The organism is Mesorhizobium sp. M0088 (assembly GCF_040322895.1).
GTDB lineage: Bacteria > Pseudomonadota > Alphaproteobacteria > Rhizobiales > Rhizobiaceae > Mesorhizobium.
The window spans coordinates 343,485-571,802 of sequence record NZ_JAMYUI010000001.1 but is presented as its reverse complement, the minus strand read 5'-3'; the positions used below and the strand labels follow the sequence as shown (position 1 = coordinate 571,802).

Below are 228,318 nucleotides of genomic sequence, written 5' to 3'. Positions count from 1 at the left end.
AGCGTGTGTTCTCGGTCAGTCTTCCGTCGTTGAAATCCGGCACGCCATCAGCGTCGAGCACGACATTTTCCAGCACCGTGCCGAAGCGCTGCGTGGTGGCGAAGATTTCCGGCTCGGCTTCCGCCGACAGCTTGATCGTCTTGGCATAGCAGCCGCCTTCGAAATTGAAGATGCCGTGCGGTCCCCAGCCATGCTCGTCGTCGCCGATCAGCGTGCGCGAGGGATCGGCCGAGAGCGTCGTCTTGCCGGTGCCCGACAGGCCGAAGAAGATGGCGGCGTCGCCGGCCGCACCCTCATTGGCCGAGCAATGCATCGGCATCACGCCTTTCGCCGGCAGCAGATAGTTGAGCATGGTGAACACCGACTTCTTCATCTCGCCGGCATAGGAGGTGCCGCCGATCAGCACGATCTTGCGCGAAAGATCGACGGCGATCACCGTTTCGGTGCGGCTGCCGTGACGAAGGGGATCGGCGCGGAAGGACGGCAGGTCGATGATCGTCATCTCAGGCACGAACTGTTCGAGTTCGGCGGCATCCGGACGGATCAGCAGATTGCGGATGAACAGCGAGTGCCAGGCAAATTCGGTGATCACCCTGGTCGGCAGCCTCGACTCCGCATCGGCGCCGCCGACCAGATCCTGGACGTATAGGTCCTTGTCCGCGGCATGCGCCTGGAAATCGGCGAGCAGCGTGTCGAACTGGGCCGGCGAGATCGCCTTGTTGTTGTCCCACCAGACATGTGGTTCGGTGGCGCCATCGCGGACGACGAACTTGTCCTTGGGCGAGCGGCCGGTGTGCTGTCCGGTCTCGGCGACCAGCGCGCCATGGGCGGTCAAGCGGGCCTCGCCGCGCCGGATCGATTCCTCATAAAGGGCAGCCGCACCGAAATTATAGCGCACCACGCCGGTGGTTTTCAGGCCGATATGATCGATCGCGCAGGCGGAATTGCGTTTGCCGACTTCCGACATCGAGTGTCCCTCTTGGATTTGCCGCATCTTTGCCGGCACGTTTCCAGCACGCCCACTACGCGGGCTGAGATGGTCAGAACCAGAAAAGCCAAATGATATCAAATCATTAATCGATTTAAATATCTTGAAAGTTGTTTAAATCGTTTATATGTGCAAAAAGTTTCGCGGTTGCCCAAAGGATTGACGATGTCCGTTCGTCCAATCCATGTCGAGGTAGGATTGTGGCCGCCGGCATGCCGCGCGTGACAGCGGACAAGGCCTATGCCACATTTTGTACCTAATTTGTCCTGCAAAAGCCCCTTCTCTACGAAAGAAGGGACAGCTCATGAGGGAGCCGCTTGAAATGGCAACAATCGCGCTTGTCGATGACGACCGCAACATTCTGACATCGGTGTCGATCGCCCTGGAATCCGAGGGGTATCGCGTCGAGACCTACACGGATGGTGCGTCAGCGCTGGAAGGCCTGGCGGCACGCCCGCCGAACCTTGCCATCCTCGACATCAAGATGCCGCGCATGGACGGCATGGAACTGCTGCGCCGCATGCGCCAGAAGTCCGACCTTCCGGTGATCTTCCTGACCTCCAAGGACGACGAGATCGACGAATTGTTCGGCCTCAAGATGGGCGCCGACGATTTCATCCGCAAGCCCTTCTCGCAGCGCCTGCTGGTCGAGCGGGTGCGCGCCGTGCTGCGCCGCGCCAGTGCCCGCGAGGCTGCCGCCAAGACGCCAAGCCAGCAGGCCCGCTCGCTCGAGCGCGGCCAGCTCGTCATGGACCAGGAGCGCCACACCTGCACCTGGAAAGGCGAGCCGGTGACGCTCACCGTCACCGAGTTCCTGATCCTGCATTCGCTGGCGCAGCGTCCAGGCGTCGTAAAAAGCCGTGATGCGCTCATGGATTCGGCTTATGATGAACAGGTCTATGTCGACGACCGCACCATCGACAGCCACATCAAGCGGCTGCGCAAGAAGTTCAAGGCCGTCGACGACGACTTCGAGATGATCGAAACCCTTTACGGAGTCGGATACCGGTTCCGCGAAGCATAAGTAGCAGGGCCTGCTATTCGATGGCAGTGGAAGCACAGCGAACAAGACCGGCGGGCGCCTCCAGGCGGCCGTCGCGGATCATGCCGTCCTTCGTGTCGAAGATCACGGTGCCGATGCGCCGTTTCCTTGGCCATCATATCTTTTCCAGCCTGACACGGCGTATCCTGTTCCTCAACCTTGCCGGCCTTGCCGTCCTGGTGACCGGCATCCTCTATCTCAACACCTTCCGAGACGGGCTGATCGACGCCCGCGTCGAAAGCCTGATGACCCAGGGCGAGATCATCGCCGGCGCGATCGCCGCGTCGGCGACGGTCGAGACGGATTCGATCAGCATCGACCCGGAAAAGCTGCTTGAACTGCAGGCCGGCGAAAGCCTGGGGCCGGGCTCCGACCAACTCGACAACCTCGACTTCCCGATCAACCCGGAGCGGGTCGCCCCGGTGCTGCGAAGGCTGATCTCGCCGACCAGGACCCGTGCCCGCATCTATGACCGCGACGCCAATCTGCTGCTCGATTCACGCCACCTCTATTCGCGTGGCCAGATCCTGCGCTACGACCTGCCGCCGGTTGAGGAGGAAGAGCCCGATCTGGTCGAGCGCATCCAGAAATTCGTCTTCGACTTCTTCCGCAACACCGAGCTGCCGGTCTATCACGAGCAGCCGGGCGGCAATGGCGCCGCTTTCCCGGAAGTGGTCAAGGCACTCACCGGCAGCCCGTCGACCATCGTGCGCGTCAGCGAGCAGGGCGAACAGATCGTTTCGGTGGCGGTGCCGATCCAGCGCTTTCGTGCCGTCCTGGGCGTGCTGATGCTGTCCACCGAAGGCGGCGACATCGACAAGATCGTCGCCGCCGAGCGCAAGGCGATCCTGCGCGTCTTCGGTATCGCGGCGCTTGTCACCGCTATCCTGTCGATGCTGCTTGCCTCCACCATCGCCAATCCGCTGCGCCGGCTGTCGGCGGCGGCGGTGCGGGTGCGGCGCGGCGTCAAGAGCCGTGAAGAGATCCCCGACTTTTCCGACCGTCAGGACGAGATCGGCAATCTGTCGATCGCCATACGCGACATGACCAACGCGCTCTACGCCCGCATCGAGGCGATCGAAAGCTTCGCGGCCGATGTCTCGCACGAGCTGAAGAACCCGCTGACGTCGCTGCGCAGCGCGGTGGAAACCTTGCCGCTGGCCAAGAACGACGATTCGCGCGGCCGGCTGATGGATATCATCCAGCACGATGTCAGGCGGCTGGACCGGCTCATCACCGATATTTCCGACGCATCGCGCCTGGACGCGGAGCTCGCGCGTGAAGATGCCGGGACGGTCGACCTGAAGAAATTCATCACCGATCTGGTCGCCGTTTCGCGCGAAGCGACGCGCAACAAGAAGGCGGTCGAGATCGAGTTCAAGGCGGCCAAACTGCCGCAAGGCGTCAAAGGCTACGTCGTCGTCGGGCATGATCTTCGCATCGGCCAGGTCATCACCAATTTGATCGAGAACGCCCGTTCCTTCGTTCCCGAGGATCATGGCCACATCAGCCTGTCGCTGGCGCGTGCCGGCAAGTTCAACATCGTCACCGTCGACGACAATGGCCCCGGCATCCGGGCCGACAACATCGACCGCATCTTCGAACGGTTCTACACCGACCGGCCGGCCGGCGAGGCATTCGGCCAGAATTCGGGGCTTGGCCTGTCGATATCCAGGCAAATCGTCGAGGCCCATGGCGGCACGCTCACCGCCGAGAACATCCCCGGCACCAAACCCGGCGAGATCAAGGGCGCACGCTTTGTGGTGACATTGCCGGCCGAAGGCTGAGAGCATGAATCCCAACCACGCCTGGTCCAGCCGTGCAGCCTGAAAACATTCACGCGACAATGGTTTTGATCGGCGAGCGCGGCATTCTCGTCACCGGAGCCTCCGGTTCGGGCAAGACGACGCTGGCGCTGGCGCTCATCGACCATTGTCGCCATCGCGGCCTGTTCTCGCGGCTCGTCGGTGACGATCAGCTCTTTGTCGAGGTGCATGCCGGGCGGCTTCTCTGCCGCGCTCCCGCCATCATAGAAGGCCTCGTCGAGGTGCCTGGGCTCGGGCCGCGAGCGGTGCCGTTCGAGCCCGCCGCCATCGTCGATTTGCATGTCCGCCTGACGCCGGCCGGTGAAACGGCACGCTTTCAGGAGGATGCCGACACCAGCATCGCCGGCTGTCGGGTGCCGCGTATCGATGCGGTCGAACGCAACGTCGCTGCCGCCTTGCCGGTCGTGATGGCGCGGCTGTCGATCGCGCCTTTTCTATGATCCGTTCCGGGTTTTTTGCTGCAATGCGTCAAAATGGCATGTGCCTGCGCAATTTTGGGCTTGTCAACGGGCCGTGCGTCGACAAGATAGCGCTCCCGCCGCCTGGATTGGCTGGCGAGCATAAAATGCGCCTGTGAAGCGGCGATGACGGGAGCCACCAAAGAATGATCGGACTCGTGCTTGTAACGCACGGTCAACTGGCCACCGAGTTCCGACATGCCGTCGAACATGTCGTCGGGCCACAAGACAATTTCGAAACCGTGGCGATCGGTGCCGACGACGATATGGAGCAGCGTCGCCGCGACATCGTCGACGCTGTTGCCCGTGTCGATACCGGGGCGGGCGTCATCGTGCTGACCGACATGTTCGGCGGCACGCCCTCCAACCTTGCCATCTCGGTGATGGAGTCCGGCCGCACCGAGGTGATCGCCGGCATGAACCTGCCGATGCTGATCAAGCTCTCCTCGATCCGCAAGGGCGACAATATGGCCGCCGCGCTCGATGAGGCTCAGGCCGCCGGCCGCAAATACATCAATGTCGCCAGCCAGCTCCTGAGCAGCAAATGACCGCGCTGTCCCCGGAAAAAGACCAAATTGTCCGGGATTTTCCCATCATCAACCAACGTGGCCTTCATGCGCGCGCTTCGGCGAAGTTCGTCCAGCTGGCCAGCGGCTTCGATGCCTCGGTGCATGTCGAGAAGGATGGCGTCAAGGTCGGCGGCACCTCGATCATGGGCCTGATGATGCTGGCGGCAAGCCCCGGCTATTCGATCCGCGTCACCGCCAGCGGACCGGAAGCCCGGCAGGTCATCGACGCCCTGGAGCAGCTGGTGGCGTCCCGCTTTGGCGAGGAATGCTGATCAGGTAGAGCGCCGATGCGTGTTTGAGAGACATGCAGGGATAAAGATTTCTTTATATCCCATTGTCGTCCTTGCTCCGATCTGCTAGTCAGGCCGGCAATTCGCGCCCTTCGACGCGCCGACCGGCGCGGGCGTGTCCGCAACAAATTCGCAAGCACAACATTCGCATCGGAGTACTGCCATGACGGGTAGCAAGGACTATGTGGTCGCCGACATCTCGCTTGCCGGCTGGGGCCGCAAGGAACTCGAGATCGCCGAAACCGAAATGCCGGGCCTGATGGCCTGCCGTGAGGAATTCGGTCCCAAGCAGCCGCTCAAGGGTGCGCGCATCACCGGCTCGCTGCACATGACGATCCAGACGGCGGTGCTGATCGAGACGCTGAAGGAACTGGGCGCCGATATCCGCTGGGCCTCCTGCAACATCTTCTCGACCCAGGACCATGCGGCCGCGGCCATCGCCGAAGCCGGCATCCCGGTGTTCGCCGTCAAGGGCGAGTCGCTGGAGGAGTATTGGGACTACACCGACAAGATCTTCCAGTGGGCCGACGGCGGCCTCTCCAACATGATCCTCGATGATGGCGGCGACGCCACCATGTACATCCTGATCGGCGCCCGCGCCGAGGCCGGCGAGGATGTGCTGTCCAACCCGCAGAGCGAGGAAGAGGAATACTTCTACGCCCAGGTCAAGAAGCGCCTGAAGGCCTCGCCCGGCTTCTTCACCAAGCAGAAGGCGGCGATCCGCGGCGTCACCGAAGAGACGACCACCGGCGTCAACCGGCTCTATCAGCTGCAGAAGAAGGGCCTGCTGCCCTTCCCCGCCATCAACGTCAACGACTCGGTCACCAAGTCGAAGTTCGACAACAAATATGGCTGCAAGGAATCGCTGGTCGACGGCATCCGCCGCGGCACCGACACGATGATGGCCGGCAAGGTCGCTGTCGTGTGCGGTTATGGCGACGTCGGCAAGGGCTCGTCGGCCTCGCTCAAGGGCGCCGGCGCCCGCGTCAAGGTCACCGAGGTCGATCCGATTTGCGCGCTGCAGGCGGCGATGGACGGATTTGAAGTCGTCACGCTGGAAGATGCGGCCCCCACCGCCGACATCGTCATCACCACCACCGGCAACAAGGATGTCGTCACCCTCGACCATATGCGCTCGATGAAGGACATGGTCATCGTCGGCAACATCGGCCACTTCGACAATGAGATCCAGGTCGCCGCGCTGCGCAATTTGAAATGGACCAACGTCAAGCCGCAGGTCGACATGATCACCTTCGCGGACGGCAAGCGGATGATCCTTTTGTCGGAAGGGCGGCTGCTCAATCTCGGCAACGCCACAGGCCACCCGAGCTTCGTCATGTCGGCATCCTTCACCAACCAGGTGCTGGCGCAGATCGAGCTCTACACCAAGCCCGGCCAGTACGAGAACCAGGTCTATGTCCTGCCCAAGCATCTCGACGAAAAGGTCGCGCGCCTGCATCTCGACAAGCTCGGCGCCCGTCTGACCGAACTGTCGGGTGAACAAGCCGCCTATATCGGCGTCACGCCGCAGGGTCCGTTCAAGCCGGAACACTACCGCTATTAACCAAAGCTAAAATTGCTACCAGATATTGAGGCCGGGCGATTGACTTTTCGCCCGGCCTTATTTTTGCGCGCCATCAGCCTTCACGGCGATTCGGCGAGGGGTTATTGTCAGGTGATTCGGCGATGCTTCCAGCCCGAGAGGGTCAAGAGAGGCACGCATCAGGGCGGTCTTGCATTCAGGCGGCGGAGAGGACCAAGACATGCCGGGGCAACACCCGCACAGAGCGGGACGGGCCGTTTCCGGCGGCCATGACGATTCGGGGATTGCTGGCTCCGCCCTGGAAGGCGGGAGCCTGTCCTGGCGCGCCCGTGCGTCGACATTCCTTGCCACCTCCGCGCTCGCGGGCCCCTTGGCTGGCGCCGTCGCGCATGCCGAAACCGCTGCTGCCAGCGTCGCGGGACTGTCGGTGAGCGCCATCGAGGTCATGCAGCTTGCCGTGTTCGTCGGCGTGACGGGTGCCGCACTGATATCGGCCATCGTTCTCATCCGCGAAAGAGCCCGCACCTCGGCGGAGAATGTCGAACTCAGGAGCCGCCTCGCCGACATCAATGCGGCGCTCCGCCGCTCCGAGGCGCTGCTCAATCTGCGCGACCAGCGCGTCGTCGTCTGGGCCGCGGAAAACAAGAAGCCCGAGCTTATCGGCACATTGCCCGTCGAAAGCGGCGCTCCCGAGGATAGGGCCGCTTTTCTCGCTTTCGGCCGCTGGCTGATGCCGCGTTCGGCGGCGGCACTCGAACATGCCGTCGCGGGATTGCGCGAGAAGGCCAAACCCTTCGACCTCGTCATCGAATCGCAGGCCGGTGCGCCGCTCGAAGTGCATGGCCGCAAGAGTGCCGCGCATGTGCTCGTGCGTTTCGTCTCGCTCTCGGAGACGCAGCGCAGCCAGGCCAGGCTGAAGATCGAGAACCAGCGGCTGGCCGCCGACCACGACACGATGATCGGCCTGCTCGACGCGCTGAACATGCCGGCATGGCTCCGCGGCGAGGATGGCGGGCTGAAGTGGGTCAACCGCGCCTATGCCGATGCCGTCGAAGCCGAAAATGCCGAAGCCGCGGTCCGGGAGAAAAAAGAGTTCCTCGGCGGCCAGGCGCGCGATGCGATTGCCGCCCAGCACAAGACGCATCCGGTTTTCGAGCAGTCGCTGTCCACCGTGATCGAAGGTGACCGCCGGGTGTTCGCGGTCACCGATTTCGCCGGCAGCGATGGCTCGGCCGGCCTTGCCTGTGACACCAGTGCCATTGAGGCCGTTCGCGGCGAATACGAACGGACGGTGCGAAGCCACGCCGACACGCTCGACCAGCTCAACACGGCAGTCGCCATTTTCGACACCGACGAGAAGCTGCGGTTCTTCAATCAAGCCTTCCAGAAGCTTTGGGGGCTGGACGCCGGCTTCCTGCACAGCGCACCCGACAATGCCTTGCTGCTCGACCGGCTGCGCAGCGAGGGCAAGATCGCCGAACAGCCTGAATGGCGTCGCTGGAAGGAAGGCCTGCTCGGCGCCTATCGCGCCGTCGAATCCCAGGAACATTGGTGGCATCTGCCGGACGGCAAGACCATTCGCGTCGTCGCCAATCCGCAGCCCAAGGGCGGCGTGACCTGGGTGTTCGAGAACCTGACCGAGAAGATGGACCTGGAAAGCCGCTACCAGACAGCCGTGCGGGTTCAGGGCGAGACGCTCGACAATCTTGCCGAAGGCGTGGCGGTGTTCGGACCCGACGGCAGGCTCCGGCTGTCGAATCCTGCCTTTGCCACTCTCTGGGGATTGAGCGGTGAAGCGGCCAAGCCCAGTGTCCACGTGTCGACGATACGCGACCTTTGTGACCGGCAGGCCGCGGACAGCCCCTGGCCCAGCTTCGTTGCCGCCATCACCGGCTTTGACGACGAGCGCCGAGACCGCCACGGACAGACCGAGCTCAACAACGGCAATGTGCTGAGTTACGCCATGATCCCGCTGCCCAACGGGCAGGTGATGATGACCTTCGTCGACGTTACCGACAGCGTCCATGTCGAGCGGGCGCTGAAGGACAAGAACGAGGCGCTGCAAAAATCCGACCAGCTCAAGAACGAATTCGTCCAGCACGTCTCCTATGAACTGCGCTCGCCGCTGACCAACATTATAGGCTTCACCGAACTACTGTCGCAGCCCACGACCGGTCCGCTGACGCAGAAGCAGCGCGAATATGTCGAGCATGTCAGCTCGTCCTCCGCGGTCCTGCTCACCATCGTCAACGACATACTCGACCTGGCGACGGTGGACGCCGGCATCATGCAGCTCGACATTTCCGAGGTGCAGGTCGATCGCACCATCGCCGCTGCGGCCGAACTGGTGGCCGACCGGCTGGAAGAGCATTCGATCAGTCTCCAGGTGGACGCCATTGCGGCGCCGAAGACGTTTCATGGCGATGAGGTCCGCGTCCGCCAGATCCTCTACAATCTGCTCAGCAACGCCGCCAATTACGCGCCGGAGGCCAGCATCATCCGGCTCACTTGCCGCCATCTGGCGGATGGGGTGGAATTCTCGGTTCATGACGATGGTCCCGGCATGCCGCCGGATGTGCTCGATTCGGTGTTCCGCCGTTTCGAGCCGCGCGCCAATGGCGGCCGCCGGCGCGGCGCCGGTCTCGGCCTGTCGATCGTCAAGAGCTTCGTCGAGCTGCATGGCGGCAGCGTTCGCATCGAAACCGGCAAGGACAAGGGCACGACCGTCATCTGCACCTTTCCAGACATGCCGGGCATCCGAGCCGCGGCCGAGTAGCGCGTTCGATGACCGGACTGGTGCTGGAGCGATTACTCGCCGACGAGACACAAACAGCGCGGCTGGGCGAAGATCTGGCGCTGTCGCTGCGCCCGGGTGACGTGCTTGCCCTCAAGGGCGATCTCGGCGCCGGCAAGTCGACGCTGGCGCGGGCCTTGATCAGGACCCTGGCCGACGATGCGAGCCTCGACGTTCCGAGCCCGACCTTCACGCTGGTGCAGAGCTACGACACCCGCATTCCGGTCCATCATTTCGATCTCTACCGCCTGTCCTCGGCGGACGAGATCAATGAGCTTGGGTTCGACGAAGCCCTGGCGCAGGGTGCTGCTTTGGTCGAATGGCCGGAACGGGCGGAAGCCCATCTGCCGAAAACCACGGTCCTGATCGAGCTCGTCCAGCATGGCGACGGCCGGCTGGCGCGATTGTCAGGCCAGGGTGATGCCTTCGATCGGGCGGCACGATCGCTGGCCATGCGCGACTTTCTTGTGAACGCCGGCTGGGGGGAAGCGCAGCGCCGCCATTTCATCGGCGATGCTTCGGCCCGCTCCTACGAGATCGTTTCGTTGCCGGACCAAAAGCCTCGGGTCTTGATGAACTCGCCGCGGCTGGTTCTCGGTCCGCCTGTGCGCGACGGCAAGCCCTATGCCGAGATCGCGCATACCGCTCAGTCGGTCTCCGCCTTCGTCGCCATCGACCGCGCCTTGAAGGAAGGTGGCGTCAGCGTTCCGCAAATCCATGCCGAGGACCAGGAGCAAGGTTTCCTGCTGCTCGAACATCTTGGTTCCGAAGGTTTCCTCGGCGGCGATGGCCAGCCGCTGGCCGAGCGTTGCGCAGCGGCGGCCGAGCTGCTGGCCATGATGCACGGCAGGGCCTGGCCGCAGCGCCTGGAAACAGGGCAAGGCGGCTTCCACGATTTGCCGCCTTTCGACCGCGACGCCATGATGATCGAAGCCGATCTGCTGGTCGACTGGTACGTGCCGGCGATATCGGGCGGCCCGCCAAGTGACAGCTTGCGCGCCGGTTACCACAGGGAATGGAACGCGCTCCTCGACCGGCTGCAAGGCCGCGAGGTCACGCTGATGCTGCGCGACTTCCATTCGCCCAACATCATCTGGCGCGGCGACCGTTCAGGGCATGATCGATTGGGCATTGTCGATTTCCAGGATGCGCTGATCGGCCCTTCCGCCTATGACGTCGCCTCACTCGCCATGGACGCGCGGGTCACCATCTCGCCCGAGATCGAGAAACAGACGCTGGATGCCTATGTCGCGGCGCGCCACGCAGCCGGGGCTTTCGACGAGGCAAGCTTCCTGGAGTCCTACGCCATCATGGCGGCGCAGCGAAACTCCAAGATCCTCGGCATCTTCGTCCGCCTCGAAAAACGCGACGGCAAGCCCTACTATCTGAAGCACCTGCCGCGCATTCGCGACTATCTGCGCCGGGCGTTGTCTCATCCGGCGCTGGCAAGCCTGCGCGAGTTCTACGACACCCAGGGTTTGCTGGAGGAGCGAGCGCTGTGACAGCAAGACCGGACACCGCCATCGTACTCGCAGCCGGGCTTGGCAAACGCATGCGGCCGATCACCGACACCATCCCCAAGCCACTGGTCAAGATTGCCGGCAAGACGTTGCTCGACTGGAGCCTCGACAGCCTGGCCGCCGCCGGCGTCGCGAAGGCCGTGGTCAACGTCCACTACTTCCCCGAACAGATCGTCGACCACGTCGCCGCGCGCCGCGCACCAAAAATCATCATTTCCGACGAGAGCGAAAAACTGCTCGATTCCGCCGGCGGTATCGTCAAGGCGCTGCCGGAACTGGGTGGACAGCCCTTCTACATCCTCAACGCCGACACGTTCTGGATCGATGACGGTCCTCTCAATCTCCAGCGCCTCGCCCTTGCATGGGACGCGGCGAAAATGGATATTCTGCTGATGCTGGCGGATCTCCAACAGGCGACCGGACACTGCGGCAGCACCGATTTCCTGGTGGCGCCGGATGGCGGCTTGCGGCGTTCGAAAGGCGACCCGGCGGGGCTGATCTATGCCGGGGCGGCGATCGTACACCCGCGCCTGTTCAAAGGCGCACCGGCCGGGCCGCACTCGCTCAACGCCTATTTCGATTCCGCCATCGCGGCCGGCCGCCTGTTCGGCATGCCCATGCATGGCCACTGGATCACTGTCGGCACGCCCGATGCCGTACCGCTCGCGGAAGCGGCGGTCGCCGGTGCGCTCATCGAGTCGCAATGAGCGGCTCCAGCCGCGTTTTCTCGATCCCGCCCGGAGCGCCGTTTCTGCCGACGCTTGCCGAGGCGCTGCTTGCCGGTCGCCTTGTTCCGGGGTTTCGATTTGACGGCGACCCGCTCGCTTTGGCCGATGTCACCATCTATGTGCCGACACGCCGTGCCGCGCGTGCCTTGCGGGGTGTCTTCGTCGACAGCCTGGCGGCACGCGGCGGCGGCGGCTCGGCGATCCTGCCGGTCATCCGGCCACTGGGCGAGTTCGACGAGGATGAGGCCGCGTTCGAGACCGAGGCATCGGCGGCCATCGATCTCGCGCCGCCGATTTCGGCAACCGAACGCCTGTTGCTGCTGACGCCGCTGGTGCGCGCCTGGAAACGCCGGCTGCCGGCACATGTCGCCGCCCTCTTTGCCGAGGAGATCGTCATCCCGGCTTCCACCGCCGACGCGATCTGGCTGGCGCGCGATCTCGCCCGGCTGATGGACGAGATCGAGACGGAAGGCACCGACTGGGCCAAGCTCACCGATCTGGTGACCGGCAACCTTGCCGGGTGGTGGCAGGTGACCCTCGAATTCCTCGGCATCGTCACCGAAGCCTGGCCGAAATTCCTCGCGGAAAGCGACCGCTCCAATCCGGCCGCGCATCGCAGCGCGCTGATCCGCGCCGAGGCGGCGCGGCTGCAGCGCAATCCGCCCGCTGGCCCGGTCATCGCCGCGGGCTCGACCGGCTCGATCCCCGCCACGGCTGAACTGCTTGCCGCCATCGCGCGCCTGCCCGGCGGCGCCATTGTGCTGCCGGGTCTCGACCGAACGCTGGACGAAGCGTCATTCCAGGCGATTGCCGCGCCCGGCGCGCGTCCAGCTGTGCTCGGCCACCCGCAATATGGCCTGGCCAGGCTGATAGGCAAGATCGGCGTATTGCGCGGCGACGTCGAGGAGATTGGCGTGGCCGAACCGCGACTTGCGCTTCGCGCCGCCCTTGTCGGCGAAGCGCTGCGGCCGGCCGAAACCACCGAACTCTGGGCCGAGACACGTGCCGGTTTCCCGGCGTCCGACATTGCCGGCGCCTTCGCCGGGGTGACCTTGCTCGAAGCTGCCAGCGAACGTGATGAAGCTGTCGCCATCGCCGTCGCGCTCAAGCGCGCGGTCGAACAGCCCGGCCAAAGGGCGGCTCTCGTCACCGGCGACCGCGCGCTGGCGCGGCGCGTCTCGATCGAGCTCCAGCGCTTCGGCGTCGCCGCCGACGATTCCGGTGGCACGCCGCTCGCCAACACCCCGGCGGCCAGCCTGCTCAGGCTGGCGCTCGAGGCATTGTTCAGGCCAGGCGATCCGGTCGGCCTGTTGTCGCTGCTCAAGCATCCGCTGCTTGGCCTCGGCCTCGAACGGGCCGATGTGCGCCACGCGGCGGAACTGGTCGAGCTGGTGGCGCTGCGCGGCGGCACCGGCCGCCCAGACATCGTTTCGCTACCGGAACTGTTCGAGGCCCGCCTCACCGGCCTGGGCGGCGGCAGTCGACAGCCCTTCTGGTTTTCCCGACTGACCGTGCGCTCCATCGAAACTGCCCGGAATTTGCTTGAACGTCTCAAGCAGGCGCTGGCGCCGCTCGCAGCCTTCCGCGGCCGGGACGATGCCGACCTTGCCGCGCTTGTCAGGGCCAGCGTCGCCACACTCGAAAATCTCGGCCGCACCGCCGACGGTGGTCTTGGCGAGCTCTATGCCGCTGACGCCGGTGAAAAGCTTGCCGAACTGCTGCGCGGGCTGGTCTCGGCTTCGGCTTCACTGTCCTTCGCGGCGACCGAGTGGCCCGATATCATGGCGGCGCTGATCGCGCCTGAAACGGTCAAGCCGGCACAGGGCACCGACCGGAACATCGCCATCTGGGGTGCGCTGGAAGCCCGATTGCAGACCGTCGACACGCTGGTCATCGGCGGGCTCAACGAGGGCGTATGGCCGCGCAAGCCCGAGAGCGACCGCTTCATGTCGCGGCTGATGAAGACCGGTATCGACCTCGAACCGCCCGAGCGGCGCATCGGCCTTGCCGCGCATGATTTCCAGATGGCCATGGGCGCTGGGAAAGTGGTGCTGTCCCGCTCGGCGCGTGCCGGCGACGCCCCCGCCGTGCCGTCGCGCTGGCTGCAGCGGCTGCTGACCTTCATCGGCAGCGACCAGGCAGCGGAGCTGCGCCGGCGTGGCGACGAACTGCTCGCCTGGGCGCGCGCGCTGGATACCGGCCCAAGGCAGGATTTCGCGCCACGGCCGCAGCCGAAGCCGCCGCTGTCGGTGCGCCCGACGCATTTCTCGGTCACCGAGATCGAGACCCTGCGCCGTGACCCCTACGCTGTCTATGCGAGACGCATCCTTGGCCTGATGCCGCTCGATCAGGTCATCCGCGACCCCGGTGCGGCCGAGCGCGGCACGCTGTTTCACGCCATCCTGCACCTGTTCTCAGGCAGTGTCGCCGATCCGCGCACCCCCGATGCGCTTGCCGGCCTTATCGCTGCAGGCCGCGCCTGTTTCGCCGAAGCGGCCCTTCCGGCCGATGTCGAGGCGGTGTGGTGGCCACGTTTCGAGAAACTCGCCGCCAACATCATCGAGTGGGAGCGCACGCGCGCCGATGCAGTGACAAGGCGCCATGCCGAGGAGCGCGCCGGCAAGACTGTCGTCGGCCAATCCGGCGTGACTCTGTCCGGCTACGCCGACCGGGTCGATCTGCTGGCCGGCGGCATGGCCGACATACTGGATTACAAGACCGGTTCCTCGCCGTCCAAGGCGCAGGCGCACACACTGCTTGCGCCGCAACTGGCGCTGGAGGGTGCGCTGCTCAGGCGCGGCGCCTTCAAGGATCTGGGCGTACGCGAGCCCTCTCAACTGGCCTTCATCAGGCTGAAGCCGAATGGCGAGGTGTTCGAGGAATCCATCCTCGAACACAATCGCCAGCCGCGGACCGCGACCGATCTTGCCGAAGAGGCCTGGGCGCGGCTGGAAAAGCTGTTGATCCACTATGCCGATCCTGCGACGGGTTATCTGTCGCGCGCGCTGCCGTTCCGCGAAGGCGAGACTGATGGCGACTACGACCATCTTGCCCGCGTGCTCGAATGGTCGGCAGGCGGCGATGCCGGCGACGAGGGAGGGGAGGCATGAAAAAGGCCTATCCCATCCCCAGCGACACCGCGACCAGCCAGGCCCGCGCCGCCGATCCCGGCAATTCCGCCTGGGTGTCGGCGAATGCCGGATCCGGCAAGACCCATGTGCTGGCCCAGCGCGTTATCCGGCTGCTGCTGCGCGGCACCGATCCGTCGAAGATCCTGTGCCTGACCTATACGCGCGCCGCCGCCGCTAACATGTCCAACCGGGTGTTCTCGACACTGTCGGAATGGACCACGCTCGGTGACGCCGACCTTGCGGCAAAGGTCGAGGCTCTGGAAGGCCGCCGGTCCGATCTCGAGACCATGCGCCGGGCGCGGCGCCTGTTCGCCGAGGCGCTGGAAACACCCGGCGGGCTGAAGATCCAGACCATCCATGCCTTCTGCGAATCGGTGCTGCACCAGTTTCCGCTGGAGGCCAACATCCCGGCCCATTTCGAGATGCTCGACGGCCAGATGGAAGCCTCGCTGTTTGCCGCGGCGCGCCGCGACATGATCTCCGGCACATCCGCCGGCGACAGGGATCTGGCCGAGGCTTTTGCCGCCATTCTCGATCGGGGCGGCGAAGCCGGGCTCGACGCCTTGCTGGGTGAGATCGTGCGCAAGCGCGACGGCCTGCGCAATTTCATCGACGCCGTCGGGCGTGGTGACGGCACGCGCTTCCAGGCCTTGTTCGACGAATTCCATTTCCATCCAGGCCAGACGGCCGAGGGCATAGCCGCTTCGGTATGGCCGTTGCCGGGTTTCCTGCCCGACTATTTTTCCGGCTTCGCCCACGCAGCCGAGGCCACCGACGCCAGATCGGTGCTGAACAACATCCTGCCCTATGCGCGGCAGGCTTTCGCCGAGGGCGATCCCATTCGGCGCCTGCAACTGCTGGCGCGAGCCTTCCTCAAGACCGATGGCGACGCCTACGACCCGGCAAAGGCCTTCAAGAAGGCTCTGGTCGACCGGCTGCCGGATCTGGCGGAGCGCTATCTCTCGGCCGCCAATGCCATCGTCGAAACCACCGACCGGCTGGCCCTGTTCCGGATGCTGGAGGGTACAAGAGCGGCGCTGACCATCGCCGACTGGCTGATCGCCCGCTACGAAATGCTGAAGCGCAGCCGCGGCTTTCTCGATTTCAACGACCTGATCACCCGCACCGTCAACCTGCTGGCGCGGCCAGACGCCGGCCCCTGGGTGCAATACAAGCTTGATCAGGGCATCGACCATATCCTGCTCGACGAGGCGCAGGACACCAGTCCGGACCAATGGGAAGTGGTGAAACGGCTGGCGGAAGAATTCTTTGCCGGCTTTGGCGCGCGCGACAGGGTCCATCGCACGGTCTTCGCCGTCGGCGACGAGAAGCAGTCGATCTATTCGTTCCAGGGTGCCGCCCCGGACTCCTTCGCCGACAGCCGGCTGTTGTTCGCCGGACGGGTGCGCGACGCCGAGGCGTCCTTTGCCGACCTCAAGCTGACCTGGTCGTTCCGCTCGACCGACGATGTTCTGACCGCGGTCGACCGCGTCTTTGCCGACGCGAGCGTGCGGCGCGGCATCAGCCATGATCCCGATCCGCTGCGCCATCAGGCGATCCGCACCGACGCACCGGGCTATGTCGAGGTGTGGCCGTCAGTAGGCGCCGATGTGGTCGACGAGCCCGACGACTGGACGCAAGCCATCGATCATGCGCATGCGCCGGCGGTGCGCGTGGCCGAGAACGTCGCCGCCACCATCGCCGGCTGGATCGGCAGTGGCGAAATCGTCGAAGGCCGCGGCAAGCGGCTGCGGCCGGGCGACGTGCTGGTGCTGGTGCGCAAGCGCGATCGCTTCGTCCACGCGCTGACCCGTGCCTTGAAACGGCGCGACATTCCGGTTGCCGGCGCCGACCGGCTGAGCCTGCCCGGGCACATCGCGGTCAAGGACCTGATTGCGCTCGGTCACCTCCTCATCCAGCCGCAGGACGATCTGTCGCTCGCCGCCGTGCTGCGCAGCCCGATCTTCGATCTGCAGGAAGAGGCGCTTTTCACGCTCGCCGCGCAGAGGCCGTCCGGCTTGTCGCTGATCGCGTCGCTGCGACAGCACGCCGGCGACAGCGAGAGACTGGCGAAGATCGTCGCCCAGGTCGACATCTGGACGAACGAGGCCGCCTTCAAACCGGTGTTCGAGTTCTACGCCGGGCTGCTGGCACGCGATGGCGTGCGCCGGAAGATGATCGCGCGGCTCGGGCCCGAAGCCGGCGACATCCTCGACGAGTTCCTCAGCTTCTGCCTGGCCGAGGAACGGACCGGCCTGCCGGGGCTTGAAGCCTTCCTGTCGACGCTGGAAAACGCCGGTCCCGAGATCAAGCGCGAGATGGACCAGACCCGCGACGAGGTCCGGGTCATGACCGTGCATGCCGCCAAGGGGCTGGAAGCGCCGGTCGTGTTCCTGGTCGATGGCGGTTCCGCCCCGTTCAGCGACCAGCATCTGCCGCGCCTGATGCCCTTCGATGGCTCCGGCGCGAATTGGGACGGCAAGGGCTATCTCTGGCGCTCTGCCAGCGACGTCGCCAACGGCTTTTCCAAAGCAGCGGCGGCGCGGGCACGGGAACTCGCCGACGACGAATACCGCCGGCTGCTCTATGTCGGCATGACCCGTGCCGAGGACCGGCTGATCGTCTGCGGCTATCACGGCAAGCGGGCGCCGAACGCCGGCACCTGGCATTCGATCGTCAGCCGCGCGTTGATCGGTGCGCCGGAAAGCGAGCAGCGTGCGCATCCCGCCGGAGGCGAGCCGGTGCATCGTTTCCATGTGACCAAACTGCCGCCGGTCGCACTGGCTTCCGGCGAACAGGCGCGGCCGACGGATGCTTTCGGACCTCTGCCGGCGACCTTGTTCCGGCCCTTGCCCCCCTTCGAGGATCTGCCGCGTCCGCTGTCGCCATCCGGTGCTGCGGCGCTGATAGACGAAGGCAAGGAAGCTGTGGTCGACAAGGCGTCGCCGGTGCTCGACGCCGATGCCGAGCCGGGTTTTGCGGTGCTGCGCGGGCTTGCCCTGCACAAACTGCTGCAGATGCTGCCCGGCATTGCCGAGCCCGAACGCCAGCGCGCGGCGGAGCGCTATCTCTTGCGAACGGGCGCGGACTGGCCGCCGTCAGAGCGCGAAAAAGCCCTGGCGTCGGTCACATCAATCCTTGCCGACGTCGGCTTCGGTCAGCTGTTTGCACCATCGTCACGTGCCGAGGTCGCGATCATGGGCAACCTGGAGATCAAGGGCAAAAAGCGCTCGATTTCCGGCAAGATCGACCGTTTGGCGGTGACGTCGGACACGGTCTCGATCGTCGACTACAAGACCAACCGGCCGGCGCCCTCCACTCTGGCCGAGGTGCCGCCGGCCTACCTGCTCCAGCTCGCGCTCTATCGCGCCCTGTTGCAGCCGCTCTATCCCGGCCGCACGGTCAAGGCGGCCCTGCTGTTCACCGAGGCGCCGCGGCTGATCGAGCTGCCGGCCGGTGCCATGGACGACGCCCTTGCCCGACTCACGGGAGCGTGACACAACACCTGCTTGAAGAAGGGCGCGATCACCACCACATTTGGTGGGACAAAAACTTTCAAAAGGATTTTCCATATGGCAACCGTGAAGGTCGACAAGAGCAACTTCCAGGCCGACGTGCTTGACGCCAACGTACCGGTCGTCGTCGATTTCTGGGCGGAATGGTGCGGTCCCTGCAAGATGATCGCGCCGGCGCTCGAAGACATTGCCACCGAACTCGGCGCCAAGGTGAAGATCGCCAAGCTCAACATCGACGAGAATCCGGAGCTTGCCGCCCAGTTCGGCGTGCGCTCGATCCCGACGCTGATGATCTTCAAGGGCGGCGAAATGGCCGACAAGAAGGTCGGTGCGGCGCCCAAGACGGCGCTGTCGCACTGGATCAATGGCAATCTCGCCTGATCCATCTGAAATTCATATGACCATCAAGCCCGGCCTCGCGCCGGGCTTTTTGTTGGCGTCATCGGTGCGTGGTTCTGGCTCTCGCGTCCGGCCACTCCATGTCATCTGCTTGAGCCAGACAGGAGAAACCCATGACCGGATCCGCCAAGGCCACCGTCTTCATCGACAATGAGCGCGTTATCGTCACCGAGTACCGCTTCGCGCCGGGCGAAAACACCGGCTGGCATCGCCACGGCCACGACTATGTCGTCGTGCCGCTGATGGACGGCAAGGTGAAGCTGTTGACCAAGGACGGCGAGACCTTCGCCGAGATGAAGAGGGCGCGCCCTATTTCCGCAAAGAGGGCGTCGAACATGACGTCATCAACGCCAATGAAGGCGAATACGCCTTTATCGAGATCGAGCTGAAGTAAGCCGTCAGGGCTGGCAGGCGCTTTTCACCAGTCGGCTATGCGGTCGCCGCCGGCGAATTGTGCACTTTTTTCGGTATACTTGAACAACTCGATTTTCACGTCGTTTGGATCGCGGATCCAGGCCTGAAATGTGTCATCGCAGGCCAGTTTCTTTGAGGTGACGTCGACACCTTTCGACCTGATGTGGGCGATCGCGGCATCAATGTTCTCCACTTCTAGGCAGAAGTGGTTGATCTGGTTCAGGTCGCCATAGCGGGCCTCGTTTTTCCCGAACACCTCGACATGGCTGCCGCCGCCGCAATCGAGGTAGAACCCGAAAATCTTGCCGTCACGCAGGAAATTGAAGCGGGTGTCCATGCCCAGCACGTCGCGATAGAAGCTTCGTGTCGCTTCAAGGTCGTTGGCGAAGATGCAGACATGGGCGAGTTGCTTGACCTTGATCATGACTGGCTCCTCGCAGAAAAATCCGCCTTCAGGTCGGCGGGGTGCCGTTCTCGGCCAGCACCGCGCCGGTCAGATACAACGAACCGCTGATCAGGATGCGTGGCGCCGGGCCGTCCCAGGTGTCGCGCAACAGCATCAGCGCGCTGGCGACGGAACTCACCGGCTCGGCGGTCAGCCCGGCTTCCGTCGCGCGGACCGCCAGTTCGTCGTTTGGCACGCCGGCCTCGCTAAGGCTCACCGGCACCGTGTAGACATGCCGGGCGAGGCCCTTGAAGGCACGGAAATAGCCGCTCTGGTCCTTGGTGTTGATCATGCCCGAGATGAGGAACAGCGGACGCGGGTTCTTCTCTTCCTGCTCGGCCAACGCTTCGGCAACCACCACGCCGGCCCCCGGATTGTGGCCACCGTCGAGCCAGATATCGGCGCCCTTGGGTGCCAGTTCGGCCAGCCGGCCCTGCATCAGCTTCTGCATACGCCCTGGCCAGGCGACATTGATCATCGCCTTTTCGGCGGCGCGATGGCTGATCTCGAAACCGGCCGCCTTGACCGCAGCGATCGCCGCCGCCGCATTGGCGAACTGATGGCGTCCGGGCAGCCTGGGCGGTGGCAGGTCCATCAAGCCGTCTTCGTCCTGGTAGACCATGCGGCCGTTTTCCTCGAAGGCAAGGAAGTCCTGGCCGTAGACGAAGGTGGGGCATTCAAGCCGCTCGGCGGTTTCGATCAGCACCTGCAGCGCCGTTTCGCTCTCCTGCGCGCCGATGACCACCGGACAGCCGGGCTTGATAATACCGGCCTTTTCGGCCGCGATCAGTTCGACACGGTCCCCGAGATAGGCCTCGTGGTCGAGCGACACCGGCATGATCACTGACACGGCCGGCTCCTTGACGACATTGGTCGCGTCGAAGCGGCCGCCGAGCCCGACCTCGATGATGGCGGCGTCGGCCTGGTGTTCGGAAAACAAGAGGAAGGTGACGGCGGTGAGGATCTCGAAGACGGTGATCTTCTCGCCTTCATTGGCTCTGGCCGCACGGGCAATAGCATCGGCGAAAACCCTGTCCTCGACCAGCCTGCCGCCGCCATCGGCGGCCAGCCGGTAACGCTCATACCAGTTGACCAGATGCGGCGAGGTGTGAACATGGACGCGGTAGTCCGCTGCCTCGAGCAGGGCGCGCGAAAAGGCGGCGCACGAGCCTTTGCCGTTGGTGCCGGCGATGTGGATGACCGGTGGCAGCCGATCCTGCGGATCGTCAAGCCGCTCCAGCAGCCGCGAAATGCGGTCGAGCGAAAGGTCGAAGCCTTTCGGATGAAGCGCCATCAGGGCTTCGATTTCGCGGTCGGCGGCAAGCGTCGTCATGGCAGAATCCTAGCGCATGAGCCGTGAAAACCAGAATCGGTTTCGGATGGCCATGGCAATCAAAAGCTACAGCGCGCCGAAGCACCCGTGCAATCGCGGTCGCGGCGCTTCGTGTCGCTTCAGGCTTGCGGCCGAGCTTCCGCGGCGACCACCGCCGGGGGCAGGATTTCCGGCTCCAGCGTTTTTTGCTCTTCCGGCAGCTTGAGCAGCATCTTGAGCAGGCGCGCGATCGTTTCACGCATTTCCAGCCTGGATACGACCATGTCGACCATGCCGTGCTCCATCAGATATTCGGAGCGCTGGAAGCCGTCGGGCAATTTCTCGCGGATCGTCTGTTCGATGACGCGCGGTCCGGCAAAGCCGATCAGCGCGCCGGGCTCGGCAATGTGCACGTCGCCCAGCATGGCATAGGAGGCGGTCACGCCGCCCGTGGTCGGGTTGGTCAAAACGACGATGTAGGGCAGGCCGGCTTCCTTCAGCCGGTCGACACCAACCGTTGTCCGCGGCAATTGCATCAGGGACAAAATACCTTCCTGCATGCGCGCGCCGCCGGAAGCGGCGAACAGGATCAGCGGCCGCTTGCGCTGCAGGGCCACTTCGAAGCCATGCACGATGGCGTCGCCAGCGGCCATGCCGAGCGAGCCGCCCATGAAGGCGAAATCCTGCACCGTGACCACCACCGGCAGACCCTCGACGGTGCCCAGCGCATTGATGATCGCGTCCTCAAGGCCGGTCTTGGCCTTGGCGTCCTTCAACCGGTCGACATAGCGCTTCTCGTCGCGGAATTTCAGCGGATCCTGCATCACCTTGGGGTTGTCCAGGGTCTCGTATTTGCCGCCATCGAAGAAGAATTTCAGCCGCTCCTTGGCCGAGATCTTCATGTGATGGCCGGACGACGGAATGACGAACTGGTTGGATTCCAGGTCCTTGTGGAACACCATCTCGCCGGTCTCCGGATCCTTGATCCAGAGGTTCTCGGGCATGTCGGTGCGCCGGCCGAGCATCGAATTGATCTTCGGGCGAACGTAATTGGTGATCCAGTTCATCGCTTCGGCTCCTGTCCTGACGAGGATTGGGAAGAGGTAGGAGAACTATTCGGCAGCAGCAAGGCGGGCCGAACGCACGCCTTGCGCAAGGCCGCTGACCAGCGTGGCGACGGCTTCGGCCGGATCGGCGGTCTTTTCGCCCTTCGGTCCCAGCACATTGGCAACCGCATTGACGATCGCGGTGCCGACGACGACACCGTCGGCATTGGCGCCGATCACCCGGGCCTGCTCGGCGGTCTTGACGCCGAAGCCGACGCAGACCGGCAGGTCGGTGTGGCCCTTGATGCGCTTGACCGCCGCCGCCACCTTGCCGGTGTCGGCCAGCGCCGAGCCGGTGATGCCGGTCATCGACACATAGTAGACGAAGCCCGACGTGTTCTGCAGCACTTTCGGCAGGCGCTTGTCGTCGGTCGTCGGTGTCGCCAGCCGGATGAAATTGATGCCGGCCTTGAGCGCCGGAATGCACAGTTCCTCGTCCATCTCGGGCGGCAGGTCGACGACGATCAGCCCGTCAATGCCGCTGGCGATCGCGTCCTTGAGGAAGCGGTCGACGCCATAGATGTAGATCGGATTGTAGTAGCCCATCAGCACGATCGGCGTTTCATTGTCACTGGTCCGGAAGTCGGCCGCCATCTTCAGCGTCTTGACCAGCGTCTGGCCGCCCTTCAGCGCCCGCAGGCCCGCCGCCTGGATCGCCGGGCCGTCGGCCATCGGGTCGGAAAACGGCATGCCGAGCTCGATGATGTCGGCGCCGGCCTTGGGCAGTGCCTTCATAATCGACAAGGAGGTGTCGTAGTCAGGGTCGCCGCCCATGAAATAGGTGACGAGCGCCGGGCGGCCTTCGGCTTTCAGTTTTGCCATGCGGCGGTCGATGCGGGTCACCATGTCTGGCCCTTTGGACGAATTTTGCTCATAATCAACTCCCAAATCGAAACTGTCCAAAGGGGCCTAGATCTCCATACCCAGCATCGAGGCCACCGTATGCACGTCCTTGTCGCCACGGCCGGACAGGTTGACGATGACGATCTGGTCCTTGTCCATGGCGGGCACGATCTTCACCGCATGCGCAATGGCATGCGCGGATTCCAGCGCCGGGATGATGCCTTCGACGCGCGTCGTCAGCTTGAAGGCCTCCAGCGCCTCGTCGTCGAGGATCGGCACGTATTCGACGCGGCCTGAATCGCGCAGCCAGGAATGCTCGGGGCCGACGCCGGGATAATCGAGACCGGCCGAGATAGAATGGCCGTCCATGATCTGTCCGTCGGCGTTCTGCAGGAGATAGGTGCGGTTGCCATGCAGCACGCCCGGCGCGCCGGCATTCATCGAGGCGCAATGCTCGATGCCGTCAAGGCCGCGTCCGCCGGCCTCGATGCCGATGATGCGGACCTCTTTGTCGTCGAGGAAGGGATGGAACAGGCCGATGGCGTTCGAACCACCGCCGACAGCGGCGATGATGGTGTCCGGCAGCCGGCCTTCCTGCTCGAGGATCTGCGCCCGCGCTTCGGTGCCGATTACCGACTGGAAGTCGCGCACCAGCTCCGGATAGGGATGCGGGCCGGCGGCGGTGCCGATCAGGTAATAGGTGTCCTCGACATTGGTCACCCAGTCGCGCAACGCCTCGTTCATGGCGTCCTTCAGCGTGCCGTGACCAGCGGTCACCGGCCGCACTTCGGCGCCCAGCAGCTTCATGCGGAAGACGTTGGGGCTTTGCCGGGCGACGTCGGTGGCGCCCATATAGACGACGCAGGGGAAGCCGAAGCGGGCCGCGACCGTGGCCGACGCCACGCCGTGCTGGCCGGCACCGGTCTCGGCGATGATGCGCTTCTTGCCCATGCGCTTGGCCAGCAGGATCTGGCCCAGGCAGTTGTTGATCTTGTGCGAACCGGTGTGGTTCAAATCCTCGCGCTTGAAATAGACCTTTGCGCCGCCGAGATGCTTCGTGAGGCCTTCGGCGAAATAGAGCTTCGAGGGTCGCCCGGCATAATGGGTCGACAGGTCCGTCAACTCAGCCCTGAAATCCGCATCGTTCTTGACCTCGTTCCAATGCCGTTCCAGATCGAGGATCAACGGCATCAGCGTTTCGGCAACGAAACGACCGCCGAAAATGCCGAACATGCCTTGTTCGTCGGGTCCGGTGCGGAAGGAATTGGGTGTCGCCGGCTTGTTCATCGCCGATCTCCTGGCATCTTGACTTATGAAGCATGTCCTTGTCGGAAAACCGGTTCCCACTTTTCCGGGACATGCTCTGGTTTAAGGCACTACTAGGCTGCGCGGGTGTTCCGCGCGGTCCTGACGGCCCGGAAAAACTGTTCGATCAGCGCCGGATCCTTGACGCCCGGTGCGCTTTCCACGCCTGAGGAAATGTCTATTCCGGGCGGGTCGGCAAGCCGAAGGGCATCGCCGATATTGGCGGCGTTGAGCCCACCGGAAAGCATGTAATCGACGCCGCCGTCAAGGCCGACAAGAATGCGCCAATCGAAGGCAACACCATTGCCGCCCGGCAGTTCTGAGCCTTTCGGCGGCTTGGCGTCGAACAGGAACCGGTCTGATATGCCAATGAATGGCTTTATCCGTTCGAGATCGGCGGCCTCGCTGAGCGGCAGCGCCTTCATCACCGGCAAACCATAACGGGCTTTGACCTCGGCCACGCGCTCGGGCGTTTCCGCGCCATGCAGTTGCAGCATGTCGGGCTGCATTTGGGCAACGATTTCATCCAGGAAAGCGTCGCTGGCATCGACGGTGACGGCAACCGCCGTCGCTTTGCCGCGCGCCGCCTCGCGCAGACGGCCAGCCTCGGCGGGTTCGACATAGCGTGGGCTTTTGGCGAAGAAGATAAACCCGACATGGCTGGCGCCGCCGGCCAGCGCCGCAGCCATTGCCGCGTCGGTCTTCAAGCCGCAGATCTTGATGTCGAGTGCCATGGCGCGGGAATTGGCATGAAAAGCGATAAGAGTCGAGAAAAAGCATACTGTTTGCCGGCGCGGCCAAAGGCGCTACCTATGGATGAATAGGACACATGGCGGGAGCACGATCATGACCGACAGGACAATTGCCGAACTCAGGCAGAAGATCGCGCAGGCGCGCGAGGTCATCGCGCACCTGATCGACAAGGCCGCCTTCAACGGCGCCGAGGCGCACCGCGCGCTCGACTATTTCGGCGGCGATGAATTCGACGGCAATTTCCTGCCGTGGCCGCATCATGAGGATGAGGGGCTACGGCCTGAGGACTTGAACGCCGCCAACGACGACTGAGCGATCTACTCGAACATGATCGCCTGCAGCGCACCGCCATTGCGCTTCAGCCAGTCCTTGCAGCGATCGGTGTCGGGGCAGAGCTTTTCGCACAATTTCCAGAATTTCGGACCGTGGTTCATCTCCTTGAGATGCGCCACTTCATGCGCGACGAGGTAGTTGATGACCGGCGACGGCGCCATCATGATGCGCCAGGAAAAGGACAGATTGCCTTCGGAGGTGCATGACCCCCAGCGGCTTGATGTGTCCTTGAAGCGGATAGCCTTGGCGCGCTTGCCGAGCGCCTCGGTGTGTTTGGCCACCAGCTTCTCGATTTCCTTCTTGGCCTCGCGCTTGAGGAAATCGGCGAGGCGACGCGGCAGATGTATGCGGTCGCCATGCACGATCAAGAGCGGGCCACGTTCGTCGCGCGACACGGTGACGGTGCCGCGCTTTGATGGTTCATGGACGATGCGGTGCGGCACGCCGCGCACCGGGATCCTGATGCCGGGCCGCACCTGCGGCCGCGTCGGCACCTTGGCCAGTCGCTGCTCCAGCCAGTCCTGGTGCCGCTCGAGGAACCTGTCCACTTCGCCGCGGCGCAGGCCTGGCGGCACGGTTATGCGTAGACCCTGGCCGCCTGAATCGATGCGCAGCGTCATTCGGCGCGCCCTGGCGCTCTCGACGATCTTGAGCGGCAGCGTGCGGCCGGCGACGCAATATTCGCGCTCCACGACAGGCGTGGGCTTGGGCTTTGTCAGATTGCGAAAGAAGCCGAGAGTCATGGCGGGACGATACGCGATTCGAGAAAAACGACTAGAACAAAAAAGAAACGGCGCCGCTCGCGCGACGCCGTTTTTCACGATGTGGCCAGTCGCTTGGCCTCAGTCGTCAAGCAGGTTCGAGCCCTTGCCACGCTTGGTGGTCGTCGTTCCGGTGCTTGGATCGGTCTTCGTCGGAGCCGTCGACTTGTTGCGGTTGGCCATGAACCGGTCGAACTCGTCCTGGTCCTTGGCGCGGCGCAATTCGCGGGCATACTCGTCGAACTGGGTCAGCATCTCGTCGAGCTTGCGGCGCTCTTCGTTCAGCCGCTCAAGTTCCTTTTCGCGCCAGTCGTCGAAAGCGACGTTGCCGGTGCGGGCGGAGCCATTGCCCCAGCGCGCGGCCTTGTCGGAACCGCGGCGGCAGCCGGCGAAAATGCCGTCGGTCGCGCGATTGACGTCACGCTTGAAGCCATCGAGGCGGTCGCCCCAGATGATGTAGGCGAGCATGGCGAAGCCGAGTGGCCAGAACACCATGAAACCTACAACCATCAACGCGATGGTTGCCGGCGTCCAGGCCGGACGGATCAATGCGGATGCGTTCATTTTCTCCCATTCCTTCGGTTGGAGACAGCCAAATCCGGGCTGCGTGGAATCGAAATGGGAAGAGAAAAACGGCGATTCAAGACAATGTCCGCCAAATCCGGACAAGCATCTGAAATGATTATCGCTTTTTGATCATATCGAGGAAAAGCACGACCAGCCCGGCAATCAGGCCCCAGAATGCGGCGCCAACGCCGAACAGCGTCAGACCCGACGCGGTGACGACAAAGGTGACGGTGGCGGCCATGCGATCCGCCTCTTCCTTCAGCGCGATAGACAGCGCGTTGGCGAGCGACGCCATCAGCGCCAGGCCTGCCACCAGCACGATCAGGCTCTGCGGCAGCACCGCGAAGATCGCCACCAGCGAAGCGCCGAAAATCGCAAAGATAAGATAGGCGAGCGCATAGAACGGCCCGGTCTTCCAGCGCTCGGCGGGATCGGGGTGGACGTCCGGTCCGGTGCAGATCGCCGCCGAGATCGCCGCCAGATTGGTCGTCGAGCCGCCGAACGGCGCCGACAGCAACGAAAACAGGCCCGTGACGCCGATCAGCGGGCCGGGCTCCGGGTGATAGCCGGCGGCGCGCAGCACGGCGAGGCCGGACAGGTTTTGCGACGCCATGGTGACGAGGTAGAGCGGCAGTGCCAGGCCGATCACCGCCTTGGTGGTGAAGTCAGGCGCAATCAGCGTAAGCGTCGACAGTTCCGGTGTCGGCAGGCCACCGACGCGGCCGGTGAGGAAAGCGGCGAGGCCACCGCCGATCAGAACCGCCAGCACCGACAGCGCCGGGTTGAACAGCCTGATAACGAAGAAGGCGGCGATCAGCGGCAGGATCAGCCATGGGTCGACCGGAATGGTCTTCACCGCATTTAGCGCGAAGGTGACGACGATACCGGCCAACATGCCCGAGGCGACCGAGGGCGGTATCCTCGAGATCAGCTTGGTCAGGGGCCGAAACAGCCCTGTGGCGACCAGAAGGACGCCGGTGACGATGAAGGCGGCGACGGCCTCGCTCATCGAAAAGCCGCTCGATGCCGCGATCAGCGCCAGGCCCGGCGTCGACCATGCGGTGATGACAGGCATCTTCGTGCGCCATGACAGCCACAGGCTCTCGATCGCCATGGCCAGGCAGATCGTCGTCACCCAGCTTGCCGTCTCTATCTGCGTCGCACCGACTGCGGTGGCGGCTGCGATGACGATGGCCAGCGTGCCGCCGAAGCCGACGATCGCCGCGACGAAAGCGGATATCGGAATGGATGCGCGCATCAGTTTCCCCTCTGCACCATCGCATCGACGGCCCGTACCAGCATGTCGAGATCTTGGGGTCGCGACAGGCGATGGTCGCCGTCGGGGATCAGTGACAGTGTCACGTCGTCGGCGGGCAGCAAGCTGACCAGCTTCAGCGCATGGCTTGCCGGCACATCTGCATCGGCCAGGCCCTGCAGGATGTGCACCGGGCAATGGGTGTCGATCGGGCCTGTCATAACCCGGTTGTCGCGCCCGTCCTCGATCAGCGCGCGGGTGTAGATGTAGGGTTCCGTGGAATAGTCCGACGGCTCTTCGAAGAAACCTTTTTTGGCGAGATCGCGCTTCTGCGCCTTGGTCAGCACCGGTTCGACCAGTTCGGCGGTGAAATCCGGGGCCGGCGCCAGCAGCACCAGGCCGGCGACGTTGCTATCGCCTGCCTTGCGCAATTCCTGCACCATGCGCAGCGCGATCCAGGCGCCCATCGAGGAGCCGACCAGGACCTGGCTGCCCCGGGTGAAATGCCGGAACACGGCAAGGCTTTGCGCAAGCCATGTCGAAATCGTGCCGTCGGCAAAGGCGCCGCCGGATTCGCCATGGCCGGAATAATCGTGGCGCAGGAAGGCGCGGCCTTCTTTTGCCGCCCAGTCCGACAGCGTCTGAGCCTTCGTGCCCAGCATGTCGGACTTGTAACCGCCGAGCCAGACGATGCCCGGCGTAGAGCCAGCAGTATGGCGCACCGCGATGCGCGATCCATCTACATCCAGAAAGATTGGGGGCGTGGCAGTCATGGCTTTTCCTCAACGCCGGTCTTGTGACACGGACGGTGGCGTGGCGAAAAGTGCTCACGATGTTGTTTGTTTGGTGCAGAGCAGCGATCAGGGTGATTTTCTGTCAATGCTGTGCTATTGACTCCGCCCGCGCGCTCACCACATTGGCGCGTCCATGCATCAACACTGACAGACCCTGAACGAAACGGCCAAGGAGACCACGACCATTCGCAGACCTTTCAAAGCAGCGGCGCCGACCAAGGATGGCCCGCGCTCCAACCGTGACATCCGGGTTCCCCGGGTCCAGCTTATCGACGCCGAAGGCCAGAACCGCGGCGATGTTTCCATCAACGACGCATTGCTGCTCGCCGAAGAGGCTGGGCTCGATCTCGTCGAGATATCGCCCAATGCGGTGCCCCCCGTCGTCAAGATACTCGATCTCGGCAAACTGAAATACGCTAACCAGAAGAAGGCGGCCGAGGCGCGCAAGAACCAGAAGGTCATCGAGATCAAGGAGATCAAGATGCGCCCGAACATCGACAGCCATGACTACGAGACCAAGATGAAGGCGGTTCGCCGCTTCTTCGAGGAAGGCGACAAGGTCAAGCTGACGCTGCGCTTCCGTGGCCGCGAGATGGCGCATATGGAACTCGGCATGCAGCTTCTGAACAAGGTCCGCGAGGAAGTGGCGACGATCGCCAAGGTCGAGGCGGAACCGAAGCTCGAAGGCCGCCAGATGATGATGGTGCTGTCGCCGCGCTAGAGCGATCCCCGTCAAAAGCAAAGGCCGCTTCGGCGGCCTTTTGTTTGTTTTGTCTTCGCCATGATTTCTCCGCAAGTTGCATCGACAAGGATTCTGGTTGCCGGTCCTCGCGGCGAAAGGATTCTCCCATGACCGCTGCGGCACGTTCTACGAGTGAAATGGGCCGCTATCAGCGGCGCCGGCGCGTCCTGCTGGCGCTGCTAATCGGTGCTTTTTGCGCTTTGCTGATCTTCGGCGGCTCCCCGCACGATGAACTAACCCACGAACGCATAGAGGCGCACGGGATCGCCCTGATACTGATCGGGATCGGCGGCCGGCTCTGGTCGATCCTCTATATCGGCGGCCGCAAGTCGGCCGAAGTGGTTACGACCGGCCCATATTCGGTGATGCGTAACCCGCTGTATTTTTTCTCCACCGTAGCGGCCGTCGGCATCGGCACCCAGACCGGCAGCGCGATCGTCGCGGTAGCGTCGGCGGTTTTGTGCGCGGCCGCGTTCCACATCGTCACGCTGCGCGAGGAACGGCATTTGGCGCCCGTGCTCGGGGCGCCGTACAAGGACTACGTCGCACGGGTGCCGCGTTTTTTTCCCAATCCCCGGCTTTATCGCGATCAGGCCAAGGTCACCTTCACACCGCGCATCTTCAATCACACGCTGCGCGACGGCTTGATGTTTCTGGTTTCCATACCGTTTTTCGAACTCATCGAGTCCGGACAGGAAAGCGGTGTAATTCCCGTCCTCTTCTGGCTGTATTGAGCGGCGATAGGCAGTCGCTGTATTGAGCGGCGATAGGCAGTCAAAGAGGCGACATGCATTAAATCCGCCTGAATTATCCTGCAAGTCATCCCAACGATCGGCGGGGCCCTGTTTCCTTGGCCAGAAGCTGCGATCGCCGGCAAGTTTTTCGACGATCGGATTCCGCCATGGTCAATGAAATCAAGTCTGCGCCCGTCGAGGCACACGGGCTGGGCAACTACCAGCATATGCGCCGCATGGTGCTTGCGGTGCTGGTGGTGGTGCTGTTTCTGGCACTACTGTTCGGCCAATCGAGTTTTCCGCCTGAAACCTGGGTGCATGAGTCGATCGAAATGTTCGGCGTGCTGCTGATTTTCCTCGGCATCGTCGGGCGCCTTTGGGCGACGCTCTACATAGGCGGGCGCAAATCTTCCGAGGTGGTGACCGGCGGGCCTTACTCGATCACCCGCAACCCACTGTATGTGTTCTCGACCGTGGCCGCGGCCGGCGTCGGCGCCCAGATCGGCTCGTTCTCCGGCATCATCCTCTTTGCGCTGCTGTGCGCGGGTGCCTTCCACATCGTCATCCTGCGCGAAGAGAAGTTCCTCAAGGAAGCGCTCGGCGCGCCGTACCAGGCCTATCTGGAGAAGGTGCCGCGCTTCTTCCCGAAGCTGTCGCTCTACCAGGAGGGCGACACGGGCAGCTTCAAGCCTCGGCTGCTGCTGACCACGCTGCTCGACGGCCTGGTGTTTCTCATCGCCCTGCCGGCCTTCGAACTGATAGACGGAGCCCAGCTGTCAGGCATGTTGCCGGTCTGGTTCACGCTGCCCTGACCAAGGACACAGCGCCGCATCTCCACAGGTGTTGCGCGCGGGCCGTCTTTAACGTATAGGACCGCCGTTCAAGAAAACCGCCCGGCAGGGCATGCCGTGGCGGTTTCATTTGCTTTTCGGGCTTTGGTCGGCCCGAAGCGAACAAGAAGCGCGATAGTGCGCCAACAATACGGAGTAGCAAAATGCCCAAGATGAAGACCAAATCGGCCGCCAAGAAGCGGTTCAAGATCACAGGTACGGGTAAAGTCCTGTCGGCTGCTGCCGGCAAGCGTCACGGCATGATCAAGCGTTCCAACAAGTTCATTCGAAATGCCCGCGGCACGATGGTTCTGGCTGAACCGGATGGCAAGAAGGTCATCAAGAATTTTCTGCCGAACGGCCTCTAAGGCGTGATGCCAAAAAGTTGCAGACTTTTTGGATAACATCCCGCTCAAATAAGGCATTCGGTCTGGACACGCATTTGTTTTACGCAATTCCGAACGGAAAACCGCAAGGCACTTTTCCTGGAATTGCTTTTAAGGAGATCATGACATGGCACGCGTAAAAAGAGGCGTCACCTCGCACGCCAAGCACAAGAAGGTCCTGAAAGCCGCGAAAGGCTTCTACGGCCGCCGCAAGAACACCATCCGCATCGCCAAGCAGGCGGTGGAAAAGTCGCTGCAGTACGCTTACCGCGACCGCAAGAACCGCAAGCGCTCGTTCCGCGCGCTGTGGATCCAGCGCATCAACGCCGCGACGCACGAGCATGGCCTGACCTATGGCCGTTTCATCGACGGCCTCAACAAGTCGGGCATCGAGATCGATCGCAAGATCCTGTCGGACATGGCCATCCATGAGCCGCAGGCTTTCGCAGCCCTGGTCGCCAAGGCCAAGGTGGCGCTCGAATATCTGAAGAACACCACGCCGAACGCTTTTGAAAGCGCTGTCGCCTAAGACCAGCGCTTCCCAAGCATTCGCAATTCTGATTTGGGGAACCCGCGCTGGCACGGCTGGCGCGGGTTTTTCTTTTGCCTGAACTTCAACTTAAAAGTGACTTTCACTTAGAGCTGATTTCCAACGTAGCGAGTTTTGACCGTGAACGACGCAACCACTGGCCTGGATACGCTTGAAAACTCACTTCTGGCCGAAATCGCCTCGGCCGCCGATGAGCCGGCCATCGAGGCCGTGCGCATCGCTGCTTTCGGCAAGAAGGGCGCCGTGTCCGAGATGCTGAAGACACTTGGCGCGATGACCGCCGAGGAGCGTCAGGTCAAAGGCCCGGCCATCAACGGCCTCAAGAACCGCGTCACCGACGCGCTGACTGCCCGCAAGGCTGAGCTCAAAGATGTGGCGATCACCGTGCGCCTCGCCGCCGAAAAGGTCGATGTGACGCTGCCGGTGCGGCAGTCGCCGGCTGAGCGCGGCCGTATACACCCGATCAGCCAGGTCATCGACGAGATTGCGGCGATCTTCGGCGACCTCGGATTTTCCATCGCCGAAGGTCCCGATATCGAGACCGATTACTACAATTTCACCGCGCTGAATTTCCCAGAAGGCCATCCGGCGCGCGAAATGCACGACACCTTCTTCTTCCAGCCGGACGAGAAGGGCGAGCGCAAGCTTTTGCGCACCCACACTTCGCCGGTGCAGATCCGCACCATGGAGACGAAGAAGCCGCCGATCCGCATCGTCATTCCGGGCAAGACCTACCGGCAGGATTCGGATGCCACCCACTCGCCGATGTTCCATCAGGTCGAGGGGCTGGTGATCGACAAGACGGCCAACGTCGCCAACATGAAGTGGGTGCTGGAGGAGTTCTGCAAGGCCTTCTTCGAGGTGCCGCAGGTCAAGATGCGCTTCCGGCCGTCCTTCTTCCCGTTCACCGAACCGAGCCTCGAGGTCGATATCCAGTGTGACCGCTCCAGGCCCGGCGAAGTGCGCTTCGGCGAAGGCTCCGACTGGATGGAGATCCTCGGCTGCGGCATGGTGCACCCCAACGTGCTGCGCCATGGCGGGCTCGATCCGGACGAATATCAGGGCTTTGCCTGGGGGATGGGCATAGACCGTATCGCCATGCTGAAATACGGCATGCCGGACCTGCGCGCCTTCTTCGATGCCGACGTGCGCTGGCTGTCGCATTACGGGTTCAGGCCGCTCGACATGCCGACGCTGTTCGGAGGCCTGAGCGCATGACAGCGCCCTATGCCGGCGGCTGCCGCTGCGGCGCCGTGCGGTTCGAGGCATCAGTCGAACCGCATCACGTCAGCTATTGCCATTGCGGCGATTGCCGGCGGGCCAGCGGCGCGCCGATGTCGGCCTTTGTCGGCTTCCTGGTCGATCAGGTCGCGTTCACCGGCAAGGCGCTGAAGATGTATGAGAACGGCCCGGTGACGCGCTCCTTCTGCGGCACCTGCGGCTCACCCATCGCCTATGTCGACGAGCGGCTGGAGGACGACATCTACTTCATGCTCGGCGCCATGGATGCGCCGGCCGATTTTGAGCCGACGCAGCATGCCTATGTCAGCGAACAGCTTGCCTTCCTGCATATATCCGACGACCTGCCGAGACATCTGAAAACAAGCGTCAAAAGACCAGACGGAACAGTCCCATGAAATTCACCCTCTCCTGGCTCAAGGACCACCTAGAGACCGATGCCACGCTTGACGAGATCGTCGAGCGGCTGACCTCGATCGGCCTCGAAGTCGAGCATGTCGACGACAAGTCGAGCCTGAAACCCTTCGTCATAGCCAGGGTGTTGACGGCGGTGCAGCACCCCGATGCCGACCGGCTGCGCGTGCTGACCGTCGATACGGGCAACGGCAAGCCACCCGTGCAGGTCGTCTGCGGCGCGCCCAATGCGCGGGCCGGCCTGATCGGCGCCTTTGCCGCGCCCGGCACCTATGTGCCCGGCATCGACGTGACGCTGACGGTCGGCAAGATCAGGGGGGTCGAAAGCCATGGCATGATGTGTTCCGAGCGCGAGCTGGAACTGTCCGACGAGCACAACGGCATCATCGACCTGCCTGAGGATGCGCCTGTCGGCACCAGCTTCGCTGCCTATGCGCACATCGACGATCCGGTCATCGAGATCAATTTGACGCCGAACCGGCCGGATGCGACCAGCGTCTACGGCATCGCCAGGGATCTGGCGGCGAGCGGGCTTGGCCGCCTCGTCGGCGGCGCCATCATGCCGCATGTCGGCAACGGCATGTGTCCGGTCAAGGTAACGATCGAAGCGCCGGAGCTCTGTCCCGGCTTCGCGCTCAGGCTGGTCAAGGGCGTCAAGAATGGGCCGTCGCCAAAATGGCTGCAGCAGCGGCTGATCGCCATCGGGCTGAGGCCGATCAGCGCGCTGGTCGACATCACCAATTACGTCACCTTCGACCGCGGCCGCCCGCTGCATGTGTTCGACGCCAGCAAGGTTGCCGGCAATCTCGTCGTGCGCCGCGCGCGCGATGGTGAAAAGGTGCAGGCGCTCGATGGCCGCGAATACACGCTGACGCCGGAAATGTGCGTCATCGCGGATGACAACGGCGTCGAGTCCATCGCCGGCATCATGGGCGGCGAGCATTCGGGCTGCGACGAGAACACATCAGATGTGCTGATCGAATCCGCCCTTTGGGATCCGATCACCACGGCGCGCACCGGCCGCACGCTCGGCATCATCACCGACGCGCGTTACCGTTTCGAGCGCGGGGTGGACCCCGAATTCATGGTTCCCGGCGTCGAGCTGGCAACGAAACTGGTGCTCGATTTCTGCGGCGGCACGCCGACCGAAATGGAAGTCGTCGGTTATGCCGGCCACAAGCCGAAGATCGTTTCCTTCCCGCTTTCGGAAGTGAAGAGGCTGACCGGCATCGAGGTTCCCAAGGCGGAAAGCCTCGACATCCTGTCGCGCCTCGGCTTCAAGCTGGAGGGATCGGGCGATGTCGTCGATGTCGCCGTGCCGTCCTGGCGCCCCGACGTCGATGGCAAGGCAGACCTGGTCGAGGAAGTCATGCGCATCCACGGCGTCGACAACATCGCGCCGCAGCCGCTCGGTGCGCATGACGCGGTCAACGCCAGGATCCTCACCACGCTACAGGTCCGTACCCGCACCGCCAAGCGAGCGCTCGCCGTGCGCGGCATGATGGAGGCCGTCACCTGGTCGTTCATTCCGGCCAAGCACGCCGAGCTGTTCGGCGGCGGCCAGACCGCGCTGAAGCTCGCCAACCCGATCGCCGCCGACATGTCCGACATGCGGCCCTCGCTGCTGCCGGGCCTGATCGCTGCTGCCCAGCGCAATGCCGACAAGGGTATCGGCGACGTGGCGCTGTTCGAAGTCTCGGGCACCTATGAGGGCGACGGCGCCGACCAGCAACGGCGCGTGGCCGCCGGCGTGCGCCGCGGCACCGCCAAGCTCGACGGCTCAGGCCGCAACTGGGCCGGCAATTCAGGCCCGGTCGGCGTGTTCGACGCCAAGGCCGACGCGATCGCCGCACTGGAAGCCTGCGGTGCGCCTGCCGACCGGCTGCAGATCGAGGCCGGCGGCCCGGCCTGGTATCATCCCGGCCGTTCCGGCACGATCAAGCTCGGTCCGAAAACCGTGCTCGGCACCTTCGGCGAATTCCACCCGAAGACGCTGGAAGGCCTCGATGTTTCCGGCCCGCTGTGCGGCTTCGAAGTGTTTGTCGATGCCGTGCCCGAGCCGAAGGCCAAGCCGACGAAAACCAAGCCGAAACTGGAACTGTCCCCCTTCCAGGCGGTCAAGCGCGACTTCGCTTTCGTCGTCGACAAAACGGTCGAGGCCGGCACGCTGGTGCGCGCGGCGCTCGCCGCCGACAAGAAGCTCATCACCGCCGTCTCGGTCTTCGACATCTTCGAAGGCGCTTCGCTGGGCGAGGGCAAGAAATCGATCGCCATCGAAGTGTCGATCCAGCCGGTTGAAAAGACACTGACCGACGAGGATTTCGAGGCACTGGCCAAGCGTATCGTCGAGAATGTCGGTAAGCAGGCCGGTGGCGTTCTGAGGACGTAGCGCCCAAGGCGACTGAACTGTTAGCGATGGGGCTGCTCATCCGTCCACGGGACGGATGAGCAGCCGTTGCCGCAATGGTCAGAACCCGCCGCCGACCCTCAGGCCAAAGGCATGGCTGTAGCTGTCTTGAAAGCCGATTGTGCCGCGATAATCGAGCCCGATGGATAACCCTTGGTGCAGCAGCAGATCGGCGCCCAGGCCGATCATCACCTGGTCACTCGCCAAAGGCTGCGTCTGGAAGCCATAGACAAGGCCATCCGGACTATCCGCGTAGCGGATATCGACGCCGCTCGAGCCGGAGAATTCGTGAGTGTATTCAAACCGGAAGCGTGGTGTGAAGACGCCGAGGGCCACGGGCATGTCATAGCCGCCGGCAAGGCCAAGCGTGCCGCCGAGGCTGTCGACGCTCTGCTTGCCGAAGCTCAGCGAATAGATGCCTGCTCCGGTTTCGGTAAACGCGTCGAGGCTCGAAGAGGATGCCGTCAACCTGGCGAACGGAGTGAGTCGCAGCCCGCCGACGCGATGATCGAAACCGGCAGTCAGCGAGCCGAAAATCTGGTCGCCGTCACGCTGACCGTCGGCAAAGCCGCCAACACTTGTCACGAAGCGCTTCGAATCGAAGCTGAACGAACCGTAGCCGGCCAGGGCATCGAGAAACAGGTTGTCGGCCGGGCGATAGCTTGCATAGAGCGTCGCGCTGTAGGCCTCGCCGGAACTCTCGGTGCCATTGCCGCCAATGTCGCTGTCGTCGCTGGAGTAGCCGACGGCCAGACCGGCGACGAAACGGTCGTTGAAACGGTAGTCGATGCCGGTGGTCATGTTGATCGAAACGGAGTCCCGCTCCGCGCTATCGTCAGGCGAACTATGGCCGAGATCGATGTGGCCGCCGGCCCACAAGCCGAAGCCCAGCTTTGCCGCGTCGCCCCCACAATCGGATCCGTCTGGAAAGTCGACGCTGGCGGCATTGCCATCGGCGCCTTGGCCAGACAGTTCGAGCCCATTCGCAAAGGCCTTGCGGCACGCCTCGCTTCGCAAAGCGCCCATGCGATGGTTGATATTGTCTGTCTGCCCGGCGGCGAATTGCTGCACCTCTTGCGCCTGGGCATTGAGCAGCCCGGCGACCTCCGGATCGTCGGAGGGGTCCGGCCGCGTGGTGACGGTGATGGTCACCGTGGCCGGATCGGAAACGCCGCCGGGGCCGGTCAGTGTGTACGTTACGATGACGGTGCCTGAAAACACCGGCGAGGACGCGAAGGTCAGTAGGTAGTTGGGCGCGCCGGACAGCGTCGCCGTGCCGCCCTCGGCGGGGGCGCTGGACATGATCGCCGCGGCGCTGAATGGTTCGCCGGTAGCCCCCGGCGTCAACGGCAGCGAAGCCGACATGCCGGCAACGATCGTCATGGTCAGTGACGGCGCCGTCGGTCGGGGGGCCGCAGCGATGTCCAGCGTATACTCGCGCCTTGCCCTGTTCTCGGAGGTGTCGAACACATCGACGGCAAAGGCAAATGATCCGCTCTCGGTCGGCGTGCCGCCGAGTGTGCCATCGGTTGCGAGCGAAACGCCTTCGGGCAGATTTCCGATCATCCGCTGAAACGTGTAAGGCGCGCCCACACCGCCGGTTGCGGTCAGCATCTGGCTATAGGGCTGCCCAACCTGGCCATTGGGCAAAGCTGCCGGTGAAATTACGATGGGCGGGCCAGTGGTGATCGCAAGCGTGTAGTCGCGTTCGCCGTTGTTGCCGACATGGTCCGTCGCCCGAATCCTCAAACTGTAGACGCCGGGGGGCGCTATGACCGGCCCGGAGAGGACGCCGGCACTGCTGAAGGCGACGGGCATGGAGCCCGAAACGATCGAGAACGTAAAGGGGCCGCCAGCACCACCCGAAGCCGTCAGCGCCTGGCTATAGGGCTGGCCAATCTGCGCGCCGGGCAAGGCAGCTGGTGAAATGACGACCGGGTTGTCCGCGATCACGATGGTGTAGTCGTGTTCGCCGCTGTTGCCGACATGGTCTGTCGCCCGGACCCTGAAACTGTAGACGCCGGGGGCGGCTATCACTGGCCCTGAGAGGACGCCGGCACTGCTGAAGGCGACGGGCATGGAGCCCGAAACGACCGAGAACGTGTAGGGACCGCCAGCGCCACCCGAAGCCGTCAGCGCCTGGTTATACGGCTGGCCAATCTGCCCGCCGGGCAACGCAGCAGGCGAAATCAAGACCGGGTTGTCCGCGATCACAATCGTGTAGTCGCGTGTGCCGGTGTTGCCGACCTGATCTGGTGCCGGGGGCGGCTATCACTGCCCCGGAGAGGACGCCGCCGCTGCTGAAGGAGACCGGCGTGACCCCCGAAGTGAGCGCGAACGTGTATGGCCCGCCAGCTCCGCCTGAAGCCATCAGCGTCCGATCATAGTGCTCACCAACTCTCCCATCCGGCAGCGTGGCCGGGGAAATCACGATCGGCTCCGCCGCAGCACTTGCATTGAGCGAGGCTGCGATCAGAACGCAGAAGGTCGCGGCAATCCAGAACCACTTCGCAGTCAATTTTGCCCTGTCGATCGGTCCTCTCGACGATGCTGCTGGCCAAACCGACGATATCTGCATGCCCAGGCTACCCCAGCCGGTGTGGAAAATTCCAATAGCAATCGTCCATGCCGGCAGATGGGCAGACGCGCATAGTCGTCAGATGACGAGGGTGGGGCTGTTTTAGGGCCAGGCCGAGCATCATGGTCCGGTCACGTTGCAATCTGGCCACATCTTTGGTGGCGCTATGGGCGAAGCATTGCGGATACTTGCCGAATCGCTCTCCAAAGGGCGATGGATCCTCTCTGCTATTCGGGCCTTCCTCTTGAAGAGCAGCGCGCGGCGTTTCTCGCCATCGTGCTTGCCGACCCGCTGTTACGCGACGCGCTGGCGCTGGCTCGCACGCTCGACCTGCCGGACTGGCTGGTGGTTTCCGGCGCGCTCTACAACAGTGTTTGGAACCATCTGACCGGCAAGCCTTCGGGGTATGGCATCAGGGATGTCGACCTGTTCTACTTCGATGACAGCGACCTCTCCTACGAGGCCGAGGACGCCGTTATTCGCCGCGCGGAGAAGCATTTCGAAGGACTGCCGCTGCCGGTCGAGGTGCGCAATCAGGCGCGGGTGCATCTTTGGTATCCGCAGAAGTTCGGGCGGCCGTGCCCGCGCTATTCGAACGCCAGCGATCCCGTCTGCTATTTCGCGTCGAAGACGCACGCCGTCGGGGTTCGATACGATGCTGACGGGCAGCTGGTGTTGGTGGCGCCGTTCGGGCTGGATGATGTTTTTTCGTTCCGCATCACACCGAACCGGGTGATGGACAACCAGCAGACGCATGAGGTGAAGGGGGCGAGGGCGAGGGAGTGCTGGCCGGAGATTACGGTTGTGCCGTGGTGACCTCACCCTCCCCTTGTGGGGAGGGTCGATCCGCGCAGCGGAGCGGGGTGGGGGTCTTCGTAGGGCGCTCCCCCACCCCGTCCCGCTGTCTCCGCTTCGCTGCGACAGCGAGCCGACCCTCCCCACAAGGGGGAGGGGGAAGACCTAGCCGTTCACCAGTGCCAGCAACTCTTCGGTGTAGCGCTTGCCCATAACCTTGTTGGGCGACAGCGCGTCACCAATAGCCTGCACCTCGGCCGCGCTTAGCTCGACGTCCGCCGCCGCCGTGTTCTGCTCCAGATGGCGTATCTTGCGCGCGCCGGGGATCGGTACGATGAAATCGCCCTGGTGCAGCACCCAGGCCAGCGCCAGCTGTGCCGAGGTCACGCCCTTTTCAACAGCCAGCTTTTCCAAGGTGGCGATGACAGCGGCGTTGGCTTCCATCGCCTCGGCCTGGAAGCGCGGCAAGGTCCGGCGCCAGTCGCCGTCGCTCAAGGCCTCGGGCTTGGCGATCGTGCCGGTCAGCAGCCCACGGCCGAGCGGGCTATAGGGAACGAAGCCGATGCCGAGCTCGCGGCAGACGGCGAACACCTCGTCTTCCGGGTCGCGGCTCCACAGCGAATATTCGCTCTGCACGGCCGATATCGGATGCACGGCATGGGCCCGGCGAATGGTCGCGGCACTCGCCTCGGACAGGCCAAGCGCGCGCACCTTGCCCTCGCGCACCAGTTCGGCCATGGCGCCGACCGTATCCTCGATTGGCACGTTGGGGTCGACACGGTGCTGGTAGTAGAGGTCGATCACATCGGTGCCCAGCCGTTTCAGCGAGGCCTCGGCGACCGCTTTGACGTGCTCGGGGCGGCTGTCGACGCCCGCCATGCGGTCGAGGCCTGTACCTTCCTCCAGAATCCGGAAGCCGAATTTTGTCGCGATCGTCAGATGATCACGCACCGGCTTCAGCGCCTTGCCGAGCAGAATCTCGTTCTCGAAGGGGCCATAGACCTCCGCCGTGTCGAAGAAATTGACGCCGATGTCGACGGCGCGGTGCAGCGTGGCGATCGCATCGGCTTCCGCTTGGCCGCCATAGGCGAAGCTCATGCCCATGCAGCCGAGGCCGACGGGGTAGACGTTCAATTCAGTTCCTAGCTTGCGGGTTTGCATAACGCGTCTCCTTGTTGCGATGTGGGAGAAATAGCGCCTTGCCTTGTGTTCGATAATCGGCTTTCATCCGCCCGGGCTGTACTAAAAGATAGATCAATGAATCGCGCGCATCTTTCCCAATTGGCCGTGCTGGCAACTGTCGCTCAATGCGGCAGCTTTCGGGGCGCCGCCAGGGAATTGGCCATCGCGCCTTCGGCTGTCAGCCACGCGGTATCCAGCCTGGAGGCGCGGCTTGGCGTTCGGCTGCTGGCGCGCAGCACACGCAGCGTCGCGCCGACCGAAGAAGGTGCGCAGTTGCTGGAGCGGTTGCGGCCGGCGCTGTCGGAGATCGACCTGGCGCTGGAGACGGCAATCGAGACGCGCGACCGGCCGGCCGGCAATCTGCGCCTGACCGTGCCGCGCACGGCAGCGCATTTGGCGCTGACGCCACGGCTGGGCGCCTTTGCGTCGGCCTATCCCGACATCGTGCTGGAGATCGTCATCGAGGACCGCTTCACCGACGTGGTGGAAGGCGGCTTCGATGCTGGCGTCCGGCTTGGCGAGAGCCTGCAGCGCGACATGATCGCGGTGCGCATCGGGCCGGACCTTCGCGGCGCGGTGGTCGGCGCCCCGGTCTATTTCGAGGTCAACCCCAAGCCGCGCCACCCGCGCGACCTGGCCGGCCACCGCTGCATCCGCTTCCGCTTCTCCAGCGGCATCCTCTACCGCTGGGAGTTCGAGAAAGGCCGCGAGACGATCGAGATGGCGGTGGAGGGACCGCTGATCCTCGACGAGGACCATCTGATCGCCCAGGCGGCGGTCGACGGCGCCGGGCTCGCCTTCGTCTTTGAGGACTATGTCCGCGCCCCGCTCGCCGACGGCAGGCTGATCCGCGTGCTGGAGGACTGGTGCCCGCCCTTCGACGGCTTCTTTGTCTATTATCCGAGCCGCCGTCAGATGCGGCCAGCGCTCAGGGCGTTTGTCGATTTCTTCAAGGTGAGTGGATAGAGCGGGCTCGCCCCCCCTTGGTGGAAGATAACCGGCATCGCGGTCGTTCACCAACGATGCAAACATCGATCACCAACAGCACCACCCGCTATGGCTGGGGCGCGATCATTCTTCACTGGCTGATTGCGCTGATCTTCATCGGCCAGTTCGGACTCGGCTTCGTCATGGTGCGGGTGACCAGCCAGCGCACCGCCTTCGAACTGATCCAGCTGCACAAATCCTTCGGCTTCCTGCTGCTCGGCCTGATCATCCTGCGCATCGTCTGGCGCTGCGGCAATACAACGCCGGCGCTGCCGCGCTCGGTCGGGACTTTGGAACGTCGGGCGGCACCTTTGGCCCATTTTGCGCTCTACGCGTTTCAGCTTGCCTTGCCCTTGTCCGGCTGGGCGCTGGTGTCGGTCTCGATGCTGGAGATACCCAGCCTGCCGTTCAACCTGTTCGTCATGCCGAACCTGCCGCTGGCCGAATCGGATGGTGCCGAAAGCTTCTGGGCGGCGGCGCATTGGTATCTTGCCTATGCCGGCATGGCGCTTGTGGCTCTCCACGTTGCGGCGGCACTGCGGCATCATTTCCAGCTCAGGGATGGCGTGCTCATGCGCATGATCACGCCTTCGTCAGATCCGGAATAGAGCGAGCGGTTCATTCGTTCATGGAGTGAGGGCGCAGGAATGCGCTGCCTCCAACAAGGAACATCCCCATGTACACGCGCATCCTCGGATTTGCGGCGGTCGCCGCTTGCCTCGCCATGCCTGTTTCAGCGGCCGTCGCGCTTGGTGACGCCGCCGGCAGCTATTCGATCAGCCCGGCCAACTCCAGCATCCGCTTCTCCATCGGCAAGGTCGGCGCCGGCGGCCTGAATGGCGCCTTCGCCCGCTTCAAGGGCTCGATCCGCATCGACAACAGCGATGTCGGGCACTCGCAGGTCAATTTCACCATCTTTCCCGAAAGCGTTGGCACCGGCCAGAGCCGTATCGATGCCTTCCTGCGCTCCGACGCGGTGTTCGATGCCGCCAACAACCCGGAGATCCAGTTCCGCTCTACCAGCGTGACCCGAACCAGCGACACCACGGCCCTCGTCAGCGGCCGGCTGACGGCGCGCGGCAAGACGTTTCCGGAAAAGTTCACGGCCGAGCTTGGCGGTCTCAAGGCCGGGACGATCAAATTCCATGTCACCGGCAAGGTGCTGAGGTCGCGCTACGGCATGGATGTCGGCACGCCAATCTATTCCAACATCGTCGACTTCGACATGACGCTGACCGGCAAAAGGGGCTGACCCTCGTCATTGGCTTTTCCGGCGATTTCGGGCAAACCTCGTTGCCTGTAATTGTGATGGAGAAGCCTGATGTTCCGATGGGGTGTGTTGTCGACGGCCAAGATCGGCCGCGAGCATTTGTTGCCGGCGATGGTCGAGGCGGAGAACGGCGTGCTGTCGGCGATCGCCAGCCGTGACCTGTCGAAGGCCAAGGCGCTGGCCGAGCGCTTCGGCGCGCGCCATGCCTTCGGCTCCTATGAGGAACTGCTTGCCTCCGACGAGGTCGATGGCGTCTACATCCCGTTGCCGACCTCGCAGCATGTCGAATGGGCGGCCAAGGCCATCGAAGCCGGCAAGCACGTGCTGGTCGAAAAGCCGCTGGCGCTCGACGCCAAGGACATTGCCCCGCTGATCGAGCTGCGCGACCAGAAAAAGGTACTGGTCTGCGAGGCCTTCATGGTCATCTACCACCCGCAATGGATCAAGGTACGCGACCTCATCGCCAGCGGCGCCATCGGCCGGCTGCGCCATGTGCAGGGTGCCTTCTCCTACTACAATGTCGACCCCAGCAACATGCGCAACCAGCTCGACCTCGGCGGCGGCGCGCTGCCCGACATCGGCGTCTACCCGACCGTGTCGACGCGCTTTTCGACCGGCAAGGAGCCGCTGCGCGTCCAGGCGACTATCGAGCGCGACAAGACATTCGGCACCGACATCTACTCCTCGATCCGCGCCGATTTCGGCGACTTCGAGCTGTCCTTCTATCTGTCGACGCAGATGGCGGCGCGCCAGGTGATGGTGTTCCACGGCGAGAAGGGTTTCATCGAGCTGTTCTCGCCTTTCAATGCCGGGCTTTACGACCACCACCGCGTCGAACTGCACAACCAGAACCACACCGAGGCGCAAGTGTTCCGCTTTCCCGGCACGCAGCAATACCGGCTGGAGGTCGAGACCTTCGCGCGTGCGGCACAGGGCGGCAAGGAGCGCGTCTTCACGCTGGAGGAATCCGTGCTCAACCAGAAAGTCATCGATGCCATCTTCCGCGCCGGCGGCAAAGAAGGCTGGGAGACCGTCTGACCCCTTGCAATTGAAGTAGCCGGCTAATTCTGGGAGGAAAGATGGCTGACGATGCGGACGTGATCATTGTCGGCGCCGGCCTTGCAGGGCTGGTTGCCGCCGCCGAGCTTGCCGAGGCCGGCAAGAAAATCATCATTGTCGACCAGGAGCCGGAGCAGTCGCTGGGCGGTCAGGCGTTCTGGTCGTTCGGCGGCCTTTTTCTCGTCGATTCGCCCGAGCAGCGGCGCATGCGCATCCGCGATTCGCATGACCTGGCGTTGGAAGACTGGTTGGGCACCGCGGCTTTCGATCGGCCGGAGGATTTCTGGCCGCGCAAATGGGCGGAAGCCTATGTCGGCTTCGCCGCCGGCGAGAAACGCTCCTGGCTGATGCAGCGCGGCCTGAAATTCTTTCCCGTCGTCGGCTGGGCCGAGCGGGGTGGCGGCAATGCCATCGGCCACGGCAATTCGGTGCCGCGCTTCCACATCACCTGGGGCACCGGCCCCGGCGTTCTCGAACCCTTCGTGCAGCGCGTGCGCGAGGCGCAAAAACGCGGATTGATAAGCTTCAAGTTCCGTCATCGGGTCAATGAACTGACGCGGACGGGTGCTGTTGTGACCGGTGTGCGTGGCGACATCCTGCAGCCCAGCGCTGTCGAGCGCGGCCACAAGAGTTCGCGCGAAATATCAGGCGATTTCGAGCTTCACGCGCAAGCGGTGATCGTCGCCTCCGGCGGCATCGGCGCCAACCATCAACTGGTGCGGGAGAATTGGCCCAAACGGCTGGGCGCCGCACCGAAGCGCATGATCACCGGCGTGCCCGATCACGTCGACGGCCGCATGCTGGCAATCGCGGAACAGGCCGGCGGCTCGATCATCAACCGCGACCGCATGTGGCACTATGTCGAGGGCATCAAGAATTGGTCGCCGATCTGGACCGATCATGCGATCCGCATCCTGCCCGGCCCGTCATCGCTGTGGCTCGATGCGCGCGGCAAGCGCCTGCCGGTGCCGCTCTATCCCGGCTTCGACACGCTGGGCACGCTCGCCCACATCATGAGCACCGGCTTCGACTATTCCTGGTTCATCCTGACCAAAAAGATCATCCAGAAGGAGTTCGCGCTGTCGGGCTCCGAGCAGAACCCCGATTTGACCGGCAAGAGTTGGCGCCAGGTGCTCGGCCGCGCCACATCGGGCATTCCGGGTCCGGTCAAGGCGTTCATGGAGAAGGGCGAGGATTTCATCGTCGAGGCCGACTTGCCGACGCTGGTCGCGCGCATGAACGCGCTTGCCGGCGGCGAGCCGCTTCTTGAGGTAGCCCAGGTCGAGCGCGAAATGCGCGCCCGCGACCGGCAGCTCGGCAACCCATTCTCCAAGGACATGCAAATCACCGCTCTGCGCGGGGCGCGCGCCTATCTCGGCGACCGGCTGATCCGCACGGCCAAGCCGCACAAGATGCTCGATCCGGCAAACGGCCCGCTGATAGCGGTGCGCCTCAACATCCTGACCCGCAAGACGCTGGGCGGCCTGCAGACCGATCTCGACAGCCGCGTGCTGGGTGCCGATGGCCAGCCGGTTGCGGGACTCTACGCCGTCGGCGAAGCCGCCGGTTTTGGCGGCGGCGGCGTGCATGGCTACGCGGCGCTTGAGGGCACCTTCCTCGGCGGCTGCATCTTTTCCGGCCGCAGCGCCGGCCGTGCGGTGGCCGCTTCGGTGGGATGAGCGGCGCCTGTCGGCCCTCAGAGTCTAGCCGCGATCACCAGCGCCAGTCGCCCTGTCCAAGCGCGGTCACCGCCTCGGTGATCCGCGTAAAGCTGGCGCGGGCGCGGCCGACCATGTGCCGGCCTCGGAGATAACCATGCACCAGCCCCGTTTCCTCGAACCAGGTTGCGCATCCGCCCGCCGCCACGACCAGGTCGCGATAGGCCTCACCATCCGACGACAACGGGTCGCACTCAGCGGTGATCAGCACAGTCGGCGGCAGGTTGGAGAAGTCGGTGTCGGCGAGCGGCGACAGCGTGATGTCCCCGGTCCTATCAACGCCGCCGGTGCGGATATGCTTGTAGAATTCGAGATCGCGCACGGTCAGCATTGGCGCTTCGGCGTGCTTGACATAGGAGCCTTTCGCGCGGTCTCCGCCGAGGCCGGGATAGATCAGCACCTGGCCAACCGGCCTTTTCGAACGGTCACGCGTGGCGTGACTGACGGCGGCGCAGAGATTGCCGCCGGCGCTGTCGCCGCACAGCACGATAGGATGATCGCGATTGGCGGCGGCCCATTCGAAGGCGCTCATCGCATCGTCGAAGGCCGCCGGATGCAGATGCTCCGGCGCCAGCCGATAATCGACCGAGACCACCTCATAGCCGGTGCGGGCACAGAGCTCGGCGCAGACATCGTCGTGGCTGTCCAGCCCACCGAGGATGAAGCCGCCGCCATGGACATAGAGCACCGTCACCGCAGCTTTGTGTGTGCTTCGGTAGGTGCGGATCGGGATGTCGTGCGTGGGCGTCGCAATGGCTGAGGTTTCGACCGCCACGCCTTCGGGATAGCCGGCGAAGAATTCGCGGCACATGCGGTCATAGATCCCGCGCTGCTGCGCGATCGTGTAGTCGATCGTGTCGGGCGGATAGTAGGAATTGGTCCGCTCTATGAACGCCCAGGTCTCGGCGTCGATGAGGGTTTTGTAATCGGTCATGGGTGCTGGAAAGGCGCCCAAGGCTGAGCCAGGGCGCCCCCCTCTGTCCTGCCGGACATCTCCCCCTCAAGGGGGGAGATCGGATGTTGCGAAGACTTTCGCCAACCTTCTGCGTCGCAAGAAGAGTGCAGAGATCGAAGCTGCCAATCTCCCCCCTTGAGGGGGAGATGGCCGGCAGGCCAGAGGGGGGTAAGCGCCATCGTTCCGGCGGTATCCACTACTTCCCCTTCCAAACCGGCTCACGCTTCTCCGCAAAAGCGCGAAAACCCTCCATGCCATCCTCGGAGCCGTAGAGTGCATCGACCGTCGGCAGCTGGCGGCGGGTCACCTTGTTCATGGCGTCCTGGAAGGTCAGCGCCTCGGCCACACGCGCGGTCTCCTTGATCGCTGCAAAGACCAGCGGCGGGCCGCCTGCGAGCAGCCGGGCGATCTCCCAGACACGGTCCTCGAGCTTCTCCTTGGGCAGCACTTCGTTGACCAGGCCCCAGCGATGCGCCTCGGCCACATCCATCCAGCGGCCGGTCAGCAGAAGGTCCATGGCGACATGGTAGGGGATGCGCTTCGGCAGTTTGATCGTTGCCGCGTCGGCCAGCGTGCCGGCGCGGATTTCGGGGAGCGCGAAGGAGGAATGATCGGAGGCGTAGATGAGGTCGCAGGACAGCGCCAGCTCGAAGCCGCCGCCGACCGCCATGCCGTTGACGCAAGCGATCACCGGCTTGTTGAGGTCGCGCAATTCTTGCAGCCCGGCAAAGCCGCCGACGCCATAGTCGCCATCGACGGCATCGCCGCCGGCAGCGGCTTTGAGGTCCCAGCCGGCACAGAAGAACTTGTCGCCGGCGGTCTTGACGATGGCAACGCGCAATTCCGGATCGTCGCGGAACGCCTTGAAGGTCTCGCCCATCAGCCGCGAGGTCTTCAGGTCGATGGCGTTGGCCTTGGGCCGGTCGAGGGTGACTTCGAGGATCGGGCCCTCGCGGCGGGTCGAAATGACGTCAGACATTCTTGTTCTCTCCCAGCACCAGCAGCGCGTCGGCGATCCAGGCGCCCTTGCCCTCTGCACAGACGATCAGCGGGTTGATGTCGAGTTCCTCGATCTCGCCGGCATTCTCCTGCACGAAGCCGGCAATGCCCGAGATGGCATCGATGGCGGCCGCGACATCGGCTTTCGGCCGGCCGCGATAGCCTTCGAGCAGCGGGAACAGTTTCAGGCCGCGCAGCGCCGCCTCGATATCGTCGCGCGTCGCCGGCAGCATCAGCGTGACGCTGTCGCGCAACAATTCGACCAGCACGCCGCCGGTGCCCAAGGTCATCACCGCACCGAACATCGGGTCGCGGGTGAAGCCGACGATGAGCTCGGCGACACCGTCGCGCACCATGCGCTCGACATAGAGCCCGGTGCCGAGCGGCAACAGGTCATGCGCCGCGGTGCTGACGGATTCGGCATCCCTGAGGTTGAGCCTGACGGCGCCAACTTCGGATTTGTGGCTGACGCCGAGCGCCTTCAGTGCGACGGGAAAGCCGAGCGCCATCGACGAAATCACCGCCTCGACCGCATTGGCGGCCCGTTCGCCTTTCGGCACCGGCAGGCCGGCCTTGATCAGCCGCGATTTTGCTTCGGCCTCGTCGGGCGTGACATGGTCGCCACCAGGCGCACCGGCAGCAGAAGTGTCGATCGGCTGCGCCTGCGGTTCGGCCCAAGCCCAGCCGATGAAGGCCGCCGCCCCGGCGGCATCCATGGCTTCCGAAATGCCGAACAACGGCACCATGCCGCGCGCCATCAGTTCGGCGGTGTACTCCTCCGGCAGGTTTTCCGGCAGCGACGAGACGATCGCGCCATGCGCCTTGTTGGTCTTCAGCGCCGATTCGAAGGCGCGCAACGTCGCCCACCAATCGGTGACCGAACAACGATCAGGTCGCGGAAAATCCAGCACCAGCATGTTGAGGTCGAAGCCGCCCGACACCATGGCGGTGAAGGTGGCGGTCATCGCCGGCTCGTTGTTCCAGATGAAGGTGTGATAGTCCAAGGGATTGGCGACCGCGACCAGCGGCCCGAGCGTCGATTTGACATGGGCGCGGTGGCTGTCGGTCAGCACAGGGAAATTGACCCAGCGCCCTTCGGCGCTGTCGGCCATGACAGAGGCCTCGCCGCCGGAGCAGCTCATCGACGACAGCCTATAGCCGGGTAAAGGTCCGGTGATATGCAGCAGCTTCAACGCTTCGATGAAGGCGGGGATCGAATCGACACGCGCAATGCCGAGCCGCCGCAGGAACGCACCCGAGGCCGCGTCCGAGCCGGCCAGCGAGGCGGTATGCGAGACGGTCGCCTGCCTGGCCTGTTCGGAACGGCCGACCTTCATGGCGATGATCGGCTTTTTCAGCTCGCGCGCCCGTGCCGCCAGCCTCTCGAAGCCGGCTACCGAATCGAAGGCCTCGATATGCAGGCCGAGCGACGTGACCCGCTCGTCCTCGATCAGGCCGAGCGCCATTTCGGACAGACCGGTCTGCGCTTGGTTGCCGGCGGTCATCAGGAAGGCGATCGGCAGGCCGCGCCTCTGCATGGTCATGTTGATGGCGATGTTGGAGGACTGGGTGATGATGGCGACGCCCTTGCCGCCCTCGGCCAATCTTATGCCGCCATGCTGGTCGGGCCACAGCAGCGCGCCGTCGGCATAATTGATCAGGCCGTAGCAATTCGGCCCGATGATCGGCATCGAGCCGGCTGCCGCAACCAGCTCGGCCTGCAGCCGCTCGCCGTCGTCGTCGTAGGCCTCGGTCTCAAGGAAGCCGGCGGCAAAGCAGACGGCGCCGCCGGCGCCGCGCTCGGCCAGCGCCTTGATCACCTCGATGGTCAAATGCCGGTTGACGCCGACAAAGGCGGCGTCCGGCGCGTCAGGCAAATCGGCGACCGAACGATAGGCCTTGCGGCCCGCGACCTCGTCCTTGGTCGGATGCACCGGCCAGATCTCGCCGGCAAAGCCCATCTTGATCGATTGCGCGACGACGGCCGCGGCCTGCGCACCGCCGAAGACGGCGATCGATTTCGGCCGCAGGAGACGCTCAAGTTTATGCATATGTTATGCCCCGAACGGACGCAGCAGCGCCCTTGAAATAATGTGGCGCTGGATCTCTGACGTGCCTTCCCAGATGCGCTCGACGCGCGCGTCGCGCCAGATGCGCTCCAGTGGCAAATCGTCCATCAGTCCCATGCCGCCATGAATCTGGATCGCCTCATCGGCAACGTATGCAAGCATCTCGGTGGCCTTCAGCTTGGCCATGGCCATGTCCTGGTCGGTGACGGTGCCCTGATCGTACTTCCAGCCGGCTTCGAACACCATCAGGTCGGCGGCCTTCAATTCGGTCGCCATATCGGCCAGCTTGAACGACACGCCCTGGAACTTTCCGATCTGCTGGCCGAACTGCTGGCGCTGCGCGGCATATTCGACGGCATGGCCAAGCGCCCGCTCGGCGCGGCCGAGGCAAGTGGCGCCGACCTGCAGCCGGGTGGCGCCGAGCCAGGAATTGGCGACGTCGAAACCCTTGTGGACTTCGCCCAACACTTGGGCGGCGGGCAGCCGGCAATCGTCGAATTCGAGGATGGCGTTGGTGTAGCCGCGATGCGAGACGTTGCGGTAGCCATCGCGGACGGTGAAGCCCTTCGTCCCTTTGTCGACGAAGAATGCGGTGATCTTCTTGCGTTTGCCGCGCGGCGAATCCTCTTCGCCGGAAGCCATGAAAACGATGGCAAAGTCGGCGAGGTCGGCGTGGGAGATAAAATGCTTGGTGCCGTTCAGCACCCAGTCGTCGCCGTCCTGTACGGCGGTCGCCTTCATGCCGCGCAAATCGGAGCCTGCGCCCGGCTCGGTCATCGCCAGGCAGTCCCATTTCTCGCCGCGGATGCAGGGGAACAGATATTTCTCGCGCTGCTCTGGCGTGCCGGCCAGGAGGATGTTGGAGGGCCGCGCCACGCAGGTCCAGTGCAGCGCGTAATTGGCGCGGCCAAGCTCCTTTTCGTAGAGCAGCCAGGTCACCGTATCGAGGCCAGCACCGCCGACATCGGCCGGCATGTTGGCGGCATAGAGCCCGGCTTCGATCGCCTTGACCTTGATCTCCTCGATCAGGTCGCGGCGCAGCACGCCGGTGCGCTCGACCTCGCGCTCATGCGGGTAAAGCTCGTTCTCGACGAACGCACGCGTCGTCTCGACGATGAGCCTCTGTTCCTCCGACAGCCCGAAATCCATGCTCTCAGCCTTTCTTCTTGCCGGGCTTCTTCTTCGGCTTTTCGGCTTTCTTCACCGGTTTCAAGGCTTTGGCCTTCTCGGCCGCCTTGGAGGCCGTGGGCTTCTTCGCCGCCAGCTTGGCGAGCTGCCTGGTATAGTCCTTGTGCAGCGCGCCGGCGCCCCAGCCCTTGCCTTTGTTCTGCTTCGACAGCGCGTCCATGATGGCGACCAGATTGTCGTCGCGGATTTTTTCCAGCTCGCGGATCGACAGCCCATGCGCCTGGTCGTCCGACTGCGTGGCGATCAGGTCGACCAGTTCGTCGTTGAACTCCGGCACATCCATCAGCTTGGTCCATGGCCATTTCAGGCAGGGCCCGAACTGCGCCATGAAGTGGCGCATGCCGGCCTCGCCACCGGCGACGCGATAGACCTGGAACATGCCCATCTGCGCCCAGCGCAGGCCGAAGCCATAGCGCATGATGTCGTCGAGTTCCTCGACCGTGCAGATGCCGTCCTTGATCAGCCACAGCGCCTCGCGCCATGCCGCTTCGAGCAGGCGGTCGCCGACGAAGGCCTCGATCTCCTTGCGGATGACGACCGGCTTCATGCCGATCGAGGCATACATCTCCTTGGCGACCTCGATCGCCTCGGGAAAGGTCTGCTCGCCGCCCACGATCTCGACCAGCGGCAGGAGATAGACCGGGTTGAACGGATGGCCGACGACCAGCCGCTCCGGATGCTTCTTCATCGCCACCTGCATGTCGGTTGGCTTGATGCCGGAGGTCGAGGAACCGACAATCGCATTGGCCGGCGCGTGGGTATCGATCTCGGCGAGCACCCGGTGCTTGAGGTCGAGCCGTTCCGGCACGCTTTCCTGAATGAAATCGGCATCGGCCACTGCCTCGGCGATGGTCTTGGCAAAGGTCAGCTTGCCCTCTTTCGGCAAACCGCCGGGCACCATCTGCTTGTAGGCGCGGCGCGCGCCCTTCATCACTTCGCCGACCTTGCGCGACGCCTCGGGATCGGGATCGAAGATCGACACGTCGATGCCGTTGAGCAGCAGCCGCGCCACCCAGCCGGCGCCGATGACGCCGCCACCGATGGCGGCTGCCTTGTTGATGATGCTCATGCGGAAGCTCCGGTTCTGGTCATGGCGGTTGTGGGATCTATGAGCGGCACGCGTTCGCCGGCGCGGATCACGGACGGGTCGTATGCCTTGCGGGCAAAGACTTCGAGGACGAAGGGCCGGAAGAATTCGATCGGCAGCGTGTCATAATCGGGGTCGAAGCTGGACTGGTCCCAGCGTTCGCAAAACTGGTCGCAATCGTCGAAATAGGCGTGGCCGGCAAAGCGGTCGCGCGCATGGCGGTTACCGCCGAGGTGATGGGCATAGTAGAGCCGCTGGAAGTCGCCATGTTTCTCCACCACCCAAGTGCATTGTTCGCGCACGAAGGGTTTGAGGATCGAAGCGGCATATTCATCGTGATTGTAAGGCGCATAGATGTCGCCGATGTCGTGCAGTAGCGCGCAGGCGATCCAGTCGGTGTCGGCGCCGTCGCGCCAGGCACGCGTCGCCGCCTGCAGCGAATGGCCGAGCCGGGTGATCTTGTAGCCGGACAGGCCCGCGTCGAGCTGCACCAGCGCGTCGAGCAGCCGTTCGCCGGTCCTGGCCGCATAGTCGATTTCATGCGCGGTCAGGAACTCGTAGTCGTCCCGGTCGCCATCCTTCATCGCTGTGAATTTGACGGTAGTCATGTCGACCTCCCAAGGAATAATTTATGCCGCGATCGGCGCCCGCTTGGTGAGGTTGAGCTTCTGCCGCACCTCTTCTGGCCCAAGAATCCTGGCGCCGAGATTGGTGACGATGCTGGCTGCGCGCTCGACCAATTGCGCGTTGGTCGCCAGCACGCCCTTGTCGAGCCACAGATTGTCTTCGAGACCGACGCGGACATTGCCGCCGGCCAGCACCGCTGCCGCGGCATAGGCCATCTGGTTGCGGCCGATAGCGAAGGCCGACCAGTTCCAGGTCGACGGCACATTGTTGACCATCGCCATGAAGGTGTTGAGGTCATCCGGCGCGCCCCACGGTACGCCCATGCAAAGCTGCACCAGCGCATCCGGGTTCAGCACCTTTTCCTCGACCAGTTGCTTGGCGAACCACAGATGGCCGGTGTCGAAGGCCTCGATCTCCGGCTTGACGCCAAGCGCCGTCATCATGCCGCCCATGGCGCGCAGCATACCGGGCGTGTTGGTCATGACATAGTCGGCTTCGGCGAAATTCATGGTGCCGCAGTCGAGCGTGCAGATTTCCGGCAGGCATTGGCGCACATGTTCCATGCGGTTGGTGGCGCCGCCCATGTCGGTGCCTTTTTCGTTGAGCGGCAGCGGCGCTTCCGGCGAGCCGAACACCATGTCGCCGCCCATGCCGGCGGTCAGGTTCAGTACCACGTCGACATTGGCCTCGCGGATGCGTTCGGTCACCTCGCGATAGAGATGCACGTCGCGCCTCGGCTTGCCGGTTTCGGGATCGCGGACATGGCAGTGAACGATCGCCGCACCCGCCTTTGCCGCGTCGATCGCCGAATCGGCGATCTGCTTGGGGGAACGCGGCACATGCGGGCTGCGGTCCTGCGAGCCGCCGGACCCGGTCACGGCACAGGTAATGAAGACCTCACGGTTCATCGCGAGCGGCATGGAATTCTCCTCCATAGAAACAGACCTCAACAATGCCCGACTTGCCGGAAACTGTTTTGCGTTTTACGAAGCTTCCATGACGAAAAGCGAAAAACCAACGATCTTTCGTGCCGAGCGCCTGCCGCTCAAGGTGACGCTGCTGGTGTTTTCCGGCTCGTCCATCATGTGCGTGGCGTCGGCCGTCGATCCGCTGCGCGCCGCCAACCGCATCTCCGGCGAAACCCTGTTCGATTTCAAGCTGGTCTCGGTGACCGGCGAAGCTCCGGTCACCACCTGCGGCCTGCCGGTGGCGGTCAGCGGCCGCTTCGATGCGGCCGATGCAACGGACGTTCTTGTCGTCGTCGCCGGCTTCGGCACCCAGAACTATGCGACGTCAGCCCTGCTCTCCGGCCTGCGCCGGGCGGCGCGCGCAGCACGCGCGTGCGGCGGTGTCGAAGCCGGCACCTGGCTGGTCGCGCGCGCCGGCCTGCTGGAAGGGCGCAGTGCCACCACCCATTGGGAGGACATGGAAGATTTTTCCTCCGCTTTCCCGGGCGTCGACGTGCGTCCGGACCGCTATGTCATCGACGGGCCGGTGTTCACCTCGGGCGGCGCGTCGCCGACCTTCGACCTGATGCTGCATCTCATCCGCACGCGGCTCGGCATGGCCGTCGCGCTCGATGTCGCCAGCGTCTTCATTTACGACCAGGCGCGCGCCGCCACCGACGCGCAGCCGTTGGTCTCGCTCGGCCGCCTCGACGGCTACGACCCGCGCCTTGCACAAGCCATCCGACTGATGGAAGCTCATGTCGACCAGCCCCTGACCATAGAGGCGGTGGCCAAGCGCGCCGGCGTGACGGCGCGAACGCTGGAGAGCATCTTTCGCAAATCGATCGGTGAGACGCCGGGCGCCTATTACCTCAGGCTGCGCCTCGGTGCCGCGCGCCGGCTGGTGGTCGATACGAGGGTTGCCATGGCCGATATTGCCGGGCGGACCGGGTTCTCGTCCGCCGCGGCATTTTCGAGGGCGTTTTCAAGGGCTTTTGGCGAAGCGCCGGTCAGGTTGCGGAGGGGGTAGGTTTCAACGCGCGATCAGGCCGCGTTCTGACGATCGCCGTCGATTTGCGAGCGCATCTGTCTGGCCAGACGGGTCTCGAAGCGGCTGGCCACGGCGCGATCCCATTCATTCGAAATCTTGGCGTCGTCCGTTTTCCTCGGCATCGCCATCAGCCGGTCGATGATCGATCCAGCCTCGCCAGGTGAGAGCAGGGCGTCGATTTCACGTTCGTTCTGCATATCGGTTCGCCTCCTTCTTCCTCTCCCGCCACGAGCCACTCTTATACGAGATTCGTGACGGCAGTTTGAAGGCAAGAGCGAGGTCATTGAAGGGCGTCGAAGGGCAAAACCATGTCGCGAGACCGGGCCATGCGCAAAGCTGTTCCTGCGCCTTGGCAGGTCAGGTCAAGGAGAAATCTACAGCCGCTTTTCGAACAGCACCGTGGTGAAGCCACTGTCCCATTCGTCATCGGGATAGCGATTTTTCTCGATATAGCCGACCGCCTTGTAGAGTGCTTGTGCAGGCAGGTTGAACGTGTCGGTTTCCAGCCGTGCCTGCGCCAATCCGGCGGCGCCGATCGTCTGTTCGGCATGGGCAAGCAATTTGCGGCCGACACCTTGCCCTTGACGGGATGCCATCACGTGCAGGGCTTCGATGAAGTCCGCGCGCCAATGGATCAGGCCGGCGACCTCGCCATCGATCTCGGCAACGGCGAACTCAGGCCAACTCCGGTCGACATAGCGCCCGCCAATATCCGTCTCGACATAGCGCCGCGCCGCTGCTTCGGTGATGTTCGGCAGCCATGTGCCTTCGAACGTTTCCTGCAGCACCTGCTTCAACGCCGGAATATCGCTCGCCTGCGCCGGGCGCACGATGATTCGATCCTCTGCCATTTTCCGTCTCCCGCCAATGCATGTCGCCCAAAAATGCCAGCGGTTTTGGGATGACGACATGCATAAAAATAAAGGCTGCCGCACGGGCTCTCTTTCGGCGACATGCGTGGCATCTTGATCTCACGCTGGCTGCCGAAGATCTGTGCGATCCTCGGCAGCCTCTCGCGAAGTGGGCTGACTAGCAGATAGCGATGGCGGCGGCTTTCAGCCAGTGGTGCCGGATGTCGGTCCAGAGATGGAGCGGCGCGCGCCTTACACGTAGCGGTTGACGATATTTTCCAGCAGTTCCTGGCGGCCGGACCTCGGCTGCGGCTCGATCCTCTTCTTGACGACACGCTCGGCGATATCCTCAAGCGTGCGCTTGCCTGCGAGCATCGCCTTGCCCTCGGCCGTGTTCCAGCCGGCATAACGTTCGGCCAGCGGCGCCGATAGCGCCTTGTCCTCAACCATGCGGGCCGCGGCTTTCAGGCCACGTGCGCAAGAGTCCATGCCGCCGATATGGCCGATCAGCAGGTCCTGCGGATCGAGCGACTGGCGGCGCAGCTTGGCGTCGAAATTGGTGCCGCCGGTCTTGAACCCGCCGGCCTGCAGGACCTGGTAGTAGGCCAGTGCCATTTCCGGCACGTTGTTGGGGAACTGGTCGGTGTCCCATCCCGACTGATAGTCGTTGCGGTTCATATCGATCGAACCGAAAATGCCGAGCGCATTGGCCAGAGCCAGTTCGTGCTCGAAGGAATGGCCGGCCAGGATGGCGTGGCCCTGCTCGATATTGACCTTGACCTCCTTCTCCAGCCCGAAGCGCTTGAGGAAGCCGTAGACCGTGGCGACATCGTAATCGTACTGATGCTTGGTCGGCTCCTGCGGCTTCGGCTCGATCAGGATCGCGCCCTTGAAGCCGATCTTGTGCTTGTAGTCGACGACCATGCTGAGGAACCGGCCGGCCTGTTCCTGCTCGCGGGCGAGGTCGGTGTTGAGCAGCGTCTCATAGCCCTCGCGCCCGCCCCACAGCACGTAGTTTTCGCCCTTCAGCCGCTTGGTGACGTCGAGGCAGCTCTTCACCGTCGCCGCTGCATAGGCAAACACATCCGGATCGGGATTGGTGGCCGCACCCGACATGAAGCGGCGATTGGAAAACAGGTTCGCCGTTCCCCAAAGCAGCTTGACGCCGGTCTGCTTCATCTTTCCCGCGAAGTAGTCGGCGATCTCGTCGAGACGCGCGGCACTTTCGGAAAAGTCCTTGCCCTCCGGCCGCACATCGGCGTCGTGGAAGCAGAAATAGGGCGCGCCGAGCAGCGAGAACATCTCGAAGGCGACGTCCGCTTTCAGTTTCGCCAGTTCCATCGTGTCGGTGCCGCCGGCCTTGGGGAACCACGGCCGGTCGAAGGTCTGGCCGCCGAACGGATCGCCGCCCGGCCAGGCAAAAGAATGCCAGTAGGCGACGGCGAAGCGCAGATGGTCTTCCAGCCGTTTGCCGGCGACGACCTCGTCGGGATTGTAGAACCTATAGGCCAGCGGATTGGTCGAATCCGGCCCTTCATATTTGATTTTCTTGATGTCGCCGAAAAATCCGCTGCTCATGATTTCTGTCCTCTCACAAAGTTCTGCCGCCATTACCTCAGGCGTAATTGGTTTCAGGCCGGCGCTGGTCGAAAAGGGTCATGTCAAAACCGTCAAACGAAGGAGACAGACCATGACCGACCTCAACAAGATTGCCCAAGGCTACATCACCGCCTGGAACGAAAGCGATGCCGGCCGCCGGGCCGACTTGCTCAAGGCGACCTTCACCGAAGACGTCAGCTATCGCGATCCGCTCATGCAGGGCGATGGCCATGCGGGTGTCGCGGCACTCATCGACGGCGTGCAACAGCGCTTTGCCGGCTTCCGGTTCTCGCTGAAGGGCACGCCGGACGGTTTTGCCGACAAGATCCGCTTCTCGTGGAACCTTGGCCCTGAGGGGACGCCTTCTGTGATCGAAGGCACCGATATCGGAATCATCGAGAACGGCCGCCTGAAGAGCGTCACTGGTTTTCTCGACAAGGTGCCGGCGCAGTGAGGACTTCCGGGGGAGGCGGGCGTGAAGCGCCCCCCTCTGGCCTGCCGGCCATCTCCCCCTCAAGGGGGGAGATTGGCTGTCTTTCCCGCCTTCGCTAATTATCAACCTTGCAAGACGAGTAAAGCCGTCAACGCTGCCGATCTCCCCCCTAGAGGGGGAGATGCCCGGCAGGGCAGAGGGGGGCGCCTCGCACTGACTCACGCGGTTACAGCCCTGATTGCCGGGTACAGCGCCCGGTAGCGCTGATAGGCATCGGCATAGACGCCGCCAAGCGCCGCGTCCGGTTCGATCGTCGCATCCGTCCTCGGTGCCGTACAGATTTCAAGCGGATCGGCACCCGTCGCCGCGATCAGGCCGAGCCGCGCGGCGCCAAAGGCGGCGCCGAAATCGCCGTCGGCGGGAATGTCGACAGGCAGTTGAAGCGCGGTGGCAATCGCCTTCAACCAGTAGTGCGAGCGCGCGCCGCCGCCGATCGCCGTCACCCGCGTCAAACTCGTGCCGGCCGTGGCCAGGGCTTCGAGGCTGTCGCGGAAGGCAAAGGCTACACCCTCCAGCACGGCCTGGGTCAGCACGGTACGGCTCGATTCATGCGCCAGCCCGGTGAACGCGCCGCGAATGGCGGCATCATTGTAGGGTGTGCGCTCGCCCGAGAGATAAGGCAGGAAGGACACGCCGCTCGGCGCCTTCAATGTGTCGCCGAGCTCAGTGGTCAATTCGCCGGCGCTCTTCCCGGTGATCTCGGACAGCCAGTTGAGCGAATCCGTCGCCGACAGGATGACACCCATCTGGTGCCAGGTGTTCGGCAGGGCGTGGCAGAAGGTGTGAACCGCGCTGGCCGGGTTGGGCAGGTAGGAAGCGTTGGCGGCAAACAGCACGCCCGATGTGCCGAGCGAGACGAAAGCGTGGCCGGCGCCGACCGTGCCCATGCCGCAGGCCGAGGCCGCATTGTCGCCGGCGCCGCCGGCGATTGGAATGCCGGCCTGGACGCCCCATTTCGAGGCCAATTCACTGCGCAGTACGCCTGCCTTGTGCGTACCCTCGACCAGCGACGGCATCTGCTCCTCGTCGAGCGACGTCGCTGCGAGCAGGTCCGTACTCCAGCGCCGGTTGCCGACATCGAGCCAGGAGGTACCGGCAGAATCCGACATCTCCGAAATGTGTTCGCCCGAAAGCCAGAGCCGCAGGAAATCCTTGGGCAGCAGCACTTTTGCGACCTTGGCGAAGAGAGCGGGTTCGTTGTTTTTCACCCAGGCAAGTTTCGGCGCGGTGAAACCGGGAAAGACGATGTTGCCGGTCAGAGCGCGGAAGCGCGGATCGGCATCGAGCACAGCCGCCTCGGCATGGCTGCGCGTGTCGTTCCACAGGATGCAGGGACGCAGCACCTTGTCGGCGGCGTCGAGCAGCGTGGCGCCATGCATCTGCCCGGACAGGCCAATGCCCTTGACTGCCGCGAGTTCATCCGGATGGGAGGATTTGAGCTCGGCAATTGCGTCTTCGCAGGCCCGGATCCAGTGCTCGGGATTCTGTTCCGACCAGCCGGGATGCGGCCGTGAAACATCAAGCGAACCATGGCCGGAACCGATGACGGTTTGCCCGGCATCGATCAGCAGCGCCTTGACGCCCGACGTTCCGAGATCGAGGCCCAGATACATGTCTTCCTCCCACGCCAGTTAATTTTTTCGGGTCTCGAAAAAATCTGGCTTGGCCAGTTTTTAAAACAAGATCCGCTTCGGGTCAATTCTCCGACAAATCGGCGGCGCGTCGCACAAACAGCGCTGACAGCGGACTGTCGGGCCGCGCCATCGAACGCTCGGCCGTGAGCGCCCTGGCCAGCGCACCGTCACCGGCGCGCAACGCTGCCTCGATCAGCGTCAGGTCGATAACATCGCGCTGGGCGTGGCTGCCGCCGAAGCGATGGGAGATCGATCGGATCGGCCGGATCAGGCGCACGGTCTCGGCGTAATTGCCCTCACCGAATGCCTTGACGGCGAGCGTCAGCGGATGGCCGACATCCCGCGTGAAAGCCGCATTGTCGTCGCTGCCACGCATGGCCTCGCGCTGAGCCTCAAGCAAAGCGAGGGCCGGCGCATCTAACCCTGCACCGACAAAGGCCATCATCGCGTGGGCATCGTTGAAGGCATAATTGCCGGCGCCGGCCTTATGCCAATTGGCGGCGAGCGCCGCCCAGCGGTCGCCGACATCGACGCCGCCGAGGGCGAGCCGCCACAGGACTGCCGAGGCATCGACCATGTTGAGCGCCATCGTCGATTGCACGCTGTAGATGGGGCCGTCATAGAGGGCCAGCACCGCGTCGGTCTCGCCGAGATCATAGTGGAACAGCGCCAGGTGCCACCAATTGTGGACCTGCAGGAAACTCTCCCTTGTCCACGCTTCCGGGTTGGCCTGCATCCAGGCGATGCCATCCCTTTGCCGGCTCTGCATCTCCATAACATGGGCGACGGCATGCTGCGCCCAGCCGTCGCGCGGCTCGATGTCGACCGCCGCGCGGCCAAGCTGCTCGGCCCTGACATAGTCACCCATTTCCTCCAGCCCGAAGGCGTGCATGCCGAGCATGGCGTGGTAGCCGGGCATGCCGCTTTGCCAGGACGGCAGGGCGCGTGCGATGCGGTCGCGCAGCATGCGTGCATTGCCGGTGAAGAAATCGATCTGGTGGCCGACCTGCAGCGCCAGCCCGTCGCGCGGGGTCTCGATGGTGATGTCCTCGAGAATGCGGCTGGCTTGATGCCAGCGTCCGTTGGCGAGATGACCCAGGGCTGTGACATGCGCCCGCTCGCGCGTGGTCGCGGCAAGCGGCAGTGACGCCTCATGGCAAGCCTTGGCCACCGCTGTCGCCTCCCGCTCGGTGGCGAGGCCGAACAGATAGCCCTTGAAGACATGCGCCATGACGAAGCCGGGATCTTCCGCGATGGCGCGGTCGACGGAGGCTACGGGGTCGCCGATGAAGCACTGCAGTTCACGCACCGCCTGGCTGTAGGGGGTGGATCCCGCCGCCGTCGCGCCCGAAAGCGCCAGGCCGAATACGTCCCTGGTTGCCATGCGATGTCCTTTCATCGATTCGTGACAGGGCCTCGATCCTTCGGCCCAAACCGATCCTAAAGCATGGGCCACGGACACGCCAACCGCGCGCTACGCCAGATCATTTCAGTAGTCTTTGCAGTTTAGCAACCATGCGGGGCAGATTAGGCTTTGTAAAATCGAATGAATTGTGTCTTCATTACGGCGGCTGGCGGGGGCTGGAATCGCGAATCGAGAGGGGACGCGATGCGGCATATGAAGAACTCGCCTCCGAACAGTCGTTCGGGGGATGCTCAGGTGGCAGTTGCTTCGCTCCGGCGAAAGCCGCAGCCGCTACACCCGTGGCTTATTAGCATCTTCTCAACTACAGCTTTTGCGTTGCTGCCCAACTCCGCCGCGTTTGCCGCATGCGTGCTGGGTCCATCCGCTGGAAACACCGTCTACACCTGCGATAGCGGCGACTCTGGCGGCAGCCTCACCGATGCCGATGGCGACAACACGCTCAATTTTCCTGCCGGCGGCACCGGGCAGATATCAGGCAATGTCAGCTTTGGCGTCGGCACGGACCGCATCGACATGCAGTCCGGCACCATCACCGGCACCGTCGATCAGGGTGGCGGCACGGATTTTTTCACCATTGGCGCGGGGACCGTCGCCGGCAATGTCCAGCAGGGCGCCGGCATCGACGACTTCAACATGAGCGGCGGCCAGATCGGCTCGCTCAACCAGGGCGACGGCCTCGACACCTTCACCATGACCGGCGGACGCATCGTCGATTTCTTCGACGATGGCGACCGCGCCGTGATGACCGGTGGCCGCATCGGCCGCGTCAACATGAAGCTCGACCAGAATTACTTCAACATGTCCGGCGGCACCATCGACCGCAACCTCGTCACCGGCTTCGACAAGGACACGATCATCCTGTCGGGCGGCACCATCGGCGGCAACATCAGCGTCAGCGGCGGCAATGACAGTGTCACGATCACCGGGGGCACGGTCGGTGGCGATATACTGATGAGTTTTGGCGCCGACGATTTCGTCTGGAACGGTGGCGGCATCATCTATGGCGCCGTCGATCTCGGCGGCGACAACGACACCGCCAGGCTCAGCAACCTCACCAACGCCAATCTCGGTGCCACGGATGCCATATCAGGCGGCCTCGGTACCGACGCGCTGACACTGGACAACGTCAAACTGGATGGGGTCAGCCGGCTCCAGAACTGGGAGAGCATCGACGCCACCAACGACACCGAGCTGACGATGGACAGCAATCTGGTGCTCGGCGATAGCGGCACCGGCACAGGTTCGCTCAGTGTCGATGCCGCGAGCACGCTTTATGGCGGCGGCTTCAACACGGCGATCCAGGCCTTTACGGCGGGCCAGCTGGCGCAGGTCACCAATGCCGGCCGCATCGACCTGACCAATGGCAGCACCGGTGCCACCGACAGCCTGACGATTTCGGGCAACTATGTCGGCCTGGGTGGCCTGCTGCTTATCCAGACCGAGCTCGGTGACGATTCCTCCGCATCCGACAAGTTGGTCCTGTCGAGCGGAACGGCTTCCGGTTCGACCGGGATCTCCGTGGTCAATCTCGGCGGCGCGGGGGCTGCGACCACGCAGGACGGCATCATGGTCGTCCAGGCAATCAACGGCGCCACCTCGGGCGCCACGACATTCGCGCTCGACGCCCCGGTCGCCGCCGGTGCCTTTGAATATTATCTGTTCAAGGGCGGCGTCAGCGCCGGCAGCGAGGAGAACTGGTACCTGCGCTCGACGCTGAACACGCCGGCCCCTCCGGCCGCCGCCCCGCCGGCGCTGGAACCTACTGCGCCGCCGGAACCAGAGCCGCCGGCGGCCGAACCGCCGCCGCCGCCGCCTTCCGAGCTGCCGCCGACGCCGCCTCCGACCGAGGGCGACATCAACAACCCGCCGGTCGATCCGACACCGCCGGTGCAGGCCGCCGATCCGGAGCCCGAGCCGCCGCCGGCACCACCGCCGGCACCAGTTGCGGATCCGCCCCCGCCGCCACCGGTGGTGCCAACGGATGTGCCTGACCTGCCGACACCGGCGGCGGGCGAGGAGATCCTGCTCTATCGCATCGAGGTTCCGGTCTATTCCGCCTTGCCCCCGGTCGCCGAACATCTGGCGATGACGACGCTCGGCACCTTCCACGAACGGCGCGGCGAGCAGAGCCTGTTGTCGAACACCGAGCTGTCGCCGGTCTGGGGCCGCATCTTCGGTCAGGACAGCAAGATGGCGTATTCAGGAACGGTATCGCCGTCCTTCGACGGCACCCTGTTCGGCCTCCAGGCGGGCTTCGATCTGTTCGGCCGCGAAACCGCGTCGGGCCAGACCGATCGCGCCGGCCTGTTCGTCGCCTATGCCAGCATGAATGGCGACGTGCGCGGCCAGGCGCTGGGCTGGGACAATCTGTCCGTCGGCAGCATGGATATCAACGGCACCAGCGTCGGCGGCTACTGGACCCGGATCGGTCAGGGTGGCTGGTACCTGGACGGCGTCCTCATGGCCACCTTCTTCGGCGGAGACGCAACATCGTCGCGCGGCATCGGCATCGACGTCGGCGGGACCGGTGTCACCGCTTCGCTGGAAGGCGGCTATCCCATCGCGCTGGGGCAAGGCTGGACGCTTGAACCGCAGGCGCAACTGGTCTGGCAGCAACTGTCGCTCGACGATGCATCGGACCGCTTTGCTTCGGTTTCCTTTGATACCGACGGCAACGTGACCGGCCGGCTCGGCGCACGGCTGCAAGGCGAAACAACGATCAATGGCATGGCGCTGCAGCCGTACCTCAAGGCCAACATCTGGCACGATTTCGGCGGCACGAGCCATGTCAATTTCGACACCACCGATATCTCCACCGGGGGCAGATCGACCTCGTTCGAGTTCGGCGGCGGTGTGATCGCCAAGGTGACGGACAAGGTCAGCATCTTCGCCACCGGCGACTACACCACCAATCTCGGCGGCGACGAGCGTCGGATCCTCGAAGGCAATCTGGGGTTCAGCGTCAAATGGTAAGGCTGGCCATGATCCCGAAAAACAGTTTCGGGGTCATGGTCAGACAGAGAGCCTAATTGCTGGAGCGCATCGCCACCGTGGCGATGCCGGCGCCGACCAGCAGCGTGCCGCCGGTGCGGTTGAAGATGCGGATCGCCTTGGGATTGCGCACCACGTTGCGTGCGCGTGAGGCGATCAGCGCATAGCCAAAGGCATTGGCGAAGGCGAGCGCCAGGAAGGTCGTCTCGAAGATCAGCATCTGCGTCCAGAAATCGGCGTGCCGGTCGAGGAACTGCGGCAGAAAGGCGACGAAGAAGGTGATGCTTTTCGGGTTGAGCGCGGTGACCAGCCAGGCGTGCGCCATCATCTTGGCCGAGGAGACCGCGTCGGTGCGCGGTTCGGCTTTCAGCGCGCCGCCGGCGCGAAACAGTTTCACGCCGAGATAGATCAGATAGCCGGCGCCGATCAGCTTCAGGATGGTGAAGACGGTCGCCGAAGCTGCCAGCAGCGCGCCGATACCCAGCATCGACAAGGTCATCGCGGTGAAGTCGCCCAGCGCCACGCCGATTGCCATCGGCAGAGCGGTACGCCAGCCCTGGCCCAGCGCGTAGGACACGACGAGAAGGATGGTCGGACCCGGAATGATGAGGAGGATCGTCGACGCGGCGGCGAAGGCGGCCCAGTTTTCGAAGGACATGATCGTCTCCCTTGAGCTTAAAGAAGAGGATAAATCCTTAGGCCCAGGAGAATGTAAAGAGGCGATTTCCCTGACTGCGCCAGCGGCAGATCGGTGTCAGTTCGCGCCGCTCAGCGTGCTCACGATATCGGCCAGGCTGACATTGGCACCGAGAACGGTTGCCGCCGCGACAATGGCAGCGGCAAAAAGCTTGATGTCGGTTTTTAAGATCTTGCACATGGAGGCCCCTCGCTGATGGTTTGAGGAGTAGGAAACGCCGGCGCCGGGAATATGACCCGACCGAGGTCTCTTTGTGCAGCAGCCTTCGTTCAAGCCCAGGCAAGAAGGTCGGACATCGTCAAGGCCATGCGCAAATGCAGGCTGTGCAATGTCTTCACGCTTTATCAACCATGAATGATGAAAATGCCCGCTATCCGGCCGGACCGTGCTTCCCGCCGACAGCGTAGGGTCTGGGTATATGCGTGAGTTGCCGCAAGGTCTGACGCCGCCGGGAAATGGCGACGCAATCGAAACCGATCATCATCTTTCCCGCCGCGCCATCCTGTCCGGGGCAGGGGCGCTCGCGCTGCTGAGCGCCGCCGGTTGCTCGACCTCGGGCTTGGGTCTGCCGGCGCTCGAGCTCGACGACGTCACCACGGGTTCCGTGCGGCCGATCCGGCCAAGCATCAGCGTCGACAAGAACATCACCAGCCCCGGCGTCATGTATGCCGGGCTGACCGACGGCGGCTTCAACGTGCCGGAAGTGCCATATCTGAAGGTCAAGCCGGAATTCCGCCGCCAGATCGTCGTCGACACGACAGGCGAGGCGCCCGGCACCATCGTCGTCCATCTCAAGGAGCGCATGCTCTATCTCGTCCAGCCGGGTGGCGACGCCATTCGCTACGGCGTCGGCATCGGCAAGGATGGCTTCCGCTGGTCGGGTCGCGCCAACATCCAGTACGGCAGGGAATGGCCGACCTGGACGCCGCCGCCGGAGATGATTGCCCGCAAGCCTGAACTGGTGAAATGGCAAGCCGGACAGCCCGGCGGCCTCACCAATCCGCTCGGCGCGCGTGCCCTCTACATCTACCAGGACGGCAAGGACACCGGCTATCGCATCCACGGCTCGCCCGAATGGTGGAGCATCGGCCAGGCGATGTCGTCGGGCTGCGTGCGCCTGATCAACCAGGACATCATCGACCTCTACAGCCGCGTCTCCAAGAAAAATCCGGTCGTCGTCGTCTGACGCTTATGCGGCGTGTTGGCGCCGCTCGAAACTCCCGTTGCGCGATGCGGCAAGACAGGCCAAGGTGCCTTGAAAACCATCGCGCCGGGAGAAATCAAGCATGGCTGGAACGTTTGTCATCGCGCAGGGCGGCGGCCCAACCGCCGTCATCAACCAGACGGTTGTCGGGGCGACACTGGAGATCCGCAAGCGGCATCCAGGTGCCAAGGTGCTGGGCTCAATCCATGGCGTGCGTGGCATCCGTGACGGCAATTATGTCGACCTTTCCGCCATCCCCGAGGACCGGCTGCGGCTGATTGCCGGCACGCCGAGCGCCGCCCTCGGCTCGACCCGCGACAAGCCCGACGCCGCCTATTGCGATGTCATCCTCAACGGCCTGAAGAAGGCCGGCGCCGACGCCTTCATCTATATCGGCGGCAACGACACGTCGGGTACCCAGCAGATCCTGACCGATGCCGCCGGCGGCTCAATTGCCTTCGTCCATGCGCCAAAAACCATCGACAATGATCTCGAGGAAAACGACCACACGCCGGGCTTCATTTCGGCGGCCGAGTTCGTCGCCGGCGCCTTCCTGTCCGTCGATCTCGATTTTCGTGCGCTGCCCGGCATCTATGTCGGCATCGTCATGGGCCGGCATGCCGGCTTCCTGACCGCGGCTGCCGCTGCCTGGCAGCTCGACCCCGACAGCGGCCCGCACCTCGTCTACGTGCCCGAGCGCCCATTCTCGGCCGCCGGCTTCATCGACGACGTCCGCGCCACGCTCGATCGCCACAAGCGCTGCATCGTCGCCGTTTCGGAAGGGGTCAGCACCGCCGACGGCAAGGCACTGGTCGAAAGCCTGGTGCCGCCGGACCAGCTTGAGCGCGACGCGCACGGCAACGTCAAGCTGTCGGGCAGCGACCTGCCGGCCGCACTCGAGCGCGCGTTGGCGGAAGGCCTGCCGGGCAAGCGGGCCCGCGTCGATGCGCTCGGCTACATGCCGCGCGGCTATATCGGCGCCATCAGCGCGGTCGACGCGCAGGAGGCGTTCGATGCCGGCGCTTTCGCCGTCACCGTCGCCGAACAGGGCGGCGGCTCGGTGGCCCTGCAATATGACGGCACCAGAACGGTGCTGAAGAAAGTGCCGCTCAAGAACGTCGCCGGCAAGACACGCCACATGCCGGACGATTTCATGAAGCCCGATGTCAATCAGCTGTCGGATGCCGGCATGGCCTATCTCAAGCGGCTGGTGCCGGAAAAGTACAAGGTCGGGAAGCCCTTCGTCTGATGCCGGGCTCACACTTGATGCCCGGCTCACAGGTGATGCCCGACTGGTTCAGCAGGAGCGTCGTCGACGACAAGACGACGATGCTGACCGAGCCCTTCGTCCATGCCTATGTTCGGGCCAATATCTGGCATCTGCGCGGTCGCGATGCCGACCTGCTCGTCGACACCGGCATGGGCATCTGTCCGCTGGCGCCGCAGATCGAGACGGCGGAGGGCAAGCCGCTGCTGGTCGTTGCCACCCACATCCATCTCGACCACGTCGGCTCGCTGCATGAATTCCCGTTGCGGGCCGGGCCAAGGATGAGCGCGGCTCGGTTCGAGACCATGGATGAGGCCGCGACCTACGCCTACATGTTTCATGACCTCGAGGGTGCCGTCTCGAAACCGCCGGCGCCTGGATGGAAGTCGGCCGACTACAGGATCCCGCCCGCGCCGTTGACGCGAACCCTGGACGAGGGCGATGTCGTCGATCTTGGCGACCGGCAATTTCGCGTGCTGCATTTGCCGGGCCATTCACCGGATTCGATCGCGCTGTTCGACGAGGTCGACGGCCTGTTCTTCAGCGGCGATGCCATCTACGACGCCATGCTGATCGACGACCTGCCGGATTCCGACGGAGCCGCCTATGTCAGCACGATGCAGCGCCTGCTCGACCTGCCGATCCGCATCGGTCATGGTGGACACGGACCGAGCTTCGACGGCAAGCGCATGCGCGATATTGCCACGGCCTATCTCGAGCGAACCGCCGGTGGCTGAGGCTCCAGCGAGACGGCAAGGTGCGGCCCGACGACTTTGCGAACCTGCCGCCGTGCGGATATTAAATCTTCGTAAGGTCGCCCGGAAACCCTAAATCGGGCCAATCCGCGCCCTAGATGCAAGGCCGTCGATCCGGTTGGCTGCCATGTAGGCGAGACGGGCAATTGCGAACCTCGACACGCCGATGACCGATTTCCCCGCACGGGAGAGGCCACGGCGCTGGATCAACTCTCGCCCGGACAAACGACCATGTCAGATATTCTTCGCAGGCATCGCGTCGCGGCCTTGCTGGGCGCTGCGCTGATCATATCCCCCTTCGTCATGTCTTTCGCCCAAGGCGAGAGCAACACTATTCCGACAACCCAGACACCTGTCGCCGGCATCACCGCGCCCAATGGCTCGTTCGCACCCATCGTTGCCGCCGACAAGCCGGCGGTGGTGACGGTCACCACCGTCATGAAGGCACAGCCTGAAACGATGAGCGATGCCTCTCCTTTCGACGGCGGCTCGCCTTTCGATGATTATTTCCGCCAGTTCTTCGGTGACCAGGGCATGCCGACGCCGAAGACGCCGCCGCAACAGCAACCGCAGCGCGCCGAGGCGCTGGGTTCCGGCTTCATCGTCGGCGCGGATGGCACCGTCGTCACCAACAACCACGTCATCGATGGTGCTTCTTCGATCAAGGTGACGCTCGACGACGGCACCGAACTTCCGGCCAAGCTCATCGGCCGCGATGCCAAGAACGATCTCGCCGTACTCAAGGTCAAGTCAGACAAACCCCTGCCGACCGTCAAATGGGGTGATTCCGACAAGCTCATGCCAGGCGACCAGGTGCTGGCCTTCGGCAACCCGTTCGGCATCGGCACCACCGTCACGGCAGGTATCGTCTCGGCGCGCGGCCGTGACCTGCATAGTGGCCCGTTCGACGATTTCATCCAGATCGACGCGCCGATCAACCACGGCAATTCCGGCGGCCCGCTGGTGGATGTCGCCGGCAATGTCGTCGGCATCAACACGGCAATCTATTCACCCAATGGCGGCAGCGTCGGTGTCGGCTTTGCCATTCCATCGGATCAGGCCCAGAAGGTGGTCGCCAAGTTGATGAAGGGCGGCTCCATCCAGTACGGCTATCTCGGCGTACAGATCCAGGAGGTGACACCGGATGTCGCGAGCGCCATCGGGCTCGACCATTCCGGCGGCGCACTGGTCTCAGAGGTCAACGATGGTTCGCCGGCGGCCAACGCCGGCATCGAGACGGGTGACGTCATCACCAGCTTTGCCGGGCAGGACGTGAAGGACCCCAAGGACCTGTCGCGGGCGGTCGCCGATGTCGCGCCGGGCGCCAGGGAAACGGCGGATGTCTGGCGCAAGGGCAAGCCGATGCGGATTTCCGTCGATGTCGGCCAGAACAGCGCCGATGCGAAGACCGCGTCGCTGGACGACGGGTCCGACGCGCCGAGCGCCGGGCGCGCTCCGGCGATAGGGCTCGGCTTGATGGATATAACGCCCGACATTCGCCAGCAGATGAACCTAGCCGGCAAGCAGCACGGCGCGGTGGTTGCCAGCGTCAACCCCGACAAAGCGGCCGCCGCTTCCGGAATACAGGCCGGCGACATCATCGTTGCCGTCAATCAGGTGCCGGTCAAGAACGCCAGGCAGGTAACCCAGGCGATCGCCTTGGCCGGCAAGTCCGGCAGGAAATCGGTGCTGTTGCTGATCGAGCGTGGCGACGCTCAAATGTACATCGCGGTGCCTTTTGCCAATGGCTGAGAAATGGCGTTGACGTGAACATGGGAGCGGCAGGTCCATCGGTGACGATCCCGCCGGTCTCCGCCCGTCAAGATTTCGGTTGCCCGTCACGGCATCTTCGAGAACATTGCGTCAGGCCGATAGTGGCCTGATTGCATGGGGATTGCCGCTATGGTCACCCGAGGTTTCTCTTCAGGACGGCGCCCGCCAGCCGATGGCGATGCCCGCATCCCGCCAGGCCAGTATCTGGAACAGGGTTTCCCGGTGCTGTCGGCCGGTCCGACGCCGCGCGTGCGTACCGAGGATTGGTCTTTCACGCTGAAACATGGGCCACGCCCGATCAAGAAATGGAACTGGACCGAGTTCAACGCGCTGCCGATGACCAAGATGACACGCGATATCCATTGCGTGACAGCATGGACCAAGTTCGACACGCCGTGGCAGGGCGTGCTGGTCGACGATATCCTTGCCGATGCGGGTGTGGAGCCGCCGACCGGCTTCACGCTGGCGCACGCGTTCGACGGCTACACCACCAACGTGCCGGTCAAGGACCTCACCGCCGGCAAGGCCATGGTGGCGCTGCTCTACGAAGGCAAGCCGATCACACCGGACCATGGCGGCCCGGCAAGGCTGCTGGTGCCGCATCTTTATTTCTGGAAGTCGGCCAAATGGTTGAACGGCCTGCAATTCACCACGCGAGACGAGCCCGGTTTCTGGGAATTGCGTGGCTACCATATCTATGGCGACCCATGGCGCGAGCAGCGCTACACGGACGATCCATGAGCGATGCGGCGGCAGTGCAGTCGCCCTGGCAAACAGCCGGCATCGTCCGCATCGAAAAGCGCACGCCGCGTGTCACCAGCTTCTTTTTCCAGCCGTCTCGGCCCTTCGCCTATCGCGCCGGGCAGCATGTCGACGTCAGGCTGACGGCGCCGGACGGCTATCAGGCGCGCCGCTCCTATTCCATCGCCTCCGCGCCCGAAACGAGCGGCGCAATCGAACTGGCGATCGAAAAACTCGACGATGGCGAGGTCTCGCCCTTCTTCCACGAGGTCGCGGCAGTGGGCGATGAAATCGAACTGCGCGGGCCGCTTGGCGGGCATTTCGTCTGGCCGGAGGATGAGAGTGGACCGCTTGTTCTGGTCGGCGGCGGTTCGGGCGTCGTGCCCTTGATGTCGATGCTCCGCCACCGCGCCGCGCGTAATTCAGCGGTGCCCGTCGTCCTGGTCTTTTCGGTCCGGGTCTGGGACGAAGTGATCTTTCGTCACGAGTTGATCGCCCTCGACGAACGCCAGGACGGCTTCGACCTGATGCTGACACTGACGCGCGAAGCCGCACGCCGTCCAGCCGACTATGCGCGGCGGGTAGACGTCGCGATGATGGTTCAAGCCATGACGCGGCTGCCGGAGCCGCCTGGCATCGCCTTCGTCTGCGGCTCCAACGCCTTCGTTTCCGCGGCCGCCCAAGCGCTGATCGATGCCGGCGTTGCAGCGGAAATCATTCGCACCGAACGCTACGGAGTTTGAACGGACTCTGGCGGTTCGGTCGAGACACGATGCTTCAAGCCTTGAAAATCGACCGATGAGGTAATACCTTGTCGGAATATGGTATTACCAAGGAGTGAAGATGGCCACCACCGTCACGGCAAAGGGACAAGTGACCATTCCCAAACCCGTCCGCGACCTCCTGGGGATCGTCCCGGGCAGCAGAGTCGATTTCCGGCGCGCCGCCGATGGCAGCGTGGTGTTGGCTCGGGTTGACAGAAAGCCGCCTGCGAGCCGCTTCGCCAATCTGCGCGGCCATGCCGGCGAGGGGCTCACGACCGAGGCTATCATGGCGCTGACGCGTGGCGGAGCGTGACGTTCGTCGACACCAACGTTCTGCTCGACCTTGTTACGGACGATCCCAATTGGGCGGGCTGGTCGATCGCGCAACTCGAGGCGGCAAGCCTCGATGGGCCATTGTTGATCAATGATGCGGTCTATGCAGAACTTGCCGTTCGCTACATCAGAATCGAGGATCTTGAGGCATTTCTGGATGCGGCTGGTCTCGAAATGGCTCCGATGCCAAGAGCCGCCCTTTTCCTTGCTGGAAAGGTATTCACGCAATACCGCCGATCAGGAGGATCGAGGACCGGCGTCTTGCCTGACTTCTTCATCGGCGCACATGCCGCCGTCACCAAGCTTCCGCTTCTGACCCGTGATGTCGGCCGCTACCAGACCTATTTCCCATCCTTGAGGCTGATCACTCCCGACGCCTTATAGCTGCCGGGTGAGCCTTCCTTCAGCCGACCGGAAAGAAATCCGCCGACAGCAACTGGAAAGGCAAGGCGCCATAGGCGGCCACCGTGGCCGCGTCGTTCCACTCGCGAAACTGTCGCGATGGTCGCGCCTCGAGCGTCAAGGCAACTCGCGCGCCGCCGAGAGTCACCTTGCCGCGAAAATGCAGCACGCGTTCCCTGCCGGACCGGCTGATGGCCATGGCGCGCAGGCGGGCAATATGCTCGCCACCGTCATTGATCTCCATCTCGATGCGGCGCCGGACCGGCGGAACGCCGATCCTGACGGTGATTTCGAGCATCATGTCGCCGGTCGTTTGCGGACAGGCGATGGCCTGCGAAAACACCAGAGGCGCCGATGCTGCTTGAGGCTTGCGCGCGGCCGATCTGCCGCGCCAAGGTGTGGCGGGCGGCTCCTGCTGCAACCGGCCCTTCTTCCGCTTCAGGCGCAACTGCTTGGCAAGCCCGCGCGACAGCCAGACAAGACCGCCGAAATCCGTGCGCGGCTTGGCTTGCAGAACCGACGACCAACGCGACAGGCCGGCCCCGTCGGCCATCTCCAAGATTCTGACCATTGTCGGTTCCGGCACCGGAATGCCGATCTCAAACGCCAGATAGGATAACGCCACCGCCGCTGGAACCGCCAGGCCGCGTCTGCCGACGATGTCGAGGAACATGTCCCAATCGACGTCTTCGCCATGGATGGCGACCGCGCAGTCGACAAGCCAGTCGCTGTGGGTATGGGCGTCGAGGCCGCCATGGGCGATGGCCAAGGCCATGCGATCGGCCGGCGACGGCACAAAGACCGCGACGCCGCTGAAGTGTGCCGGGACCGCCCGTTGCCAGATCGCCAGGTCGTCTTCCGCGCTCGTCTGCGACCCGTCATAGCCGAGCTGGTGCAGGTCGATGTCACCGAAACGGCCCTTGAAGAAGTTCATCGACCGCAGCGACGCCAACCGGGTTCGCAGATATTGCGCGCTGACGCCCGAGGCGATCTGCCAGTCGCGATCGCGCAAGATGTCGAAGACGGCAGCCATGTCGCGCGGGCGCACCAATATGTCGATATCATGCGCCACCCGGCCACGCTGCGCCGACGCGTTCAAGGCAATGCGGCTGGCGCCCTTTATCAGCATGATGTCGGCGCCGCCGTCGGCCATCGCCTTCAGCGCCGGCTCGGCCTCGCGCATCGCCATGCGCGACTTCGTCCACAGCATCTTCTGCAGGCCGACGAGGCGCGGATGGGCGGCATGCCCGGCCAGCTTCCTGCCGAACCTGTCGGAGATGGCGGCGAGCAGGCGATGTTCTCGAAACGAGACGAGATCGATGTCGTTCTCGTCCAGCCAGCGCGCGGCACAGGCAGCGGCCGCGTCCTCATCGGAGAGCAGCGCCGCCTTCAGCAACAGGTCCAGCTGGCCGGTGGGCCACGACCAGCCATAGTCCGGGAAGCGGCGGCCGATGCGGCGAACAGGCCTGGCGTTCAACTGGAACCTGCCTTGTTCTGGGCTCGCCGCTGCATGGCGAGCCTTGCGACCTGGAGATAGCCCCTGTCGCGTGCCGGATCGCGGCCGTAGGAAAGGCTGCCCGGACGGATGCGGCGCAATGCAAGCACGTCGTCGAGCATGGCAAGGGCAAGGCCTGCCTCACGAACCCGGGCGATCCAGTCGATCATCTCGCCGCGACCGCCTGGTGGGTCGATGATGGGACCGACGCTCTGCACCACCTCTTGGCGGATCATCATCGTCGTGCGCGACCAGCCAGCTCCACTGGTCGCATCGGGCAAATCGGGGCTGTCGCCGCGAAACGTCCGCCAATGCGTAAAGACGCCCGTTGTCCCGGGATGACGGTCGAGATGGACCAGCTGCTTTTCGATCTTGTCCGCCAACCACAAATCGTCGGCATCGAGCGTCGCGATGAGCGGCGTCGAGAGTGCCGCAATGCCACGGGTCGTTGCGCTGCCAGGTCCGGCATTGTCCTGTCGCAGCACAGTCACCGGCAGGTTCATCGCATCGATCACCGCAACCGTATCGTCGGTCGAACCGTCATCGACCACGACGATGGCGTCCGCCCTTGCCGTCTGGGCCAGGACGGAGTTCAGGGCCGCGCCGATGGTGGCGGCCGCGTTGAAAGCCGGAATGACGACGCCGTAGGCTGCCATCAAAGGAATCGCCACTGCGCGAGATCCTTGAAGTCGAAGATTCCCTCCACTCGGCGCAAGTTGGGGTCGGCCTTGCGACGCTTCATCGACTTGTGAATGGCGCGCATGAACTCGCGAAAGGGCACATCGGCTTCCTTGGTCATGTTGCCGGGATGACGCCTGTAGTAGAGGGCCACCGTATCGGGCATAACGTATTTTGTCTGGCTCTCAAAGATACGCAAAAGATAGTCGGTGTCCTCGGCCTGTTTGAAATCCTCGTCGAAACCTCCGGTGCGCTCGATGAGGTTTCGCGCAAAGATCCCGGCGGACAGGTGGATCCCTCGCACGGTGATGGAGTGGCTGTCGGCGGCCGGTTCCAGCGTCTCGCCATCTATCTTGTCGACCAGCGTCATGCGCGAATAGGTCAGGTCCAGGCCAGGATCTTCTCCGAAGCAGGCGAGATCCGCCTTGAAGCGCCCTGTCGGGGAGATGTCGTCCGAATCGAGAAACGACACCAGGCCGGTCTGCGGCAGCAACTGCTTCAGCCCGGCATTGCGCGCCTTTGTGACGCCGCCATTGCTCTGCTGGAAAAGACGAATGCACGGGGCCTCGTCGATCAACGACCGTACGACGGCTGCCGAACCATCGGTCGACCCATCGTCGATGACGATGATGTCGAGATCGATGTCTTCGCGCTGCCTGAGCAGCGAGCGCAGCGCGAGGCCAACGAATTGTTCGCGATTGTAGACCGGCATGATGACGCTCAGCTTCATGGGCGTCTCCGGCAGCGTTCCGGGCTTGGCTGATCCGACTTGATTGTGTCGAGCATCATAGCATCCGCCAATCGGTGGGACTCTTCAATTCGAAGATTCCCTGGACCTCTCGCCGTGCCGGATCGGCCTTGCGCCGCCGCATCGACTTGTGGATTGCACGCAAGTGGTTGCGGACCCTGCCGCTATGTTCCTTGGTGACATTTCCGGCATGGCGTCGGTAGTAGATCGCGACGGCGTCCAACAATTCGTAGTTCGGTCCCGCCTCGAAAACGCGCAGCAGATAGTCGGTATCCTCAGCCTGCTCGAAATCCTCATCGAACTCGCCCGTCCGGTCGACAAGCCCTCTGCTGAACACGGCGGCGCTCAGCGAAATTCCCCGAAGCGTCATCGTGCGGCTGTCGACTGCCGGTTTCAGCCGCTCATCGTCAATCCGATCAACCAGCGTCATCAGCGAGTAGGTTAGCTCGAGTCCGGGGTCTGCTCTGAAGCGCGCGAGGTCCTTCTTGAACCGTCCGGCCAGCGAGATGTCGTCAGAATCCAGAAACGAAACGAACTCCGCATCCGGCGGCAGTTGCCGCAGCCCGGCGTTGCGCGCCCTGGCCACGCCCATGTTGGATTGCTGGAACAGTCGGATACAGGGGTTTTCGCGCATCATCGAGCGCACGGCCCCAGCAGAGCCGTCGGTCGAGCCGTCGTCGATGACGATGATGTCGAGATCGGCGGCGTCCCGCTGCCGCACCAGCGAGCGCAATGCCGAAACGACATAGCGCTCACGGTTGTAGACGGGCATTATCACGCTCAGTTTCACGAAGCGCCCCGCGTGAGAAAGTCCGCAATCGTGCCGGCTATCTCCTGTGGCTGCGTCCCCAGCGACAGACGATAGCACGGCAGCAGGCGGGTCAGGTCGCTGAAGAAGCGAAAGCCGCTCTCCCGCTCGCCCGGCATCTGCGCTATGCCCGACGGCGCCAAGGCGATCATGGCATCCCTGCGCGACACCGGCACGATCGAACTTGCCTCGCCTCCGCCGATATGTGGCACCAGCAGCGCGACAATGTCGAGAGTTTCAGGCACCGGCCGGGGCGCGATGTCATCAATGTGAAAAGCATGCTTGCCTTGCCAGTTGAGCGGACCATGCGCCGGCAGCCGGTGCTTCAGCCCGAGCCGAGCGAATCCCTGGGGATCCTGCTTGAGTGTTGAAAACAGCGGGCGGGCAGTCAGGCCGTTGGAGAGGTCGACCAGTACATAGTCGTCGCCGACGCTGTCCAGTCCGTTGAGGAGGCCGGCGGCGACGGTTCCGGATTTCCCGGCCCCGCCCGCGCCGGCCAACAGCACGCCCTTGCCATTGGCGCCGAGCGTGCCGGCATGGGCAAGGCGCATGCCGCGCGCCGCATATTCCCAATGGAGGAAGGGGCGCAGCGGCGCTCCCGGCTCCCACGGTGGAAAGGCATCGGCCGAAGCCATCAACTGCACGCCAACGCGACGTTGCGGATCATAGAACTGCCAGAAATCCAGGTCGTGAAAATGGTTGCCGCGCAATCCGGCCTCCGCCAGCCGGGTGGCGAAGCCATGCTGCGTGAAGGGCCCCTGGCCCCAACTGACCGGTGCCGCGATGCCGTCTATGCCGGGATGTGCGACGAAGACGCGGCAGCTGTCGGCAGGCGTTCGGTTGCCCGGAGCCGTGACAAAGCCATGAGCGACGGCATCCGCCAATGCGCCGACGCTGACATGCGCGGTCAGATCCAGATGCGGCAAGCCCACCTTGCAGGTCAGCGGATAATGCGCGGCGCTGCTTTCTGCTTGCGCCAGGACATGGCGTGCGTAGTCAACCAAGTTTTCGAGAGTGACGTTCGGCATGGGTCTGCCTGTTCCGGAGCTGCCCGGCAACGAGAACCTGATGGGCGCTTCAGTTGGCCTGCTTCACCGCGGGCCAGCCGAGGGGCTCCTCGACCTCGTGGATGGGATCCACGACAATGAGATCGGCGAGATCGTCATGGATGTCGACCTTCAGGGGCTCTCTGGCAGCGGCGAGCTGAGCCAGCAATTCGCTTGGAGCCGGTCTTGCCACGCCATCGGTTACGGCCGCCAGCAAACCGAATTCGAGCAATTGTGAAACAAAGCCGTCAATCGCGGCGGCATCGAGGGCGCCAATGCCGGTCGCGGCGCCGACCAGTTCGGAGGCAGGCACGCCGGACGACAGTGCATCCCAAAGTCTGCTGCCTGAATCAGAGAAGCCGAAATATTTACCCGTGGTCAGGTCAAGAACGACGGCTTCGCCGTCGAAGGATTCAAAGACGATATCCTTGCTGGCAATGGCATAGATGCCGGATTGTCGCATGTTTGCTCCCCCGCCGAGCAGGCCGCGGAGATGATCTTCGGGCCTACGGTCAACCCCACCGTTGCAGGCGTCTAACCATTTGCAGGGTTTTTGGCAAGATGGCGCAGGCTCGGGGGCGAGCGCAGCCGGTCACGCTTCGATTTCAAGCGCAGAAAGCGGCTTCGAGCAACAGGCGAGGATAAAGCCGTCCTCGATTTCGTGATCGAGGATGCCGCCATTGTGACTCATCTCGACATCGCCCGCGACCTTCCTCACCTTGCAGGTGCCGCACAGGCCGAACTCGCAGGCGGCGGGAATCCGCACCCCAGAGGCGCGTGCCGTCTGCAGCACGGTCTGGCCGGCGACGCATTCGGCATCGACATCGGAAAGCGAAAACCGGATAGGTGTCACGGCCTCGACGGCAGCAGCAGCGCCGTCCTCCGCCGGCGGCGAGAACGGCGCCGGGATCTCCTCCACGGCAGGCGCAGCAAAGCTTTCCTGATGGTATTTCGCCATGTCGAAGCCGGCGGCGTCCAGCATGCCGCGCACGGCGCGCATGAAGGGATCGGGGCCGCAGCAGAAAATCTCGCGCTCGCGGAAATCGGGCGCCAGCAATGGCAGCCGGATCGCGTCGATGCGGCCCATATGGCCGAACCAGCCCTCGCGGCTCGACCGCTCCTCGATCATGAAGCCTAGCGACAGGCCGGGCATGCGGCTGCCGAGCAGCTCGAGTTCCTTGCGGAAAATGATCTCTTCCGGGCGACGCGCACAGTTGACGAAGCCGACATCTGTCCATGGCGCACAGTCGTTCAACCAGCGCAGCATCGACATCATCGGCGTCACGCCGGAGCCCGCCGAAATGAACAGATATTTGGCCGCCGGGTGGCTATGCAGCGAAAAATCACCGGTCGGCCCATAGGCCTTGACGTGCGAGCCCGGCGTCAGATGGTCGAACATCCAGCGCGTGCCGGTGCTGCCCGCCTGCGCCTTGACCGTCACCGCGATCGAGAATGGCCGCGACGGCGAGGACGACAGCGTGTAGGTGCGCATCAGCGGCCCGTCCAATGTCGGCAGTTCCAGCGTCACGAACTGGCCCGGCTTGTAGCGGAACCAGGTCTGGTTGTCGGAGCGGAAGGTGAAGGTCTTCACGTCCGGCGCTTCGTCGCTGACGCCGATCACTTCCAGCACCTGCAGCCGGTCGTTCCAGGGCGTCATCTGGTCGAGATGGCGATAGAGGCCAAGGTCCGTCATCGCATTCATCCTCTTGTCCCCTGAGCTAGGCGACGCTGCGCAGGGCCGGCCGGCCGCCTTCGGCAAGGCGCGGCCCGATGAACGACGCGTACCACTCGACGAACTGGATCACGCCGCCCTCATGCAGCTCCGAATAGGGGCCTGGTTCGTAGGCCGGCGACAGGATGCCGAAGGCGTTTTCCTCGACGATGCGGCGGTCCTGGTCGTTGGTCTCGGTCCAGACATGGGTGAGCTCAGCGAGGTCGTAGTCGACGCCTTCGACCGCATCCTTGTGGACGAGCCATTTCGTCGTCACCGCGGTTTCCGTGGCACTGATCGGCAGCACGCGGAAGGTGACGGCGTGGTCGCCGAGGATATGGTTCCAGGTGGTCGGATAGTGGTAGAGCAGCAAGGAGCCGATGCGGTCGGTTGAAACGCTGTCGGACAGGTTCTTCTGGACCGCCCGTTTTCCCGTCATGGTGTAGCTGACGGCATCGCGCAGCAGCGGCGCGCGGGTGGCGCGGTACTGCCCTGCCGGATCGATGCGGAATTTGCTCGGCAAGCCTGATGCCTCGCATCTGGCCCAGTGCGCGACCATTTCAGGGTCGCTGTCGGCGCCTTGGACGCCGGTCACGGTCGGAGCCTCGGGGAAGGTCTTGCACAGTTCGGGGTGATTGGCGACGCAGTGGTAGCACTCGCGGTTGTTTTCCCAGACCAGCTTCCAGTTGCCCTTCTCGATGATCGTGCTCTCAAAGGCGATCTTTGCCTCACGCAAACGGTGCGGCAAAAGATAAGGTTCGATCATCGCCCGCATCGGCGCGAAATCCGCCGGCTCCTTGGCCAGGCAGATGAAGATGTAGCCGCCGACGCTCTCGCAGGCGACCGGCTTCAGGCCGAAATCACTCTTGTCGAAACCGTCGGCCATCTGGCGGGCAAACAGCAGGCGGCCGTCCAGCTCATAGGTCCACTGATGATAGGGGCAGACGAGCTTTGCCGCCGTACCCTTTTCCGCGTTGCACACGCGGCTGCCGCGATGGCGGCAGGAATTGTGGAAGGCGTTGATCTTGCCTTGCTGGTCGCGGACAAGGACGACCGGATAGTCGCCGATCTGCACGGTGATGTAGCTGCCCGGCTTCGGCAGTTCGCAATCATGGCCGATGAACAGCCAGTCGCGATACCAGATCAGCTCCATGTCGAGCTTGAAGTAGTCTGGATCGGTGTAGAAGGGCTGCTCCAGCGAAAAGCCTTGCCGGCGCCCCTTCAGGAGCCTCAGCATGTCGTTGCGGGTATCCATGTCCTGTCCTCGTTTCTAAGGACTGAACTGGTGGTGATGGAGGAAGGATTGAAACGCAGGCCGGCTAGGTGCCGGACATGCGCTATCCACCTCTTGACCGCCCACCGCGATCAGTCGAGTCTAAAAATCTCGGGCTGGTTTCCGGGCTCTGGAGTTGTCCTTGCGGACCATCGCGACACCTTCCCAGGCAGTTGCCCAGTGGTCTCCCGTTGCGACTTGAACTCCACCACCGTTGCGGGGGCAGCGCCGGATTCTGACCGGCTTCCCAATTCTCCGCCTCGTCGTCACGAAGCGGCACCTGAGATGGGTATGATCTAACCACGATCGCTGGCGCGCCGTCGGCATGAAAACGACATCGTATCCATGCGGCGCGACACGGCATGCGAAACGTCACCGCAGATCGTCGCGGGCCGAAATCCCGCCTCCCGGGCGGCCATTTGCCGGCTGCGATCTTCCCGAGTCCGACCCTTGGCGGGGGTCAAAAAAGGTTAACGGTTTCGAAAAGTGACTATTAGCTTGACCTAAAATCGAACCGAACGGTTCGTTTCTGTTGACGGTGCGTGCAGGATGGTGTGAACGCCGGGCCTTTGAAACAGTCAGTGATCCATCGGATGGTTAAACTTAACATGCTGATATAGAAAGCAAAAATGTATCTCTAGATTCCCCTGGCACAATTTCAAGGTGTGGATTCATGGTCCACACGGAACAACTTCGTGATTGGAAAAGGCGGGGTTGCCCTCCCACATCGGGGTTGTCCGAACGACGCGATTTCATTTCCAAGACACGCCGCTAGACGGACGGAAAAAGACGATACTGGAGTACAAAAATGAAAAAGATCATTCTCACTGCCGCAGCCCTTCTGGCCATTTCCGGCAGCGCCTTCGCTGGTAGCGACCACTACGGTTCGAACGCCGCGGCAGCCACTGCTGTCGACAGCTCGTACACCGCTTCGACCAAGAAGTCGGAACCGGCTGCTCAGGCGCCTGCCCAGGGTGCTGACCACAACCTCTTCGGCAACAACTAACAGCCGATTCCCAGTCGACGGCGGGCTCGCCCGCTGCCCTGGCGAAATTCAGACATTCGAAATTCAGACATTCAGGAGTATTTAAGATGAACAAGATCCTCATTGCTGCCGCCGCCGTTCTGGCCATCACCGGCAGCGCTTTCGCGGGCAGCGACAACTACGGTTCGAACGGCGCCAACCAGCCTGCCGCCGCTGTGGACCAGTCGTACACGGCTTCCACCAAGACCTCGGAACCGGCTGCCCAGACACCCGCTCAGGGCAGCGATCGTAACCTCTTCGGTCGCTAAAACCAATTTCGCAAGCGACGGCAGCTGTGTCTGCCGTCTGGCGAAATCCAGAATTCAGGAGACTAAAATGAACAAGATCCTTATTGCTGCCGCCGCCGTTCTGGCCATCACCGGCAGTGCTTTCGCCGGCAGCGACAACTTTGGCTCCAACGGCGCCAACCAGCCTGCGGTTACTTCGGTTGACAGCGCGCATACGAGCTCGGTCCGCAACAGCGGTGGCCTCGTCGAGAAGCTGCTCAATTCGTCGGGCGACGTAGAGAAGTCCGCTCCTCAGGGCAGCGACCGGAATCTCTTCGGCCGTTAACAGCCGAAGCTGATCTTCAAAAAAAGAGCGGCGGGCCTGGCCCGCTGCTCTTTTTTGTCCAAGACGCGGTTCTGCCTCAGGCCGCCTTCGCTTCAGCCTCATGAAGGGCAAACGACCGTCCGTCAGCGTCGAAGAGATGCAGGTCCTCGCCATTGGCGCTCAGCCGCAATGTCGAACCGCGCTTGACCTCGACATTGCCGGGCAGCTTGGTCACCAGCGGCAGGTCGGCGCGACCGATGTCGACATAGACCAGCTGCACCTCGCCGAGCTGCTCGACATAGTCGACCGTCCCCTCGAACAGATAGTCCGCGCCGCTGGCGATGATCAGGTCCTCCGGCCGCACGCCAAAACTCACCGCAGCGCCCTTTGCCGAAGCCGGCGTCGCGATCGGCACGGTTGCCTTGCGTCCGCCGACATGGCTGACGACGGTCGGATTGCCTGATTTGTCGATGGTTGCGGGCAGGATATTCATGGCCGGCGAGCCGATGAATTGCGCAACGAACAGATTGCCGGGCTTCTTGTAGAGGTCCATCGGCGTGCCGACCTGCTCGATATGGCCGTCCTTGAGCACCACGATGCGGTCGGCGAGCGTCATTGCCTCGACCTGGTCGTGGGTGACGTAGATCATGGTCGTGTTGGGCATCGATTCCTTGAGCTTGGCGATTTCGATGCGGGTGGCGACTCGCAGCGCCGCATCAAGGTTCGAAAGCGGCTCGTCGAACAGGAACACCTTCGGATTGCGCACGATGGCCCGGCCGATGGCGACGCGCTGGCGCTGGCCGCCCGACATCGCCTTGGGCAGGCGGTCGAGATATTTGGTCAGCTGCAGGATCTCGGCGGCCTGACGCACGCGGCGGTCGATCTCGGCCTTGTTCTCTTTGCCGATCTTCATCGAGAACGCCATGTTGTCGTAGACGGTCATGTGCGGGTAGAGCGCGTAGGACTGGAACACCATGGCGATGCCCCGTTTCGACGGCGGCACGTCGTTCACCACTTCGCCGGCTATTCTGAGCTCGCCGGAGGTGATTTCCTCGAGCCCGGCGATCGATCTCAGCAATGTCGACTTGCCGCAGCCCGACGGGCCGACGAAGACGATGAACTCGCCCGATTTAATATCGAGGTCGATGCCGTGGAGAATGTTCAGATTGCCGTAGGACTTCTTCACTTGTCTTAGCGTGACATCGGCCATTTGGTTTCCTCCAGTGATTGGAATTCAGTCGAGACGCCCGAACCAGGCGCCGTAGCCGCCAAGCTCGATGGAACCGCTGTTCGCCTGCCCCGAAAATCCGTGCCCGGGCAGAGGTTGCAGCGATCGGCCGCCAAGGTCAACCTTGGCCGGCCCGGCTCCCAGATTGAAGACGCAGACGATCTGCTCGTTGCCTGCGCGGCGCGTGAAGGCGACGGTGTCGCCCTCACTTTCGATGAAGGTGATGTCGCCCTTGGCGAGCGCCGGATGGGCACGCCGGAAGGTGAGAAAGCGCCGGTAGTGCTCGAGCAGCGAAGCCTCGTCGCCCTGCTGGACATTGACCGCTTGCGCCAGATGCTTGGCCGGCACCGGCAGCCAGGGCTTTGCCTGGGAGAAGCCGCCATTCTTGGCGCTGCCATCCCACACCATCGGTGTGCGGCAGCCGTCGCGGCCCTTGAATTCCGGCCAGAAGCGGATGCCATAGGGATCCTGCAGATCCTCGAACCGCAGCTCTGCCTCACCGAGCCCAAGCTCCTCGCCCTGGTAGATGCAGACCGAACCGCGCAACGACATCAGCAGCGCCGAGATGACCTTGAGGTAGGCGGTCGGGTCGGCCTCATTGGCGGCCCAGCGCGAGGCCGGGCGCATCACGTCGTGGTTGGAGAAGGCCCAGCACGACCAGCCGTCGCTGGCGACTTTGCCGAAGGATTCCAGCACCGAGCGGACCTTGCCCGCGCTGATCTTTTCCGGCGCCAGGAAATCGAAGGAGTAGCACATGTGCACGCGCTTGCCGCCTGCGGTGTAGGCGGCAACCACTTCAAGCCCGCGCTGCGAATCGCCGACCTCGCCGACCGCTGCGGTTGCCGGATACTCATCGAGCAGGGCACGGAACCGTTCGAGGAAGCCGAGGTTCTCGGGCCGGCTCTTGTCGTAGAGATGGTCCTGGTAGTTGTAGGGGTTGACCGCCGGCGCGGTCTGGTCGTTGCGCTCTTCCGGCGGCAGCGGCGGATTATTTTCCAGGCCCTGGCTGTGGAAGTAGAAATTGATGGTATCGAGCCGGAAACCGTCGACGCCGCGCTCCAGCCAGAAGCGGGTGACGTCGAGCAATGCGTCCTGGACTTCGTGGTTGTGAAAGTTGAGGTCGGGCTGTTCGGCCAGGAAATTGTGCATGTAATATTGCTGGCGGCTGGTGTCCCATTGCCACGCCGAGCCGCCGAAGATCGACAGCCAGTTGTTGGGCGGTGTGCCGTCCGGCCTGGCGTCTGCCCAGACGTACCAGTCGGCTTTCGGGTTGCTGCGGCTCGACCGGCTTTCCTTGAACCAGGGATGACTGTCGGCAGTGTGCGACAGCACCTCGTCGATCATCACCTTCAAGCCCAGCCTGTGTGCCTCGGCGGTCAGCGCGTCGAAATCGGCCAGCGTGCCGAACATCGGATCGACATCGCAGTAATCCGTCACGTCATAGCCGAAATCCTTCATCGGCGACTTGAAGAACGGCGAGATCCAGATGGCATCCGCGCCGAGTGCGGCGATGTAGGAGAGGCGGCCTATGATGCCCTTGAGATCGCCGATGCCGTCGCCATTCGAGTCCTGATAGCTGCGCGGATAGATCTGGTAGATCACCGCGCCCCGCCACCAGTCGCGATCGATGGCGAGGTCAGGCTTCGAGCTGGCCTTCAAAGCGGATTGCATCGTCTCAGCCTCCTTTCACCGAGCCGGCAAGCAGCCCGCGGACAAAATAGCGCTGCAGCGAGAAGAACACGATCAGCGGTACGATGATGGTCACGAAAGCCGATGTCGTCAGAATCTCCCAGTCGCCGCCGCGCGAGCCCAACAGCGCGTTGAGCTTGGCGGTCAGCACGATCTGGTCTGCCTCTGTACCGAGGAAAACCATCGCCACCAGCAGATCGTTCCATACCCACAGGAACTGGAAGATGGCAAACGAAGCCAGCACCGGGAACGACAGCGGCAAGACGATCTTGACGAAGATCTCGAAATCGCTGGCGCCATCAATGCGCGCCGATTCCATGATTTCGCGCGGCAGGCCGGCAATGTAGCTGCGCAGCAGGTAGATGGCGAAGGGCAGGCCGAAGCCGGTATGCGCCAGCCAGATGCCGAGATAGGTCTTCGACGGCATGCCGAAGAAAGCGCCGACGCCGTTGTAGAGCTTCAACAGCGGGATCAGCGACATCTGCAATGGCACCACCAGCAGGCCGATGATGACGGCGATCAGCAGCGCCCGGCCGGGAAACCGCATCCAGGCCAGCGCATAGGCGGCAAAGGCGGCGATCAGGATCGGGATGACGGTAGCCGGAATGGTGACGGTCAGGGAATTCATGAATGACCGTCCGATGCCTTCGGAGAACAGCACGGTTCTGTAATTGTCGGTGGTGAATTTCGGCGGCGCCGACGAAGCATAATAGACGCGCTGGCCGCGATCGCCTTCGAATGCTTTCGGGGAATGCATGATGAAGCTGCCGTCGGCATTGAGCTGCAAGGTCACGCCGTCGCCGAGCTCGGCTGTGGTGCCGGCGGGATATTGCGTCGGTGCCGCCGATTTGACTCCGAAGGCGCTGATGTCGCGCTTGGCGCCGTCGCCGAAGATATTGCCTTCGAGGACGAACTTGCCGTCCTTCTCGACTTGCGCCGAGGCGGGCGGCAGCCGGCCGGCTTCCGTCTGGGTGGAACTGGCGAACGAGTTCCACCATCCCGAGGCAATGATCTGGTTCTTGTCACGCAGCGACGAGACCAGGATGCCGAGGGTCGGTATGGTCCAGATCGCGACGAAGATGAGCACGGCGATGTGGACGCCAAAACGGCTGGCGAAGGAATTTCCGGTCGCGACGGCCATCTCAATGTCCTCCCGTCTCTTTGTTCGCCTGGCGGATGTTCCAGACCATGATCGGAATGACGGCAATCATGATGATGATGGCGATGGTGGCGCCGCGGCCGAAATCGCCGCCGCCGCGGAACATCCAGTCGAACATCAGGTTGGCCAGCACCTGGCTGTTCCACTGGCCGTTGGTCATGGTCAGCACGATGTCGAACACTTTGAGCACCAGGATGGTGATCGTGGTCCAGACCACGGCGATGGTGCCCCAAATCTGCGGCACCATGATCTTCCAGAAGATCTGGAACGGATTGGCGCCGTCGATGACGGCGGCTTCCAGCGTTTCTTCGGGAATGCCGCGCAGGGCGGAAGACAGGATGACCATGGCAAAGCCGGTCTGGATCCAGATCAGGATGATCATCAGGAAGAAATTGTTCCAGAACGGCAGCGATATCCAGACCTGCGGCTGGCCGCCGAAATGCTGGATGATGGCGTTGAGGATGCCGATCTGCGTCTGGCCGTCGCCCCGATACTCGTAGATGAATTTCCAGATCACACTGGCGCCGACGAAGGAGATCGCCAGCGGCAGGAAGATCAGGCTCTTGGCGATCGTGCCCCACCAGATCTTGTCGGTGAGCACGGCGATGATCAGGCTAAGGAAGGTGCAGGCGGCCGGCACCACCGCCAGCCAGATGATGTTGTTGAGGATCGAGTTGCGGAACTCGCGATCGCCGAACGCCCATTGATAGTTCGCCAGGCCGACGAAATTGATGCCGCTGCGATCGAGAAAAGATAGCCGCAGCGTCTCGACCACCGGATAGATCAGGTAAATGGTGAGGATGATCATCGCCGGGCCGACGAACAGCCATGGCCTGACCAGCCCTTGCCGGCGCAGATTGTCGATGGCCGCGGCACCCGCGACGCCGCGTGACGGGAATATCAGGTCGACCAGTTTGTTGGCGCCCCAGAAATAGGCGACGCAACCGCCGACCCCGACGATGATGACTGTTATGGCCGAGAAAATCTGAGCCGCCATGGGTCCCTCTCCCCCTGCGCATGACCCGACAAGGAATGACCTTGGTGACGGGGACCAGGCGCCGATTCAGTTGTTTGGAGCGCGTCATCGGCGGCTTGCGCACATTGCCGATCGCGCTTCATGTCAATGCGCTCATGACGAAAGGCTGCGGCACGGGCCGCCGTCGGATCCGGGCCAGTACGGCCCGGATCCAGTGCGAGAATGGTTGGTCGCTTACGTGCCGGCCGCCTACTTGATGGCGTCCCAGCTCTTCTGGATATCGGTGGCGACGTCCTGTGCGGACTTGCCGCCGACCAGGTCGATCATGCCGGTCCAGAAGGCGCCGGCGCCGATCTTGCCTGGCATCAGGTCGGAACCGTCGAAGCGGAAGGTCGAGGCATTGGCGAGGATTTCGCCCTGCTTCTTCAGAGCGTCGCTGGCATAGGCATCCTTGTTGACCGACTTGAGCGGCGTCACGAAGCCCCCTTCGGCCATCCAGATCTCGTGGGCGAGCGGCATCTTCAGGAATTCGATGAACGCGCGCGCACTCTTGCTGTCCTTGGTGATCATCGCCAGCGTACCGGCACCGAGCACCGGCGTGCCCAGGTCGGGCTTGGAGGCATAGGGCGGGAAGTAGAAGAAGTCCGCGTCCTGGCCGACCTTGGTGCCTTCCGGGAAGAAGGTCGGGATGAACGATGCCTGATGGTGCAGGTAGCATTTCGGCGGCACCGAAAAGAGGCCCTTTGGACTGTCGCGGAAATCGGTTGCCGCAACCGCCTTTGCGCCGCCGTCGACCATCTTGTCGTCGGTCGCGATCTTGCCGAAAATGTCGATGGCGTTGACCACTGCGGGGTCGTTGAACGGGATCTCGTTCTTCACCCATTTGTCGTAGACCTCCGGAGGCTGGGTGCGCAGCATCAGGTCTTCGACCCAGTCGGTCGCCGGCCAGCCGGTGGCGCCGCCGGAGCCGAGGCCGATGCACCACGGCTTGCCGCCATCGGCGATGATCTTCTTTTCGAGATCGGCGAGTTCTTCCTGCGTCTTCGGCACTTTGTAGCCGGCTTCCTCGAAATTATCCGGCGAATACCAGACCAGCGACTTCACGTCAGCCTTGTAAGGGAAGGCGAAGAAGCCCGGCTTGCCGTCCTTGTCCTTGAAGGTGCCGAGATCGACCCATGACTGGCCGGCACCGTAATTGTCCTTGACCCATTTGGCGGTGTCGTCACCGAGCGGCGTCAAAAGGCCCTTCGACGCCAGGTCCTGGATGAGCCCCGGCTGCGGCAGCACGGCGATGTTCGGCGGGCTGCCGGCCTGCGTGTCGATGACGATCTGCTGCTCGTAATTCTCCGAGGAGGAGTATTTGATCTCGACGCCGGTGGCTTCCGAGAAATAGTCGAGAACGCCACGCACCAGGCCTTCGTCCTCGCCGCGCCACGGTCCGAAGATCGACAGCGTCTCACCCTTGAGGTCGACTTTCTTGAGCTCTTCGTAGTTCGCCCAGTTGAAGCGCTTGTCTTCGCCGGGCTTGAACTTCAGTTCGGCCTGCGCGGGCGCGTTCAGGGCGAACGTGGCGAACGCAGCACCCAGCAAAAGCATTTTCTTCATCGGTATTCCTCCCAGTGGGTCTCACACACCGGACGGAACCTCCATTCCGCCCGCTGACGCCGCAGGACTGTGACTCAGTCGGAAAGGAACCGCAACCTTTCGAAGAGTCTTCCAAAGCGCTTTGGCTTTCTCGATCACGCCATTGAATTGCTGGGAAGTCAAGAGGCCGGCGGATTAATCGATTTAGGTTCGCGCATTTGCGCCCCTAAAAGTGCGCTGCAACATGCTATTATGGCGATGCAGCAGCAATTTTTGTTTCAAATACGCCCGAACCGCGTCTATGGTTCGGCTTGGTATGGCTCGGCCCCGCTGGCACTTGGGTCGATTCAATTTAAAAGCGCTTTGAGGGAATGGAGACCTTTCGTGAACCTCAAGCAGCTCGCCCATATGCTGGCACTTTCGCAAACCACGGTAAGCCGTGCGCTGAACGGCTATCCCGAGGTCAACGAGGAGACGCGCAGGCGTGTCATGGATGCCGCCAAGCGCCATGGCTATCGTCCCAATCCGAGCGCGCGCCGGCTGGCGACCGGCAAGACCGGCATGATCGGCTATGTCCTGCCGACCGGTGCGTCGGTCGACATCGATCCGCATTTCGTCGAGTTCCTGTCCGGCCTTGGTGACTATGCCCGTTCGCACGAGCTTGACCTTGTGCTGTCGCCGGCCGACGCCGACGACCAGGAGACGACCTACCGGCGCATCGTCGCCAACAGGCAGGTCGATGCCGTCTACATCTCCTCGCCAAGGCCCGCTGACCGGCGCGTGGCGCTGGTCAACACGCTCGGCATTCCCTTCATCGTCCATGGCCGCAGTGAGGGCTTCGACTTCGACTATGCTTTTACCGACATCGACAATGAGGGCGCCTTCCACGAGGCGGCCAGGCTGCTGATCCAACTAGGTCATCGGCGGCTGGCGTTGATCAACGGTGACGACCGCGAGACCTTCGCCATCCATCGCGAACGCGGCGTGCGCCGGGCGCTCGCCGCGAGCGGACTGTCATTGAGCGAACGCCATGTCTGCTCGGTCGATATGACCGAGGAGAACGGCTATCGCGCCACCAGGCGTTTGCTGGAAGAGGACGACGCGCCGACGGCGATCGCCTGCTCCAGCCTGATCATGGCGCTGGGCGTCGTGCGCGCCGTACGCGACCTCGGCCTGAGCATTCCGAGCGACGTCTCGCTGATCGCCCATGACGATGTCTTCCCCTGGCTGAGGCCGGAGAATTTCTCGGTGCCGTTGTCGACGACGCGTTCATCGATTCGTCTCGCCGGCGCCCGTGTCGCCGAGCGGCTGGCGGCGCGGATTTCAGGACTGGAGGAGGGCGCGCGAGGCGAGGTCTGGCCGGTCGATCTGGTGGTTCGGGGATCGGTGGCGGGCGCGCCTGCGTAGGGTCAAAACCCGACAAGTTCTGAACGACGGTTTGATAAGTTGCAGACTTTCATCGATGCACAGTAGATCGTCAAAAAAGTATTTGGTGAAACGATTGCATGAAATATTACCGACTCACTGTAGGTTTGGTGCTTCGTTGAAGACTTCAGCGATTGTGAACAAGACCGAGACCGCAATATGCAATATGTCACGGCCTTGGTCTATAAAAGGTCCGGTCGTATCTATCTTAACTAACTTTACGGCTTTCTCGATCGCACTTGAAGGTAGATGCGCATCGCCAAGCCGAAGATCATAAATACCCACCAAAGGTCCCATCAATTCGTGGGCCTTCTCTTTCCCGATTAGGGGCTCAAGCAGCCTCTGGACGCCTTTCAACGACCCTAGCCGTTCCCCCTCCGGAACAGATAGTTGCTTCTTCAGAGCGGCGACGTCAAAGCTGTCCGCCGTCAACCGAGCAATGTCCTTGGCGAGCGCAAGTAAGCTTGGTCTATCTGTTGCCCTGAAACGGTGAGTCTGTTTGAGTATCGTGTTCCGTTCTCCGTGCTCCGTCACAAGGGAGCGGCCAAACCTGGCCTTGAAGGCTTCATCCAACGCGTCCAACGCCCTTGCCAAAAACGCCTCTGGCGCAAGCGTGTTGGCTGGCGTGGTTTTAACCTGCGCAGCCGTTAGTTCCAAGCTGACGCCGCCGTCAGGAGCAACGTTGTAGCCTGCCCACAAGCGGCGCTCCCATTCCTCTAGGCGCGCAACGTCATGCGCATATACGTTGATCAAACCGTGTTCGTTGATACCGAAATGGACAGGCATCCCCGGTGCGATCCAAACACTCCCGGTATCGCGGGTATGCCATTTCAGCGCGCCACCTCTTCGAGTGAGCAACGCGGGAACAACAGCCGGGTTGAACCACAGCCATAGGCCTATATCATCGGAGTTCAAATCGTCGGCTGATTGTCGCTTGCCATACCCGTCGACGATAAACGTGGTCGAAGAGGGGATGCGATCACGGCGAGTACGAGGGCTAGAGACTGCCGGCTCGATCCATTCATCGCGCCAGAACTCCCCCTCAATCTGCCACAATTTTCGACCGTCGCGTTCAAACGTCCACTGCCGTGATTCAACGCCCTCGTCAGTTGGCTGATCCATCCGAGGCACTTCCGCCTCGATATCAACGTCGGTGCGCGACATATGAAAAACGCCGGTCTTCGCGCCGAAGGGATGTCCCCCTTCGTGGATCGCCCATGCGCGGCCCTCGAATCTTCCTCCATCCCGATTTTCTGTAGCCGGAACTTCACTCCAACCAATGGCACTCCCATCTTCAACGACTTGGTCGCGACTTCGATAAGTTACTATCCTAAGAGCCATACTTCTCGCTGCCAAATAGTCGCGGAGGTATTCGGCACGCATCTTAATGCCCGTCGCCCTTCCTTCGGCATCACGTTCGAGCCTAACGACTTCATCGTAGCCTTCAGTTGGCCTCACCCAAACATCATCCTCTCGAAAAAGGCTCAATGCGAAGACCAAATCTTGATTTAGATGCCAAATAGAGGTTTCAGCTCCGTCAAACGCCTGCTCCAGAACGAGTTCAACGCCAATGTCCTGCTGGTCATCACCCCACGGTATGTCTACCGGCTTGTAGGAATCTCTGGAGGCCCAGACACCAACTGTGCCGATACTACTCCAATTGATGTCATCTCCAGAATGCCTTTGGTCGAGGCGAATGGCGACGGAATGAGTACCCTCAAACTCTGCCACATAACCGATCTGACCATAATTGCCTTGCTTCTTCTCGGCCCGAAGCTTGAGAGGGATCCAAGCTGCATCACTTAGCCGACGTCGCGTCTCGGCGCGCATCTCAAACCACGCCTTCTCCATGCCATACTCCGCGAAGACCGAGCGTTCCCTATAGCCCAGTTTGAACAGCCTAGGTGAGCGCGGGCGACGCTGCAAGATTGGAATGCGTCTGGTTCTGGCCGAGAAGAAGGCCGAGGTCGGGTCGCATCCCGACCTGCCCGGGACGCTGCGCTGCATTCACGCCTTGCTTGCAGCCAAGGGCCTGTTCATCTGCAAGACACCCTGCATCGGGGATATGAACCCGCTCATCCGCCATGCCCTGTTGCCCGCAATGCGCGCGATCGGCAAAGCACCCTACACCAACGTCTTCCCGGGAGGCCGAGCTGAGCCAGCTTGTATTTACCACAGGCTTCGACATTCTTGCCACTGAAGTCCACGCAGCCAAGGGCAACGAGGCCTGTCCTTATATCGTGGCGCGCAGGAGATAATAAGCTCTGCGTCCGGGGCTGTCCTGCATTCGACGCGAGCTCGAGCGCAGCTCACATGCCCAAAGAAATCCAGGAGACGCCTAGCGCAGAATTTATTCCTTTGCCGCCGCCGCCTTGATATCCAGCAGCCCGTAGCCGAAATCATTGTCTCGTCCCTTGGGGCCGAGATCCCTGGCGGTGGCCGCGAGCGCCTTCTCGATGCCGTCGGCCGTTCGACCGGGCGCGGCATGGATGAGATTGGCGATGGCGCCGCTCACGATCGCCGCCGCAAACGAGGTGCCGGTGACCACGTCCGAGCCGGCGCCGCTCGGCGCCACCATCTCGACGCCAGGCGCCGAGATGAAGACATAGGCGCCGCGATTGGCCTGCGGCATCAGCCCGTCCTTGGCATCAGTGGCGGTGACTGCGATGACACCATCGAAAGCCGCCGGATAGCCATAGGGCGCCTTCGGCCCGTTGTTGCCGGCTGCGGCGACCAGCACCATGCCGAGTGCGCGGGCATTGCGGCAGGCGACGCCGAGCAAATCGTTCTTCGGCCCGACGAAGCTCATATTGATGATGCGCACGTCCTGTTCCGCCGCCCAGTCGAGCGCCGACAGGATGACGTCCATGGTCGACTTGCCGCCCTCGAAGGCGCGGGCGTGATAGATCTTTGCGCCCGGCGCCATGCCTTCCAGCACGCCGACGCCGGCGATCAGCCCGTCGATCGACGTGCCGTGATCGCGCTTTTCGATCGGCACGTCGGGCATGGCGTCGAACTGCCCGGCAATGACGCCCGACAGCGCCGGGTTGGTGTCGTCGATGCCAGTGTCGATCACCGCGATGCGGACGTTTTCGCCGCTGGCCTGCTTGGCATCGAGCGCGATACGATCGAACGCATAGTTGACGATGCCGGCGGCCTGCTGCAGCGAATAGACATGGTTGGGCTCGCGCCGCTGGGTGCGGCCGTCGGCGGCCAGTTGCGCCAGCACGACGCCGACGGGCCGGCCGTCGGGAATGCCGAAGCGCACCAGCGTGGTGCCAAGCAGAAGCGACTGGCGCTGCGAGCGCACCTGCAGGCCGAAGGAGGCGGCGATCTGCTGGACAGCGCCGGCATCGCCGTCGACGGTCACCAGCACCTCGTCGGGCACGAAATCGCCAACCACCGCGCGCGGCGGCTGAACGGCAATAAGATCGGTCGGCGAGACGATCGGGCCACCGGGCGGGGGGCCGGCTTGAGTATCGGCCGGCGGCGTTGCGGGCGCCGGCCGGGGCGTCGGTACCGGTGTTGGAGACGCCGCCGGGTTGGGAAACAGGTCGACGATCAGCGCCGGCAGGAAGACCGCGCCGGATTGGCCTGCGTCCGATCCGCTCTTTGTGTCATTGCCATCCTTGGCGCAATCGGCGCCCGCCGCGTTGGTCCCGTTGCGGCAGTCGATTTTCGTCTGGTCTGGATTGGGGTCGTTGGTCTGCGCCGACGCGGGCACGACGATTGCCATCGCCGTCGCAAGCACTGCCGCAAATCGAATGACCGCCTCAGCCGCCATCAACCGGTTTCCTTCCCTCGATCACAGTTTCCGTGAAAGCCTGGGCGGCAACAAGGCCGATTTGCTTGTTGTAGTCGGCAGCTGTCGCGGCCGGAATGCCAAGCCGGAACACGCCGTCGGCGGTCGGTCCGCCGATGATCTTCAGCCCGTTGCTGCCGAGGAAGGCGGAAATGTCCGACATCTTGGCATCCGGCTTGAACTTGACCAGGGCGAACGGCATTTTCGCCGGATCGTCTTGCGCGCCGGCAATCTCGAAATCATTGCCCTTGCCGCCGGGTTCGACAAACGACTGCACCATGACCAGAGCCAGCAGAACCGCGGCTGCCGCCCAGGCGACACCGACCGGCACCGCCATGAAGCGGCCCCAGGCCTGCGCCAGCCAGGACGATCCTGCCGGCTTGCGCGCAGGCCCGGCCTCGGCGTCGAGTGCCTTGGCAAAGCGGCTGAGCGCATCGGCCGGCGGCCGGATTGCTTCGTTGGCGGCCGTGGCGCCGGAGAATTCGGCTTCAGCCTCGCCAAGGGCGGCAAGTGCGGCCGGATCGCTGGCCAGCCACTCCTCGACCGCTTCCAGGTCGGAACCTTCCAGCGAGCCGTTCAGGTAGAATGGCAGCAGCGTTTCCATTTCGTCGCGGCGCGACATCTTTTCAGCGGCGCTCATGGCCACCCCCTGTCGTAACCGGCGGCCTTGAGGGCCTCGCCGAGTTTCTTGCGGGCGTAGAACATCCGGGTCTTGACGGTGGCGACCGGAATGTCGAGCACCTCGCCGATCTCGCTCACCGACTGTCCGTGATAATAGGCAAGATCGATGACCACGCGATGCTCTTCGGGCAAGGTGTCGACGAAGCGCCGCAGGGCGGCGGCCTTGTCTTCCTTCATAGTGACGACTTCCGGCGTGTCCGCGCCATCGGGCACCGCGGCGGCGGCCTCGTCGTCGATCCAGTCTTCCTTCTTCTTGCGCAGAAAGGACAGCGCCTTGAAACGGGCGATGCCGAGCAGCCATGTCGAGACTTCGGAACGCCCTTCGAAGCCGGGCGCCTGGCGCCATAGCTCGAGGAAGACTTCGTTGGCGATATCGTCGGCCATCATTTCCGATCCCGTCTGGCGCGCCACGAAGCGGTAGACCCGCGCGTGGTGACGCATGAACAGGAGCCGCACGGCGGCACGCTCGCCCTTCGCGACCCGGTCGACGAGAGCGCGATCGGTCTCCGTCGCTGCCGTCATGGCCGGTCGAGCCGCCTGGCTCCTGTCTGCTCTGTCGCTGATCGGTCCAAAAAGGTTCATCCTCCGCCAAGGAATTTTGCGGAGGCTAACCGAAGTAAGGAAGTGTTGCCAGAGGCAGGGTCTTCCCTTCCCCCCAAGGGGGAAGGGAAGAGTTCTGCGCGCCCGCTCACTCCAAGAAAGATTTAGCCTTCATCGTCTCCGGTATTGCCACACCCAGCCGGCTCAGCACTGTCGGCGCCAGCTGCAGCTGGTCGAGCAGCGTGTCGGCCTGCGGACCCTTACCTTGTCCAAAATAGTACAGCGCGAAATCCTGCATCTCGTCGTCATGGCCGCCATGATGGCCACGATCGGTCTGGCCGTGATCGGCGGTGACGATCACCTCATAGCCGGCTTCGATCCAGCGCGGCAGGAAGGCGGCCAGCATCCCGTCCATCGCATAGACGGCATGGTCCATCTCGTGGCAGTCGTGGCCGAAGCGGTGTCCCATCGAGTCCAGCGTGCAGGTGTGCAGGATGCCGTAGTCGATGCCATGGCGTTTCGTCAGCATCGTCAGCGTCGCGAACAGGTCGACATCGCTCGGCGTCATCTGGTTGCGAAGATTGTAACCGGTCATGGTGTGGAAGCGGCCATGCGTGATCGGCCCGCCTGGCTCGTCGAACTCCATGTCCTCGACCACGTCGAACGGATAGGCGCGGAAGAATTCCGACCAGTAGGAATGCGTCACCGCCCCCGTCTTGCCGCCTGCCTTGCTGACTTCGGAAAAGATATCGGGCTGCTCGACGCGGAACCGGTTCTCGTTGGAGAGAATCCCGTGCACCTGCGGTGAGACCCCGGTGTGGATCGACGCATAACAGCAGGCCGAGGTCGACGGCAGCACCGAGCGCATCTTCCAGACGCGCGCCTCGCCCGATTGCACCCAGCCTTCGAGATTGCCCATCAGCCGGCGCCAGTTCCGGTAAGGCACGCCGTCGAGGATGATCAGCAGAAGCTTGGACTTGAGCGCCACGGGCTGCTCCATGCGGTTGGCAGTTGAAACGGGAACGCCGTGTGCCGTCTTGGGCACACGGCGTTCTTGATAGATGAAATCGGAGGATCAGAGTCCGCTCAAGCGTTGAGCCAGCACTCGGCAAGCGCGTAGCCGTCCATCATTTCGCCGATAGGGCTCTTGGCATAGCCGCCGATCTTGCTGGTGGCGGCCGCGTCGATGAACTGGTTGAAGAAGGGCACGATCAGCCCGCCTTCGTCACGCATCATCACTGCCATGTCGTGGTAGATCGCCTGGCGCTTGGCCTGGTCGAGCTCGCCGCGCGCGGTAAACAGCATCTTGTCGAATTCCGGCCGCTTGAAGCGCGTGTCGTTCCAGTCGGCGGTCGAGACATAGCCGGTGGAATACATCTGGTCCTGCGTCGCGCGTCCGCCCCAGTAGGAGAGCGAGAAGGGCTGCTTGTTCCAGACCTCCGACCAGTAGCCGTCGCCGGGCTCGCGCTTGATCTCGATCTTGATGCCGGCTTTGGCGCAGGACTGCTGATAGAGCTGTGCGGCATCGACGGCGCCCGGGAAGGCGACGTCCGAGGTGCGCAGCACGATCGAGCCGCTGTGGCCCGATTTCTTGTAGGCTGCCGCCGCCTTGTCCGGATCGAACTTGCGCTGCTCGATGTCGGCGGAAAACAGCGGATAGGCCTCGTTGATCGGGAAGTCGTTACCCACCGAGCCATAGCCGCGCAGGATCTTTTCCAGCATCTCGTCGCGGTCCATGGCAAGCTTCAGCGCCATCCGCAGATCGTTGCTTTCGAAGGGTGCGGTGTCGCAGAACATATTGAACGGGTAGTAACCCTTGCCCGAGACGTTCTCGATGGAAACGCCTGCGATGCGCTTGACCAGATCGACGACCTTCGGCTCGACGCGGTTGATCATGTGCACCTGGCCGCCCTGCAGGGCGGCAAGCCGTGCGGTCGCGTCATTGATGACGATGATCTCGACCTGGTCGGCATGGCCGGCCTTGTCGCCCAGCCAGTAATTGGCGAAGCGCTCGCCGCCATGGCGCACGCCGGGCTGGTTGACGCTAACCTTATAGGGACCGGCGCTGATGCCGGCATTCGGATCGTCCTTGCCGCCATTCGGCTGGATGGTGAGATGGTAGTCGGCCATCAGATAAGGGAAGTCGGCATCGGCGTCGCCGAGCGTGACGATGACTTCCTTGCCGCTCGCCTTGACGCCCTTGATGTTCTTGAGGATGCCGAGTGCTCCGGACTTGGACTTCTCGTCCGCATGGCGCTCGATGGTGGCGGCAACATCCTCCGCGCCGACCGTCTTGCCATTGTGGAACTCGATGCCGTCTCGGATCTTGATTGTCCAAGTCTTGGCGTCGGCCGAGGCGCCAATCTCCTCGGCAATCAGGTTGACCAGCTTGTTGTCCGGAGTGAGGCGCACGAGATACTCGCCCCAAAGCTTGCCGAAGCTGAAGGTAACCTGGCTGAGGTTCAGCGCCGGATCGAGGCTGTTGGTGGATTCACCGCCCTGCAGGCCGGCCTTGATGATACCGCCCTTCACCGCCGTCTGGGCAAATGCCTTGCCGGCCAGCGCCGGCATCAGGGCCGCCGATACGCCGAGCGCGGCGGCGCGCCCAAGAAAGGCGCGGCGCGATATCCGGCCTTGACCGGCGAGTTCGGCGAGATAATCGAGTTCAGTCTTCATGTCCTACCCCTTTAAAAAATCGTGCGAGCGGCGCTCGTCCCGAAGGACGTGTGGCGCTCTAATGTTGCATCCGGATGACGGCCGCCGGCTCCCCTGATCTGGCGAACCGCTCTAGTTGCCAGCGCTGGCCATGCGCCGTCCTTTGATCGCCTTCTCCAGCCAGCCGATTTCCATTTCCGGAACCGAGGAGAGGAGAAGATCGGTGTAGGCGTCGAAGGGCGGCGCCAGCACCTGGCTCTTGGGGCCGTAGCGAACCACTTCGCCGCGATACATCACCGCGATCGAATCGGCGATCGACTTCACCGTGGCGAGGTCGTGCGTGATGAACAGATAGGCGACGTTCTCCTCCTTCTGCAAATCGAGCAGCAGCTTGAGGATGCCGTTGGCGACCAGCGGATCGAGCGCCGAGGTCACCTCGTCGCAGATGATCAGCTTCGGCTTGGCGGCAAGCGATCGGGCAATGCAGACACGCTGTTTCTGGCCGCCGGAAAGCTCGGCCGGATAGCGGTCGGAAAAGCCTTTGCCCATCTCGATCTTGTCGAGCAGTTCGGCGACGCGCCTGTCGCGCTCGCGGCCGCGTATGCCGAAATAGAACTCGAGCGGCCGGCCGATGATGGTGCCGACGGTCTGGCGCGGGTTCATCGCCACATCGGCCATCTGGTAGATCATCTGCAACTGGCGCAGATCCTCCTTCGGCCGGTCGGCCAGCCGATTTGCCAGCGGGCGCCCGTCGAAGGTGACGGTGCCCTGTTCGGGCGGCAGCAGGCCGGTGATGGCACGCGCCAGCGTCGACTTGCCGGAGCCGGACTCGCCGACGACGGCCAGCGTCTGTCCCGGATAGATGTCGACCGAGACGTTCTTCAGCACCTTGATATGGCTGCCGCCATAGGCAGCGGTGATGTTCTTCACCGACAAGAACGGCGCCGTGCCGGGTTTCTGCTCCTGATGCTCGATCTCATGCACCGAGACCAGCGCATTGGTGTATTCCTGGCGCGGCTCCTTGATGATCTGCCTTGTGCCGCCCCATTCGACCAGCCTTCCATGGCGCAGCACCATGATCTCGTCTGAGACCTGGGCGACGACGGCAAGGTCGTGGGTGATGTAGAGCGCAGCGACATGGGTGTCGCGGATGGCATCCTTGATCGCCGCCAGCACGTCGATCTGCGTCGTCACGTCGAGCGCCGTTGTCGGCTCGTCGAAGACGATCAGGTCCGGCTCGGAGCACAGCGCCATCGCCGTCATCACGCGCTGCAACTGGCCACCCGAAACCTGGTGCGGAAAGCGCTCGCCGATGGTTTCAGGGTTCGGCAGGCTGAGCTTCTTGAACAGCGCAACCGCGCGCTTCTCGGCCTCGGCCCGCGTTGCCGTACCGTGCAGCAGCGTGGCTTCCACCACCTGGTCCATCAGCCGGTGCGCCGGGTTGAAGGCGGCTGCCGCCGATTGCGCGACATAGCAGACCTCGCGGCCGCGTAATTTGCGGAAGCCGTCCTTGCCGCCCTTGAGGATGTCGCGGCCGTTCAGGATCACCTCGCCGCCGGTGATGCGCACGCCGCCGCGGCCATAGCCCATCGACGACAGGCCGATGGTCGACTTGCCGGCGCCGGACTCGCCGATCAGGCCGAGCACCTTGCCTTTTTCAAGCGTCAGCGAGACATCGTGCACCAACACGATGTTCTTTGGCGGCTCGCCGGGCGGGAAGACGGTGGCTTCGATGCGCAGGTTGCGGATGTCGAGCAGCAGGCCTGATTTCGCTTTGGTGTCGGCCATCACCCGCGTCCTCCCTTGAGGCTGGTCGTCCGATTGAGCACCCAGTCGGCAACCAGGTTGACGGAAATCGCCAACAGGGCGATCGCCGCCGCCGGGATAAGCGCGGCCGCGATGCCGAAGACGATGCCATCCTTGTTTTCCTTGACCATGCCGCCCCAGTCGGCGTCCGGTGGCTGCACGCCAAGGCCGAGGAACGACAGCGTCGACAGGAACAGCACGGCATAGATGAAGCGTAGGCCGAGTTCCGAAACCAGCGGCGACAATGCGTTGGGAAGGATCTCGCGGAAGATGATCCAGCCGCTGCCCTCACCACGCAGTTTCGCCGCCTCGACATAGTCCATGACGTTGATGTCGACGGCGACCGCGCGCGACAGGCGATAGACGCGGGTCGAATCCAGAATGCCCATCACCAGGATCAGCGTCACCAGATTGGTCGGCAGCACTGACAGCACGACGAGGCCCATGATCAGCGTCGGGATAGACATCAAGAGATCGACGAGGCGCGACAGCAGCGTGTCGAACCAGCCGCCGAAGACGGCCGCCGAGAAACCGAGGATGGCGCCGAGCGAGAATGACAGTGCGGTGGCCAGCACCGCGATGAACAAAGTGATGCGGGCGCCGTAGATCATGCGAGACAGAAGATCGCGGCCGAGATTGTCGGTGCCCAGCAAATGGGCAGCCGACATCGGTTCCCAGACGTCGCCGACGATTTCGCCATTGCCGTGCGGCGCGATCCAGGGGGCGAAGATCGCCGCCAGCACGAACAATGCCGTCAGCACGATCCCGATCAGCGCGGGGAGGGGGATGCGTTTGATATCGAGCATATCCGCCCCCTATTTCGGATGTCTGAGACGCGGATTGGCGACGATCGCCGCTATGTCCGCAATGATATTCAGGCTGATATAAACGGCGGCGAAGATCAGGCCGACCGCCTGCACCACCGGCACGTCGCGTTTGGTGACGTGGTCGACAAGATACTGCCCCATGCCCGGATAGACGAAAATCACCTCGACCACGACGACGCCGACGATCAGGTAGGCGAGGTTGAGCATGACGACGTTGATGATCGGCGCGATGGCATTGGGGAAGGCGTGCTTGCGGATGACGTTGAAGGCCGACAGGCCCTTCAGTTCCGCCGTCTCGACATAGGCCGACTGCATGACGTTGAGGATCGCCGCGCGTGTCATGCGCATCATGTGGGCGAGCACGACCAGCGTCAGCGCGGCCGCCGGCAGAGCGATCGCCTGCATGCGCTCGCCAAAAGGCATGCCGTCATAGACGGTCGAGATGCCCGGGAAGATTTGCCATTTCACGGCGAAGAAATAGACCAGCACATAGCCGATGAAGAACTCGGGAAAGGAGGTCGAGGCCAGCGCCAGCCCGGAGATCAGCTTGTCGACCCAGCCATTGCGGTAGCGCACCGCGATCAGGCCGAGAATGATCGCCAACGGCACGGCGACGATCGCCGCCCAGAAGGCGAGAAACAGCGTGTTCCACAGCCGTCCCTTGATCGACGTGGCGATATCCTGCCCGCTCGACATGGCCGTGCCGAGATCGCCGGTCAGCACACCGCCGAGCCAGCGGAAATACCTGATATAGGCCGGATCGTTGAGGCCGAGCTGCTCGCGCAGATTGGCGAGCGACTCCGGTGTCGCCGATTGTCCGAGAATGGCTTGCGCGACATCGCCGGGCAGGATCTGGGTGCCAGCGAAGATCAGGACCGAAACGGCCAACAAGAGGAGAATGCCCAGCGCAACGCGCTGGGCCACCAGTTTCAAGATGGGTGAGGACATGTCCGCAAGGCCAAGCTCAGGCTTCGAGCCAGCACTTCGCCAGCGCGTAGCCGTTCATCAGCTCCTGATGCGGATCATCGACCCAGCCGCCGACCTTGGCGCCGGTAGCGTCGATGAACTGGTTGAACATCGGCAGGATCAGGCCGCCCTCGTCTCGTACCAGGACAGCCATGTCATGGTACATCTGCTTGCGCTTGGTCTCGTCGAGTTCGGCGCGCGCGGCCAGCACCATTTTGTCGAAGTCCGGGCGCTTGAAACGCGTGTCGTTCCAGTCGGCGGTCGACAGATAAGCGGTGGAGTACATCTGGTCCTGGGTCGAGCGGCCGCCCCAGTAGGAAGCGCAGAAGGGCTGCTTGTTCCAGACCTCGTTCCAATAGCCGTCGCCGGGCTCACGCTTGAGCTCGATCTTGATGCCGGCCTTGGCAGCGCTCTGCTGGAAGAGCTGGGAAGCATCGACGGCGCCCGGGAAAGCGACGTCCGAGGTGCGCAGCAGGACGGCGCCATCATGGCCCGACTTCTTGAAGTGGAACTTGGCCTTGTCGGGATCGTACTTGCGCTGCTCGATCTCGGTAAACAGCGGATAGGACGCATTGATCGGGAAGTCGTTGCCGAGCGAGCCGTAGCCGCGCAGGATCTTGTCCAGCATTTCCTCGCGGTCGATGGCCAGCTTCAGTGCCATGCGCAAATCGGCGTTGTCGAACGGCGCCGTGTTGCAATGCATGATGAACACGTAGTGGCCGGGACCCGCGTGGTTGCGGATGGTGACGCCCGGCAGGCGCTTGATCAGATCGACGATCTTTGGCTCGACGCGGTTGATCATATTGACCTGGCCGCCCTGCAGGGCGGCCGTGCGCGCCGTCGCATCGTTGATGACGATGATCTCGATCTGGTCGGCGTGGCCCATCTTGTCGCCCTGCCAGTAATTGGCGAAACGCTCGCCGCCATGGCGCACGCCGGGCTCATTGGTCGTGACCTTGTAAGGACCGGCCGAGATGCCTGCGTCGGCCTTGTCCTTGCCGCCATTCGGTTGGACGATCAGGTGATAGTCGCTGAGCAAATAGGGCAGATCGGCATTGGCTTCCTTCAGGGTCAGCACGACTTCCTTGCCGCTGGCCTTGATGGTCTCGATGCCCTTCATGTAGCCGAGCGCGCCGGATTTCGACTTCTCGTCGGAATGGCGCTCAAGTGTGGCGGCCACATCCTCGGCGGTCACCGTCTTGCCGTTGTGGAATTCGACGCCGTCGCGGATCTTCAGCGTCCACACCTTGGCGTCGTCCGACGAGCCGATCTCCTCGGCGATGCGGTTCTCGAGCTTGCCTTCCGGCGAAAGCTCGACGATCAATTCGCCCCACATCTTGCCGAAGGCGAACGGCACCTGAGTCATGAACAGTGCCGGATCAAGGCTGTTGGTGGACTCGCCGCCGACAAGTCCGGCTTTCAGTGTACCGCCCTTGACCGGACCTGCCGCGCGTGCAGCGCTTGAAAGCAGCGAGTTGGCGAAGGGCGCGGAGATACCGAGCGCCGCCGCCCGGCCGAGAAAATCACGACGGCTCAGTTTGCCCGACGCGACACGCCGGCTAAGAAATTCCAGTTCGTTCGACATTTTGAGTTCCTCACTCTGTTGGTTCGACTCTGCGGTCGTTTTTCTTATTTCTTGTGAGGAGAATAATGACCGCAAGGGAAAGCGGTAAGCAAGACCGAATGCGACATGCCGTGGCGTAAATCGTACGTCGCAATTGGACCAATGAACTCGGTGCTCAAAGAAGCGCGCGCGGCACCTTCTCCTCGAAATTGCGCTCGAAGACGAGCGTTTCGTCCTCATAGGCCTCGATTCTGGCGCTGACGATGAAGTTTTGCGCGTCCGACCGCATTTCGGCTGTCGTTTCGGTGCGTACCGACCATCCGTTTCGCGACAGGGTCTGCGTCCAGTGCGTCTTCCCCGAGGCCGACAGCGGATCATCGCGGTGGATCGTCCAGGTCTCGCGGGCGATGCTGCCATTGGCCAGGCCATGAGCGAGATCGCGCACCTCGCCGAAATCATCAACGATGGAAAGCGTCACGATTCCCGTCTTTTCGTCACGATCGATATGGCGCTCGGAATTGCTGGCGCGGATCGTCTCCGTTGCCCAGGGAGTGGCACCTTCCGGCTCGGCGAACGCCGCTTCGTCGTCTGTCGCCAGCGGCCGCAGCGGCAAGCGGAGCGTCGCCGCCGACAAGGTCAGACGGACCGGCTCCGGCGACGGCCAGATGGCAGGCCAATAGGCGTTCGAAACGGCAACGCGCAGGTGGTGGCCGGCAGGCACGCGGTAGGCGCATTGATCGAGCACTACGCGCGCAGACACGGTTTCACCCGGCACCAGCGCCTCCGGAAATTCGTGCGAATTGCGGTGCGTCAGATTGAGTACGCCATAGGAGATCAACTCCGAGGCGCCGTCGGGATGCACATCGCAAAGCCGGACCGCGATGTTGGCCTGCGGACGATCAGAGGATAGCTGCAGCTCGACCTCCGGGGCGCCGACGATGTCGATCGGCTCGCTGAGTTCCGGCTGGTCGAAACACGCCGACAGGGCATCGTCGGGGCGCTGATCGCCAGGCAGTTCGGGGCCGAAGGTGAAAGGAAAATACTCGCCGCCGGCCAGGCCGCAGCTTTGCGGCGAGGCAACGATGGCGGGTTTTTCCGTTGCGGGGATCAGATCGACCGTCTGCGTCTTGATGTTGGACGATGGCCATTCCTGCTCCGCCACCCAGCGGCCAGGCCGCTCGGGGTGCCAGCGCGCTGGGCGCACGCTGTCCATGACATAGGCGCGGTAGGCCGGGTCGGACTCGACACCCGTGTCGACACCCTTCAGCCAGCGGTCCCACCAGCGCAGAGCCTCCTGCAGGAAGCCGATGGCGGGTTTTGGTCCTGCGTAGTGCGGGTATTTGTGGATCCATGGCCCGATAATGCCCTTGACCGGGGCTTCGATGTTGCTGGCCAGATGCGAGACCGTGTTGCGGTAGCCGTCATGCCAGCCGCCGATCGACAGCACCGCGGCTTTGACGGCGGAGAAATCCTCGCAGATCGAGCCGCGCTTCCAGTAGGCATCACGGTGCTGGTGTTTCAGCCACAGCGGCGCCAGGAAGGATTGGTTCTCCAGCCGGGTCAGCCACAGATCGCGCCATCTGTTGTCGCCGGCCAGCAGCGGGTCCGGTGGCCGCGACGAGTAGGACAGCATGGTCGAGGCCCAGCCGAAGTTCTCGATCAGCAGGCAGCCGCCCTTGTAGTGGATGTCGTCGGCATAGCGGTCGACGGTCGAGCATAGGCTGATCACGGCTTTCAGCGCCGGCGGCTGCTTGGCCGCCACCTGCAGGCAGTTGAAGCCGCCCCAGGAAATGCCCATCATGCCGACATTGCCGTTGCACCAGGGCTGGCTTGCCGCCCAGGCGATGACGTCGCAGGCGTCCTGCAATTCCTGCTCGGAATACTCGTCGTCCATCAGCCCTTCGGAATCGCCATTGCCGCGCATGTCGACGCGGATCGAGGCATAGCCGTGGCCGGCGAAATAGGGATGCGTCAGCTGATCGCGAAAGATGGTGCCGTCGCGCTTGCGGTAGGGCAGGTGTTCGAGGATCGCCGGCACCGGATCGTCGCCCGCATCCTCCGGCATCCACACCCGCGCCGAGAGCCGGCAGCCGTCCGGCATGACGATCCCCATGTCCGGGAATTCGACGACCTTGCGGGAAAATTCGGTGACTGTTTTCATGGCATGCTCCAGGATCGCCAGATGATGGAGCCGGTGGGGTCGCGTCGTGGGCCAGCCAACGAATTCGGCTGGTCAATCCGCGTCAATTCAGCGGAATGTCGTTATCGTCCTTATTCGCCTGATAGACGCCGGACAACTCATCGTAGCGCGCCGAAATCGCGTCGATACGTGTTTCCAGCCGTTGCCGCTCGGCTTCGGGCAAAGTTCGCACCAACCGACGTATGGAAAAGCTCTTCCAGTAGGCATTCTCGGCATTGTAGCCGCCGGGATCGAGGGTGAAGACCTCTTTTAGGATTTTCAGGTCGTGCGGGATGGCAAAGCTGTCGCGCGAATCCTCGTGGCTGAACAGATAGTAGAAATTGTCGAAGCCGGTCCAGGTGATCGCCGACAGGCAGAGCGAGCAGGGTTCGTGCGTGGCGATGAAGATGGCGTCTTTCGTATCGACGCGTTCAGCCCTGGGCATTTCGTAGAAGCGCTTCAGGCAGTGCACCTCGCCGTGCCAGAGCGGGTTTTCCATCTCGTTGTTGGTTTCGGCCAGCACCAGCGACCGGTCGTCCTTGCGCAGGATCGCGGCGCCGAACAGCTTGTTGCCATGGGTGACGCCGTCGGCCGTCTTCGGCACGATGTCGTGCTCGATAACGTCGAGCAGGCGGTCGATCAGCGAAATATCCGTCATCAGGGGGTCTCCTGCCGCATGTCGCCCAAAGTGCCCCCGGGTTTGGGGTAACGACACGCACAAAAAAATTAAGGGAGATGGATCTCGTAGGCGTGCGAGAAATGGAACTCTTCGAGATTGGAGCCGTCGCCGCCACGGTCGACGATCAGGAAATCCTGAGGCTCGCCGAGCGGCGTCAGCACGCCATGCCAGAGATTGCGCCGGTAATTGATGCCTTGGCCGGGTGCGGTGATGAAGGCATGCGGCTCATCAGGCCCTTGCTCGCCATCATGGCAGACGACGACCAGGAATGGACGCGGCGACAGCGGGATGAAGGCCTGGCTGCCGAAGGGGTGGCGCTCGACCATGCTCAGCTTCAGCGGCAGTTCGTAAGGCGTGCCGCGCACCATCGAGATCAGCACGCGGGCATTCGGTCCGGTCGCCTCGGCGGTCGCCAGATCGTGATAGCGTTCCGCGCGGCCGCCATTGATCGGGTAGTGGTTGTCGCCGCCCATGTCGATGACGTCGCCGAACGGAGCAAAGCTCTCGCGGGTCAGTGGCCGCGCAATGATCCGCATCACGGCGTCCGCCCAGGGAAACCGGCGCCGCCGAGCTTGGCGTGCCGGTTCACGTCCTTGTAGAGCAGATAACGGAATTTGCCCGGGCCGCCGGCATAGCAGGCCTGCGGACAGAAGGCGCGCAGCCACATATAGTCGCCGGCCTCGACCTCGACCCAGTCCTGGTTGAGGCGATAGACCGCCTTGCCTTCCAGCACATAGAGCCCGTGCTCCATGACATGGGTCTCGGCGAAGGGAATGACCGCACCCGGTTCAAGCGTGACGATGGTCATGTGCATGTCGTGGCGCAAATCGGCTGGATCGACGAAACGCGTCGTCGCCCAGCGGCCCTCGGTGCCGGGCATCGGCGTCGGCGCGATCTCCTGTTCGTTGGCGAAGAAGGCTTCCGGCACATCGAGACCGTCGACCGCCTCGTAAGCCTTGCGAATCCAGTGGAAGCGCACGTCGGCTTTGCTTTCGTTGCGAACCGTCCAGCCGCTGGCCGGCGGCAGGAAGGCAAAGCCGCCGGGCCGCAAGACATGCTTCTTGCCGGCAAGCAGAACCGTCAGTTCGCCTTCGACCACGAACAGCGCGCCCTCGGCGCCGGCATCGGGTTCCGGCCGGTCACTGCCGCCGCCGGGCGCGACCTCGACAATGTATTGCGAGAACGTCTCGGCAAAACCCGACAGCGGTCGCGACAATATCCAGACGCGGGTCTCGTCCCAGAACGGCAAGGCACTGGTGACGATATCCTGCATCACACCCCGAGGAATGACGGCATAGGCCTGGGTGAAGACGGCGCGACCGGTCAGAAGCTCGCTCTGGCCGGGGAGGCCGCCATGTGGTGCGTAATAGGTTCGCTCGGGCATCCTAATCGTATCCATGGGTTCAAACCTATTGCGGAAGCATATCCTTGAGGCGGAGCAGCGCGATGCGCTCGACCTGTTTGCAGGCGGTCTCGAATTCGACGCCGCGGCTGTTGCCGATGCGCGCCTCGAACTCCGCCAGGATTTCTTGCCTCGTCTTGCCCTTCACCGCGATGATGAAGGGGAAGCCGAAGGTGGTGACGTAGGCGGCGTTGAGCTTGGAAAACAGTTCGCGCTCCTTGTCGGTCAGAGCGTCGAGGCCAGCCGAGGCCTGTTCCCTGGTCGATTCCGCCGTCAGCCGTTTGGCCTTGGCCAGCTTGCCGGCAAGGTCGGGATGGGCGTTGAGCACCGAAAGCCGCTCGGTTTCGCTGGCGGAGCGGAAGATGCGGCAAAGCGCATTGTGCAGGCCGCCTGAAGTGTCATGCGCCGGGCCCAGTTCCAATTCGTAGGCGCGTTCGGCGATCCAGGGCGAATGCTCGAACACGCCGCCGAAGGTATGAACGAAGGTCTCGAATTCCATCTTCGATGGGCTGAGCGCCGCCGGTTGATAAGGATTGACCTCTTGCCAGTGCTTGGCGATGTCGATGCGCCGCGCCAGCCAGACCTTGTCGTGCGACTTCACATAGTCGACGAAGCGCTTCAGCGCCGCCACCCGCCCCGGCCGCCCGACGAGGCGGCAATGCAGACCGATGTTCATCATGCGTGGCCGGCCGGCCTTGCCCTCGGCATAGAGCGTATCGAAACTGTCCTTCAAATAGGCAAAGAACTGGTCGCCCGAGTTGAAACCCTGCGGCGTAGCGAAGCGCATGTCGTTGGCATCGAGCGTATAGGGAATGATGAGCTGCGCGCCGCCCTCATGCTCGAACCAGTAGGGCAGCTCGTCGTCATAGGTGTCCGACACGTAGACGAAACCGCCTTCTTCCGCGACGATCCGCACCGTGTTGATCGACGTGCGGCCAGTATACCAGCCGGTCGGGCGTTCTCCGGTCACCTCGTAATGCAGCTTGATCGCCGCTTCGAGGTCGCGGCGCTCGTCCTCGGCGCTGTGGTCGCGGTAGTCGATCCATCTTAAGCCGTGCGAAGCGATCTCCCAGCCGGCTTCCTGCATGGCTGTCACTTGATCCGGCGAGCGGGCGAGCGCGGTGGCGACGCCGTAGCAGGTGATCGGCACTTGCGACTCGGTGAACAGCCGCAGCAGCCGCCAGAAGCCGGCGCGCGCGCCATATTCGTAGATGGATTCCATGTTCCAGTGGCGTTGACCCACCCAGGGTGCCGCGCCGACGATTTCCGACAGGAAGGCTTCCGAGGCCTTGTCGCCATGCAGCACGCAGTTTTCGCCGCCTTCCTCGTAATTGACGACGAACTGCACGGCGACATGTGCGCCGCCAGGCCATTTGGGGTCCGGCGGATTGGCTCCATAGCCGCGCATGTCTCTGCTGTAACGCATCGTCCCTCCCGCCGGGCATGGCCCGAAGTATGATCAGGATATCGAAAGGGTGCCTCTCGCATTCCCCCGAAAATTTTTGAAAGTGTTTTTGTCGCACTCCGCTCGACCGGGACTTATGCATCGCCTTTAATTGGCGCACAATTCACTGTTGATACTTGATCGTACCGGGCCAATTCGCTCGTACCGGAAATGGGAGGCGGCCAATGGCAGAAACGTCGAATGCCGATGGCGGGCGTCTGACGACCCATGTCCTCGACACGGCGACCGGCAAGCCGGCGGCGGGACTGTCGATCGCGCTTTATCACCTCGAGGGCAAGGCGCGGACACATCTGAAGACCGTTCTTACCAATGCCGACGGCCGTTGCGACAAGCCGCTGCTCGCCGGCGCGGAGTTCCGCACCGGCGAATACGAACTGGTCTTCGCCGCCGGCGACTATTTGCGCCAGCAGGGATTGAGCCTGCCGAAACCCGCCTTTCTCGATGTGATACCGATCCGCTTCGGCATGGCCGAGCCTGTGCACTATCATGTGCCACTGCTGGTCTCGCCTTACGGCTACTCGACCTACAGGGGGAGCTGAGGCATGGCCAAAATTAGCATCCGCAACGAGATCCGCTTCATCCTCAACGGCAGGGATGTGGCGCTTTCGTCGGTGGTATCAGACGCGACCCTGCTCGACTGGCTGCGGCTCGACCGTTCGCTGCGCGGCACCAAGGAAGGTTGCGCCGAGGGCGACTGCGGTGCCTGCACCGTGTTGGTCGGCAAGCTCTCGGAGGGCGGCCTGGTCTATGAAAGCGTCAATGCCTGCATCCGCTTCCTCGGCTCGCTCGACGGCACACACGTCGTGACGGTCGAGCATCTGCGTGGCGGGCCAGGCCAATTGCACCCGGTGCAGCAGGCGATGGTCGATTTCCACGGCTCGCAATGCGGCTTCTGCACGCCGGGCTTCGTCATGTCGCTCTATGGCCTGTGGATGAAGTCATCGAATCCGTCGAACGCGGATATCGAAAAGGCCTTGCAAGGCAATCTCTGCCGCTGCACCGGCTACGAGGCGATCATCCGCGCCGCGCATGCCATCTCCAGCTACGGCAAAGCGGCAAAGGACCCGCTGGCCGTAGAGCGCAAGGCGATCACCGAGAGGCTCGAGGCCATGCATGACGGCGCCCGGGTCGAGATCGGTTCGGCCAAGGCGTGGCTGGTCGTGCCGGCCAATGTCGATGATTTCGCCGCCGTGCTGGACAAGGAACCCGGCGCCACCATCGTCGCCGGCTCGACCGATGTCGGCCTCTGGGTCACCAAGCACATGCGCGATATTTCGCCGGCCATTTTCATCGGCAATCTCGACGGACTTTGCACCATCTCGGAAGACAGGGGCGTCATTTCGATTGGCGCCGGCGTCACCTACACTGATGCCTTCGCGACATTGGTGAAGCGCATCCCGGCGCTGGGGCCGTTGTTCGATCGCATCGGCGGCGAACAGGTGCGCAACATGGGCACCATCGGCGGCAACATCGCCAACGGCTCGCCGATCGGCGACACGCCGCCGCCCTTGATCGCGCTCGGCGCGCAACTGACGCTGCGCCGTGGCAAGAAGCAGCGCACGATCGCGCTGGAGGATTTCTTCATCGCCTATGGCAAGCAGGACCGGCAGCCGGGCGAATTCGTGGAGGCGGTGCACGTTCCTGTTCCCGCCAAGGGCACAAAATTCGCGGTCCACAAAATCACCAAGCGCCGCGACGAAGACATTACCGCAGCCCTCGGCGCCTTCTTCTTGACGCTGGCCAGCGATGGCACGGTCGCGGAGGTGCGCATTGCCTATGGCGGCATGGCGGCGACGCCGAAGCGGGCGTCTTCTGTCGAAAAAGCGCTGCTCGGCAAGCCGTGGACCGAACAGACGGTTGAGGCAGCGATGGCTGAATATGACAGGGATTTCACCCCTCTGACCGACATGCGGGCCTCGGCCGAGTATCGCGCCCTGGCAGCGAAAAACCTGCTGTTGCGCTTCTTCGCCGAGACCACGGATACCCGGGCACCATTCCAAGTGTCACGCAACGAGGCGGCATGATGAGCACCAATGCCAGTGAACAAACAGCCGAACGGTCGCGAGTAGCGTCCTTCTCCCCGTTCACGGGGAGAAGATGCCGGCAGGCAGATGAGGGGCGGCGCCGTCGTCGATCTTTGTCTGCAAGGCTGTCGACGTCGGCGCTGCCCCTCATCCGACCCTTCGGGCCACCTTCTCCCCGTGAACGGGGAGAAGGGAAAGGGCGCGCATGATGAACAAGCATGCTGCCCCTAACCTCAAGGCTGAAAAGATCGCCGGCGGCGTCGCCACCGATCAGCGCCACGATTCCGCGCACAAGCATGTCAGCGGCACCGCCGTCTACATCGACGACATGCCGGAACCGGCCGGCACGCTGCATGGCTGCCTCGGGCTTTCCACCGCCACGCATGCCACCATCGCCAGCATGGATCTCTCGGCGGTGCGTACGGCGCCCGGCGTTGTCGGCGTGCTGACGGCCAAGGACGTGCCGGGCGAGAACGATATTTCGCCGACTGGCCGTCACGACGAGCCGGTGCTGGCCGACGGCAAGGTGCAATTCTACGGCCAGCCAATCTTCTGCGTCATTGCCGAGACGCGCGAGCAGGCGCGTCGCGCGACGCGACTGGCCAAGGTCGAATACAGGGAATTGCCCTTCGTCACCGACATCGGCGCGCTTGACCCGAAGAAGGACAAGCTCGTCACGCCGCCTCTCACGCTGAAGCGCGGCGATGCCGCTACAGCGATCCGTCAGGCGCCGCGCCGGCTAAAAGGAAAAATGCGCATCGGTGGCCAGGAACACTTCTACCTTGAAGGCCATATCGCCATGGCAGTGCCCGGCGAGGACCAGGACGTCACCATCTATTCCTCGACCCAGCATCCGAGCGAAGTCCAGCATATGGTCAGCCACGCGCTCGGCGTGCCGAGCAACGCCATCACGGTGGAAATCCGCCGCATGGGCGGCGGCTTCGGCGGCAAGGAGACGCAGGGCAACCAGTTTGCCGCATTGGCCGCGATCGCCGCGAAGAAACACCATCGCGCCGTGAAAATCCGGCCCGACCGCGACGACGACATGATCGCCACCGGCAAGCGTCATGATTTCCTCGTCGACTACGAGGTCGGCTTCGATGACGAGGGCAATATCCTCGGCGTCGATTTCATGTTCGCGGCGCGCTGCGGTTTTTCGTCGGACCTTTCCGGCCCGGTGACCGATCGCGCGCTGTTCCACTGCGACAACAGCTATTTCTGGCCAGCGGTGCATGCCCAGTCGGCGCCGCTCTACACCAACACCGTGTCGAACACCGCGTTTCGGGGTTTCGGTGGCCCGCAAGGCATGGTTGGCGCCGAGCGCGTCATCGACGAGGTGGCCTTTGCCGTCGGCAAGGATCCGCTCGAAATCCGCAAGAAGAATTTCTACGGCACATCAGACCGCAACATCACGCCCTACCACCAGACGGTCGAGGACAACATCATCCAGCGCATCGTCGCCGAGCTGGAGCAAAGCGCCAGCTATGCGCGGCGGCGGCGCGAAATATCGGCGTTCAACGCCAACAGCCGCTTCATCAAGCGCGGCCTGGCACTGACGCCGGTCAAGTTCGGCATTTCGTTCACCGCCACGCACTACAATCAGGCCGGCGCGCTGGTGCATGTCTACACCGACGGTTCGGTGCATCTGAACCATGGTGGCACCGAGATGGGGCAGGGCCTCTATGTCAAGGTTGCACAAGTGGTGGCGGAAGAATTCCAGATCGACCTCGACCAGGTCAAGATCACCGCGACCACGACCGGCAAGGTGCCGAACACCTCGGCCACGGCAGCATCGTCTGGCACCGATCTCAACGGCATGGCGGCGCAGAATGGCGCTCGTCAGATCAAGGATAGGCTGATCGATTTCGCCGCCGAAAAATACCAGGTGCCGCGCGATCAGGTGCTGTTCCTGCCCAACCGGGTGCGCATCGGCAACCAGGAAATCGCCTTCGCCGACCTCGTCAAGCAGGCCTATATGGCCCGCATCCAGCTGTCGGCGGCCGGTTTCTACAAGACGCCGAAAATTCACTGGAATCGCGACAAGGGCGAGGGCCGTCCCTTCTATTATTTCGCCTATGGCGCGTCGTGTTCGGAAGTCTCGGTCGACACACTGACCGGCGAGTACATGGTCGAGCGCACCGATATTCTCCATGACTGCGGCCGCTCTCTGAACCGAGCCATCGACATCGGCCAGATCGAGGGTGGCTTCATCCAGGGCATGGGCTGGCTGACGACGGAAGAACTGTGGTGGGACGCCAAGGGCCGGCTGCGCACGCATGCGCCGTCGACCTACAAGATCCCGCTCGCCTCCGATCGGCCGAAGATCTTCAACGTCACCTTGGCCGACTGGCCGGAAGCGGGCGAGCCGACCATCCACCGCTCCAAGGCGGTCGGCGAGCCGCCGTTCCCGCTCGGCATGTCGGTGCTGCATGCGCTGTCGGATGCGGTGGCCAGTGTCGCCGACAACAAGATTTGCCCGCGCCTCGATGCCCCCGCCACACCGGAGCGCGTGCTGATGGCGATCGAGAGGCTGAAGAAAGAGGCCGTCGCCTGAGTCTGGCGCAAGGTCGGCAATGCGTGCAATCCGGGCCGAAAAAACCTATATTTCCCGCACGGGAATGCGAATGATGAATTCGAAAGTGCAAAGCCTGAGAGACTTCCTTGCCAGCGCCGACCGGATTGCCCTGGTCGAAGTGGCTGGCACAAAAGGTTCGACGCCACGCGAGAAGGGCGCATTTATGCTCGTCTCGCGGGCGGCGATCTTTGGCACGATCGGCGGCGGTCAGCTCGAATACATGGCAATCGACAAGGCCAGGCAGATGCTCTTCTCCCCCCTTGAGGGGGAGATGTCGGCGAAGCCGACAGAGGGGGTCCTATCAGAAGGCACCGCCAGGGCGTTGAGCCCGGTCGATCCGACCCCACCCGGCAGCTTCGCCGCCACCCTCCCCTCGAGGGGGAGGGGAACCCGCATCGAGGTTGACAAAGTCTGCGCTACCCTGGACGTCCCGCTCGGCCCGGAAATCGGCCAATGCTGCGGCGGGCGCGTCGAAGTGCTGATCCGGCTCGTCGATGCAGCCCTTGCCGCCGATCTGGTTGCGGCTGCGGAAGCTGAGGAGGCTCACTTGCCGCATGTCTACATCTTCGGCGGCGGCCATGTCGGCCAGGCGCTGGCGTCGGCGATCGCACTTCTCCCCGTGCACGGCGTCGTCATCGAGACCCGGGCCGAAGCATTGGAAGGCATGCCCGAAACTGTCGAGACCAGACTGACAGCTATGCCGGAAGCGATGGTGCGCGATGCCCACGCTGGCGCCGCCTTCGCCATCCTGACCCACGACCATGCGCTGGATTTCCTGATCGTCGCCGAAGCGCTGAAACGCGGCGACACCGCCTATGTCGGCATGATCGGCTCGAAGACCAAGAAAGCGACGTTCAGGAACTGGTTCCTGAAATCAGCGGCAGGCAGCGAAGCCGAGTTTGCCCGCCTCGTCTCGCCGATCGGCGGCGATACGGTCAAGGACAAGCGCCCGCAGGTCATCGCGGCGCTGGCGGCAGCCGAGATCATGACGGCGCTGGTCAGTCACAACGCAACCTCAAGTGCCGACCATCAAATTCCGCGTGGCAGGGTGATGGCAGGCTAGGCTGCGCCACAGCTAAACCGGCTGTTTCAAACCCAGTTGGTCGCGCAATGTGCGGCCCTCGTACTCCGTGCGGAACAGGCCGCGCCGCTGCAGTTCCGGCACGACGAGCATCGCAAAGGCATTGAGTTCGCCGGGGAAATAAGAGGGCATGACGTTGAAGCCGTCGGCGGCACCGCCTTCGAACCGCGCCTGCAGCTCGTCGGCAACCTGGGCCGCCGTGCCGACGATGCGCCAATGGCCACGCGCGCCGGCGAAATGCCGGGCAAGCTCGCGGATAGAGAGGCCGTCGCGGCGCGATTGCTCGATGACCAGCGCCTGCCGACTTTTCATCCCCTCGCTCTCCGGCAGATCCGGCAGCGGCCCGTCGATCGGATAGCGCCACAGATCGGAGATGCTGAGATAGCTGGACAGAAGCGCAACGCCGACATCGTCGGGGATCAGCGCCTGCAATTCCTCATATTTTTCACGGGCCTCCGCTTCGGTCTCCGCCACCACTGGCGCGACGCCCGGCATGATCTTGATGTCGTCAGGCTCGCGTCCAAAGGCCGCCAGACGCCCCTTGAGATCGTCGTAGAAGGCCTTCGCTTCCTCGAAGATCTGCGCCGCGGTGAACACCACATCGGCGGTGCGGGCGGCAAGGTCGCGGCCGACATCCGAGGCGCCGGCCTGGACCATCACCGGCGCGCCCTGCGGCGAACGCGGCAGATCGAGCGGGTCGCGAACCGAAAAGCTCTGGCCGTCATGTCCGGATCCAGAAGCGCCATCGAGCTTGCCGTGCCAGAGCCCGGTGACCACCTCGGCGAATTCGCGCGCGCGCTCATAGCGATCGGCATGAGGCCGGTCGAGCCGAAATTGGCGGCCTCGACGGGGCTGGCCGAGGTGACCAGGTTCCAGCCGGCCCTGCCGCCGCTCAGATGGTCGAGCGACAGGAAGGCTCGCGCCAGGCCATAGGGCTCGTTGTAGCTTGTCGAGGCCGTCGAGACGAGGCCGATGCGGCTGGTCTGGACGGCGAGCGCCGAAAGCAGGCTGATCGGTTCGAAGCCGATCGAGCGCGAGGTCTGGCTGGCGATGCCGACATTGGCCTCGCGCAGGCCGGCGGCGTCCTCGCAGAAGATCATGTCGAACTTCGCCGCCTCCGCCGTGCGCGCCAGCTGGATGTAATGATCGATGTCTATGCCGGCGGTGACGTGCGCCTTGGGATGGCGCCAGGCGGCGATGTGGTGGCCTGTCGCCCACAGGAAGGCGCCGAGCTTCATCTGGCGAGCGGTCATCGGTCACCTCCGCCGGCAAGCCCCAGATGCGAGCGCAACGTCGTGCCGCGATAGTTCTCTCGAAACAGGCCACGCTGCCTCAGTTCCGGCAAAACCAGATCGACGAAATCGTCGAGCGCTGAAAGCTGTGCCGGCATCAGGATGTTGAACCCGTCGCAGCCTCTCGCCCGGAATTCCTTTTCCAGCCTGTCGGCGAGGGCAGCCAGCTTACTATTGGCGGTAGGCGCGACGTTTGTCAGCACTTTCACAGCGTCCGGATCGCGTCCGCACCCCGTGACACGGCGCCGGATATCGTCGTAGCGTTCTGTCGTGCCGTCCAACGGTCCGTCATCCAGCAGGATGACATCGGCGGTGCGGGCGGCAATATCCAGGTCGGCTTCGCTCAGGTCCGACAAGACGAGCACTGGCGTATCCTGCGGCGAACGGGCGACGTTCAGCGGTCCGCGCACGGAAAAGAACCCGCCCTTGTGGTCGAGCAGATGCATCTTTTCGGGGTCATGGAAGCGGCCGCCGCTCTGGTCGAACAGCAGCGCGTCCGCATCCCAGCCCCGCCACAGACCTTGCACGATGCCGATATATTCCTCACTGCGACGGCGGAAATCGTCAGGCGAAAATCCCTCGGGCCGGCTGAAATTGGCTGCTTCCCGTGGCGCTTGTGTCATGGTTGCGTTCCAGCCACTGCGGCCATGGCTGATAATGTCGAGCGAGGCGAAACGGCGCGCCAGATTGTATGGCTGGTGGGCGACGGTCGATGCCGCGGCGACGAGCCCGATCCTGCTTGTGACAGTCGCCAATGCGGCCAGCAAAGTGGTCGCTTCGAAGGGCATCGGGCTGTTCGCGGCACCGCCGGACGCCGGTGCGGAATCGGCAAGCAGCACCATGTCCAGGCCCGCTGCTTCGGCCTTTTGCACGAAACCAGTCAGGCGGCTGAATCCCGGTTCCGGCGATGGATCGGCGATCCCCGGAAACAGCGAAACGGCAAGATGCATTGTGGCGCCGCTGTCCATCGATGGTGCCTGCGAGACGAAATACCACCCGAACTATGTTCGCCACTTCAGGGGATGGCAACCGCTGGCGCTGGGCCAACCGCCGGTCACGTGGAGGCCAGCATTATTTCCCAGCCAACAGATCGTTGATCAGTCGCTGGCAGCGCTCGGCCATGAAGTCGAGCAGCAGCCGCACTTTTGGATCCTGCAGCTTCTTGTGCGGATAGACGGCGGCGAACTGCACCGGTGTCGGCGGCGTGCTGCTCAGGATCACCTTCAGCCGCCGGTCGCGGATGAACGGCTCGACCTCAAAGCGCGGCTTGTTGATGATGCCGCGGCCTGAAAGCGCCCAGCCGGTCAGCACGTCGCCATCGTCGGTGTCGTAGGGTCCGTGTACCTCGAACTTCTGCGGGCCCGTGGGGGTCTGCAGCGTCCACACATATTCGCGCGCGCCGGAATAACGCAGCATCAGGCAGTCGTGCTTCTTGCCGATCAGTTCCTGCGGCTCGATCGGTTCGCCGCGCGCCTCGAGATATTTCGGCGCCGCCACCAGCACGCGCTCGCATTCCATGATGCCGCGCATCCTGAGGCTGGAATCCTCGATGATGCCGAGCCGGAAGGCGACATCGATGCCTTCCTTCATGATGTCGACATTGTGGTCCGAAAGCCTCAGCCTCACCTCGATGTCTGGGTATTTGTCGTGAAAATCGGGAATGCCCGAGGCCACCAACCGACGGCCGAGGCCCAAGGGGGCGGTGACGCGGATGGTGCCGCGCGGCTGACCGGAAAGCGCCGAGACCGCGGCTTCCGCTTCGGTGATCGCCTCCAGCACCTGCTTTGCGCCCCCGTAAAAAACCGTGCCATGCTCGGTCGGCATCAATTGCCGCGTCGTGCGGTTGAACAGACGCACGCCCAGGTGCTTCTCCAACTCCTTGATGCGGTTGGAGGCGACCGCCGGCGAAATCCGCATGTCGCGCCCGGCCGCCGACAGATTGCCGAGTTCGACCACGCGAACGAAGACGGCAATGTTGTCGAGATAGGCCATGCGGTTTAGTGGCTTTCCTGAGGCCGCCTTCGGGCGGCTCCCATCCTGCTGCGTGTGACTACCCTAGTATTTTCCATTTTTTTTTGAAAGTCATCGTGCACCTCGCCTCTTTCCGTTTGCGCTCCAACCCGTAAAGTCGCCCAATCGGCAGGGACGATTTCAATGATGGATTTCGCGATTTTCTGGGACTGGCTGAGTTTTGCCGTGCGCTGGCTGCACGTCATCACCGGCATCGCCTGGATCGGCTCGTCCTTCTACTTCGTCGCGCTCGACCTCGGCCTGCGCCAGCGTCCCGGCATGCCCGTCGGCGCCTTCGGCGAGGAATGGCAGGTGCATGGCGGCGGCTTCTACCACATCCAGAAATATCTCGTGGCACCAGCCGAAATGCCGGAACACCTGACCTGGTTCAAATGGGAATCCTACGCCACCTGGCTGTCCGGCTTCGCCATGCTGTGCGTCGTCTACTACGCCGGAGCCGATCTGTTCCTGATCGATCCCAACGTGCTGCCGATGTCGGTGCCTACAGGCATCCTGCTGTCGCTGGCAACGATCGGCGTCGGCTGGGTGGTCTATGATCTGCTGTGCCGCTCGCCGCTGGGAAAAAGCGATACCGGCCTGATGCTGGTGCTCTACTGCGTGCTGGTGTTCATCGCCTGGGGGCTGACGCACCTGTTCACCGGCCGCGCCGCCTTCCTGCATCTGGGCGCCATCACCGCCACGATCATGTCGGCCAATGTCTTCATGGTTATCATCCCAAACCAGAAGATCGTTGTCGCCGACCTCATCGCCGGCCGCAAGCCCGATCCGAAACATGGCAAGATCGCCAAGCAGCGTTCGCTTCACAACAATTATCTGACGCTGCCGGTGCTGTTCCTGATGCTGTCGAACCACTATCCGCTGGCGTTCGGCACTGAGTTCAACTGGGTCATCGCCTCGCTGGTGTTCATCATCGGCGTGCTGATCCGGCACTATTTCAACTCGATCCATGCCCGCAAGGGCAATCCGACCTGGACCTGGATGGCGGCACTCGTCCTGTTCATTGTCATCATCTGGCTGTCGACCGCGCCGAAGGTGCTGACCGGCGAACCCAGGGAATCGGCATCGGCGCAAATCTATGTCGCTTCGGCGCATTTCCCGGCCGTACGCGACACCGTGCTCGGCCGCTGCTCGATGTGCCATGCGGCGGAGCCGGTCTATGAGGGCATCTATCATGCACCGAAGGGCGTGATGCTCGACACCGATGCCGACATCGCCAATCACGCCCGAGAGATCTATCTGCAGGCCGGCCGCAGCCACGCCATGCCGCCCGCAAACGTCTCGCAGATCACCGACAAGGAACGGGCGCTGCTGGTGGCCTGGTTCGAAGGCGCGAGGAAATAGCATGACCTCGACACTCCTGCGCGGCCGCACGCTTTCCTTTGTGCGCTGGCCGCAAACCATCGACGATCATGCCGCCTGGCGCTACGAGGAGGATGGTGGCCTGCTGATCCGCGACGGCAGGATCGTCGCCGCTGGCACCTATGCCGATGTTGAAAAGCAAGCCGGCGAGGTAGCGAAAAAAATCGACCACCGGCCGCATCTGCTGCTGCCCGGCTTCATTGACGCGCATGCGCATTTTCCGCAGATGCAGATCATCGCCTCCTATGGCGCTGAGCTGCTCGACTGGCTGAACACCTACACCTTTCCGGAAGAGACGAAGTTCGCCAACGCGCAACATGGCCGCCGTATCGCGCGGCTGTTCCTCGACGAGATGGTGCGCCACGGTACAACGACGGTCGCCGCCTACTGCTCGGTGCACAAGGCTTCGGCGGAGGCCTTCTTTGCCGAATCGCATGACCGCAATATGCTCAACATCGCCGGCAAGGTGATGATGGATCGCAATGCGCCCGACGGCGTGCTCGACACGCCGCAATCGGGTTACGACGACACGAAGGCGCTGATCAAGGAGTGGCATGGCAAGGGACGGCAGCTTTATGCCATCACGCCGCGCTTCGCCATCACCTCGTCGCCGGAGCAGATGGAGATGGCGGCCGCGCTGTGCCGCGAACATCCCGATTTGCACATGCAGACGCATCTGTCGGAGAACCACGCTGAGATTGCCTTCACGCAGGAACTCTACCCGTGGTCGCGCGACTATACCGACGTTTACGAGCACTACGGGCTGTTGGGCAAAAAGAGCCTGTTCGGGCACTGCATCCATCTCTCGGAGCGCGAAGCGGATGCGCTTTCCGACAGTGGCTCGGTGGCGGTGTTCTGCCCGACTTCCAACCTGTTCCTCGGCTCCGGCCTGTTCGATTATCAGCGCTTTCGTCGCCGCGACAAGCCGCTCCGCATCGCCGCCGCCACCGATGTCGGCGGCGGCACCAATTATTCGATGCTGCGCACCATGGACGAGGGCTACAAGGTGATCGCGCTGAACGGCGAGAAGCTCAACCCGTTCCAGTCCTTCTGGCAGATGACGCGTGGCAATGCCGAGGCGCTGTCGGTGGCGGAAAAGATAGGCACGCTGGACGAGGGCACCGATGCCGACATCGTCGTGCTGGACGCCAGGGCGACGCCGGCGATGCGGCTCAGGATGGAAACGGTCGAGACGCTGGCGCAGGAACTGTTTCTCCTGCAGACGCTTGGCGACGACCGCACCGTGCGCGAGGTTTATGTGGCGGGGCGCGCAGCGAAGGCGGATATGATCGCGGGGTAAGACCCCCTCACCCGGATTGCCAACCGAATTGCGAAGGGCAATTCGGGACAATCCGACCTCTCCCCGAGGGGAGAGGAGGAAGCCGAGGCCCGTGCTCGTCTCTTCTCCCCTCGGGGAGAAGGTGGCCGCGACGACGGGACCTTGACCGGGCGGAGCTTGTCGTACACACGATTTGTGACGATTCGGAGAACAAAAATGGCCGCTGCGGACGACATCGCTCTGATCCAGAAACAGGAAGAGACGCTGGTCTTCCCGGCGTTCGACGAGGCCGTCGCCTTCGAGATCGGCGCGGCGATCCGTGAGCGGGCACTGGCCGAGGCCATGCCGATCATTGTCGATATCAGGCTGTGGGATCGGCCGCTGTTCTATGCCGCGCTGCCGGGCTCGAATGCTTCCAATCCCGACTGGGCGCGGCGCAAGATCAATGTGGTCAAACGGTTCCTGAGAAGCACCTATCGTATGGTGTTGGAACAGCAGCGCCCGGACCGCAGCTTCAAGATCGGCGAAGGGTTGGATATTGCCGACTACGTGCTGGCCGGCGGTGGCTTTCCGGTGACCGTCAAGGGCGCCGGCGTCATCGGGGTGATCGCCGTCTCCGGACTGCCGGAGCGCGAGGATCACGGCGTCGTCGTAGATGCGCTATGCGATCATTTGGGCGTCGACAAGCGCGGCCTGGCATTGCCTCGGGACGCCGAATGACCGTGCTCGATCCCAAGGCATTCCTGACCTCCATCTTCAACGCCGCCATCGCCGCCGCCGACCCGGAACGAACCATCCGGGATCATCTGCCGGCCAAGCCGAAGGGCCGCACCATCGTCATCGGCGCGGGCAAAGGCTCGGCGCAGATGGCGGCAGCGTTCGAGAAAGCGTGGGACGGCCCTATCGAAGGGCTGGTCGTCACCCGCTATGGCTATGGCGCGACCTGCGAGCGCATCGAGATCATCGAGGCGGCTCATCCGGTGCCGGACGCTGCCGGTCTGGAAGCCTCGCGGCGCCTGCTCGCCAAGGTCCAGGATCTGACTGAGGATGACCTGGTGGTGGCGCTGATTTCCGGCGGCGGATCGGCGCTGTTGCCGTCGCCGGCCGGCAGCCTGACGCTGGCCGACGAGATCGCCGTCAACGAGGCGCTGCTCGCCTCGGGTGCGCCGATCGCGGCGATGAACACCATCCGCAAGCACCTTTCCACCATCAAGGGCGGCAGGCTGGCAGCGGCCGCATGGCCGGCCAGGGTGGTGTCGCTGATCGTCTCCGATATTCCCGGCGATAATCCGGCAATGGTCGCCTCCGGCCCAACCGTACCGGATACAGGCAGCCGCGCCGACGCGCTGGCCTCGATATCGGCCTATCGCATGAAACTGCCGGCCTCGGTGATGGCGCATATCAATTCGCCGGCCGCCGATGCGCCAAGCCCGGACGACGAGCGTTTTTCGCGCAACGAGGTGCATCTGATCGCTTCGGCCGGGGTATCGCTGGAAGCCGCCGCTGCGGAAGCGAAACGGCAGGGTGTCGAGGCCGTTATCCTCTCCGATGCCATCGAGGGCGAAGCGCGCGAGGTGGGCGGCGTCCATGCCGCGATCGCGCGTGAAGTGGCGACGCGCAACCGACCATTTTCGAAGCCGGTGTTGGTCCTGTCGGGCGGCGAGACAACCGTCACGCTACGGGCAAAAGGCAAGGGCGGCCGCAATTCGGAATTCCTGCTCGCCTTTGCTATCGGCATCAACGGCGTCGAAGGCATCCACGCATTGGCCGCCGACACCGATGGCATCGACGGTTCGGAAGACAATGCCGGCGCCTTCGCCGATGGCTCGACCGTGTCGCGCATGCGCTCGGCCGGTGTCGATGCCAAGGCCATGCTTGCCGGCAACAATGCCTGGACGGCCTTCAACGCGGTTGGCGATCTCTTCGTACCCGGCCCGACCGGCACGAATGTCAACGATCTCAGGGCGATTCTGATCAGGTAGCTGAAGCAATTCCAGGAAAAGTGTGAAGCGGTTTTCCGTCCGGAATTGCGAAAAACAGACTGGTCAGGCGGCCATTAGCCGCTTCACCAGCTTCATATCCTGCAGGAACCGTTCGCGTTCAGCCTCCTTGTCCGCGGACTCGCGGATGCGCAGAATGAAGGAGGGATGGATGGTGATGAACACGCGCAATCCGTCCTCGCGCTCGATCACTTGTCCGCGCATCTTTGTCACCGGGATCGCCTTGCCGAGCAGCGACATCGCCGCTGTCGCGCCGAGTGCCACGGCGAGGTTCGGCTTGATCAGCTCGAATTCCTGGTCGATCCACCAGCGGCAGGCCTGAATCTCACCGGAATTCGGCTTGGAGTGGATGCGGCGCTTGCCGCGCGGCTCGAACTTGAAGTGCTTGACCGCGTTGGTGACATAGACCTTCTGCCGATCGACACCGGCATCATCCAGGATCGCATCGAACACCTTGCCGGCCGGACCAACGAAAGGTTTGCCGGCAAGATCCTCCTGATCGCCTGGCTGTTCGCCGACGAAGATCACCTTGGCATTGTCGGGACCTTCACCGAAGACGGTCTGCGTCGCGTCGCGCCACAGCGGGCAGCGGCGGCAGCCTTTCGCTACCTCACGCAACTCGGGAATCGTGTCTGCATCATCTTCCGGTGCTTCGGCGGGCTGCTTCGGCCAATGCCGTGCCTGCACCTTGGCGTGGTGCGGCGCGGGTGTTGTCGGCATCTTCGCAATCATGTCCTTGGCGGCCTTGTCCGCTCCTGCGATCATGTCTGGAATGAGCGAAGCCTCGGGAAGGTTCCGCCAATATTTCTTCGGCATCTCCTTCTGCATGGCCTTCACCTTCAATCGCGCCGGATTGAAGATGTTCTCGAAATAGATGCGCCAGAGCGCCTCGGTGTCGTCTTGATCCGGCGCATCGCCCTTGGCCGCGCCCGGTCCGATAGCCAGCCTTTCGCCATCCCAATCGGCGGAGGCGTAGGGCGTCAGGATCGTCCAGCGCATGCCGGTGAAACGCCTGACGAAGAAATCGGCGTTGCGCTCGACGATGAAATGATCCGGCTCGAACCAGGCGACATAGCGCTCATCGGCATCGTCGCCGATTTTCCGGAAGCGTACGAAGGCATGCATCTTGTGGCTGTCGCGCCGAACCGCCTTTTCCATGGCCTCAAGCCGCCTGGTGTCGGGATCCGACGCGATTTCCAGCAGTTTAGGCTCGTCGCGCAACCGCCAGAGCATTCGGTAGAGAAAGGCAAACCGGCCGGGATCGGAATGGCAGAAGGCCGTTTCGGCATGCCCGATGAAGTCGCGCGGCACGACGAGTTGCGCGCGCGCAGGCACTTCGGGCAATTCTGCCTGATCAGAGCCCGGCGCGACATGCCAGTAGACGTCCTCGGGCCTGACCTCATTCAGGGCCAGCCGCCGTGCCGCGTCACGCCAGCCGGCAAAATCCGTCTCGCTGTCGAGCCGAACTCTGTATCTGGCGAGATCGAGTTCCGCCGGCCGCATGATCAGAACAACGACAATTGTTCGCAGGAGTGGGCGATCTTGTCGCGCAGGCCGGCCTTGTCGGTCAGCGCACCAGGCGACCAGCCTTCGGCGATGATGAACGGCCTGAGCTTGGCGATCGACTGGCAGACCCGCCCGACATCCTCCAGCCGCATGCGCCGATGCCGGCGCGTCTCCAAAATCTTTGCCACCACCTTGGTGCCGAGACCCGGCACCCGCAGCAGAGCTTCGCGGTCGGCGCGGTTGATGTCGACCGGAAACTGCCCCCGGTTGCGCAGCGCCCAGGCGAGCTTCGGGTCGATGGCGAGATCGAGCATGCCGTCGCTGCTCCCGGCAAGGATTTCCGGCTGCGAAAACCCATAGAACCGCATCAGCCAGTCGGCCTGATAGAGCCGGTGCTCGCGCATCAGCGGTGGTTTCAGCAAGGGCAGCGACGACGACGAATCCGGAATCGGGCTGAAAGCCGAGTAATAGACGCGCCGCAGATGATAGCTGCCATAGAGCCGCGCGCTGGTGTGAAGGATGCCGTCGTCGGATGTCTTGTCGGCGCCGATGATCATCTGCGTCGACTGGCCGCCCGGCGCAAAGCGTTCGCGCTTTTTGGTTTTCAAAGTCGGCTCGGCCTTCTCCTCCATCTTCTGGCGCAGCCTGGCCATGGAAAGCCGGATTGTCTCCGGCTTCTTCTCGGGCGCCAACCGCTTCACACCCTCGTCGGTCGGCAGTTCGACATTGATCGATAGCCGGTCGGCATAAAGCCCTGCCTTCTCGATCAGTTCGGCCGAACTTTCCGGAATGGTTTTCAGGTGGATATAGCCGGAGAACTTCTCCTCCAGCCGCAGCCGGCGCGCCACCTCGACCATCTCGCCCATGGTCTCGTCCGGCGAGCGGATGACGCCTGAAGACAGGAACAGGCCTTCGATGTAGTTGCGCCGGTAGAAATCCATGGTCAGCTTCACCACCTCGTCGATGGTGAAACGGGCGCGCCGCACATTGGAGGACGAGCGGTTGATGCAATAGCTGCAATCGTAGATGCAGAAATTGGTCAGCAGGACCTTGAGAAGGGAAATGCAGCGGCCATCCGGCGCATAGGAATGGCAGATGCCCATGCCCTCGGTGGAGCCGATGCCGCCTGATTTCAGCGAGTCCTTTTTCGCCGCACCGGAAGAGGCGCAGGAGGCATCGTATTTGGCGGCGTCGGAGAGGATCGCCAGCTTTTCACGGACGGTAAGTGCACTCATCTGTTCATGATATGTTCTAAACAGGAGATCCGCTACCTCATTTGATGGAGGCGGCGAAAAAGTGATCGCCGCCCATCATGAATCCATCAAACCTCGTGCAGATAGAGGTGGTAATCCAACTCGCTGACCGTGCGTGCCACACGCAAGTACTCGGACTGCTTGATTGCCACGAAGGTCCGGTGCAGGTCCTCGCCGAGCGCGTTCTTCAGGAAGCTGGACGTCCGCGCCGCTTCGATCGCGGCGCGCCAGTCGACAGGCATGGTCGTGCGCGTGACCGCTGCCTCATAGCCGTTGCCGGTCGTTTCGGGTCCGGGATCGAGGCCTTCATCCATGCCCTTGATGATGCCGGCGAGCACGGTTGCGGCGATCAGATAAGGGTTGGCGTCGACGCCGGACGGCCGGTGCTCGATGCGCCGGTTCTTGGCGTCGCCGGCCGGCACGCGCAGCGCCACCGAGCGGTTGTTGACGCCCCAGGTCGGCGCCACCGGCGCGTAGGATTGCGAGACGAAACGCCGCCAGGAATTGGCATGCGGTGCAAACACCAGCATCGATTCCGCCATGGTCTGGATCAGGCCGCCGAGCCCCTGCAGCAGCGGCAGCGACCAGCTCTCGCCGCCGGCTTCGGCAAAGACGTTTCGGCCGGCCTTGTCCTGCAGCGAAACATGGAAATGCATGCCCGAGCCGGCATATTTCTCGATCGGCTTGGCCATGAAACAGGCGGTGACGCCGTGGCGGCGCGCCTGCGCCCGCACAAGCCGCTTCAGCATGACCAGATCGTCGGCCGCCCGCATCACATCCTTGCGGTAGTTCAGCGTCAATTCGTACTGGCCGGGCGCATATTCGGAAATCACCGTCTCGGCCGGAATGCCTTGCGCCTTGGCCGCGGCATAGATGTCGGAAAACAGCGGCTCCATGCCGTGCAGATGGTCGACCGAATACACTTCGGTCTTGCCCGAGACGCGGCCATCGAGCACCGCGCGCGCCGGCTGCACCTTGCCGTCGGCGTCGCGCTCATTGGCCAGCAGGAAGAATTCGAGCTCGAAGGCGCCGGCCGGATAGAGACCTTTGGCCGCGAGGATCTCCACCTGCCGAGCCAGCGCCAGGCGCGGATCCGACGACATCGGTCGGCCGTCGAGCATGTACATCGCCATTAGCAACTGGCCGCGGGGCGGGCTCGTACCGTAGAGCGGCACCAGCGTGCCGGGGATCGGCCATGCCCTGAGGTCGCCATCACCGGTCGTCCAGATCAGTCCGGTCTCGTGCACATCCTCGCCGGTGATGTCGAGGCCGAGGATCGAGATCGGCATATGGCGGCCGCCCTCGAAGATGCTCTTCAGTTCATGCCGGCGCACGATCTTGCCACGGCCGACGCCATTGGCATCGGTCAGCACGATATCGAAGGCCTCGATCTCGGGATGGGCGTCGAGAAAGGCGTGCGCCTCGGCAGGTGTCGAGCCCGAAGGTGAGGTTATCATGGCGTTGGGGTGGTCCATCGCCGCTTGTCTCATGCCGCAAGCTTCGCCGCAACCGCGCCGAAGGCGGTGATCAGCCGGTTGACCTGGGTCCCGGTGGTCGCCGGCGAGATCAGCATCATGTTGTGGAAGGGTGCGATCAACACGCCGCGATTGACCAGCGCGACATGGATGGCGGCTTCCAGTTCCGGTGCATGCGCCACTTCCGCCTCGGCGCCATTGCGCAGCGGACCGGGCGCGCAGATGAACTCGACGCGGGCGCCGACGCGCGAAACATGCCAGGGCAGGCGGTAGCGGTCGATCACGCCGGTCAGCCCGGCATCGAGCCGCCGCGCCAGATGTTCCATGCGGTCATAATTTTCCTGCGTCATCACCTCTTCGAGCGTGGCGCGCATCGCCGCGAACTGAAGCGGGTTGGCCGAGAGTGTCGTGCCCATGCCGGAATAGCCCGGCTCCTTGGTCCTGTTGTAATCCGCGTAGCGTGAGGCAACGTCGTCGCTCATGCCCCAGACACTGGCCGGCACGCCGCCGGCGATCGGCTTGCCCAGCACGAAGAAGTCCGGGTCGAGACCATATTTCCTCGTGTAGCCGCCGGGGCCGGTCGAGATCGTGTGCGTCTCGTCGATCAGAAGCAGCGTGCCGGTTTGGCGTGTCAGTTTGCGCAGGGCGTCATGGTAGCCCGGATCGGCCAGCACCATGCAGGAATTGGTCAGCACCGGCTCGGCGATGACGCAGGCGACGTCCTTATCCCTAAGCGCAGCTTCGAGTGCTGAAACATCGTTGAACTCGATGACCTTGGCCGTGCGGGTCAAGTCGCGGAACTCGCCCGCCAATCCTGGCCTGTTGACGGGCTTGCCGTCGATCAGCCGCACCATCGTTTCGTCGACCGAGCCATGATAGCAGCCGTTGAAGACCAGGATTTTTTCGCGGCCGGTGACGGCACGGGCAACGCGCAATGCAAAGCGGTTGGCGTCGGTCGCCGTCGTCGCGATCTGCCAGAACGGCAGGCCGAAGCGCTGCTGCAGCAGCGGCCCGATGGCCAGCGCATCTTCCGAAGGCAGCATATAGGTCAGGCCGCGTCCGGCCTGCCGGCGGATGGCGCGAGCCACCGGTGGCGGCGAATGGCCGAACATCGAGCCAGTGTCTCCAAGGCAGAAATCGTCGAGCTTGTTTCCGTCGATGTCGGTGATGTTCGCGCCCCTGGCGTTGTCGACCAGGATCGGGAACGGCGTCGGCCAATCGTTCATCCAGTGCATCGGGACGCCGCCGAAGAAGCCGGGCAGGCCGTTGCCGATCTTGGCTTGCGATTTTGGCCGCGCCTTGCGGAAGGCTGCCCCCTCGGTTTCGCGCAAATCGGCAATGCGGTCGCGGCCGATGCCGCCGATGGACGTGTCGCTGTGCATGAAAACCCCTCTGGTCGATCCCTCTTAGCCAATCCGTGTCCGCATCCGCAATTGGCCGCGCATCTGCCCTGCGTTGGCTTAGCCTTTGGCGGCGGCGCTTGACCGTGCTGCCGAAGTCAGCGCCAATATGAGCGGGAATTTAGGTGGAGGGGTAAAATGCGAACGATCATGTGTGTGGCAATGCTTCTGTCGTCGGCTGGCGCTGCCTTCGCGTCGGGTGGCATCTGGTGCTCCACCGAGGACACGGCGGCGACATTCGAGGTCGAGGCAGGCGTCACCAGAGGCATGGGCGGGCCGACCTTCAACTTTCGAGGCAACCTCGAAATTCTGAGCCGGCCTGCCGGCGACAGCCTGCGCAAGACGGTGTTCGAGGATTCCAACCTGACGCAGTACTGGCTCGACGGCAAGGAATTGCGGCTGAACATCTATCGCGAGCACGAGGTCGCCCAAAAGATCAATTCGGTCGAACTGACGATCCTGACCAAGACCAGCGACGAAGGCGTCTACGACGGGAGCTATACGCTCTCCATCTACGACGCCGCGGCGGATACGGACCAGGACGGCAAACCGGTTGAAATCAGCGGCAAAGTGTCGTGCGGAGCGGAGTGAGCGGGGTCAGGCCGTGATATCGATGACGCCGCAATCGCCGGCGGCACTGCCGAAGGCGACCCGGCGTTCTTCCTTGTCCCACATCATCGAGGTGATGGCGCCCTTGCCCGGCCGTCGCAACAGCACTTCCTTGGCGTCGGCAAAACGCACCGCCATCACCATCCCGTCATCATAGCCGACGGCAACGACATCCTGGCTCGGGTGGCAGGCGACAGCCGTCACCATGGCGTTGCCGCGCGTGCCGAGCTCCAGCGGTGCCTTGCCCATTGGACCATCCTTGCCTGAAAACGGCCAGACGATCGCCGCCGGCGCGCCGGAACTCGCCAGCCATTTGCCCTTCACACTCCACGACAGGCTTTTGACCTTGCCGGGATAGCCGGTCATGCGCATGTGCTTGCCTTCGGCGAGCTTCCAGCCGTGCAATGCGTTTTCTTGCATGGTGGTGACGAGGAAGGCGCCATCGGGAGAGAAGGTGATGCCGGTGTGGGCGCCGGCCCATTCAAGCTCCACCGGCTTGCCCTCGGCGGCCGGGAAATGCAGCGTCGCGCCATTGTAGCGGGCGACACCGAAGCGCATGCCCTTGGGCGAGAAGGCCAGCCCCTCGACCGAACGCGGATGGACGAATTCCCTCGTCTTGCCGTCGGCGAAGCGCACGAAGGCCGTCTTGCCTGAGGCATAGGCGATGGCGCCTTGCGGCCCGGCGGCAACGCTGGTGATCCACTTCTTGGCCGCGCTTGCCAATTCCGTGACCTCGCCGCCCGCTTTCACGGAAAACACCTTGCCGTCCTCGCCGCCGGTGATCAGCCGGTCATTGGCCCCATCAAGAAAGGCGGCGAGCAGCCCGTCATTGGCCTGAATTGTCTTGTGGCCATGGTCGAGCCGATGGACGGCGCCGTCGGCCATCGCGAAATGCGGCACGTCGCCGAGGAAGACGGCAGCGATGCAGTGGCCTTCGAGATCAAGCGGGGCGACTGTTGGCATGGGAGATTATTCCATTCGAGATTTATGCTGGTCGTCTAACCTCGCTGGGTCGCCAGCGCGGCTGGGTGCGGCCGGCCTTCTCCCCTTGTGGGAGAAGGTGGATCGGCGCGCAGCGCCGAGACGGTTGAGGGGTGGGTGACGGATCTCCGTCAGCGCCAAGCTGGAACACCCCTCATCCGACCGAGCTTCGCCCGGCCACCTTCTCCCACAAGGGGAGAAGGAAGGAGGGGCAGCGCTAGCGCTATAAAGTCTGGAAATCAAGCCGCCTGGCAGGCGTCAAAACTCTTCTTCAGCCGCTCGGCGTCGAGTTCCCTGCCGATGAACACCAGCCGGCTCTCATGCTTCTCGCCGTCCTTCCAGGCGCGCTGGTGGTCGCCCTCAATGATCATGTGCACGCCTTGGATGACATAGCGCTCATCATCGCCCTTGAGCGCTATGATGCCCTTCAGCCGCAGGATGTTGGGGCCTTCCATCTGGGTGATCTTCTCGATCCATGGGAAGAATTTCTTCGGGTCCATCTCGCCGCCGCGCAGCGAAACCGATTGCACCGTCACGTCATGGATGTCGGAAGCATGCGCATGATGGTGGTGCCCGTCATGATCATGGTGGTGATCGTGGCCGTCATGGTCGTGGTCATGATGGTCGTGATCGTCATGCGCCTCAAGGAAGTGCGGATCGTTTTCCAGTGCCCTCGACAGGTCGAAGGCGCCGCGGTCGAGCACTTCGGTCAGGTCGACGCCAGCGCGGGTGGTACGATGGATCTTTGCCGCCGGATTGATGGCGCGGATCGTCGCCTCGACCTTGGCGAGCTCTTCTGACGTGACGAGGTCGGTCTTGTTGAGCACGACGACGTCGGCGAAGGCGATCTGGTCCTCGGCTTCCCTGGAATCCTTGAGCCGCAACGGCAGGTGCTTGGCGTCGACCAGCGCCACCACCGCGTCAAGCCTGGTCTTGGAGCGCACGTCGTCGTCCATGAAGAAGGTTTGTGCCACCGGCACCGGATCGGCCAGCCCGGTGGTCTCGACGACGATGGCGTCGAAGCGGCCGGGGCGGCGCATCAGGCCCTCGACGACACGGATCAGGTCGCCACGCACCGTGCAGCAGACGCAGCCATTGTTCATCTCGTAGATTTCCTCGTCGGATTCCACGATCAGATCGTTGTCGATGCCGATTTCACCGAACTCGTTGACGATGACGGCGTAGCGCTTGCCGTGGTTTTCCGACAGGATGCGGTTGAGCAGCGTCGTCTTGCCGGCGCCGAGATAGCCGGTGAGAACGGTTACGGGGATCTGCGTCTGTGCGTCGCTCATGGCTTGCCTCGAATTATCTTGGCCGCGAAAATTCGGCCTAAGAAATGGGATTGTTGGCTCCATATAGGATGTGCGCCGGGCTTTTGCACGGGGCAAACCGATGGCCAAACCGGCTTGCTGCATTGCCGAATCGTTGGCGAAAGCCGTTGTGATCGCCTAGATCAGGGCGACAGAGGCCAATTCGAGAGGCAAGATATGTCCGGCAAGCCATCCTCGTTCTCAATGAGCCGGCGCCAGGCGCTCGGTTTGATCGCGGTCACCGCCGGCGGTGGCGCCTTCCTGCCCGCCGCCGCGATGGCAGACCAGACTTCACCTTATGCCGGACTGGCCTTGTTCGAAAACGGCGCCGGTGTCTGCACCATCACGCCCGAGGCGACCGAGGGACCGTTCTATTTCGATCCGAAGCTAGAACGCGCCGATGTCACCGAAGGCAAGAAGGGCATTGCCCTTGATGTCCGGCTGCAGGTTGTCGACGCGGGCTGCCGCCTGCTTGCCGGCGCTCGTGTCGACATCTGGCATTGCGACGCGCAAGGCGCCTATTCCGGCTATCCCGGACAGGGTGATGGCCGCGATCTCGACACCTCGGGCCAAACCTTCCTGCGTGGTTGGCAAAGGACCGACGCGAGTGGCATCGTTTCCTTCGCCACGATCTATCCCGGCTGGTATCGCGGCCGCACCACCCACATCCATTTCAAGGTCTTTCCCGACGACAGTTCGGTGATGACCGGACAGTTGTTCTTCCCGGACAGCCTCAGCGAGCAGATTTTCACCGCTGTCGCGCCCTACAACGACCGGTCGGGCGAGCGCGACACCTCGAATGCCGCGGACGGCATAGCCAGGCGGGCCGGACCGCAATCGCAGGCTGCGCTGCGCGAGCTGGAGGATGCCTATCAGGCGCTGATGATCATCGCGGTGAAGTCCGGCTGAGCGGCGGTCACTCCATCACTTTGCTCGCGGCGAAAATTCCGGCCGGGAATTCGTTTGTCATCTAACTGAAATAAACATCTGGCATTAGCCACGGCGGACACCACAATGCTTGCCGGCAAAGCTGTTTGAAGCTCCGGAATCTTTTTCATCGTCGATTGCCAACCGGCCGGCTGCCTCTATGCTGCCCGCACCGGTACGGCCGAAGAGGGATGACCATGGCCAAGGCGGATAAGACTGCGACAATGAGCCGGCTGCATTCGGCGGCAAGGCTGGCAAGAACGGCGCTGGCGGCCCGGCTTCTGGCGCACGGCTTCTATGCCGGCCAGGATCAGATCATGCTGGCGCTCGACCGTGAGGACGGCCAGACGCCGGGCAATCTTGCCGGACGCCTCGGCGTGCGCCCACCCACCATCACCAAGACAATCAACCGGCTGCAGGCCCAGGGTTTTCTGGAAAAACGCGCCTCCTCGGCAGACGCCCGTCAGGCGCATATTTTCCTCACCGATACCGGCCGCGATATCATCCACGCGATCGAGAAATCGGTGAAGAAGACCGAAAAGCAGGCGCTGAAGGGCCTCGACAAGAAGGACCAGAAGTCGCTGTTCAAACTGCTTGCCCGCATCGAGGCCAACCTCTCGAACGAGGAACTGGTGCTCATCGACGACGACGCCGAATCGGACGACTGACCGGCGGATTGTCGCGGCAGGCGATCAAGCCGCCGCGGCAGAGCCCTGGATCAGCGACGACCAGCGTCCCGGTGTCATGCCGAACGCCTTCTTGAATTGCCTTGTGAAATGGCTCTGGTCGCTGAAGCCGGCTTCGACCGCGATCTGTGCCAACGGTTCGCCGGCGGCGATCATCCGCCGCGCCCGCTGAAGCCGGCGCATCACCAGGAAGCGATGTGGACTGGTGGAGAAAGCGGCACGGAAATGCCGTGACAAGGCATAGCGATCAAGCCCGGTTACAGCTTCCAGTTCGCCGGAACGCACCGGCCGGTTCAGGTTTTCCGTGAGATAGTCGCGCGCCAGCGCAGCCGCCCGCCACGCCGTCCTGGTCATCGGCTTCGCCGACTGGCCGCCATGCCGGGTCAGGCTTTGCATCAGTTCCGTCAGGAAGTCGTCGACGAACAACTCGTCGAGTTCCTGCTCCAACGGACCCAGCGCCGAAAGCAGCGTTGCGCAAAAGGCGGCGTCCGTCACCACGCCATCCCTGACAAAAGGCAGCGAAGCGCCGCCAAGGCAGCCGAGCATCAGCGACGGCTCCAGATAGAGCATTCGGTAGCGCAGGCCGTCCTCGGTGCCGGCGCCGCCGTCATGCAACTCGTCGGGATGCAGCACGATGATCTGGCCCGGAAGGCTGTGGCGCGCAGCGCCGAGATAGCGAAACGTCTGCACACCGTGCAGCGTCACCCCGATCGCATAGGTGTCGTGGCGATGCAGGTCGAAGGCGCTGCCATGGAAGCGCGCCTCGATCCGCTCCATGCCTGCGGGATCGGGGGCGGAGATGATACGGTTTTCCGCCGCATCGACGCACAAACGTCCAAGACCCTTGTAGGCCTGGCTGTCTAGATCGTGCGACATCATCTCCTTCAGCCTCGCATTGGGGCACAAACCGAATGGCCAATGTCTCATGTTCGATACGAAATTTGCAATCGTGCTCAGGGAAGATCTGCCGGTCTGGCAGAAACTCAACGTCACCGCTTTCCTGACCAGCGGCATCGTCGCGCAGTTTCCCGATATCATCGGTGCACCCTATCGCGACCGCGCCGGCAATCTCTACAACCCGCTGTCGATCCAGCCGGTCATCGTTTTGTCCGCCGACCAGACGACGCTGGGCACCATCCATCGGCGCACGCTGGAGCGCGGCGTGACCACCTCGCTCTATGTCGAGGAAATGTTTTCGACCGGCTTTGACGCGGCCAACCGTGCCGTCTTCGCCGAATTCGCGCCTGAAGACGCCAAGGTGGTCGGGATCGCGCTTCGCGCCGACAAGAAGCTGGTCGATAAAATCACCAAGGGCGCCCGCATGCACGCCTAGCCAGGGCACTACGCCTGCCGGCGGCTCTTGTTGTGCCAGCAGGCTTTCATGTCGCGGCAGTCGACAATTGGCTTGCCGGGAGCCGGCAATTCCCGCAAAGGTGGGCTCCAGCCCAGCTTCCCACCCGGCCTGCAAGTGAGTGCTCCCCAAAGACATGTAGAAAGCGCGACGCCCCCGGTGGCGATCATGTGCATGCTTTCCACCTATGTCTTCTTCACCTTCCTCGACACATCAAGCAAATACCTCGTCCTTGCCGGCGTTTCCGTGCTGGTAGTTGCCTGGGTGCGCTTTGCCGTGCATGTCGTGCTGGTCGGCGCGCTGCTGCGCGGCTGGCGCCAACCGGTGCGGTTTCGTCCGGTCAATCTGCCGGCGCATATCCTGCGCGGGGCGTTCCTGTTCGGATCGACCATATTCAATGTCCTGGCGCTCAAATCCCTGCAACTGGCCGAGACCACCTCGATCTATTTCTTCGGGCCGATGGTGATCACGGCACTGGCCGGTCCGCTGCTTGGCGAGTGGGCCGGCTGGCGGCGCTGGCTGGCCATCCTGACGGCCTTTGCCGGCGTCCTCATCATCACCCGGCCGGGCGTCGGCGTTTTCGGCATCGGACATCTCTTCGCGCTCGGCTCGATGCTGTCGAACTGCTTCTACGTCATCATGACGCGCCGCATGTCGGCGACCGAGACATCGGAGAGCCTCATCCTGTTTTCGGCGCTGGCGCCGGCGCTGTTGCTTCTGCCCCTGCTGCCGTTTTCGTTTTCCCTGCCGCATGACGGTTGGCACTGGTTCGTGCTGCTGATGCTCGGCGTGTTCGGCGGCGTCGGTCACTGGCTGCTGGTCCAGGCCTACCGGCTGGCGACAACCACGGCTTTGGCGCCCTATCCCTATTCGCAGATGGTGTGGATGATCATTTCCGGCTGGATCGTCTTCAAGCAGTTTCCCGACCGCTGGACATTGGTCGGCGCCGCCATCATCGTCGCCAGCGGTCTCTACATCGTCCATCGCGAGCATAGGCTTCGGCTGCGGAGCCGCGCGGCCTCGGATGTCGAGGCCGAGGCGTTGGCAAAAAAACTTTGATTTGCCCCCGATCGGTGGCATAACGCCGCCTTTAAACAGTTTAGGTCTGGAAATTCAGGTCCGGGGAGCACACGTCGCTGGCACAAAAAATCAAGCTTTCGACGATCGCGGATGCGCTCGGCGTGTCCACGGCTACGGTCTCGCTGGCGCTGCGCGACAGCCCTCTGGTTGCCGGTACCACGCGTGACCGCATCAAGGAACATGCCCGCGCCATCGGCTATATCTATAACCGACGCGCCGCCAGCCTGCGCACCTCGCGTTCCGGCATTGTCGGCGTCGTCGTCCACGACATCATGAACCCATTCTTCGCCGAGATCCTGCGCTCGATCGAAAGCGAGCTCGACCGCAGCCGGCAGACCTTCATCCTGTCCAATCATTATGATCAGCTCGAAAAGCAGCGCACCTTCATCGATACGCTTTTGCAGCTCGGCGCCGACGGCGTCATCATGTCGCCGGCCATCGGCACGCCGGCTTCCGACATCGTGATGGCCGAGGAGAACGGCCTGCCGGCTGTGCTGATCGCGCGCACCGTCGAGGGTGCCGACGTGCCGGTCTTTCGCGGCGACGACTCTTATGGAACAGGCCTTGCCACCAACCATCTGATCTCGCTCGGCCACAAGCGCATCGCCATGATCGGCGGCACCGACCAGACCTCGACCGGCCGTGACCGCTACCAGGGCTATGTCAACGCGATGGAGGCGGCCGGGCTGGAAGTCAGGCCGTCATGGCGCATCGCCGGCCCACGCACCAAGCAGGCCGGCTTCGAGGCCGCCGGACAGTTCCTGGCGCTGAAGGACAGACCGACGGCTGCCTGCTGCTGGAACGACCTTGTCGCCATCGGCCTGATGAACGGCATTGCCCGTGCCGGCCTTGTGCCCGGCGTCGACATCTCCGTTACCGGCTATGACGACCTCGAAGAGGCGGCGATCGCGACGCCGGCCCTGACCACCGTCTGGAACGGCCAGCGCGAGGTTGGCCGCCGCGCCGCCAGCGCGTTGCTCGACAAGCTCAACGGCCAGACGGTGCGGCCCTCGCAGGAATTGATCAAGCCGGAACTGCATGTGCGTCAGTCGACCGGCAAGCCGGTGGAGCGTGCATGACCAAGGCCGAACAGTTGCAGACCGTCGCCATCTTGGTGCCGGGCGATTTCAACGACCATGCGGTCGACCGCATCAACCGCACATTCAGGCGTGTCAGAATAGAACGCGCCGATCCGTCCCTCATCACCGATGAGATGCGCAACGATGTGCGCGGCATCGCTTCGTTTGCCGGCATCAACGCGGCGATGATGGATGCATTACCCAACCTCGAGCTCATCGCCTCCTTCGGCGTCGGCTATGATTCGGTCGATGTCGGCCATGCCCGAGCAAAGAACATCATGGTCACCAACACGCCCGATGTGTTGACCGAGGAGGTCGCCGACACCACGATCGGGCTGTTGATCAACACCATCCGCGATCTGCCGCGCGCCGAAACCTGGCTGCGCGACGGAAGCTGGGTGCGCAACGGCAACTATCCGCTGAGCCGGCTGACCTTGCGCGGGCGCAGTGTGGGTATTTTCGGCATGGGCCGCATCGGGCAGGCCATCGCCCGGCGTCTGGAAGCTTTTGGCTTGCCGGTCGCCTACCACAACCGGCGCCGTGTCGAAGGTCTTCCCTACCAGTACCATGCGACCCTGAAAGGACTTGCCGAGGCCGTCGATACGCTGATTTCGGTCGCGCCGGGGGGCGCCTCGACGGAGAAGGCGGTCAATGCCGAGATCCTGTCGGCGCTTGGCGCCAACGGCGTCTTCGTCAACATCGGCCGCGGCAGCACAGTCGATGAGGCAGCGCTCGCGGCAGCGCTCGCCAACGGCACCATCGCCGCCGCTGGCCTCGATGTCTTTGCCGACGAACCGAATGTGCCCAAGGCGCTGCTCGACGCTCCCAACACCTCGCTGCTGCCGCATGTCGGCTCGGCCTCGGACCACACCCGCCGCGCCATGGCGGATCTGTGCGTCGACAATCTGGTGTCGTGGTTCGCCAAGCGTCGGCCGTTGACGCCGGTCCCCGAGACGGCGGAAGTCAAGGCGCGAGCTTGAGGCTGCCACACTTATTAACGTCAGCTTAACCCTTTGGAATCATTATTCAACCTATCCGTGTATGTGGATGAAGAATGATGAAAGCACTTTCCGCATTGATCGCTGCCGCAGCGCTGTTTGGTGGCATTCAGCTGTTTCATGGCGGCAGCGGGGAAAGCGTGGCCAACGAGGCCGCCCCGTCCAACAGCTACAGGCTGGTCGCCAATGGCGATGAGGCGGTCTGTGCAGTCAGCCGCGGGGCCGAAATTTCGGACGGTTTGTCGCTGCTCACCGTTGCTCCGAAATGCCGCCGGCTCTTGCCGGGCATAGAGCAGGCGAAGTTCTGGCGCGAGCAAAACGACGGCACGGTCGCCTTCAGCGCCAACGGCGTCGATCCGATCGTCACCTTCGCGACTGCCGACGGCGACGGCTACGAATCCTATGCCCCAGCGCTGCCGCTGCTGTCGCTGGCGGCCATAGGCGATAAGAAATCTGGTGACTGATTATTCCGCTGCGGCCCGCGCGCCAGCCTTCGCTGCGGCGTGCAGCCGAACCGCATCGCCGAAGGCCCGGAATATTTTCACCGAATTGCTGTCCGACTTGACCCAGTATTCCGGGTGCCATTGCACGCCGACGGCGAAGGCGCGGGCGTCGCGCACCGAAACCGCCTCGACCGTGCCGTCGGTGGCGACGGCCTCGACCTGCAGCTTCGAGCCGAGCCGGTCGATGGCTTGGCGGTGCAACGAATTGACCTTGATGTCGCCGGCACCGAACACACCGGCCAGGCAACTGTCAGGTTTGATCGAAATGGTCTGGTGGATGGCGAAGCGTTCGTCCTGCTTGTCGCTCACCGGCGCGCGGTGGTCGAGCGAGCCCTCGCGCTCCTGGATCTCGGTGCCGAGCGTGCCGCCCAGCGCCACGTTCAATTCCTGGATGCCGCGGCAGATGGCGAGCAGCGGCACGCCGCGTTCGATCGCCCGGCGGATCAGCGGCAGCGTCGTGGCGTCGCGCGCCGGATCATAGGGGCCATTGGCTTCGCTGGCGTCGCCGCCATAGAGCGAGGGATGCACATTGGATTTCGAGCCGGTGACCATGACGCCGTCCACCGACGACAGGAGCTCGTCGAAGTCGAGCCGGTCGCCAAATGACGGCACCAACAGCGGGAACACGCCGGCGCCGGTGATCGCCGCTTCCAGATATTGCTGCGGGGCGGCGTGCCAAGTGTAGTTGTCGAACTGACGAACGTCGGTCGATATGGCGACGAGCGGCTGATGCATTTTGCTCTGTGTTCCATCTGGGCAAGGGATACCTGCCGCTAAAATAGGCGATCCCCGGTTGTTTTTCCATGCCAAGTTTCGGCGTGTCGCATGGGCCACGAAACGGCCTGTTAGACTATAGTTGCAGGGCAGCCGGGCTTCGCCGTCAAATCGGGCCGCCGTGCTGGACTCGACTTCTTGCCCGTGTATTGTCTCGAACGAACCGACACGGAAACCGAGGATTTCCTGACGTCGGCCTGTTGATCCAAAAGGGAGGAACTTCATGGATCGTCGTTCATTCATTCGCAAGGCCGGTGTCACCGGCGTCGGTGCCGCCGCGGCGGCGGCCACGCTGGCAGCGCCTGCAATCGCCCAGTCCAATCCCAAGGTGACATGGCGGCTGGCGTCGTCCTTCCCGAAGTCGCTCGATACCATCTATGGCGGCGCCGAGGTGTTCTCGAAGATGCTGTCGGAAGCCACCGACGGCAATTTCCAGATTCAGGTTTTTGCTGCCGGTGAGCTGGTGCCTGGCCTGCAGGCCGCCGACGCCACCACGGCCGGCACGGTCGAGGCCTGTCATACGGTGGCATATTATTACTGGGGCAAGGACCCGACATGGGCGCTGGGTGCGGCGGTTCCCTTTTCGCTCAACGCACGTGGCATGAATGCCTGGCATTACCATGGCGGCGGCATCGACCTGTTCAACGAGTTTCTCGCCACGCAGGGCCTTTTCGGCCTGCCGGGCGGCAACACCGGCGTCCAGATGGGCGGCTGGTTCCGCAAGGAAATCAACACGGTGGCCGACCTTTCCGGCCTCAAGATGCGAATCGGCGGTTTTGCCGGCAAGGTGGTGCAGAAGCTCGGCGTCGTGCCGCAGCAGATCGCCGGCGGTGATATCTATCCCGCGCTGGAGAAAGGCACCATCGACGCGGCCGAATGGGTTGGTCCCTATGACGACGAGAAGCTCGGCTTCTATAAGGTCGCGCCCTATTATTACTATCCCGGCTGGTGGGAGGGCGGCCCGACCGTCCACCTGATGTTCAACAAGGCGAAGTACGAAGAACTTTCGCCGACGTACAAGTCGCTGCTGCACACTGCCGCGCAGGCGGCCGACGCCAACATGCTGCAGAAATACGATTATCTGAACCCTGCGGCGGTGAAGCGACTGGTGGCCGGCGGCGCGAAACTGCGCCCGTTCAGCCAGGAGATCATGGCTGCCTGCTTCGAAAAGGCCAACGAGGTCTATACCGAAATGGAAGCCTCCAACGCCCCGTTCAAGAAGATCTGGGAATCGATCAAGGGCTTCCGCAAGGAGCATTATCTCTGGGCGCAGGTGGCCGAATACAATTACGACACCTTCATGATGGTCCAGCAGCGCAACGGCAAGCTGTAGTCGGCCGGACTTCTGCTCAAAAGCTCTCTGGGCGGAACCCGCTCAGGGAGCTTTTCTGCATATGCCGGGAGGCGAAGCCGACGGTTCAGCCTCGGCGCGGCACCACCAGAACCTTGACCTCGCCGGGCGCCGGCGGATTGGCGATCACCGCTGGCGCTTCTTCAAGCGACACCTGCCTGGAGATCAGCCTGTCGATCTCGATCGCACCGGAAGCGATGAGTTCGGCGGCGCGGCGATGGGTGTAGGGATTGAGGAAGGAACCGAGCACCTTTAGTTCCCGGAACAGCAGGTCGAACGGCTCGAATTCAGCTTTCACGCCTTGCGGCGTCACGCCGACGATGACGACCGTGCCACCGGCGCGGGCCAGCCGCATCGACTGCTCGACGGTCTCTCGCACGCCCGCACATTCGAAGACGACGTCGACACCGCCTGGCACCAGCCCCACCGGTCCGGCGATGGCATCGATGACATCGGCGGTGGTTGGATCGATAGTCATTGTCGCGCCGAGGTCCTCGGCGAGGGCGCGCCGCGAGGCTTGCCTGGTCGACAGGATGATGGTCGTGGCTCCCGCCAATCTTGCCAGCTGCACGGTGAGCAGGCCGATCACGCCGCCGCCAAGCACGACCACCGAGCTGCCCGGTTTGATCCCGGCAAGGTCGACGCCGTGCAGGCAACAGCCGAGCGGCTCGCAGAACGCGCCGTGCATGGGATCGAGACCCGCAGGCAGGACGAAAGCCTGCTTCTGCGGCAAGGCAAGATATTCGGCAAAGCCGCCATCGCGATGAATGCCGATGGCGCGCAGATTGCTGCAGAGATTGACTTGTCCCGCGTGACAACGGACGCAGCGCCCGCAGGCGATGTTGGGGTCGCCGGTGACACGATCGCCGATGGCAAAACCCGAGACCGATTTTCCGATCGCCTCGACGAGACCGGAGAACTCATGGCCGGGCGTCACCGGCGGCGTGCACGGAAATTCGCCGTGAAACAGATGCCGATCCGTGCCGCAGACGCCGCAGGCTTCGATGCGCACCAGTAGCTCATCCGCACCGATGTCAGGCATGTCGACGTCGCGCAGCGTGATGCCGCCCACTGCTTCCAGCCGCACCGCTTTCATGGTTTTGACCATGCCGGTTCAGTTGATGCTTGGCGGTTGCGACAGGTCGGGCTGTGGCGTTGCCGGCTTGGCCGGCGGCGAGTCGCCGAAGCTCGGCGGCTGCGATAGATCGGGGGCGGCGGGAGCCGTGCCGCCGCCGGCAGGCGCTGCGCCATCCGCCGGCGGCGTGCCGAGCGGCGACAGGCCGGGCATCTCCGGCACCTGGTAGTCGATCGTGCCCGGATCGACGGTCGTTCCCTTGTAGTGCATCACCATTTGCGGGAAGGCGATGGTCAACCCGATCATGATCACCTGGATGCAGACAAAGGGCACCGCGCCCCAATAGATCTGCCCGGTGGTCACCGGCGCGATTTGTTTGCCGGTGAGACGATCGAGATAGGGCACGCGCGCAGCCACCGAACGCAGGTAGAACAGCGCGAAGCCGAAGGGCGGGTGCATGAAGCTGGTCTGCATGTTGACGCCCAGGAGCACGCCGAACCAGATCAGGTCGATGCCGAGCTTGTCGGCGGCGGGCGCCAGCAGCGGTACGATGATGAACGCCAATTCGAAGAAGTCGAGGAAGAAAGCGAGGAAGAAGACGAGCATGTTAACGCCGATCAGGAAGCCGACCTCGCCGCCCGGCAGCGACGTCAAAAGGTGCTCGACCCAGATGTGGCCGTTGACGCCGTAGAAGGTCAGTGAGAACACCCGTGCGCCGATCAGGATGAAAAGCACGAAGGACGATAGCCTTGTCGTCGAGGCCAGTGCCTGCTTGACGACGTCAAGCGACAAGCGCCCCTTTGCCGCCGCCATGATCAAGGCGCCGACGGAACCCATGGCGCCGCCTTCGGTCGGCGTGGCGATGCCCAGGAAGATGGTGCCCAGCACCAGGAAGATCAGCGCCAGCGGGGGGATCAGCACGATGATCACCTGCTGCGCGAGCCTGGACATCATGTTGAAATTCAGGCGTTTGTCGGCAATGGCGACGATGTAGATGAACAGGACTCCGGCAGTCGCGCCGAGAATGTCGGCATTGTCGCCATGCGCCGGCGCCAGATAACGATACGCCGCGTAGGAAACCGCTAATGTGACCAGCAAAGCCACCAGCAGCGACATCACGCCATGGCCGAGTGTACGGGCCTCGAGCGGCAGCGCCGGCATCGAGTTCGGCCGGATGATCGACATGATCAGGATGTAGGACATATAGAGGACGGTGAGCACGAGGCCGGGGATCAGCGCGCCGGCATACATGTCGCCGACCGAACGGCCGAGCTGGTCGGCAAGCACGATCAGCACCAGCGACGGCGGGATGATCTGGGCAAGCGTGCCGGAGGCGGCAATGACACCGGATGCGAGCCGGCGGTCATAGCCATAGCGCAGCATGATCGGCAGCGAGATCAGGCCCATGGCGATGACGGAAGCCGCCACCACGCCGGTGGTCGCCGCCAAGAGCGCGCCGACGAAGATCACCGCATAGGCAAGGCCACCGCGGATTGGCCCGAACAGTTGGCCGATCGTGTCGAGCAGGTCTTCGGCCATACCCGATCGCTCGAGCACGATGCCCATGAAGGTGAAGAACGGGATGGCCAGCAGCGTGTCGTTCGACATCACCCGGCTGCCGTAGAAATTATCCGGCAATGCGTGCAGGAGCGGCCAGGCGAGGTTGATCGATCCTCCGGAATAAGGCGACAGCAGCACGCCGATGAAGAAGAACATCAAGCCGTTGGCGGCCAAGGAAAAAGCGACGGGGTAGCCGATCAGCAGGAAGATGATCAGCGAAGCGAACATGATCGGTGCCATGTTCTGCGCGATGAACTCCATCACGAGCGCACCTCGTCGGCCAGCGCCTTGGCTTCGAGTTCGGCCTGTTCATGCACGGAAATGAACGGATTGGGATCGTCCATGTCGCCGCGCATGATGGCGATCTTCTTGATGATCTCGGAGATGCCCTGCAGCGCGAGCAGGAAAAAACCGACGAGCAGGATGGCCTTGGCCGGCCAGATGATCAGACCACCGGAATTGTTGGACATCTCGCCGCTGCGAAACGACAGCGACACATAGGGCACGAAATAGATCACCATCAGCGTCACGAACGGCATCAGGAAGAAGAGATGCCCGAGCAGGTCGATCCAGTGCTGCACGCGGCGTGAAAACAGGCCGTAGACGACGTCGATGCGGATATGCTCGTTCTGCTTCAGCGTATAGGCGGCGGCCAGCATGAAGGCGGCGCCGAACAGATACCATTGCAGCTCGAGCCAAGCGTTCGAGGATATGTCGAACACCTTGCGGATAATGGCGTTGGCGGCGCTCACCAGGATCGCCAGCAGGATCAGCCACGATATCCACTTGCCGATGAATTCGTTGGCGCGATCAATTGTCCTGGATAGAGCAAGAAGCCCTGCCATGCATTCCTCCCTTGTACCGGAGGCGTGCCGGCTTCCCCCTTTTGTCCGTCACGCCGCGTGGTCCAACGGTATGCCGCGCGTGGACTGACGGGTCAACAAGGATAGAGGGAGCAAATATCATCGCATGGCAGACAGTGCCCAATACCGGCGATCTGCCCTGGCGTCATGCAACCAAAGTCTGACGTTTCAGGCGATTTTGCCGGTGTCGCGGCCGGCGCCGATCAGGATCAGCGTCGTGACCAGGAACAGATACATCCACGCATCGCGCCATTCGACCGGGAAATAGCCGGCCCACAGCGATTCGGCCATGCCGAAGGCGGCCGCGCCGAGTGCCGCGCGCAATGGCGAGAGATAGCCGCCGACCGCCGTCACGAACAGGATTTTCAGGCCGTAGACGAGGCCCGAGCCGAAGCTGACATTGCCGTAATAGAGCCCGGCCATCACACCGGCCAGCGCGGCGCAGAAGCCGCCGAACAGGACCGCGTGCCGGAACACCGCGCGCACCTCGACGCCGCACATAGCGGCTGCCTTGGGGTCGTCGGAGACGGCGCGCCAGCGCCGTCCGAAGCTCGACCGGGCAAAAGCCCAGCTGGCCAGCGCGATTGCCGCCACCACCACGGCGCAGTCGATGAGCTGGATGAGCGTCAGCGTTGCCCTGAAGGTGGCGCCCTGCGCGAAAACGATAGGCTGCGCCAGCATCGGCGGCAGCCACAGATCGTGCGTGTCGGCGGCGATGCGGCTCGCTTCGGACAGCAGCAGCAGGATGCCGAGCGTCGTCACCACGATTGCATTGGGTGTGCGGTTGGCCAAAGGTTCGAAGACACTGCGCGACAGCACGTGGCTGATCAGCGCGGCATAGAGGAACGCAGCGACGACGCCGAGCGCCACCGCCGCCAGCAGCGTCAGCCACAGCATCTGATAGCCGAAGGCCGCGGTCAGGATCATCGTCTGGCCGCAAAAGGCGAACAATGCGCCATAGGCGAGATTGGTGCGGTGCAGGATGCCGTTGGTCAGCACATAGCCAAAGGCGAGCAGCGCATAAAGCGCGCCCGAATGCAGCCCGTTCAGCACCTGCTGGAAGAAATAGAGCATGCAAAACCTCGAAGCATGCCGCCCAAAAGTGCGAAGCGGTCCTGGCCAACGACAGGCTCAAAAGGCTGCGAAGATCGCCGCAGCCCAGAGTGAGGGTGCATCGCTGAATCTAACTTGTCAAATACGATTTATAGGTTAGATTTTGGCCATGACGGTATCCTGGACCCCGCACCGCTTCACCGGCGGCCTGCTTGCGCTCGACACAGCGAACACCGTCGTGCTGCGCGGCGATCCGGGGCGAACCTTCGATCGCTTCGACGATCCGGCCGAGATTGCCCGCTTCGCCGATGCGGCGAGCCGCTTTCGCGCTGCCGAACTTGGCGATAGGCCATTGGCGGTATCCTCGGCGGTGGCGATTGCACCCGTCGTGCTGTCGATCCGCGAGGCGACCGACCGGCTGTTTCGTGGAGCGGCGTCGAAGGGCGCGGTTGCCACCACTGATCTGCCCGGATTCCTGAGAGCTTGCGCCGATGGCCTTGCCGGCAGCCGGACCGAGATCGGTGCGCCGGGGAGGCCGTTCGGTGATCCCCTGACGCCGATCGCCTTCGAGGTGGCACTGGCGGTTTCGGCGTTGTCGCTTCTGCGCGACGACACCGTCGCGAGGCTCAGGATCTGTCCCAATTGCACCTGGCTGTTCGTCGACAGAAGCCGCAATTCCAGCCGCCTTTGGTGCGACATGGCGGTGTGTGGCAACAGGCAGAAGGCAAGCCGTCACTATCGTCGCCGTCGCATGGCGGAAAATGAGGTCAGGAATGCGTAGCGGCCTTTCCCGTTCGATCCTTGTCGGCGTGGCACTCATCGCGGCCGTTGCGCTGGGCGCCTGCCGCGATAGCGGCAATGACGAAGGCAAGCTGTTCGAGATTTCCGGCAAGATATTCGTCTTCAACTACCGCCTCGCAAGGGCGACTTATGTCGTGACCCTGCGGCCGCTGAAGCCGATGGGAGAGGGCCAGGTCGCGGTCGCCAGCTTCCAGGATCCCGCCGGCGGCGCGCCTCTGGTGGTCGAGCAGAAGGTCTGGCCGAAGCTCGACAAGGTGACGCTGGAGAGCCCGGCACTGACCTGCGTCGTCAAGAACAAGCCCTATGCGATTGCCATCAGCATCAAGGGCGCCGACGGCGCGGTCCTGCAGAAGATCGATACCACGCTGATGTCGACGGAAGACCAGTCGATCCTGCCCGACCGGCCGCTGGTCATCGACCAGCTCTACACCGCCAATCCCGATCTCGTCGGCCATCCCGACGGCAAGCTGCCGGGCGAACCGAAGCCGGATTGCTCGAAGGGCGGCTGACGCGTCGCGGCCATCCGGGCCGCAGCTGAAATTTTCGTGCGCCGGGCAATGTCCGTGGATCGGTTTCATACCCGATTCAGGATGGCCGCGGACTGTCCGTTGCGCGTTGCCTGGCATCTGCGATTTTGTTTGACCTGCCTTGCAAGGGGAGAAAGGATGCGTCATCCGACCCCGACGTTGGCTGCCTGCCCCGCGTGGCCTCCGCAGAGGAAATGCCTGATGACGCTGCACGACGTCGCGCTCGACGACAAGTTCGATCTCGCAAAGGAGCGCATCTTCCTGTCCGGCGCGCAGGCGGTCATCCGCATGCTGCTGATGCAGCGCGAGCGTGATCGCCGCGCCGGCCTGAACACGGCCGGCTTCGTCTCCGGCTATCGCGGTTCGCCGCTCGGCGGCCTCGACATGCAGCTTTGGAAGGCGAAGAAACAGCTCGCCCAGGCTGACATCGTCTTCCAGCCGGGTCTCAACGAGGAGCTTGCCGCCACCGCTTGCTGGGGAACGCAGCAGACGGAACTGCTGGGCGAGGGCACTCATGACGGCGTCTTTTCGGTCTGGTACGGCAAGGGACCGGGTGTCGATCGCTCAGGCGACGTGTTCCGCCACGCCAACCTCGCCGGATCGTCGAAGCATGGCGGCGTGCTTGCGCTGATGGGCGATGACCATATGGCCGAATCCTCGACCAATGCGCACGCCACCGAATTCCTGTTCGTCGACACGATGGTGCCGATCCTCAATCCCGCCGGTGTCCAGGAGATCATCGATTACGGGCTCTACGGCTTTGCCATGTCGCGCTTTGCCGGTACCTGGGCGGCGATCAAATGCGTCAAGGATAACATCGAATCGACCGCCTCGGTCGATGCCGCGCTCGAGCGGCTGAACATCGCCGTGCCGGATTTCGACATGCCATCAGGCGGTCTCAACATCCGCCACGAGATCGATATGCTCGGTCAGGAGGAGCGGCTGCATGAGCACAAGCGCGCCGCGGCTTCCGCCTTCATCCTTGCCAACGGGCTGAACCGCATCGTCTATTCGGGCGGCCGCAACCCGAAGATCGGCATCATCACGCTGGGCAAGAGCTATCTCGATGTCCGTCAGGCGCTGGAGGACATCGGCATCGACGAGGCGGCCGCCAACCGGATCGGCGTGCGGCTGTTCAAGGTCGGCTGCCCCTGGCCGCTCGACCTGCATCACATCGCCGATTTCGCCCGCGGCCTCGACACCATTGTCGTCGTCGAGGAGAAGCGCTCGCTGATCGAAGTGCAGCTGCGCGAAAGCCTTTATGGCACTGCCACCCAACCGGTCATTATCGGCAAGAAGGACGAGCGCGGCGACTGGCTGTTTCCGGCCAAGGGCGCGCTCGATCCCAACGAGATCGCCATTGCGCTTGGCGAGAGGATCGTCAGGACCATCGGCCCGTCCGAAGAGATTTCGGCGCGGGTGGCGAAGCTGCGCCAGTTCCAGGCAATGCTCACCGAGGCCACCGACATCGGCTCGCGCACACCGTTCTTCTGTTCCGGTTGCCCGCATAATTCGTCCACCAAGGTGCCGGACGGCTCTATCGCCGCGGCCGGCATCGGCTGCCACTTCATGGCGCTGTGGATGGACCGCAACACCGTCGGTTTCACGGCCATGGGCGGCGAGGGCGCGCAATGGGTCGGCCAGGCGCCGTTCTCCAAGCGCGAGCACATCTTCCAGAATCTCGGCGACGGCACCTACAACCATTCCGGTACGCTGGCGATCCGCTTCGCGCTGTCGAGCGATGCCAACATCACCTACAAGATACTCTACAATGACGCCGTCGCCATGACCGGCGGCCAGCCGCACGAAGGCGGCCTGACCGTCGACATGATCGCCAGGCAGGTGCGCGCCGAAGGCGTCGACCGCATCGCCATCGTCACAGATGAGCCCGGAAAATATGCCGGCAAGGCCGAATTCCCGGCCGGCGCCACCATCCATCACCGCGACGACCTCGATCTCGTCCAGCGCGAGCTGCGCGATGTCAAAGGCGTCTCCGTGCTGCTCTACGACCAGACCTGCGCCGCCGAAAAACGCCGCCGCCGCAAGCGCGGCACCTTCCCCGATCCCGACAAGCGGGTCTTCATCAACGAGCTGGTCTGCGAGGGCTGCGGCGATTGCGGCGTGCAGTCGAACTGCGTCTCGATCCAGCCGGTCGAGACCGAATTCGGCCGCAAGCGCAAGATCGACCAGTCGAGCTGCAACAAGGATTTCTCCTGCGTCAACGGCTTCTGCCCGTCCTTCGTCACTGTGCACGGCGCCAAGATCCGCAAGGCCGAGGGCCTGGCCGGCAAGGCCGATCCGCTGGAAGGCGTGCCTGTGCCGGCGCAATTCCCGCTTGGCGAGCAGGGCTGGGCGGCGATCATCGACGGCGTCGGCGGCACGGGCGTCGTCACCGTAGGTGCGGTGCTTGGCATGGCGGCGCATCTCGAGGACAAGGGCTGCGGCATGATCGACATGGCCGGCCTCGCCCAGAAGGGTGGCTCGGTGTTCACGCATGTCCGCATCGCCCGCACCCCCGACGACATCCATGCCATCCGCGTTTCGGCCGGCAAGGCCGATCTGGTGCTTGGCTGCGATCTCGTCGTGTCGGGCGCCAAGAAGGTGCTGACCGCGGTGCGCGAGGGCCACACCATCTTCGTCGCCAACACCGCCGAGATCATGCCTGGCGAATTTGCCCGCTCGGCGGATTTTTCGTTGCCGATAGAGCGGCTGAAAAAGGCGATCCGTGCGGCCGCGGGCGACGACAAGGCGCATTTCTTCGACGCTACCCGCACCGCCACGGCACTTTTCGGCAACTCGCTCGGCGCCAACATGTTCATGCTCGGCTTTGCCTTCCAGCATGGCGGGCTGCCGCTATCCGCCGAGGCGGTCGAGAAGGCGATCGAGCTCAATGGCGAAGCCGTGGCGATGAACGTCGCCGCGTTCCGCTGGGGACGTCGCGCTGCCCATCAGCCGGAATTCGTGCGCGGCCTCGTTGCCCAGCCGGGTCCAGCCGTCGCTGGAAAGGCCGGCCCGGGCACGGATGTCGCCGAGACACTGGACGATATCATCGCCCGCCGCGTCGCCTTCCTGACAGCCTATCAGAACGCCGCCTATGGCAGGCGTTATGCCGAAAAACTGGCCGTTTTGCGCGCCGCCGAAGCGAAGGCCGTACCTGGGTCGACCACGGTATCGCAGGCCGCCGCCAGGAACCTGTTCAAGCTGATGGCGATCAAGGACGAATACGAGGTGGCGCGGCTCTACACCGACGGCTCTTTCGCCGCCGAACTGGGCAAGCAGTTCCAGAGCTACGAAAGGCTCGAATTCCACCTCGCGCCGCCGATCATGGGCCGTCGCGGCAATGACGGAAGCCCCCGGAAATCGAGCTTCGGCCCGTGGATGATGAAGGGTTTTCGCGTGCTGGCGGCGATGAGGGGCCTGCGCGGCACCGCCTTCGACCTGTTCGGCTATACCGCCGAACGGCGCATGGAGCGACGGCTGCTGGCGCAGTATGAGGCGGATCTGGAGCTCATCGCCGGATCGCTGGCCCCGGCCAGGGTCGATGCGGCCGTTGCGCTGGCCTCGGTGCCGGCCCTCATTCGCGGCTATGGTCACGTCCGTCGAGCCAGCGCCGACAAGGCTTCGAGCGAACGCCAAAGGCTGCTCGAACGCCTATCGAGTACGCCGGCGCGGCCGAAACTTCAGGCCGCGGAATGATCGATACGCCTTGTTTACCTGAACGACAATTTCCTTGCTTTCCGTTGCGTCACCCGGCTTGACGGCAGGAGCGGCGGGGCCTCTCTAAATCTTTCTTAAGGCGGATGTGGCACTGCTTGGCTCCCCAGGGTTGGGATTCAGGCGTTGAATCTGATAAAGAAGAACGAGATTCCGGTCGACGTCTACATTCCGTTCGTGGAAACCTTGTTTCGCGACGGGTTGACGCTTTCGATAGGATTCTTTGCCCAAACCCTGCTGGTCGTGCTGGTTTACTGGAAAACCATGGATCCGGCCTATCTCGCCGTCACCCTCGGACTGCTGGCTGTCGCCTTCCTTCGTCTTCGCAACATCAGGAAATATCGTCACGCTCCTTCGCCTCAAAATTGGGAAGAGGCGCGTCGCCGCGAGAACGACTACATACTGTACGGCTCGATGCATGGCTTCATGCTTGGTGCCTTTTGCTTTGTCGGCATCTATCTTGCCTATGACCCGTTCGCGGAAATAGCTGCCGTCTGCGTGACGCTTGCCTCCGCCACGTCTATTGCTGGCCGCAACTATGGTTCGCCCAGGATGGTCGTGATCTTCATTATGACCATGACTTGGCCGATCTCGCTGGGCTTCATCCTGCGGGGCGATCCCTATCACTTCATTCTCGGCCTGCTTTCGGCGCCATTTCTTTTTGCCATCAAGCGCTTCGCCGATCTGGTCCGCGAGGTGCTCTTCGCCGCCCTGTCCGAGGAAAAAAAGGCCAATCGCATCGCCCAGCGCTTCAACCGAGCGCTCAACACCATGTCGCACGGCCTTGTCATGCTCGGCCCGGACGGCCGCGTCGCGGTGGCCAATGCCGAGGCCGCGCATCTGATGTCGCTCAAGTCGCCCGACGCGCTGCTCGGCCGGTCGATCCATGGTCTGTTGATGCGCGGTGTCGCCGGCGGCATGCTGGCGCCCAAGGATTGCCGCTACATCGAGGCCCAGCTGACGCGTGCCCTGCGCGAGGGCCGCGACCGCAAGGTGCTGGTTTCCCTCGCCAACGGCCAGCATTACGAGTTCTCGGCTCGCGAAGGCAGCCAGGAACTGGGCGTCATCACCTTCGAGGACGTCACCGCCCGTGTCGAGGCGGAAGACAAGATCCGCTTCATGGCACGTTACGACAACCTCACCGGCCTGCCCAACCGCGCCTATTTCCATGAACTGGTAGGCGAGGCCATGGTATCAGGCGATCGCGATCGTCTCTGCGGCCTTGCGGTGCTCGACCTCGACGATTTCAAGAGCGTCAACGACACGCTTGGCCATCCGATCGGCGATGGCTTGATCTATGCCGTTGCCGAGCGGCTTGCCGCCATTGCCAGGCAAGATATCACGGTCAGCCGTTTCGGTGGCGACGAGTTCATGATCTTCTTCGACCGCGTCGAGGATGAGAGTCATCTGACCAGCCAGCTCGACGAGATTTTCGCCGGCCTGCAAGGGGAAGTCGACGTCGCCGGTCACGGGCTGCGCATTCAGGCCAGCGGCGGCGCGGTGCTGTCACGGGTCAAGGATACCGATGTCGACGCCATGATCGTCAAGGCGGACCTGGCGCTCTACAAGGCCAAGGAGCTCGGCAAGAACAGCTGGCGGCTGTTCGAAGCCTCGATGGATGCCGCCTTCCGCAACCGTCAGCTGATGAAGGCGGACCTGCGTACAGCCGTGGAAAGCAAGGGCTTGAGGGTGGTCTATCAGCCGATCGTGGCGATGAGCACCATGCGTATAGCCAGCTGCGAGGCGTTGTGCCGGTGGGATCATCCCGATCTCGGGCCGATCTCGCCCAGCATCTTCATTCCTTTGGCCGAGGAAATGGGCATCATTTCCGAGATCAGCACCTTCGTGCTGCAGGCAGCCTGCGCCGAATGCGCCAAATGGCCGGACCAGACCAGCGTCTCGGTCAATCTCTCGGCCAAGGATTTCCGCAACCGCGACGTCATCCAGAAGGTTCGCGATGCGTTGGCCGGCTCCGGCCTCGCCGCCTCCCGGCTCGAGATCGAGGTCACCGAAACGGCGCTGCTCGACGACAAGTCGCTGACGCGCCAGTATATCGAGGAGCTGAAGCAGATCGGCGTACGCATCGCGCTCGACGATTTCGGCACCGGCTATTCGAGCCTGAGCTATCTGCACAAACTGCCGCTCGACAAGATCAAGATCGACCGCTCGTTCCTGATGGACGTCACCCAGAACCCCCGTTCGCTCGAGCTGCTCAAGGGTATCGTCAACCTATCGCGGCCGCTGGGGCTTTCGGTCACCGTCGAGGGTGTAGAGACCTTCGAGCAGCTCAAGATACTGGCGCTGCAGGTCAAGCCCGACCTTGTCCAGGGGTTCCTGTTCGGTTCGGCGCTCAGCGCTTCCGGCATCGAGACCATGTCGAACACGGTATGGCCCTTCGCCAAGGACATCAATACAGCCAAGAGAGCCGCACGCCGCTGACCGGTGCCGGGAAGAATGTCGCCTTTTCATAAAAATTTACGGATCGTTAACGTTAATGATCGGTAAACGACGTGTGCTCCATTTTCATCTTTTACATCTCAGGGTCCCGTCGTAGGTTGAACTGCGGCGGAAACTTACGAGGGTTTGAGTATGGATGTGCAGTTGGAAGCGCTTGGCCATGTGGCGGGCGGGGGTGAAGAAAATTCGCCCTACAGCATGTCGAGTTTCGCCCGCAATGTTTCAGCGATGCTTGAGCGGACGGAATATCGTCGCTGCGACAAGGGGGAGGATCTCGAAGACATCTATAGGTTACGCTACAAATCCTATCGCTTGAATGATATGGTGTCGGAAAACCCGGAACATATTGTGCATGACGAGCTCGACGAAGCTGAAAATTGTTCCAAGTTCGGCGTCTATATTGACGGCATCCTGGTCTCCACGGTGCGCATTCATCATGCCTGCCGGGCCACGCCACAATCGCCGTCTACAACTGTCTACGGCGACATCCTGCGCCCGATGCTGGCTGCGGGTGCGCACTTTGCCGATCCGAGCCGCTTTGCTGCCGACCCAGACTGGTCGAAGGTCTATCCGCAGATCCCCTACCTGACGCTGCGCCTTGCCGGAATGGCCTGCTTCTACTTCGACGCACCTTACTGTCTCTCGACTATCCGGCCCGAACATGCGGGTTTCTACCGTCGTATCTACAGTTCTGAGCAGATCGGCGAGCTGCGCGACTATCCAGGCCTGAACTACAAGGTCGTGCTCTATCGCGCCAATGTCGCTGCCATTCGCGAGCGGTCGTTCTCGCGCTTCCCATTTTTCCGATCCACATCTCTGGAGCAGCGTATGCTGTTCGAGACACCTGGTGCTGGAGAATTGGCGCCGCTGACCATCCTGCCGACTGCCAAATATTTTCGCGAAGCCGCCTGAGATTAGGCGTTTCGCAGAACCACTGGAGCTTTCCGGCCGGATACGCGTTCTGATGGCTCGGCGCCTTGTCGTCCTCGCCATTGGTCGCCGAATCCACGGATATGCCAAAGGAACCCGTCATGACCATTTCCACACTTGCGCTCACCCCGCTTATCTCGCTGATCGCCGGCGTGCTGATCCTGGTCATGCCAAGGCTGTTGAACTACATCGTCGCGCTCTATCTGATCGTCGTCGGGTTGCTCGGGCTATTTCCGCATCTAGCCGGCTGAGGGCGCCGGCTTAGGCCACGCAAGCGTCTGCCTTCGAAGCATCTTTCCGCATCAAGCATCAGAATCAAGCGATCGGACTCCGTCGCGCGTTGGCAGCCGGCTTCAACCTTTCCTTGAGGCAGTTGTCCGCTGTTGTGCGGCAATAGCGCCATTGCTCTCGGCCCGGCTTTTCGCTATGTGCCTGAAAGATGTCTTCGAAGGGGTATTCCTATGGCTGATCACTCGCCGACCGGTCCTGTCGAACTGGGCGCGAAGATGGACTATGCCGAGCATGACCGCACCTATGCGGGCTTCCTCGCGCTGGCCAAATACGGATCGCTTTTCTGCGGAGCCCTGCTTCTGGCGATGGCCTTCGGCTTCTTCGCGGGCGGCTTCTTCTCGGCGACCATCCTGTTCGTGCTGATTATGGCCGTCGGCGCCTTTATCCTCCGATAGATTTTCCGACACCTTGTCCACGGCGCCGCCGCGAGGCCGGCCGGCGTCTTGCGGGAAATAGCTTCCGGCCGAAAGGATCATGCGGTGGGACAGACGGTTTTCATCCCTCGTGAGCTCGATGCCAATGAGCCGCGCGTCGCGGCCTCGCCCGATACGGTGAAACGGCTGGCGGGATTGGGGTTCGACGTTGTCGTCGAGACCGGCGCCGGCACAAGGTCGCGCATCCCCGACGAGGAGTTTGCCAAGGCTGGTGCTGCCATCGGCAAGGCCTCCGATGTCGCCAAGGCCGATGTCGTGCTGAAAGTTCGCCGGCCTGATGAAGCCGAACTGAAGAGCTACAAATCCGGCGCGGCTGTGATCGCCATCATGGACCCCTATGGCAACGATGCCGCCGTCGCGGCACTGGCCAAAGCCGGGGTGACGGCCTTCTCGATGGAATTCATGCCGCGCATCACGCGCGCGCAGTCGATGGACGTTTTGTCCTCGCAGGCCAATTTGGCCGGCTATCAGGCGGTGATCGACGGCGCTTCGGAATATGACCGCGCCTTGCCGATGATGATGACGGCGGCCGGCACGGTGCCGGCGGCGAAGGTCTTCATCATGGGCGTCGGCGTCGCCGGTCTGCAGGCCATTGCCACGGCGCGCCGGCTTGGTGCGGTTGTCACCGCCACCGACGTTCGCCCCGCCGCCAAGGAACAGGTCGCCTCGCTCGGCGCAAAGTTCCTCGCCGTAGAGGACGAGGAGTTCAAGGCCGCCGAAACGGCCGGCGGTTACGCCAAGGAAATGTCGAAGGAATACCAGGCCAAGCAGGCGGCACTCACATCAGAGCATATCGCCAAGCAGGACATCGTCATCACCACGGCGCTGATCCCCGGCCGGCCGGCGCCCAAGCTGGTGTCGGCTTCCATGGTCGCCTCGATGAAGCCGGGCTCGGTGCTCGTCGATCTGGCGGTCGAGCGCGGCGGTAATGTCGAGGGCGCTGAAGCCGGCAAGGTTGTCACCACGGCCAACAATGTAAAAATCGTCGGCCATCTCAATGTGCCAGGCCGCATCGCGGCGTCGGCCTCGCTGCTTTATGCCAGGAACCTCTTCGCCTTTCTCGAGACGCTGGTCGACAAGACGACCAAGACGCTTGCCATCAACCGCGACGACGATCTGGTCAAGGCAACGATGCTGACCGACGGTGGCAAGGTGGTGCATCCGGCTTTTGCCAAGGCGGCGGAACAGCCCCATGTCGAGCCGGCCGCAATCCCGGCCAGGACCATGGTCGCCGACGCTTCGCCGAAGAAAGCCGCGCCCAAGAAACCGGCCGCTGCCAAGTCGCCCGCTGCCAAGCCGCCCGTTGCCAAGCCGAAGGGGATCGCGTGATGGATCAGACCTTGCAGAAAGCCCTCGACCAGCTCGACCAGGCCTCCGCCGCCGTTCGGCTGGCGGTGCACAATCTGGCGACCACGCCTGGTGGTGCCGATGCGGCGGGTGATGCCGCGCATGCGCTCTCCGGCGGCGCCATCGATCCCTTCGTTTTCCGCTTCGCCATCTTCATCCTGGCGATCTTCGTCGGCTACTACGTCGTCTGGTCGGTGACCCCCGCACTGCATACGCCGCTGATGGCCGTCACCAACGCCATCTCCTCGGTCATCGTCGTCGGCGCGCTGCTTGCCGTCGGCATCGCCGCCTCCGGTGTTGCCGCGGGCTTCGGCTTCGTCGCGCTGATGCTGGTTTCGGTCAACATCTTCGGCGGCTTCCTCGTCACCCAGCGCATGCTGGCCATGTACAAGAAGAAGGACAAGTAGAGCGCCATGAACGCCAACTTCGCGTCCTTCCTCTATCTCGTCTCCGGCGTCCTGTTCATCATGGCGCTGCGCGGCCTGTCGCATCCGACCACCAGTCGCCAGGGCAATCTCTACGGCATGATCGGCATGGGCATCGCCATCGCCACCACGCTGGCGCTGGCAACCCCCTCGGCCGGCCGCTTCGGCCTGATCGTGCTCGGCCTGGCCATTGGCGGCAGCGTCGGCGCCGTCACCGCGCGCCGCATCGCCATGACTTCGATGCCGCAGCTGGTCGCCGCCTTCCACTCGCTGGTCGGCCTCGCCGCCGTCATGGTGGCGGCCGCCGCCATCTATGCGCCGGAAAGCTTCGGCATCGGCACGGATGGCGACATCCATGCCCAGGCCCTGATCGAGATGAGCCTTGGCGTCGCCATCGGCGCCATCACCTTCACCGGCTCGGTCATCGCCTTCCTCAAGCTCGACGGCCGCATGTCCGGCAAGCCGATCATGATCGGCGGCCGCCACTTCATCAACGCAGCACTTGCCATCGCGCTCGTCGTCCTGATCGTGCTGCTGGTCACCACCGAGTCCAAACTGGTCTTCTGGTTGATCGTTGCGGCCTCGCTGGTGCTCGGCATCCTGCTGATCATCCCGATCGGCGGCGCCGACATGCCGGTCGTCGTCTCGATGCTCAACTCCTATTCGGGCTGGGCGGCGGCGGCGCTGGGCTTCACGCTCGGCAATCTGGCGCTGATCATCACCGGTGCACTGGTCGGCTCCTCCGGCGCGATCTTGTCCTACATCATGTGCAAAGGCATGAACCGAAGCTTCATCTCGGTCATTCTCGGCGGCTTCGGTGGGGAGACTGCAGCGGCCGCCGATGACGGCATCGAACGCACGGTCAAGCAGGGTTCTGCCGACGATGCCGCCTACCTCATGATGAACGCCCAGAAAGTCATCATCGTGCCGGGCTACGGCATGGCGGTTGCCCAGGCGCAGCACGCACTGCGCGAAATGGCCGACAAGCTCAAGGCCAATGGCGTCGACGTGAAGTACGCCATTCACCCGGTCGCCGGCCGCATGCCCGGCCACATGAACGTGCTGCTCGCCGAAGCCAATGTGCCCTACGACGAAGTGTTCGAGCTTGAGGACATTAATTCGGAGTTCGCGCAGGCCGATGTCGCCTATGTCATCGGCGCCAACGACGTCACCAACCCTTCCGCGCGCGACGACAAGTCGTCGCCCATCTACGGCATGCCGATCCTCGACGTCGACAAGGCGCGCACCTGCCTGTTCGTCAAGCGCTCGCTCGGCTCCGGCTATGCCGGTATCGACAACACGCTGTTCTACAAGGACGGCACCATGATGCTGCTCGGCGACGCCAAGAAGATGACCGAGGAAATCGTCAAGGCGATGGACCACTGATTTCGCCACGGCGCGACTGACCCAAACACAAAAGCCCGGCGCAAGGCCGGGCTTTTGCTTTTCAATGCTGAGCCGCTTCAGCGGCTGGTGAGAAAAACCGCTTCCTCATCGTCGCGCTGCCTGCCCCCAAGGGCCGCGGCAGCACTGGCGATGAAGGCGCCGATGGCCAGCGACAGCGCACCAAGGAGCGCAAATGTCGCACCGGCCTTCCTGGCAGTGTCGGCGGCCTGCTGCGCCTTGACCTTGGCGTCCTGAGCCCTGGCGATGATCGCATCCACCCGCGCCTTGGCATCTGCTTCCGAAAGACCGGTGCGAGCGGCGACGAGTTGCGACAGGTAGGTCTTGTCGTCTGCCGAAACCTCGCCTGCCGCCGCACCGGCGATCAGGATGCGCGAGGCCTGCCCGGTCGCGGCGGTATCGCTGTCTGGATTGGCGGCAGCCAGCCTGCCCGGATCGGCCGGACGGAACAGCGAATCCACAAGGTAGGATGTCGCATTGTCGACCGATGCGCTGCCGGCATTGGCCGAAGCCCCCGCCGATGCACCCATGGCAGCGCCAGACGCGACGGTGGACACCGCCTGCACGCCTGAACCGATTGCTGCGGAAAGGGCGGAGCCAAGCACGCCGACGACGAGCAAGGTGGCCAGCGCCCAGGCAAGAAAGCCGTGTGCGGTGTCCCGGAAATAGACCTCATCGGTGTGGATGCCGACCCATTTGGTGCGCAGCCGCCCGGCAAGATAGCCTCCGACACCAGAGGACAGCCATTGCACGATGACAAGCCAGACGGCGGTGGACGCCGCGAAAGTGGTGACAGATGCGCCGGATCCCGACCATGGCGACACCATGGTCAATCCCAGCCCCGAACCGAGCAGCATGAGGATGAAGGTCAACGTCGAAGCCGCGAAGGCACCGGCGATGATCGGTCCCCAACTGACGGCGGTGGAGGAGGATTCTGTTGAAGTGGAAACGTCGACAGCCGATAGGGTGGACTGCATGGAAGCCCCCTACCGTACGAACAGCATGATCAGAATGATGATCGGGATCGGAATACCGAGCAACCAGAGCAAAATGCCGCGTCCCATGAAGGCCTCCTGTAAGAAATTGTGATCGATGTTGTCACAATGTCCCGCAGGGACTTCCGTTCCGGGGCGTTGTAAAATGATTTTGTTGCCGCCGGTGGAACAATTGGCGCGCCGCAGCGCGCCAATTCAGAATTTAACGTCCGGATCAGATATCCAGATTGGCGACCGACAGCGCGTTGTCCTGGATGAACTCGCGCCTGGGTTCGACCTCGTCGCCCATCAGCCTCGAAAATAGTGAATCCGCGTCGGTCGCGTCATTGACCTTGACCTGCAGCAGCGAGCGCACGTTCGGATCGAGCGTGGTTTCCCACAGCTGTTCGGCATTCATCTCACCGAGACCCTTGTAGCGCTGCATTGTCAGGCCCTTGCGGCCGGTTGCAAAGACCGCATTGAGCATCGCCAGCGGCCCCGAGATAGTTTCGGAGACATCCTTGCGGCGCAGCACCGGCGGCGAGCCGTAGACCTCGCTGAGGCGCTGTGCGTAGCGGTCGAGCTGGCGTGCGTCGGCCGAATTGATCAGCGCCAGATCGAGATGCGCGTATTCCTTGACGCTGCGCACCGTGCGCTCGAACACATAGCCGCCGACACCTTCATTCGAGGTCGACATGCGGCCGGTCCAGCCGCGCTCGGTGTCCTCGGCAATGATGTCGAGGCGTTTTGCAATCCGCTCCGCCATGGCGTTGGCGCGGCCGAGATCGGTGAACACGTCCGGGTTGAGCCCGCCGGCGATCGCCGCCTGTTCGACGACGCCTCTGTTGTAGCGCGTGTGCAGGCCGTTGATCAGCTGGCGCACCGCCAGTGCGTCGTCGATGGCTCCGCGCAGGTCCTGCCCGATGCGAACCTCGCCCGAGCCGAGCGTAAGCGATGCTTCCTCCAGTCCCGAGCCGATCAGGAACTCTTCGAACGCGCTCTCGTCCTTGATGTATTGCGAGCTCTTGCCGCGCGTCACTTTGTAGAGCGGCGGCTGGGCGATATAGAGATGGCCGCGCTCGATCAGCTCCGGCATCTGCCGGAAGAAGAAGGTCAGCAGCAAGGTTCTGATATGGGCACCGTCGACATCGGCGTCGGTCATCAGGATGATCTTGTGGTAGCGCAGCTTGTCGGCGTTGAACTCGTCCTTGCCGATCGAGGTGCCGAGCGCCGTGATCAGCGTGCCGATCATGTCGGAGCCGAGCATGCGGTCGAAGCGCGCCCGCTCGACATTGAGGATCTTGCCGCGCAACGGCAGGATCGCCTGGTTCTGGCGCGAACGCCCACCCTTGGCCGAGCCGCCGGCGGAGTCACCCTCGACGATGAAGATTTCGGACTTCGCCGGGTCGCGTTCCTGGCAGTCGGCCAGTTTGCCGGGCAGGGAAGTGACGCCGAGCGAGCTCTTGCGGGTGATATCGCGCGCCTTGCGCGCCGCTTCACGCGCCGCCGCGGCCTGGATCACCTTGTCGACGACCACCTTGCCTTCGCTCGGATGTTCTTCCAGCCAGGTGCCGAGCGCTTCGTTGACCAGGCCTTCGACGACAGGACGGACTTCCGACGAGACCAGCTTGTCCTTGGTCTGCGAGGAGAATTTCGGATCTGGAACCTTGACTGAAAGCACCGCCGTCAGGCCTTCGCGGCAATCGTCGCCGATCAGCGAGACCTTTTCCTTCTTGGTCAGGCCGGAGGATTCGCCATAGCCGGTGATCTGGCGCGTCAGCGCGCCGCGAAAGCCGGCCAGATGCGTGCCGCCATCGCGCTGAGGGATGTTGTTGGTGAAGGCCAGCACGTTCTCGTGGTAGCTGTCGTTCCACCACATCGCCACTTCGACGGTGATCCCGTCGCGCTCCGCCCGGATGGCGATCGGCTTGTCGATCAGCGGTTTCTTGACCCGATCGAGATATTTGACGAATTCCTCGAGGCCTCCATCATAGTGCAGCTCATGGCGCACGACGTCGGCATGACGGGCATCGGTCAAAATGATGCGCACGCCGGAATTGAGGAAGGCAAGCTCGCGCAGCCGGTGTTCCAGCGTGCCGAAGTCGAACTCGACCATGGTGAAGGTCTCGGACGACGGGAAGAAGGTGATCTGGCTGCCGCTGCGGCCCTCATAGGTGCCCGGCTGCTTGTCCTGCTCATAGCTGCCGGTCGCCTTCAGCGGCGCGTCGGCATTGCCATGCGTGAAACTCATCTCGAAGATCTGGCCGTTGCGGCGGATTTTCAGCTTCAGCCATGCCGACAGCGCGTTGACCACCGAGACGCCGACGCCATGCAGGCCGCCCGAGACCTTGTAGGAATTCTGGTCGAACTTGCCGCCGGCATGCAGCTGCGTCATGATCACTTCGGCCGCCGAAATGCCTTCTCCGGTGTGGATATCGGTAGGAATTCCGCGGCCATTGTCGATCACGGTGACCGAACCATCGGGGTTGAGCGTCACGGTGACGAGATCGGCGTGACCGGCCAGCGCCTCGTCGATGGCGTTGTCGACCACTTCATAGACCATGTGATGCAGGCCCGAACCGTCGTCGGTATCGCCGATATACATTCCGGGGCGTTTGCGGACAGCATCCAACCCCTTCAAAACCTTGATGGAATCGGCGCCGTATTCGGCTTCAGCACCGTTGTTGTTGTCGATCTGATCGCTCATGAAAACCTGTTGTCTGGATGCCGCTTGCACGGCGCGAAAAACCCGCTCCGAATCGCGCCTCTGATATGCACTAGATATAGGCGCAAAAGGCGGTTTTTCCAAGGTTTGCAGGCATTTCACGGGGAATGAGCCGGCTGTCCATGACAGCCTCCCGTCAGGCCCTATTTCACTTTGGCCAGCCGGTCCCTGAGAAACTTGATCATGAACTTGTATCGCGGCGCCAGCCGCCCGCTGCGGTCGAGCTCCAGCGTCATGTCCAGCGCCTGCGAAAGCACCGTCTTGGGGTTCTTGGCGACCTGAGCGTAGTCGATCATGGCAACCACCAGGTCGCGCTGCCAGGTGGCGTTGTTTGGGTCGGACCGAGCGAGCTTCTGGCGGATGTCGAGACTGTCCTGGAAAGCCTGCCGCGCGCCGTTGACGTCGCGCTGCTTGGCCTTGAGCATGCCGATCTCGGACAGGGTGATCGACAGGTCGCGTTGCCAGTCGGCATTGGCAGGGTCGAGCTTGGCCAGCCGGTCGGCGATAGCGAAACTGTCTGTATAAGCCTTGAGTGCTCCGGCGCGGTCGCCCTGTATCGCCAGAATGCCGGCGACCTTCTCCAGGCTGACCGAGAGGTCGCGTTGCCAGTCGGCGTTGGCAGGGTCACTGGCCGCCAGCACGCGGGCTATCGAGAGGGCTTGCCTATAGGCGGCGAGGGCTGCCGGCCATTCCTCTTGATCGCTCAGCGCATTGCCGATCTTTGCGTTGCCGACAGACAGGTCGCGCTTCAACTCACTGTTGTCGGGGTCGCGGCCCACTAATTGTTCGACGATCGCATGGCCCGCTTTATAGGACGCGAGTGCGCCCGCCGCATCGCCGCGCTCGCGCTTGAGGTCGCCGATCGTATCATGGCTGACCGACACATCGCGCTGCCGTTCGGCATCCTGCGGCTTCTTTTCGGCCAATGCCAATCGGATCCTCAGGCTCTCCTCGTAGGCCATCTGGGCGTTGTCCAGTTGCCCCATGACCCGGGCAAGGCCGCCGATCTCGTCATAGCTGATGGTCAGGTCACGCTGCAGCTCGGCGCGCTCCGGTTCGTTGTCGGCAAGCTGCTTCTTGACCGACAAGCCTTCCTGGTAGATCTGCGAGGCCCCAGCCAGATCGCCTTGCGTCACAAGCACATTGCCGATCTTGTCGTCGGCCATGGCGAAGTCGCTGAACCATGACAGCCGATCGGGTTCGGCAGCGGTCAAATCCCTGAGCATGGTTCTGGCGGTCCGATAGTTTTCCAGCGCTTCCGGCAGGTCTCCTTGCGCCAGCTTGATGTTGCCGAGCTTGATGTGGCTGACGGCAAAATCGCGCTTGACGCTCGGGTCGGTTTCCCGGGCCGAACGCAGCTCGAGATTGGACACCAGCGCTGCAAAGGCGCGGCCTGCCGCATCGGTGTTGCCGACAAGGGTGTAGAGCTTGCCGAGCTCGTCCAGCGTTCGGATCTGGCGGTCGGCCTGGTCCAGGGTCAGATCGGTTTGCCCGGCCTCGCCGTAGAGGACCAGCACCGATTCATAGTCCTTGATGGCCGTGGCATAGTCGAGGTCGGCACGCGCCGCACCGCCCGACAGGAAACGCGTCGCCGCCTCGGACAGCGTGCGGTTGACGAAGTTGGCCTTCAAGGCGTTGCGCGAAACATTGTCGATGTCGGCGGCCTTTGCGAGGATGGCGCGAGCCCCATCGAAGGCGCCGAGCGAAAGCTGCTCCTCGGCCTGCCGGCGCAATTCCGTCACCTGCGGATCATCGGAGGCCAGCGTCCTCATTTCGCCGCGCACCTTGACGAAGGCGTCGGCCGCCTCGCGCAACCGGGCATTCAGGCTGTCCGCCGAAAGGTGGCTGGCGTCGGAGCTGATCAGCACGCCGTAGAGAGGCGCCAGCGGCATGTCGGCATCGCTGGCGACCTGCTCGACCTCACCGCGCATTTCCGGCGTCACGTCGGCCATGGCAAGCAACAGGCGCTCGCGCTCCGGCAATTGTTGCTTGGCGGCCGCGGCAAAAAACAGCTTCGGCAGGCCGCTCTCGACGTAAGGCAGCTGTTTGCCCCGCGACAAATCGTAGACCTCCTGCTGCACCAGCGTCAGCACCGAGCGGATCTCGAGCCCGTCGGTGCCGAGATATTTGGTCAGCGCTGTCGTGAAGGGCGAGTTCTGGCCGGTGCCGTCGGCAGCCGTCTCGCCCGGTGCGGCGGAGAAGGCGAACAGGATGTTTTCGGCGCGGCCAATCCGGCCGAGACCCGGCTTCACCTTGTCGGAGACATCCTTTGCCAGCGATGTCGCGCCGCGCCCTTCACCGCTGCTTCCCGAGAAGGGATCGCTGCGGCAGGCGTCGAGCATGATCAGGCCGACCTTGGCCGTGGCGGCCACGCTGTCGCGCACCTCTTCCAGCGGCAGGCTGGTCTTCTCCAGCGCATCGAGCGAGGAGGCGTCGGCATCGATCGGGAGCAGCCGGTTGTCGCCCGAGATTTCCACGCCGTGGCCGGAGAAGTAGACCAGCGCCACGTCGGCGCCTTTGGCATCCAGGCGAAAATCGTCGAGCGCGCGGCGCATTCGCCGCAGGTCACGATTGGTTTCGAGGATGACCTCGAAGCCGAGCTTCTTCAGCGCCGCTGCCATCGCCTCGCCGTCATGGACCGGATTGGCGAGCGGCCGAACCAGGCGGTAGCCGTCCTCGGCTATGATCAAAGCCACGCGTCGCTCAGCCACCGCGGCGGCGGTGCTCATGAGCATCAGCAGCAAGGCAAAAAGCAAGCGCAAGTCGAACCGCCCCCGGCTTGTCCATTTGCGCAAACATTCCACCTCTTTATGCCATGAGCAAGCCGGGCTTTTTGCGGAAGACCAGCGTTTTCAGGCAACCCGCATAGGCTTCAAAGCCTCGCTCCAGCGCAACAGCTCGTCGAGCATGGTTTTGGCTCCGCCCTGCACCTGTTCGCTGGCGTTGAAAGCGCCGTTCTCATCGAGCAGTTTCTGGTACATCGGCAGCGCGACGCCTTCCGAGATCGGCATGACGCCGACCGATGTCAGCAACGGCTTCAGCGCTTGCGCCGCGCGCAGGCCGCCGGAGACGCCGCCATAGCTGAAATTGGCTGCAGGCTTGTACTTCCATTCACGCGAGAGATAATCGACCGCGTTGACGATCGCCGGCGCCACGAAATAATTGTATTCCGGCGCCACGAAGACGAAGGCGTCGGCGGCATCGATCGCTTTCGACCAGGCCTTGGTATGGTCGTTCTTGTAATTGCCGAGCCTTGGATGGTGCGGTTCGTCCAGCACCGGAAGCTTGAACGTATCGATGTCGGTCAGTACCGGCTCGAATTTTCCATGCTCGCGCGCGAACGTGTCCAGCCACTCGGCAAAAACCGGTCCGGCGCGGCCTGGTCGCGTGCTGCCGATGATGATGTTCAACTGGTGCTTCAAGGCGGGCTCCTAGGTCTGGCGGTATCTGTTGGTGACCTACGGCAGGGCACGGCCGCGGACAAGGCGGCACCGCCATGGAGGCGGTCACAATCGGCTGAACGGATCGCCTGCCGTGACGCCTCGGGCTGCATATTTGCGCCTGCCGTTCGGTCACATGGACGCCCGCATTGCAAGCCACTACATTGGGGTATCAGCGGAGCAGCCCATGGACATCCAGCCCGCCCCCTTCATTCCCCCGGCGCCGAAGCCGCGCACCACGCCGCCCTCGACGCTGGAGATGATCCGCATCGTCTACCGCAACCCGCTCGAATTGTGGGGTGAGCACACCTACAACGAGCCGTGGATCTCGGCCAATGGTGTTGGTGGACATCTGATCGTCGCCAATGATCCCGGCCTGATCCGCCATGTGCTGGTCGACAACGCCAGGAACTACAAGATGGCGACGGTGCGTCAGAAGATCCTGCGGCCGATCCTGCGCGATGGCCTGCTGACCGCCGAGGGCGAGGTCTGGAAGCGGTCGCGCAAGGCGATGGCGCCGGTGTTCACGCCGCGCCACATCTTCGGCTTCGCCCAGCCGATGCTGAGACGCACGCTGGACTTCGTCGCCCGCTACGAAGACGGCGGCACGTCCGACATCGCCCATGACATGACGCTGCTCACCTACGACATCCTGGCCGAGACGCTGTTTTCCGGCGAGATATCAGGCGAGCCCGGCAGTTTCGCCAACGAGATCGACCGCCTGTTCGAGACCATGGGTCGCGTCGATCCGCTCGATCTGTTGCGCGCGCCCGACTGGCTGCCGAGGCTGACCCGTATCCGCGGCCGCAAGACCATGGCCTATTTCCGCAAGATCGTCACCGATACGGTCAAGATGCGCGAAGCGAAATTCAAGCGCGACCCCGATGCCGTGCCGCAGGATTTCCTGACGCTGCTGCTCAAGGCCGAGGGACCCGACGGGCTGACGCGGGCCGAGGTCGAGGACAACATCATCACCTTCATCGGCGCCGGCCATGAGACGACGGCGCGTGCGCTGGGCTGGACACTGTATTGCCTGGCTGAATCACCGTGGGAGCGCGACCGGGTCGAGCAGGAGATCGACCAGGTGTTGGCGCGCGAGCCCGATCCGACGAAATGGCTCGATGCCATGCCGTTCACGCGTGCGGCTTTCGACGAAGCGCTCAGGCTGTATCCGCCGGCGCCGTCGATCAACCGCGAGCCGATCGAACCGGAAATGTGGAAGGATCTTCATATCCCCAAGCACGCCGCGGTGCTGGTGATGCCCTGGGTCGTGCATCGCCACAGGAAACTGTGGGACCGGCCGGATGCCTTCCTGCCGGAGCGCTTCCATCCGGGAAATCGCGAAAAGATCGACCGCTTCCAGTATCTGCCGTTTGGCGCGGGTCCGCGCGTCTGCATCGGCGCCAGCTTCGCCATGCAGGAGGCGATCATCGCGCTGGCGATCATGCTGTCGCGCTTCCGCTTCGACACGACAGCCGAAACCAAACCCTGGCCGGTACAGAAACTGACCACGCAGCCGCAAGGCGGTCTGCCGATGCGGGTCACGCCGCGACAGGCATGAGACACAGCTTCAGACGGTTGTGATAAATCAAGCAGCAGGCTTGCGTTGCTGGAACTGGCCGGCGGCGCGGTAGCGCCAGAGATAGCTCGGCAGGATCGTCGCGATCGATTGCGGCTGGATGCCGAGCCCTGCAAGCGTCCTGTTGGTCTTGTTGGCGGCGTCCGAAACGATGTTGTGCTCGCGCAACTGCGTCACCTGGTCCTTGGTCAGCAGCGGATTGGGCAACAGACCGAGGATCGAGGCCTGGATGTTGGCCACCCACCACGGCACCGGCACCAGCAGCCGCTTGCGCTCGATCACGTCGAGCAGCTCTTCCATGCACTGCTTGAAGGTGAGCACCTTCGGTCCACCAAGTTCATAGATCTGGCCGCCATCCACCTTGCCGTCGACCGAGCGCGCCACCGCTTCGGCCACGTCGCCGACATAGACCGGCTGGAACTTGGTCTGGCCGCCGCCGATCAGCGGCAGCACCGGCGAATAGCGCGCCATGTTGGCGAAGCGGTTGAAGAAGCCGTCTTCGGGTCCGAAATTGATCGACGGCCGGAAGATCACGGCGTCCTTGATCGTCTCCAGCACAGCCTTTTCGCCAAGCGCCTTGGTGCGCGCGTAGTCTGATTCGGAGTCCAGATCGGCGCCAAGCGCAGAAATGTGGGTCAGGCCGGCGCCGACCGAGCGTGCGGCCTCGGCCACTGCGCGGGCGCCGAACTCGTGCACGGCGGAGAATTTCTGCCGGCCGCTCTCATGCAGGATGGCGACCAGATTGACGACGTGGTCGGCGCCCTGCACGGCGCGGTCTACCGACCAGCGCACGCGCACATTGGCCTGCACCGGCTGGATCTGGCCGACATTGCCAAGCGGCTGCAAATGGCCGGCAAGATCGGGCCGCCGGCAGGCGACCCGGATGCGATAGCCGCGCTTGGCCAACGCGCGCACGACATGGCGGCCGACAAAGCCTGACCCGCCAAAGACGACGACGAGCTTTGGGGTCTGCAGGATTTCGGTCATGGCTGGCTCCGGCGCTCGCAAGCTTGGCTGAAGCCGTTTCATAATCCGTTTCGTGCCAAAGGCAAAGGGCGACGCGTCGTCGCTATCAGCCTGTCAGAACGCTTTGCCCATACGGGCGTCGACCGAATGGCGGTTGCCGCCGCGAATGACGAAGAAGAGCAGGATCGCCGCCCAAAGCAGCGACTTTTCCGCGCCCGAATAGCCTTGGTCCATCGTGACCCAGTGGAACCAGACCGTGACCAGCAGCACGAACAGGCCGGCAAAGGCGGCCGGCCGCGTCAAAAACCCGATGGCAATGAAGATGCCGCCGAAGAATTCAGTGCAGGCCAGAAGCAACGACCACAACGCGCCCGGATAGAAACCGAGACCCTCGACCATCTCGGCAGCGCCGAAAGGATTGGTGATCTTCTGCGAACCATGGATGGCGAAAAACCCGCCGGCGACGACGCGAAGAACGGTTTCGGCACCATCGTGCAGAGCCGCGTAAAACCTGCCAAGGACCGGGATGACAAGGGCGTTGCGGGGGTTGTCCGTGCTTGCCGACATTATAGCTCCTCTGTTTTGCTCAATCAGCGCAAACGGCCGGTCGGGTCGGCCGAAGTCAAATAAACAAAAGTTGACCAAAACAAGAATGTTTTATTCATTGTGCGTCAAAACGCAGAAAACCCCGCCGAAGCGGGGTTTTCCGGGTGACATCCATGCGAAGTCAGGGGCCGACGGAGCGGCCTGACCTGAGACGGTATCAGGAGGGCGTGAAGCAAGTACGCCCACCCCAGCCCTGAACATCCGACATGGTGCCACCAACCTTCTTGCAGGCGGCGACGAAATCGGCGCTGCAATTGGCGAATTTTGCATGGCCGTTCTTGCAGTAATGGTCTTCGGTGGCGCCGCCGCTCGGGGCGGCGATGACACCCGGGCTGGTCGGCTTGGCCGGCGCGGCCTTCAGGGTGGCTGCCTGTGTGGCACCCATGAACGAGCCGAGCAGAAGGACGGCGGTCAGCATGGTGATCTTGGTGTTGGTCATGACAATTTCCTTTGATTTGGGTTGAGGTTTCCGAGGCGCGAAGGACCGGCCTTCGCGTGATGCAGGCTTTCGATTTCGGTTTGCTGCTTCCCCCGGTGTGGATCGGGCAAGCTCGCCTTGCCCTGGACAAAGCTGGGTCGCAGCAAGGCGCGGAAAGGTTCAGCAGCGCGCAAAGAAAATCGCACCGCGCCGCGCCTGCGGCGGGCAGATTTCAGATAACTATTTGATATAAAAAACTATTCAGGAAGAATAGCGTGCGGCGAATTCGGAAATGCGCTGCACCACCGCCTTGGATGCCGTGATGCCCCGCGCTTGCGCATTCTCGGCGGCCTCTGCGCGGGCACGACCGGGCACATGCACACCGAAGCGCCGCCGCAGCCGGTCGAGCTGGTCCTTCATCCGCTGCTCGAAATCCGGATCGAGCAGCTTGGGTTCGATAGCAAGCACGAATAGTCCCGTGCCGGGGCTGTCCGGCCCGCCGCTGAACCATGGCGCGTCGAGCGACCAGTTGGCGCCCGACAGGCCCGCCGCCAGCACCTCGACCATCAGCGCGATGTTGGCGCCGCGCTGGCCGCCGAAGGCGAGCATTGCGCCCTTCATGGCGGCGGCGGGATCGGTGGTCGGGTTGCCGCTGGCGTCCAGCGCCCAGCCTTCAGGGATCGTCTTGCCCTCCTCGGCCGCTTTGCGGATGTTGACGAAAGCGGTGGCGCTCGACGACTGGTCGATGACCAGCGGCGCCCCGTCGGCGGCGGGGGCGGCAAACGACATCGGGTTGGTGCAGTAGACTGGCTTGACCGAGCCCGAGCCGGCAAGTACGGCCGGGCCGTTGGTGGCGGCGAACGACACCAGCCCGAGTGTTGCCAGCCTTCCGGTGAAATAGCCGAGCGCGCCGCATGTATAGGCGTTCTTCTGCGAGAAGATGGCGACGCCGAACAGCTTTGCCGCCTTGGCGAGGTCGTCGATAGTGCGGTCGAAGCCGGTATGCGCCAGCCCCCGGCGTGCATCGGAGAGATAGACCGCAAGCGCCGGCCGGGTGATCACCGGGTCGGCATTGCCGTCGATGCGTCCGGCTTCCAGCGCCTCGAGATAGTCGATGAAATGCGACAGACCGACCGAGGAAAGCCCTTCGGCCTCGGCTGATATGATCGAAGCAGTGAGCGATTGTGCCGCTTCCTCATTGGCGCCAGCGCCAAGTGCCGCCATCCGGCACAGTCCTTTTGCCTGGTCGAGACTGAGTTGCATGATGGCAATCCTAGGGGAGTAAGGGAATAGGGGAATAGGGGAATGGTGAGCAGTGAATAGCGAATGGGGATGGAATTGTGAACGTGAATAGTGGCTGGCTACTCCCCTACTCCCCTCTAGCCAATCTTGTTGGGGATCCTGGCCTCTATCCTGCTGAAGGCGAAGACCAGAATACCGGTGATCGTCATGTAAATCAGCGCCAGCAGCAGCAGGGGCTCATAGGTGAGGTAGGTGTCCTGCCGCACCTTGGACGAAACGGCGAAGATGTCGATGACACTGATCGTTGCCACCAGCGGCGTCGATTTCAACTGCAGCACGGTCTCGCCGGTCAGCGTCGGCAGCGCCCGGTAGATGGCCTGCGGCAGCCAGATCCGCCGGAATGCCTTCCAGCGGCTCATGCCGAAGGCACGCGCCGCCTCCAGTTGTCCCTTGGGCACACCGGCAAAGGCGCCACGCATCACCTCGCCCTCATAGCCGGCGAAAGACAGGGTCAACGCCAGCACGCCATAGGGCCAGGCTTGCCTGAGATATGGCCACATCCAGGATTCGCGGATCCACGGATATTGCGGGAACAGCGAACCCAGGCCGTAATAGAGCAGCCAGAGCTGGATCAGCAGCGGCGTGCCCCGGATCACCGTGCAGAACACCTTGGCAGGCGCGGCGAACCAGAATGAGCCGGCGGCTTGCGCCAGCCCGAGCGGCACGGCGAGCAGAAAGCCCAGCACGCAGGTGACGGCCAGGATCCACAGCGACCGCCAGATGCCGATCAAGCCCATTTCATAATATTGCGGCAGCCAGTCCCAGCGCATGAAAAAGGCAGCCGACAAAACAAGGCCCAGTGCGATCAGGATCAGCACGATGCGGTGCGGCTGCAGCCACAGCGATGTTCGCGCGACGACGTTGATGATGGCAGCCTCGTTGGCCATCAGCGCGCCTCCTTGAGCGAAGGCATGCCGCGCCGCGACCAGGTCTCGACCCGGCCGATGACGAGGTTGGAGAACAGCGACAAAAGCAGATAGAGCACGCCCGCCGCGAAAAAGAAGGTGAAATAGGCTTTGGTGACACCCGCCGCCTGCCGCGTCGCCAGCGCCAGTTCGTAGAAGCCGACGACCGCCAATAGCGCGGTATCCTTGGTGGCGATCAGCCAGAGATTGGCGAGGCCCGGTATGGCGAAGGGCAGCATTGACGGCAAGGTGATGCGCCGCAACAGCAGGCCCGGAGACATTCCATAGGCGCGGGCGGCCTCGATCTGGCCCTGCGGAATGGCCAGGATCGCGCCGCGTATCACCTCTGTCGAATAGGCGCCCTGGACGAAGCCGAGCACGGCGATGCCGGCGGCAAGGCCGCTCACGTCGACGCGCTGATAGCCCATGGCCGTCAGCGCCTGATTGATCAGGTCGGTTCCGGCGTAATAGAGCAGCAGGATCAGCACCAGTTCGGGCACAGCCCGCACGATGGTGGTGTAGACCGCCAGGAGATCGCGCACCACCGGCCCGCCATAAAGCTTGCCATAGGCGCCGCCGGTGCCGATCAGAAGGCCGAGGCACGTGGCGCCCAGCGCGATCTCGATGGAGTGCAGCAGCCCGACCAGAAGCGTCCCGCCCCAGCCTGGCGGGTAGGGCGAGAGAAGCTCGGTGATGCCGGCCGCGGAGGCCGAAAGAAGTGCGTCGATCAGCGTCGCCCCCGAAGTGCTGGCCAACCGCCGACGGCTGCGTCGGCGGCAAACATGCCTGGGAAAGATCGGGCAGGTGGGGCACGGCGCTGACGCCATACCCCACCGCTCATACGAGGATCGTCAGTTCGACTGCGCGCCGCCGCCGCCGTAAATGTCGAAATCGAAGTATTTCTTCGAGATCTCGTCATACTTCCCGTTGGCGCGGATCGCCTTGATGCCGGCGTTGATTTTGCCCTTCAGTTCGGTGTCTTCCTTGCGCACGCCGGCGCCGACGCCCGGTCCGAGCACTTCGTCATCGGGAGCGACCATGCCCTTCAGGTCGCAGCAGGCCTTGCCCTGGTCGGATTTCAGGAACTCGCCAAGCGCGATGGAATCGGCCTGAACCGCATCGAGGCGGCCGGCGGCAAGATCGTTGTTGGCTTCGTCCTGGGTCTGGTATTCCTTGATCTCGGAGGCTGTGCTGCCAAAATGTTTCTTGGCGTAGACAGCGTGCACCGTCGAAACCTGCACGCCGACGATCTTGCCCTTGAGGTCGTCCGGGGCGGAGCCGAATTTCTGGTCCTTCGGGCCGATGATCGCGGTCGGCGTGTTATAGTACTTGTCCGAGAAATCGATCGTCTTCGCGCGCTCGGCGGTGATCGACATCGAGGAGACGATGAGGTCGATCTTCTTGGTCGTCAGTGCCGGGATGATGCCGTCCCAGGCGACCGGGGTAATGACGCAATCGAGCTTCTCCTCGGCGCAGACGGCATCGATGAAGTCGATCTCCCAGCCAACCCACTTGCCCGAAGCATCGGGCGAGGTGAAGGGCGGATAAGGCTCGGCGGCGACGCCGATCTTGACGGGATCGGCCTTGGCCACGCCCATGGCTGCGACGCCGAGCAGCAGCGCTGCGGCAAATGTCTTCAGAACGGTCTTCATTTCATAACTCCCAGTTTGTTGTTGGTTCCCGGTTTTCTTCCGTCCCGGCCTGTTCTAGCCGATGTTGCGGATGAACTGCTTCAGCCTTTCGGATTTGGGCGCGCCGAAGATCTGCTCGGGCGGGCCTTCTTCCTCGACCAATCCATTGTAGAGATAGACGACATGCGTCGCGACCTCGCGGGCGAACTTCATCTCGTGGGTGACCAGCACCATGGTGCGGCCTTCGCGCGCCAGGTCGCCGATCACCTTCAGCACTTCACCGACCAGCTCGGGATCGAGTGCGGAGGTGGGCTCGTCGAACAGCATGACGCGCGGATTGATGGCCAGCGCACGGGCGATCGCCGCGCGCTGCTGCTGGCCGCCCGACAGATAGGCCGGATAGACGTCGCGCTTTTCGGCCAGACCGACACGGGCGAGCAGTTTCTCGGCCTCGCCGATCGCCACATCGCGCTTGACGCCAAGCACATGTACGGGAACTTCGATGACGTTTTCGATCAGCGTCATGTGGCTCCACAGGTTGAAGTTCTGGAACACCATGCCGAGCTTGGAGCGGATGCGCTCGATCTGCTTGCGGTCGGCCGGAATGGTGTGGCCGTGGCTGTCGGCCTTGAGCTTGATCTCCTCGCCATTGACGCGAATGATGCCGCTGGTCGGGTTTTCCAGGCAGTTGATGCAGCGCAGCAGGGTGGATTTGCCGGAGCCCGAGCCGCCGATGATGGCGATGACCTCGCCGTCGCGCGCCGACAGCGAGACGCCCTTCAGCACATGCAGCTCACTGAACTTCTTGTGCAGGTTTTCGACGTGGATGGCTTCGGCGGCGCCGTCATGCGCCTTGCCGGATTGGACTGTGGCAGCTTCCACCACGCTCACTGGGTGACCTCTACAGGGTCGGTGGCGGTTCGTCGAACGTCTATCCGGCTAATCAACATATACGCTGTACTGCCCCGCTCCAGACTTCAGCATGGACCCAACGGCGCGAGCCCGTCAATCCTGCTTATTACGGCACTTGCGAGCTTGTTGTGCAAGTGTATAAATAGCCTTCCATGAAATTTTCTCGATTTTTTTCAGCGAAAAAGGACTTCGATGAGCGCTTTCGGATCACAGTCCATGGCGGCGCCGCTGCGCCGCGTGCTGATGCGGTCGGCGGCCAACGCCATGCGCAATGCCGACAGGGCTGCTTGGCACTATGGCCCGGGTTTCAATCCGGCGAAAGCGGCATCGCAGCACGCGCTCCTTGCTGAACTGGTGGCGGCTTCCGGTGCCGAAATCGAATGGATCGAGGACACGGCGGATGGACTTTCGGATTCGGTGTTCACGCACGACCCGTCGCTGATGACCGATCGCGGCGCGCTGATCCTGTCCATGGGCAAGCCGTTGCGCGCCAGGGAGCCCTCGCTGCATGAGGAAACCTACCGAAGGCTGGGTATTCCAATCCTGGGCCGCGTCGAGGTTCCTGGCCAGGTCGAAGGCGGTGATTGTGTATGGCTCGATGCCCGCACGCTGGTGATCGGGCGCGGTGTCCGCTCCAACCAGGAAGGCATCCAGCAGGTTTCCAACCTGCTGACGCCGCTGGGCGTTTCCGTCTACGGCTTTGATCTGCCGCTGTGGCAAGGCGAAGAGGCGTGCCTGCATCTGATGTCGGTGATCAGCCCGCTGGCCGACGACCTCGCACTGGTCTATTCACCGCTTTTGCCGGCCCCGTTCTATCAGATGCTGAAGGCGCGCAACGTCCGGCTGGTCGAAGGCGACGCCGAAGAGTTCGCGGCTTCCAACGGCCTTAGCCTGAACGTGCTGCCGACCAGCCCACACAAGGTCATTGCCGTCGCAGGCTTTCCAAAGACCAAAGCCGCGATGGAAGCCGCCGGCTGCACGGTCGAAATCTTCGAGGCGGATGCGCTCTGCATCGCCTGCGAGGGCGGGCCGACATGCCTGACGCGACCGATCCTGCGCCAATGAATATGCCATCCCGCCGCAGGTTCCGTCGCGAGGGCGAGGAGCGGCGGCGGCAGGATCTGATCGAGGCCACTCTGGACAGTGTGGCGGAACATGGCCTGCAGGGCGCCACCTTGCGCACCATCGCATTGCGTGCCGGCGTCACCGCTGGGCTGATCCGGCACTATTTTCCCGGCAAGGAAGAATTGCTGCAGGAAGCCTATGCAGCGCTGATGGGCCGCATGACCGAGCAGGCGAAAGCGGCTTTGGTCATGGAGAATGCCTCGCCTCGCCAGCGCCTTGCGGCTTTCGTCACCGCCAACCTCAATGCGCCGATCATCGATGCGCGGGTGTTTTCGCTCTGGGCAACCTTCATCGGCCGCGCCAGAGCGGATCCGACCTTGGCCCACGCCCACCGCGAAGGCTACCTTGGTTTTCGCAATGAGGTGGAGGCGGTTGTGGCTGAGGTGCTCGCCGCCGAACGGCGCAATCCGGACGCAAGCCAATTGCGCCACCATGCCATCGCGATTAATGCGATCATCGACGGACTCTGGATCGAAGGCTGCCTGGCCGGCGAGATGTTCTCGGCCGGCGAATTGGCGGCGATCGGCATCAAGACTGTCGAGGCCGAACTAGGCCTCGCGCCGGACGGGGAGGAAAACCAATGACGACACTCGGCGAAGCCCTCATCTCGCTGCTTGAAGCGCATGGCGTCGACACGGTGTTCGGGATTCCGGGCGTCCACACGGTCGAGCTCTACCGCGGGCTGGCGCGCTCGAATATCCGCCACGTCACGCCGCGTCACGAACAGGGCGCCGGCTTCATGGCCGATGGCTATGCGCGCGCCAGCGGCAAGCCGGGCGTCGCCTTTGTCATCACCGGACCGGGGCTCACCAACACCATCACCGCCATGGGGCAGGCACGCGCCGATTCGGTACCGATGCTGGTCATATCAGGCGTCAACGCCACGCCGACGCTGGGCAAGGGGCTGGGCCATCTGCATGAATTGCCGGACCAGCGCGGCATGATGGAGAAGGTGGCGCTGTTTTCGCAGCGCGTTACCGAGGCCGGCGAATTGCCCGGTGCCCTGGCGCAGGCCTTTGCCCTGTTTTCATCGGCGCGGCCCGGCCCGGTGCATATCGAGATCCCGACCGACGTCATGGTCACGTCGGCGGATGGCATCGCTGCCATGCTGAGCAATGTGACCCCACCCGCGCCGGAAGGTGCCGCAATTGCCAGCGCGGCCAAACTCATCGGTGCCGCGCACCGCCCGCTGATCCTGGTCGGCGGCGGCGCCAAACGCGCCGAAGCGCCACTGCGGCGTCTGGCCGAGCGGCTGGGAGCGCCGGTCGTCCAGACCACCAATGCGCGCGGCCTGCTGCATGGTCATCCGCTTTGCGTGCCGGCCAGTCCCAGCCTGAAGACAGTGCGGGCGCTGATGGCCGATGCCGACCTGGTCATTGCCGCCGGCACCGAATTCGGCCCGACTGACTATGACGGCTATAGCGATGGCGGCTTTGTCCTGCCCGCCAATCTGATCCGCATCGATATCGGCGCCGACCAGCTTGCCCGCCGCCCGGCAACCGTTTCGATCCAGGCCGATTGCGCCGAGGCGCTCGAAGCGCTGCTTCTGCAGACGGGCCATATCCCGGCAAGCGAAGGTGGGCCGACACGCGCCGCCGCCGCCCGGGAAGCAGCCTTTGCCGAACTCAATCCAACACTGCAGGCACAGGTGCGCGCCGTCGAGATGATCCGCGACGCCTTGCCGGGCGCGCTCATCGTCGGCGATTCGACGCAGCCGATCTATGCGGCCAACCTCTATTACGACCACGACCGCCCAGGCGGCTGGTTCAATGCCGCCACCGGCTTCGGCGCGCTCGGCTATGGCCCCCCGGCGGCGATTGGCGCGGCCTTTGCGATACCCGATGCGCCGGTTGTCTGCCTGACCGGCGACGGCGGCTTCCAGTTCACGTTGCCGGAGTTGGGCGCCGCGCTCGATGCGCGGGCGCCGGTCATCTTCATCGTCTGGAATAACAGAGGCTACCGCGAGATCGAAACCTCGATGCTCGATGTCGGTGTCGAGCCGGTCGGTGTATCGCCGGCGCCGCCGGATTTCTGCAAGCTGGCCGAGGCCTATGGCATCGGCGCCGAACGGCTTGCCGACATCGACGCTCTCGCGGACGCGTTGAAGCGCGCCCGGGCCACCGGACTGCCGCGCGTCATCGAAATCACGGTTGACTGAAGGACGGTGCTACGTATTTCCCGTCTCGCCGGCCCTGAACCACGGCCGGCCGGTGGGCGGACGCATGCAAAGACGCGACAACTGCCATGTCGAGATGTCAATTGAGTGACGGGGCAAAAGGCGCGACGCTTCGCGTCGGCGGCACAGAAACGACCTAACGATAAAAAAATGACAGGAGCGTCCAAGATGACGGAAACACTTGAAGGCAAGCATATCGTCGTGACCGGTGGGACCGGTGCGCTCGGCGGTGCGGTTGTCGGCAAACTGCTGAGTGACGGCGCGATCTGCCATGTGCCCAATGCCCATGCCGCCGCACCAGCGCATTTTCCCTTCGCCGCGCATGACCGTGTCCAGTTGGTGCACAATGTCGATCTCTCGGACCCCGCCAAGGTCGAGGCGTTCTACAGTCAGGTTCCAGGCCTGTGGGGCTCAATCCACCTGGCCGGCGGCTTCACCGCCGCACCGGTGGAAAAGATCGAGTCGGCGTCCTTTGCCGAGATGATGGACACCAATGCACGCACCGCCTTCCTGTGCTGCCGCGCCGCGATCCGCTCAATGCTGTCGTCGGACACGGCGGGCCGCATCGTCAACGTCACGGCGCGCGCCGGGCTCGATCCGCGGCGCGGCGCTGGCATGGTCGCTTACGCCGCCAGCAAGGCGGCGGTTGCCGCGATGACGGTGGCGATGGCGGAGGAGCTGAAGCACAGGGGCATCCTGGTCAATGCGGTGGCGCCGTCGACGCTCGATACGCCGGCAAACCGCGCCGACATGCCGGATGCCGATGTCACCAGATGGGTCAGCCTCGAAGCCGCCGCCGAAGCTATCGCCTACCTGGCATCGCCGGCCAATCTGGCGATGAGCGGTACGCTGGTGCCGCTTTACGGCAGGGCGTAACCTTCCAACCTTTATCTCGGTCAAAGAAAAACCCCGCCGGATCGCTCCGGCGGGGTTTTTGTTGAGGCCGCGCGCAAGGCGCGGCAACAGCTAATGCTTAGCTGCCCTGCTTCTTCAGCGCGGCACCCAGGATGTCGCCCAGCGAAGCGCCGGAGTCGGTCGAGCCGTACTGAGCGACCGCTTCCTTCTCTTCGGCGATTTCCAGCGCCTTGATCGAGACCTGCAGCTTGCGGGTCTTCTTGTCGAAGGCGATGACGCGGGCATCGACCTTCTGGCCGACGGTGAAGCGCTCGGGGCGCTGCTCGTCGCGGTCACGGCTCAGATCGGAGCGCTTGATGAAGGTCTCGATGCCGCTGTCGACCAGCCGCACTTCCAGACCGCCATCCTTGACGCCGATGACTTCGCAGGTGACGACCGCGTTCTTGCGCAGTTCGCCTGAAGTCGCCGCTTCGCCGACCGTATCCTTGGCCAGCTGCTTGATGCCGAGCGAGATACGCTCCTTGTCGATGTCGACATCGAGCACCTGCGCCTTGACCATGTCGCCGCGATTGTACTCTTCGATGACCTGCTCGCCCGGACGGGTCCAGTCGAGGTCGGAAAGGTGCACCATGCCGTCCACGTCGCCTTCGAGGCCGATGAACAGGCCGAACTCGGTCTTGTTCTTGACCTCGCCCTCGACCTGGCTGCCGACCGGATGGCTCGAGGCGAAAGCCTGCCACGGATTCTCGAGCGTCTGCTTGAGGCCGAGCGAGATGCGGCGCTTGGCCGGATCGACCTCGAGCACCACCACGTCGACTTCCTGGGTCGTCGACAGGATCTTGCCGGGATGCACGTTCTTCTTCGTCCACGACATTTCCGAAACGTGAATGAGACCCTCGATGCCCGGCTCCAGCTCGACGAACGCGCCGTAGTCGGTGATGTTGGTGACAGTGCCCTTGATCTTCTTGCCGATCGGGAACTTGGTGCCGATCTCGGACCACGGATCGCTCTCGAGCTGCTTCATGCCGAGCGAGATGCGGTGGGTTTCCTGGTTGATGCGGATGATCTGCACCTTGACCGTCTGACCGATGTTGAGGATTTCGGTCGGATGGTTGACGCGGCGCCATGCCATGTCGGTGACATGCAGCAGGCCGTCGATGCCGCCGAGGTCGACGAACGCACCATAGTCGGTGATGTTCTTGACGACGCCTTCGACAACCTGGCCTTCTTCGAGGTTCTGCACGATTTCCGAACGCTGTTCGGCGCGGCTCTCTTCGAGCACGGTACGGCGCGACACCACGATGTTGCCGCGGCGGCGATCCATCTTGAGGATCTCGAAGGGCTGCGGGTTGTGCATCAGCGGGGAGACGTCGCGGATCGGGCGGATATCGACCTGGCTGCGCGGCAGGAAGGCCACGGCGCCGTCGAGGTCGACAGTGAAGCCGCCCTTGACCTGGTTGAAGATGACGCCTTCGACGCGCTCACCCTTGGTGAACTTCTCTTCGAGACGGACCCAGCTCTCTTCGCGGCGGGCCTTCTCGCGGGAAAGCATCGCTTCGCCAAGCGCGTTTTCGATGCGCTCGACATAGACTTCGACGGTGTCACCGACCTTGAGGGTGGTGTCCTTGCCCTTGACGCCGAATTCCTTCAGCGGCACGCGGCCTTCGACCTTGAGGCCGACGTCGATGATGGCCATGTCCTTTTCGATCGCGGTGATCGTACCCTTGACGACCTGACCTTCGCCGGAATGGCCTGTGGTAAATGATTCTTCGAGCAGGCTCGCGAAATCATCGCGAGTGGGATTTGCAGCTGACATTGTTTCTCCTGGAGTGCCCCGCATCTAGAAGCGGGACGGGCGCCGTAGGTTAGCGTTGCGTTGGCCTGCCGGCGTTCCGGGCTACAAAAACCCTGGGCCGCTCTTTAAGCGGCAATTCCGGCGCATGAAGAATGCTGGCAGGCTGGTTCGTGCCCGATATGGGTATTTTCTTCGCCTCCGACAACGGAAATACGAGGGAAAACCCGGATCAGGCCTTGTCTCTCTTGGCCAGCACGTCGTCTATGATCGCCATGGCTGCAAGAAACGCGGCTTCTATAGCCATTTCGCTGGTATCAAGCAAGTGCGCGTCGGCCGCCGGCTTCAACGGTGAGTCCGCTCGACCCATGTCGCGCTCGTCGCGACGCACGATATCGGCGAGAATCTCGATGAAATCAGCGGTCCCGCCGATGCTCTCGATCTCTGCCAGCCGGCGCCGTGCCCGCACCTCGGCGCTGGCTGTGACATAGAGTTTGATGTCGGCGTCGGGGCAGACGACGGTGCCGATGTCGCGGCCGTCGAGCACGGCCCCGGGCGGCGTCTTGGCGAAGCCGCGCTGCTTTTCGACGAGGATGCGCCGCACCGTCGGATACACCGCGACCTTGGAGGCAGCCTCGCCGACGGCATGCGCCGACAAGACCGCCCGGTCGAGCTTTGCCAAGTCGACCTGGCGGGCCGCGGTTTCGGCGGCTGAGACATTGTCGAGCGGCAGCGCGTGCTGGATCAGCGCATAGGCGACGGCGCGATAGGTGAGACCGGTGTCGAGCAGGTTTAGCCGGTAATGGTCGGCCAAGCGCCGGGCGAGGGTGCCCTTGCCGGCGCCGGCGGGGCCGTCGATGGCGATGGTGAAGACATGTGTCATTTGCAGACCGCCGAAAGGGTTGGGCGCCGCGATCCTTCACGCCCCCCTCTGTCCTGCCGGACATCTCCCCCACAAGGGGGGAGATCGGCCGTTATCGCGGCCTCCGCTAATTGTCTACGTTGCAGAATTGGGCGAGGCGCAAAGCGTGCCAATCTCCCCCCTTGTGGGGGAGATGTCCGGCAGGACAGAGGGGGGCGCTGGCCCGCCGACGTACCAAGGCTATTGGTTGCCACGACCGTCACCCAATCTCCGCGCCCAGCGCCTTCATCAGCCCCATGAATTCCGGAAAACTCGTCGCGATCATCGCCTGATCGTCGATGGTCACCGGCTTTTCCGTCGCCAGCCCCATCACCAGAAAGCTCATGGCGATGCGGTGGTCGAGGTGAGTCTGCACGGTGGTGTCCTGGCCGTTGGGATGGCCGCCAAGGCCCTTGCCGCCCGGTTTGCCGCGCACGGCGAGCGAGGCCTCGCCCTCAGTGCAGTCGACGCCGTTGAGCTTCAGCCCGTTGGCGACGGCCGACAGCCGGTCGGACTCTTTCACCCGCAGCTCCTCCAGCCCCTGCATCAGCGTCTCGCCCTCGGCGAAGCTGGCAGCGACGGCGAGCACCGGATATTCGTCGATCATCGACGGCGCCCGCTCGGGCGGCACGGTGACGCTCTTGAGCTCGGAATAACGCACGCGCAGATCGGCGACGTCTTCGCCGCCGGCGTTGCGCGGGTTGAGGATGTCGATGTTGCCGCCCATCTCCTGCAGCGTCAGAAGCAGGCCGGTGCGGGTCGGGTTCATCAGCACGTTTTCTATTGTGATGTCCGAACCCGGCACAATCAGTGCCGCCACCAGCGGAAAGCCGGCCGAGGACGGGTCGCCCGGCACGGCGATGGTCTGGCCGGTCAGCCTGCCCTGGCCTTCGATGAAGATGTGGCGCACGCCGCGTTCGTCGGTCTCGACCGACAGGTTGGCGCCAAAACCCTTCAGCATCTTTTCGGTGTGGTCGCGTGTCATCACCGGCTCGATCACCGTGGTGATGCCCGGCGTGTTCAGCCCGGCGAGCAGCACCGCCGATTTCACCTGCGCCGAAGCCATCGGCACACGGTAGGTGATCGGCGCGGCATGCTTCGGTCCATGCAGTGTGATCGGCATGCGGTCGCCCGGCGTCGCCTTCAGCACCTGCACGCCCATCTGGCGCAAGGGTTCGAGCACGCGGCCCATCGGCCGGCCCGACAGCGAGGCATCGCCGATGAAGGTCGTCTCCATGTCATAGGTGCCGACAAGGCCCATGGTGAGCCGCGAGCCGGTGCCGGCATTGCCGAAATCGAGCGGGCCTTCCGGCTGCAACAGTGCGCCGTTGCCGGTGCCGCGGATCACCCACTCGTCGCCGTTCTTCTCGATATGTGCGCCCATTGCCTTCATGGCCGCACCCGTGCGCATCACGTCCTCGCCTTCGAGCAGGCCGGTGATGCGGGTCTCCCCGGAGGCGAGGCCGCCAAACATGAAGGAACGGTGCGAGATCGACTTGTCGCCCGGCACGCGCGCGATGCCGGAAAGGGCTGGGGATTGGCGGGCGGTGGCCGGCTTGGGGGCGGCGGCGTGAGACATGGAATTTCCCTGGACGGAATGCCGGCAGGCCGGCGCTTTTCATTTGTTGCGGCGGTCTCGTATCACGGTGGGGCGAAATGGTCATCCCCCATGGTCGTCACTGACGCGAGGCCTTTCAATGCATGGTTTTGTGACGCCGGCTTTTCGCTTTGACAGCGCTGCAAACTGTGGTTAAGGGGACCACTCTTTTATTGACGAGGCTTGCCGTGGCAAAAACCGAACTTGGCACAAAACGTATCGACCCGGAGACGGGCCGAAAATTCTACGACCTGAACAAGGACCCGATCGTCTCGCCCTACACCGGCAAGACCTATCCGCGTTCCTATTTCGAGGAAGGCAAGATTGCCGCTCTCGAGGAGGAAGAGGAAGTGGCCGAGAAGGAAGTGGACGCCGAGGAAGAAGAAGGCGTTGAGGTCGTCTCGCTCGAAGAGGCTGATGAGGACGTCAAGGGCGACGACCTGCCGGATCTTGGCGACGACGAGGACGACGTCGATCTCGGCGACGACGAGGACGACACCTTCCTTGCCGACGAAGAGGAAGAAGACGACGATGTCGCCGACATGATCGGCGTCGGCGACGACGACGACGAGGTCTGATCGGCCTTGAAAGCGGGCGTTTGCGGGCTTTCGAGGCCTGAGAAGAAAAAGCGGCTCTCGAAGGCTTGATATCTGAGAAGGGCGGGGTTAGAAGCCGCCTGCACTAACGGCGTGGTCTCCAACCCGCGCCGGATCTCTTCGCCGGAAACGGCGCCGGTTGACTGCCGGAAGTGGGGCCATAGCTCAGTTGGGAGAGCGCTTGAATGGCATTCAAGAGGTCGTCGGTTCGATCCCGATTGGCTCCACCAAACAGTTCCTCTGCAATTCGCAGCCGATGAATGTGCCGCACTGCGGCCGTTGCGCTTGATGGCCAGCTCAGGCAACGCCGCTGAAAGCGCCTCCATCAACGGAACGAACGAGCCATTTCTTGAGAGCGATGGCTCGCCGGACAAAGTCCTCACTGTTCATGGAGCGCCTAGAGACTGAAAGGCAGCCCGATCACCACTCGGCGAAGGAGCCGTCCTTGTGGCGCCAGACCGGATTGCGCCAGCGATGGCCTTCCTTGGCGCGTTCCTTGACATAGTCCTCGTCGATCTCGACACCCAGTCCCGGTCCGTCGGGAATGGCGACATAACCATCCTCGTAGCGGAAGACATCCTTGTTGGCGGCATAGTCGAGCAGGTCGTTGGCGGCATTGTAGTGGATGCCGAGGCTCTGCTCCTGGATGAAGCAGTTGTAGCTGACCGCGTCGAGCTGCAGGCACGCAGCAAGCGCGATCGGCCCGAGAGGGCAATGCGGCGCCACCGCCACGTCATAGGCTTCCGCCATCGCCGCGATCTTGCGGCATTCGGTGATGCCGCCGGCGTGCGACAGGTCTGGCTGGATGATATCGACGACACCTTCCTCGAACACCGACTTGAAGTCCCAGCGGCTGTAGAGCCGCTCACCGAGCGCAATCGGCGTCGAGCCAAGCGCGGCGATCTCCTTCAGCGCCTCGCGGTTTTCGCTGAGCACCGGCTCCTCGATGAACATCAGCCTGTAAGGCTCCAGTTCTTTGACCAGGGCACGCGCCATCGGCCGGTGGACGCGCCCATGAAAATCGACGGCGATGCCGATGTTGGGTCCGACCGCCTCGCGCACCATGGCGACGCGTTCGACAGCCGCGTCGATCTTGTCATGGCTGTCGACGATCTGCAGCTCTTCGGTGCCGTTCATCTTCAACGCCAGGAAACCGCGTGCAACCATTTCCTTGGCTCCAGCGGCCACTTCGGCCGGCCGGTCGCCGCCGATCCAGGAATAGACCTTGATCGTGTCGCGCAGCTTGCCACCGAGCAGTTCATGCACAGGCACGCCGAGCGCCTTGCCCTTGATGTCCCACAGCGCCTGGTCGATGCCCGCAATGGCACTCATCAGGATCGGCCCGCCACGGTAGAAGCCGCCGCGATGCATCACCGTCCAATGGTCCTCGATCAAGCGGGGATCCTTGCCGATCAGATAATCGCCAAGCTCCTTGACCGCTGCCTCGACGGTCAGTGCCCGGCCCTCGACGACCGGCTCGCCCCAGCCGGTGACGCCGGCATCGGTCTCAATCTTCAGGAACAGCCAGCGCGGCGGAACGATGTAGGTGGTGAGCGAGATGATTTTCATGCGCAGTCTCAGTTGCTCTTGAGTTTCTTGGCGCTGACGAGGTCGCGCGCCGCGAGGTCGAGGATCTTGTTTGCGGCCCCACGCGCCGCCTCGGCGTCGCGCATGCGCAGCGCCTCGACCACCTCGCGGTGCGCCGCCACGGCCTCCATGCGCCGGTCGAGCGAAATCACCGCCGTCGCCTCGAGCGAGAATTTCAGCCCGGTGTCGATGAGATTACCGATCTGGCGAAAGATCGGGTTGTGGCTCGCGGCATAGACGATCTGGTGGAAAGCGATGTCGCTGCGCGAGAAGGCGGCGAGGTCCTCGCCAGCGCCGGCCATGCCTCGCCATGCCGCTTCGAGATCGGCGATTTCCTGCAGCGTCGCGCGGGTGGCGGCGAGTTCTGCGACCAGCGGTTCGATGGCGCGGCGCGTTTCGAGGATGGCGTCGAAGAGCTTGTCGTCCAGCGCGTGCGGCGCGTGCCAGGCGAGCACCTGCGGGTCGATGATGTTCCAGTCGTCCTCGTTGCAGACGATCGTGCCGATGCGTGGCCGCGACAGCACCAGCCCTTTGGCGGCCAGCACCTTCAGGGCTTCGCGGATCACGGTGCGGCTGACGCCATACTCGACGCCGAGCTCGTTTTCGGTCGGCAGTGAGGAACCAGCCGGGTAGCGCCCGGAGAAGATGTCCGAGGCTATCGCCTTGGTCACATCCGGCATCACGCGCGGGCGGCGAGTGGTCGTATCTCCCGGGGCTTTTTTCAGAATCTCGGTCACCTCAGCCCTCCTCCAAGGCGGCGAACCGCTGGTTTCGCACAGCCGGTCCGCCCTTAACGGATGCGGATCGATTGCGCCAGCGATCGCTGGTCAGAGCATGTACATTAATTATCATACCAGATCAATTGACGAGTATGATAAAAGCGATTAGAGACTCCGGCATCCGGGCTGAGCGCCCGGTCTATCGCTGGGAGGTAATCATGCGACTTTTGAAGACCGCGCTCGTCGCGGGCGCGCTTGCTGTGCTGTCCGTCACGACCATCGCTGCATATGCTCAGGACACCAAGATCGGTTTCATCGTCAAACAGCCCGAGGAGCCGTGGTTCCAGGACGAATGGAAGTTCGCCGACCAGGCCGCCAAGGAGAAGGGCTTTACCCTGGTCAAGATCGGCGCCGAGGACGGTGAGAAGCTGATGTCGGCGATCGACAATCTCGGCGCCCAGGGCGCCCAGGGCTTCATCGTCTGCACACCGGACGTGAAGCTTGGCCCCGGCATCGTCGCCAAGGCCGCCGCCAACAATCTCAAGCTGATGACTGTCGACGACCGTCTGGTCGGCGCCGACGGCAAGGCGCTGGAAGACGTGCCGCATATGGGCATTTCGGCCACCAAGATCGGCGAAGCCGTCGGCCAGGCGATCGTCGACGAAATGAAGGCACGCGGCTGGAAGGCCGACGAGGTCGGCGCCATCCGCGTCTCCTACGACCAACTGCCGACCGCGGTCGACCGCGTCGAAGGTGCCATCTCGGTGCTGAAGGCAAACGGCTTCAAGGCCGAGAACATCTTCGACGCGCCACAGGCCAAGACCGACACCGAAGCCGCCCTCAACGCCGCAACGGTCGTGCTCAACGCCCATGCCGACATCAAGAAGTGGGTCTCCTTCGGCCTCAACGATGAGGCGGTGCTCGGCGCAGTGCGTGCTTCCGAAAGCGTCGGCATCCCCGCTGACAGCGTGATCGGCGTTGGCATTGGTGGCGCGGATTCCGCGATCAACGAGTTCAAGAAGCCGACCGCCACAGGTTTCGTCGGCACCGTGATCATCTCGCCGAAGCGTCATGGCTACGAGACGGCGCTCAATATGTATGACTGGGTTGCCAACAACAAGGAACCGGAGAAGCTGATCCTGACTTCCGGTGCACTCGCCAAGCGTGACGACTACCAGAAGGTCCGCCAGGGCCTCGGCATCGAATAATCCTCTTTGTACAAACAGGCGGCGGCTCATCCCGCCGCCTGTTTGTCATGGCTCAAAAGGATCGGCTCGTGTCCTTTCTCGACTTCTCGCACATCACCAAGACCTATCCGGGCGTCAAGGCGCTGTCGGACGTCTCGTTCGGCGTCGACAAAGGCGCCGTGCATGGCCTGATGGGCGAGAACGGCGCCGGCAAATCCACCCTGATCAAGATCCTCTCCGGCGACCAGCATGCCGATCAGGGCGAGATCCGCATTGACGGCAGGGTTCAGGCCTATACCTCGACCCGGGATGCCTTCGACAATGGCGTCATTGTCATTCATCAGGAACTGCAACTCGTTCCTGAACTCACCGTTGCCGAAAACCTCAGCCTCGGTCGTTTCCCCGCCAACGCCGGCATCATCGCCGGTCGCAGGATGCTGGACGACGTCGGCGCCAAGCTGAAATCGGCCGGTATCGACATCGACATGCGCCGCAAGGTCAAGACGCTGTCGATCGGCGAACGCCAGATGGTCGAGATCGCCAAGGCGGTCATGCTCGACGCACGCGTTATCGCGCTGGACGAACCGACCTCGTCGCTGTCCTCGCGCGAAAGCGAAATCCTGTTTGCCCTGATCAATCGCCTGCGCAGCGAGGGCAAGGTCATCATCTACGTCTCGCACAGGCTCGACGAGGTGTTCCGGCTCTGCGACAGCCTGACCGTGCTGCGCGACGGCAAGCTCGCGGCGCACCACGCGTCGCTGAAAGGCGTCACCCGCGATCACGTCGTCGCCGAGATGGTCGGCCGCGAGATTTCGGATATCTGGGGTTTTCGCGCACGAAAAACAGGCGATGTCCGCCTGAAGGTCGACGCTCTCAGCGGCCCCAAACTGCAGACACCGGCCAGTTTCGAGGCAAGGGCAGGCGAGATCGTCGGCTTCTTCGGCCTGATCGGCGCCGGGCGCTCGGAGCTGATGCGGTTGGTCTATGGCGCCGATCCGCGCTCGGGCGGCACCATCACCGTCGACGGCAAGCTGGTTCGCGCCACCGATCCGCGTGGCACGATCCGGGCCGGCATCGTGCTGTGCTCGGAGGATCGAAAGCATGACGGCATCATCCAGGGGCGCTCGGTCGAGGAGAACATCAACATCTCGTCGCGGCGCCATCACACACGCTTCGGCGTGCTCAACCGCGCCAGCGAGATCGCCACGGCCGAGACCTTTGTCAAGAAGCTGAAGGTGCGCACGCCGTCGCGCAAGCAGGACATCATCAACCTCTCCGGCGGCAACCAGCAGAAGGTCATCCTCGGCCGCTGGCTGTCCGAACAGGGCGTGCGGGTGCTCATTGTCGACGAGCCGACGCGCGGCATCGATGTCGGTGCCAAATCCGAGATCTATGAGCTACTGTACCAGCTTGCCGAGGATGGCATGGCGATCGTCGTCGTCTCTTCCGAACTGCCGGAGGTGATGGGCATCTGCGACCGTATTCTGGTGATGTGCGGTGGCCGCGTCAGCGCCGAGCTCACCCGCGACCAGTTCGCCGAAAAGGCGATCCTGGCCGCCGCTCTCCCCGATCAGAAAACCCCCGACGCGATCGCATCCTGAGGACTTTGGCATGACCGACCAGTTGAAAAAAATCCTGCTCGGCGAACAGGGCCTCGTCGTCATCTTTGTCGTCGCCTTCGCGCTGGTGTCGGCCCTGGTGCCGAACTTCCTTACGGACCGCAACATGCTCGGCCTGCTGCAGTCGGTGGTCACCGTCGGCATCGTCGCCTGCACCATGATGTTCTGCCTCGCCGCGCGCGACTTCGACTTGTCGGTCGGTTCGATCGTCGCCTTTGCCGGCATGGTCGCTGTGATGGCCTCGAATTACACCGGCTCGATCCTGCTTGGCCTGCTGGCGGCAATCGCCTGCGGCGCTTTCGTCGGCTTCATCAACGGCGTTGTCATCGCCAAATTTCGCATCAACGCGCTGATCACGACGCTGGCCACCATGCAGATCGTGCGCGGCTTTGCGCTGATCGCGTCCGACGGCCGCGCCGTCGGCATCAACAGCCCGGATTTCTATCAGCTGGCGCTCTCGAAACTGCTCGGCATACCGACGCCGGTCTGGGTGCTTGCCATCCTGTTTTGCATCTTCGGCTTCGTCCTCAACCGGACCGTTTTTGGCAAGAACACGCTGGCCATCGGCGGCAATCCGGAGGCCTCGCGGCTTGCCGGCGTCAATGTCGACCGGACGCGCATCTGGATTTTTGCGCTGCAAGGCGTCGTCTGCGGTATCGCCGGCATCCTGCTGGCGTCGCGCATCACCTCGGGCCAGCCCAACGCGGCGGTCGGGCTCGAGCTTTCGGTTATCTCGGCCTGCGTGCTCGGCGGCGTTTCGCTCGCCGGCGGCCGCGCCACCATGTCGGGCGTCATCGTCGGCGTGCTGATCATGGGCATCGCCGAGAACGCCATGAACCTGCTCAACATCCCGGCCTTCTACCAGTACATCGTGCGCGGCGTTATTTTGCTCCTGGCCGTGCTGCTCGACAATCTGCGCTCGTCGGCTTTGGGTCGGCGATAGGCTGGAGGAACAAAAATGGCTGAGCGCCTTTCCGGCAAACGCATCTTCCTGACGGGTGCAGCGCAAGGCATCGGGCTTGCCATCGCCGAAGCCTGTTTGGCCGAAGGCGCAAAACTGTTCCTGGTCGACCGCGACGCCGCACTGCTGGACAAGGCAGTCGCCGGCCTTGCCGCACCGCAAGGCCATGTCGGACATGCGGCAGTCGACATAAGCGACAGCGCCGGGATTGCGGCTGCCGTCAGCCAAGCGGCTGCCGAGATCGGCCCGATCAACGCGCTGATCAACAATGCCGGGGTCAATGTGTTCTCGACGCCGCTCGAGGCGACCGAGGAAGAGTGGAACCGCAACTTCGACGTCAACGTCAAGGGAGCCTGGAACTGCAGCAAGGCGGTGCTGCCGGGCATGATCGCGAGCGGCGGCGGCGCCATCCTCAACATCGCCTCGACGCACAGCTTCACCATCATCCCGCATACCTTCCCCTATCCGGTCGCCAAGCACGCGCTGCTCGGCCTGACCAAATCGCTGGCACTCGAATATGCGGCGCAAGGCGTGCGCGTGAACGCGCTGGCGCCGGGCTATGTCGAGACGCAGAAGGCGATCGATTACTGGAACAGCTTTGCCGACCCGGCCACAGCACGCGCCAACACCATGGCACTGCACCCCGGCGGCCGCATCGCCACGGCGCACGAGATCGCGCTTGCCGCGGTGTTCATGATTTCCGACGAGTGCCCGTTCATGAACGCGGCCACGCTCGTCGTCGACGGTGGACTGAGCCAGCTCCAGCATCCCGCCTGAACGCCGGAAAGACCATGACCAAGAGACGATCGCAGCACTGGTTCAGCGGGCTGGGCAAGGATGCCTTCATCCACCGCAGCTGGATGAAGAACAACGGCCTGCCCGATGATGCCTTCGACGGCCGTCCGGTGATCGGCATCTGCAACACATTCTCCGAATTCACGCCTTGCCACGTGCATTTCCGTGCTCTGATCGAGCACATCAAGGCCGGCGTGCTGGAAGCTGGCGGCCTGCCGCTCGAATTCCCGGTCTTCTCTTGCGGCGAGTCCAATCTGCGGCCGACGGCGATGCTGTTTCGCAACCTCGCCTCGATGGATGTCGAGGAGGCGATCCGCGGCAATCCGATGGATGGCGTCGTGCTGATGGCCGGCTGCGACAAGACCACGCCGTCGCTGGTCATGGGCGCGGCCTCCTGCGACCTGCCGTCGATCGTCATTTCCGGCGGGCCGATGCTCAATGGCCGCTTTCAGGGCCGGGAGATCGGTTCCGGCACCGATGTGTGGAAATTCTCCGAGGATGTCCGCGCCGGCGTGATGAGCGAGCAGGATTTCGCCGATGCCGAGAGCGCCATGTCGCGCTCGCCCGGACATTGCATGACCATGGGCACCGCCTCGACCATGGCTTCGATGGTCGAGGCGCTCGGCCTGGCGCTGCCGGGCAACGCCGCCTATCCGGCGGTCGATGCGCGCCGCAGCCGCATCGCCCGCATGACGGGGCGGCGCATCGTCGAGATGGTCAATGAGGATCTGCGCCCGTCGGCTATCCTCACCAGACAAGCCTTCGCCAACGCCATCCGTGTCAATGGTGCCATCGGCGGCTCGACCAATGCGGTCGTGCATCTGTTGGCGATCGCCGGCCGTGTTGGCACCGAGTTGACGCTGGACGATTGGGATCGATATGGCCGCGATGTGCCGACCATCCTCGACCTGATGCCGTCCGGCCGTTTCCTGATGGAGGATTTCTGTTACGCCGGTGGCATTCCGGCCGTCATGAAGGAGATGGCCGGTCTGCTCGATCTCGACGCGCTGACCGTCACCGGCAAGACTGTGCGCGAGAACATCACTGACGCCCAAAACTACAATCCGGAGGTGATCCGCCCGCGCGACAAGGCGCTGACATCGCACGGCGGCATCGCGGTGCTGCGCGGCAATCTGGCGCCCGACGGTGCGATCATCAAGCCGTCCGCCGCCTCACCAGCGCTGATGAAACATCGTGGCCGCGCCGTCGTCTTCAAGGACATCGACGATTACAAGGCGCGCGTCGACGATCCCTTGCTGGATATCGACGAAACGTCGATCATGGTGCTGAAGAATTGCGGGCCGAAAGGCTATCCCGGCATGGCCGAAGTCGGCAACATGGCGCTGCCTCGGAAGCTGCTGAAACAAGGCGTGCGCGACATGATCCGCATCTCCGACGCCCGCATGTCCGGTACTGCCTTCGGCACTGTCGTTCTGCATGCCGCACCCGAAGCCGCTATCGGCGGCCCGCTGGCGCTGGTCAGGAGCGGCGACTTCATCGAGCTCGATGTCGAAGCGAGGAAGCTGCATCTCGACGTGTCGGAACAGGAGTTGGCGCGGCGTCGTGAATCCTGGCTACCGCCCGTCCCGGCGATGCGCGGCGGCTATCAAGGCCTCTACGTCGACCATGTCCTGCAGGCGGATCGTGGCGCCGACCTCGACTTTCTCGTCGGAAGCCGTGGCCATGCCATTCCACGCGAAAGCCATTGAGGTACGCGTGACAAAATTCAAACCAGATGATTTCCACGGTATTCACGCCATCCTCTACGCGCTGTTCGACGAGAATGAACAGCTGGACCGCGCGGCGATGCGTCGGCAGGTCGAGATCTGCCTGGCGACCGGCGTGCACGGCATGGCGGCGCTCGGCCTGGCAACGGAAGTCGCCAAGCTGACCGAGGCCGAGCGTCGGACGATCATGGACTGGACGGCGGAAGACACCGCCGGAAAAGTGCCGCTCGCCTTCACCATCTTCGGTTCTTCTGTGGCTGAGCAGGTGGCGCAGGTTCGCCATGCCGAAAGCGTCGGAGCGGATTGGGTGATCCTGCAGCCGCCGCCAGCCGGATCCTATGGTGCGCCGGAATACATCAAGTTCTTCGGCCGCGTCGCCGAGGCGACCGACCTGCCGGTGGCGATCCAGAACGCGCCGGCCTTTTTCGGGCGCGGCCTGTCATCGGACGAAATCCGCGAACTCGTCACGCTGCATCCCAACATAAGGCTGATCAAGGGCGAAGGTCCGGTCACCGACATCGCCGGGCTGATCGAGCGCACCGAAGGCCGGATACCGGTTTTCAACGGACGCGGCGGCCTGGAACTGGTCGACAATTTCCGCATCGGTTGCCGCGGCATGATCCTGGCGCCGGATTGCGCCGACTATGCCGTGCGCGCCTATCATGCGTTCCGCGCCGGAGACGAAGTCACGGCCGAGGCTGAATATGCAAGAATATTGCCGGCTGCCGTCTTCGTCATGCAAGGCATCGAGAGCCTGGTCTGTTACGGCAAGCGGCTGTTCGGCGCCCGCGCCGGCATCCCGGTACATGACCGGGCTCCGGCGATGCGGCCAGGCGAGCCTGGCCTCGCAATGGTGGAGCGCTTTGCGATTGGTCTGGGTGGGTTGCCTGGCTGAACGGCAACTGCCTTTCAGTAGGTCGTCCGTCCACCCGACAGGTCGAACGTGGAGGCGGTTGTAAAGCTGTTCTCCTTGGAGACGAGCCAGGCGACCATCGCCGCGGCTTCGTCGACCTCCAGCAGGCGGCCGCGCGGAATGCGCGAGCGCATATATTCGATGTGCTCCGGCGTCAGCTGTTCGAGGATGCGCGTCTGCGCCGTGGCCGGCGAGATGCAGTTCACCGCGATGTCGTACTGCGCCAGCTCCTTGCCGAGCGACTTGGTCAGGCCGATGACCGCCGCCTTCGAGGCCGAATAGGCTGATGCGTTCGGGTTGCCCTCCTTTCCGGCCACCGAGGCTATGTTGACGATGCGCCCGTAATTGCGCTCCTTCATTCCCGGAACCACGGCGCGGTTGACGTAGAACGTGCCGTTCACATTGACATCGATGACCTTCTTCCACGTCTCGATGTCGTAGACGTCGAGCGGGGCGGCCGGGCCGGCAATTCCGGCGGAATTGACCAGAATGGAAATCTTGCCGGCCAACTCTTCGGTCCTGGCGCGCGCCGCGTCCACCGACGCCCAATCGGCGACGTCCACGATCTCCGTCGTGGCGGCGTTGCCAAGTTCCTTCTTGGCGGTTTCGAGGCGGGCCTCATCGAGATCCCACAAGGTTACCGTCGCGCCGGAGGCGACGAAACGTCTGGCCATCGCAAAGCCGAGGCCCTGGGCGCCGCCGGTGACGACAGCGTGCTGGCCGTCAAGATCGATGCTGTTCATGTCGAGCGGTTCTTTCCGTTTGAGCTACTTCCGGGATAAGGGCCGGCCTGCAGGCGGGCGGTATCGCTACATGGTCGCGCCAAGGCTCCATGGCACGAACTCGTTGTCGCCATAGCCGAGCGCTTCCGACCTGGTGCGCCCGCCGGAAGCGACGCGCAGGATCTCGGCGAAGATCTCCTTGCCCTTCTCGGCCAGCGAGACGCCGTCCAGTATGTCTCCGCAATTGATGTCCATGTCCTCGCGCATCTGCTCGAAGATGAAGCTGTTGGAGGCAAGCTTGATCGAGGGCGCCGGCTTGCAGCCGAAGGCCGAACCGCGGCCGGTGGTGAAGCACAATATGTTGGCGCCGCCGGCGACCTGCCCGGTGGCCGAGACCGGATCGTAGCCAGGCGTATCCATAAAGACGAGGCCGCGCTCGTTGATCGGCTCGGCATATTCCAGCACTGCGCGCAGATTGGTGGTGCCGCCCTTGGCGGAGGCGCCGAGCGATTTCTCCAGGATGGTCGTCAGCCCACCCAGCTTGTTGCCGGGCGAAGGGTTGTTGTTCATCTCCATGTCGTGCCTGGCGGTATAATCCTCCCACCAGCGGATGCGCTCGATCAGCTTTTCACCCACCGCGCGGCTCTCGGCGCGCAAGGCGAGAAGATGTTCGGCGCCATAGATTTCGGGCGTCTCCGAGAGCACGGCCGTGCCGCCTTGCCCGACAAGCAGGTCCACCGCAGCACCCAGTGCCGGATTGGCGCTGATGCCGGAGTAGCCGTCCGATCCGCCGCATTGCAGTGCTAGCACCAGTTCGGAGGCTGGTTGCGGCGTCCTTTCGGCGGCGTTCACCGTAGGCAGCATGTCGACGATCGCCTTAACGCCGGCCTCGACTGTCTTTCGCGTGCCGCCGGTTTCCTGGATCGTCATCGTGCGGAAAATCGTGCTCTCCTCGATGTTGTACGACTGCATCCAGCGCGGAATCTGGAACGCTTCGCAGCCGAGCCCGACCATCAGCACGCCGCCGACATTGGGGTTCGTGGCAAAGCCCCATTGCGTGCGCTTCAGCAGGTCGTAAGCGGGACCCTTGGTGTCGATGCCGCAGCCAGTGCCGTGGACGAGTGCGATGATGCCGTCGATATTGGGATAGTCGCGCAGGATGCCAGACCGGTTGACCTCGTCGGTGATGAACCGGGCGACGCTGGCAGAGCAATTCACTGACGTCAGGACGGCGATGAAGTTGCGCGTGCCGACCTTGCCGCTCGGCCGGCGGTAACCCATGAAGGTGGCCCGCTCGGCCTCGGCAACGATCTCGGTTTGCCTGGTATTGGTGCCGAAGACGTAGTCGCGTTCGAAATTGCGCAGATACACATTGTGCTCGTGAACCCAGTCGCCGGCGACGATGGGTTCCCGCGCAAAGCCAATGGTCTGGCCGTATTTCACGATCGGGTCGTCCGAGCTGATGTCGCGCAGGGCCATCTTATGCCCGCGCGGTATGCGCGCCTTCGCTGCCACGTCCCCGGCTTTGTCGCCGATCTTCAACGGATCGACCGCCAGAAGAATGTTGTCGGTATCCGACAGCTTGATGAACCGTGCCATGACCCAAACTCTGAAAAAGCTCTCCCCGACAAGAAGCGTCGAGAGGCAAAAGTGATTTGGAATACTAATATAATAGAATGTCAGTGGTCAAGGTGCGGTTGCGAAAGGCCTGGACTGCAGGGCGTTGCGGCGGATCGGTCAGGTGAGTGGCGTGCGATGAGTGCGCCTTGCGGCGCCGTTTGAGGGCGGCAAACGGCTGGATGAAACAACCGATCGCCGCCCGGCCGGGACACGGTCAGTCGAGATGGAAGACCTCTTCCATCGCCGCCCACCATTCGCCGTCGGCGCGCGTCGGCAGTGGCGTCTGCATGGGGTCGCACAGCTCCCACCATTTGCGCATCGCAGGCGACTCGCCCATTCGCGCCGCATCCTTGGCGAAGTCGCTGCCGTGATACTCCCAGCAGGCGAACAGAAGGTTCTCCGGTTCGCGCAGGAAGATCGAATAGTTGCGGATGTTGGCGCGGCTGATGACGTCGAGCACTTCGGGCCAGACGGCGGCGTGGACGCGCTTGTAGTCCGCGATCGCCTCGGCTTTCACGCCGATACAAAGTCCCATTCTTTGCATGCCGGTGGCTCGCGAGGCTTCAGCCGAGAAGGTCGGCGGCGACTTCGAGCGTGTTGCGGAACGACGTCTCGAGATGGTGTTCCATCGCTTGCGCCGCACCCTCGGCGTCGTGGCGCTCGAGCGCGTCGAAAATGGCCTCGTGCTGCTCGATCGTCTGTTCTCCATAGCCCGGTCTGGGGATGGCGAGATAGCGTCCGCGATCCATCTGTGCCTTCGAGATGTCGACGGCTCTCCAGATCATCGGCAGGCCGCAGATCTCGGCTATGGTGCGGTGGAAGACATCGTCGAGCTGTATCGCGGTGGCATATCTGCCGCGGGATATGGCAAGCCGGTGCGCCGCCATGTTGTCTTCCAGCAATTCGCTGGCCGCCGCTGTGAACTTGGCGGCCGCGCGTCGGGCGCTCTCCATCTCCAGTGCCCGCCGAATGACATAGGCTTCTTCCAGGTCGGCCCGGCTGATCGGAGCGACATAGGTGCCGGTCTGTGCCAAGATCTTGACCAGGCCCTCGTCGCTGATGCGCTTGACCGCTTCGCGCACCGGGGTGCGCGACACCCCCAGGGCCTCCGCGATGGCGACTTCGTTGATGACCTCTCCCGGCTTCAGCTGCCCGACGACGATCAGGTTGCGGATCTTGTGGTAGATCTGATCGCGGAGCGGAAGAGCCCGATTGAGCGTCGAAGGATCCAGGTCCATTGCAAATCCGTGTCTTCGTTCACCAGAAATGGCCAGATAATACTAGAATGTCAATCGGAACGCATCCAATGGAAGCGGTCGGGGTGTCGGTGGACACGATGTTCATAACGACCGCCGGAAATCCACCTTGCCAGAACTATTATATTAGTGCAATAGTCACCATCCGCGGTGAGAAATTCAACCGCAACCGAGAGCCTGGACTGAGTCGCGTGTTCAAAAGCCCGGACGTTCAAGCCAGTTCGAAGAGGGGTCGAGCTGTGTTGAAGCGGCTATTATACTAACATATCGATGGCCGATACCGAGGACGATCGGCCGGCCGCCAGGAGGAACCTAGCCAGATATGACTGTCGCCGCCGATTGCGCCTTGGACATGCGAGGCATCAGCAAGACGTTCCCGGGCGTGAAGGCTCTGTCCAACGTCAATTTCGCCGTCAAATTCGGCACCGTTCATGCGGTCGTGGGTGAGAACGGCGCCGGCAAATCGACGCTCATGAAAGTACTCAACGGGTCCTACGCACCCACCAGCGGCACAATCAGGGTCGGCGGCGCCGAAGTGCGCATGCGCCGGCCCGCCGATGCCCAGGCGCTGGGCATCCGCATGGTGCATCAGGAAATCAATCTGGTCCCCGACCTGAGCGTCGCCGAAAACGTCTATCTCGGCCGCATGCCGGGCAAGTGGACCTTTCTGCGCAAGGGCGAGATGATCCGGGCTGCAGCCGCCGTCCTCGATGAGCTCGGAGCGGCCATCAACCCGCGTGAACGGCTCGGCAACCTGTCGATCAGCCAGCAGCAGCTCGTCGAGATCGCCAAGGCCTACGCGGCGCAGCCCAGGATCATCGTCCTGGACGAACCGACATCCAGCCTCAGCGAGCATGAGACGGCGGCGTTGTTCCGGATCTTGCGCAAGATGCGCGATGACGGAATCGCCATCATCTACATCAGCCACCGACTGAAGGAGGTGCTCGAAATTGCCGACGAGGTGACTGTGCTGCGCGACGGCTCAATGATCGAGACGCGGCCGATCGAAGGCATAAATGCCGCTCACATGATCAGGCTGATGGTCGGTCGCGAAGTCAGCAATGTCTTCCCGAAAAGCCCGGCCGAGATCGGCAAGTCGGTGCTGCGCGTCGAACGCATCAGCGACGGCACGCGCTTCCGCGATGTCAGCTTCGATGTACGCGCCGGCGAGATACTGGGCTTGACCGGGCTGGTGGGTGCTGGCCGCACCGAGGTCGCCCGCGCAATCTTCGGCCTGTCGCGGCTTGTCGAGGGCTCGGTCAGCGTCAACGGACGCAAGGTCTCGATCAACTCGCCATCCCAGGCGGTCAGGGCAGGCATTGCCTATGTTCCCGAGGATCGCAAGGGCGACGGCGTCGTGCCTGGAATGTCGATCCGGGAAAACATCAGCCTGCCCATATTGCGCCGCCTGAGCCGTTTCGGACGCATCAGCCGCAGCGCCGATCACGCGCTTGCCGCGGACTCGGTCAAGCAGTTTTCAATTTCACCGCCCGACGGCGAACGGCGCATCAGCCTGCTGTCGGGCGGTAACCAGCAGAAGGTGGTCATCGCCAAATGGCTTGCCGCCAAACCTTCGGCCTTGATCCTCGACGAGCCGACGCGGGGTGTCGACGTCGGCGCCAAGGCCGAGATCCACCACATCATCGGCCAACTCGTCGCCGGCGGCATGGCGGTCGTGATGATCTCGTCGGAGCTGCCCGAAATCCTCGGTGTCTGCGACCGCGTGGTGGTGATGCGCGATGGCTATGCCTCCGAGCCTCTCCTGCGCAGCGAATTGAGCGAGGAGCGCATCATGGCGCTGGCCACGGGGGAGGAGATGGCGTGACCGAAGCGGCCATGGAGATCGGCGGTGTGAACCGCAACGACCGCTTCACGCGTGGCAACAGGCTTGTCGGTGTCCTGTCGAGGGCGGGGCTGGCCTTCGCCATCCTCGCCGTGATGCTCTACGGCTCCTTCGTCAGCTCCGCCTTCTTCACATCAGGCAATTTGCTCAACGTCCTGACCTCGATGTCCATCGTCGGCATCGTCGTCGTCGGCATGACCTTCGTGCTCGTGGTCGGCGGCCTGGCCGACCTCTCGGTGCCGGCCACCATCGCCTGCGGCGCCATCCTGTCGCTCGGGCTGCAGCCGATGATCGGGCCGCTGCCGGCCTTCGTCCTGGCCGTCGGCCTTGCCGGCCTCATAGGCCTGCTCAACGGCGTCTTGGTCGGCTATGTCGGCATCAACCCCATCATCGCCACGCTCGGCATCGGCACGATCGGACTGGGCATCGTCCAGGCGGCTGTCGGCGGGGTCATCGTCTATGGCAGCAATCCCGCCTCCGCCGAGTTCGCCAAGGGCCGGCTGTTCGGCATTCCGGTCGTGGTGCTGATCTTCCTGGTCATTGCTCTTGTCGGCCATTTCGTGCTGTCCCGCTCCTTCTGGGGCAGATGGACGCTTGCCACCGGCGGCAATTACAGCGCCGCCGAGGCAAGTGCGGTTCCGGTGCAGGCCGTGAAGGCTGGCGCCTTCGTGATCACAGCACTCGCTTCCGGCATCAGCGGCGGCCTGCTCGGGCTGACGCTGCAGAGCGCGCGGCCGCTCATCGGCGGCGGCTACGAATTCAGTGCCATCACGGCGGTGGTGGTCGGCGGCGTGTCGATCGTCGGCGGCTTCGGATCGGTGCCACGGGCCATCGCCGGCCTCATCTTCGTGCAACTGCTGACCAACGTCATGGTGCTCGACGGTGTGCGCACGCCGATCCAGGGTTTCGTGCTCGGCATCCTGATCGTCGGCGCCGTCGGCATGGATGCGGCGCTACGCAAACGGGGCGTGGCGTGATGCGCTTTCTTTCGCTTGTCTCGCAGCATCGCGTCGTCATCATTCTCGGCCTGACGCTCATCGTTTCCGCGCTGGTGGTCCCCGGCTACCTCTCGGCATCGACCCTCGGCCTCGGCCTCGACCGGGCGGCGACGATCGGCCTGATCGCCATCGGCCTGACGGTGCTTTTGATATCAGGCCAGATCGACCTCTCCGGCGGCGCGGTGTTTGCTCTGGCCGGCATCGTATCGGTCATCCTGCAGCGAGAGATCGGCATTCTCCCTGCGGCGATCGTCGGCATCCTGGTCGGTACCTTGGCAGGCGCCATCAACGGCATGCTGGTCGTCGGCCTGAAGGTGAATTCGCTCGTGCTGACGCTCGCGACGATGCTCATCTTCCGCTCGCTCGCGCACTGGATCACCAACAGCCAGCCGGTGACCGGAACCGACATCATGCTCTCCCTGGCGCTGGCCAAGATCTATCTCGATGTCTTCACCCTCCGCAGCGCGCTGTTCATCGCCCTGATCGTGCTGCTGCATTTCTGGCTGACGCGCACCATACCCGGGCGCAACGTCTTTGCGGTGGGGTCCAACCCGGCGGCTGCCAAGGAAAGCGGTATCGCCTCGGACCGTATCGTCTTTCTCGGCTTTGTCTTTGCCGGCACGCTTGCCGGCCTGGCGGGGGTTCTCCAGAGCCTCGTCACCAACACCGGCTCGCCTGTCTTCGGCTCGGAACTGACGGTCGCCGTCATTGCCGCGGTCGTTGTCGGCGGGACTCGCCTCGAAGGCGGCAGGGGATCCGCGCTCGGCACGCTCGGCGGCGTGCTGACAATCGGCTCGCTGACCATCGCGATGGAGTTCCAGTCCGTTCCCGCATACGTCCAGCAGGTCGTGTCCGGGCTTATCCTGATCCTGCTCGTCGTGCTCGATCGGGCCGTTACCACCAAGGGGAGGGCTCCGGGCACGCGCCCGGCGCTCGTTCGCGACAATCCAATCACTCAAGGAGGAACCACATGATTGGGAGGAAACACATGATTGGCAAGAAAAGCATGCTTCACGTCGCCGCCGTGGCGGCTGTGCTGGCATCGACGGGCTGGGCCAGCGCCAAGACGGTCTGCTACGTGACGGCAGCGGATTCGCATGCCTACGCGACGCCGGCCAACAAGGCGCTTCAGGCGCGCGCCGCGGAACTCGGCATCGAGATCCTGAGCCTCAGCCAGGATTTTGATGTCCAGAAAGGCACCGAGCAGCTCAACACCTGCGTTGCGCGCAAGGTCGACGGCATCATCCTGTGGCCGCTCGACCCGCAGGCATACATACCGGGGCTGGCGCGCGCGCAGCAGGCGAACATTCCGGCGATCCTCATCAATTCACCGATGAGCGACGATGCCAAGCCGTTCATCAAGTCGTTCACCGGGCCTGACGTCTACGAGGAAGGCAAGCTGGCGGCGGACTCGCTGAGCAAGGCGCTCGGCGGCAAGGGCTCCGTCGTCATCATCGCCGGCCAGGCCGGCAACGGCACCACGATCGGACGCGTCAGCGGCTTCACCGACCGTCTGAAGGAAACCAATGCCGACATCAAGGTGCTCGACACGGTCAACGCCGACTTCGACCAGCAAAAGGCACTGGTGGTCAGCCGCGATCTGATCACACGCTTCGGCGACCAGATCAGCGGCGTCTACGCCAATGACGACACGATGGCCCGCGGCTTCATCGACGCATGGAAGGAGGCCAACCCCTCCAAGGCCGCACCGCCGATCGTCGGCATCAATGGCCAGAAGGATGCGTTCGAATCGATCCGCACCAATGAAATGTACTCGACCATCGTCCAGTCGCCCGTCGAGGATGGCCGCCTGGCGATCAACACGATGGCCGAGATCATCGACGGCAAGCAGGTCAAGGACCGGCTGCCCATCCCGCTGACCGTCGTCACCAAGGACAACGTCAACGCGGTCGAACCAGCGTTCTGATACAAGGAGGCCGGCCCGGTGTATTCGGGCCAGCCTCCTTTTCTTGCCAGAGAGAGAAATTCTAATAGCGGCGGCAGAATTGGAATAAACTAACTCTACAGTGTTTGTGGAATAAGCAATCTGCACTGGCGATCTGGTTTCCACCCGGACAGGACCACGCCATGCCCACTCTTTCGCATCAGCTACTCACCAAAGCAGGCATATCCGGCCGCCTTCGTCAGGCAGCGGGAGAGAGGCCATGAGCCGGGTCGTGCCGGACCGCATCAAGGTGCTCTGGTTTCTGCCGACGCATGGCGACAGCCGTTATCTTGGCACGGCCGAGCGCGGCAGATCGGTCGATCTGCCGTATCTGACGCAAGTGGCGAAGGCGGCCGACACGCTCGGCTACTATGGCGTGCTGTTGCCGACCGGCCGCTCGTGCGAGGATTCCTGGGTGATCGCATCGGCTCTTGTGCCGATGACCGAACGCTTGCGTTTCCTTGTCGCCGTGCGGCCCGGTTTGCAGTCGCCAACGCTGGCCGCGCGCATGACTGCGACGCTGGATCGCATCTCCAATGGCCGCCTGCTGATCAACGTCGTCACCGGCGGCGATCCGCTGGAGAACAAGGGCGACGGCATTTTTCTGTCGCATGCCGAGCGCTACGAGGTGACGCAGGAATTCCTTCGGATCTACAAGCGGGTGCTGAGCGGCGAGACGGTCGAACATGAGGGCAAGCATTTCCGCATCGAGGATGGAAGGCTGCTGTTTCCGCCGGTGCAGACACCCTATCCCCCGCTCTACTTCGGCGGCTCGTCCGACGCTGGGTCCGTGGTGGCGGCGCAGGAGATCGACAAATATTTGACCTGGGGAGAGCCGCCAGCCGATGTCGAGCGCAAGCTGGACGGCATGCGTGAACTGGCGCAGAAGGCCGGCCGCAAGCTCTCCTTCGGCATTAGGCTGCATGTCATCGTCCGCGAAACCACCGAGGAGGCTTGGGCCGCGGCCGACAGGCTGATCAGCCGGCTCGACGATGCGACGATCGCCTCGGCGCAGAAGGTCTTTGCCCGCATGGATTCGGTCGGCCAGGCGCGGATGAGCGCACTGCATGGCGGCAATCGCGCCAAGCTCGAGATCGCGCCCAATCTGTGGGCCGGCGTCGGCCTGGTGCGCGGCGGCGCAGGGACCGCACTTGTCGGCGATCCCGACACGATCGCCGAGCGCATCGACGAGTACCGGCGCCTCGGCATCGATACCTTCATCCTTTCCGGCTATCCGCATCTCGAAGAAGCCTATCGCTTCGGTGAGCTGGTGCTGCCGAAACTGCCGACCGACCATCCGGTCAAGGCAGCCGGCTCTTCCGTCAACACCGGTCCGTTCGGCGAAACCATCGCCGGCGACCACCGGCCGAAGTCGCTCGCCAGCGCCTCGTGAACTTGCTTCCTGCGCCCTCGCGGTTGCGCGTCGCCATTATTGGCGGCGGCTTTTCCGGCGCCGCGGTGGCGTGGCACCTGGCGCAAATGCCTCGGCCGGAGCGGATTTCCATTTCCGTGGTCGAGCCACGGCCGGTCCTTGGCGGTGGCCTTGCCTATTCCAGCGAGGAACCGTCTCATCGGGTCAATGTCCCCGCAGCCAGGATGAGCATGGCTCCCGACGACCCGCAGCATTTTGCACGCTGGTTGACTGGCAGCGGAGAACTCGAACGCGACCCGGATGCCATCTGGAAGAACGGCGACGCTTTTCCGCGCCGACGCGTGTTCGGTCGCTACGTCGCCGAGCATCTGGCGCCGTATCTCGGTTCCGGCCGTGTTCATTATGTTCAAGGTTCCGCCATACGCGTGACGCGCGATGCCAGTGGCGCGGGCTGGACCGTGCATACGTCCAGTGGGTTGGTCGCTGCCGACATCGTCGTCCTGGCAGCGACGCACCCACAGCCCGCGATTCCAGCCGCGCTGATCCATCTGACGGAAGCACTGGGTTTCATCGCCGACCCGTATGCACCAGCGGCGCTTGCCGCGATCGGTCCGGAGGCGTCGGTGCTGATCGTCGGCTCCGGGCTGACCTCTGCCGACATGGTCGCCGAACTCGACCGTCGTGGCCATCGCGGCCGCATCCTGGCGCTGTCGCGCCGCGGCTTACGCTCGCGCGGACACCCCGATGTCAGGGGCGAGCCTTTTGGCGATTTTGCATCCGCGCCGGCCTCGACGGCGCTCGGCCTGCTCAGGGCCATTCGCGCGACGCTGACAGCTGCGAGAGCGGCCAATGTCAACTGGCAGTCGGTCTTCGACCAGCTGCGCCTGCAGGGGCCGGTGCTGTGGGCCGCACTTGCCCCGCCGGAGCGGGCAAGGCTGGTCCGCCGGCTGCGCGTGTTCTGGGACGTGCATCGCTTCAGGATCGCTCCGCAGGTGGCGGCGGTGCTCGACCGGCGTCATGCTGCCGGCACATTCGACACCATTGCCGCCAGGCTTGTCGCGTCGAACGATGAGGACGGCAGCCTGGCTGTCAGCTTTCAACGGCGCGGGCAGACACGGATCGAGACGACGCGCTTCGATGCCGTCATCAACACTACGGGTCCGGCTCATGGGCAGGCACTACAGCTGAACCCGGCGCTGAGCTCGCTGGCGGAAGCCGGCTTGATCAGGACGGACCAATATGGACTTGGCATCGAGACAAGTCTCGACAGCCGCGCAATCGGCTCGGACGGTGAGGCGGTTGCGACACTCCTGGTCGCCGGCCCGCTGGCAAGAGGCACTTTCGGCGAGCTCATGGGTCTGCCGGAAGTCGCCCGCCATGCCCAGGCGGTCGCGGGGGAAATTGCCAAGCTGCTGGTTACGCTGCCGTTAGCGCAGGCGATCGGCGCCCATGCCGCGCATGGCCCTCTTGCGGGCTGACATCTTCAGGCCGGGTTCGGCAGCGAAAATTGGTATTTCCGTCCCAAGAGTGCCCCAAAAACGGAAAATCCTTCTTTGTATATATATTCTATAAACATAATAAATATCGGCGAAGTCCGGCTGCGGCCGGATCGATCAATGACACGGCCTGAATGGGAGACATTTCATGGCACACGCAGAGACCGATGCGATCAAGTTTGCCTACTGGGTGCCGAATGTTTCGGGCGGCCTGGTGATCTCCAACATCGAGCAGCGCACCAACCATTCGGCCGAGTATAACCGCAAGCTGGCGCAGATCGCCGAGAGGTCCGGCTTCGACTACGCGCTCAGCCAGATCCGTTTCACCGCTGGCTACGGCGCCGACGAACAGCATGAATCGGTGGCGTTCAGCCATGATCTGCTGGCGGCGACCACCACGCTCAAGGTCATCGCCGCGATCCTGCCCGGGCCATGGAACCCGGCGCTGGCGGCCAAGCAGATCGCCACCATCAGCTACCTGACCAACGGCCGCGTCGCGATCAATCTTGTCTCCGGCTGGTTCCGCGGCGAGTTCCACGCCATTGGCGAGCATTGGCTCGACCATGACGAGCGCTACCGCCGCTCGGAGGAATTCATCCGTGCGCTGCGCGGGATATGGACCGAAGACAGCTTCACCTTCCGTGGTGATTTCTATCGCTTCAATGAGTACTCGCTGAAGCCGAAGCCGCCGCGGCCGCTGCCCGAAATCTTCCAGGGCGGATCGTCGCGCGCCGCGCGCGACATGGCATCGCGCGTCTCAGACTGGTACTTCACCAACGGCAACACGCCGGCCGAGATCGCCAGGCAGGTCGACGATATCCAGTCCAAGGCGAAGGCCAACAACCATTCCGTCAAGGTCGGCGTCAATGCCTTCGCGGTCGTCCGCGAGACAGAAGACGAGGCCAGGGCGGTGCTCGCCGAAATCATCGCCAAGGCCAATCCCGAGGCGGTCAACGCCTTTGGTCACGAGGTGAAGAATGCCGGCAAGGCTTCGCCGGAAGGCGAAGGCAATTGGGCGAAATCGTCCTTCGACGACCTGGTCCAGTACAATGACGGCTTCCGCTCCAACCTGATCGGCACTCCCAGGCAGGTTGCTCAACGCGTCGTCGACCTGAAGCGCGCGGGTGCGGATCTCATCCTGCTCGGTTTCCTGCACTTCCAGGAAGAGGTCGAGTATTTCGGCAAGCATGTCATCCCGCTCGTTCGCGAATTGGAAGACGCCGAGGCAGCGGCGGCGTCGCTGGCGGCGGAGTAGTCACCCCATAGGCACGCCGGACAGGCGCCGGCCTGCACACATGAAGCTTGCCCGGCGCGCTGATCCGTCGGGCGGCAATAGGATTTTGCGCGCCTAATCGAGGACGATTGGAATGCCGTTGCCCAATTATACGCTCGGAGTGATGGACGCTTCGGTCTATGCGCCGGAAATCTTTGCACGCGGCTTGCCGTCAGGCCTGCGGTCGGAGCAGTCGTTCGAAGATGCCGCCAGGCCGGCAGGGTCCGTTGCCGACGCCGCCTCTCCCTTGCTCGCGCTTCAGGGCATAAGCCTGTCGTTTGGCGGCGTCGTCGCACTGGCCGACGTCGACCTGTCGGTTCTACCAGGCGAGATCCGTGCCATCATCGGCCCTAACGGCGCCGGCAAGAGCTCGCTGATCAACGTCATCAGCGGCGTCTACAGGCCGGATCGTGGCCATGTCCAGCTCGACGGTACCTTCTATGCCCAGGTCCCGACGCAGCGGCTGGCCCATCTCGGCGTCGCCAGAACCTTCCAGAACCTTGCACTGTTCAAGGGCCTCAGCGTCCTCGACAATGTCGCCTCTGGCCTTGCCTACAAGGTTCGCTCCAACTTTGCCGGCCAGGTGCTCGGCATCGGCCGCTCGCGTGGCGAGCAGCGCGATTCACGCAGCCGTGCCGAACAGGTCCTCGAATTCCTCCATCTCACCGCCATTCGCGACCGTCTTGTCGGCACCTTGCCTTATGGGCTGCAGAAGCGTGTCGAATTGGCCCGCGCTCTTGTGGCCGAGCCGCGCCTGCTTTTGCTCGACGAGCCGATGGCCGGCATGACAGCGAGCGAAAAGAGCGAGATGGCGGCTTTCGTCCGTGCCGCGCGCGATCGTTTCGCCGTCACCGTGGTGTTGATCGAGCACGATGTCGGTGTTGTCATGGGTCTGTCCGATCGCATCGCCGTTCTCGACTACGGCCGCAAGATCGCCGACGCCACGCCCGATGAGGTCAGGAACGACCAGCGCGTCATCGATGCCTATCTCGGCGTCGCCTCGGACAATGAAGACGGGGCAGGCATATGATCGCCGGTTTCGACTACCAGTTCTTCATCGAAGTGCTCGTCGGAGGCCTGCTCTCAGGCGTCATGTATTCGCTTGTCGCGATCGGCTTCGTGCTCATCTACAAGACCTCGGGCGTGCTCAATTTCGCGCAAGGCGCGATGCTGCTGTTTGCGGCACTCACCTTCGTCAGCCTTTCCGAGCGCGGCATTCCCTTCGCGCTGGCGCTGGTGGTCACCTTCGCCATCATGGTGGCGATCGGCATCGCCATCGAGCGCACGGTGCTCAGGCCACTGACCAACAAGCCGCCGATCACCCTGTTCATGGCGACGCTTGGCCTGTCCTACATCATCGAAGGCGCTGCCCAGCTGATCTGGGGCACGCAGGTCCACGGCCTCGATCTCGGCATCGAGGACGTGCCGCTGGAAATCGGCGGCGTGCTGATCAGCCAGTTCGATGTTTTCGCGGCCGTGGTTGCTTCCGGCATGGTCCTCTTGCTGTCGCTGTTCTTCCGCTACACCCGCATCGGCCTCTCCTTCCGCGCAGTCGCCGACGATCAGTTCGCGGCACTCGCGGTCGGCCTCAGGCTACCCCTGATCTGGGCCACTGTATGGGCCGCCGCCGGCCTCGTCGCGCTGGTGGCCGGACTGCTGTGGGGCGCACGCCTGGGCGTGCAGTTCTCGCTGTCGCTGGTGGTGCTCAAGGCGCTGCCGGTGCTGGTGCTCGGCGGTTTCGATTCCATCCTCGGCGCCATCGTCGGCGGCCTCTTGATCGGCGCCAGCGAGAAGCTCGCCGAAGTCTATATCGGCGACTATTTCGGCGGCGGCATAGAGAGCTGGTTTGCCTATGTCGTCGCGCTCGTCTTGCTGCTGATCCGCCCTTCCGGCCTGTTCGGCCAGAAGCTCGTCGAGAGGATCTGAACGAATGACCGCGATAACAAGCGATTTCGCCGCCGCGCCGGTGCTGCCGAAATGGGTCGTGCCCGTGCTTTTGCTCGCTTTCGCTTACGGCGTCGTGCCGCTGATCGGCTCAAGCTATCTGTTCGAGGCCATCCTGCTGCCTTTCCTGGCGCTCAGCCTCGCCGGCGTGGGCTTGAACATCCTGACCGGCTATGCCGGCCAGGTGTCGCTTGGCAGTGCTGCTTTCATGGCGGCCGGCGCCTTTGCCGCCTATAATTTCAACCTGCGTGTCGAAGGCCTGCCGCTGGTCGGCAGCATCTTCCTGGCCGGCATAGTGGCGGCCGCGATAGGCGTCGTTTTCGGCCTGCCGAGCCTGCGCCTGAAGGGTTTTTATCTCGCGGTTTCGACCCTTGCCGCGCAGTTCTTCGTGCAATGGGCGCTGACCAAGTTCAGCTGGTTCTCCAACAACTCGGCGTCAGGCGTCATCGACGCGCCGAGACTGTCGATTTCAGGTTTCGCGCTCGACGGCGCCATCGGCCGCTATCTGTTCGCGCTGACCATCGTCACCGTCCTGACCTTCCTCGCCCATCGGCTGGTCTCGTCGCAGACCGGGCGCAACTTCATCGCCATCCGCGACAATGAAACCGCCGCCCGCATCATCGGCATTCCGGTGCTGAAGACCAAGCTGCTGGCCTTCGCCATCTCGTCCTTTATCATCGGCGTTGCCGGCGTCATCTGGGCCTTCGCGTACCTGAGGACCGTCGAGCCGGATGGCTTCGATCTCGACCGGTCGTTCCAGATCCTGTTCATCATCATCATCGGTGGTCTGGCTTCGATCCGCGGCGCGTTTTTCGGCGCCGCCCTCATCGTGGTCTTTCCACTCGCTCTGTCGCGCCTCGGCGGCTTTCTGCTTGGCGATCTCTTCGACTCGGGCGTGCTCGACATGAGCCAGCGCATCGTGCTGGGCGCGCTCATCATCCTGTTTCTGATCCTTGAACCCGACGGGCTGGTGGCGCTGTGGGACAGGGTCCGAAGACGGCTCCTGTTCGCCTGGCAGTCGACTTGAGCTGATGCATTGAAAATGAATCCAATCCGAAAATGAACAAGGGGCCGAACCCAAGACGGCCCATACCGGGAGTATCTCGACCATGACTTTCCTCAGCACAATCAAGGCGGCGGCTTTGTCCGCGGCGATGATCGTGTCGGTGGCCTTGCCCGCCGCGCACGCCGACGAACAATATTTCCCGCTGCAGAGCTATCGCGTCGGGCCTTATGCGGCCGGCGGCACCGGCTTCTTCGGCGGTTTCATCGACTATCTCAACCTCATCAACATCCGTGACGGCGGCGTCAACGGCGTCAAACTGACCTGGGACGAATGCGAGACCCAGTATGAGGTCGAGCGTGGTGTCGAATGCTATGAGCGGCAGAAGAGCCATGCCGGTGCCGCCGCCTGGAACCCGCTCTCGGTCGGCATCGCCTATGCCATGATCGATCGCATCACCGCCGACAAGGTGCCGCTGATCACCGTCAACCACGGCCGCACCGACTCCACCGACGGGCGTGTCTTCCCTTACGTGTTCCCGCTGCTGCTCAATCCCTACAGCGAAACCTCGGGCATCGTGAACTACATCGCCTCCAAGGAAGGCGGCATCGACAGACTGAAGGGCAAGAAGATCGTCGTGCTCTATCATGGGTCGCCCTACGGCAAGGAAACCATCCCGATCTATGAATTGCTGGCGCAGAAATACGGCTTCATCGTGCAGCAGATCGAGGTGCCGCATCCCGGCAACGAACAGCAGTCGCAGTGGCTGACCATCCGCCGCGCCAAGCCGGACTTCGTCGTCCTGCGCGGCTGGGGCGTGATGAACCCGGTGGCGCTGAAGACGGCGGTCAAGGTCGGCTTCCCCGTCGACCATATCGTCGGCAATGTCTGGTCGAATTCCGAAGAGGACGTGATCCCCGCCGGCGACGCCGCCAAGGGCTACACCGCCATCACCACGCAGGCTTCCGGCAACTCCTACCCGGTGGTGCAGGAGATCGTGAAGACGGTCTACGGCGCCTCCAAGGGCAACCTTGAAGACAAGGCGCGCATCGGCTCGGTCTACCACAATCTCGGCATTGTCAACGGCATCCTCAATGTCGAGGCGATCCGGGTCGCGCAGGAGAAGTTCGGCCACCGCACGCTGACCGGCGACGAGGTCCGCTGGGGCTTCGAGCATCTCAAGCTTGATCCCGCCAAGGTCGAGGCGCTCGGCGCCAAGGACCTGTTCCATTCGATCAACGTCAGCTGGGACAATCACGAAGGCGAAGGCTACGTGACCTTCCAGCAGTGGGACGGCAAGAAGTGGAACGTCGTCTCCGACTGGATCGCGCCGGACTGGGCGTTGCTGCGGCCGATCATCGAGAAGTCCGCCGAGGCCTACGCTGCCGAGAAGGGCATCAAGCTGCGCACTGCCGACGATGCCAATGCTGTGACCACCAACTGATCAGTCAGTGCCGGGCGTCGCGGACCAAGTTCCGTGGCGCCCGGCCTCTTTCGGTTTCCGAACCGTGAAAGAACAGCCTATGCCGAACGATGACGTCATTCTTGCCATGGACGCGGTCCATGCCACCTACAACCACGCCATCACGGCGCTGCATGGCGTCAGTTTTGAGCTCAGGCGCGGCGAAATACTGGCGCTGCTCGGTGCCAATGGCGCCGGCAAGACCACGACGCTGAAGGCCGTCTCCAACCTGCTGCCGGCGGAACGTGGCCAGGTCAATGCCGGCACCATCCGCTATGAAGGGTCCGATGTCTCGCGCCGCAAACCGGGTGATCTGGTGCGCGCCGGGCTGGTCCAGGTGCTGGAAGGCCGCCACTGCTTCAAAAGCCTCACCGTCGAGGAGAATCTGATCGCCGGCGGCATCGGCCGCAGCGGGAGCCGCGCCGAGATCAACGGGGATCTCGAACGGATCTACGGCTATTTCCCGAGGCTTCGGGAAAAGCGCCGGACATTGTCCGGCCTGACCTCCGGCGGTGAACAGCAGATGACCGCCATCGGCCGGGCGCTGATGTCGCGACCGCGTTTGCTGGTTCTCGACGAACCGTCGATGGGACTCGCGCCGCTCATCGTCCAGGACATCTTCCAGAGCTTGAAAAAACTCAACCGCGAGACCGGCCTGTCGATCCTGGTTGCCGAGCAGAACTCGGCGGTCGCGCTCAGATACGCCGACCACGCCACCGTGCTCGAAAACGGCGTTTCCGTTCTCGCCGGCGCTGCCGTCGAACTTCGCCAGCGCGAGGACATCAGGGCCTTCTATCTCGGTCAATCAACCCCCGGGCAACAGGTGTCACCCGCCACCAGGCCCGCCCATCTCCACGCCGTTGCCTGAGCCAAAATCCCAAGGAGCAGTGAAATGACCGTTTCGACCGTCAAAACCGACAAGGCTTCCGCCGCCGTGCCGCCAGTCGCAAGGCCGACCGCCCCAGCGCACATCATCAAGGATGATGCCGAGGCGATTGCGATTGCCCACGCACTCGCCGCCGAATTCGTCAAGGACTCCTCCCAGCGCGACCGCGAGCGGATCTGGCCGGTCGCCGAACTCGATGCCTTTTCGCAAAGCGGCCTGTGGTCGATCAATGTACCCAAGGCATACGGTGGGCCGGAGGTGTCCTATGCGACGTTGGCGAAGGTAATCGAGATCATCTCGGCGGCGGATTCCTCGATCGGCCAGGTTGCCCAGAACCATCTCGGTGTTGTCGCCGCCATTCGCACCGTGTCCGACGCGGACCAGCAGAAGCTGCTGTTTGCCGAAGCGTTGAAAGGCACGCGGTTCGGCAACGCCTTTTCCGAGTTCGGCTCCAAGCGCGCCGCCGATTTTGAGACCCGCTTCACCGATGCCGGCGATCATGTGGTTGTCAACGGCCGCAAATTCTATTCGTCCGGCGCGCTGCTTGCCCATCTCGTGCCGATCGTGGCGCTCGATGACGAGGGCCGCGCCTGGTATGCGATCGCCGACCGTGCCGCACCCGGGCTGACGGTCATCGACGACTGGTCGAGCTTCGGCCAGCGCACGACGCTGTCCGGCACCGTTATCATCGACAACGTCAAGGTGCCGAAGACCCATCTGGTACCCGGCTACAAGGGCTACGACAGGCCGACCGCCGACGGCGCCATCTTCCAGATCATCCAGGTGGCGGTCGACACCGGCATCGCCCAGGCGGCGATCGACGAGACCGTCAATTTCGTCAGGACCAAAAGCCGCGCCTGGATCGACAGCGGCGTCGACAACGCCTGGGACGATCCTTACACCATTCAGGCCATTGGCGACCTGACGCTGCGCCTGCACGCGGCGCAGGCGCTGCTCGAAAAGGCCGGTCATGCGATCGACCGGGCAGTGATCGATCCGACCGCCGACACGGTGGCGCACGCCCAGATCGTCACCGCCGAGGCAAAAATCCTGTCGACCGAGATCGCCATTGCCGCAACCAACAGGCTGTTCGAACTTGCGGGAACCCGCTCGACGCTGGCCGAACACAATCTCGACCGGCATTGGCGCAATGCCCGCACGCACACGCTGCACGATCCGGTGCGCTGGAAATATTCGATCCTCGGCAAATATTTCCTCAACGGCGAAAATCCGCCGCTGCACGCCTGGAGCTGATCTCCCACCGGCGGGCGGGACGGCCCGCCACGTCAAACCTTCGACCATCCAAGAGGCCCACTGCCATGTCAAATCCAACAGTCGTCGGCTTTTCCGGCAACATCACCCGGCCGTCAAAGACGCGCGCCTTCGTCGACCTGGTCACCAGGGACATCGCCGCCAGCCACGGCCTGTCGGCGAGCACCTATGATATCGAGGACCTCGGTCCGTCGCTGGGAACGGCGAAATGGGCCCGCGATCTCGACGGCCAGGCGCGCGCGATCCTGGAACAAATCCTCGCCGCCGACGTGCTTGTCGTGGGCTCGCCGACCTACAAGGGCAGCTATACCGGCCTTTTCAAGCACTTCTTCGACCTGATCGATCCGGCGGCATTGCGGGGAAAGCCCATCGTGTTGACCGCGACCGGAGGTGGCGAGCGCCATGCGCTGATCGTCGAACATCAGCTGCGGCCGCTGTTCGGCTTCTTCGAGGCCTTTGCCCTGCCGACCGCCGTCTACGCCACCGACAAGGATTTCACCGACGGCGTACTGCGCTCCGAGGCGATCCTGAAGCGTGCGGCGCAGGCGGTTGACGAGGTCGGCTTCGTGCTGGCCAACCGCTCGGCCGGCAGGATCGCCGCTGAATAGCTTGCCGTCGGCGGATTCCGCCGCAATCGAAATTGGCGTGGTGATTGATCTCGCTTACGCAATTTACGACTGCCCGCTAAAAACGTTCCTGTCTGATTCGTCTGGGACAGGAACGTCATGAGCAAAGCCCTCACATCCTTCGCACTGGTCGCCGTGCTGACCGCCTTGCTCATGGCGTTGAGCCTGGCTGTCGCCAGGCACGGCTACCCCTATGGCGCGATCGGCGTCAGGCGCCTTGACGGCATTGCCGACGCCGGCGTGTTCATCCCGATTGCCGCTGTCTATTTCTTCAGCGCGGTGCTGATGATGATCCTGCCGATCAGGGCGGCCGGCATCGTCCTGACCCATGCCGCCGACGCCCTTTTCTGGACCGTGATCGCGCTGTTTGCGACCATCGTCGGCTGTCTGGTCGCCAGATGGGCGTTCGGGCAGGGCAGCGCCGTGTGGGCGCTGCTGAACTGGCGGTTCCTGTTTGCCGCGGCGGTCGTCGGTTGTCACTTCGTCATGAACGAGCTGCGCCGCAACGTTCTGCTGCGCAGCCTGTTCTTCGTGGTCTTTGCCGCCGCAACGCTGGCCTGCCTGTTCTGGTCGTTTACGCTCTGACCGGATCGCACTGCCGTCGGCTAGTCGGTTGATCCGGTCGCGATGTTGCCGGCGGCCGTTTCCATCCATGTCCAGAGATAAGCGGCAAGGCCACGGTCGACATGGATGCGCAGCTTGCCGTCAAGACGATAGACGACGGCGCTGATGCCGGCGAAGGAAAGTGCTGCACTGGCACTTGGCTTCGCGGGATCGAGCGTCGTTCCACGCGCGATGAAAGCGTCGAGCGCCATGCCCTTGACTTCGAACACCTGCAAGCCGGCGCTGATCGCCGTCACAGCGAACCCTTCCGCGTGCCAGCCCATGGCGATGGCAAGCGGGCTGTTCGAGACGACAAGCAGCCGGTCGCGCGCCAGCCGCGCCGCGTAGCGGTCGCCCTGTGCGATACCAAAGGCACCCACGCCAGTCCCGCCGATGCTGGAAGCCCGTGCCCACGCGTCGAGGTCGCCGCTGACCAGCAACTGGTTGAGGCCGAAGACTGTTCGTACCGCAAGGCCCGGCGTGGCGATGACCGCGCCCTGCCAGTCCGGTGCAACGGACCATTTTTCCGAGAGATCACGCATGCAGCCGCTCTCCTGCCGGGTCGAAGGCGCAAGGTGCGGTAATCGTCGCCTTGCTGATCTTGCCGAGGTGCTGGATGTCGATCGTCTCGCCGTGCCGCGTCGCGCCGCGCTCGATAAGCCCAAGCGCAACCGGGCGGCCGAGCGTCGGGCTTTGGTAGCTCGAGGTGACAAAGCCCTGACTGCGCAATCTGCCGTCGCTCCGTTTGATGCCATGCGCGCCGGTCGGCAGCGGCGCTTCGCCTTGCAGCACCGTCAGCCCGACAAGCTGCATGCGGTTGTCACGCGAGGCCTCCTCTGTGAACAGCGAGCGGCGGCCTACGAACTCGGTCTGGCGCTTGACGCGCGGGCCGTCGACGCCGAGATCATGCGGCAGCGTGGTGCCGTCAGTGTCCTTGCCGATGACGATGAAGCCTTTCTCGGCCCGCAGGATCATCAGCGCCTCGAGGCCGATGACGACGGCATCGAAGGCCTGGCCGGCCTTGCGCAGATGCGCCCATAACGGTTCGGCGCTATCGGCCCGGATCGAAATCTCATAGCTCCTGTCGCCGGTGAAGCTGACGCGGGCAATGCGGACTTCGTTGCCGGCGTAGGTGCCATGACCGATGGCCATATGCGGAAGATCGGCGTCGCCGAGCGAGAGACCGAGATCCAGCGCTTCGAGCAGTTTTCGGGCGTTCGGTCCTGAAACTGTCAACGTTGCCATGTCCGATGTGGCGTTGTGAATATAGATCGCGCCGCGTCCGAAGCGGTCCTGTCGCCATTCCTCCAGCCGGGCGTGAACGGCAGCGACATGCGAGGACGAGCACGAGACGACAAAGCGATGCTCGCCCAGCCGCACCAGAACGCCGTCGTCGAAGACCACGCCGTTCTCCGACAGCATGAAGCCGTAGCGGCAGCGGCCGGGCTTCAGCGTCGACATGGTGTTGTAATAGAGGAAATCGACGAACGCGGCCGCCTGCGGTCCGATCACCTCGATCTTGCCGAGCGTCGAGCCATCGAACAGCGCGACCGACTGACGGGCGCGTAGCGCCTCGTCCGCGATCGAACGCTCCGCGTCCGCGTAGCCGCCATAGTGGGCCGGGCGCAGCCAGCCGCCATATTCCTGGAAGACAGCGCCATTGGCGCGGTGCACATTCTCTAGGGGCAGCCGGCGCACCGGCGCCATCAATTCGCCGACGCGCGCACCGGCAAAGCTTGCCAGCGGCACCGGCGTGAATGGCGGCCGATAGGTGGTGGTGCCGACCTCCGGCACCGTGCGGCCGGTGATCCCGGCCATCAGCGCCAGCCCGGGCAGGTTGGAGGTCTTGCCCTGGTCGGTCGCCATGCCGAGCGTGGTGTAGCGCTTCAGATGTTCGACCGAGACGAAGTTTTCGCGCGCTGCCAGTTCGACGTCCTTCACCGTCACGTCGTTCTGGTAATCGATCCAGATACGGCCTTTCGAGCCCGGAATCGGCCATGCCGGGAGAATGCCTCCCGTCGCCTCCGGTCCGGTGCTGCGCGGTAGGGGAGCCTTCGTCTGGCCGAGGGGTGCAAAGGCGGGGCCGGCGCCAGCAAACACCTCCGACAAGGAGACCGCGCCGGCTGCGGCGCCGATCACGGCGATGCCGTCGACCGGATCGCCTGGCAGGAAGGCGGCGCGCGCATCGCTCCAGGCGAGCTTGCCCTTGGCCTGGCCGAAGAGATGGATGGTCGGCGTCCACCCGCCGGAGACCAGGACGCAATCGGCATCGAACCTCGTGCCGTCGTCGAGCGTCACGCCGTCGACGCGCAGCTTGCCGCTGGCGGATGCGAGAGAACGCCCTTTGATCAACCGGGCATTGGCCGGCGCGGCAGGCGTGCCGTTGCGCCGGATGTCGACAAGCCTGACTTCGGCGCCAGCCTCGGCAAGCGCCCCCGCCACCTCATAGGCGCTGTCATTGTTGGTGGCGACGATGATGCGGCGGCCGACCAGCACAGCGTGGCGCCTCAGATAGGCGAACGCCGCATCCGCCGACATGATGCCCGGCAGGTCATTGTCAGCGAAAGGCAGCGGCCGTTCGATGGCGCCGGTCGCCAGCACGATCTGGCGCGGCCTGACCCGCCACAGTGTATCTGGCCGGCCGTCGAAATGGCGCTGATTCAGACCGACCAGATTGTGGTCGTAGATGCCGAAGGCGGTGGTCGAAGGCAGGATGAGGTGACCGCCAGCGACAAGCTCGGCAATCGTCTCCTTGACCCATACGGCCGCCGGCTTGCCGTCGATCTCCGCGGCACGATGGCCAAGCGATCCGCCGGGGCTCTGCTGGTCGTCTATCAATGTGACAGTCAGGCCAGCACCAGACGCCAGCCTTGCCGCTGCCAGCCCGGCCGGTCCCGCGCCTACAACCAGCACATCGCAATGATGGTTGATCTGGTCGGCCATGCCGGGCGAGGTCCAGTCGGCATCGACCGTGCCCAATCCCGCCATGGCGCGGATGCGCGGCTCGAACCTGTGCCAGTCCGGCCACATGAAGGTCTTGTAGTAGAACGCCGCCGGTATGAAGCGCGCGAAACGGTCGAGGAAGGCGTTGCGGTCGGCCAGCGCGCTGGGCGTGGCGTTGACGCTTTTCGCCACCAGTCCGTCGCGCGCCGGCTCGGTCGTGGCGCGCGTGTTGGGCGTCGCCCGCGAGCCGCCGATGTCGACCAGCGCGCTGGGCTCCTCGACGCCGGCGCCCCAGATGCCGCGCGGCCGGTGGTATTTGAAACTGCGGCCGACGACCGCGACATCGCCCGCCAGCAGAGCCGAGGCGATGGTGTCACCCGCAAAGCCGTGCACGGTGGCGCCGTCGAAGCTGAAGCGGATCGGGCGCGAGCGGTCAATGGCGCTGCCGCCGGTGGCAAGACGTGAGGCGGTCACGCGGCATGCTCCCCGTCGAGAGCGGCCGAAGACAGCACCTTGTGCGTGACGGTGTCGCGTTCCATGATGAAGAACTCACCGCAGTTCATGTGAACCCAGATCTCGCGCGCCGTACCTTTCGGATTGGTGCGCAGATAGAGGTAGTTTGCCCAGCGATCGATCGGCACGTCGGCGCCATCCGGCCGCGTGTTACCGGCATCGCCGCCATAGTGGAACTCGGTCTCGTCACGCGGGCCGCAGAACGGGCAAGGAAAGAGTTGCATGATTGCCTCTGGTCTTTGTCTCAGTGCGCGATGCCGGAGCCGGCCGCTTCGTCGATCAACCGCCCGCTGGCGAAGCGATCGAGGTCGAACGGGCGGCTGATGTCGTTGTGCTTGCCTGATGCCAGCAGGTTTGCCAGCAGCGTGCCGCCTGCGGGAATGGCCTTGAAGCCGCCCGTGCCCCAGCCGCAATTGAGGAACAGGCCGGGCAGCGGCGAGGGGCCGATGATCGGCGAGGAATCCGGCACGACATCGACGATCCCAGCCCATTGCCGCATCAGCTTGAGCTGGCCGAAGATCGGGAACATCTCCAAAAGGCCGGCGATCACCCCCTCCAGCGTCGGCAGATTGCCGCGCTGCGCATAGGAAGGAATGCGGTCGAGGCCGCCGCCGATGACGATCTCGCCCTTGTCCGACTGGCTGACATAGACGCCGCAGCCGGGCGACAGCACCACCGTGTCGAGGATCGGCTTGACCGGTTCGGACACGCAGGCTTGCAGCGCATAGGAATTGATCGGCAGCCGGAAGCCGGCCTTGGCCGCCAGCACCGAGGAATGCCCGGCCACCGCCATGCCGATACGCTCGGCACGGATCGCGCCCCGCGAAGTCTGGACGCCGCGACAGCGGCCGCCCTCGATGATGAAATCGGTGATCTCGCAGTTCTGGATGATGTCGACGCCGAGCCGGCTTGCCGCCCGCGCGTAGCCCCAGGCGACGGCGTCATGGCGCGCCGTGCCGGCCCTGCCTTGCCAGATGCCGCCGAACACCGGGAAGCGCGCGTCCGGCGAAAAATTGTAGATCGGCGCCACGCGGCGCACATCGTCAGGTGAAAACAGCTCCGCATCGATGCCGTTGATCTGCATAGCGTTGACGGTGCGCGCCCCGATCTCCATCTCCGCGGTCGAGTGGCACAGATTGACCATGCCGCGCTGCGACAGCATGACGTTGTAGTTCAGGTCTTTCGACAGTCCCTCATAGAGCCGGTGCGCCAGCCCGTAGAGCTCGACGCTTTCCGGATAATAGTAGTTGGAGCGCACTACGGTGGTGTTGCGGCCGGTGTTGCCGCCGCCGATCCAGCCTTTTTCCAGCACGGCGACCCTGGTGATGTTGTGGTTCTTGGCCAGGTAATAGGCCGTCGCCAGCCCATGGCCGCCGCCGCCGATGACGATCGCGTCGTAGGACGGCTTCGGTTCGGGCGAGCGCCAGGCCGGTTGCCAGCCGGTCTGGCCAGCCAGGCCCTCCTTGAACAGCGACAGGGCGGAATAGCGTGTGGTCATGACGTGCCGGACAGGCCTGATTTTAGGAAAGAAACGTGGATCATCGCATGGCCTTCCGCACCGACGTCACCGGTTCGATCGGTCATGCCCGCATCGCCTTGCCCAGTGGGTCGTATGGCGACGAAGCGATGACGCGCGCACCTCTTTCGACACCGACGATGTGGGTTGTCAACTGCGTATCGATATCGGCCGCTTCGCGCTCGACCAGCGCCATGGCGAGGCTCTTGCCGACCGTGTGACCGTAGCCGCCCGAAGTGACGAAGCCGGCGAGCCTGCCTTTGTTCCAGATGGGTTCGTAGCCGCTGGCATCGGCATCCGCCGCGTCGATTTCGAGCGTCACCAGCGTGCGCCTCGATGGAGCCTTCTGCTCTTTCAGGGCCGCCTCGCGGCCGATGAAATCGCCCTTGTCGAAGGCGACCCAGCGGTCCATGCCGGTCTCATCAGGCGTATAGTCCTGCGTGAATTCGCGCGACCAGATGCCAAAGCTCTTTTCGAGCCGCAGCGAATTGACCGCGCTGAAGCCGTATTCGGTGACTCCCAGATCGCTGCCTGCGGCAAGTAGCGCGCGGCGCAGGCCCATGTGCTCATTGGCCCGGCAATGAATCTCGTAGCCGAGTTCGCCGATGACCGACAGTCGTCCGACCTTCGCCCGCACCAGTCCGACATCGAACGTCCTGCAGGCGAGAAAGCCGAACGCCTGGTGCGAAACGTCCTGATGTGTGAGGCGCTCAAGTAGCATTCGCGCATTGGGACCGGCGAGCGAGAAACCAACGACGGCGTCCGAAATGTCGCGAACGGTGACGCCATCGCTCATATGTTGCTCGAACCAGCGCATATGCCACTGGCGCAGATAGTAGGATCCCATGATCCACCAGGAGCCATCGCCCCAGTTGAAGACGGTGAGATCGCCCTTGAGTTTGCCGTTTTCACCCAGCATCGGCGCGAGCTTGGCGCGTCCCGGCTTGGGCAGCGCGCAAGCAAGCAGCCGGTCGAGCCAAGCCTCGGCCTGCGGGCCGGTGATCTCGTAGCGCGAGAAGGCTGATATATCGAGCAGGCCGACACCTTCGCGCACTTTGCGGCATTCCTGTGCGACAATGTCGAAGGCGTTGGAGCGCTTCAGCGTCGGTGTCTCGACGAAACCTTGCGGCGCGAAATAGAGCGGCACTTCCATGCCCCAGGAATTGCCCCAGCGCGCCCCGGCGGCGTCCATGGCGTCATGCGCGCCGGTCGTCTTCAAGGCCCGTCCCGCAGGCAGTTGCTCGTTGGGATAGCTCATGACGAAACGGCGCGAATAGAACTGCCCGGTGGTCTGCCTGATGTATTCGCGGTTGGAGGCGAAGTCGCCATAGCGGGCGATGTCCATGCCGTAGACATCGGCTTCCGGCTCGCCATGGATCATCCATTCGGCCAGCGACTTGCCGACGCCGCCGCCTTGCAGGAAACCCGCCATGACGCCGCACGCCACCCAGTAATTGGGCACGCCGCGCACCGGGCCGACCAGCGGATTGCCGTCCGGCGAGAAGGTGAAGGCGCCGTTCACCCAGCGTTTGATGCCGGCTGTCTCCAGGCAGGGGTAACGGCTGAAGCCGAGCGCCAGTTCGTCGGCGATGCGGTCGGTGTCTTCCTGGATCAATTCGATGCCGTAGTCCCAGGGCGCCCCGTCCATGTTCCAGTGCTTGTGGTTGACCTCATAGATACCCAGCAGAAGGCCTTTCTGCTCCTGGCGCATGTAGGTGAAGCCTTCGAGATCGACGATCAGCGGCAATTCCTTGTCCAGCGCCTGGATTTCGGGCAGCGCCTCGGTGACGAGATAATGGTGCTCCATCGGCGACACTGGCAGGTCGATGCCGGCCATCCGCCCGACCTGCTTGGCCCACAGCCCGCCGGCATTGACGACATGCTCGGCAATGACCGTGCCCTTCTCGGTGACCACGTCCCAGGAGCCGTCCGCGCGGCGGTTGAGTTCGATCACCCGGTTGTGCTCGATGATGTCTGCGCCGCGCAGCCTGGCCGCCTTGGCATAGGCGTGTACGACGCCCGAGGGATCGATATGGCCTTCGCGCGCTGCATAGAGCCCACCCAGCATGCCGTCGGTGTTGAGGATCGGGCAGCGCTGCTTGATCTCATCGACACCGACCAGGTGGACATCGTCGATGCCCATGGTCTGGAAGATGCGGTAGGAGGCCTTCAGCCATTCCCAGCGCTCCGGCGCCGAGGCGACCGAGATGCCACCGGTCATGTGCATGCCGATGCTCTGGCCCGATTCCTTCTCGACTTCGGAGAGCAGGTCGATCGTGTAGGCTTGCAGGGCGGCGATGTTGGGATCGGCGTTCAGCGCATGGAACCCGCCGGCCGCATGCCAGCTCGATCCCGCTGTCAGTACCTCGCGTTCGATCAGCGCGACGTCGTTCCAGCCGAACTTCGCCAGGTGATAGAGCACCGAGGCTCCAACCACGCCGCCGCCGATGACGATCGCCCTGTATTGGGATTTCATCCTGTCGCACTCCACCCATTCAGTGGGGCGAACCCTATCGGTATTGTACATATGTGTCTAGAGCTTGGAAAGGCGATGGAATGAGCGGCCCATGACTCCGCTCTGCGCCGATGCAGCAGAGGGGCTCCTCTGCTGCTGTCGGCAGCAAACGTGCTTGCTATTGGGATGCGCTAAGCGAAATCGTCAGGCCGCGGCGGCCGAGCGGGCCTTACTATCGGTTGCGCGAAAGCGTCTTCTCGACATAGCGCGAGAAGTCTTCGACATCCTCCGCCGGAGGCTCCTGGCCGGTGAAGCTGCGCAGATAGCCGGCGACGTGAGGCAGGCGGCTGCTCATCGGCTCGTTGAGCTCAAGCGAGTAATAGCCGATCTGCATGAAGTACAGCACGCGGGCTCGCACGAACGCGTCTTCTTCCTCATAGCCGTGGCGCATGAACATGTCGCGGATGGCGTTGACACGCTCCTCGTCGGCCTCGTCGAGGGCGCGCCGGATGGCGGGCGAGCGGCGGGCCCAGGCCCTGATCGCGAAATCCAGCTGTGGATCGAACAGCCTTTCGTCCACCCAGCATTCGAAAATGCTCATCACCCCGCGAATGACGGTGGCGGATGGCCGCCTGGCGCGTTCGACGATGAATTTGGTGTTGGTCTGCCGCCAGTAATCCAGCAGCTGGTCGAGCAGATCCTGCCGGCTCTTGAAATACCAGTAGAAGCTGGAACGCGACACATCGAGCTTCTGTCCAAGTGTCAGCACGCGGACGCGTTCGACACCGTCAGAGATCAACGTTTCGAGCGCAAGCTTCAGCCAGTCTTCGCGAGTGGCCTTGATATTGCCGGTGGCGCCGGCGCGCTGAATCGTCGTTTCGAGAGCTGCCATCGGCACGACGCATGACATGCTGCCTCAGGCAAATCAAGGCTATGGACAGAAGTGTATAGAGGAAATCGGCCCAAGCCGGACGACGCACCATGGATGTTGGCCGCATCGAGGCTCGATGAGGCAATGTCGTCACCCGCCATCCGCGCGGCGCAAGCGGGGGGATTTTTGTCGCGGCTGCTGGTTCACTGTTTGCTTTCCCGCGAGGCAATTGTCTGGCAAATACCAGTTCAGACAGATGCCCGCGCGGCCAACAAGCAGGAACACACGATATGACGCTGTTTCGAAAGAACCTCATCGATGGCGAGTGGGTCGGCGAGGCCGGTTCGCGCAACATCAACCCCTCGGATACCGGCGACATCGTCGGCGACTATGCCTCGGCGGGTGTCGAACAGGCTCAGCAGGCGATCGCCGCGGCCAAGGCGGCGTTCCCGGCATGGTCCCGTTCCGGTCCGCTGGCGCGCCACGCGGTGCTGAAAAAGACCGCCGACGAGATCATGGCGCGCAAGGACGAGATCGGCCGCAACCTGGCGCGTGAGGAAGGCAAGACACTGGCCGAAGGCATAGGCGAGACCATTCGCGCCGCCCAGATATTCGATTTCTTTGCCGGCGAAACATTGCGTTTGACCGGGGAGGTCGTGCCGAGCGTGCGACCGGGCGTCGGCGTCGAGATGACGCGCGAGGCGGTCGGCGTGGTCGGCATCATCACGCCGTGGAATTTTCCGATCGCCATTCCGGCCTGGAAGATCGCCCCGGCGCTGACACACGGCAACACCGTCGTCTTCAAGCCGGCTGAGTTGGTTCCCGAGAGCGCCTGGACCATCGTCGATATCCTGCATCGCGCCGGCCTGCCAAAGGGCGTGCTCAATCTGGTCATGGGCAAGGGCTCGGTCGTCGGCCAGGCGATGCTCGACAGTCCCGACGTCAACGCCATCAGCTTCACCGGCTCGGTCGGTACCGGCAAGCGCGTTGCCGCGGCAAGCATCGAACACATGCGCAAGTTCCAGCTTGAAATGGGCGGCAAGAACCCTCTGGTCGTGCTCGACGATGCCGATCTTGCGATCGCCGTCGATTGCGCGCTCAATGGCGCCTTCTTCTCGACCGGCCAGCGCTGCACCGCGTCATCCAGGCTGATTGTGGCTGACGGCATTCACGACCGTTTCGTCGATGCCCTCAAGGACCGCATGAGCAAACTGGTCATCGGCGATGCGCTCGACGCGCAGACCCAGATCGGTCCTGTCGTCGACGCGACGCAGCTGAAGCAGGACGAGGACTATATCGCCATCGGTGTCAGGGAAGGTGCCACGCTCGCCTTCGGCGGCGAGCGGCTCGACCGCAAGACGCCAGGCTTCTACCTGCAGCCGGCATTGCTCACCGAGGCCACCAATGCCATGCGCAGTTCGCGCGAGGAGATTTTCGGACCTGTCGCCAGCGTCATTCGCGTCAAGGACTATGACGAGGCGCTTTCCGTCGCCAACGACACGCCCTTCGGCTTGACCTCCGGCATCTGCACCTCGAGCCTCAAGCATGCCACGCACTTCAAGCGCAATTCGGAGGCCGGAATGGTGATGGTCAACCTGCCGACGGCGGGTGTCGATTTCCATGTTCCCTTCGGCGGCCGCAAGGGCTCGAGCTATGGGCCGCGCGAGCAGGGCCACTATGCGGCGGAGTTCTACACCACGGTGAAGACGGCCTATACGTTCGCAGGCTGATCGGCCGTCGACCGATCCGCCTGACTGATCGGTCACTGCCGACCATGCCGGCAACACCGCCATGCACATCTGGATTGGAGCGGCGCGAAAGGATGACAGTGCAAGATCTGACCTGGCTTAACCCGCCGCCGCACCACGCCATCGAGGGCGATAGCGTTCGTGTGCGCACCGGCAAGGAGACCGATTTCTGGCGCGAGACCTTCTACGGTTTCTGGCGCGACAACGGCCACTTCCTGCACCGGCCTGTCGAGGGCGATTTCAGCGCCGAAGTCACGGTCAAGGGCGACTACGAGGTCCTCTATGATCAGGCCGGGCTGATGGTCCGGCTCAGCGAAACGCACTGGATCAAGGCCGGTATCGAGTACACCGACGGCCTTGCCTATTTCTCCGTCGTCGTCACCAACGACACGTCAGACTGGTCGCTGGTCGCCATTCATGCCGATCCGAACGGCGTCAGGATCCGGTTGACCCGTCACGCCGAGGCGATCCGCGTCCAGTACCTCGACGCTTCCGAGAGCCACTGGAAGCCTGTGCGGCTTGCCTATTTCCCGACCTCGAAGACGGTCGATATCGGCATGATGTGCTGTTCGCCGCAACGCGAAGGCTTTGAGGTAACGTTCTCGGATTTCTCCCTCGGTCCGCCGATATCGCGGGAATTGCACGATTGAGACCTGCGGTCTTGCGCTGAACCGCAAGCACTTCGACCTTTGCCACAATCAAGTCTGTAGACCGCCGTGTGCCTCCGGCCGAGCCGGGGGGTTGGCCGCGGCACTGCAGCCGGCGAGATCGTCAGCCAGTTGCGATGCCGCCAGACGGTTCGAAATTTTTGGCCCCTGGTTCGGCTCAAGGCGGTGCAAGGCAGGACGTTGCAACGCTATTGGCATCCGCGCTAGGAGTTGCCGATGGGCAGGTTTCGAAGGGCTGTCAAAAGAGCCGTCTACTCCAGGGCGCTAAGGTTTCTTGGCGTTCCGCCCGTGCTGTGGTCGCAGGGCATCGGGCATTTCTGCGATTTCGCCGGGCCGCGCTGGTATCGCAACGCGCCAACTGCATCTACGCAGAGCGAGGCATTTTTCCGCCAACATTACAGCGGCGCGCATGGCATCGTCTGGCTGCGCCTGAGCACCTTGTCCAGGGATGCGCAAACCTGCGACCTCGACACGTTTGTCAGGATCGTGCTGCCGACGATTACGGCACCATTCACGCTGCTGACGACCGATGGGGATGCTTCGGTGCCGTCGGATCTGGCGAAGGACACCGTCGACCAGCTTCTCGCCAACCCTTTCCTGGTCTCCTGGTACAGCCAGAATTGTGATGGCACTCACCCCAGGGTGAAGCCTTTCCCGATCGGGCTCGATCTTCACACGCCTAGGTCCCTTGCCACGCCGGCAGGGCTTGTGAGGCAACTGGAAATCATACGCGCCCGGCAGGATCATGTGGACCGCCGCCCGCCCAGGCTATTCTCTGATTTCAGCATCAGCAATGGCTCGAAGCAGCGCCGGGAACTGCTTGATGCCCTGGGCGGATGTCCGCACGTCGATTTCCTGACGAAACGCGTCTCGCAACGCTCGATCTGGCAACTGTACTCGCAATACCCGCTCGTGCTGTCCACCGAAGGCAACGGCCTGGACTGCCATAGGACATGGGAGCTATTTTATCTCGGCTGTATCGTCGTCACCAGGACCTCGCCGCTCGACCCGCTCTACCAGGGCCTGCCTGTCATTATCGTCGATGACTGGCATGAGGTGAGGGATCCCGATGCGCCGAGACGCTGGATAGAGCAGGTCGCGCATCTGACCGACCGGGACCATGTTTGGCGACGCTTGCATCCGCAAACCTATCTCGGCCCCATTCGGCAAGAGCTTCAGCACGCATCCCGATAGGGCAGGCCACGAAATTCCGGTTGGACGCGGTGCGAAGCGGAGCTCCTGCAAGCGATGTGGAGCGACGTCGCTCCTCCATATCTGGTGGAGGGAGGGATCATGTGCCAGCCTCGTCCAGCCCCAGCCCGCCGCGGACGGCATTGCGGATGGCTTCTGGGCCGAACCTTGCCCAAACCGCTTGATGCGCGCAGATGCGCTGCCGTGCCCTGCGGTCCGCGTCCAGGCAAAGTCCGACAGCCGTCTCGGCAAGTCCTTCATCGGTATCCGACAGCAGCAGTTCCTCCCCGTCGACCAGGTCCAGGCCCTCGGCCGCCAGAGGCGTGGCGATCACCGGCACGCCCCACGCCATCGCCTCCAGAATCTTGATGCGGGTGCCGCCGCCTGCCGCAAGCGGGATGATGGTGAGATGCGCTCTCGACAGAAGCGGCGCCATGTCTCCGGGGTCTTCGACGATCTCCACGCCAGGCAATCCTGCCAGCGCTTGCACGGCCGTTGTCGGGTTGCGCCCGGCGAGAATCAGTGTCGCGGTCGGCAAGGCCAGTCGGATGCGCGGAAGTATGGAGCCGGCTAACCTCTGGACGGCATCGACGTTTGGCGGATAGCCGAGATGGCCGACGAACAGGATCACCGGAAAGCTTTCGTCGGATACGGGCTCGGCGGGCAGCGTTTCGGGGCTGTGCCCGGCATGCGGAATTCCGTTTGGAACGACATCGATCGGCAACTTGTGCCGGGAAAGCGCCATCAACCGCTCTCGATCCTGGCTCGAGCAGACCCAGACCCTGTCGACAAGGGCAAGCGCCTTTCTCTCGAGACGCCTGATGCCAAGGCCCTCGCTGATCGTCGCCACCGCAGCCCGCTTCGCATCGACGTGCCGCAGCTGACCCGCCAGGTCGGACTCAACATTGTGCATGTCGAGGATGAGCTGTTTCGTCAGTGCCCGCAAAGGCCGCAGCAGCTTGAACAGGCCGATGCCCTCGATCAGCACCGTGTCCGGGCGGAAGTCCCGAACCAGTGTCTCCAGCCGCGTCAAGGCGACGCGCGAGATGCGACGCTCCGCCCTTATACGCCACCACCCGATCGAACTGGAGCGGGCCTCTCCCTTGATCGACAAGGCTTCGGTGCGGATCGACGGATCGGTTGTTTCCGTCGCCTGCGGCAGCACAGATACCAGGCAGACCGGGCCGAATTGCGCAGCAGACTCAGCATTGCGATAGTTCCGCAGATCCGCGCCTGAGATCGGCGGAAAGGCTGGATCGTGGGACACAACCAGCACACGTCGCCCGGCTTTCGCCGCGGAGACAGCGTCGAGCGGTTGTGCGCCCGCGGGTTTCAAAGTGGACGCTCTGGGCTTTGCGCCTGAGACTTCATTCCAGACGGCATGCGTGACGGCCCCAAACCATAACAATCGGCTTCGACTTGTTCAGCCGACGAGCCTTTCGTCAAGCGCCGCATCGTCGCTGATTGTCAGATGCACCAGTTGCGGCAGGCTGCCGGAATATCACCATCGCCTGGACCACGCCAACCAGCGGCCCGCCAGACGCTTCCACGATGAGGTGAGCCTTGTCCGCCGATAGGCGTCGCCGGCCATCTTGATGCCTTGCGCCTGCGTCGGGAATGGATGGATGACGTCGGCCAGCGCACGCAATCCCATGCCCGATTTGATCGCCAGCGACACCGCATTGATCATCTCGCCGGCATGGCTGGCAACGACCGTGGCGCCCAGGATGCGGTCGGACCCCTCCCTGACGTGGATTTTGACAAAACCCTCCTCCTCGCCGTCCATAACCGCACGGGCGACATCGTGCATCAGCACTGTATAGGTCTTGACCGGGATGCCGTTCTGGCGCGCCTCCGCCGGATAGAGGCCGACATGGGCGATCTCCGGATCGGTATAGGTGCACCACGGAATGACCAGTTCGCTCAGCTTCCTGCGTCCGAGAAACAGGGCATTGCGCACGACCATGCGGGCTGTCGCCTCGGCGGTGTGGGTGAATTTGTAGGCGAGGCAGACATCGCCCGCCGCATAGATGCGCGGATTTGTGGTGAGGAGACAGTCGTCCACCTTGATACCGTCGGCATCGTATGCCACCCCGGCGTTTTCCAGGTCGAGGCCGTCGACATTGGGCGATCGGCCGATGCCAGTGATGATCTCATCGACGGAAATCGTCGTCGTGATGTCGTCGCACACCAGGTCGGCGAGCTTCTTGCCGCCTTCCGTCCGCACCGCCACCACCTCGGTGTTCAGGCGAACCTCGACACCCTCGCGCGCCAGCGCGTCCGAAAGGATTTGGGCGGCATCGCGTTCCTCACCGGGCAGGAACATCGGTTCGCGCTGCGCCTGGATGACCTTCGCGCCCAGCAGGCAGAAGGCCTGCGCCGCCTCGCAACCGAGCGGTCCGCCGCCGATGACCAGAAGCCGCTTCGGGCACTCCGTGAGATCGAACATGGTCTCGTTGCTGAGATAGCCGGCGTCGGCAAGCCCCGGGATCGTCGGCAGCCTCGGGCGCGCGCCTGTCGCGATCAGCGCCTTCCTGAAACGCAAGATTTGTCCGGCGACCGTGACAGTGTCCCTTCCGGAAAACCGCGCTTCGCCGAAATAAAGGTCGATGCCTTCGGAAACCAGGCAACCGGCGGCATCGGCGCGGCTGATCCGCTGCCGGATCTGCCGCATCCGCGTCATGGCGCGCTGAAAGTTGACGTGAAGACGGTCCGGCATGTCGCCGCCGAAATTCTCTGCATCGCGCATGTCGGCATAAAGCCTTGCGGTGCGGATGATCGACTTCGACGGGATGCAACCGACATTGACGCAAGTTCCGCCGATCAGGTTGCGCTCGATGAGCGCGACCCTTGCGCCGAGGCCGGCCGCTTCGTAGGCGGCGGTTAGCCCAGCCGGCCCGGCACCGATGACGACGAGGTTGTAGGGACCGTCCGGCTGCGGGTTCTTCCAGTGCGGCGGGTGGGCGCTCTTGATCAGCTCGATGTCGTTGTGATCGACAGGAAAGGCGGTAGTCCTGGTCCGGTCACGCGACATCGCCGCCACCCGACGCCGGGCTTGCTGGCTGAGACAGCCAGCCGCCATTGAACCCGGCCTTGCGCAGGCCGTTGCGGATGTGTTGATTTGACCGCATCAGTCTCCAGATCAACCCTGACCGATGGTTCTCGATCATCATCACCACGATGCCTTGATCCAGCCCATAGTGGCCTTCCGACACCCAGCCGTGCCTCCCGAATTTACGCCGGTTCGCCAATGTCGGGTTGAAACCGCTCGGCAGTCGGAAATTACCGATCACCTCGGGGTAGCGATCACCGAGATGGCGCAACGCCGCCAAGCAGATCTCCGGGGCGAAAGGCAGTGATGCCGGATAGGACCAAGGCGCGATCGTCCCGTCATCGGGCCCGAACGGCGCGCCGCGCGCGGCATAGCCGGAAAACCGCCGGCGCTGTCGCTCCACGCTGGTGCGAAAACCGCCTGGCCCGTCGCCCGCCGAAAGACCCCAAAGGTTCTCGTCGTAGCCGCCATAGCCGTAAGGGTTGTGGCGTGCATAGTCGCGGTGCAGATAGGTCGAGCGGCGGCTGTTTTCGAAATAGTCCGAGTTCTTCTCGCGCATGAAGGCGTCGCGGATGCCGGCGAAATCGATCCAGGCATGCGAGAACTGGTGCATGAACAGCGGACCGCCATACAGCACGTCGTAGCCGTAGATGTTTTCCCACTGATAGGTCGCCGTCCAGCCCTCGTAGCTGTTGTCCGAGGTCGGGCTGTCGGGCGAAGCCATCGACAGGATGTAGAGGATCGTGGCTTCGTTGTAGCCCTCCCAGCCATAGTGGAGAAAGCCGCTCTTCGGCTTCCAGCCTTGTCGCAAGGTCGGGCTTGAGCCTTGTGCCCACCGCCAGTCGACGCGCCGGTAGAGCGCCTCTGCCAATTGGCGGATCTCGGCTTCCTCGTCATCGTCACCGGAGAAATAGGCGCCCGCCACCAGCATGCCCGATATCAGCAATGCCGTATCCACCATCGACAGTTCGCAGCGCCAGACGCGCAGGCCGGTCCGCATATCGAGGAAATGGTAGTAGAAACCCTTGTGGCCGGTGACGTCGTCGCTATGGCCTTGCGGGCTGGCCGAGAAGAAGCGCAGCGCGGCCAGCGTCAGCTTCGCGGCGGCATCGCGCGCCATCCAGCCGCGCTCGACGCCGATCGGATAACTGGACAGCGCGAAGCCGACGACAGCGATGCTGGCCAGCGAATTCGGCCGCGACGTGTCGGCGACCAATCCGTTTTCGGGGTTCACGTTCTCGAGGAAATAGTCGAAGGCGGCGCGCTGATAGCGGTCCAGAAGCTCGTCGTCGGACAGCGCGGCAGGCTCGGCTCTAAGCAAAGGAAACAAGCTCCCGCCGGATGGTTGCAGCGTCCGTCAACCGCCAACCAGTTGCCCCGCACCGGCAGATCATCACGCATGCTGAACTGTCATGCCGCGTCATAGCTTTCCCGTATAGCTTTGTTGCGTCAACGTCGATTCGACGCCTGGGACTATACGCCCCTACGCTCCCGTTCGTTGCGTCGTCACGCGGAATTGAGATGCGTCCTGCCTCAGTAGGTGGCGCGGCCGCCGGAAACGTCGAATACGGCGGCGGTCGTGAACGAACACTCTTCCGAGGCAATCCAGCAGATCAGCGCCGCCACCTCTTCGACCTCCCCGAAGCGCGCCATCGGTATCTTGGACAGCATGAAGTCGATGTGCTCCTGGCTCATCTGCTTGAAGATAGCGGTGCGCACGGCCGCCGGTGTGACGCAATTGACCGTCACCTTGGTCTTGGCCAGTTCCTTGCCGAGCGACTTGGTCAGGCCGATCACCGCGGCCTTCGAGGTGCTGTAGGCGGAGGCATTGGGATTGCCTTCCTTGCCGGCGATCGAGGCTATGTTGACGATGCGGCCATAGTTGCGCTCGAGCATGTGCGGCACGAGCGCCTTGTTGCAGTAGAAGACGCCGTTGATGTTGATGTCGATGACCTTCTGCCAATCCTCGGTCGAATAGTTCCAGGTCGTCATGTTCGGCCCGGTGATCGCCGCACTGGTGACCAGGATGTCGACACCGCCAAGCGCTTCGATCGCCGACTGCTTGGCGCGTTCCACGCCGGCCGCATCGGCGACGTCGATGGCAACACCGTGGAGGCCGGGAAGGGTGGCTTTGGCCTGTTCGATCTGAGCCGGATCGCGATCCCAGACTGAAACCCGTCCGCCCTCTTCGACAATCCTCTGAGCCACTGCCAGACCGATGCCTGAAGCGCCGCCGGTGATCACCGCCGCTCGACCGCTGAACCGCCCTGTAAAATTCATCGGCATCCTATTTTCCCGATCATCCCAACCCGATGGACGATGACGGCACGCGACCGCCATACCATCGACTGCGACTGTGCGGTCCCCATCAGGCGAGTTCAAGCCGGCATGCGAGGCCGATCGTCTGGGCCAATCCCGTTACCCGGGATTTCCCTCGAGCTCTCTGCCCAGCGCCTTCACCATCGCCACCAGCGCCGGTCCGATCTCGGCATGCGCGCGCTCTTCCGTGATGATCTCGCCGATGCCGCCGCAGGTGATGGCAACCAGCGGCGAGCCGTCACTCGGACGGAACGGCACGCCGACCGCATGGATATAGCTGTGCCAGGCGCCGAACGACGTCACATAGCCCTTGTCTGCATACTGGGCGATCGCATCGTCGATCGTCGCCCCGATCATCGCCGCCCTGTCCGGCTCGGCCTCCTGCAAAGCCTCCACAAGGCGAGCGCGCTCCTCAGGTGAAAGGGCCGCCGCATAGGCCAGCCCCATCGATGTCTTCCAGATCGGCAGGTAGGAGCCCGGGTTGAGGCGCAGCGTGACAAGGCTCTCCGACCGGCAATTGGCCAGATAGACCATGTTGAGGCTGTCGCGGGTGCCGAGCGCCACCGCCGCCCCCGTCAAATCGGCCAGCGGCTGCATCAGCGGCCGGGCGACGTGGACGACCGCACTGGAACTCAGTGCCGAATAACCCAGCGCCACGGTGGCGGGTCCCAGGCTGTAGCGGCCGAGGTCCTTGTCGTAGAGGAGATAGCCGAGCGCGCTTAGCGTATAGGTGATGCGCGAAACCGTGGCCTTGGGCAGGCCGGTGCGGGCAATGATGTCCTGGTTGCCGAGTGAGGCATCGCCCGGGCGGAAGGCGCGCAGGATGCCGAGCCCGCGCACCAGCGACGACGAAAGCTGCGCGCCTTCGCCTTCAAGCTCCGTCTCGTCCCTGGTCGCTCGCTTGCGCACGCTGAGGTCTTTCTGGCGTCGTCGTCCGCCTGTCGGGCCGGTGTCGCCGGCGCTTTCCCAAAAATGAAATTAAATTCCATTTATATTTGACAGGCGCTTTCCCTCCCTGTCAATATGCTTCCCTCGATGGCATCTCCCAGCGCCCTGTGCCATCTTACGAAGCCCGTCCTTGTGAAGGTAGCCACGTGTCTCGCTATATTTTGCGCCGGCTTATCGCCATGCCGTTTCTGGCTCGGTATCGTCACCATTGCCTTCCTGATCACCACGGTGACCAAGGGCGATCCGCTGACCGCGATTGTCGCCGAACAGCAGATGAGCAACCCCGAAGTGGTGGCCGCCGCCAAGGCGCGCTGGGGTCTCGATCGTCCTTTGCCGGAACGCTATATGATATATCTCAGTAATCTGCTGAGCGGCGATCTTGGCACCTCGTTCATCACCAAGCGCAATGTCGGCACCGACATTCTCTACCGCTTGCCGGCAACGCTCGAACTGGTTTTCGCTGCGATGATCTTCGGCACCACGCTCGGCATTGTGCTTGGTGTGCTGGCCGCCTATTTCCGCAACAGCCTGATTGACCATGGCGCGCGGCTGTTCGCCTTGTT

At 63.4% G+C, this 228,318-nt stretch carries 201 protein-coding genes, 1 tRNA gene, 4 pseudogenes and 1 riboswitch (2 of these 207 running past the window's edge); of the genes and pseudogenes, 103 read left to right on the top strand and 103 right to left on the bottom strand.

Features of this window, described 5'->3' with window-relative positions:
- Positions 1-967: the 5' portion of a phosphoenolpyruvate carboxykinase gene (locus NKJ67_RS02590; RefSeq protein ID WP_127266884.1), read on the bottom strand. 659 nt of this gene lie to the left of the window's left edge; only the first 967 of its 1,626 coding nucleotides appear in the window; it begins with the start codon at positions 965-967; the stop codon falls past the left edge of the window.
- A 343-nt stretch (positions 968-1,310) separates the two neighbouring features.
- On the opposite strand from NKJ67_RS02590, the gene NKJ67_RS02585 reads away from it, so the two are divergent.
- The 13 genes and pseudogenes from NKJ67_RS02585 (at position 1,311) to NKJ67_RS02525 (ending at position 19,197) form a co-directional block, all read left to right on the top strand.
- Positions 1,311-2,012, top strand: a complete 702-nt coding sequence (locus NKJ67_RS02585) for a response regulator transcription factor (protein WP_013528337.1) — start codon at positions 1,311-1,313, stop codon at positions 2,010-2,012.
- A 20-nt stretch (positions 2,013-2,032) separates the two neighbouring features.
- Entirely contained in the window at positions 2,033-3,817 is a 1,785-nt protein-coding gene (locus NKJ67_RS02580; RefSeq protein WP_013528336.1) for a sensor histidine kinase, read from the top strand.
- Positions 3,818-3,849: 32 nt separating this feature from the next.
- Positions 3,850-4,296: an HPr kinase/phosphorylase gene (locus NKJ67_RS02575; RefSeq protein ID WP_164748904.1), complete on the top strand. Its 447-nt coding sequence runs from the start codon at positions 3,850-3,852 to the stop codon at positions 4,294-4,296.
- A gap of 164 nt (positions 4,297-4,460) precedes the next feature.
- Complete coding sequence (locus tag NKJ67_RS02570; protein WP_010912939.1) at positions 4,461-4,862, top strand: PTS sugar transporter subunit IIA; 402 nt, start codon at positions 4,461-4,463, stop codon at positions 4,860-4,862.
- On the top strand, positions 4,859-5,155 hold the full coding sequence (locus tag NKJ67_RS02565) for an HPr family phosphocarrier protein (RefSeq protein WP_027039963.1): 297 nt from the start codon (positions 4,859-4,861) through the stop codon (positions 5,153-5,155). Before NKJ67_RS02570 ends, NKJ67_RS02565 begins: the two co-directional genes overlap by 4 nt.
- A 181-nt stretch (positions 5,156-5,336) precedes the next feature.
- Complete coding sequence (gene ahcY, locus NKJ67_RS02560; protein WP_023810629.1) at positions 5,337-6,737, top strand: adenosylhomocysteinase; 1,401 nt, start codon at positions 5,337-5,339, stop codon at positions 6,735-6,737.
- 199 nt (positions 6,738-6,936) lie between these two features.
- Complete coding sequence (locus NKJ67_RS02555; protein WP_127267523.1) at positions 6,937-9,492, top strand: sensor histidine kinase; 2,556 nt, start codon at positions 6,937-6,939, stop codon at positions 9,490-9,492.
- Between the two features lie 8 nt (positions 9,493-9,500).
- Positions 9,501-11,012 carry a tRNA (adenosine(37)-N6)-threonylcarbamoyltransferase complex ATPase subunit type 1 TsaE gene (tsaE, locus tag NKJ67_RS02550; protein ID WP_352580309.1) on the top strand — a complete coding sequence of 504 codons (1,512 nt, stop codon included), beginning with the start codon at positions 9,501-9,503 and terminating at the stop codon, positions 11,010-11,012.
- A complete protein-coding gene (locus tag NKJ67_RS02545) occupies positions 11,009-11,737 on the top strand; it encodes a nucleotidyltransferase family protein (protein WP_352580308.1) in 729 nt (242 codons plus the stop codon). Before tsaE ends, NKJ67_RS02545 begins: the two co-directional genes overlap by 4 nt.
- A complete protein-coding gene (gene addB, locus NKJ67_RS02540) occupies positions 11,734-14,868 on the top strand; it encodes a double-strand break repair protein AddB (protein ID WP_352580306.1) in 3,135 nt (1,044 codons plus the stop codon). Before NKJ67_RS02545 ends, addB begins: the two co-directional genes overlap by 4 nt.
- A complete protein-coding gene (gene addA, locus NKJ67_RS02535) occupies positions 14,865-18,386 on the top strand; it encodes a double-strand break repair helicase AddA (protein WP_352580305.1) in 3,522 nt (1,173 codons plus the stop codon). The genes addB and addA overlap by 4 nt, the downstream gene beginning before the upstream one ends.
- A gap of 75 nt (positions 18,387-18,461) precedes the next feature.
- Complete coding sequence (trxA, locus tag NKJ67_RS02530) at positions 18,462-18,785, top strand: thioredoxin (RefSeq protein ID WP_127268389.1); 324 nt, start codon at positions 18,462-18,464, stop codon at positions 18,783-18,785.
- A gap of 131 nt (positions 18,786-18,916) precedes the next feature.
- Positions 18,917-19,197: pseudogene (locus NKJ67_RS02525) on the top strand (cupin domain-containing protein).
- Between the two features lie 24 nt (positions 19,198-19,221).
- Here the strand turns inward: NKJ67_RS02525 and NKJ67_RS02520 are convergent.
- The 6 genes from NKJ67_RS02520 to NKJ67_RS02495 form a co-directional block, all read right to left on the bottom strand.
- Positions 19,222-19,641: a VOC family protein gene (locus tag NKJ67_RS02520; protein ID WP_352580304.1), complete on the bottom strand. Its 420-nt coding sequence runs from the start codon at positions 19,639-19,641 to the stop codon at positions 19,222-19,224.
- Positions 19,642-19,669: 28 nt separating this feature from the next.
- A complete protein-coding gene (locus NKJ67_RS02515) occupies positions 19,670-20,995 on the bottom strand; it encodes a bifunctional folylpolyglutamate synthase/dihydrofolate synthase (protein WP_127301845.1) in 1,326 nt (441 codons plus the stop codon).
- A 119-nt stretch (positions 20,996-21,114) separates the two neighbouring features.
- Positions 21,115-22,041 (bottom strand): acetyl-CoA carboxylase, carboxyltransferase subunit beta, encoded by a 927-nt coding sequence (gene accD, locus NKJ67_RS02510; RefSeq protein ID WP_013528321.1) that lies wholly within the window; start codon positions 22,039-22,041, stop codon positions 21,115-21,117.
- A gap of 45 nt (positions 22,042-22,086) precedes the next feature.
- Positions 22,087-22,926: a tryptophan synthase subunit alpha gene (gene trpA, locus NKJ67_RS02505; protein WP_127269346.1), complete on the bottom strand. Its 840-nt coding sequence runs from the start codon at positions 22,924-22,926 to the stop codon at positions 22,087-22,089.
- 63 nt (positions 22,927-22,989) lie between these two features.
- A complete protein-coding gene (trpB, locus tag NKJ67_RS02500) occupies positions 22,990-24,210 on the bottom strand; it encodes a tryptophan synthase subunit beta (protein WP_127380276.1) in 1,221 nt (406 codons plus the stop codon).
- A gap of 92 nt (positions 24,211-24,302) precedes the next feature.
- On the bottom strand, positions 24,303-24,962 hold the full coding sequence (locus NKJ67_RS02495; protein ID WP_128288418.1) for a phosphoribosylanthranilate isomerase: 660 nt from the start codon (positions 24,960-24,962) through the stop codon (positions 24,303-24,305).
- A gap of 112 nt (positions 24,963-25,074) precedes the next feature.
- Between NKJ67_RS02495 and NKJ67_RS02490 the strand changes: the two genes are divergently transcribed.
- On the top strand, positions 25,075-25,293 hold the full coding sequence (locus tag NKJ67_RS02490) for a hypothetical protein (protein WP_352580303.1): 219 nt from the start codon (positions 25,075-25,077) through the stop codon (positions 25,291-25,293).
- A gap of 5 nt (positions 25,294-25,298) precedes the next feature.
- Here the strand turns inward: NKJ67_RS02490 and NKJ67_RS02485 are convergent, their stop codons facing one another.
- The 4 genes from NKJ67_RS02485 to NKJ67_RS02470 all read right to left on the bottom strand — a co-directional run bounded on the left by NKJ67_RS02485 (position 25,299) and on the right by NKJ67_RS02470 (position 28,670).
- Complete coding sequence (locus tag NKJ67_RS02485) at positions 25,299-26,057, bottom strand: M48 family metallopeptidase (protein WP_013528316.1); 759 nt, start codon at positions 26,055-26,057, stop codon at positions 25,299-25,301.
- 99 nt (positions 26,058-26,156) lie between these two features.
- Positions 26,157-26,639 (bottom strand): DUF2852 domain-containing protein, encoded by a 483-nt coding sequence (locus tag NKJ67_RS02480; protein WP_127266800.1) that lies wholly within the window; start codon positions 26,637-26,639, stop codon positions 26,157-26,159.
- A gap of 118 nt (positions 26,640-26,757) precedes the next feature.
- Positions 26,758-27,900, bottom strand: coding sequence for a benzoate/H(+) symporter BenE family transporter (locus tag NKJ67_RS02475; protein WP_352580302.1), 1,143 nt, complete (start codon positions 27,898-27,900; stop codon positions 26,758-26,760).
- Positions 27,900-28,670 carry an alpha/beta hydrolase gene (locus NKJ67_RS02470; protein WP_128364714.1) on the bottom strand — a complete coding sequence of 257 codons (771 nt, stop codon included), beginning with the start codon at positions 28,668-28,670 and terminating at the stop codon, positions 27,900-27,902. Before NKJ67_RS02470 ends, NKJ67_RS02475 begins: the two co-directional genes overlap by 1 nt.
- Positions 28,671-28,875: 205 nt before the next feature.
- Between NKJ67_RS02470 and infC the strand changes: the two genes are divergently transcribed.
- The 8 genes from infC to pheT all read left to right on the top strand — a co-directional run bounded on the left by infC (position 28,876) and on the right by pheT (position 35,975).
- The gene (gene infC, locus NKJ67_RS02465) at positions 28,876-29,412 is read left to right on the top strand and encodes a translation initiation factor IF-3 (protein ID WP_013528312.1); all 537 of its coding nucleotides are present in this window, start codon (positions 28,876-28,878) and stop codon (positions 29,410-29,412) included.
- A gap of 128 nt (positions 29,413-29,540) precedes the next feature.
- Positions 29,541-30,167, top strand: coding sequence for a methyltransferase family protein (locus tag NKJ67_RS02460; protein WP_352580301.1), 627 nt, complete (start codon positions 29,541-29,543; stop codon positions 30,165-30,167).
- Positions 30,168-30,334: 167 nt separating this feature from the next.
- Positions 30,335-30,979: a methyltransferase family protein gene (locus NKJ67_RS02455; protein ID WP_127380268.1), complete on the top strand. Its 645-nt coding sequence runs from the start codon at positions 30,335-30,337 to the stop codon at positions 30,977-30,979.
- 182 nt (positions 30,980-31,161) lie between these two features.
- The gene (rpmI, locus tag NKJ67_RS02450; RefSeq protein ID WP_006201248.1) at positions 31,162-31,365 is read left to right on the top strand and encodes a 50S ribosomal protein L35; all 204 of its coding nucleotides are present in this window, start codon (positions 31,162-31,164) and stop codon (positions 31,363-31,365) included.
- Positions 31,366-31,510: 145 nt separating this feature from the next.
- The gene (rplT, locus tag NKJ67_RS02445; RefSeq protein ID WP_013528310.1) at positions 31,511-31,912 is read left to right on the top strand and encodes a 50S ribosomal protein L20; all 402 of its coding nucleotides are present in this window, start codon (positions 31,511-31,513) and stop codon (positions 31,910-31,912) included.
- 141 nt (positions 31,913-32,053) lie between these two features.
- Complete coding sequence (pheS, locus tag NKJ67_RS02440) at positions 32,054-33,151, top strand: phenylalanine--tRNA ligase subunit alpha (RefSeq protein WP_127266805.1); 1,098 nt, start codon at positions 32,054-32,056, stop codon at positions 33,149-33,151.
- Complete coding sequence (locus NKJ67_RS02435; RefSeq protein WP_127266806.1) at positions 33,148-33,570, top strand: GFA family protein; 423 nt, start codon at positions 33,148-33,150, stop codon at positions 33,568-33,570. Before pheS ends, NKJ67_RS02435 begins: the two co-directional genes overlap by 4 nt.
- Positions 33,567-35,975, top strand: coding sequence for a phenylalanine--tRNA ligase subunit beta (gene pheT / locus NKJ67_RS02430; RefSeq protein WP_352580300.1), 2,409 nt, complete (start codon positions 33,567-33,569; stop codon positions 35,973-35,975). Before NKJ67_RS02435 ends, pheT begins: the two co-directional genes overlap by 4 nt.
- 78 nt (positions 35,976-36,053) lie before the next feature.
- Here the strand turns inward: pheT and NKJ67_RS02425 are convergent, their stop codons facing one another.
- Positions 36,054-38,186 carry an autotransporter domain-containing protein gene (locus NKJ67_RS02425; RefSeq protein WP_352580299.1) on the bottom strand — a complete coding sequence of 711 codons (2,133 nt, stop codon included), beginning with the start codon at positions 38,184-38,186 and terminating at the stop codon, positions 36,054-36,056.
- 598 nt (positions 38,187-38,784) lie between these two features.
- Between NKJ67_RS02425 and NKJ67_RS02420 the strand changes: the two genes are divergently transcribed.
- Positions 38,785-39,387 carry a nucleotidyltransferase family protein gene (locus NKJ67_RS02420; RefSeq protein ID WP_256746609.1) on the top strand — a complete coding sequence of 201 codons (603 nt, stop codon included), beginning with the start codon at positions 38,785-38,787 and terminating at the stop codon, positions 39,385-39,387.
- A 144-nt stretch (positions 39,388-39,531) separates the two neighbouring features.
- Here the strand turns inward: NKJ67_RS02420 and NKJ67_RS02415 are convergent, their stop codons facing one another.
- Positions 39,532-40,527, bottom strand: coding sequence for an aldo/keto reductase (locus tag NKJ67_RS02415; protein ID WP_352580297.1), 996 nt, complete (start codon positions 40,525-40,527; stop codon positions 39,532-39,534).
- A 96-nt stretch (positions 40,528-40,623) separates the two neighbouring features.
- Here NKJ67_RS02415 and NKJ67_RS02410 point away from each other — a divergent pair, with 96 nt between their 5' ends.
- The 5 genes from NKJ67_RS02410 to NKJ67_RS02390 all read left to right on the top strand — a co-directional run bounded on the left by NKJ67_RS02410 (position 40,624) and on the right by NKJ67_RS02390 (position 45,543).
- Positions 40,624-41,514 carry a LysR family transcriptional regulator gene (locus NKJ67_RS02410; protein ID WP_127266811.1) on the top strand — a complete coding sequence of 297 codons (891 nt, stop codon included), beginning with the start codon at positions 40,624-40,626 and terminating at the stop codon, positions 41,512-41,514.
- Positions 41,515-41,570: 56 nt separating this feature from the next.
- Positions 41,571-42,143, top strand: coding sequence for a cytochrome b (locus NKJ67_RS02405; protein ID WP_128288410.1), 573 nt, complete (start codon positions 41,571-41,573; stop codon positions 42,141-42,143).
- Between the two features lie 68 nt (positions 42,144-42,211).
- Positions 42,212-42,787 carry a YceI family protein gene (locus NKJ67_RS02400; RefSeq protein ID WP_352580295.1) on the top strand — a complete coding sequence of 192 codons (576 nt, stop codon included), beginning with the start codon at positions 42,212-42,214 and terminating at the stop codon, positions 42,785-42,787.
- A 69-nt stretch (positions 42,788-42,856) separates the two neighbouring features.
- Entirely contained in the window at positions 42,857-43,843 is a 987-nt protein-coding gene (locus tag NKJ67_RS02395; RefSeq protein ID WP_127396056.1) for a Gfo/Idh/MocA family protein, read from the top strand.
- 41 nt (positions 43,844-43,884) lie between these two features.
- Positions 43,885-45,543, top strand: a complete 1,659-nt coding sequence (locus tag NKJ67_RS02390) for an FAD-binding dehydrogenase (protein ID WP_292337555.1) — start codon at positions 43,885-43,887, stop codon at positions 45,541-45,543.
- A 34-nt stretch (positions 45,544-45,577) separates the two neighbouring features.
- On the opposite strand, the gene NKJ67_RS02385 is transcribed toward NKJ67_RS02390, so the two are convergent.
- The 7 genes from NKJ67_RS02385 to bcoG form a co-directional block, all read right to left on the bottom strand.
- Positions 45,578-46,516 carry an alpha/beta hydrolase gene (locus NKJ67_RS02385; protein WP_292337556.1) on the bottom strand — a complete coding sequence of 313 codons (939 nt, stop codon included), beginning with the start codon at positions 46,514-46,516 and terminating at the stop codon, positions 45,578-45,580.
- A gap of 217 nt (positions 46,517-46,733) precedes the next feature.
- Positions 46,734-47,516 (bottom strand): carnitinyl-CoA dehydratase, encoded by a 783-nt coding sequence (locus NKJ67_RS02380; protein WP_256746616.1) that lies wholly within the window; start codon positions 47,514-47,516, stop codon positions 46,734-46,736.
- A complete protein-coding gene (locus tag NKJ67_RS02375; RefSeq protein WP_352580294.1) occupies positions 47,509-49,587 on the bottom strand; it encodes an acetate--CoA ligase family protein in 2,079 nt (692 codons plus the stop codon). Before NKJ67_RS02375 ends, NKJ67_RS02380 begins: the two co-directional genes overlap by 8 nt.
- Before the next feature lie 3 nt (positions 49,588-49,590).
- Positions 49,591-50,754 (bottom strand): acyl-CoA dehydrogenase family protein, encoded by a 1,164-nt coding sequence (locus NKJ67_RS02370; RefSeq protein ID WP_023810592.1) that lies wholly within the window; start codon positions 50,752-50,754, stop codon positions 49,591-49,593.
- A 4-nt stretch (positions 50,755-50,758) separates the two neighbouring features.
- Positions 50,759-51,862, bottom strand: a complete 1,104-nt coding sequence (locus NKJ67_RS02365; protein WP_127269385.1) for a carnitine 3-dehydrogenase — start codon at positions 51,860-51,862, stop codon at positions 50,759-50,761.
- Entirely contained in the window at positions 51,859-52,488 is a 630-nt protein-coding gene (locus tag NKJ67_RS02360) for an HD domain-containing protein (RefSeq protein ID WP_127269384.1), read from the bottom strand. The genes NKJ67_RS02365 and NKJ67_RS02360 overlap by 4 nt, the downstream gene beginning before the upstream one ends.
- Before the next feature lie 21 nt (positions 52,489-52,509).
- Entirely contained in the window at positions 52,510-53,427 is a 918-nt protein-coding gene (gene bcoG / locus NKJ67_RS02355) for a 3-dehydrocarnitine:acetyl-CoA trimethylamine transferase BcoG (protein ID WP_127269383.1), read from the bottom strand.
- 76 nt (positions 53,428-53,503) lie between these two features.
- On the opposite strand from bcoG, the gene NKJ67_RS02350 reads away from it, so the two are divergent.
- Complete coding sequence (locus NKJ67_RS02350; RefSeq protein WP_352580292.1) at positions 53,504-54,484, top strand: GlxA family transcriptional regulator; 981 nt, start codon at positions 53,504-53,506, stop codon at positions 54,482-54,484.
- Between the two features lie 14 nt (positions 54,485-54,498).
- On the opposite strand, the gene NKJ67_RS02345 is transcribed toward NKJ67_RS02350, so the two are convergent.
- From NKJ67_RS02345 to xylA, 3 genes are all read right to left on the bottom strand, one after another.
- Complete coding sequence (locus NKJ67_RS02345; RefSeq protein ID WP_127398055.1) at positions 54,499-54,702, bottom strand: hypothetical protein; 204 nt, start codon at positions 54,700-54,702, stop codon at positions 54,499-54,501.
- Between the two features lie 177 nt (positions 54,703-54,879).
- Positions 54,880-55,356, bottom strand: a complete 477-nt coding sequence (locus tag NKJ67_RS02340; RefSeq protein ID WP_352580290.1) for a GNAT family N-acetyltransferase — start codon at positions 55,354-55,356, stop codon at positions 54,880-54,882.
- Positions 55,357-55,608: 252 nt separating this feature from the next.
- Complete coding sequence (xylA, locus tag NKJ67_RS02335; protein WP_352580289.1) at positions 55,609-56,934, bottom strand: xylose isomerase; 1,326 nt, start codon at positions 56,932-56,934, stop codon at positions 55,609-55,611.
- 112 nt (positions 56,935-57,046) lie between these two features.
- Here xylA and NKJ67_RS02330 point away from each other — a divergent pair, with 112 nt between their 5' ends.
- The gene (locus NKJ67_RS02330; RefSeq protein ID WP_352580287.1) at positions 57,047-57,409 is read left to right on the top strand and encodes a nuclear transport factor 2 family protein; all 363 of its coding nucleotides are present in this window, start codon (positions 57,047-57,049) and stop codon (positions 57,407-57,409) included.
- 197 nt (positions 57,410-57,606) lie between these two features.
- Here the strand turns inward: NKJ67_RS02330 and xylB are convergent, their stop codons facing one another.
- Together xylB and NKJ67_RS02320 are read right to left on the bottom strand one after the other, a co-directional pair.
- The gene (gene xylB, locus NKJ67_RS02325) at positions 57,607-59,061 is read right to left on the bottom strand and encodes a xylulokinase (RefSeq protein ID WP_352580285.1); all 1,455 of its coding nucleotides are present in this window, start codon (positions 59,059-59,061) and stop codon (positions 57,607-57,609) included.
- Positions 59,062-59,143: 82 nt separating this feature from the next.
- Complete coding sequence (locus tag NKJ67_RS02320; protein WP_127270193.1) at positions 59,144-60,466, bottom strand: tetratricopeptide repeat protein; 1,323 nt, start codon at positions 60,464-60,466, stop codon at positions 59,144-59,146.
- Positions 60,467-60,691: 225 nt separating this feature from the next.
- On the opposite strand from NKJ67_RS02320, the gene NKJ67_RS02315 reads away from it, so the two are divergent.
- Positions 60,692-63,481, top strand: a complete 2,790-nt coding sequence (locus NKJ67_RS02315) for an autotransporter family protein (protein WP_352580284.1) — start codon at positions 60,692-60,694, stop codon at positions 63,479-63,481.
- Positions 63,482-63,533: 52 nt separating this feature from the next.
- On the opposite strand, the gene NKJ67_RS02310 is transcribed toward NKJ67_RS02315, so the two are convergent.
- Together NKJ67_RS02310 and NKJ67_RS02305 are read right to left on the bottom strand one after the other, a co-directional pair.
- Positions 63,534-64,157 carry a LysE family translocator gene (locus NKJ67_RS02310; protein ID WP_352440485.1) on the bottom strand — a complete coding sequence of 208 codons (624 nt, stop codon included), beginning with the start codon at positions 64,155-64,157 and terminating at the stop codon, positions 63,534-63,536.
- A gap of 96 nt (positions 64,158-64,253) precedes the next feature.
- A complete protein-coding gene (locus NKJ67_RS02305; RefSeq protein WP_127270199.1) occupies positions 64,254-64,376 on the bottom strand; it encodes a hypothetical protein in 123 nt (40 codons plus the stop codon).
- Between the two features lie 238 nt (positions 64,377-64,614).
- Here NKJ67_RS02305 and NKJ67_RS02300 point away from each other — a divergent pair, with 238 nt between their 5' ends.
- From NKJ67_RS02300 to NKJ67_RS02265, 8 genes are all read left to right on the top strand, one after another.
- A complete protein-coding gene (locus NKJ67_RS02300; protein WP_352580283.1) occupies positions 64,615-65,382 on the top strand; it encodes a L,D-transpeptidase in 768 nt (255 codons plus the stop codon).
- A 100-nt stretch (positions 65,383-65,482) separates the two neighbouring features.
- Positions 65,483-66,649, top strand: a complete 1,167-nt coding sequence (locus tag NKJ67_RS02295) for a diphosphate--fructose-6-phosphate 1-phosphotransferase (protein ID WP_127270203.1) — start codon at positions 65,483-65,485, stop codon at positions 66,647-66,649.
- Between the two features lie 35 nt (positions 66,650-66,684).
- Positions 66,685-67,404 carry an MBL fold metallo-hydrolase gene (locus tag NKJ67_RS02290; protein WP_256746750.1) on the top strand — a complete coding sequence of 240 codons (720 nt, stop codon included), beginning with the start codon at positions 66,685-66,687 and terminating at the stop codon, positions 67,402-67,404.
- A gap of 249 nt (positions 67,405-67,653) precedes the next feature.
- On the top strand, positions 67,654-69,174 hold the full coding sequence (locus tag NKJ67_RS02285; RefSeq protein ID WP_352580281.1) for a DegQ family serine endoprotease: 1,521 nt from the start codon (positions 67,654-67,656) through the stop codon (positions 69,172-69,174).
- A 150-nt stretch (positions 69,175-69,324) separates the two neighbouring features.
- Positions 69,325-69,936 (top strand): sulfite oxidase-like oxidoreductase, encoded by a 612-nt coding sequence (locus NKJ67_RS02280; RefSeq protein ID WP_127267352.1) that lies wholly within the window; start codon positions 69,325-69,327, stop codon positions 69,934-69,936.
- A complete protein-coding gene (locus NKJ67_RS02275; RefSeq protein WP_127320468.1) occupies positions 69,933-70,679 on the top strand; it encodes an FAD-binding oxidoreductase in 747 nt (248 codons plus the stop codon). The genes NKJ67_RS02280 and NKJ67_RS02275 overlap by 4 nt, the downstream gene beginning before the upstream one ends.
- A 100-nt stretch (positions 70,680-70,779) precedes the next feature.
- On the top strand, positions 70,780-71,013 hold the full coding sequence (locus tag NKJ67_RS02270; protein WP_127267350.1) for an AbrB/MazE/SpoVT family DNA-binding domain-containing protein: 234 nt from the start codon (positions 70,780-70,782) through the stop codon (positions 71,011-71,013).
- On the top strand, positions 71,010-71,417 hold the full coding sequence (locus tag NKJ67_RS02265) for a type II toxin-antitoxin system VapC family toxin (RefSeq protein WP_127267349.1): 408 nt from the start codon (positions 71,010-71,012) through the stop codon (positions 71,415-71,417). Before NKJ67_RS02270 ends, NKJ67_RS02265 begins: the two co-directional genes overlap by 4 nt.
- Before the next feature lie 19 nt (positions 71,418-71,436).
- Here NKJ67_RS02265 and NKJ67_RS02260 read toward each other — a convergent pair whose 3' ends face one another.
- The 8 genes from NKJ67_RS02260 to NKJ67_RS02225 all read right to left on the bottom strand — a co-directional run bounded on the left by NKJ67_RS02260 (position 71,437) and on the right by NKJ67_RS02225 (position 79,176).
- On the bottom strand, positions 71,437-72,912 hold the full coding sequence (locus NKJ67_RS02260) for a nucleotidyltransferase family protein (protein WP_352580279.1): 1,476 nt from the start codon (positions 72,910-72,912) through the stop codon (positions 71,437-71,439).
- Positions 72,909-73,586, bottom strand: a complete 678-nt coding sequence (locus NKJ67_RS02255; protein WP_352580278.1) for a glycosyltransferase family 2 protein — start codon at positions 73,584-73,586, stop codon at positions 72,909-72,911. The genes NKJ67_RS02260 and NKJ67_RS02255 overlap by 4 nt, the downstream gene beginning before the upstream one ends.
- Positions 73,586-74,338 carry a glycosyltransferase family 2 protein gene (locus NKJ67_RS02250; protein ID WP_256746628.1) on the bottom strand — a complete coding sequence of 251 codons (753 nt, stop codon included), beginning with the start codon at positions 74,336-74,338 and terminating at the stop codon, positions 73,586-73,588. The genes NKJ67_RS02255 and NKJ67_RS02250 overlap by 1 nt, the downstream gene beginning before the upstream one ends.
- Before the next feature lie 55 nt (positions 74,339-74,393).
- A complete protein-coding gene (locus tag NKJ67_RS02245; protein WP_352580276.1) occupies positions 74,394-75,146 on the bottom strand; it encodes a glycosyltransferase family 2 protein in 753 nt (250 codons plus the stop codon).
- Complete coding sequence (locus NKJ67_RS02240) at positions 75,143-76,192, bottom strand: serine kinase (protein WP_352580275.1); 1,050 nt, start codon at positions 76,190-76,192, stop codon at positions 75,143-75,145. The genes NKJ67_RS02245 and NKJ67_RS02240 overlap by 4 nt, the downstream gene beginning before the upstream one ends.
- A gap of 49 nt (positions 76,193-76,241) precedes the next feature.
- A complete protein-coding gene (locus NKJ67_RS02235) occupies positions 76,242-76,673 on the bottom strand; it encodes a PqqD family protein (protein WP_127267344.1) in 432 nt (143 codons plus the stop codon).
- Positions 76,674-76,802: 129 nt separating this feature from the next.
- The gene (locus tag NKJ67_RS02230) at positions 76,803-77,903 is read right to left on the bottom strand and encodes an FAD-binding oxidoreductase (RefSeq protein WP_127267343.1); all 1,101 of its coding nucleotides are present in this window, start codon (positions 77,901-77,903) and stop codon (positions 76,803-76,805) included.
- Positions 77,904-77,928: 25 nt separating this feature from the next.
- Complete coding sequence (locus NKJ67_RS02225) at positions 77,929-79,176, bottom strand: aromatic ring-hydroxylating oxygenase subunit alpha (protein ID WP_352580274.1); 1,248 nt, start codon at positions 79,174-79,176, stop codon at positions 77,929-77,931.
- A 115-nt stretch (positions 79,177-79,291) separates the two neighbouring features.
- Positions 79,292-79,493, bottom strand: a riboswitch (cobalamin riboswitch).
- A gap of 509 nt (positions 79,494-80,002) precedes the next feature.
- On the opposite strand from NKJ67_RS02225, the gene NKJ67_RS02220 reads away from it, so the two are divergent.
- The 3 genes from NKJ67_RS02220 (at position 80,003) to NKJ67_RS02210 (ending at position 80,791) form a co-directional block, all read left to right on the top strand.
- Complete coding sequence (locus tag NKJ67_RS02220; RefSeq protein WP_027039902.1) at positions 80,003-80,200, top strand: DUF680 domain-containing protein; 198 nt, start codon at positions 80,003-80,005, stop codon at positions 80,198-80,200.
- Between the two features lie 86 nt (positions 80,201-80,286).
- Complete coding sequence (locus NKJ67_RS02215) at positions 80,287-80,487, top strand: DUF680 domain-containing protein (protein WP_127267341.1); 201 nt, start codon at positions 80,287-80,289, stop codon at positions 80,485-80,487.
- 67 nt (positions 80,488-80,554) lie between these two features.
- On the top strand, positions 80,555-80,791 hold the full coding sequence (locus NKJ67_RS02210; RefSeq protein ID WP_023813652.1) for a DUF680 domain-containing protein: 237 nt from the start codon (positions 80,555-80,557) through the stop codon (positions 80,789-80,791).
- Positions 80,792-80,867: 76 nt separating this feature from the next.
- Here the strand turns inward: NKJ67_RS02210 and NKJ67_RS02205 are convergent, their stop codons facing one another.
- The 5 genes from NKJ67_RS02205 to NKJ67_RS02185 all read right to left on the bottom strand — a co-directional run bounded on the left by NKJ67_RS02205 (position 80,868) and on the right by NKJ67_RS02185 (position 87,427).
- Entirely contained in the window at positions 80,868-81,980 is a 1,113-nt protein-coding gene (locus NKJ67_RS02205) for an ABC transporter ATP-binding protein (RefSeq protein ID WP_127267787.1), read from the bottom strand.
- Between the two features lie 24 nt (positions 81,981-82,004).
- Positions 82,005-83,669: a beta-galactosidase BglA gene (bglA, locus tag NKJ67_RS02200; protein ID WP_127267788.1), complete on the bottom strand. Its 1,665-nt coding sequence runs from the start codon at positions 83,667-83,669 to the stop codon at positions 82,005-82,007.
- A 4-nt stretch (positions 83,670-83,673) separates the two neighbouring features.
- On the bottom strand, positions 83,674-84,828 hold the full coding sequence (locus NKJ67_RS02195; protein WP_352580272.1) for a carbohydrate ABC transporter permease: 1,155 nt from the start codon (positions 84,826-84,828) through the stop codon (positions 83,674-83,676).
- A 1-nt stretch (position 84,829) separates the two neighbouring features.
- Complete coding sequence (locus NKJ67_RS02190) at positions 84,830-85,843, bottom strand: carbohydrate ABC transporter permease (protein WP_352580271.1); 1,014 nt, start codon at positions 85,841-85,843, stop codon at positions 84,830-84,832.
- 228 nt (positions 85,844-86,071) lie between these two features.
- Positions 86,072-87,427, bottom strand: coding sequence for an ABC transporter substrate-binding protein (locus tag NKJ67_RS02185; RefSeq protein WP_127328570.1), 1,356 nt, complete (start codon positions 87,425-87,427; stop codon positions 86,072-86,074).
- Positions 87,428-87,790: 363 nt separating this feature from the next.
- On the opposite strand from NKJ67_RS02185, the gene NKJ67_RS02180 reads away from it, so the two are divergent.
- The gene (locus tag NKJ67_RS02180) at positions 87,791-88,813 is read left to right on the top strand and encodes a LacI family DNA-binding transcriptional regulator (protein WP_127267792.1); all 1,023 of its coding nucleotides are present in this window, start codon (positions 87,791-87,793) and stop codon (positions 88,811-88,813) included.
- Positions 88,814-88,927: 114 nt separating this feature from the next.
- Here the strand turns inward: NKJ67_RS02180 and NKJ67_RS02175 are convergent, their stop codons facing one another.
- Positions 88,928-90,682, bottom strand: a complete 1,755-nt coding sequence (locus tag NKJ67_RS02175; RefSeq protein ID WP_352580270.1) for a hypothetical protein — start codon at positions 90,680-90,682, stop codon at positions 88,928-88,930.
- A gap of 130 nt (positions 90,683-90,812) precedes the next feature.
- Here NKJ67_RS02175 and NKJ67_RS02170 point away from each other — a divergent pair.
- A pseudogene (locus NKJ67_RS02170) lies at positions 90,813-91,089 on the top strand (SAM-dependent methyltransferase); the annotation flags it as partial.
- A gap of 92 nt (positions 91,090-91,181) precedes the next feature.
- Here NKJ67_RS02170 and NKJ67_RS02165 read toward each other — a convergent pair.
- The 14 genes from NKJ67_RS02165 to puuE all read right to left on the bottom strand — a co-directional run bounded on the left by NKJ67_RS02165 (position 91,182) and on the right by puuE (position 107,358).
- Positions 91,182-92,615, bottom strand: a complete 1,434-nt coding sequence (locus tag NKJ67_RS02165; protein ID WP_352580269.1) for a S8 family serine peptidase — start codon at positions 92,613-92,615, stop codon at positions 91,182-91,184.
- On the bottom strand, positions 92,605-93,273 hold the full coding sequence (locus tag NKJ67_RS02160; RefSeq protein ID WP_127808228.1) for an anti-sigma factor: 669 nt from the start codon (positions 93,271-93,273) through the stop codon (positions 92,605-92,607). The genes NKJ67_RS02165 and NKJ67_RS02160 overlap by 11 nt, the downstream gene beginning before the upstream one ends.
- Positions 93,270-93,836, bottom strand: a complete 567-nt coding sequence (locus tag NKJ67_RS02155; RefSeq protein ID WP_352580268.1) for a sigma-70 family RNA polymerase sigma factor — start codon at positions 93,834-93,836, stop codon at positions 93,270-93,272. The genes NKJ67_RS02160 and NKJ67_RS02155 overlap by 4 nt, the downstream gene beginning before the upstream one ends.
- A gap of 166 nt (positions 93,837-94,002) precedes the next feature.
- Positions 94,003-94,842: an alkaline phosphatase family protein gene (locus NKJ67_RS02150; protein ID WP_127320822.1), complete on the bottom strand. Its 840-nt coding sequence runs from the start codon at positions 94,840-94,842 to the stop codon at positions 94,003-94,005.
- 98 nt (positions 94,843-94,940) lie between these two features.
- The gene (locus NKJ67_RS02145) at positions 94,941-96,530 is read right to left on the bottom strand and encodes an ABC transporter substrate-binding protein (RefSeq protein WP_352580266.1); all 1,590 of its coding nucleotides are present in this window, start codon (positions 96,528-96,530) and stop codon (positions 94,941-94,943) included.
- 111 nt (positions 96,531-96,641) lie between these two features.
- The gene (locus NKJ67_RS02140; protein ID WP_352580265.1) at positions 96,642-98,297 is read right to left on the bottom strand and encodes an ABC transporter ATP-binding protein; all 1,656 of its coding nucleotides are present in this window, start codon (positions 98,295-98,297) and stop codon (positions 96,642-96,644) included.
- Positions 98,297-99,121 carry an ABC transporter permease gene (locus NKJ67_RS02135; protein ID WP_127268157.1) on the bottom strand — a complete coding sequence of 275 codons (825 nt, stop codon included), beginning with the start codon at positions 99,119-99,121 and terminating at the stop codon, positions 98,297-98,299. Before NKJ67_RS02135 ends, NKJ67_RS02140 begins: the two co-directional genes overlap by 1 nt.
- A 9-nt stretch (positions 99,122-99,130) precedes the next feature.
- The gene (locus NKJ67_RS02130; protein WP_127289704.1) at positions 99,131-100,090 is read right to left on the bottom strand and encodes an ABC transporter permease; all 960 of its coding nucleotides are present in this window, start codon (positions 100,088-100,090) and stop codon (positions 99,131-99,133) included.
- Positions 100,091-100,106: 16 nt separating this feature from the next.
- A complete protein-coding gene (locus NKJ67_RS02125) occupies positions 100,107-101,693 on the bottom strand; it encodes an ABC transporter substrate-binding protein (protein WP_352580264.1) in 1,587 nt (528 codons plus the stop codon).
- A 154-nt stretch (positions 101,694-101,847) separates the two neighbouring features.
- Positions 101,848-103,833, bottom strand: coding sequence for a CocE/NonD family hydrolase (locus NKJ67_RS02120; RefSeq protein WP_256746640.1), 1,986 nt, complete (start codon positions 103,831-103,833; stop codon positions 101,848-101,850).
- Positions 103,834-103,915: 82 nt separating this feature from the next.
- Entirely contained in the window at positions 103,916-104,509 is a 594-nt protein-coding gene (locus tag NKJ67_RS02115; protein ID WP_352580263.1) for a nucleoside deaminase, read from the bottom strand.
- A 68-nt stretch (positions 104,510-104,577) separates the two neighbouring features.
- Complete coding sequence (locus tag NKJ67_RS02110; protein ID WP_352580262.1) at positions 104,578-105,069, bottom strand: ureidoglycolate lyase; 492 nt, start codon at positions 105,067-105,069, stop codon at positions 104,578-104,580.
- A complete protein-coding gene (locus NKJ67_RS02105) occupies positions 105,066-105,929 on the bottom strand; it encodes a bifunctional allantoicase/(S)-ureidoglycine aminohydrolase (protein WP_352580260.1) in 864 nt (287 codons plus the stop codon). The genes NKJ67_RS02110 and NKJ67_RS02105 overlap by 4 nt, the downstream gene beginning before the upstream one ends.
- 10 nt (positions 105,930-105,939) lie before the next feature.
- A complete protein-coding gene (puuE, locus tag NKJ67_RS02100; RefSeq protein WP_352580259.1) occupies positions 105,940-107,358 on the bottom strand; it encodes an allantoinase PuuE in 1,419 nt (472 codons plus the stop codon).
- A gap of 203 nt (positions 107,359-107,561) precedes the next feature.
- On the opposite strand from puuE, the gene uraH reads away from it, so the two are divergent.
- The 4 genes from uraH (at position 107,562) to xdhC (ending at position 113,059) form a co-directional block, all read left to right on the top strand.
- Positions 107,562-107,936, top strand: coding sequence for a hydroxyisourate hydrolase (gene uraH, locus NKJ67_RS02095; protein ID WP_352580258.1), 375 nt, complete (start codon positions 107,562-107,564; stop codon positions 107,934-107,936).
- A gap of 3 nt (positions 107,937-107,939) precedes the next feature.
- Positions 107,940-109,421, top strand: a complete 1,482-nt coding sequence (gene xdhA / locus NKJ67_RS02090; protein ID WP_352580257.1) for a xanthine dehydrogenase small subunit — start codon at positions 107,940-107,942, stop codon at positions 109,419-109,421.
- A gap of 208 nt (positions 109,422-109,629) precedes the next feature.
- Positions 109,630-111,975, top strand: coding sequence for a xanthine dehydrogenase molybdopterin binding subunit (gene xdhB / locus NKJ67_RS02085; RefSeq protein WP_502905167.1), 2,346 nt, complete (start codon positions 109,630-109,632; stop codon positions 111,973-111,975).
- A gap of 73 nt (positions 111,976-112,048) precedes the next feature.
- Entirely contained in the window at positions 112,049-113,059 is a 1,011-nt protein-coding gene (gene xdhC, locus NKJ67_RS02080) for a xanthine dehydrogenase accessory protein XdhC (RefSeq protein ID WP_352580335.1), read from the top strand.
- A gap of 12 nt (positions 113,060-113,071) precedes the next feature.
- Here the strand turns inward: xdhC and NKJ67_RS02075 are convergent.
- The 3 genes and pseudogenes from NKJ67_RS02075 to NKJ67_RS02065 form a co-directional block, all read right to left on the bottom strand.
- A pseudogene (locus NKJ67_RS02075) lies at positions 113,072-114,330 on the bottom strand (LLM class flavin-dependent oxidoreductase).
- Positions 114,327-115,337, bottom strand: a complete 1,011-nt coding sequence (locus NKJ67_RS02070; protein ID WP_352580256.1) for an LLM class flavin-dependent oxidoreductase — start codon at positions 115,335-115,337, stop codon at positions 114,327-114,329. Before NKJ67_RS02070 ends, NKJ67_RS02075 begins: the two are co-directional and overlap by 4 nt.
- Positions 115,338-115,440: 103 nt before the next feature.
- A complete protein-coding gene (locus tag NKJ67_RS02065) occupies positions 115,441-116,361 on the bottom strand; it encodes a LysR family transcriptional regulator (RefSeq protein WP_027039874.1) in 921 nt (306 codons plus the stop codon).
- Between the two features lie 162 nt (positions 116,362-116,523).
- Here NKJ67_RS02065 and NKJ67_RS02060 point away from each other — a divergent pair, with 162 nt between their 5' ends.
- The 4 genes from NKJ67_RS02060 to NKJ67_RS02045 all read left to right on the top strand — a co-directional run bounded on the left by NKJ67_RS02060 (position 116,524) and on the right by NKJ67_RS02045 (position 121,020).
- Positions 116,524-117,741, top strand: a complete 1,218-nt coding sequence (locus tag NKJ67_RS02060) for a urate hydroxylase PuuD (RefSeq protein ID WP_352580254.1) — start codon at positions 116,524-116,526, stop codon at positions 117,739-117,741.
- A gap of 1 nt (position 117,742) precedes the next feature.
- Positions 117,743-119,059, top strand: coding sequence for a guanine deaminase (guaD, locus tag NKJ67_RS02055; RefSeq protein WP_128309780.1), 1,317 nt, complete (start codon positions 117,743-117,745; stop codon positions 119,057-119,059).
- A gap of 195 nt (positions 119,060-119,254) precedes the next feature.
- The gene (locus NKJ67_RS02050) at positions 119,255-119,758 is read left to right on the top strand and encodes a heme-degrading domain-containing protein (protein ID WP_127331376.1); all 504 of its coding nucleotides are present in this window, start codon (positions 119,255-119,257) and stop codon (positions 119,756-119,758) included.
- A complete protein-coding gene (locus NKJ67_RS02045; RefSeq protein ID WP_128307372.1) occupies positions 119,755-121,020 on the top strand; it encodes a glycerate kinase type-2 family protein in 1,266 nt (421 codons plus the stop codon). The genes NKJ67_RS02050 and NKJ67_RS02045 overlap by 4 nt, the downstream gene beginning before the upstream one ends.
- A gap of 63 nt (positions 121,021-121,083) precedes the next feature.
- Here NKJ67_RS02045 and NKJ67_RS02040 read toward each other — a convergent pair whose 3' ends face one another.
- The 4 genes from NKJ67_RS02040 to NKJ67_RS02025 all read right to left on the bottom strand — a co-directional run bounded on the left by NKJ67_RS02040 (position 121,084) and on the right by NKJ67_RS02025 (position 126,654).
- Positions 121,084-122,541 (bottom strand): UdgX family uracil-DNA binding protein, encoded by a 1,458-nt coding sequence (locus tag NKJ67_RS02040; RefSeq protein ID WP_256746650.1) that lies wholly within the window; start codon positions 122,539-122,541, stop codon positions 121,084-121,086.
- A gap of 2 nt (positions 122,542-122,543) precedes the next feature.
- On the bottom strand, positions 122,544-123,779 hold the full coding sequence (locus NKJ67_RS02035) for a putative DNA modification/repair radical SAM protein (protein ID WP_128307374.1): 1,236 nt from the start codon (positions 123,777-123,779) through the stop codon (positions 122,544-122,546).
- Positions 123,780-123,865: 86 nt separating this feature from the next.
- A complete protein-coding gene (locus NKJ67_RS02030; protein WP_502905164.1) occupies positions 123,866-125,287 on the bottom strand; it encodes a glutamine synthetase family protein in 1,422 nt (473 codons plus the stop codon).
- On the bottom strand, positions 125,284-126,654 hold the full coding sequence (locus NKJ67_RS02025) for an aspartate aminotransferase family protein (protein WP_352580253.1): 1,371 nt from the start codon (positions 126,652-126,654) through the stop codon (positions 125,284-125,286). Before NKJ67_RS02025 ends, NKJ67_RS02030 begins: the two co-directional genes overlap by 4 nt.
- A gap of 156 nt (positions 126,655-126,810) precedes the next feature.
- On the opposite strand from NKJ67_RS02025, the gene NKJ67_RS02020 reads away from it, so the two are divergent.
- Entirely contained in the window at positions 126,811-127,263 is a 453-nt protein-coding gene (locus tag NKJ67_RS02020) for a hypothetical protein (RefSeq protein ID WP_127808210.1), read from the top strand.
- Positions 127,264-127,269: 6 nt separating this feature from the next.
- Here NKJ67_RS02020 and NKJ67_RS02015 read toward each other — a convergent pair whose 3' ends face one another.
- Positions 127,270-128,244 (bottom strand): WD40 repeat domain-containing protein, encoded by a 975-nt coding sequence (locus NKJ67_RS02015; protein ID WP_352580252.1) that lies wholly within the window; start codon positions 128,242-128,244, stop codon positions 127,270-127,272.
- Positions 128,245-128,501: 257 nt separating this feature from the next.
- Positions 128,502-129,554, bottom strand: coding sequence for a CobW family GTP-binding protein (locus NKJ67_RS02010; RefSeq protein WP_128307231.1), 1,053 nt, complete (start codon positions 129,552-129,554; stop codon positions 128,502-128,504).
- Positions 129,555-129,749: 195 nt separating this feature from the next.
- Here NKJ67_RS02010 and NKJ67_RS02005 point away from each other — a divergent pair, with 195 nt between their 5' ends.
- The gene (locus tag NKJ67_RS02005; RefSeq protein WP_128307230.1) at positions 129,750-130,481 is read left to right on the top strand and encodes an intradiol ring-cleavage dioxygenase; all 732 of its coding nucleotides are present in this window, start codon (positions 129,750-129,752) and stop codon (positions 130,479-130,481) included.
- Here NKJ67_RS02005 and NKJ67_RS02000 read toward each other — a convergent pair.
- Positions 130,445-130,630 carry a hypothetical protein gene (locus NKJ67_RS02000; RefSeq protein WP_127319450.1) on the bottom strand — a complete coding sequence of 62 codons (186 nt, stop codon included), beginning with the start codon at positions 130,628-130,630 and terminating at the stop codon, positions 130,445-130,447. The genes NKJ67_RS02005 and NKJ67_RS02000 overlap by 37 nt on opposite strands.
- A gap of 66 nt (positions 130,631-130,696) precedes the next feature.
- On the opposite strand from NKJ67_RS02000, the gene NKJ67_RS01995 reads away from it, so the two are divergent.
- Positions 130,697-131,167, top strand: coding sequence for a MarR family winged helix-turn-helix transcriptional regulator (locus tag NKJ67_RS01995; RefSeq protein WP_127266503.1), 471 nt, complete (start codon positions 130,697-130,699; stop codon positions 131,165-131,167).
- Positions 131,168-131,191: 24 nt separating this feature from the next.
- On the opposite strand, the gene NKJ67_RS01990 is transcribed toward NKJ67_RS01995, so the two are convergent.
- Positions 131,192-132,061, bottom strand: a complete 870-nt coding sequence (locus NKJ67_RS01990; protein ID WP_128307229.1) for an AraC family transcriptional regulator — start codon at positions 132,059-132,061, stop codon at positions 131,192-131,194.
- 49 nt (positions 132,062-132,110) lie between these two features.
- Here NKJ67_RS01990 and NKJ67_RS01985 point away from each other — a divergent pair, with 49 nt between their 5' ends.
- From NKJ67_RS01985 to NKJ67_RS01965, 5 genes are all read left to right on the top strand, one after another.
- Positions 132,111-132,518, top strand: a complete 408-nt coding sequence (locus NKJ67_RS01985; protein ID WP_128307228.1) for a DUF2000 family protein — start codon at positions 132,111-132,113, stop codon at positions 132,516-132,518.
- A gap of 192 nt (positions 132,519-132,710) precedes the next feature.
- Complete coding sequence (locus NKJ67_RS01980) at positions 132,711-133,595, top strand: DMT family transporter (RefSeq protein ID WP_164898470.1); 885 nt, start codon at positions 132,711-132,713, stop codon at positions 133,593-133,595.
- Between the two features lie 77 nt (positions 133,596-133,672).
- On the top strand, positions 133,673-134,695 hold the full coding sequence (locus tag NKJ67_RS01975) for a LacI family DNA-binding transcriptional regulator (RefSeq protein ID WP_127259551.1): 1,023 nt from the start codon (positions 133,673-133,675) through the stop codon (positions 134,693-134,695).
- The gene (locus NKJ67_RS01970) at positions 134,692-135,675 is read left to right on the top strand and encodes a 2-hydroxyacid dehydrogenase (RefSeq protein ID WP_352580251.1); all 984 of its coding nucleotides are present in this window, start codon (positions 134,692-134,694) and stop codon (positions 135,673-135,675) included. The genes NKJ67_RS01975 and NKJ67_RS01970 overlap by 4 nt, the downstream gene beginning before the upstream one ends.
- Before the next feature lie 77 nt (positions 135,676-135,752).
- Positions 135,753-136,157 (top strand): hypothetical protein, encoded by a 405-nt coding sequence (locus NKJ67_RS01965; RefSeq protein WP_352580333.1) that lies wholly within the window; start codon positions 135,753-135,755, stop codon positions 136,155-136,157.
- Here the strand turns inward: NKJ67_RS01965 and NKJ67_RS01960 are convergent, their stop codons facing one another.
- Entirely contained in the window at positions 136,158-136,931 is a 774-nt protein-coding gene (locus tag NKJ67_RS01960) for a gamma-glutamyl-gamma-aminobutyrate hydrolase family protein (protein ID WP_127266508.1), read from the bottom strand.
- Positions 136,932-137,193: 262 nt separating this feature from the next.
- On the opposite strand from NKJ67_RS01960, the gene NKJ67_RS01955 reads away from it, so the two are divergent.
- On the top strand, positions 137,194-138,303 hold the full coding sequence (locus NKJ67_RS01955) for a TRAP transporter substrate-binding protein (RefSeq protein ID WP_013528215.1): 1,110 nt from the start codon (positions 137,194-137,196) through the stop codon (positions 138,301-138,303).
- Between the two features lie 85 nt (positions 138,304-138,388).
- Here NKJ67_RS01955 and NKJ67_RS01950 read toward each other — a convergent pair whose 3' ends face one another.
- From NKJ67_RS01950 to NKJ67_RS01935, 4 genes are all read right to left on the bottom strand, one after another.
- Entirely contained in the window at positions 138,389-139,417 is a 1,029-nt protein-coding gene (locus tag NKJ67_RS01950; RefSeq protein ID WP_352580332.1) for a zinc-dependent alcohol dehydrogenase family protein, read from the bottom strand.
- Positions 139,418-139,435: 18 nt separating this feature from the next.
- The gene (locus NKJ67_RS01945) at positions 139,436-141,220 is read right to left on the bottom strand and encodes a TRAP transporter large permease (protein WP_352580249.1); all 1,785 of its coding nucleotides are present in this window, start codon (positions 141,218-141,220) and stop codon (positions 139,436-139,438) included.
- Positions 141,217-141,801, bottom strand: a complete 585-nt coding sequence (locus NKJ67_RS01940) for a TRAP transporter small permease subunit (RefSeq protein ID WP_127266510.1) — start codon at positions 141,799-141,801, stop codon at positions 141,217-141,219. The genes NKJ67_RS01945 and NKJ67_RS01940 overlap by 4 nt, the downstream gene beginning before the upstream one ends.
- Positions 141,802-141,987: 186 nt before the next feature.
- Entirely contained in the window at positions 141,988-142,893 is a 906-nt protein-coding gene (locus NKJ67_RS01935; protein WP_352580247.1) for a branched-chain amino acid ABC transporter permease, read from the bottom strand.
- A gap of 148 nt (positions 142,894-143,041) precedes the next feature.
- Here NKJ67_RS01935 and NKJ67_RS01930 point away from each other — a divergent pair, with 148 nt between their 5' ends.
- From NKJ67_RS01930 to NKJ67_RS01885, 10 genes are all read left to right on the top strand, one after another.
- A complete protein-coding gene (locus NKJ67_RS01930) occupies positions 143,042-143,653 on the top strand; it encodes a CGNR zinc finger domain-containing protein (RefSeq protein ID WP_352580245.1) in 612 nt (203 codons plus the stop codon).
- Entirely contained in the window at positions 143,646-144,182 is a 537-nt protein-coding gene (locus tag NKJ67_RS01925) for a hypothetical protein (RefSeq protein WP_127321648.1), read from the top strand. The genes NKJ67_RS01930 and NKJ67_RS01925 overlap by 8 nt, the downstream gene beginning before the upstream one ends.
- Positions 144,183-144,401: 219 nt before the next feature.
- Entirely contained in the window at positions 144,402-147,896 is a 3,495-nt protein-coding gene (locus NKJ67_RS01920; RefSeq protein ID WP_352580244.1) for an indolepyruvate ferredoxin oxidoreductase family protein, read from the top strand.
- A gap of 144 nt (positions 147,897-148,040) precedes the next feature.
- Positions 148,041-150,353, top strand: a complete 2,313-nt coding sequence (locus tag NKJ67_RS01915; RefSeq protein WP_127267398.1) for a putative bifunctional diguanylate cyclase/phosphodiesterase — start codon at positions 148,041-148,043, stop codon at positions 150,351-150,353.
- Positions 150,354-150,503: 150 nt separating this feature from the next.
- Positions 150,504-151,283 (top strand): N-acyl amino acid synthase FeeM domain-containing protein, encoded by a 780-nt coding sequence (locus tag NKJ67_RS01910; RefSeq protein ID WP_352580242.1) that lies wholly within the window; start codon positions 150,504-150,506, stop codon positions 151,281-151,283.
- A gap of 119 nt (positions 151,284-151,402) precedes the next feature.
- A complete protein-coding gene (locus tag NKJ67_RS01905) occupies positions 151,403-151,552 on the top strand; it encodes a DUF3096 domain-containing protein (RefSeq protein ID WP_013528205.1) in 150 nt (49 codons plus the stop codon).
- A gap of 210 nt (positions 151,553-151,762) precedes the next feature.
- Complete coding sequence (locus NKJ67_RS01900; protein ID WP_127267396.1) at positions 151,763-151,987, top strand: aa3-type cytochrome c oxidase subunit IV; 225 nt, start codon at positions 151,763-151,765, stop codon at positions 151,985-151,987.
- Positions 151,988-152,071: 84 nt separating this feature from the next.
- On the top strand, positions 152,072-153,355 hold the full coding sequence (locus NKJ67_RS01895; RefSeq protein WP_352580241.1) for a Re/Si-specific NAD(P)(+) transhydrogenase subunit alpha: 1,284 nt from the start codon (positions 152,072-152,074) through the stop codon (positions 153,353-153,355).
- Complete coding sequence (locus tag NKJ67_RS01890) at positions 153,355-153,780, top strand: NAD(P) transhydrogenase subunit alpha part 2 (protein ID WP_502905163.1); 426 nt, start codon at positions 153,355-153,357, stop codon at positions 153,778-153,780. Before NKJ67_RS01895 ends, NKJ67_RS01890 begins: the two co-directional genes overlap by 1 nt.
- A 6-nt stretch (positions 153,781-153,786) precedes the next feature.
- The gene (locus tag NKJ67_RS01885) at positions 153,787-155,184 is read left to right on the top strand and encodes an NAD(P)(+) transhydrogenase (Re/Si-specific) subunit beta (RefSeq protein ID WP_127267393.1); all 1,398 of its coding nucleotides are present in this window, start codon (positions 153,787-153,789) and stop codon (positions 155,182-155,184) included.
- Between the two features lie 77 nt (positions 155,185-155,261).
- Here NKJ67_RS01885 and NKJ67_RS01880 read toward each other — a convergent pair whose 3' ends face one another.
- From NKJ67_RS01880 to NKJ67_RS01865, 4 genes are all read right to left on the bottom strand, one after another.
- Positions 155,262-156,179: a hypothetical protein gene (locus tag NKJ67_RS01880; protein WP_256746664.1), complete on the bottom strand. Its 918-nt coding sequence runs from the start codon at positions 156,177-156,179 to the stop codon at positions 155,262-155,264.
- 232 nt (positions 156,180-156,411) lie between these two features.
- Positions 156,412-158,883 carry a DNA topoisomerase (ATP-hydrolyzing) subunit B gene (gene gyrB, locus NKJ67_RS01875; protein ID WP_352580239.1) on the bottom strand — a complete coding sequence of 824 codons (2,472 nt, stop codon included), beginning with the start codon at positions 158,881-158,883 and terminating at the stop codon, positions 156,412-156,414.
- A gap of 161 nt (positions 158,884-159,044) precedes the next feature.
- Complete coding sequence (locus NKJ67_RS01870) at positions 159,045-161,630, bottom strand: caspase family protein (protein ID WP_352580238.1); 2,586 nt, start codon at positions 161,628-161,630, stop codon at positions 159,045-159,047.
- Between the two features lie 123 nt (positions 161,631-161,753).
- Complete coding sequence (locus NKJ67_RS01865; RefSeq protein ID WP_352580236.1) at positions 161,754-162,323, bottom strand: NADPH-dependent FMN reductase; 570 nt, start codon at positions 162,321-162,323, stop codon at positions 161,754-161,756.
- A gap of 205 nt (positions 162,324-162,528) precedes the next feature.
- Here NKJ67_RS01865 and NKJ67_RS01860 point away from each other — a divergent pair, with 205 nt between their 5' ends.
- Positions 162,529-163,902, top strand: a complete 1,374-nt coding sequence (locus tag NKJ67_RS01860; RefSeq protein WP_352580235.1) for a cytochrome P450 — start codon at positions 162,529-162,531, stop codon at positions 163,900-163,902.
- Between the two features lie 27 nt (positions 163,903-163,929).
- Here the strand turns inward: NKJ67_RS01860 and NKJ67_RS01855 are convergent, their stop codons facing one another.
- The 8 genes from NKJ67_RS01855 to NKJ67_RS01820 all read right to left on the bottom strand — a co-directional run bounded on the left by NKJ67_RS01855 (position 163,930) and on the right by NKJ67_RS01820 (position 170,639).
- Complete coding sequence (locus NKJ67_RS01855) at positions 163,930-164,907, bottom strand: complex I NDUFA9 subunit family protein (RefSeq protein WP_127270317.1); 978 nt, start codon at positions 164,905-164,907, stop codon at positions 163,930-163,932.
- Positions 164,908-165,000: 93 nt separating this feature from the next.
- Positions 165,001-165,453: a DoxX family protein gene (locus tag NKJ67_RS01850; RefSeq protein ID WP_127270318.1), complete on the bottom strand. Its 453-nt coding sequence runs from the start codon at positions 165,451-165,453 to the stop codon at positions 165,001-165,003.
- Between the two features lie 196 nt (positions 165,454-165,649).
- Entirely contained in the window at positions 165,650-165,931 is a 282-nt protein-coding gene (locus NKJ67_RS01845) for a hypothetical protein (protein WP_127270320.1), read from the bottom strand.
- A 240-nt stretch (positions 165,932-166,171) separates the two neighbouring features.
- Complete coding sequence (locus NKJ67_RS01840) at positions 166,172-167,173, bottom strand: Ldh family oxidoreductase (RefSeq protein WP_352580234.1); 1,002 nt, start codon at positions 167,171-167,173, stop codon at positions 166,172-166,174.
- 116 nt (positions 167,174-167,289) lie between these two features.
- Positions 167,290-168,099 carry an ABC transporter permease gene (locus NKJ67_RS01835; protein WP_027039831.1) on the bottom strand — a complete coding sequence of 270 codons (810 nt, stop codon included), beginning with the start codon at positions 168,097-168,099 and terminating at the stop codon, positions 167,290-167,292.
- Positions 168,099-168,764, bottom strand: a complete 666-nt coding sequence (locus tag NKJ67_RS01830) for an ABC transporter permease (RefSeq protein ID WP_164749059.1) — start codon at positions 168,762-168,764, stop codon at positions 168,099-168,101. The genes NKJ67_RS01835 and NKJ67_RS01830 overlap by 1 nt, the downstream gene beginning before the upstream one ends.
- Before the next feature lie 204 nt (positions 168,765-168,968).
- On the bottom strand, positions 168,969-169,769 hold the full coding sequence (locus NKJ67_RS01825) for a transporter substrate-binding domain-containing protein (RefSeq protein WP_023811511.1): 801 nt from the start codon (positions 169,767-169,769) through the stop codon (positions 168,969-168,971).
- A 54-nt stretch (positions 169,770-169,823) separates the two neighbouring features.
- Positions 169,824-170,639, bottom strand: a complete 816-nt coding sequence (locus NKJ67_RS01820) for an ABC transporter ATP-binding protein (protein WP_352580232.1) — start codon at positions 170,637-170,639, stop codon at positions 169,824-169,826.
- A 213-nt stretch (positions 170,640-170,852) separates the two neighbouring features.
- On the opposite strand from NKJ67_RS01820, the gene NKJ67_RS01815 reads away from it, so the two are divergent.
- The 4 genes from NKJ67_RS01815 to NKJ67_RS01800 all read left to right on the top strand — a co-directional run bounded on the left by NKJ67_RS01815 (position 170,853) and on the right by NKJ67_RS01800 (position 174,837).
- Positions 170,853-171,725, top strand: coding sequence for a dimethylarginine dimethylaminohydrolase family protein (locus tag NKJ67_RS01815; protein WP_127268707.1), 873 nt, complete (start codon positions 170,853-170,855; stop codon positions 171,723-171,725).
- Positions 171,722-172,369, top strand: a complete 648-nt coding sequence (locus NKJ67_RS01810) for a TetR family transcriptional regulator C-terminal domain-containing protein (protein WP_236383290.1) — start codon at positions 171,722-171,724, stop codon at positions 172,367-172,369. Before NKJ67_RS01815 ends, NKJ67_RS01810 begins: the two co-directional genes overlap by 4 nt.
- Entirely contained in the window at positions 172,366-173,943 is a 1,578-nt protein-coding gene (locus NKJ67_RS01805; protein WP_352580231.1) for a 5-guanidino-2-oxopentanoate decarboxylase, read from the top strand. The genes NKJ67_RS01810 and NKJ67_RS01805 overlap by 4 nt, the downstream gene beginning before the upstream one ends.
- A 186-nt stretch (positions 173,944-174,129) precedes the next feature.
- Positions 174,130-174,837 carry an SDR family NAD(P)-dependent oxidoreductase gene (locus NKJ67_RS01800; RefSeq protein WP_128287606.1) on the top strand — a complete coding sequence of 236 codons (708 nt, stop codon included), beginning with the start codon at positions 174,130-174,132 and terminating at the stop codon, positions 174,835-174,837.
- 97 nt (positions 174,838-174,934) lie between these two features.
- Here NKJ67_RS01800 and rpsA read toward each other — a convergent pair whose 3' ends face one another.
- From rpsA to aroA, 3 genes are all read right to left on the bottom strand, one after another.
- On the bottom strand, positions 174,935-176,632 hold the full coding sequence (gene rpsA, locus NKJ67_RS01795; RefSeq protein WP_013528183.1) for a 30S ribosomal protein S1: 1,698 nt from the start codon (positions 176,630-176,632) through the stop codon (positions 174,935-174,937).
- 208 nt (positions 176,633-176,840) lie between these two features.
- Entirely contained in the window at positions 176,841-177,491 is a 651-nt protein-coding gene (gene cmk / locus NKJ67_RS01790; RefSeq protein ID WP_352580230.1) for a (d)CMP kinase, read from the bottom strand.
- A gap of 238 nt (positions 177,492-177,729) precedes the next feature.
- On the bottom strand, positions 177,730-179,088 hold the full coding sequence (aroA, locus tag NKJ67_RS01785) for a 3-phosphoshikimate 1-carboxyvinyltransferase (protein ID WP_352580229.1): 1,359 nt from the start codon (positions 179,086-179,088) through the stop codon (positions 177,730-177,732).
- Positions 179,089-179,294: 206 nt separating this feature from the next.
- Here aroA and NKJ67_RS01780 point away from each other — a divergent pair, with 206 nt between their 5' ends.
- Positions 179,295-179,684, top strand: a complete 390-nt coding sequence (locus NKJ67_RS01780) for a TIGR02300 family protein (RefSeq protein ID WP_013528180.1) — start codon at positions 179,295-179,297, stop codon at positions 179,682-179,684.
- Between the two features lie 172 nt (positions 179,685-179,856).
- Positions 179,857-179,932 (top strand) — tRNA-Ala (locus NKJ67_RS01775).
- 190 nt (positions 179,933-180,122) lie between these two features.
- Here NKJ67_RS01775 and dgoD read toward each other — a convergent pair.
- Both dgoD and NKJ67_RS01765 read right to left on the bottom strand, forming a co-directional pair.
- Positions 180,123-181,271 (bottom strand): galactonate dehydratase, encoded by a 1,149-nt coding sequence (gene dgoD / locus NKJ67_RS01770; protein ID WP_352580228.1) that lies wholly within the window; start codon positions 181,269-181,271, stop codon positions 180,123-180,125.
- Positions 181,272-181,279: 8 nt separating this feature from the next.
- The gene (locus NKJ67_RS01765; protein ID WP_109665815.1) at positions 181,280-182,026 is read right to left on the bottom strand and encodes a FadR/GntR family transcriptional regulator; all 747 of its coding nucleotides are present in this window, start codon (positions 182,024-182,026) and stop codon (positions 181,280-181,282) included.
- Between the two features lie 200 nt (positions 182,027-182,226).
- Between NKJ67_RS01765 and NKJ67_RS01760 the strand changes: the two genes are divergently transcribed.
- The 6 genes from NKJ67_RS01760 (at position 182,227) to NKJ67_RS01735 (ending at position 189,192) form a co-directional block, all read left to right on the top strand.
- Positions 182,227-183,216 carry an arabinose ABC transporter substrate-binding protein gene (locus tag NKJ67_RS01760; RefSeq protein WP_027039820.1) on the top strand — a complete coding sequence of 330 codons (990 nt, stop codon included), beginning with the start codon at positions 182,227-182,229 and terminating at the stop codon, positions 183,214-183,216.
- Between the two features lie 68 nt (positions 183,217-183,284).
- Complete coding sequence (gene araG / locus NKJ67_RS01755) at positions 183,285-184,796, top strand: L-arabinose ABC transporter ATP-binding protein AraG (RefSeq protein ID WP_352580227.1); 1,512 nt, start codon at positions 183,285-183,287, stop codon at positions 184,794-184,796.
- A 10-nt stretch (positions 184,797-184,806) separates the two neighbouring features.
- The gene (araH, locus tag NKJ67_RS01750; protein ID WP_027039818.1) at positions 184,807-185,757 is read left to right on the top strand and encodes an L-arabinose ABC transporter permease AraH; all 951 of its coding nucleotides are present in this window, start codon (positions 184,807-184,809) and stop codon (positions 185,755-185,757) included.
- A 15-nt stretch (positions 185,758-185,772) separates the two neighbouring features.
- A complete protein-coding gene (locus NKJ67_RS01745) occupies positions 185,773-186,552 on the top strand; it encodes an SDR family oxidoreductase (RefSeq protein ID WP_292680744.1) in 780 nt (259 codons plus the stop codon).
- 14 nt (positions 186,553-186,566) lie between these two features.
- Entirely contained in the window at positions 186,567-188,279 is a 1,713-nt protein-coding gene (gene araD / locus NKJ67_RS01740; protein WP_352580226.1) for an L-arabinonate dehydratase, read from the top strand.
- 7 nt (positions 188,280-188,286) lie between these two features.
- Positions 188,287-189,192, top strand: coding sequence for a dihydrodipicolinate synthase family protein (locus tag NKJ67_RS01735; RefSeq protein ID WP_352580225.1), 906 nt, complete (start codon positions 188,287-188,289; stop codon positions 189,190-189,192).
- A 14-nt stretch (positions 189,193-189,206) separates the two neighbouring features.
- Here the strand turns inward: NKJ67_RS01735 and NKJ67_RS01730 are convergent, their stop codons facing one another.
- From NKJ67_RS01730 to NKJ67_RS01715, 4 genes are all read right to left on the bottom strand, one after another.
- The gene (locus tag NKJ67_RS01730; protein ID WP_127397822.1) at positions 189,207-189,953 is read right to left on the bottom strand and encodes an SDR family NAD(P)-dependent oxidoreductase; all 747 of its coding nucleotides are present in this window, start codon (positions 189,951-189,953) and stop codon (positions 189,207-189,209) included.
- Positions 189,954-190,019: 66 nt separating this feature from the next.
- Complete coding sequence (locus NKJ67_RS01725; protein WP_352580224.1) at positions 190,020-191,531, bottom strand: UxaA family hydrolase; 1,512 nt, start codon at positions 191,529-191,531, stop codon at positions 190,020-190,022.
- 235 nt (positions 191,532-191,766) lie between these two features.
- Positions 191,767-192,096, bottom strand: coding sequence for an L-rhamnose mutarotase (locus tag NKJ67_RS01720; RefSeq protein WP_127322223.1), 330 nt, complete (start codon positions 192,094-192,096; stop codon positions 191,767-191,769).
- A gap of 19 nt (positions 192,097-192,115) precedes the next feature.
- On the bottom strand, positions 192,116-192,790 hold the full coding sequence (locus NKJ67_RS01715; RefSeq protein WP_352580223.1) for a GntR family transcriptional regulator: 675 nt from the start codon (positions 192,788-192,790) through the stop codon (positions 192,116-192,118).
- Between the two features lie 340 nt (positions 192,791-193,130).
- On the opposite strand from NKJ67_RS01715, the gene NKJ67_RS01710 reads away from it, so the two are divergent.
- From NKJ67_RS01710 to NKJ67_RS01640, 15 genes are all read left to right on the top strand, one after another.
- Positions 193,131-194,633 carry a sugar ABC transporter ATP-binding protein gene (locus tag NKJ67_RS01710; RefSeq protein WP_352580222.1) on the top strand — a complete coding sequence of 501 codons (1,503 nt, stop codon included), beginning with the start codon at positions 193,131-193,133 and terminating at the stop codon, positions 194,631-194,633.
- Positions 194,630-195,628, top strand: a complete 999-nt coding sequence (locus NKJ67_RS01705) for an ABC transporter permease (protein ID WP_352580221.1) — start codon at positions 194,630-194,632, stop codon at positions 195,626-195,628. The genes NKJ67_RS01710 and NKJ67_RS01705 overlap by 4 nt, the downstream gene beginning before the upstream one ends.
- The gene (locus NKJ67_RS01700; protein WP_352580220.1) at positions 195,628-196,623 is read left to right on the top strand and encodes an ABC transporter permease; all 996 of its coding nucleotides are present in this window, start codon (positions 195,628-195,630) and stop codon (positions 196,621-196,623) included. The genes NKJ67_RS01705 and NKJ67_RS01700 overlap by 1 nt, the downstream gene beginning before the upstream one ends.
- Positions 196,624-196,637: 14 nt before the next feature.
- Positions 196,638-197,576 carry a sugar ABC transporter substrate-binding protein gene (locus tag NKJ67_RS01695; RefSeq protein ID WP_127269514.1) on the top strand — a complete coding sequence of 313 codons (939 nt, stop codon included), beginning with the start codon at positions 196,638-196,640 and terminating at the stop codon, positions 197,574-197,576.
- A gap of 238 nt (positions 197,577-197,814) precedes the next feature.
- The gene (gene ssuD, locus NKJ67_RS01690; protein WP_352580219.1) at positions 197,815-198,987 is read left to right on the top strand and encodes an FMNH2-dependent alkanesulfonate monooxygenase; all 1,173 of its coding nucleotides are present in this window, start codon (positions 197,815-197,817) and stop codon (positions 198,985-198,987) included.
- Positions 198,984-200,444, top strand: coding sequence for an FAD/NAD(P)-binding protein (locus NKJ67_RS01685; RefSeq protein WP_352580218.1), 1,461 nt, complete (start codon positions 198,984-198,986; stop codon positions 200,442-200,444). The genes ssuD and NKJ67_RS01685 overlap by 4 nt, the downstream gene beginning before the upstream one ends.
- 166 nt (positions 200,445-200,610) lie before the next feature.
- Entirely contained in the window at positions 200,611-201,717 is a 1,107-nt protein-coding gene (gene sfnG / locus NKJ67_RS01680) for a dimethylsulfone monooxygenase SfnG (RefSeq protein WP_352580217.1), read from the top strand.
- 112 nt (positions 201,718-201,829) lie between these two features.
- Entirely contained in the window at positions 201,830-202,765 is a 936-nt protein-coding gene (locus NKJ67_RS01675) for an ABC transporter ATP-binding protein (RefSeq protein ID WP_352580216.1), read from the top strand.
- On the top strand, positions 202,762-203,661 hold the full coding sequence (locus NKJ67_RS01670; protein ID WP_352580215.1) for a branched-chain amino acid ABC transporter permease: 900 nt from the start codon (positions 202,762-202,764) through the stop codon (positions 203,659-203,661). The genes NKJ67_RS01675 and NKJ67_RS01670 overlap by 4 nt, the downstream gene beginning before the upstream one ends.
- 4 nt (positions 203,662-203,665) lie before the next feature.
- Positions 203,666-204,706, top strand: a complete 1,041-nt coding sequence (locus NKJ67_RS01665; RefSeq protein ID WP_352580214.1) for a branched-chain amino acid ABC transporter permease — start codon at positions 203,666-203,668, stop codon at positions 204,704-204,706.
- 82 nt (positions 204,707-204,788) lie between these two features.
- A complete protein-coding gene (locus NKJ67_RS01660) occupies positions 204,789-206,126 on the top strand; it encodes an ABC transporter substrate-binding protein (protein WP_352580213.1) in 1,338 nt (445 codons plus the stop codon).
- Between the two features lie 79 nt (positions 206,127-206,205).
- Positions 206,206-207,012: an ABC transporter ATP-binding protein gene (locus NKJ67_RS01655; protein WP_128307107.1), complete on the top strand. Its 807-nt coding sequence runs from the start codon at positions 206,206-206,208 to the stop codon at positions 207,010-207,012.
- A gap of 24 nt (positions 207,013-207,036) precedes the next feature.
- Complete coding sequence (locus NKJ67_RS01650; protein WP_352580212.1) at positions 207,037-208,284, top strand: SfnB family sulfur acquisition oxidoreductase; 1,248 nt, start codon at positions 207,037-207,039, stop codon at positions 208,282-208,284.
- 65 nt (positions 208,285-208,349) lie between these two features.
- Complete coding sequence (gene msuE, locus NKJ67_RS01645; protein WP_127256266.1) at positions 208,350-208,910, top strand: FMN reductase; 561 nt, start codon at positions 208,350-208,352, stop codon at positions 208,908-208,910.
- A gap of 117 nt (positions 208,911-209,027) precedes the next feature.
- On the top strand, positions 209,028-209,513 hold the full coding sequence (locus NKJ67_RS01640) for a hypothetical protein (RefSeq protein WP_352580211.1): 486 nt from the start codon (positions 209,028-209,030) through the stop codon (positions 209,511-209,513).
- A gap of 20 nt (positions 209,514-209,533) precedes the next feature.
- Here the strand turns inward: NKJ67_RS01640 and NKJ67_RS01635 are convergent, their stop codons facing one another.
- The 6 genes from NKJ67_RS01635 to NKJ67_RS01610 all read right to left on the bottom strand — a co-directional run bounded on the left by NKJ67_RS01635 (position 209,534) and on the right by NKJ67_RS01610 (position 217,850).
- The gene (locus NKJ67_RS01635) at positions 209,534-210,073 is read right to left on the bottom strand and encodes a hypothetical protein (protein ID WP_352580210.1); all 540 of its coding nucleotides are present in this window, start codon (positions 210,071-210,073) and stop codon (positions 209,534-209,536) included.
- Positions 210,066-212,948, bottom strand: coding sequence for a sarcosine oxidase subunit alpha family protein (locus NKJ67_RS01630; RefSeq protein WP_352580209.1), 2,883 nt, complete (start codon positions 212,946-212,948; stop codon positions 210,066-210,068). Before NKJ67_RS01630 ends, NKJ67_RS01635 begins: the two co-directional genes overlap by 8 nt.
- Positions 212,945-213,211 (bottom strand): sarcosine oxidase subunit delta, encoded by a 267-nt coding sequence (locus NKJ67_RS01625; protein ID WP_352580208.1) that lies wholly within the window; start codon positions 213,209-213,211, stop codon positions 212,945-212,947. The genes NKJ67_RS01630 and NKJ67_RS01625 overlap by 4 nt, the downstream gene beginning before the upstream one ends.
- A 20-nt stretch (positions 213,212-213,231) precedes the next feature.
- On the bottom strand, positions 213,232-214,485 hold the full coding sequence (locus NKJ67_RS01620) for a sarcosine oxidase subunit beta (protein ID WP_352580207.1): 1,254 nt from the start codon (positions 214,483-214,485) through the stop codon (positions 213,232-213,234).
- Between the two features lie 82 nt (positions 214,486-214,567).
- Complete coding sequence (locus NKJ67_RS01615) at positions 214,568-216,979, bottom strand: GcvT family protein (RefSeq protein WP_352580206.1); 2,412 nt, start codon at positions 216,977-216,979, stop codon at positions 214,568-214,570.
- Positions 216,980-217,190: 211 nt separating this feature from the next.
- On the bottom strand, positions 217,191-217,850 hold the full coding sequence (locus NKJ67_RS01610; RefSeq protein ID WP_164748900.1) for a TetR/AcrR family transcriptional regulator: 660 nt from the start codon (positions 217,848-217,850) through the stop codon (positions 217,191-217,193).
- 269 nt (positions 217,851-218,119) lie between these two features.
- Here NKJ67_RS01610 and NKJ67_RS01605 point away from each other — a divergent pair, with 269 nt between their 5' ends.
- The 3 genes from NKJ67_RS01605 to NKJ67_RS01595 all read left to right on the top strand — a co-directional run bounded on the left by NKJ67_RS01605 (position 218,120) and on the right by NKJ67_RS01595 (position 221,439).
- Positions 218,120-219,559: an aldehyde dehydrogenase family protein gene (locus tag NKJ67_RS01605; RefSeq protein WP_352580205.1), complete on the top strand. Its 1,440-nt coding sequence runs from the start codon at positions 218,120-218,122 to the stop codon at positions 219,557-219,559.
- 92 nt (positions 219,560-219,651) lie between these two features.
- On the top strand, positions 219,652-220,227 hold the full coding sequence (locus tag NKJ67_RS01600) for a DUF1349 domain-containing protein (RefSeq protein WP_292680706.1): 576 nt from the start codon (positions 219,652-219,654) through the stop codon (positions 220,225-220,227).
- Positions 220,228-220,461: 234 nt separating this feature from the next.
- The gene (locus tag NKJ67_RS01595) at positions 220,462-221,439 is read left to right on the top strand and encodes a hypothetical protein (protein ID WP_352580203.1); all 978 of its coding nucleotides are present in this window, start codon (positions 220,462-220,464) and stop codon (positions 221,437-221,439) included.
- 97 nt (positions 221,440-221,536) lie between these two features.
- Here NKJ67_RS01595 and NKJ67_RS01590 read toward each other — a convergent pair whose 3' ends face one another.
- The 5 genes from NKJ67_RS01590 to NKJ67_RS01570 all read right to left on the bottom strand — a co-directional run bounded on the left by NKJ67_RS01590 (position 221,537) and on the right by NKJ67_RS01570 (position 227,716).
- Positions 221,537-222,703, bottom strand: a complete 1,167-nt coding sequence (locus tag NKJ67_RS01590; protein ID WP_352580202.1) for a glycosyltransferase family 4 protein — start codon at positions 222,701-222,703, stop codon at positions 221,537-221,539.
- Between the two features lie 234 nt (positions 222,704-222,937).
- Complete coding sequence (locus tag NKJ67_RS01585) at positions 222,938-224,470, bottom strand: mercuric reductase (protein ID WP_352580201.1); 1,533 nt, start codon at positions 224,468-224,470, stop codon at positions 222,938-222,940.
- Positions 224,460-225,809: a glucoamylase family protein gene (locus tag NKJ67_RS01580; protein WP_352580200.1), complete on the bottom strand. Its 1,350-nt coding sequence runs from the start codon at positions 225,807-225,809 to the stop codon at positions 224,460-224,462. The genes NKJ67_RS01585 and NKJ67_RS01580 overlap by 11 nt, the downstream gene beginning before the upstream one ends.
- Positions 225,810-226,021: 212 nt before the next feature.
- Positions 226,022-226,774: an SDR family NAD(P)-dependent oxidoreductase gene (locus tag NKJ67_RS01575; protein WP_127266933.1), complete on the bottom strand. Its 753-nt coding sequence runs from the start codon at positions 226,772-226,774 to the stop codon at positions 226,022-226,024.
- Between the two features lie 132 nt (positions 226,775-226,906).
- Complete coding sequence (locus tag NKJ67_RS01570; RefSeq protein WP_352580199.1) at positions 226,907-227,716, bottom strand: IclR family transcriptional regulator; 810 nt, start codon at positions 227,714-227,716, stop codon at positions 226,907-226,909.
- A 218-nt stretch (positions 227,717-227,934) separates the two neighbouring features.
- Between NKJ67_RS01570 and NKJ67_RS01565 the strand changes: the two are divergent.
- Positions 227,935-228,318 (top strand): annotated as a pseudogene (locus NKJ67_RS01565) (ABC transporter permease) (it continues 595 nt past the right edge of the window).

What these genes read in the sequence shown, in the direction of transcription:
- NKJ67_RS02315 (WP_352580284.1), top strand. Translation starts at nt 60,692, where the DNA reads ATGCGGCATATGAAGAACTCGCCTCCGAACAGTCGTTCGGGGGATGCT.
- NKJ67_RS02330 (WP_352580287.1), top strand. Translation starts at nt 57,047, where the DNA reads ATGACCGACCTCAACAAGATTGCCCAAGGCTACATCACCGCCTGGAAC.
- NKJ67_RS02210 (WP_023813652.1), top strand. Translation starts at nt 80,555, where the DNA reads ATGAACAAGATCCTTATTGCTGCCGCCGCCGTTCTGGCCATCACCGGC.
- NKJ67_RS02455 (WP_127380268.1), top strand. Translation starts at nt 30,335, where the DNA reads ATGGTCAATGAAATCAAGTCTGCGCCCGTCGAGGCACACGGGCTGGGC.
- NKJ67_RS02020 (WP_127808210.1), top strand. Translation starts at nt 126,811, where the DNA reads ATGCGAACGATCATGTGTGTGGCAATGCTTCTGTCGTCGGCTGGCGCT.
- sfnG (WP_352580217.1), top strand. Translation starts at nt 200,611, where the DNA reads ATGGCACACGCAGAGACCGATGCGATCAAGTTTGCCTACTGGGTGCCG.
- NKJ67_RS01960 (WP_127266508.1), bottom strand. Translation starts at nt 136,931, where the DNA reads ATGCATCAGCCGCTCGTCGCCATATCGACCGACGTTCGTCAGTTCGAC.
- NKJ67_RS02280 (WP_127267352.1), top strand. Translation starts at nt 69,325, where the DNA reads ATGGTCACCCGAGGTTTCTCTTCAGGACGGCGCCCGCCAGCCGATGGC.
- NKJ67_RS02005 (WP_128307230.1), top strand. Translation starts at nt 129,750, where the DNA reads ATGTCCGGCAAGCCATCCTCGTTCTCAATGAGCCGGCGCCAGGCGCTC.
- rpmI (WP_006201248.1), top strand. Translation starts at nt 31,162, where the DNA reads ATGCCCAAGATGAAGACCAAATCGGCCGCCAAGAAGCGGTTCAAGATC.
- NKJ67_RS02310 (WP_352440485.1), bottom strand. Translation starts at nt 64,157, where the DNA reads ATGTCCTTCGAAAACTGGGCCGCCTTCGCCGCCGCGTCGACGATCCTC.
- NKJ67_RS02275 (WP_127320468.1), top strand. Translation starts at nt 69,933, where the DNA reads ATGAGCGATGCGGCGGCAGTGCAGTCGCCCTGGCAAACAGCCGGCATC.
- addA (WP_352580305.1), top strand. Translation starts at nt 14,865, where the DNA reads ATGAAAAAGGCCTATCCCATCCCCAGCGACACCGCGACCAGCCAGGCC.
- NKJ67_RS02255 (WP_352580278.1), bottom strand. Translation starts at nt 73,586, where the DNA reads ATGGCAGCCTACGGCGTCGTCATTCCGGCTTTCAACGCGGCCGCCACC.
- NKJ67_RS01880 (WP_256746664.1), bottom strand. Translation starts at nt 156,179, where the DNA reads ATGCAGTCCACCCTATCGGCTGTCGACGTTTCCACTTCAACAGAATCC.
- NKJ67_RS01925 (WP_127321648.1), top strand. Translation starts at nt 143,646, where the DNA reads ATGCGTAGCGGCCTTTCCCGTTCGATCCTTGTCGGCGTGGCACTCATC.
- ahcY (WP_023810629.1), top strand. Translation starts at nt 5,337, where the DNA reads ATGACGGGTAGCAAGGACTATGTGGTCGCCGACATCTCGCTTGCCGGC.
- NKJ67_RS01835 (WP_027039831.1), bottom strand. Translation starts at nt 168,099, where the DNA reads ATGGCCAACGAGGCTGCCATCATCAACGTCGTCGCGCGAACATCGCTG.
- addB (WP_352580306.1), top strand. Translation starts at nt 11,734, where the DNA reads ATGAGCGGCTCCAGCCGCGTTTTCTCGATCCCGCCCGGAGCGCCGTTT.
- NKJ67_RS01840 (WP_352580234.1), bottom strand. Translation starts at nt 167,173, where the DNA reads ATGCAACTCAGTCTCGACCAGGCAAAAGGACTGTGCCGGATGGCGGCA.
- NKJ67_RS02185 (WP_127328570.1), bottom strand. Translation starts at nt 87,427, where the DNA reads ATGAAGAAAATGCTTTTGCTGGGTGCTGCGTTCGCCACGTTCGCCCTG.
- NKJ67_RS02320 (WP_127270193.1), bottom strand. Translation starts at nt 60,466, where the DNA reads ATGGCAACCAGGGACGTATTCGGCCTGGCGCTTTCGGGCGCGACGGCG.
- puuE (WP_352580259.1), bottom strand. Translation starts at nt 107,358, where the DNA reads ATGCGTTACAGCAGAGACATGCGCGGCTATGGAGCCAATCCGCCGGAC.
- aroA (WP_352580229.1), bottom strand. Translation starts at nt 179,088, where the DNA reads ATGTCTCACGCCGCCGCCCCCAAGCCGGCCACCGCCCGCCAATCCCCA.
- guaD (WP_128309780.1), top strand. Translation starts at nt 117,743, where the DNA reads ATGACCTCGACACTCCTGCGCGGCCGCACGCTTTCCTTTGTGCGCTGG.
- NKJ67_RS01900 (WP_127267396.1), top strand. Translation starts at nt 151,763, where the DNA reads ATGGCTGATCACTCGCCGACCGGTCCTGTCGAACTGGGCGCGAAGATG.
- ssuD (WP_352580219.1), top strand. Translation starts at nt 197,815, where the DNA reads ATGAGCCGGGTCGTGCCGGACCGCATCAAGGTGCTCTGGTTTCTGCCG.
- NKJ67_RS01700 (WP_352580220.1), top strand. Translation starts at nt 195,628, where the DNA reads ATGCGCTTTCTTTCGCTTGTCTCGCAGCATCGCGTCGTCATCATTCTC.
- trxA (WP_127268389.1), top strand. Translation starts at nt 18,462, where the DNA reads ATGGCAACCGTGAAGGTCGACAAGAGCAACTTCCAGGCCGACGTGCTT.
- NKJ67_RS02045 (WP_128307372.1), top strand. Translation starts at nt 119,755, where the DNA reads ATGACCGTGCTCGATCCCAAGGCATTCCTGACCTCCATCTTCAACGCC.
- NKJ67_RS01620 (WP_352580207.1), bottom strand. Translation starts at nt 214,485, where the DNA reads ATGACCACACGCTATTCCGCCCTGTCGCTGTTCAAGGAGGGCCTGGCT.
- NKJ67_RS01655 (WP_128307107.1), top strand. Translation starts at nt 206,206, where the DNA reads ATGCCGAACGATGACGTCATTCTTGCCATGGACGCGGTCCATGCCACC.
- NKJ67_RS01805 (WP_352580231.1), top strand. Translation starts at nt 172,366, where the DNA reads ATGACGACACTCGGCGAAGCCCTCATCTCGCTGCTTGAAGCGCATGGC.
- NKJ67_RS01665 (WP_352580214.1), top strand. Translation starts at nt 203,666, where the DNA reads ATGACCGCGATAACAAGCGATTTCGCCGCCGCGCCGGTGCTGCCGAAA.
- NKJ67_RS01600 (WP_292680706.1), top strand. Translation starts at nt 219,652, where the DNA reads ATGACAGTGCAAGATCTGACCTGGCTTAACCCGCCGCCGCACCACGCC.
- NKJ67_RS01720 (WP_127322223.1), bottom strand. Translation starts at nt 192,096, where the DNA reads ATGCAAAGAATGGGACTTTGTATCGGCGTGAAAGCCGAGGCGATCGCG.
- NKJ67_RS01825 (WP_023811511.1), bottom strand. Translation starts at nt 169,769, where the DNA reads ATGAAGACCGTTCTGAAGACATTTGCCGCAGCGCTGCTGCTCGGCGTC.
- NKJ67_RS02065 (WP_027039874.1), bottom strand. Translation starts at nt 116,361, where the DNA reads ATGGCCTATCTCGACAACATTGCCGTCTTCGTTCGCGTGGTCGAACTC.
- NKJ67_RS02475 (WP_352580302.1), bottom strand. Translation starts at nt 27,900, where the DNA reads ATGCGCGCATCCATTCCGATATCCGCTTTCGTCGCGGCGATCGTCGGC.
- NKJ67_RS01910 (WP_352580242.1), top strand. Translation starts at nt 150,504, where the DNA reads ATGGATGTGCAGTTGGAAGCGCTTGGCCATGTGGCGGGCGGGGGTGAA.
- NKJ67_RS01710 (WP_352580222.1), top strand. Translation starts at nt 193,131, where the DNA reads ATGACTGTCGCCGCCGATTGCGCCTTGGACATGCGAGGCATCAGCAAG.
- uraH (WP_352580258.1), top strand. Translation starts at nt 107,562, where the DNA reads ATGGCAGAAACGTCGAATGCCGATGGCGGGCGTCTGACGACCCATGTC.
- NKJ67_RS02460 (WP_352580301.1), top strand. Translation starts at nt 29,541, where the DNA reads ATGACCGCTGCGGCACGTTCTACGAGTGAAATGGGCCGCTATCAGCGG.
- NKJ67_RS01615 (WP_352580206.1), bottom strand. Translation starts at nt 216,979, where the DNA reads ATGAAATCCCAATACAGGGCGATCGTCATCGGCGGCGGCGTGGTTGGA.
- NKJ67_RS02350 (WP_352580292.1), top strand. Translation starts at nt 53,504, where the DNA reads ATGACGAAAAGCGAAAAACCAACGATCTTTCGTGCCGAGCGCCTGCCG.
- NKJ67_RS01585 (WP_352580201.1), bottom strand. Translation starts at nt 224,470, where the DNA reads ATGTCGCGTGACCGGACCAGGACTACCGCCTTTCCTGTCGATCACAAC.
- NKJ67_RS02160 (WP_127808228.1), bottom strand. Translation starts at nt 93,273, where the DNA reads ATGAGCGCCGCTGAAAAGATGTCGCGCCGCGACGAAATGGAAACGCTG.
- tsaE (WP_352580309.1), top strand. Translation starts at nt 9,501, where the DNA reads ATGACCGGACTGGTGCTGGAGCGATTACTCGCCGACGAGACACAAACA.
- NKJ67_RS01625 (WP_352580208.1), bottom strand. Translation starts at nt 213,211, where the DNA reads ATGCAACTCTTTCCTTGCCCGTTCTGCGGCCCGCGTGACGAGACCGAG.
- araH (WP_027039818.1), top strand. Translation starts at nt 184,807, where the DNA reads ATGACCGACCAGTTGAAAAAAATCCTGCTCGGCGAACAGGGCCTCGTC.
- NKJ67_RS01595 (WP_352580203.1), top strand. Translation starts at nt 220,462, where the DNA reads ATGGGCAGGTTTCGAAGGGCTGTCAAAAGAGCCGTCTACTCCAGGGCG.
- NKJ67_RS02135 (WP_127268157.1), bottom strand. Translation starts at nt 99,121, where the DNA reads ATGCTCGATATCAAACGCATCCCCCTCCCCGCGCTGATCGGGATCGTG.
- NKJ67_RS02370 (WP_023810592.1), bottom strand. Translation starts at nt 50,754, where the DNA reads ATGGATTTCGGGCTGTCGGAGGAACAGAGGCTCATCGTCGAGACGACG.
- NKJ67_RS01640 (WP_352580211.1), top strand. Translation starts at nt 209,028, where the DNA reads ATGAGCAAAGCCCTCACATCCTTCGCACTGGTCGCCGTGCTGACCGCC.
- NKJ67_RS02015 (WP_352580252.1), bottom strand. Translation starts at nt 128,244, where the DNA reads ATGCCAACAGTCGCCCCGCTTGATCTCGAAGGCCACTGCATCGCTGCC.
- NKJ67_RS01855 (WP_127270317.1), bottom strand. Translation starts at nt 164,907, where the DNA reads ATGACCGAAATCCTGCAGACCCCAAAGCTCGTCGTCGTCTTTGGCGGG.
- NKJ67_RS02060 (WP_352580254.1), top strand. Translation starts at nt 116,524, where the DNA reads ATGATGGATTTCGCGATTTTCTGGGACTGGCTGAGTTTTGCCGTGCGC.
- NKJ67_RS02070 (WP_352580256.1), bottom strand. Translation starts at nt 115,337, where the DNA reads ATGGACAGCGGCGCCACAATGCATCTTGCCGTTTCGCTGTTTCCGGGG.
- NKJ67_RS01995 (WP_127266503.1), top strand. Translation starts at nt 130,697, where the DNA reads ATGGCCAAGGCGGATAAGACTGCGACAATGAGCCGGCTGCATTCGGCG.
- xylA (WP_352580289.1), bottom strand. Translation starts at nt 56,934, where the DNA reads ATGAGCAGCGGATTTTTCGGCGACATCAAGAAAATCAAATATGAAGGG.
- NKJ67_RS02585 (WP_013528337.1), top strand. Translation starts at nt 1,311, where the DNA reads ATGGCAACAATCGCGCTTGTCGATGACGACCGCAACATTCTGACATCG.
- xdhA (WP_352580257.1), top strand. Translation starts at nt 107,940, where the DNA reads ATGGCCAAAATTAGCATCCGCAACGAGATCCGCTTCATCCTCAACGGC.
- NKJ67_RS01810 (WP_236383290.1), top strand. Translation starts at nt 171,722, where the DNA reads ATGAATATGCCATCCCGCCGCAGGTTCCGTCGCGAGGGCGAGGAGCGG.
- NKJ67_RS01980 (WP_164898470.1), top strand. Translation starts at nt 132,711, where the DNA reads ATGCTTTCCACCTATGTCTTCTTCACCTTCCTCGACACATCAAGCAAA.
- rplT (WP_013528310.1), top strand. Translation starts at nt 31,511, where the DNA reads ATGGCACGCGTAAAAAGAGGCGTCACCTCGCACGCCAAGCACAAGAAG.
- NKJ67_RS02240 (WP_352580275.1), bottom strand. Translation starts at nt 76,192, where the DNA reads ATGCCGAACGTCACTCTCGAAAACTTGGTTGACTACGCACGCCATGTC.
- araD (WP_352580226.1), top strand. Translation starts at nt 186,567, where the DNA reads ATGACCAAGAGACGATCGCAGCACTGGTTCAGCGGGCTGGGCAAGGAT.
- NKJ67_RS02380 (WP_256746616.1), bottom strand. Translation starts at nt 47,516, where the DNA reads ATGTCTGACGTCATTTCGACCCGCCGCGAGGGCCCGATCCTCGAAGTC.
- NKJ67_RS01575 (WP_127266933.1), bottom strand. Translation starts at nt 226,774, where the DNA reads ATGCCGATGAATTTTACAGGGCGGTTCAGCGGTCGAGCGGCGGTGATC.
- NKJ67_RS02250 (WP_256746628.1), bottom strand. Translation starts at nt 74,338, where the DNA reads ATGAAGCTGAGCGTCATCATGCCGGTCTACAATCGCGAACAATTCGTT.
- NKJ67_RS01725 (WP_352580224.1), bottom strand. Translation starts at nt 191,531, where the DNA reads ATGGCACGGTTCATCAAGCTGTCGGATACCGACAACATTCTTCTGGCG.
- NKJ67_RS01965 (WP_352580333.1), top strand. Translation starts at nt 135,753, where the DNA reads ATGAAAGCACTTTCCGCATTGATCGCTGCCGCAGCGCTGTTTGGTGGC.
- xdhC (WP_352580335.1), top strand. Translation starts at nt 112,049, where the DNA reads ATGAATTCGAAAGTGCAAAGCCTGAGAGACTTCCTTGCCAGCGCCGAC.
- NKJ67_RS02120 (WP_256746640.1), bottom strand. Translation starts at nt 103,833, where the DNA reads ATGAAAACAGTCACCGAATTTTCCCGCAAGGTCGTCGAATTCCCGGAC.
- NKJ67_RS01635 (WP_352580210.1), bottom strand. Translation starts at nt 210,073, where the DNA reads ATGCGTGATCTCTCGGAAAAATGGTCCGTTGCACCGGACTGGCAGGGC.
- accD (WP_013528321.1), bottom strand. Translation starts at nt 22,041, where the DNA reads ATGAACTGGATCACCAATTACGTTCGCCCGAAGATCAATTCGATGCTC.
- NKJ67_RS02195 (WP_352580272.1), bottom strand. Translation starts at nt 84,828, where the DNA reads ATGGCCGTCGCGACCGGAAATTCCTTCGCCAGCCGTTTTGGCGTCCAC.
- NKJ67_RS01845 (WP_127270320.1), bottom strand. Translation starts at nt 165,931, where the DNA reads ATGACCAACACCAAGATCACCATGCTGACCGCCGTCCTTCTGCTCGGC.
- NKJ67_RS02390 (WP_292337555.1), top strand. Translation starts at nt 43,885, where the DNA reads ATGGCTGACGATGCGGACGTGATCATTGTCGGCGCCGGCCTTGCAGGG.
- NKJ67_RS02405 (WP_128288410.1), top strand. Translation starts at nt 41,571, where the DNA reads ATGCAAACATCGATCACCAACAGCACCACCCGCTATGGCTGGGGCGCG.
- NKJ67_RS02190 (WP_352580271.1), bottom strand. Translation starts at nt 85,843, where the DNA reads ATGGCGGCTCAGATTTTCTCGGCCATAACAGTCATCATCGTCGGGGTC.
- xdhB (WP_502905167.1), top strand. Translation starts at nt 109,630, where the DNA reads ATGAACAAGCATGCTGCCCCTAACCTCAAGGCTGAAAAGATCGCCGGC.
- NKJ67_RS01650 (WP_352580212.1), top strand. Translation starts at nt 207,037, where the DNA reads ATGACCGTTTCGACCGTCAAAACCGACAAGGCTTCCGCCGCCGTGCCG.
- NKJ67_RS02300 (WP_352580283.1), top strand. Translation starts at nt 64,615, where the DNA reads ATGCGTGAGTTGCCGCAAGGTCTGACGCCGCCGGGAAATGGCGACGCA.
- NKJ67_RS02035 (WP_128307374.1), bottom strand. Translation starts at nt 123,779, where the DNA reads ATGAGTGCACTTACCGTCCGTGAAAAGCTGGCGATCCTCTCCGACGCC.
- NKJ67_RS01985 (WP_128307228.1), top strand. Translation starts at nt 132,111, where the DNA reads ATGTTCGATACGAAATTTGCAATCGTGCTCAGGGAAGATCTGCCGGTC.
- bcoG (WP_127269383.1), bottom strand. Translation starts at nt 53,427, where the DNA reads ATGCCGCTCGCGATGAACCGTGAGGTCTTCATTACCTGTGCCGTGACC.
- NKJ67_RS01675 (WP_352580216.1), top strand. Translation starts at nt 201,830, where the DNA reads ATGCCGTTGCCCAATTATACGCTCGGAGTGATGGACGCTTCGGTCTAT.
- NKJ67_RS02410 (WP_127266811.1), top strand. Translation starts at nt 40,624, where the DNA reads ATGAATCGCGCGCATCTTTCCCAATTGGCCGTGCTGGCAACTGTCGCT.
- cmk (WP_352580230.1), bottom strand. Translation starts at nt 177,491, where the DNA reads ATGACACATGTCTTCACCATCGCCATCGACGGCCCCGCCGGCGCCGGC.
- NKJ67_RS01870 (WP_352580238.1), bottom strand. Translation starts at nt 161,630, where the DNA reads ATGAGCACCGCCGCCGCGGTGGCTGAGCGACGCGTGGCTTTGATCATA.
- NKJ67_RS02165 (WP_352580269.1), bottom strand. Translation starts at nt 92,615, where the DNA reads ATGGCGGCTGAGGCGGTCATTCGATTTGCGGCAGTGCTTGCGACGGCG.
- NKJ67_RS01800 (WP_128287606.1), top strand. Translation starts at nt 174,130, where the DNA reads ATGACGGAAACACTTGAAGGCAAGCATATCGTCGTGACCGGTGGGACC.
- NKJ67_RS02140 (WP_352580265.1), bottom strand. Translation starts at nt 98,297, where the DNA reads ATGGCCGACACCAAAGCGAAATCAGGCCTGCTGCTCGACATCCGCAAC.
- NKJ67_RS01815 (WP_127268707.1), top strand. Translation starts at nt 170,853, where the DNA reads ATGAGCGCTTTCGGATCACAGTCCATGGCGGCGCCGCTGCGCCGCGTG.
- NKJ67_RS02105 (WP_352580260.1), bottom strand. Translation starts at nt 105,929, where the DNA reads ATGGATACGATTAGGATGCCCGAGCGAACCTATTACGCACCACATGGC.
- NKJ67_RS01955 (WP_013528215.1), top strand. Translation starts at nt 137,194, where the DNA reads ATGGATCGTCGTTCATTCATTCGCAAGGCCGGTGTCACCGGCGTCGGT.
- NKJ67_RS01730 (WP_127397822.1), bottom strand. Translation starts at nt 189,953, where the DNA reads ATGAACAGCATCGATCTTGACGGCCAGCACGCTGTCGTCACCGGCGGC.
- NKJ67_RS02365 (WP_127269385.1), bottom strand. Translation starts at nt 51,862, where the DNA reads ATGAGCATCATCAACAAGGCAGCCGCCATCGGTGGCGGCGTCATCGGC.
- NKJ67_RS02520 (WP_352580304.1), bottom strand. Translation starts at nt 19,641, where the DNA reads ATGATCAAGGTCAAGCAACTCGCCCATGTCTGCATCTTCGCCAACGAC.
- trpB (WP_127380276.1), bottom strand. Translation starts at nt 24,210, where the DNA reads ATGAACAAGCCGGCGACACCCAATTCCTTCCGCACCGGACCCGACGAA.
- NKJ67_RS02435 (WP_127266806.1), top strand. Translation starts at nt 33,148, where the DNA reads ATGACAGCGCCCTATGCCGGCGGCTGCCGCTGCGGCGCCGTGCGGTTC.
- NKJ67_RS01660 (WP_352580213.1), top strand. Translation starts at nt 204,789, where the DNA reads ATGACTTTCCTCAGCACAATCAAGGCGGCGGCTTTGTCCGCGGCGATG.
- NKJ67_RS02125 (WP_352580264.1), bottom strand. Translation starts at nt 101,693, where the DNA reads ATGTCGAACGAACTGGAATTTCTTAGCCGGCGTGTCGCGTCGGGCAAA.
- msuE (WP_127256266.1), top strand. Translation starts at nt 208,350, where the DNA reads ATGTCAAATCCAACAGTCGTCGGCTTTTCCGGCAACATCACCCGGCCG.
- NKJ67_RS02490 (WP_352580303.1), top strand. Translation starts at nt 25,075, where the DNA reads ATGACCGACAGGACAATTGCCGAACTCAGGCAGAAGATCGCGCAGGCG.
- pheT (WP_352580300.1), top strand. Translation starts at nt 33,567, where the DNA reads ATGAAATTCACCCTCTCCTGGCTCAAGGACCACCTAGAGACCGATGCC.
- NKJ67_RS01695 (WP_127269514.1), top strand. Translation starts at nt 196,638, where the DNA reads ATGATTGGCAAGAAAAGCATGCTTCACGTCGCCGCCGTGGCGGCTGTG.
- NKJ67_RS02305 (WP_127270199.1), bottom strand. Translation starts at nt 64,376, where the DNA reads ATGTGCAAGATCTTAAAAACCGACATCAAGCTTTTTGCCGCTGCCATT.
- NKJ67_RS02480 (WP_127266800.1), bottom strand. Translation starts at nt 26,639, where the DNA reads ATGAACGCATCCGCATTGATCCGTCCGGCCTGGACGCCGGCAACCATC.
- NKJ67_RS02470 (WP_128364714.1), bottom strand. Translation starts at nt 28,670, where the DNA reads ATGACTGCCACGCCCCCAATCTTTCTGGATGTAGATGGATCGCGCATC.
- NKJ67_RS02515 (WP_127301845.1), bottom strand. Translation starts at nt 20,995, where the DNA reads ATGACGACGCTTGCCGCCGACCGCGAAATCGAAGCCCTGATGGCGCTT.
- NKJ67_RS02295 (WP_127270203.1), top strand. Translation starts at nt 65,483, where the DNA reads ATGGCTGGAACGTTTGTCATCGCGCAGGGCGGCGGCCCAACCGCCGTC.
- dgoD (WP_352580228.1), bottom strand. Translation starts at nt 181,271, where the DNA reads ATGAAAATCATCTCGCTCACCACCTACATCGTTCCGCCGCGCTGGCTG.
- bglA (WP_127267788.1), bottom strand. Translation starts at nt 83,669, where the DNA reads ATGCAATCCGCTTTGAAGGCCAGCTCGAAGCCTGACCTCGCCATCGAT.
- rpsA (WP_013528183.1), bottom strand. Translation starts at nt 176,632, where the DNA reads ATGTCAGCTGCAAATCCCACTCGCGATGATTTCGCGAGCCTGCTCGAA.
- NKJ67_RS02145 (WP_352580266.1), bottom strand. Translation starts at nt 96,530, where the DNA reads ATGAAGACTGAACTCGATTATCTCGCCGAACTCGCCGGTCAAGGCCGG.
- NKJ67_RS02340 (WP_352580290.1), bottom strand. Translation starts at nt 55,356, where the DNA reads ATGGCAGAGGATCGAATCATCGTGCGCCCGGCGCAGGCGAGCGATATT.
- NKJ67_RS02235 (WP_127267344.1), bottom strand. Translation starts at nt 76,673, where the DNA reads ATGCGACAATCCGGCATCTATGCCATTGCCAGCAAGGATATCGTCTTT.
- NKJ67_RS01920 (WP_352580244.1), top strand. Translation starts at nt 144,402, where the DNA reads ATGACGCTGCACGACGTCGCGCTCGACGACAAGTTCGATCTCGCAAAG.
- NKJ67_RS02205 (WP_127267787.1), bottom strand. Translation starts at nt 81,980, where the DNA reads ATGGCCGATGTCACGCTAAGACAAGTGAAGAAGTCCTACGGCAATCTG.
- NKJ67_RS02580 (WP_013528336.1), top strand. Translation starts at nt 2,033, where the DNA reads ATGGCAGTGGAAGCACAGCGAACAAGACCGGCGGGCGCCTCCAGGCGG.
- NKJ67_RS02155 (WP_352580268.1), bottom strand. Translation starts at nt 93,836, where the DNA reads ATGACGGCAGCGACGGAGACCGATCGCGCTCTCGTCGACCGGGTCGCG.
- NKJ67_RS01670 (WP_352580215.1), top strand. Translation starts at nt 202,762, where the DNA reads ATGATCGCCGGTTTCGACTACCAGTTCTTCATCGAAGTGCTCGTCGGA.
- NKJ67_RS02415 (WP_352580297.1), bottom strand. Translation starts at nt 40,527, where the DNA reads ATGCAAACCCGCAAGCTAGGAACTGAATTGAACGTCTACCCCGTCGGC.
- NKJ67_RS01930 (WP_352580245.1), top strand. Translation starts at nt 143,042, where the DNA reads ATGACGGTATCCTGGACCCCGCACCGCTTCACCGGCGGCCTGCTTGCG.
- NKJ67_RS02000 (WP_127319450.1), bottom strand. Translation starts at nt 130,630, where the DNA reads ATGAAAAAGATTCCGGAGCTTCAAACAGCTTTGCCGGCAAGCATTGTG.
- NKJ67_RS02270 (WP_127267350.1), top strand. Translation starts at nt 70,780, where the DNA reads ATGGCCACCACCGTCACGGCAAAGGGACAAGTGACCATTCCCAAACCC.
- NKJ67_RS01935 (WP_352580247.1), bottom strand. Translation starts at nt 142,893, where the DNA reads ATGCTCTATTTCTTCCAGCAGGTGCTGAACGGGCTGCATTCGGGCGCG.
- NKJ67_RS01950 (WP_352580332.1), bottom strand. Translation starts at nt 139,417, where the DNA reads ATGAAAGCGGTGCGGCTGGAAGCAGTGGGCGGCATCACGCTGCGCGAC.
- NKJ67_RS01715 (WP_352580223.1), bottom strand. Translation starts at nt 192,790, where the DNA reads ATGGACCTGGATCCTTCGACGCTCAATCGGGCTCTTCCGCTCCGCGAT.
- NKJ67_RS02225 (WP_352580274.1), bottom strand. Translation starts at nt 79,176, where the DNA reads ATGGATACCCGCAACGACATGCTGAGGCTCCTGAAGGGGCGCCGGCAA.
- NKJ67_RS02130 (WP_127289704.1), bottom strand. Translation starts at nt 100,090, where the DNA reads ATGTCCTCACCCATCTTGAAACTGGTGGCCCAGCGCGTTGCGCTGGGC.
- NKJ67_RS02420 (WP_256746609.1), top strand. Translation starts at nt 38,785, where the DNA reads ATGGATCCTCTCTGCTATTCGGGCCTTCCTCTTGAAGAGCAGCGCGCG.
- NKJ67_RS02360 (WP_127269384.1), bottom strand. Translation starts at nt 52,488, where the DNA reads ATGACTACCGTCAAATTCACAGCGATGAAGGATGGCGACCGGGACGAC.
- NKJ67_RS01605 (WP_352580205.1), top strand. Translation starts at nt 218,120, where the DNA reads ATGACGCTGTTTCGAAAGAACCTCATCGATGGCGAGTGGGTCGGCGAG.
- NKJ67_RS01610 (WP_164748900.1), bottom strand. Translation starts at nt 217,850, where the DNA reads ATGGCAGCTCTCGAAACGACGATTCAGCGCGCCGGCGCCACCGGCAAT.
- NKJ67_RS02025 (WP_352580253.1), bottom strand. Translation starts at nt 126,654, where the DNA reads ATGCACAGCGACACGTCCATCGGCGGCATCGGCCGCGACCGCATTGCC.
- NKJ67_RS01970 (WP_352580251.1), top strand. Translation starts at nt 134,692, where the DNA reads ATGACCAAGGCCGAACAGTTGCAGACCGTCGCCATCTTGGTGCCGGGC.
- NKJ67_RS02220 (WP_027039902.1), top strand. Translation starts at nt 80,003, where the DNA reads ATGAAAAAGATCATTCTCACTGCCGCAGCCCTTCTGGCCATTTCCGGC.
- NKJ67_RS01890 (WP_502905163.1), top strand. Translation starts at nt 153,355, where the DNA reads ATGGATCAGACCTTGCAGAAAGCCCTCGACCAGCTCGACCAGGCCTCC.
- trpA (WP_127269346.1), bottom strand. Translation starts at nt 22,926, where the DNA reads ATGGTGACCCGCATCGACCGCCGCATGGCAAAACTGAAAGCCGAAGGC.
- NKJ67_RS02290 (WP_256746750.1), top strand. Translation starts at nt 66,685, where the DNA reads ATGCCCGACTGGTTCAGCAGGAGCGTCGTCGACGACAAGACGACGATG.
- NKJ67_RS02050 (WP_127331376.1), top strand. Translation starts at nt 119,255, where the DNA reads ATGGCCGCTGCGGACGACATCGCTCTGATCCAGAAACAGGAAGAGACG.
- NKJ67_RS02230 (WP_127267343.1), bottom strand. Translation starts at nt 77,903, where the DNA reads ATGACGGACCTTGGCCTCTATCGCCATCTCGACCAGATGACGCCCTGG.
- NKJ67_RS02570 (WP_010912939.1), top strand. Translation starts at nt 4,461, where the DNA reads ATGATCGGACTCGTGCTTGTAACGCACGGTCAACTGGCCACCGAGTTC.
- NKJ67_RS02495 (WP_128288418.1), bottom strand. Translation starts at nt 24,962, where the DNA reads ATGGCACTCGACATCAAGATCTGCGGCTTGAAGACCGACGCGGCAATG.
- gyrB (WP_352580239.1), bottom strand. Translation starts at nt 158,883, where the DNA reads ATGAGCGATCAGATCGACAACAACAACGGTGCTGAAGCCGAATACGGC.
- NKJ67_RS01905 (WP_013528205.1), top strand. Translation starts at nt 151,403, where the DNA reads ATGACCATTTCCACACTTGCGCTCACCCCGCTTATCTCGCTGATCGCC.
- NKJ67_RS02400 (WP_352580295.1), top strand. Translation starts at nt 42,212, where the DNA reads ATGTACACGCGCATCCTCGGATTTGCGGCGGTCGCCGCTTGCCTCGCC.
- NKJ67_RS01885 (WP_127267393.1), top strand. Translation starts at nt 153,787, where the DNA reads ATGAACGCCAACTTCGCGTCCTTCCTCTATCTCGTCTCCGGCGTCCTG.
- NKJ67_RS01860 (WP_352580235.1), top strand. Translation starts at nt 162,529, where the DNA reads ATGGACATCCAGCCCGCCCCCTTCATTCCCCCGGCGCCGAAGCCGCGC.
- xylB (WP_352580285.1), bottom strand. Translation starts at nt 59,061, where the DNA reads ATGTATCTGGGCCTCGATCTCGGAACGTCGGGCGTCAAGGCGCTGCTG.
- NKJ67_RS01760 (WP_027039820.1), top strand. Translation starts at nt 182,227, where the DNA reads ATGCGACTTTTGAAGACCGCGCTCGTCGCGGGCGCGCTTGCTGTGCTG.
- NKJ67_RS02345 (WP_127398055.1), bottom strand. Translation starts at nt 54,702, where the DNA reads ATGCAGAACGAACGTGAAATCGACGCCCTGCTCTCACCTGGCGAGGCT.
- NKJ67_RS02010 (WP_128307231.1), bottom strand. Translation starts at nt 129,554, where the DNA reads ATGAGCGACGCACAGACGCAGATCCCCGTAACCGTTCTCACCGGCTAT.
- NKJ67_RS01990 (WP_128307229.1), bottom strand. Translation starts at nt 132,061, where the DNA reads ATGTCGCACGATCTAGACAGCCAGGCCTACAAGGGTCTTGGACGTTTG.
- NKJ67_RS02555 (WP_127267523.1), top strand. Translation starts at nt 6,937, where the DNA reads ATGCCGGGGCAACACCCGCACAGAGCGGGACGGGCCGTTTCCGGCGGC.
- NKJ67_RS02115 (WP_352580263.1), bottom strand. Translation starts at nt 104,509, where the DNA reads ATGACGGATATTTCGCTGATCGACCGCCTGCTCGACGTTATCGAGCAC.
- NKJ67_RS02485 (WP_013528316.1), bottom strand. Translation starts at nt 26,057, where the DNA reads ATGACTCTCGGCTTCTTTCGCAATCTGACAAAGCCCAAGCCCACGCCT.
- NKJ67_RS01940 (WP_127266510.1), bottom strand. Translation starts at nt 141,801, where the DNA reads ATGGCAGGGCTTCTTGCTCTATCCAGGACAATTGATCGCGCCAACGAA.
- NKJ67_RS02215 (WP_127267341.1), top strand. Translation starts at nt 80,287, where the DNA reads ATGAACAAGATCCTCATTGCTGCCGCCGCCGTTCTGGCCATCACCGGC.
- NKJ67_RS02565 (WP_027039963.1), top strand. Translation starts at nt 4,859, where the DNA reads ATGACCGCGCTGTCCCCGGAAAAAGACCAAATTGTCCGGGATTTTCCC.
- NKJ67_RS02030 (WP_502905164.1), bottom strand. Translation starts at nt 125,287, where the DNA reads ATGAGACAAGCGGCGATGGACCACCCCAACGCCATGATAACCTCACCT.
- NKJ67_RS02040 (WP_256746650.1), bottom strand. Translation starts at nt 122,541, where the DNA reads ATGCGGCCGGCGGAACTCGATCTCGCCAGATACAGAGTTCGGCTCGAC.
- NKJ67_RS02375 (WP_352580294.1), bottom strand. Translation starts at nt 49,587, where the DNA reads ATGCATAAACTTGAGCGTCTCCTGCGGCCGAAATCGATCGCCGTCTTC.
- NKJ67_RS02395 (WP_127396056.1), top strand. Translation starts at nt 42,857, where the DNA reads ATGTTCCGATGGGGTGTGTTGTCGACGGCCAAGATCGGCCGCGAGCAT.
- NKJ67_RS01850 (WP_127270318.1), bottom strand. Translation starts at nt 165,453, where the DNA reads ATGTCGGCAAGCACGGACAACCCCCGCAACGCCCTTGTCATCCCGGTC.
- NKJ67_RS02285 (WP_352580281.1), top strand. Translation starts at nt 67,654, where the DNA reads ATGTCAGATATTCTTCGCAGGCATCGCGTCGCGGCCTTGCTGGGCGCT.
- NKJ67_RS01745 (WP_292680744.1), top strand. Translation starts at nt 185,773, where the DNA reads ATGGCTGAGCGCCTTTCCGGCAAACGCATCTTCCTGACGGGTGCAGCG.
- NKJ67_RS02175 (WP_352580270.1), bottom strand. Translation starts at nt 90,682, where the DNA reads ATGGAGAAGGCGTGGTTTGAGATGCGCGCCGAGACGCGACGTCGGCTA.
- NKJ67_RS02385 (WP_292337556.1), bottom strand. Translation starts at nt 46,516, where the DNA reads ATGACCGATTACAAAACCCTCATCGACGCCGAGACCTGGGCGTTCATA.